This window comes from Streptomyces sp. NPDC017676, assembly GCF_044329325.1.
In the GTDB taxonomy this organism is placed as follows: Bacteria; Actinomycetota; Actinomycetes; order Streptomycetales; family Streptomycetaceae; genus Streptomyces.
Genome location: NZ_JBIRJA010000001.1, coordinates 224,797 through 452,780 on the forward strand (window position 1 = coordinate 224,797; position 227,984 = coordinate 452,780).

Annotated in this window: 195 protein-coding genes, 2 tRNA genes and 1 pseudogene (2 of these 198 only partly in view); 96 read left to right on the plus strand and 102 right to left on the minus strand. The window is 72.3% G+C overall.

Annotated elements, in window-relative coordinates:
* Positions 1–335, plus strand: partial view of a sensor histidine kinase gene (locus tag ACH4LD_RS01025; protein ID WP_398053112.1) — the final stretch only. The gene continues 1,069 nt to the left of window position 1, outside the view; only the last 335 of its 1,404 coding nucleotides appear in the window; its start codon lies off the left edge, out of view; the stop codon is at positions 333–335.
* Between the two features lie 109 nt (positions 336–444).
* A complete protein-coding gene (locus ACH4LD_RS01030) occupies positions 445–1,914 on the plus strand; it encodes a cellulose binding domain-containing protein (RefSeq protein ID WP_398053113.1) in 1,470 nt (489 codons plus the stop codon).
* 68 nt (positions 1,915–1,982) lie between these two features.
* On the opposite strand, the gene ACH4LD_RS01035 is transcribed toward ACH4LD_RS01030, so the two are convergent.
* Positions 1,983–3,410 (minus strand): GH1 family beta-glucosidase, encoded by a 1,428-nt coding sequence (locus ACH4LD_RS01035; protein WP_398053114.1) that lies wholly within the window; start codon positions 3,408–3,410, stop codon positions 1,983–1,985.
* Between the two features lie 118 nt (positions 3,411–3,528).
* Complete coding sequence (locus tag ACH4LD_RS01040; protein WP_398053115.1) at positions 3,529–4,578, minus strand: LacI family DNA-binding transcriptional regulator; 1,050 nt, start codon at positions 4,576–4,578, stop codon at positions 3,529–3,531.
* Positions 4,579–5,070: 492 nt separating this feature from the next.
* Here ACH4LD_RS01040 and ACH4LD_RS01045 point away from each other — a divergent pair, with 492 nt between their 5' ends.
* The 5 genes from ACH4LD_RS01045 to ACH4LD_RS01065 all read left to right on the plus strand — a co-directional run bounded on the left by ACH4LD_RS01045 (position 5,071) and on the right by ACH4LD_RS01065 (position 11,468).
* Complete coding sequence (locus ACH4LD_RS01045; RefSeq protein WP_398053116.1) at positions 5,071–6,390, plus strand: ABC transporter substrate-binding protein; 1,320 nt, start codon at positions 5,071–5,073, stop codon at positions 6,388–6,390.
* 264 nt (positions 6,391–6,654) lie between these two features.
* Positions 6,655–7,647 carry a carbohydrate ABC transporter permease gene (locus ACH4LD_RS01050; protein WP_398053117.1) on the plus strand — a complete coding sequence of 331 codons (993 nt, stop codon included), beginning with the start codon at positions 6,655–6,657 and terminating at the stop codon, positions 7,645–7,647.
* Positions 7,648–7,661: 14 nt separating this feature from the next.
* Positions 7,662–8,582: a carbohydrate ABC transporter permease gene (locus ACH4LD_RS01055; RefSeq protein ID WP_398053118.1), complete on the plus strand. Its 921-nt coding sequence runs from the start codon at positions 7,662–7,664 to the stop codon at positions 8,580–8,582.
* A 261-nt stretch (positions 8,583–8,843) separates the two neighbouring features.
* Positions 8,844–10,286: a GH1 family beta-glucosidase gene (locus tag ACH4LD_RS01060; protein WP_398053119.1), complete on the plus strand. Its 1,443-nt coding sequence runs from the start codon at positions 8,844–8,846 to the stop codon at positions 10,284–10,286.
* A 126-nt stretch (positions 10,287–10,412) separates the two neighbouring features.
* Complete coding sequence (locus ACH4LD_RS01065) at positions 10,413–11,468, plus strand: LacI family DNA-binding transcriptional regulator (RefSeq protein WP_132786102.1); 1,056 nt, start codon at positions 10,413–10,415, stop codon at positions 11,466–11,468.
* Positions 11,469–11,582: 114 nt separating this feature from the next.
* On the opposite strand, the gene ACH4LD_RS01070 is transcribed toward ACH4LD_RS01065, so the two are convergent.
* The 4 genes from ACH4LD_RS01070 to ACH4LD_RS01085 all read right to left on the minus strand — a co-directional run bounded on the left by ACH4LD_RS01070 (position 11,583) and on the right by ACH4LD_RS01085 (position 14,409).
* Positions 11,583–11,655, minus strand: a tRNA-His gene (locus tag ACH4LD_RS01070).
* A 103-nt stretch (positions 11,656–11,758) separates the two neighbouring features.
* Positions 11,759–12,361, minus strand: a complete 603-nt coding sequence (orn, locus tag ACH4LD_RS01075; RefSeq protein ID WP_132786103.1) for an oligoribonuclease — start codon at positions 12,359–12,361, stop codon at positions 11,759–11,761.
* Positions 12,362–12,543: 182 nt separating this feature from the next.
* Positions 12,544–13,761, minus strand: coding sequence for a helix-turn-helix domain-containing protein (locus ACH4LD_RS01080; protein ID WP_398053120.1), 1,218 nt, complete (start codon positions 13,759–13,761; stop codon positions 12,544–12,546).
* Positions 13,762–14,139: 378 nt separating this feature from the next.
* Positions 14,140–14,409, minus strand: coding sequence for a hypothetical protein (locus tag ACH4LD_RS01085; protein ID WP_398053121.1), 270 nt, complete (start codon positions 14,407–14,409; stop codon positions 14,140–14,142).
* A 326-nt stretch (positions 14,410–14,735) separates the two neighbouring features.
* Between ACH4LD_RS01085 and ACH4LD_RS01090 the strand changes: the two genes are divergently transcribed.
* Positions 14,736–15,263 carry a universal stress protein gene (locus ACH4LD_RS01090; RefSeq protein WP_132786301.1) on the plus strand — a complete coding sequence of 176 codons (528 nt, stop codon included), beginning with the start codon at positions 14,736–14,738 and terminating at the stop codon, positions 15,261–15,263.
* 136 nt (positions 15,264–15,399) lie between these two features.
* Positions 15,400–15,954, plus strand: a complete 555-nt coding sequence (locus ACH4LD_RS01095; protein ID WP_398053122.1) for a hypothetical protein — start codon at positions 15,400–15,402, stop codon at positions 15,952–15,954.
* A gap of 71 nt (positions 15,955–16,025) precedes the next feature.
* Here ACH4LD_RS01095 and glmS read toward each other — a convergent pair whose 3' ends face one another.
* Both glmS and ACH4LD_RS01105 read right to left on the minus strand, forming a co-directional pair.
* Positions 16,026–17,843 (minus strand): glutamine--fructose-6-phosphate transaminase (isomerizing), encoded by a 1,818-nt coding sequence (gene glmS, locus ACH4LD_RS01100; protein WP_132786106.1) that lies wholly within the window; start codon positions 17,841–17,843, stop codon positions 16,026–16,028.
* A 62-nt stretch (positions 17,844–17,905) separates the two neighbouring features.
* A complete protein-coding gene (locus ACH4LD_RS01105; protein ID WP_103810215.1) occupies positions 17,906–18,163 on the minus strand; it encodes a hypothetical protein in 258 nt (85 codons plus the stop codon).
* A gap of 165 nt (positions 18,164–18,328) precedes the next feature.
* Here ACH4LD_RS01105 and ACH4LD_RS01110 point away from each other — a divergent pair, with 165 nt between their 5' ends.
* Positions 18,329–19,894, plus strand: a complete 1,566-nt coding sequence (locus ACH4LD_RS01110) for a fibronectin type III domain-containing protein (RefSeq protein ID WP_398053123.1) — start codon at positions 18,329–18,331, stop codon at positions 19,892–19,894.
* Between the two features lie 34 nt (positions 19,895–19,928).
* On the opposite strand, the gene ACH4LD_RS01115 is transcribed toward ACH4LD_RS01110, so the two are convergent.
* Positions 19,929–20,801: a DUF4429 domain-containing protein gene (locus ACH4LD_RS01115; protein WP_398053124.1), complete on the minus strand. Its 873-nt coding sequence runs from the start codon at positions 20,799–20,801 to the stop codon at positions 19,929–19,931.
* Positions 20,802–20,879: 78 nt separating this feature from the next.
* Between ACH4LD_RS01115 and ACH4LD_RS01120 the strand changes: the two genes are divergently transcribed.
* Positions 20,880–22,481 (plus strand): beta-N-acetylhexosaminidase, encoded by a 1,602-nt coding sequence (locus ACH4LD_RS01120; protein ID WP_398053125.1) that lies wholly within the window; start codon positions 20,880–20,882, stop codon positions 22,479–22,481.
* Between the two features lie 63 nt (positions 22,482–22,544).
* Here the strand turns inward: ACH4LD_RS01120 and ACH4LD_RS01125 are convergent, their stop codons facing one another.
* From ACH4LD_RS01125 to ACH4LD_RS01150, 6 genes are all read right to left on the minus strand, one after another.
* Complete coding sequence (locus tag ACH4LD_RS01125) at positions 22,545–24,314, minus strand: IucA/IucC family protein (RefSeq protein ID WP_398053126.1); 1,770 nt, start codon at positions 24,312–24,314, stop codon at positions 22,545–22,547.
* A complete protein-coding gene (locus tag ACH4LD_RS01130) occupies positions 24,311–24,850 on the minus strand; it encodes a GNAT family N-acetyltransferase (protein ID WP_398053127.1) in 540 nt (179 codons plus the stop codon). Before ACH4LD_RS01130 ends, ACH4LD_RS01125 begins: the two co-directional genes overlap by 4 nt.
* Positions 24,847–26,133 (minus strand): lysine N(6)-hydroxylase/L-ornithine N(5)-oxygenase family protein, encoded by a 1,287-nt coding sequence (locus ACH4LD_RS01135; RefSeq protein ID WP_398053128.1) that lies wholly within the window; start codon positions 26,131–26,133, stop codon positions 24,847–24,849. The genes ACH4LD_RS01130 and ACH4LD_RS01135 overlap by 4 nt, the downstream gene beginning before the upstream one ends.
* On the minus strand, positions 26,117–27,574 hold the full coding sequence (gene desA / locus ACH4LD_RS01140) for a lysine decarboxylase DesA (RefSeq protein WP_398053129.1): 1,458 nt from the start codon (positions 27,572–27,574) through the stop codon (positions 26,117–26,119). The genes ACH4LD_RS01135 and desA overlap by 17 nt, the downstream gene beginning before the upstream one ends.
* Positions 27,575–27,687: 113 nt before the next feature.
* Complete coding sequence (locus ACH4LD_RS01145) at positions 27,688–28,530, minus strand: siderophore-interacting protein (RefSeq protein WP_398053130.1); 843 nt, start codon at positions 28,528–28,530, stop codon at positions 27,688–27,690.
* 50 nt (positions 28,531–28,580) lie between these two features.
* The gene (locus ACH4LD_RS01150; protein ID WP_398053131.1) at positions 28,581–29,627 is read right to left on the minus strand and encodes an ABC transporter substrate-binding protein; all 1,047 of its coding nucleotides are present in this window, start codon (positions 29,625–29,627) and stop codon (positions 28,581–28,583) included.
* Between the two features lie 425 nt (positions 29,628–30,052).
* Between ACH4LD_RS01150 and ACH4LD_RS01155 the strand changes: the two genes are divergently transcribed.
* The gene (locus tag ACH4LD_RS01155) at positions 30,053–30,226 is read left to right on the plus strand and encodes a hypothetical protein (protein WP_398053132.1); all 174 of its coding nucleotides are present in this window, start codon (positions 30,053–30,055) and stop codon (positions 30,224–30,226) included.
* Positions 30,227–30,279: 53 nt separating this feature from the next.
* Here the strand turns inward: ACH4LD_RS01155 and ACH4LD_RS01160 are convergent, their stop codons facing one another.
* From ACH4LD_RS01160 to ACH4LD_RS01175, 4 genes are read right to left on the minus strand one after another with little or no spacing between them, the layout of a single operon-like run.
* Positions 30,280–31,440: an acyl-CoA dehydrogenase family protein gene (locus ACH4LD_RS01160; protein WP_398053133.1), complete on the minus strand. Its 1,161-nt coding sequence runs from the start codon at positions 31,438–31,440 to the stop codon at positions 30,280–30,282.
* A 5-nt stretch (positions 31,441–31,445) separates the two neighbouring features.
* Positions 31,446–32,390, minus strand: coding sequence for a hydroxymethylglutaryl-CoA lyase (locus tag ACH4LD_RS01165; RefSeq protein ID WP_398053134.1), 945 nt, complete (start codon positions 32,388–32,390; stop codon positions 31,446–31,448).
* Positions 32,387–34,300 (minus strand): acetyl/propionyl/methylcrotonyl-CoA carboxylase subunit alpha, encoded by a 1,914-nt coding sequence (locus ACH4LD_RS01170; RefSeq protein ID WP_398053135.1) that lies wholly within the window; start codon positions 34,298–34,300, stop codon positions 32,387–32,389. The genes ACH4LD_RS01165 and ACH4LD_RS01170 overlap by 4 nt, the downstream gene beginning before the upstream one ends.
* A gap of 11 nt (positions 34,301–34,311) precedes the next feature.
* Complete coding sequence (locus tag ACH4LD_RS01175; protein WP_132786119.1) at positions 34,312–35,928, minus strand: carboxyl transferase domain-containing protein; 1,617 nt, start codon at positions 35,926–35,928, stop codon at positions 34,312–34,314.
* Between the two features lie 97 nt (positions 35,929–36,025).
* Between ACH4LD_RS01175 and ACH4LD_RS01180 the strand changes: the two genes are divergently transcribed.
* The 4 genes from ACH4LD_RS01180 to tesB all read left to right on the plus strand — a co-directional run bounded on the left by ACH4LD_RS01180 (position 36,026) and on the right by tesB (position 39,414).
* Positions 36,026–36,622 carry a TetR/AcrR family transcriptional regulator gene (locus ACH4LD_RS01180; RefSeq protein WP_398053136.1) on the plus strand — a complete coding sequence of 199 codons (597 nt, stop codon included), beginning with the start codon at positions 36,026–36,028 and terminating at the stop codon, positions 36,620–36,622.
* Between the two features lie 340 nt (positions 36,623–36,962).
* Positions 36,963–37,232 (plus strand): hypothetical protein, encoded by a 270-nt coding sequence (locus ACH4LD_RS01185; RefSeq protein WP_398053137.1) that lies wholly within the window; start codon positions 36,963–36,965, stop codon positions 37,230–37,232.
* Positions 37,233–37,336: 104 nt separating this feature from the next.
* Positions 37,337–38,494, plus strand: coding sequence for an acyl-CoA dehydrogenase family protein (locus tag ACH4LD_RS01190; protein WP_132786122.1), 1,158 nt, complete (start codon positions 37,337–37,339; stop codon positions 38,492–38,494).
* Between the two features lie 47 nt (positions 38,495–38,541).
* Positions 38,542–39,414, plus strand: coding sequence for an acyl-CoA thioesterase II (gene tesB, locus ACH4LD_RS01195; RefSeq protein ID WP_398053138.1), 873 nt, complete (start codon positions 38,542–38,544; stop codon positions 39,412–39,414).
* 249 nt (positions 39,415–39,663) lie between these two features.
* Here the strand turns inward: tesB and ACH4LD_RS01200 are convergent, their stop codons facing one another.
* The 3 genes from ACH4LD_RS01200 to ACH4LD_RS01210 form a co-directional block, all read right to left on the minus strand.
* On the minus strand, positions 39,664–40,035 hold the full coding sequence (locus tag ACH4LD_RS01200; RefSeq protein WP_398053139.1) for a hypothetical protein: 372 nt from the start codon (positions 40,033–40,035) through the stop codon (positions 39,664–39,666).
* A 316-nt stretch (positions 40,036–40,351) separates the two neighbouring features.
* Entirely contained in the window at positions 40,352–41,140 is a 789-nt protein-coding gene (locus ACH4LD_RS01205; RefSeq protein ID WP_398053140.1) for a phosphatase, read from the minus strand.
* 78 nt (positions 41,141–41,218) lie between these two features.
* Positions 41,219–42,844, minus strand: coding sequence for a PucR family transcriptional regulator ligand-binding domain-containing protein (locus ACH4LD_RS01210; RefSeq protein WP_398053141.1), 1,626 nt, complete (start codon positions 42,842–42,844; stop codon positions 41,219–41,221).
* Positions 42,845–43,033: 189 nt separating this feature from the next.
* Here ACH4LD_RS01210 and ACH4LD_RS01215 point away from each other — a divergent pair, with 189 nt between their 5' ends.
* From ACH4LD_RS01215 to ACH4LD_RS01225, 3 genes are read left to right on the plus strand one after another with little or no spacing between them, the layout of a single operon-like run.
* A complete protein-coding gene (locus ACH4LD_RS01215) occupies positions 43,034–44,494 on the plus strand; it encodes a sodium:solute symporter (protein WP_398053142.1) in 1,461 nt (486 codons plus the stop codon).
* A gap of 56 nt (positions 44,495–44,550) precedes the next feature.
* Positions 44,551–45,531 carry an agmatinase gene (gene speB / locus ACH4LD_RS01220; protein WP_132786127.1) on the plus strand — a complete coding sequence of 327 codons (981 nt, stop codon included), beginning with the start codon at positions 44,551–44,553 and terminating at the stop codon, positions 45,529–45,531.
* Positions 45,528–47,258, plus strand: coding sequence for a thiamine pyrophosphate-binding protein (locus tag ACH4LD_RS01225; protein WP_398053143.1), 1,731 nt, complete (start codon positions 45,528–45,530; stop codon positions 47,256–47,258). Before speB ends, ACH4LD_RS01225 begins: the two co-directional genes overlap by 4 nt.
* 492 nt (positions 47,259–47,750) lie before the next feature.
* Here ACH4LD_RS01225 and ACH4LD_RS01230 read toward each other — a convergent pair whose 3' ends face one another.
* Complete coding sequence (locus ACH4LD_RS01230; RefSeq protein WP_398053144.1) at positions 47,751–48,110, minus strand: peptidase inhibitor family I36 protein; 360 nt, start codon at positions 48,108–48,110, stop codon at positions 47,751–47,753.
* 159 nt (positions 48,111–48,269) lie between these two features.
* On the minus strand, positions 48,270–48,719 hold the full coding sequence (locus ACH4LD_RS01235) for a hypothetical protein (RefSeq protein ID WP_398053145.1): 450 nt from the start codon (positions 48,717–48,719) through the stop codon (positions 48,270–48,272).
* Positions 48,720–48,898: 179 nt separating this feature from the next.
* On the opposite strand from ACH4LD_RS01235, the gene ACH4LD_RS01240 reads away from it, so the two are divergent.
* The 5 genes from ACH4LD_RS01240 to ACH4LD_RS01260 all read left to right on the plus strand — a co-directional run bounded on the left by ACH4LD_RS01240 (position 48,899) and on the right by ACH4LD_RS01260 (position 56,791).
* On the plus strand, positions 48,899–49,822 hold the full coding sequence (locus ACH4LD_RS01240) for a serine hydrolase (protein WP_398053146.1): 924 nt from the start codon (positions 48,899–48,901) through the stop codon (positions 49,820–49,822).
* Between the two features lie 53 nt (positions 49,823–49,875).
* Positions 49,876–50,898: an esterase-like activity of phytase family protein gene (locus ACH4LD_RS01245; protein ID WP_398053147.1), complete on the plus strand. Its 1,023-nt coding sequence runs from the start codon at positions 49,876–49,878 to the stop codon at positions 50,896–50,898.
* A 93-nt stretch (positions 50,899–50,991) separates the two neighbouring features.
* A complete protein-coding gene (locus ACH4LD_RS01250) occupies positions 50,992–54,720 on the plus strand; it encodes an ABC transporter ATP-binding protein (RefSeq protein ID WP_398053148.1) in 3,729 nt (1,242 codons plus the stop codon).
* Positions 54,721–54,831: 111 nt separating this feature from the next.
* Positions 54,832–55,236: a hypothetical protein gene (locus ACH4LD_RS01255; protein ID WP_398053149.1), complete on the plus strand. Its 405-nt coding sequence runs from the start codon at positions 54,832–54,834 to the stop codon at positions 55,234–55,236.
* A gap of 139 nt (positions 55,237–55,375) precedes the next feature.
* Positions 55,376–56,791: a S28 family serine protease gene (locus tag ACH4LD_RS01260; protein WP_398053150.1), complete on the plus strand. Its 1,416-nt coding sequence runs from the start codon at positions 55,376–55,378 to the stop codon at positions 56,789–56,791.
* 47 nt (positions 56,792–56,838) lie between these two features.
* On the opposite strand, the gene ACH4LD_RS01265 is transcribed toward ACH4LD_RS01260, so the two are convergent.
* The 3 genes from ACH4LD_RS01265 to ACH4LD_RS01275 form a co-directional block, all read right to left on the minus strand.
* A complete protein-coding gene (locus tag ACH4LD_RS01265) occupies positions 56,839–60,984 on the minus strand; it encodes a hypothetical protein (RefSeq protein WP_398053151.1) in 4,146 nt (1,381 codons plus the stop codon).
* On the minus strand, positions 60,977–61,294 hold the full coding sequence (locus ACH4LD_RS01270) for a CU044_2847 family protein (RefSeq protein WP_132786137.1): 318 nt from the start codon (positions 61,292–61,294) through the stop codon (positions 60,977–60,979). Before ACH4LD_RS01270 ends, ACH4LD_RS01265 begins: the two co-directional genes overlap by 8 nt.
* Positions 61,295–61,417: 123 nt before the next feature.
* Positions 61,418–63,316, minus strand: coding sequence for a glycoside hydrolase family 3 protein (locus ACH4LD_RS01275; protein WP_398053152.1), 1,899 nt, complete (start codon positions 63,314–63,316; stop codon positions 61,418–61,420).
* 199 nt (positions 63,317–63,515) lie between these two features.
* On the opposite strand from ACH4LD_RS01275, the gene ACH4LD_RS01280 reads away from it, so the two are divergent.
* The gene (locus ACH4LD_RS01280; protein ID WP_398053153.1) at positions 63,516–64,112 is read left to right on the plus strand and encodes an alpha/beta hydrolase; all 597 of its coding nucleotides are present in this window, start codon (positions 63,516–63,518) and stop codon (positions 64,110–64,112) included.
* On the opposite strand, the gene ACH4LD_RS01285 is transcribed toward ACH4LD_RS01280, so the two are convergent.
* Both ACH4LD_RS01285 and ACH4LD_RS01290 read right to left on the minus strand, forming a co-directional pair.
* Positions 64,087–65,328 (minus strand): MFS transporter, encoded by a 1,242-nt coding sequence (locus ACH4LD_RS01285; protein ID WP_398053154.1) that lies wholly within the window; start codon positions 65,326–65,328, stop codon positions 64,087–64,089. The two genes, ACH4LD_RS01280 and ACH4LD_RS01285, sit on opposite strands and share 26 nt — an antisense overlap.
* Before the next feature lie 228 nt (positions 65,329–65,556).
* The gene (locus tag ACH4LD_RS01290; RefSeq protein WP_398053155.1) at positions 65,557–66,435 is read right to left on the minus strand and encodes an alpha/beta fold hydrolase; all 879 of its coding nucleotides are present in this window, start codon (positions 66,433–66,435) and stop codon (positions 65,557–65,559) included.
* 57 nt (positions 66,436–66,492) lie between these two features.
* Here ACH4LD_RS01290 and ACH4LD_RS01295 point away from each other — a divergent pair, with 57 nt between their 5' ends.
* Entirely contained in the window at positions 66,493–66,966 is a 474-nt protein-coding gene (locus ACH4LD_RS01295; protein WP_398053156.1) for a MarR family winged helix-turn-helix transcriptional regulator, read from the plus strand.
* Between the two features lie 157 nt (positions 66,967–67,123).
* Here ACH4LD_RS01295 and ACH4LD_RS01300 read toward each other — a convergent pair whose 3' ends face one another.
* The 4 genes from ACH4LD_RS01300 to ACH4LD_RS01315 form a co-directional block, all read right to left on the minus strand.
* Entirely contained in the window at positions 67,124–67,924 is an 801-nt protein-coding gene (locus ACH4LD_RS01300; protein ID WP_398053157.1) for a sugar phosphate isomerase/epimerase family protein, read from the minus strand.
* 232 nt (positions 67,925–68,156) lie between these two features.
* Positions 68,157–69,083, minus strand: a complete 927-nt coding sequence (locus ACH4LD_RS01305; protein ID WP_398053158.1) for a GNAT family N-acetyltransferase — start codon at positions 69,081–69,083, stop codon at positions 68,157–68,159.
* Between the two features lie 77 nt (positions 69,084–69,160).
* Positions 69,161–69,757 carry a dihydrofolate reductase family protein gene (locus tag ACH4LD_RS01310; protein WP_398053159.1) on the minus strand — a complete coding sequence of 199 codons (597 nt, stop codon included), beginning with the start codon at positions 69,755–69,757 and terminating at the stop codon, positions 69,161–69,163.
* 207 nt (positions 69,758–69,964) lie between these two features.
* Positions 69,965–71,011 (minus strand): LacI family DNA-binding transcriptional regulator, encoded by a 1,047-nt coding sequence (locus ACH4LD_RS01315; RefSeq protein ID WP_398053160.1) that lies wholly within the window; start codon positions 71,009–71,011, stop codon positions 69,965–69,967.
* A 235-nt stretch (positions 71,012–71,246) separates the two neighbouring features.
* Between ACH4LD_RS01315 and ACH4LD_RS01320 the strand changes: the two genes are divergently transcribed.
* The 3 genes from ACH4LD_RS01320 to ACH4LD_RS01330 are packed head-to-tail and all read left to right on the plus strand — an operon-like array spanning position 71,247 to position 74,445.
* Positions 71,247–72,398 carry a Gfo/Idh/MocA family protein gene (locus tag ACH4LD_RS01320; protein WP_398053161.1) on the plus strand — a complete coding sequence of 384 codons (1,152 nt, stop codon included), beginning with the start codon at positions 71,247–71,249 and terminating at the stop codon, positions 72,396–72,398.
* A complete protein-coding gene (locus tag ACH4LD_RS01325; RefSeq protein WP_398053162.1) occupies positions 72,395–73,546 on the plus strand; it encodes a dihydrodipicolinate synthase family protein in 1,152 nt (383 codons plus the stop codon). The genes ACH4LD_RS01320 and ACH4LD_RS01325 overlap by 4 nt, the downstream gene beginning before the upstream one ends.
* Before the next feature lie 35 nt (positions 73,547–73,581).
* Complete coding sequence (locus tag ACH4LD_RS01330; RefSeq protein WP_398053594.1) at positions 73,582–74,445, plus strand: sugar phosphate isomerase/epimerase family protein; 864 nt, start codon at positions 73,582–73,584, stop codon at positions 74,443–74,445.
* A 125-nt stretch (positions 74,446–74,570) separates the two neighbouring features.
* Here ACH4LD_RS01330 and rbsD read toward each other — a convergent pair whose 3' ends face one another.
* From rbsD to ACH4LD_RS01355, 5 genes are all read right to left on the minus strand, one after another.
* Complete coding sequence (rbsD, locus tag ACH4LD_RS01335) at positions 74,571–74,960, minus strand: D-ribose pyranase (RefSeq protein ID WP_103810255.1); 390 nt, start codon at positions 74,958–74,960, stop codon at positions 74,571–74,573.
* Positions 74,957–75,859 carry a ribokinase gene (locus ACH4LD_RS01340; protein WP_398053163.1) on the minus strand — a complete coding sequence of 301 codons (903 nt, stop codon included), beginning with the start codon at positions 75,857–75,859 and terminating at the stop codon, positions 74,957–74,959. The genes rbsD and ACH4LD_RS01340 overlap by 4 nt, the downstream gene beginning before the upstream one ends.
* A 79-nt stretch (positions 75,860–75,938) precedes the next feature.
* On the minus strand, positions 75,939–77,888 hold the full coding sequence (locus tag ACH4LD_RS01345) for a substrate-binding domain-containing protein (protein ID WP_398053164.1): 1,950 nt from the start codon (positions 77,886–77,888) through the stop codon (positions 75,939–75,941).
* Positions 77,878–79,434 carry a sugar ABC transporter ATP-binding protein gene (locus tag ACH4LD_RS01350; protein WP_398053165.1) on the minus strand — a complete coding sequence of 519 codons (1,557 nt, stop codon included), beginning with the start codon at positions 79,432–79,434 and terminating at the stop codon, positions 77,878–77,880. The genes ACH4LD_RS01345 and ACH4LD_RS01350 overlap by 11 nt, the downstream gene beginning before the upstream one ends.
* Positions 79,431–80,489 (minus strand): LacI family DNA-binding transcriptional regulator, encoded by a 1,059-nt coding sequence (locus ACH4LD_RS01355; RefSeq protein WP_398053166.1) that lies wholly within the window; start codon positions 80,487–80,489, stop codon positions 79,431–79,433. The genes ACH4LD_RS01350 and ACH4LD_RS01355 overlap by 4 nt, the downstream gene beginning before the upstream one ends.
* Before the next feature lie 711 nt (positions 80,490–81,200).
* On the opposite strand from ACH4LD_RS01355, the gene ACH4LD_RS01360 reads away from it, so the two are divergent.
* The 5 genes from ACH4LD_RS01360 (at position 81,201) to ACH4LD_RS01380 (ending at position 87,128) form a co-directional block, all read left to right on the plus strand.
* Positions 81,201–81,908 (plus strand): DUF2637 domain-containing protein, encoded by a 708-nt coding sequence (locus ACH4LD_RS01360; protein ID WP_398053595.1) that lies wholly within the window; start codon positions 81,201–81,203, stop codon positions 81,906–81,908.
* 554 nt (positions 81,909–82,462) lie between these two features.
* Complete coding sequence (locus tag ACH4LD_RS01365; protein ID WP_398053167.1) at positions 82,463–82,681, plus strand: DUF397 domain-containing protein; 219 nt, start codon at positions 82,463–82,465, stop codon at positions 82,679–82,681.
* Between the two features lie 123 nt (positions 82,682–82,804).
* Positions 82,805–83,185 (plus strand): VOC family protein, encoded by a 381-nt coding sequence (locus tag ACH4LD_RS01370; RefSeq protein ID WP_398053168.1) that lies wholly within the window; start codon positions 82,805–82,807, stop codon positions 83,183–83,185.
* 117 nt (positions 83,186–83,302) lie between these two features.
* Positions 83,303–85,555 carry an ATP-dependent RecD-like DNA helicase gene (locus tag ACH4LD_RS01375; protein ID WP_398053169.1) on the plus strand — a complete coding sequence of 751 codons (2,253 nt, stop codon included), beginning with the start codon at positions 83,303–83,305 and terminating at the stop codon, positions 85,553–85,555.
* Positions 85,556–85,838: 283 nt separating this feature from the next.
* Positions 85,839–87,128 (plus strand): citrate synthase, encoded by a 1,290-nt coding sequence (locus ACH4LD_RS01380; RefSeq protein WP_398053170.1) that lies wholly within the window; start codon positions 85,839–85,841, stop codon positions 87,126–87,128.
* A 657-nt stretch (positions 87,129–87,785) separates the two neighbouring features.
* On the opposite strand, the gene ACH4LD_RS01385 is transcribed toward ACH4LD_RS01380, so the two are convergent.
* Together ACH4LD_RS01385 and ACH4LD_RS01390 are read right to left on the minus strand one after the other, a co-directional pair.
* Complete coding sequence (locus ACH4LD_RS01385; RefSeq protein WP_398053171.1) at positions 87,786–90,047, minus strand: heavy metal translocating P-type ATPase; 2,262 nt, start codon at positions 90,045–90,047, stop codon at positions 87,786–87,788.
* Between the two features lie 87 nt (positions 90,048–90,134).
* A complete protein-coding gene (locus tag ACH4LD_RS01390) occupies positions 90,135–90,374 on the minus strand; it encodes a heavy-metal-associated domain-containing protein (RefSeq protein WP_398053172.1) in 240 nt (79 codons plus the stop codon).
* A gap of 233 nt (positions 90,375–90,607) precedes the next feature.
* Here ACH4LD_RS01390 and ACH4LD_RS01395 point away from each other — a divergent pair, with 233 nt between their 5' ends.
* On the plus strand, positions 90,608–91,357 hold the full coding sequence (locus tag ACH4LD_RS01395) for a chaplin (RefSeq protein WP_398106151.1): 750 nt from the start codon (positions 90,608–90,610) through the stop codon (positions 91,355–91,357).
* Positions 91,358–91,893: 536 nt separating this feature from the next.
* Here the strand turns inward: ACH4LD_RS01395 and ACH4LD_RS01400 are convergent.
* Together ACH4LD_RS01400 and ACH4LD_RS01405 are read right to left on the minus strand one after the other, a co-directional pair.
* Complete coding sequence (locus tag ACH4LD_RS01400) at positions 91,894–92,169, minus strand: hypothetical protein (RefSeq protein ID WP_398053174.1); 276 nt, start codon at positions 92,167–92,169, stop codon at positions 91,894–91,896.
* 64 nt (positions 92,170–92,233) lie between these two features.
* Complete coding sequence (locus ACH4LD_RS01405; RefSeq protein ID WP_398053175.1) at positions 92,234–92,947, minus strand: hypothetical protein; 714 nt, start codon at positions 92,945–92,947, stop codon at positions 92,234–92,236.
* Positions 92,948–93,405: 458 nt separating this feature from the next.
* Here ACH4LD_RS01405 and ACH4LD_RS01410 point away from each other — a divergent pair, with 458 nt between their 5' ends.
* From ACH4LD_RS01410 to ACH4LD_RS01420, 3 genes are all read left to right on the plus strand, one after another.
* Positions 93,406–93,891, plus strand: a complete 486-nt coding sequence (locus tag ACH4LD_RS01410) for a hypothetical protein (RefSeq protein WP_398053176.1) — start codon at positions 93,406–93,408, stop codon at positions 93,889–93,891.
* A 220-nt stretch (positions 93,892–94,111) separates the two neighbouring features.
* Complete coding sequence (locus tag ACH4LD_RS01415; protein WP_132786159.1) at positions 94,112–94,402, plus strand: hypothetical protein; 291 nt, start codon at positions 94,112–94,114, stop codon at positions 94,400–94,402.
* 225 nt (positions 94,403–94,627) lie between these two features.
* Entirely contained in the window at positions 94,628–94,915 is a 288-nt protein-coding gene (locus ACH4LD_RS01420) for a hypothetical protein (protein ID WP_398053177.1), read from the plus strand.
* Between the two features lie 158 nt (positions 94,916–95,073).
* Here the strand turns inward: ACH4LD_RS01420 and ACH4LD_RS01425 are convergent, their stop codons facing one another.
* The 5 genes from ACH4LD_RS01425 to ACH4LD_RS01445 form a co-directional block, all read right to left on the minus strand.
* Positions 95,074–95,418: a hypothetical protein gene (locus ACH4LD_RS01425; protein ID WP_398053178.1), complete on the minus strand. Its 345-nt coding sequence runs from the start codon at positions 95,416–95,418 to the stop codon at positions 95,074–95,076.
* Between the two features lie 325 nt (positions 95,419–95,743).
* Positions 95,744–95,977 (minus strand): hypothetical protein, encoded by a 234-nt coding sequence (locus tag ACH4LD_RS01430; protein ID WP_398053179.1) that lies wholly within the window; start codon positions 95,975–95,977, stop codon positions 95,744–95,746.
* 208 nt (positions 95,978–96,185) lie between these two features.
* The gene (locus tag ACH4LD_RS01435; RefSeq protein ID WP_398053180.1) at positions 96,186–96,527 is read right to left on the minus strand and encodes a hypothetical protein; all 342 of its coding nucleotides are present in this window, start codon (positions 96,525–96,527) and stop codon (positions 96,186–96,188) included.
* 97 nt (positions 96,528–96,624) lie between these two features.
* Entirely contained in the window at positions 96,625–96,867 is a 243-nt protein-coding gene (locus ACH4LD_RS01440) for a hypothetical protein (RefSeq protein ID WP_103810276.1), read from the minus strand.
* A 258-nt stretch (positions 96,868–97,125) separates the two neighbouring features.
* Complete coding sequence (locus tag ACH4LD_RS01445) at positions 97,126–98,538, minus strand: condensation domain-containing protein (RefSeq protein WP_398053181.1); 1,413 nt, start codon at positions 98,536–98,538, stop codon at positions 97,126–97,128.
* Positions 98,539–98,824: 286 nt separating this feature from the next.
* Here ACH4LD_RS01445 and ACH4LD_RS01450 point away from each other — a divergent pair, with 286 nt between their 5' ends.
* Complete coding sequence (locus ACH4LD_RS01450) at positions 98,825–99,868, plus strand: zinc-dependent alcohol dehydrogenase family protein (protein ID WP_398053182.1); 1,044 nt, start codon at positions 98,825–98,827, stop codon at positions 99,866–99,868.
* A 68-nt stretch (positions 99,869–99,936) separates the two neighbouring features.
* On the opposite strand, the gene ACH4LD_RS01455 is transcribed toward ACH4LD_RS01450, so the two are convergent.
* Entirely contained in the window at positions 99,937–100,137 is a 201-nt protein-coding gene (locus tag ACH4LD_RS01455; protein ID WP_103810279.1) for an AlpA family transcriptional regulator, read from the minus strand.
* 363 nt (positions 100,138–100,500) lie between these two features.
* Between ACH4LD_RS01455 and iolC the strand changes: the two genes are divergently transcribed.
* The 5 genes from iolC (at position 100,501) to mmsA (ending at position 106,731) form a co-directional block, all read left to right on the plus strand.
* The gene (gene iolC, locus ACH4LD_RS01460; protein ID WP_398053183.1) at positions 100,501–101,451 is read left to right on the plus strand and encodes a 5-dehydro-2-deoxygluconokinase; all 951 of its coding nucleotides are present in this window, start codon (positions 100,501–100,503) and stop codon (positions 101,449–101,451) included.
* Between the two features lie 176 nt (positions 101,452–101,627).
* Positions 101,628–102,506 carry a deoxyribose-phosphate aldolase gene (locus tag ACH4LD_RS01465; protein WP_398053184.1) on the plus strand — a complete coding sequence of 293 codons (879 nt, stop codon included), beginning with the start codon at positions 101,628–101,630 and terminating at the stop codon, positions 102,504–102,506.
* Positions 102,507–102,513: 7 nt separating this feature from the next.
* Positions 102,514–103,338, plus strand: coding sequence for a 5-deoxy-glucuronate isomerase (gene iolB / locus ACH4LD_RS01470; RefSeq protein ID WP_132786168.1), 825 nt, complete (start codon positions 102,514–102,516; stop codon positions 103,336–103,338).
* A complete protein-coding gene (iolD, locus tag ACH4LD_RS01475; RefSeq protein WP_398053185.1) occupies positions 103,335–105,212 on the plus strand; it encodes a 3D-(3,5/4)-trihydroxycyclohexane-1,2-dione acylhydrolase (decyclizing) in 1,878 nt (625 codons plus the stop codon). Before iolB ends, iolD begins: the two co-directional genes overlap by 4 nt.
* A 16-nt stretch (positions 105,213–105,228) precedes the next feature.
* Positions 105,229–106,731, plus strand: coding sequence for a CoA-acylating methylmalonate-semialdehyde dehydrogenase (mmsA, locus tag ACH4LD_RS01480; RefSeq protein ID WP_132786170.1), 1,503 nt, complete (start codon positions 105,229–105,231; stop codon positions 106,729–106,731).
* A 54-nt stretch (positions 106,732–106,785) separates the two neighbouring features.
* On the opposite strand, the gene ACH4LD_RS01485 is transcribed toward mmsA, so the two are convergent.
* Positions 106,786–107,616: a hypothetical protein gene (locus ACH4LD_RS01485; protein ID WP_398053186.1), complete on the minus strand. Its 831-nt coding sequence runs from the start codon at positions 107,614–107,616 to the stop codon at positions 106,786–106,788.
* 432 nt (positions 107,617–108,048) lie between these two features.
* Here ACH4LD_RS01485 and ACH4LD_RS01490 point away from each other — a divergent pair, with 432 nt between their 5' ends.
* The 5 genes from ACH4LD_RS01490 (at position 108,049) to ACH4LD_RS01510 (ending at position 116,739) form a co-directional block, all read left to right on the plus strand.
* Entirely contained in the window at positions 108,049–109,440 is a 1,392-nt protein-coding gene (locus tag ACH4LD_RS01490) for an APC family permease (RefSeq protein WP_398053187.1), read from the plus strand.
* Positions 109,441–109,561: 121 nt separating this feature from the next.
* The gene (locus tag ACH4LD_RS01495) at positions 109,562–112,213 is read left to right on the plus strand and encodes a CocE/NonD family hydrolase (protein ID WP_398053188.1); all 2,652 of its coding nucleotides are present in this window, start codon (positions 109,562–109,564) and stop codon (positions 112,211–112,213) included.
* Entirely contained in the window at positions 112,210–113,064 is an 855-nt protein-coding gene (locus tag ACH4LD_RS01500) for an ABC transporter permease (protein WP_398053189.1), read from the plus strand. Before ACH4LD_RS01495 ends, ACH4LD_RS01500 begins: the two co-directional genes overlap by 4 nt.
* 158 nt (positions 113,065–113,222) lie before the next feature.
* Positions 113,223–114,704, plus strand: coding sequence for a von Willebrand factor type A domain-containing protein (locus ACH4LD_RS01505; protein ID WP_398053190.1), 1,482 nt, complete (start codon positions 113,223–113,225; stop codon positions 114,702–114,704).
* A gap of 106 nt (positions 114,705–114,810) precedes the next feature.
* Positions 114,811–116,739, plus strand: a complete 1,929-nt coding sequence (locus ACH4LD_RS01510; RefSeq protein ID WP_398053191.1) for an AMP-dependent synthetase/ligase — start codon at positions 114,811–114,813, stop codon at positions 116,737–116,739.
* A gap of 70 nt (positions 116,740–116,809) precedes the next feature.
* On the opposite strand, the gene ACH4LD_RS01515 is transcribed toward ACH4LD_RS01510, so the two are convergent.
* Positions 116,810–117,214 carry a rodlin gene (locus ACH4LD_RS01515; protein ID WP_132786178.1) on the minus strand — a complete coding sequence of 135 codons (405 nt, stop codon included), beginning with the start codon at positions 117,212–117,214 and terminating at the stop codon, positions 116,810–116,812.
* Positions 117,215–117,461: 247 nt separating this feature from the next.
* Here ACH4LD_RS01515 and ACH4LD_RS01520 point away from each other — a divergent pair, with 247 nt between their 5' ends.
* The 4 genes from ACH4LD_RS01520 to ACH4LD_RS01535 all read left to right on the plus strand — a co-directional run bounded on the left by ACH4LD_RS01520 (position 117,462) and on the right by ACH4LD_RS01535 (position 120,752).
* Complete coding sequence (locus ACH4LD_RS01520; RefSeq protein ID WP_364862449.1) at positions 117,462–117,860, plus strand: rodlin; 399 nt, start codon at positions 117,462–117,464, stop codon at positions 117,858–117,860.
* 237 nt (positions 117,861–118,097) lie between these two features.
* Positions 118,098–118,340, plus strand: a complete 243-nt coding sequence (locus tag ACH4LD_RS01525; RefSeq protein ID WP_132786180.1) for a chaplin — start codon at positions 118,098–118,100, stop codon at positions 118,338–118,340.
* Between the two features lie 119 nt (positions 118,341–118,459).
* The gene (locus tag ACH4LD_RS01530; protein WP_398053193.1) at positions 118,460–119,041 is read left to right on the plus strand and encodes a chaplin; all 582 of its coding nucleotides are present in this window, start codon (positions 118,460–118,462) and stop codon (positions 119,039–119,041) included.
* Positions 119,042–119,444: 403 nt separating this feature from the next.
* Positions 119,445–120,752, plus strand: coding sequence for a glycoside hydrolase family 26 protein (locus tag ACH4LD_RS01535; protein WP_398053194.1), 1,308 nt, complete (start codon positions 119,445–119,447; stop codon positions 120,750–120,752).
* A gap of 14 nt (positions 120,753–120,766) precedes the next feature.
* Here ACH4LD_RS01535 and ACH4LD_RS01540 read toward each other — a convergent pair whose 3' ends face one another.
* The 9 genes from ACH4LD_RS01540 to ACH4LD_RS01580 form a co-directional block, all read right to left on the minus strand.
* Entirely contained in the window at positions 120,767–121,906 is a 1,140-nt protein-coding gene (locus ACH4LD_RS01540; protein ID WP_398053195.1) for a GNAT family N-acetyltransferase, read from the minus strand.
* Positions 121,903–122,550: a lipopolysaccharide biosynthesis protein gene (locus ACH4LD_RS01545; protein ID WP_398053196.1), complete on the minus strand. Its 648-nt coding sequence runs from the start codon at positions 122,548–122,550 to the stop codon at positions 121,903–121,905. Before ACH4LD_RS01545 ends, ACH4LD_RS01540 begins: the two co-directional genes overlap by 4 nt.
* On the minus strand, positions 122,547–123,704 hold the full coding sequence (locus ACH4LD_RS01550) for a glycosyltransferase (RefSeq protein ID WP_398053197.1): 1,158 nt from the start codon (positions 123,702–123,704) through the stop codon (positions 122,547–122,549). Before ACH4LD_RS01550 ends, ACH4LD_RS01545 begins: the two co-directional genes overlap by 4 nt.
* The gene (locus ACH4LD_RS01555; protein WP_398053198.1) at positions 123,701–124,462 is read right to left on the minus strand and encodes a polysaccharide deacetylase family protein; all 762 of its coding nucleotides are present in this window, start codon (positions 124,460–124,462) and stop codon (positions 123,701–123,703) included. The genes ACH4LD_RS01550 and ACH4LD_RS01555 overlap by 4 nt, the downstream gene beginning before the upstream one ends.
* On the minus strand, positions 124,446–126,131 hold the full coding sequence (murJ, locus tag ACH4LD_RS01560; protein WP_398053199.1) for a murein biosynthesis integral membrane protein MurJ: 1,686 nt from the start codon (positions 126,129–126,131) through the stop codon (positions 124,446–124,448). Before murJ ends, ACH4LD_RS01555 begins: the two co-directional genes overlap by 17 nt.
* Before the next feature lie 301 nt (positions 126,132–126,432).
* Positions 126,433–127,794, minus strand: a complete 1,362-nt coding sequence (locus ACH4LD_RS01565; protein WP_398053200.1) for an O-antigen ligase family protein — start codon at positions 127,792–127,794, stop codon at positions 126,433–126,435.
* Positions 127,795–127,797: 3 nt separating this feature from the next.
* Positions 127,798–129,219, minus strand: coding sequence for an exopolysaccharide biosynthesis polyprenyl glycosylphosphotransferase (locus ACH4LD_RS01570; protein WP_398053201.1), 1,422 nt, complete (start codon positions 129,217–129,219; stop codon positions 127,798–127,800).
* Positions 129,216–130,481, minus strand: a complete 1,266-nt coding sequence (locus ACH4LD_RS01575; RefSeq protein ID WP_398053202.1) for a glycosyltransferase — start codon at positions 130,479–130,481, stop codon at positions 129,216–129,218. Before ACH4LD_RS01575 ends, ACH4LD_RS01570 begins: the two co-directional genes overlap by 4 nt.
* Positions 130,482–130,536: 55 nt before the next feature.
* On the minus strand, positions 130,537–131,634 hold the full coding sequence (locus tag ACH4LD_RS01580) for a DUF3344 domain-containing protein (protein ID WP_398053203.1): 1,098 nt from the start codon (positions 131,632–131,634) through the stop codon (positions 130,537–130,539).
* A gap of 214 nt (positions 131,635–131,848) precedes the next feature.
* Here ACH4LD_RS01580 and ACH4LD_RS01585 point away from each other — a divergent pair, with 214 nt between their 5' ends.
* The 7 genes from ACH4LD_RS01585 (at position 131,849) to ACH4LD_RS01615 (ending at position 136,636) form a co-directional block, all read left to right on the plus strand.
* Positions 131,849–132,088 carry a chaplin gene (locus ACH4LD_RS01585; protein ID WP_398053204.1) on the plus strand — a complete coding sequence of 80 codons (240 nt, stop codon included), beginning with the start codon at positions 131,849–131,851 and terminating at the stop codon, positions 132,086–132,088.
* A 171-nt stretch (positions 132,089–132,259) separates the two neighbouring features.
* A complete protein-coding gene (locus ACH4LD_RS01590) occupies positions 132,260–133,348 on the plus strand; it encodes a hypothetical protein (RefSeq protein ID WP_398053205.1) in 1,089 nt (362 codons plus the stop codon).
* Positions 133,349–133,481: 133 nt separating this feature from the next.
* Positions 133,482–133,769, plus strand: a complete 288-nt coding sequence (locus ACH4LD_RS01595) for a hypothetical protein (RefSeq protein ID WP_103810305.1) — start codon at positions 133,482–133,484, stop codon at positions 133,767–133,769.
* 160 nt (positions 133,770–133,929) lie between these two features.
* Positions 133,930–134,433, plus strand: coding sequence for a DUF5949 family protein (locus ACH4LD_RS01600; protein WP_132786191.1), 504 nt, complete (start codon positions 133,930–133,932; stop codon positions 134,431–134,433).
* A 236-nt stretch (positions 134,434–134,669) separates the two neighbouring features.
* Positions 134,670–135,182 (plus strand): hypothetical protein, encoded by a 513-nt coding sequence (locus tag ACH4LD_RS01605; RefSeq protein WP_398053206.1) that lies wholly within the window; start codon positions 134,670–134,672, stop codon positions 135,180–135,182.
* A gap of 100 nt (positions 135,183–135,282) precedes the next feature.
* Positions 135,283–135,786 (plus strand): tyrosinase family oxidase copper chaperone, encoded by a 504-nt coding sequence (locus ACH4LD_RS01610; RefSeq protein ID WP_398053207.1) that lies wholly within the window; start codon positions 135,283–135,285, stop codon positions 135,784–135,786.
* Positions 135,770–136,636 (plus strand): tyrosinase family protein, encoded by an 867-nt coding sequence (locus ACH4LD_RS01615; RefSeq protein ID WP_398053208.1) that lies wholly within the window; start codon positions 135,770–135,772, stop codon positions 136,634–136,636. Before ACH4LD_RS01610 ends, ACH4LD_RS01615 begins: the two co-directional genes overlap by 17 nt.
* 105 nt (positions 136,637–136,741) lie before the next feature.
* Here ACH4LD_RS01615 and ACH4LD_RS01620 read toward each other — a convergent pair whose 3' ends face one another.
* A complete protein-coding gene (locus tag ACH4LD_RS01620) occupies positions 136,742–137,035 on the minus strand; it encodes a chaplin (protein ID WP_132786195.1) in 294 nt (97 codons plus the stop codon).
* A gap of 303 nt (positions 137,036–137,338) precedes the next feature.
* Here ACH4LD_RS01620 and ACH4LD_RS01625 point away from each other — a divergent pair, with 303 nt between their 5' ends.
* Positions 137,339–137,812, plus strand: coding sequence for a DUF2087 domain-containing protein (locus tag ACH4LD_RS01625; RefSeq protein ID WP_398053209.1), 474 nt, complete (start codon positions 137,339–137,341; stop codon positions 137,810–137,812).
* Positions 137,813–138,077: 265 nt separating this feature from the next.
* Here the strand turns inward: ACH4LD_RS01625 and ACH4LD_RS01630 are convergent, their stop codons facing one another.
* The 3 genes from ACH4LD_RS01630 to ACH4LD_RS01640 all read right to left on the minus strand — a co-directional run bounded on the left by ACH4LD_RS01630 (position 138,078) and on the right by ACH4LD_RS01640 (position 140,668).
* On the minus strand, positions 138,078–139,037 hold the full coding sequence (locus ACH4LD_RS01630) for a D-2-hydroxyacid dehydrogenase family protein (protein ID WP_398053210.1): 960 nt from the start codon (positions 139,035–139,037) through the stop codon (positions 138,078–138,080).
* 480 nt (positions 139,038–139,517) lie between these two features.
* A complete protein-coding gene (locus ACH4LD_RS01635) occupies positions 139,518–139,670 on the minus strand; it encodes a hypothetical protein (RefSeq protein WP_398053211.1) in 153 nt (50 codons plus the stop codon).
* Positions 139,671–140,239: 569 nt separating this feature from the next.
* On the minus strand, positions 140,240–140,668 hold the full coding sequence (locus ACH4LD_RS01640) for a hypothetical protein (RefSeq protein WP_398053212.1): 429 nt from the start codon (positions 140,666–140,668) through the stop codon (positions 140,240–140,242).
* Positions 140,669–141,981: 1,313 nt separating this feature from the next.
* Between ACH4LD_RS01640 and ACH4LD_RS01645 the strand changes: the two genes are divergently transcribed.
* From ACH4LD_RS01645 to ACH4LD_RS01670, 6 genes and pseudogenes are all read left to right on the plus strand, one after another.
* The gene (locus ACH4LD_RS01645) at positions 141,982–142,824 is read left to right on the plus strand and encodes a hypothetical protein (protein WP_398053213.1); all 843 of its coding nucleotides are present in this window, start codon (positions 141,982–141,984) and stop codon (positions 142,822–142,824) included.
* Between the two features lie 518 nt (positions 142,825–143,342).
* Entirely contained in the window at positions 143,343–143,669 is a 327-nt protein-coding gene (locus ACH4LD_RS01650; protein ID WP_398053214.1) for a hypothetical protein, read from the plus strand.
* 398 nt (positions 143,670–144,067) lie between these two features.
* A complete protein-coding gene (locus ACH4LD_RS01655; RefSeq protein WP_398053215.1) occupies positions 144,068–144,349 on the plus strand; it encodes a hypothetical protein in 282 nt (93 codons plus the stop codon).
* Positions 144,350–144,404: 55 nt separating this feature from the next.
* Complete coding sequence (locus ACH4LD_RS01660; protein ID WP_398053216.1) at positions 144,405–144,863, plus strand: hypothetical protein; 459 nt, start codon at positions 144,405–144,407, stop codon at positions 144,861–144,863.
* Positions 144,864–145,065: 202 nt separating this feature from the next.
* Positions 145,066–145,395 (plus strand): hypothetical protein, encoded by a 330-nt coding sequence (locus tag ACH4LD_RS01665; RefSeq protein ID WP_398053217.1) that lies wholly within the window; start codon positions 145,066–145,068, stop codon positions 145,393–145,395.
* A gap of 75 nt (positions 145,396–145,470) precedes the next feature.
* Positions 145,471–146,138 (plus strand): annotated as a pseudogene (locus ACH4LD_RS01670) (transposase).
* 906 nt (positions 146,139–147,044) lie between these two features.
* On the opposite strand, the gene ACH4LD_RS01675 reads toward ACH4LD_RS01670, so the two are convergent.
* Positions 147,045–147,266 carry a hypothetical protein gene (locus tag ACH4LD_RS01675; protein ID WP_132786203.1) on the minus strand — a complete coding sequence of 74 codons (222 nt, stop codon included), beginning with the start codon at positions 147,264–147,266 and terminating at the stop codon, positions 147,045–147,047.
* 515 nt (positions 147,267–147,781) lie between these two features.
* Between ACH4LD_RS01675 and ACH4LD_RS01680 the strand changes: the two genes are divergently transcribed.
* Together ACH4LD_RS01680 and ACH4LD_RS01685 are read left to right on the plus strand one after the other, a co-directional pair.
* The gene (locus ACH4LD_RS01680) at positions 147,782–148,096 is read left to right on the plus strand and encodes a hypothetical protein (protein WP_398053218.1); all 315 of its coding nucleotides are present in this window, start codon (positions 147,782–147,784) and stop codon (positions 148,094–148,096) included.
* 236 nt (positions 148,097–148,332) lie between these two features.
* On the plus strand, positions 148,333–148,455 hold the full coding sequence (locus ACH4LD_RS01685; RefSeq protein ID WP_398053219.1) for a hypothetical protein: 123 nt from the start codon (positions 148,333–148,335) through the stop codon (positions 148,453–148,455).
* Positions 148,456–148,978: 523 nt separating this feature from the next.
* On the opposite strand, the gene ACH4LD_RS01690 is transcribed toward ACH4LD_RS01685, so the two are convergent.
* Positions 148,979–149,054 (minus strand) — tRNA-Arg (locus tag ACH4LD_RS01690).
* A 320-nt stretch (positions 149,055–149,374) separates the two neighbouring features.
* On the opposite strand from ACH4LD_RS01690, the gene ACH4LD_RS01695 reads away from it, so the two are divergent.
* From ACH4LD_RS01695 to ACH4LD_RS01710, 4 genes are all read left to right on the plus strand, one after another.
* Positions 149,375–150,982 (plus strand): dynamin family protein, encoded by a 1,608-nt coding sequence (locus ACH4LD_RS01695; protein ID WP_132786205.1) that lies wholly within the window; start codon positions 149,375–149,377, stop codon positions 150,980–150,982.
* 3 nt (positions 150,983–150,985) lie between these two features.
* The gene (locus tag ACH4LD_RS01700) at positions 150,986–153,613 is read left to right on the plus strand and encodes a GTPase (RefSeq protein WP_398053220.1); all 2,628 of its coding nucleotides are present in this window, start codon (positions 150,986–150,988) and stop codon (positions 153,611–153,613) included.
* Positions 153,614–153,998: 385 nt separating this feature from the next.
* A complete protein-coding gene (locus tag ACH4LD_RS01705; RefSeq protein ID WP_398053221.1) occupies positions 153,999–154,532 on the plus strand; it encodes a single-stranded DNA-binding protein in 534 nt (177 codons plus the stop codon).
* Positions 154,533–154,862: 330 nt separating this feature from the next.
* Positions 154,863–156,221 (plus strand): Cys-Gln thioester bond-forming surface protein, encoded by a 1,359-nt coding sequence (locus ACH4LD_RS01710; protein WP_398053222.1) that lies wholly within the window; start codon positions 154,863–154,865, stop codon positions 156,219–156,221.
* 166 nt (positions 156,222–156,387) lie between these two features.
* Here the strand turns inward: ACH4LD_RS01710 and ACH4LD_RS01715 are convergent, their stop codons facing one another.
* On the minus strand, positions 156,388–158,349 hold the full coding sequence (locus tag ACH4LD_RS01715; protein ID WP_398053223.1) for an NHL repeat-containing protein: 1,962 nt from the start codon (positions 158,347–158,349) through the stop codon (positions 156,388–156,390).
* A 99-nt stretch (positions 158,350–158,448) separates the two neighbouring features.
* Positions 158,449–158,940, minus strand: a complete 492-nt coding sequence (locus ACH4LD_RS01720; RefSeq protein ID WP_132786209.1) for a hypothetical protein — start codon at positions 158,938–158,940, stop codon at positions 158,449–158,451.
* 778 nt (positions 158,941–159,718) lie between these two features.
* Between ACH4LD_RS01720 and ettA the strand changes: the two genes are divergently transcribed.
* From ettA to ACH4LD_RS01735, 3 genes are read left to right on the plus strand one after another with little or no spacing between them, the layout of a single operon-like run.
* Complete coding sequence (gene ettA / locus ACH4LD_RS01725; RefSeq protein WP_103810324.1) at positions 159,719–161,383, plus strand: energy-dependent translational throttle protein EttA; 1,665 nt, start codon at positions 159,719–159,721, stop codon at positions 161,381–161,383.
* A 6-nt stretch (positions 161,384–161,389) separates the two neighbouring features.
* A complete protein-coding gene (locus tag ACH4LD_RS01730; RefSeq protein WP_189813397.1) occupies positions 161,390–161,833 on the plus strand; it encodes a thioesterase family protein in 444 nt (147 codons plus the stop codon).
* A complete protein-coding gene (locus tag ACH4LD_RS01735) occupies positions 161,830–162,510 on the plus strand; it encodes a hypothetical protein (RefSeq protein WP_398053224.1) in 681 nt (226 codons plus the stop codon). The genes ACH4LD_RS01730 and ACH4LD_RS01735 overlap by 4 nt, the downstream gene beginning before the upstream one ends.
* A 302-nt stretch (positions 162,511–162,812) precedes the next feature.
* On the opposite strand, the gene ACH4LD_RS01740 is transcribed toward ACH4LD_RS01735, so the two are convergent.
* The 4 genes from ACH4LD_RS01740 to ACH4LD_RS01755 all read right to left on the minus strand — a co-directional run bounded on the left by ACH4LD_RS01740 (position 162,813) and on the right by ACH4LD_RS01755 (position 171,007).
* Positions 162,813–163,763, minus strand: coding sequence for an ABC transporter ATP-binding protein (locus ACH4LD_RS01740; protein WP_398053225.1), 951 nt, complete (start codon positions 163,761–163,763; stop codon positions 162,813–162,815).
* An 83-nt stretch (positions 163,764–163,846) separates the two neighbouring features.
* Positions 163,847–166,741 (minus strand): FtsX-like permease family protein, encoded by a 2,895-nt coding sequence (locus tag ACH4LD_RS01745; protein ID WP_398053226.1) that lies wholly within the window; start codon positions 166,739–166,741, stop codon positions 163,847–163,849.
* 386 nt (positions 166,742–167,127) lie between these two features.
* Positions 167,128–170,439 (minus strand): FtsX-like permease family protein, encoded by a 3,312-nt coding sequence (locus ACH4LD_RS01750; protein WP_398053227.1) that lies wholly within the window; start codon positions 170,437–170,439, stop codon positions 167,128–167,130.
* 163 nt (positions 170,440–170,602) lie between these two features.
* Positions 170,603–171,007 carry a globin gene (locus ACH4LD_RS01755; protein ID WP_030648879.1) on the minus strand — a complete coding sequence of 135 codons (405 nt, stop codon included), beginning with the start codon at positions 171,005–171,007 and terminating at the stop codon, positions 170,603–170,605.
* 97 nt (positions 171,008–171,104) lie between these two features.
* Here ACH4LD_RS01755 and ACH4LD_RS01760 point away from each other — a divergent pair, with 97 nt between their 5' ends.
* Entirely contained in the window at positions 171,105–172,082 is a 978-nt protein-coding gene (locus ACH4LD_RS01760; protein ID WP_398053228.1) for a methyltransferase domain-containing protein, read from the plus strand.
* Positions 172,083–172,088: 6 nt separating this feature from the next.
* Here ACH4LD_RS01760 and ACH4LD_RS01765 read toward each other — a convergent pair whose 3' ends face one another.
* The 15 genes from ACH4LD_RS01765 to ACH4LD_RS01835 form a co-directional block, all read right to left on the minus strand.
* Positions 172,089–173,858 (minus strand): FHA domain-containing protein, encoded by a 1,770-nt coding sequence (locus ACH4LD_RS01765; protein WP_398053229.1) that lies wholly within the window; start codon positions 173,856–173,858, stop codon positions 172,089–172,091.
* Positions 173,859–173,892: 34 nt separating this feature from the next.
* The gene (locus ACH4LD_RS01770; RefSeq protein ID WP_398053230.1) at positions 173,893–175,236 is read right to left on the minus strand and encodes a VWA domain-containing protein; all 1,344 of its coding nucleotides are present in this window, start codon (positions 175,234–175,236) and stop codon (positions 173,893–173,895) included.
* Between the two features lie 115 nt (positions 175,237–175,351).
* A complete protein-coding gene (locus ACH4LD_RS01775; RefSeq protein ID WP_398053231.1) occupies positions 175,352–176,974 on the minus strand; it encodes a protein phosphatase 2C domain-containing protein in 1,623 nt (540 codons plus the stop codon).
* A 3-nt stretch (positions 176,975–176,977) separates the two neighbouring features.
* Positions 176,978–179,443: a tetratricopeptide repeat protein gene (locus ACH4LD_RS01780; RefSeq protein WP_398053233.1), complete on the minus strand. Its 2,466-nt coding sequence runs from the start codon at positions 179,441–179,443 to the stop codon at positions 176,978–176,980.
* The gene (locus tag ACH4LD_RS01785; RefSeq protein WP_398053234.1) at positions 179,440–180,720 is read right to left on the minus strand and encodes a hypothetical protein; all 1,281 of its coding nucleotides are present in this window, start codon (positions 180,718–180,720) and stop codon (positions 179,440–179,442) included. Before ACH4LD_RS01785 ends, ACH4LD_RS01780 begins: the two co-directional genes overlap by 4 nt.
* Before the next feature lie 41 nt (positions 180,721–180,761).
* Complete coding sequence (locus ACH4LD_RS01790; protein WP_398053235.1) at positions 180,762–181,793, minus strand: glutamate ABC transporter substrate-binding protein; 1,032 nt, start codon at positions 181,791–181,793, stop codon at positions 180,762–180,764.
* A 14-nt stretch (positions 181,794–181,807) separates the two neighbouring features.
* Positions 181,808–183,256 carry a hypothetical protein gene (locus ACH4LD_RS01795; protein ID WP_398053236.1) on the minus strand — a complete coding sequence of 483 codons (1,449 nt, stop codon included), beginning with the start codon at positions 183,254–183,256 and terminating at the stop codon, positions 181,808–181,810.
* A 196-nt stretch (positions 183,257–183,452) separates the two neighbouring features.
* Positions 183,453–184,907 carry a purine-cytosine permease family protein gene (locus tag ACH4LD_RS01800; protein ID WP_398053237.1) on the minus strand — a complete coding sequence of 485 codons (1,455 nt, stop codon included), beginning with the start codon at positions 184,905–184,907 and terminating at the stop codon, positions 183,453–183,455.
* Between the two features lie 72 nt (positions 184,908–184,979).
* Complete coding sequence (locus tag ACH4LD_RS01805; RefSeq protein WP_398053238.1) at positions 184,980–185,966, minus strand: N-acetylglucosamine kinase; 987 nt, start codon at positions 185,964–185,966, stop codon at positions 184,980–184,982.
* Complete coding sequence (locus tag ACH4LD_RS01810; RefSeq protein ID WP_398053239.1) at positions 185,957–187,222, minus strand: 6-phospho-beta-glucosidase; 1,266 nt, start codon at positions 187,220–187,222, stop codon at positions 185,957–185,959. Before ACH4LD_RS01810 ends, ACH4LD_RS01805 begins: the two co-directional genes overlap by 10 nt.
* Positions 187,223–187,229: 7 nt before the next feature.
* The gene (locus ACH4LD_RS01815; RefSeq protein ID WP_398053240.1) at positions 187,230–188,123 is read right to left on the minus strand and encodes a carbohydrate ABC transporter permease; all 894 of its coding nucleotides are present in this window, start codon (positions 188,121–188,123) and stop codon (positions 187,230–187,232) included.
* Positions 188,124–188,125: 2 nt separating this feature from the next.
* A complete protein-coding gene (locus ACH4LD_RS01820; protein ID WP_132786226.1) occupies positions 188,126–189,067 on the minus strand; it encodes a carbohydrate ABC transporter permease in 942 nt (313 codons plus the stop codon).
* Positions 189,067–190,410: an ABC transporter substrate-binding protein gene (locus tag ACH4LD_RS01825; RefSeq protein WP_398053241.1), complete on the minus strand. Its 1,344-nt coding sequence runs from the start codon at positions 190,408–190,410 to the stop codon at positions 189,067–189,069. The genes ACH4LD_RS01820 and ACH4LD_RS01825 overlap by 1 nt, the downstream gene beginning before the upstream one ends.
* 44 nt (positions 190,411–190,454) lie before the next feature.
* The gene (locus ACH4LD_RS01830; protein ID WP_132786228.1) at positions 190,455–191,666 is read right to left on the minus strand and encodes an ROK family transcriptional regulator; all 1,212 of its coding nucleotides are present in this window, start codon (positions 191,664–191,666) and stop codon (positions 190,455–190,457) included.
* Positions 191,667–191,883: 217 nt separating this feature from the next.
* Entirely contained in the window at positions 191,884–192,711 is an 828-nt protein-coding gene (locus ACH4LD_RS01835) for a hypothetical protein (RefSeq protein ID WP_398053242.1), read from the minus strand.
* Between the two features lie 231 nt (positions 192,712–192,942).
* Between ACH4LD_RS01835 and ACH4LD_RS01840 the strand changes: the two genes are divergently transcribed.
* On the plus strand, positions 192,943–193,485 hold the full coding sequence (locus ACH4LD_RS01840; protein ID WP_398053243.1) for a hypothetical protein: 543 nt from the start codon (positions 192,943–192,945) through the stop codon (positions 193,483–193,485).
* A gap of 17 nt (positions 193,486–193,502) precedes the next feature.
* A complete protein-coding gene (locus ACH4LD_RS01845; protein WP_398106152.1) occupies positions 193,503–194,090 on the plus strand; it encodes a hypothetical protein in 588 nt (195 codons plus the stop codon).
* Here the strand turns inward: ACH4LD_RS01845 and ACH4LD_RS01850 are convergent.
* Together ACH4LD_RS01850 and ACH4LD_RS01855 are read right to left on the minus strand one after the other, a co-directional pair.
* Positions 194,077–194,703: a Uma2 family endonuclease gene (locus tag ACH4LD_RS01850; protein WP_398053245.1), complete on the minus strand. Its 627-nt coding sequence runs from the start codon at positions 194,701–194,703 to the stop codon at positions 194,077–194,079. The two genes, ACH4LD_RS01845 and ACH4LD_RS01850, sit on opposite strands and share 14 nt — an antisense overlap.
* 85 nt (positions 194,704–194,788) lie before the next feature.
* Positions 194,789–195,901, minus strand: coding sequence for a mechanosensitive ion channel family protein (locus ACH4LD_RS01855; protein ID WP_398053246.1), 1,113 nt, complete (start codon positions 195,899–195,901; stop codon positions 194,789–194,791).
* Positions 195,902–196,219: 318 nt separating this feature from the next.
* Here ACH4LD_RS01855 and ACH4LD_RS01860 point away from each other — a divergent pair, with 318 nt between their 5' ends.
* Positions 196,220–196,756, plus strand: a complete 537-nt coding sequence (locus ACH4LD_RS01860) for an HNH endonuclease (RefSeq protein WP_014672759.1) — start codon at positions 196,220–196,222, stop codon at positions 196,754–196,756.
* A 170-nt stretch (positions 196,757–196,926) separates the two neighbouring features.
* On the opposite strand, the gene ACH4LD_RS01865 is transcribed toward ACH4LD_RS01860, so the two are convergent.
* The 5 genes from ACH4LD_RS01865 to ACH4LD_RS01885 form a co-directional block, all read right to left on the minus strand.
* Positions 196,927–197,529 carry a hypothetical protein gene (locus tag ACH4LD_RS01865; RefSeq protein ID WP_132786234.1) on the minus strand — a complete coding sequence of 201 codons (603 nt, stop codon included), beginning with the start codon at positions 197,527–197,529 and terminating at the stop codon, positions 196,927–196,929.
* A gap of 101 nt (positions 197,530–197,630) precedes the next feature.
* Positions 197,631–198,977: a hypothetical protein gene (locus tag ACH4LD_RS01870; protein WP_398053247.1), complete on the minus strand. Its 1,347-nt coding sequence runs from the start codon at positions 198,975–198,977 to the stop codon at positions 197,631–197,633.
* Positions 198,974–199,747 (minus strand): ABC transporter ATP-binding protein, encoded by a 774-nt coding sequence (locus ACH4LD_RS01875; protein ID WP_207928415.1) that lies wholly within the window; start codon positions 199,745–199,747, stop codon positions 198,974–198,976. The genes ACH4LD_RS01870 and ACH4LD_RS01875 overlap by 4 nt, the downstream gene beginning before the upstream one ends.
* A gap of 320 nt (positions 199,748–200,067) precedes the next feature.
* A complete protein-coding gene (locus ACH4LD_RS01880) occupies positions 200,068–201,105 on the minus strand; it encodes a zf-HC2 domain-containing protein (protein ID WP_398053248.1) in 1,038 nt (345 codons plus the stop codon).
* On the minus strand, positions 201,102–201,710 hold the full coding sequence (locus ACH4LD_RS01885) for an RNA polymerase sigma factor (protein WP_398053249.1): 609 nt from the start codon (positions 201,708–201,710) through the stop codon (positions 201,102–201,104). Before ACH4LD_RS01885 ends, ACH4LD_RS01880 begins: the two co-directional genes overlap by 4 nt.
* Positions 201,711–201,865: 155 nt before the next feature.
* Between ACH4LD_RS01885 and ACH4LD_RS01890 the strand changes: the two genes are divergently transcribed.
* The 3 genes from ACH4LD_RS01890 (at position 201,866) to ACH4LD_RS01900 (ending at position 204,532) form a co-directional block, all read left to right on the plus strand.
* Positions 201,866–202,111, plus strand: coding sequence for a hypothetical protein (locus ACH4LD_RS01890; protein ID WP_103810354.1), 246 nt, complete (start codon positions 201,866–201,868; stop codon positions 202,109–202,111).
* Positions 202,112–204,184 carry a 4-alpha-glucanotransferase gene (malQ, locus tag ACH4LD_RS01895; RefSeq protein ID WP_398053250.1) on the plus strand — a complete coding sequence of 691 codons (2,073 nt, stop codon included), beginning with the start codon at positions 202,112–202,114 and terminating at the stop codon, positions 204,182–204,184.
* 66 nt (positions 204,185–204,250) lie between these two features.
* Positions 204,251–204,532, plus strand: a complete 282-nt coding sequence (locus tag ACH4LD_RS01900) for a hypothetical protein (RefSeq protein ID WP_103810356.1) — start codon at positions 204,251–204,253, stop codon at positions 204,530–204,532.
* Between the two features lie 106 nt (positions 204,533–204,638).
* Here ACH4LD_RS01900 and ACH4LD_RS01905 read toward each other — a convergent pair whose 3' ends face one another.
* Complete coding sequence (locus ACH4LD_RS01905) at positions 204,639–205,196, minus strand: TetR family transcriptional regulator (RefSeq protein ID WP_398053251.1); 558 nt, start codon at positions 205,194–205,196, stop codon at positions 204,639–204,641.
* Between the two features lie 158 nt (positions 205,197–205,354).
* On the opposite strand from ACH4LD_RS01905, the gene ACH4LD_RS01910 reads away from it, so the two are divergent.
* Positions 205,355–206,863 carry an FAD-dependent monooxygenase gene (locus ACH4LD_RS01910; protein WP_398053252.1) on the plus strand — a complete coding sequence of 503 codons (1,509 nt, stop codon included), beginning with the start codon at positions 205,355–205,357 and terminating at the stop codon, positions 206,861–206,863.
* 13 nt (positions 206,864–206,876) lie between these two features.
* On the opposite strand, the gene ACH4LD_RS01915 is transcribed toward ACH4LD_RS01910, so the two are convergent.
* Entirely contained in the window at positions 206,877–207,386 is a 510-nt protein-coding gene (locus tag ACH4LD_RS01915; protein WP_132786239.1) for a MarR family transcriptional regulator, read from the minus strand.
* A gap of 119 nt (positions 207,387–207,505) precedes the next feature.
* On the opposite strand from ACH4LD_RS01915, the gene ACH4LD_RS01920 reads away from it, so the two are divergent.
* Entirely contained in the window at positions 207,506–208,462 is a 957-nt protein-coding gene (locus ACH4LD_RS01920) for an EamA family transporter (RefSeq protein ID WP_398053253.1), read from the plus strand.
* Positions 208,463–208,657: 195 nt separating this feature from the next.
* Positions 208,658–208,960 (plus strand): hypothetical protein, encoded by a 303-nt coding sequence (locus ACH4LD_RS01925; protein WP_398053254.1) that lies wholly within the window; start codon positions 208,658–208,660, stop codon positions 208,958–208,960.
* Positions 208,961–209,148: 188 nt separating this feature from the next.
* On the opposite strand, the gene pepN is transcribed toward ACH4LD_RS01925, so the two are convergent.
* Positions 209,149–211,725, minus strand: coding sequence for an aminopeptidase N (gene pepN, locus ACH4LD_RS01930; RefSeq protein WP_398053255.1), 2,577 nt, complete (start codon positions 211,723–211,725; stop codon positions 209,149–209,151).
* Between the two features lie 112 nt (positions 211,726–211,837).
* Between pepN and ACH4LD_RS01935 the strand changes: the two genes are divergently transcribed.
* The gene (locus tag ACH4LD_RS01935; protein WP_398053256.1) at positions 211,838–212,314 is read left to right on the plus strand and encodes a DUF1203 domain-containing protein; all 477 of its coding nucleotides are present in this window, start codon (positions 211,838–211,840) and stop codon (positions 212,312–212,314) included.
* A gap of 85 nt (positions 212,315–212,399) precedes the next feature.
* Here the strand turns inward: ACH4LD_RS01935 and ACH4LD_RS01940 are convergent, their stop codons facing one another.
* Entirely contained in the window at positions 212,400–212,855 is a 456-nt protein-coding gene (locus tag ACH4LD_RS01940; protein ID WP_398053257.1) for a hypothetical protein, read from the minus strand.
* 37 nt (positions 212,856–212,892) lie between these two features.
* Here ACH4LD_RS01940 and ACH4LD_RS01945 point away from each other — a divergent pair, with 37 nt between their 5' ends.
* Entirely contained in the window at positions 212,893–213,108 is a 216-nt protein-coding gene (locus ACH4LD_RS01945; RefSeq protein ID WP_398053258.1) for a hypothetical protein, read from the plus strand.
* Positions 213,109–213,199: 91 nt separating this feature from the next.
* On the opposite strand, the gene ACH4LD_RS01950 is transcribed toward ACH4LD_RS01945, so the two are convergent.
* On the minus strand, positions 213,200–214,219 hold the full coding sequence (locus ACH4LD_RS01950; RefSeq protein WP_132786244.1) for an aspartate-semialdehyde dehydrogenase: 1,020 nt from the start codon (positions 214,217–214,219) through the stop codon (positions 213,200–213,202).
* Between the two features lie 329 nt (positions 214,220–214,548).
* On the opposite strand from ACH4LD_RS01950, the gene ACH4LD_RS01955 reads away from it, so the two are divergent.
* Positions 214,549–215,100 carry a sigma-70 family RNA polymerase sigma factor gene (locus ACH4LD_RS01955; protein ID WP_132786318.1) on the plus strand — a complete coding sequence of 184 codons (552 nt, stop codon included), beginning with the start codon at positions 214,549–214,551 and terminating at the stop codon, positions 215,098–215,100.
* Between the two features lies 1 nt (position 215,101).
* Positions 215,102–216,286: a hypothetical protein gene (locus ACH4LD_RS01960; protein ID WP_398053260.1), complete on the plus strand. Its 1,185-nt coding sequence runs from the start codon at positions 215,102–215,104 to the stop codon at positions 216,284–216,286.
* Positions 216,287–216,544: 258 nt separating this feature from the next.
* On the opposite strand, the gene ACH4LD_RS01965 is transcribed toward ACH4LD_RS01960, so the two are convergent.
* Entirely contained in the window at positions 216,545–219,841 is a 3,297-nt protein-coding gene (locus ACH4LD_RS01965; RefSeq protein ID WP_398053261.1) for a S8 family serine peptidase, read from the minus strand.
* Between the two features lie 154 nt (positions 219,842–219,995).
* The gene (locus tag ACH4LD_RS01970; protein ID WP_132786246.1) at positions 219,996–220,538 is read right to left on the minus strand and encodes a CGNR zinc finger domain-containing protein; all 543 of its coding nucleotides are present in this window, start codon (positions 220,536–220,538) and stop codon (positions 219,996–219,998) included.
* A 124-nt stretch (positions 220,539–220,662) separates the two neighbouring features.
* Between ACH4LD_RS01970 and ACH4LD_RS01975 the strand changes: the two genes are divergently transcribed.
* From ACH4LD_RS01975 to ACH4LD_RS02000, 6 genes are all read left to right on the plus strand, one after another.
* A complete protein-coding gene (locus ACH4LD_RS01975) occupies positions 220,663–221,109 on the plus strand; it encodes a VOC family protein (protein ID WP_398053263.1) in 447 nt (148 codons plus the stop codon).
* A gap of 2 nt (positions 221,110–221,111) precedes the next feature.
* A complete protein-coding gene (locus tag ACH4LD_RS01980) occupies positions 221,112–221,996 on the plus strand; it encodes a pyridoxamine 5'-phosphate oxidase family protein (protein ID WP_398053264.1) in 885 nt (294 codons plus the stop codon).
* A gap of 27 nt (positions 221,997–222,023) precedes the next feature.
* The gene (locus tag ACH4LD_RS01985) at positions 222,024–222,488 is read left to right on the plus strand and encodes an NUDIX hydrolase (RefSeq protein WP_398053596.1); all 465 of its coding nucleotides are present in this window, start codon (positions 222,024–222,026) and stop codon (positions 222,486–222,488) included.
* Positions 222,489–222,687: 199 nt separating this feature from the next.
* Positions 222,688–224,439: a TIGR03767 family metallophosphoesterase gene (locus ACH4LD_RS01990; protein ID WP_398053265.1), complete on the plus strand. Its 1,752-nt coding sequence runs from the start codon at positions 222,688–222,690 to the stop codon at positions 224,437–224,439.
* Between the two features lie 95 nt (positions 224,440–224,534).
* The gene (locus ACH4LD_RS01995; protein ID WP_398053266.1) at positions 224,535–225,662 is read left to right on the plus strand and encodes a serine hydrolase domain-containing protein; all 1,128 of its coding nucleotides are present in this window, start codon (positions 224,535–224,537) and stop codon (positions 225,660–225,662) included.
* A gap of 141 nt (positions 225,663–225,803) precedes the next feature.
* A complete protein-coding gene (locus ACH4LD_RS02000) occupies positions 225,804–226,988 on the plus strand; it encodes a glycosyltransferase (RefSeq protein WP_398053597.1) in 1,185 nt (394 codons plus the stop codon).
* 3 nt (positions 226,989–226,991) lie between these two features.
* Here the strand turns inward: ACH4LD_RS02000 and ACH4LD_RS02005 are convergent, their stop codons facing one another.
* Positions 226,992–227,801, minus strand: coding sequence for an SGNH/GDSL hydrolase family protein (locus ACH4LD_RS02005; RefSeq protein ID WP_398053267.1), 810 nt, complete (start codon positions 227,799–227,801; stop codon positions 226,992–226,994).
* Positions 227,802–227,908: 107 nt separating this feature from the next.
* Positions 227,909–227,984 carry the final stretch of a hypothetical protein gene (locus ACH4LD_RS02010; protein WP_398053268.1) on the minus strand. 986 nt of this gene lie beyond the right edge of the window, so only the last 76 of its 1,062 coding nucleotides appear in the window; the start codon falls outside the window, past its right edge — the gene reads right to left on this strand; the stop codon is at positions 227,909–227,911.

Sequence of the window (227,984 nt, forward strand, 5' to 3'; positions counted from 1 at the left end):
TCGCGGTCGACGTGCACAACGGCGAGGACGCGGTGATCGTGCTCGTCTCCGACGCGGGCCCCGGCATAGCCGACCCCGAGGCGGCGATGGCCCGCGGCCGGGGCTCGGGACACACCGGCTCGACCGGCCTGGGCCTGGACATCGTCCGCCGGCTCGCCGAGTCCACCGGCGGTGACGTCCGCATCGGCTCCTCGGTGCTGGGCGGCACCGAGGTGCGGATCTGGCTCCAGCTCGACGCGCGGAAGCCGGTGGGGCGCAGACAGCGGGGGGCCGTACGCAGACGCCGATCGGGCAAATTGGTCTCTACCTTTAACCGTCCCCGATCGCTTCCTTAAGCGAACCCTAAGGTCCCCGACGACCGCCCCGAACAGGCGGTTCGTCCCTTTCCTGATCGCTAGCGTGCTGCCGCACCTCACCCCGTGAACAGCGAAGGCAGGCACGCGCATGAGCACGCACCGGCGCAGGATCAGTGGCAGGAACAAGGCGATAGGCGGCCTGCTGGCCGCGGCCGTGATCGGCGGCGGCGCGGTCCTGCTCACCGGCACGGCCAACGCGGCCGGTGTGAACGCCGCGTACACCAGGACCAGTGACTGGTCCACGGGCTACACCGCCCAGTACGTCGTCACCAACAACACCGGACAGGCCGAGAAGACCTGGACACTGGAGTTCGACCTCCCGGCCGGTGCCAGGCTCAGCTCCCTGTGGAACGGCGAGTCGAGCGTCAGCGGTCAGCACGTCACCGTGAAGCCGGCCGCCTGGGACACCGGCGGCCTGGCCCCCGGCACGTCGGTGACGGTCGGCTTCGTGGTCAACGGCACTGGCGACCCGACGGGTTGCCGCATCGACGACGCGCGGTGTTCCGCGGACGGCGGCGCGACCCCCGAGCCGAGCGGCCGGCCGACGCAGCCGACCCAGTCGCCGACCCCGGCTCCCACCTCGACCCCCACCTCCGCGCCCACGTCGACGCCCACCGAGAGCGCGACCCCCACCCCCACCGGCAGCACCGGGTCCGGCAGCACCGCCTCCGCCGGTTTCGCCCCCTACGTCGACACCAGCCTCTACCCGGCCTTCGACCTCCTCGGCGCCGTCGACGCGACCGGAGTGAAGGACTACAACCTCGCCTTCGTCACCGACGGCGGCGGCTGCACCCCCAAGTGGGGCGGGGTCACGGACCTCACCGGTGACGGCGTGGCCGCGCAGATCGGCGCGCTGCGTGCCAAGGGCGGCGACGTCCGGGTCTCCTTCGGCGGCGCCTCCGGCTCCGAGCTGGCCACCACCTGCTCCTCCGCGGACGCGCTGGCGGCGGCGTACGGCAAGGTGGTCGACGCGTATCTGCTGACCAAGGTCGACTTCGACGTCGAGGGCGGCGCGCTGCCCGACACCGCCGCCAACACCCGGCGCGCCCAGGCCATCGCCAGGCTCCAGGCGCAGCACCCGGGCCTGGACGTCTCCTTCACCCTTCCGGTGATGCCCGAGGGCCTCACCCAGGACGGCGTGAACCTCCTCGCCGACGCCAAGTCCAACGGCGTGCGGATCAACACCGTCAACATCATGGCGATGGACTACGGAGCCTCGTACAGCGGCGACATGGGCACCTACGCCGAGCAGGCCGCTACCGCCACCCAGGCCCAGGTCAAGAGCGTGCTGGGGCTGTCCGACTCCGCCGCCTGGAAGGCCGTCGCCGTCACCCCGATGATCGGCGTCAACGACGTCTCCTCCGAGGTCTTCAAGGTCGACGACGCCACCCAACTGGTCAACTTCGCCCGGTCCAAGGGGATCGGCCGGCTGTCGATGTGGTCGGCGACCCGTGACAAGCAGTGCGTCGGCGGCACCAAGCCCACGGCCGACGCCACGTGCAGCTCCGTCACCCAGGACCCGTTCGCGTTCTCCAAGGCGTTCGGGGCGTACAAGTAGTCCCGCCGGTCGCCGCTGACCGCGCAAGGGGCCCGGCGGATCGCACGCGCCGGGCCCCGCCCCCGTCCTCAGCCCCCCGGCATCACCGGCGGCAGCGCCCCCGTCCGCGCCGCCTCCCCGTACCACCGCGCGCTCGACTTCGGCGTCCGCTCCAGCGTGGCGTAGTCCACGTACACCGCGCCGAACCGCTTGCCGTACCCGTACGCCCACTCGAAGTTGTCCATCAGGGACCACAGGTAGTAGCCGCGTACGTCGGCGCCGTCGGCGATGGCGCGGCGCACCTCCGCCAGGTGGGCGTGCAGGTAGGCGATGCGCTCGGGGTCGTGCACCCGGCCGTCGGGGTCGGGCTTGTCGTCGTAGGCCGCGCCGTTCTCGGTGATGTGGAGGGGCAGGCCGGGCGCCTCGCGCGTGTAGCGCATGATCAGGTCGTACAGGCCCGTCGGATCGATCGTCCAGCCCATCTCCGTGCGGTCGCCGGGGGTCTGGTGGAAGCGGATGTCGCCGGCGGCCGGCCAGGGCGAGTGGTCGCTGGAGCCGTGGCCGTCCGCCCGGGGGCCCTCGGCCTCGCCGGACGCGGCCGAGACCAGTGTCGGGGTGTAGTAGTTCAGGCCCAGCGCGTCCAGCGGTTCGTTGATCGTGCGGACGTCGCCGTCCAGGACGTGCGACCAGTCCGTCACCGAGCGCGTGTTCTCGAAGAGCGACGTCGGGTACGCCCCGTGCAGGATCGGCCCGTGGAACACGCCGTTGGCCAGGTCGTCGATCCGGCGGGCCGCGGCCAGGTCGGCCGGGTCGTGGGAAAGGGGCCGTACGACCGAGGAGTTGAGGCTGATCGCGATCCGGTTGCCGGCCGGCATCGCCGCGCGAAGGGCGGAAACGGCCAGCCCATGCCCCAGGTTGAGGTGGTGGGCCGCGCGCAGCGAGGCCGCCGGGTCGGTCCGGCCGGGGGCGTGCACCCCGGAGGCGTAGCCCAGGAAGGCGCTGCACCACGGCTCGTTGAGGGTGATCCACTGCTCCACCCGGTCGCCCAGCGCCTCGCCGACGAGCCGCGCGTACTCGGCGAACCGGAACGCGGTGTCACGCTCCGGCCAGCCGCCCGCGTCCTCCAGCTCCTGCGGCAGGTCCCAGTGGTAGAGGGTGAGCGCCGGTGCGATGCCCCGGGCGAGCAGTTCGTCGACGAGACGGCGGTAGAAGTCCAGGCCCCGCTGGACCGCCGGCCCCCGGCCCGTCGGCTGCACCCGGGACCAGGAGACGGAGAAGCGGTACGCGGTCAGGCCCAGCTCCGCCATGAGCGCCACGTCGTCGCGGTAGCGGTGGTAGTGGTCGACGGCGATGTCCCCGGTCTCGCCGCCGGCCGTCCTGCCCGGCGTGTGGCTGAAGGTGTCCCAGATCGAGGGGGTGCGGCCGTCCTCCCGCACCGCCCCCTCGATCTGGTACGCCGAGGTCGCGGCGCCGAAGAGGAAGGCGGGAGGAAAGGCCACGGTCGTCGGTTCGGGCATGAGGGCTCTCCCCTGGTCGAGTGCACGCATTATGCATGGGAGCGCTCCCACGACGGAAGGGGGCGGACGGCGATCGCTATGCCGGAGGACGACTTCTCGGGCCGCGGAACACCATCCTTCACGCCGACCCCCGCACCACCAGTTCCGTCGGCAGGACCACTTCCCGTTGGCCGGTGCCGCGGTGGGCGATCTCCTCCAGCAGGAGGCTCGCCATCGTGCGGCCCATCTCCTCCAGCGGCTGGCGCACGCTGGTCAACGGGGGATCGATGTGCCGGGCCACGATCGAGTCGTCGAAGCCGATCAGCGCCACGTCGTGCGGCACCCGGCGCCCCGCCGCGCGCAGTTCCAGCACCGCGCCGGAGGCCATCACGTCGGAGGCGGCGAAGACGGCGTCCAGGTCCGGGCGCCGGCGCAGCAGCTCCCGCATGGCCACGCGTCCGCCCTCCTCGGTGAAGTCGCCCGCCGCGATGAGGTCGTCCGCGACGGCGACCCCGGCCTCGCGCAGCGCCTCCCGGTAGCCGTCGAGTCGCGCCCGCGCCACATCCATGTCCAGTGGGCCGGTGATGGTGCCGATGGACCGGCGGCCACCGGCCAGCAGGTGCCGGACGGCCAGCCGGGCGCCGCCCCGGTTGTCCGCGCGGACATGGCCGAGCCGCTCGCGGTCGCTGCGCCGCCCGGCCAGCACGGTCGGCACGGCCAGTTCCTCCAGCCGGTCGGGCAGGGTGTCGTCCCGGTGGACCGCCATCATCAGGACGCCGTCCACCCGGTGGGCGGCCAGGTAGGCGGCGAGCCGGCCGTCCTCGTTCTCGTCGCCCGTGAGGACCAGCAGCAACTGCATCCCGGCACCGGCGAGTCCGGTGGAAACGCCCCGGATGATCCCGGAGAAGTACGGTTCGGAGAAGAGCCGGGTCTCGGCGTCGGGCACGACCAGCGCGACCGCGTCCGTGCGCCGGGTGGCCAGGGAACGGGCGGCGCGGTTGGGGACGTAGCCGAGTTCCGCGATGGCCTGTTCCACGGCCGCCCGGGAGCGTGCGCTGACCTTGGGGGAGCCGTTGATCACCCGCGAGACCGTGGCGCGGCCCACGCCGGCGCGTGCGGCCACGGCGTTCAGGGTCGGGCGCCGGACGTCCGCGGTCCTGTGCGGCTGCGGCTGTTCGGCAGGGCTCATCGTTCACCTTCCGGTGGTCCGGTGGAGGGGCGCTTCATTCTGACCCAGGGAACCCGGTAACCGGACCGGGCGCGGGGGCAGTTGGCCGCGGGCGGCGGTTGACCCGCCGGTGACCTGCGCCGACGCGGCAGGGAACGGCCGGATGACGGGCCGGTTGCGCCCCGGCGCACGACACGTTCACGTGACGCGCTGAACACGCTTACGCAACAAGGCCGTCTTCAAGTCTTGACACCCGGCCTGGCACCAACGAGTCTTCCGGCATGCCGCGTGGGAGCGGTCCCACAGGGCGACCGGGGCTCTCTTCCGTTCGGATCGAACCACCTATGGCCTTCCCCTCTACCTTGCATGGCGCACCGTTGACCAGCACTTTTCCACTGCACTCCGCGTGCTGTTGGCCAGCCGCTGCTCGAACCGAGAGGGCAGGTCCGGACCGCCGTGTCCGGCGGTCCGATTCCTGAGGTCCCGTTGCCCACTGGAACAAGGAGTAGTGGAATGCGCATCACCCGTACCGGCGGTGGTCACGGCCGCAGAACGGCGACACTGGCCACGACGGTCCTGACGGCCTCCGCGCTGCTGCTGACCGGTTGCAGCAGTGACGACGACTCGGACAGCTCGGACGCCAACGGGAACATCACCCTCAAGGTGGCTGACTTCGGACAGTTCGGCTACAAGGAGGCCAAGCTGTTCGCCAAGTACCACGAGCTGCACCCGAACATCACGGTCCAGGAAGAGACCACCGCCAGCGAGCAGGACTACTACCCGAAGCTCCTTCAGCAGCTGAACACGGGCAGCGGCCTCGCGGACGTCACGGGCATCGAAGTCGGGCGCATCAAGGAGGTCGTGGACACCCAGTCGGGCAAGTTCGCCGACCTCAGCAAGACGATCAACGTGAACGACTGGGTGTCCTGGAAGGAGAAGCAGGCCACCGCCAAGGACGGCACGGTGATCGGCGCCGGCACCGACATCGGCCCCATGTCCCTGTGCTACCGCAAGGACCTCTTCCAGAAGGCGGGCCTGCCCACCGACCGCGAGGCCGTCGCCAAGGCCGTCGCCGGCGGCTGGGAGGACTACCTCAAGCTCGGCGAGCAGTACAAGAAGAAGGCGCCCTCCGGCACCTACTTCATGGACTCCGCCTCCGCCATGTACAACGCGGTCGTCAGCTCCTCCGCCCAGCAGTACTACGACGCCGACGGCAAGCCGGCCTACAAGGACAGCCAGTCCGTGAAGCAGGGCTGGGACCTGGCCGCGGAGGCCGCCGACAAGAAGCTGAGCCAGGGCCTGCCCCAGTTCACCGACGCCTGGAGCGCCGCGCTGCGCAAGGGCACCGTGGCCACCGTGGCCTGCCCCGCCTGGATGGCCGGCCAGATCTCCATCAACTCCGGCGACTCCTTCAAGGGCAAGTGGGACATCTCCCGCGCCCCCGGTTCGACCGCGGCCAACTGGGGCGGCTCCTTCCTCGCCGTCCCGAAGAGCGGCAAGCACGTCAAGGAGGCCACGGAGCTGGTCAAGTGGCTGACCGCCCCGGAGCAGCAGGCCGCCGTCTTCAAGGCGATCGGTGTCTTCCCGTCCAACAAGGGCGCCTATGAGCTGGCCGACGTGAAGAACGCCAAGCTGCCGTACTTCAGCGACGCCCCCATCGGCCAGATCTACGCCGAGGAGGCCAAGTCCATCCCCGAGGCGGTCCTCGGCGCGAAGGACGGCGTGATCAAGGACACGATCTCCACCCAGATCAACAACATGGAGCAGCGGGGCACCAAGCCCGCCGACGCGTGGAAGGCCGCGACCGAGGCGATCGACAAGGCGCTCGGTTAGTCGTACCGGGTGCGGGGGCCCACCGGCCGCCCGCACCCGTCCGCGCTCGACCACAGGAGCGGTGCCCGACGGCGGGCGCCGCCCACGGCACCACCCGGCGGGACCCGGCAGCCGACGGCCGGGCTCCGCCTCACACGCACGTCAGGCCGCGGCGTGGGCCGTTCGCCACCGTACCGATCCGCGCGGGGAGGGGCGGACCGACCCCGGTCCCCGAACGCGCTTCCCGCCCCACCCGGCCGAAACCTCCAGGGAAGGACTCCCTCCGTGGCAACGACAACCCCCGCCCGGGGCGCCTACACCCCGCCGCCCGGCGGCACCGGTGCCGCGTCGAACGGACGCGGCACCTGGCGCAGCCGGCTGTGGCGCTTCGACGACAAGGCCTCGCCGTACGCCTACATAGCCCCCTTCTTCCTGATCTTCGGCGCCTTCGGGCTCTACCCACTCCTGTACACGGGCTGGATCGCCCTGCACCGGGTGGAGATGACGAGCCTGGACCAGTCCCAGTGGGTCGGCTTCGACAACTTCGCCAAGATCCTCCAGGACTCCGAATTCTGGACGGCCGTCACCAACACCTTCATCATCGGTGTCATCTCCACCGTCCCGCAGCTCCTGGTGGCGCTGGGCCTGGCCCATCTGCTCAACTACAAGCTGCGCGCCAGCACCTTCTGGCGGACGGTCATCCTCACCCCGTACGCCACCTCGGTGGCCACCGCCGCCCTGGTCTTCGCGCTGGTCTTCCGCGCCGACGGCGGCATCCTCAACTGGGTGCTGCACTTCTTCGGCGCCGGCAACACCAACTGGGGCAACGGGGAGTGGACCTCCAAGATCGCCATCTCGGTCATCATCATCTGGCGGTGGACCGGCTACAACGCCCTCATCTACCTGGCGGCCATGCAGGCGGTCCCCACCGACCTGTACGAGGCCGCCTCCATCGACGGAGCGAGCCGGTGGCAGCAGTTCCGCAAGGTGACCATCCCCTCGCTGCGGCCCACGATCCTGTTCACCATCGTGATCTCCACCATCGGCTCGATGCAGCTGTTCGGTGAGCCGCTGCTGCTCCAGGGCGGCACCCTCGGCTCGATCGGCGGCAGCGAGCACCAGTACGAGACGCTCAGCATCTACCTCTTCAACTACGGCTGGAAGCTGGGCCACCTGGGTCCGGCGGCGGCCGTGGCCTGGGCCATGCTCGTCCTGCTGCTGCTCATCGCCCTGATCAACTGGATCGTCGGCCGGTTCGTGCGCAAGAGCGCGGCCTGACGGGAGCGACATCGATGACCACGACCAGTCCCACCACGACCGCGCCGGACCTCGCCCCGGCACCGCTTCCCACCGCCTCCCAAAAGGGCCGTGGCCGCTTCAAGATGGGAGCCGGCCAGCAGCTCAGAGGCGGTCCGTTCACCTACGTCGCCCTCGTCGTCGTCGGCCTCGGCTCGATCTTCCCGCTGTACTGGACCCTGGTGGCCGCCTCGCACGACCAGCAGCGGGTACTGGACACCCCGCCGCCGCTCGTGCCGGGCGGCAGACTGTGGAGCAACCTCCAGGCGGCCTGGGACCAGGCCCACCTGGGCAAGGCCATCGTCAACAGCGTCATCGTGGCCGGCAGCATCACCGTCGCCACCCTGTTCTTCTGCACCCTCGCCGGCTACGCCTTCGCCAAGATGCGCTTCCGGGGCCGTGGCGTGCTGATGACCGCGGTGATCGCCACGCTGACGATCCCGCCCCAGCTCAGCGTCGTCCCGCTGTTCATGATGATGTCGGACATCGGGTGGAGCGGAAAGCTGGAGTCGGTGATCTTCCCGACCCTCGTCGGCGCCTTCGGCGTCTTCTTCATGCGCCAGTACCTGATCGAGGCCCTGCCGTACGAGCTGATCGAGGCGGCCAAGGTCGACGGGGCGAGCAACTTCCGCATCGTGTGGAGCGTGGTGCTGCCCGTGGCCCGGCCGGCGATGATGGTGCTGGGCATGCTCACCTTCGTCCAGGCGTGGAACGACTTCTTCTGGCCCTTCCTCGCGCTGAACCAGGAGAACCCCACCATCCAGGTGGCGCTCGGCCAGCTCAGCGCCTCCTACACCCCCGACCAGAGCATCGTCATGGCCGGTGCGCTGATCAGCACCCTGCCGCTGCTGCTGGTCTTCGTCATCTTCGGCAAGCAGATCGTCGGAGGGATCATGGCGGGCGCCGTCAAGGGCTGAGCCCTGCCGGTGCCGCGGGGCCGGACGTCAGAGTGCCGGCCCCGCCCCCCGTGGCCGGCGTGCGCCGCGTCCCGTCGGCCCGCCCTCGTGTCCGGTCCGGTACCGCCCGCACAGGCCGCCCCGCAGTGGGCCGTACCGGACCGGGCGTCACCCGGTCGCGCCCGTGCCCGCGCACCCCGCGCCCTTCCTCCCCTCTTACTCCCGCACCGCCGGACCGCCGTCCGTCGTCCGTTTCTCACCCCCTTTGGGAGCGTTCTCACCATGACCGCCGTACGACCCGAGACCACGGCCCAGCCGGCCTCGGACACCTCCTTCCCGACCGGCTTCGTCTGGGGTGCCGCCACCGCCGCCTACCAGGTGGAGGGCGCCGCCGCCGAGGACGGCCGCACCCCCTCCATCTGGGACACCTTCAGCCACACTCCCGGCAAGGTGCGCAACGGCGACACCGGTGACATCGCCGCCGACCACTACCACCGGTACCGCGACGACGTCGCCCTGATGAAGGAACTCGGCCTCAAGGCCTACCGCTTCTCCGTCTCCTGGTCCCGGGTCCAGCCCACCGGCCGCGGGCCCGCCGTCGAGCGCGGCCTGGACTTCTACCGCCGCCTCACCGACGAGCTCCTGGAGGCGGGCATCACACCCGTCGCCACCCTCTACCACTGGGACCTGCCGCAGGAGCTGGAAGACGTCGGCGGCTGGCCGCACCGCGACACCGCCCACCGCTTCGCCGACTACGCCGAGATCATGGCCCGCGCCCTCGGCGACCGGGTCGGCGTGTGGACCACCCTCAACGAACCGTGGTGTTCGGCGTTCCTCGGCTACGGTTCCGGCGTGCACGCGCCGGGGCGGACCGACCCGGCCGCCACCCTGCGCGCCGCGCACCACCTGAACCTGGCCCACGGCCAGGCCGTCGGCGCGCTGCGCGCCGTCCTGCCGGCCTCGGCCCAGACCTCGATCACCCTGAACCTGCACCAGGTGCGCCCGCTCACCGGCAGCCCCGAGGACGCCGAGGCCGCCCGCCGCATCGACGCGGTCGGCAACCGGATCTTCACCGGCCCCCTGCTGGACGGCGCCTACCCCGAGGACCTGCTGGCCGACACCGCGCACCTGGTCGACTGGTCGGAGCTGGTGCACGACGGGGACCTGGCGGAGATCTCCCGGCCCATCGACGTGCTCGGCGTCAACTACTACTCGCCGACCGTGGTCTCCCTGCCCGCCGACGGCTCCGCCAGCACCCGCAACGACGGCCACGGCGCGAGCGACCACTCCCCGTGGACCGGCTCCGAGCACGTCGCCTTCCACCTCGCCAACGACGATCTGACGGCGATGAACTGGGCCATCGACGCGAGCGGACTGCACACGCTGCTGACCGGACTGGCGGCCTCGCACCCGCAGCTCCCGCTGATGGTCACCGAGAACGGCGCCGCCTTCGACGACTACGTCTCCCCGGAGGGACGGGTCAACGACCCGCAGCGGATCGCCTATCTCCACTCCCACCTGGACGCCGTCCGCCGCGCCATCGCCGACGGCGCCGACGTGCGGGGCTACTTCCTGTGGTCGCTGCTGGACAACTTCGAGTGGTCCTACGGCTATTCGAAGCGCTTCGGCGCCGTCTACGTCGACTACGCCACCCAGCGCCGCATCCCCAAGGCCAGCGCCCACTGGTACGCCGACGTGATCCGGAACAACGCCCTGCCCGCCTGACCGACGCCGTGCGGCGGGCACGACCGGACACCCGGCCGTGCCCGCCGCGGCGGACGGAACCGAAGGTGCCCCCGTCATGGCTGTTACATTCCTGGCTTGAACGGCTGTGAACGGAAGGCGGCGACCATGGCAGGCAACGGTGGGAGAGGCCGGGGCGGCCGGCGGCCGACCCTGGAAGAGGTCGCCGCCCGGGCCGGGGTCGGGCGGGGCACCGTCTCCCGGGTGATCAACGGCTCGCCCCGGGTCAGTGACGCCACCCGCGCCGCGGTGGAGGCGGCCGTCGCCGAACTCGGCTACGTGCCCAACACCGCCGCCCGCGCCCTCGCGGCCAACCGCACCGACGCCATCGCGCTGGTCGTCCCCGAACCGGAGACCCGGTTCTTCGCCGAGCCGTACTTCTCCGACATGCTGCGCGGTGTCGGCGCCGAACTCTCCGACACCGAGATGCAGTTGCTGCTGATCTTCGCCGGCAGCGACCGTGAGCGGCAGCGCCTGGCCCAGTACCTGGCGGCCCACCGCGTCGACGGCGTCCTGCTGGTCTCCGTCCACGCCGACGACCCGCTCCCGGACCTGCTCGCCCAGCTGGAGATCCCGGCCGTGATCAGCGGCCCCCGCTCGGCGGCCGAGTCGCTCCCCTCGGTGGACTCCGACAACTACGGCGGCGCCCGCTCGGCGGTGGAGCACCTGCTGAACCGGGGCCGCCGCCGGATCGCGCACATCACCGGCCGCCTGGACGTCTACGGTGCCCAGCGCCGCGTCGACGGCTACCGCGACGCCCTGCGCGACGCCGGCCACCCGGTGGACGAACTCCTCATCGTGCCGGGTGACTTCACCGATGAGGGCGGGCGCCGGGCGATGACGACCCTGCTGTCCCGCCACCCCGACCTGGACGCCGTCTTCGCCGGCTCGGACGTGATGGCGGCCGGCGCCCGGCAGGTGCTGCGCGAGGCGGGCCGCCGCGTCCCCGACGACGTCGCGCTGGTCGGGTACGACGACTCGGCCATCGCCCGGCACATGGATCCGCCGCTCACCAGCGTCCGCCAGCCCATCGAGGAGATGGGCCGCGCGATGATCGACCTCCTCCTCACGGAGATCGCCGACCGCCGCCCGGTCGCGTCCCGAGGTGCCGATCGCCATCAGGCGGTCCTGCCGACGGAACTGGTGGTCCGGGCGTCGTCGTGACGCCCCGGACCGGCCGGAGCCACCCCGGCCGGTCCCGGACACCGGCGCGGGGGCCCCGGACAACGAAACAGCCGGTGACCCGTCTTGCGACGGAGTCACCGGCTGATCACTCAGGGTGAGTGACGGGACTCGAACCCGCGACATCCTGGACCACAACCAGGTGCTCTACCAGCTGAGCTACACCCACCACGACCGGCTGTTCGAGGAGTGTTTCCCCGACCGGCCGAGAAGAAGTCTACAGGGTCGGAAGGGGTGCTCGCGCACAGGTTTTCGCGCGGCCCCCGTGGCGGCTACCGAGCGGGCAGGACGTGCTTGGCGGCGATCGTCTTCGCGGTGTCGGAGTCCGGCCCGGGCTGCGGCACGAAGATGGCCTCGCGGTAGTAGCGCAGCTCGGCGATCGACTCGCGGATGTCGGCGAGGGCCCGGTGGTTGCCGTTCTTCTCCGGACTGTTGAAGTACGCCCGCGGGTACCAGCGGCGGGCGAGCTCCTTGATCGAGGAGACGTCGACGATGCGGTAGTGGAGGTAGTCCTCCAGCGTCGGCATGTCGCGGAGGAGGAAGCCGCGGTCGGTGCCGACCGAGTTGCCGCACAGCGGGGCCTTGCCGGGCTCCTTCACGTACTCCCGGACATAGGCGAGGACCTGCTCCTCGGCGTCCTCCAGGGTCGTGCCGCTCGCCAGCTCGGCGAGCAGCCCGGACGCGGTGTGCATCTGACGCACCACCTCCGGCATCGTCTCCAGCGCCCGGTCCGGCGGGCGGATGACGATGTCCACCCCCTCGCCGAGTACGTTCAGCTCGGAGTCGGTGACGAGGGCGGCCACCTCGATGAGAGCGTCGTCGGACAGCGAGAGGCCGGTCATCTCGCAGTCGATCCACACCATGCGATCGTTCATGCGACCACCCTAAAGCGGGGCTGAGGTTTTGCGTGCCCCCGTGCCGCGCGGGAAGCGGGGAGAGGGTCGTCATTCGGCTGCGCGCGTCGTGGCTGGTCGCGCGGTTCCCCGTGCCCTCAGAGCGCCGCCGTCCCGGACGCGGGACAGGGGGCGGGATGCTCCCGCCCCCTGTCCCGTCGCGCTCAGTTACCGCTGCGCGGACCCGGCAGCAGGCCCACCGCGCCCGCCGTGGCGCGGCGGCTCTGCAGGGGCACCCCGCTGTCCCGGTGCTCGTGGAGCAGAGGAGCCGGGCTCACCGGGCCGGGGCCGGGCAGGCCCGTGGGCGCGCCCTGCTGGCCGGCCTGGGGCGCGGCCGCTTCCGTCTCACCCGGCTTGTCGCCCTGCGGCCGGCGGGCCCGGTAGGCGGCCCGGTAGGCGGCGGGGGACGAGCCGAGCTGGCGGCGGAAGTGGCCGCGCAGGGCCACCGGCGAGCGGAATCCGCACCGGCCCGCCACCTCGTCCACGGAGTAGTCCGACGTCTCCAGCAGACGCTGGGCCTGGAGCACCCGCTGGGTGATCAGCCACTGCAGCGGCGCGCTGCCCGTCAGCGAGCGGAACCGGCGGTCGAACGTACGGCGGCTCATGTAGGCGCGTGCCGCCAGTGTCTCCACGTCGAACTGCTCGTGGAGGTGTTCCAGCGCCCAGGCGACGACCTCGGCCAGCGGGTCGGCGCCGATCTCCTCCGGTAAAGACCGGTCGAGATAGCGCTCCTGGCCGCCCGACCGGCGCGGCGGGACCACCAGGCGCCGGGCGAGCGCTCCGGCCGCCTCGTTGCCGTGGTCCGTCCGCACGATGTGGAGACAGAGATCGATTCCGGCCGCCGTACCCGCGCTCGTCAGCACGTCGCCGTCGTCGACGAACAGCTCGCGTGGATCGACGTGCACCGACGGATAGCGCTTGGCCAGCGTCGGCGCGTACATCCAGTGCGTGGTCGCCGGGCGGCCGTCCAGCAGTCCGGCCGCCGCGAGCACGAAGGCGCCCGTGCACAGCCCGACGATGCGGGCGCCCTCCTCGTGCGCCCGGCGCAGCGCGTCCAGTGCTTCCTCCGGCGGCGGCGAGGTGATCGAACGCCAGGCCGGTACGACGACCGTCCCGGCGCGTGAGATCGCCTCCAGCCCATGCGGCGCGGTGAGTTCCAGGCCCCCTGTGGTCCGCAGCGGGCCTTCCTCGCCGGCACACACCAGAAGGCGGTAGCGCGGCACGCCGGCGTCCTGGCGGTCGATCCCGAACACCGACAGCGGTATGGAACTCTCGAAGATGGGGCCGCCGCTGAACAGCAGCACCGCGACGATCTCCTTGCGGCGTCGCCCGGACAGTTTCCGGGCTGCGGCGTCCGGCGAGGCAGTGGAGTCGTGGCTCATACTGCTAAGCCCCCCTCGGTGGTCGCGGCTCCTCGGTTGTGTCGCTCCTGCACGTTTCCCCTCGGTCCTGCACGAGTCCCCCGCCGTAAGACAGTCAAGATCGAATCTACTGGCTCCCGCGGTCATGCGGTGACCAGTTCCACACGCGGCACATTGTCGACATGACAACTTGGCGTGAAGCATTCGATCACGAAGCGTTGCACTCGCGAGGCGTGCAGGGAAGTGCGCCTTGTCGCAGTGGCCAAACCGCGTAGGGTGCACAGCGACCCGTAGACCCTTTCCGTGCAGGTGGAACGGGGGATGGGGGGTGGTTCGGACCCCTCCTGGTCGATATCCAGAAGTTGGCTGAAAAGCAGCGCTCGCAGGTACGGAAACAGGTCAGTCGCCCGGTGTCTGCTCCCGGGTGTGACGTCCGCCTCTTTGCGCGGCGCAACGCTCGGCACACCGCTCGGAGCGCCGCAGCAGCACCCGGCAGGCCGCCGTGACGGCGGCGAGGCCCAGCGCCGTGCCCGCGGCGCCGGCCAGCGAGGCGCCGTACCAGAGGAGGACCACGGGGACGAGCGCGCAGCTGAAGGCGGCCCAGCGGATCACATCGCCCGCGCTGTCCGGTGCGGGGCGCGGGTCGCGGCGGGGGCGGGCTCCGGGCATCTCGTACTCCCTGTGGCGGTGGCTCACCCCGGTTCAACGTCCGTCCGACCGGTCGGTCACCGAACACGCAACTGTGAATCCCGTGCAAACCACCTGTACGAGGCAGCAACCATTGCGTTGCGGGCGCGGCTCGTGCATGCTCCGGTGAACCCCTACGGACGTCGGGGACCGCTCACGGAGCGTGCGCGGGATCTGGGCTCAGGAGGCGTGCCGCCGTACCCTTGGGGGTATGGGCTTGGGAAGATGTTTCCCGGACACAGCTCCGCAGCACGCTTCCGCAGCACACTGTCGTCCCACCCATGAAGGATCACAACGCCGAGACAGCCATGGCCGGTCACGAATTCTCCGAACCCGCGGACCGCAAGCGGCCGGTCGCCGACCCCACGGCGGCCGATCCCCTGGCGGCGGCGGAGTCACGCCCGTCCTGCGACCCCGCCTTCCGGCACGGAGTCGTCGTCGGCTTCGACGGCTCCACCTCCAGTGAGCGCGCCCTCGCCTATGCGATCGGCATGGCCCACCGTTCCGGTTCCGGCCTGATCATCGTGCACGTCGCCAACCGGCTGCCCACCACGGTGTGGGCCGGCTGCGAGCCGCCCGTCTTCGTGGACGTGCCGGACCACCGCACGGAGGTCCTGGGGCTGGAGCTGGCCTGCGCGGACTATCTGGCCGAGGTCCCGTGGATCCTGGTCGAGCGGGGCGGGGACATCTGTCACGAACTGGAGGAGGTCGGCCGTGAGTACGAGGCCGACGCGATCGTGGTCGGCTCCACGCACGGCATCGTCGGCCGGATCTTCGGCTCGGTCGCGGGGCGGCTCGCCAAGCGGGCGCAGCGGCCCGTGATCGTCATCCCGTAGCCGCCCCCAGCTACCTCACGCCTCGTCACTTCCCTTTGTGCCCGCCTGGGTTACTCGCGCGTAGAAGGTGTTTGTGCCCTTGTGAAGGGCATATACCGGTCACCGCACAACTGCACATGCATGAAGGGAGCCCGCCGTGGACAACGACGTCTCTGCGGGAAGCGTGAGCACCACCGTGGTCGGCCGACTGGCCCTGGCGATCACCTTGTTGGCATTCGGGCTCGGCACGACCGGTGTCATCGACGGCGTGGGTGTCTCCGACGCCGTGACCGTGGCCCACTACGTGGGCGGGGTCGCCCTCTTCCTCGTCGGCCTGCTGGCCCTGCGCGACGGCGCCTCCGGCGTGGGGTACGTCGCCCTCGGCGCCCTGTGGTTCACCTGGGCGGTGTCGGACCACGGCTCGGCCAACGCGGCCGGACTCCTCCTGCTGCTGTTCGCCCTGGTCGCCCTCACGCTGACCGTCGCCGGCGGGGACACCCTCGGTCAGCTCATGCACGGGCTGCTGTTCCTGGCCATGGTGGTGCTGGCCGTGGCGGCCTTCGCCGACAGCTCCGCTCTCACGAAGGCCGGGGGCTGGGTGGCCGTCGCCTCGGGGGCGGTGGCCTGGTACGCGGCGACGGCGGCGCTCGCCCACTGGCCGACGGCCCTTCCGGGGCGTGCTGCGGGCCGGGGGGTGACGGCCGCCGGCTGAAGTCGAGCAGCACGGAAAGGACCCCCACGTGAAAGGTGGCACACGTGGGGGTCCGTTCTGTCTGCCGGCTGCTACTCCACCGTCACCGACTTGGCGAGGTTGCGGGGCTTGTCGATGTCCCGGCCCAGGGCCTTCGCCGTGTGGTACGCCAGGAGCTGGAGCGGAATGCCCATCAGGATCGGGTCCAGTTCGTCCTCGTTCTTCGGGACGATGACCGTCTGGTCCGCCTTCTCCTGGTGCTGGTGGGCCACCGCCAGGATCTTGCCCTCGCGGGCCTTGATCTCCTCCAGCGCGGCGCGGTTCTTCTCCAGCAGGTCGTCGTCGGGGACGATCGCGACCGTGGGGAGGGCCGGCTCGATGAGGGCCAGCGGGCCGTGCTTCAGCTCGGAGGCGGGGTAGGCCTCGGCGTGGATGTAGGAGACCTCCTTGAGCTTCAGGGAAGCCTCGCGGGCCACCGGGTAGCCCCGGACACGGCCGATGAAGAGCATCGAGCGGGCGTCGGCGTAGCTCTCCGCGAGCTTCTTGATCTCCTCCTCCTGGTCCAGGATCTCGGTGATCTGCTGCGGCAGCTTGCGCAGGCCCTCGATGATCCGCTTGCCGTCGCGGACCGAGAGGTCGCGGGTGCGGCCGAGGTGCAGGGCCAGCAGCGCGAAGGCGACCGTGGTGTTGGTGAAGCACTTCGTGGAGACCACGCAGACCTCGGGGCCCGCGTGGACGTAGATGCCGCCGTCGGCCTCGCGGGCGATCGCGGAGCCGACGACGTTGACCACGCCGAGGACCCGCGCGCCCTTGCGCTTGAGCTCCTGCACGGCGGCCAGCACGTCGTACGTCTCACCGGACTGGGAGACCGCGATGTACAGGGTGTCGGGGTCGACGACCGCGTTGCGGTAGCGGAACTCGGAGGCGGGCTCGGCGTCGGCGGGGATGCGGGCCAGCTCCTCGATCATCTGCGCGCCGATCATGCCCGCGTGGTACGAGGTGCCGCAGCCGAGGATCTTCACGCGGCGGATCTGCCGGGCCTCGCGGGCGTCCAGGTTGAGGCCGCCCAGGTGCACGGTGGAGAAGCGGTCGTCGATGCGGCCGCGCAGCACGCGGTCCACGGCGTCGGCCTGCTCGTGGATCTCCTTGTGCATGTAGGTGTCGTGGCCGCCCATGTCGTAGGAGGCCGCCTCCCACTCCACGGTGGTCGGCTCGGCCGAGGTACGGGTGCCCTCGGTGGTGTACGTGCGGAAGTCGTCGGCCTTGAGGGTGGCCATCTCGCCGTCGTCCAGCGTCACTATCTGCCGGGTGTGGGCGACCAGGGCGGCGATGTCCGATGCGACGAACATCTCCTTCTCGCCGATGCCGAGGACGACCGGGGAGCCGTTGCGGGCCACCACGATGCGGTCGGAGAAGTCGGCGTGCATGACCGCGATGCCGTACGTGCCCTCGACCACCCGCAGGGCCTCGCGGACCTTGTCCTCCAGCTTCTCGGCCTGTGCGCGGGCGATCAGGTGGGTGAGGACCTCGGTGTCGGTCTCGGAGAGGAACTCGACGCCGTCGGCCTCCAGCTTGCGGCGCAGGTCGGCGGCGTTGTCGATGATGCCGTTGTGGACGACGGCGACCTTGTTGTCGGCCGACATGTGCGGGTGGGCGTTCACGTCGGACGGGGCGCCGTGGGTGGCCCAGCGGGTGTGGGCGATGCCGGTGGTGCCCTTGAAGCGCGCCGGGACCTTGGCCTCCAGGTCGCGCACCCGGCCCTTGGCCTTGACCATCTTCAGGCCGGGCGTCTTCGGGGAGCTGACGACGACGCCCGCGGAGTCGTAGCCGCGGTACTCCAGGCGCTGGAGGCCCTCCAGGAGGAGGGGAGCGACGTCACGCTTCCCGATGTATCCGACAATTCCGCACATGTATAGAGGTATCCCTTGGCTGTCGCTGGGCCGGGCTGGCGCCGGCCGGGTTCCGGCTGGTTTCAGCCGTAGACCATGCGGCGCAGCTGCCTGAGCGTCAGCTCCGGCGGCGCCACCGCCCGGTACTTCAGGTCCGCCCCGATCCGTTCGAAGATCTCCGCGTTCACCAGGCCCTGGGCCTGGAGTTCGCGGTGGCGGCGACGGACGAACTCATGGATCGTCTCGTCGAAGTAGGCGAGCACGTCCTGGACCACACGCAGCGCCTCGCCCCGGCTGAGGGGCGTGGACCGCGTCAGGTGATCAACAAGTTCGTCGTGCACCCGGTAGATCCTGGAGTACCGGCGCGTGTTTCGCAAGAATCGTGCCCGATTCCGGGCAAGCTGCTGTTGAAACTCTTATGGGGCTCTGTTCGCGAGCTGTCCATCCCACGTCCTGCGACTCGTTGCCCGAACAGACGAGTTTCAGACGCCATGGACATTCCTCGTATGGGAGTACCCGAGAAGCTGGCCGCGCGCATGAGCATGGCCGAGCAGCATGAGTACCTGCGCGCCAGATTCTCGCGGCGCACCATGATCAGGGGCGGCGCGGTCACGCTGGGCGCCGTCGCGGGTGGCGCGTTCGTGCCGGGCGCCACCGCCCAGGCGGCCGTGCCGACCCAGCGGACCGCCCCCGCCACCCAGCACGTCGACGGCGCCCTCGTCGCCCCCTTCGGCCGCCACCTCGCCTGGGGCAACGACCCGCGCACCGAGATCACCGTCTCCTGGCAGGTCCCGGTCGCCGTCAAGAAGCCGTTCATCCGCATCGGCGCCCACCCCTGGGACCTCTCGCGCAGGATCGACGCCGAGGTCCGCACCCTCTACACCCCGGCCGGTGTCGGCGCGAGCGGCGACCACACCCAGTACTACCTGCACGCCAAGCTGACCCACCTGCGCCCCGGCAAGACCTACTACTACGGCGTCGGCCACCAGGGCTTCGACCCGGCCGAGCCGCACCTGCTGGGCACGGTGGGCACGTTCACCACCGCCCCCGCCCACAAGGCGCCGTTCACCTTCACCGCCTTCGGTGACGAGGGCGTCGGCTACCACGGCCTGGCCAACAACAGCCTCCTGCTCGGCCAGAACCCGGCCTTCCACCTGCACGCCGGCGACATCGCCTACGCCGACCCGTCCGGCGCCGGCAAGACCGCCGACACCGGTTTCGACTCGCGCACCTGGGACTCCTTCCTCGCCCAGACCGAGTCGGTCGCCAAGCAGGTCCCGTGGATGCCCGCGTACGGCAACCACGACATGGAGGCCTGGTACTCGCCCAACGGCTACGGCGGCGAGGAGGCCCGCTGGAACCTCCCGGACAACGGCCCCGACAAGAAGAACCTGCCGGGCGTCTACTCCTTCGTCTACGGCAACACGGCGGTCATCTCGCTCGACGCCAACGACGTCTCCTTCGAGATCCCGGCGAACCTGGGCATATCCGGCGGAACCCAGACCAAGTGGCTGGAAGGCCAGCTGAAGAAGTTCCGCGCCTCGAAGGACGTCGACTTCATCGTCGTCTTCTTCCACCACTGCGCCTACTGCACCTCCACCGCGCACGCGTCGGAGGGGGGCGTGCGCCAGGAGTGGGTGCCGCTGTTCGAGAAGTACACGGTGGACCTGGTCATCAACGGTCACAACCACCAGTACGAGCGCACCGACGTCATCAAGGCGGGCAAGGTCGCCAAGAAGCTGCCGATCGGCGGCACGGCCTACCCCGAGACGGACGGTGTGGTCTACGTCACCGCGGGCGCGGCCGGCCGCAGCCTGTACGCGTTCTCCGCCCCGGACTCCTACGAGGGACACGAGCACGAGACCGACTCCGTGGCCTCCTTCGTCAACACCAAGGACGGCAAGGTCAACGAGACCGTCGCCTGGTCCCGGGTGCGTTACCTCAACTACTCCTTCCTGCGCGTGGACGTCGCCCCCGCGTCGAAGGGCCGGCAGACCACGCTGACGGTGTCGGGCATCGCCGAGACCGGCGACCGCATCGACCACTTCACGGTGTCCCGCAAGGCCAAGTAGGCCCCAGCCGAGCGGGCGGTCCCCGGCGCCTTCGTCACAGGCGCTTGAGGACCGCCCCCTTGGCCAGGGCGAACTCCTCGTCCGTCAGCACTCCGTCGCGGTGCAGCTCGCCCAGCTCGCGCAGCCGGCGCAGCAGCACGTCGTGGTCGTCCCCGGCGCCCTCCCCGGCCGGCCGGCCGGCGTCCTGCCGTACGTCAGGCTCCGCCGCCGAAGGATGCGGCAGGCGCGCCTGCACCGCCGCCGCGACCAGGGCCATCAGCGGATCCTTCTTGAAGCCCCACAGCTCGACCGCGTTCGGGTCGTACTTGGGCGGTGCGGTGACCGGGGTGCCGCGCACCAGGAACCGCAGGTGCCCGTTCTCCAGGCCGGCCGCGGGCTGCCACTCGACGCCGGTGACGTCCGCGAGGGGGATCGTGCGCGGCCCGGCGGAGGCCTTGGCCTCCTCGGTCTTCCAGTTCCACTCCAGCCGCACCCGCTCCCCGTCGAAGCCCGCCGTGCCGTCCCCGGCCGAGGCGGACACCGGCACGGACGGGCCCGGCAGCAGATACCCGTCGACCGGCTCCGGCGGCACCCCGTCCAGCAGCAGGGCGTTGCGCACCTCGTCGGCGACGTACTCGGCGACGCCGTACCGGTCGGGCTCCACCGTCAGCTGGTACGGGTCGTGCGGCTCGGCGAGCCGGCCCCCGGTGGCGTGCAGCAGCGGGTCGGCGCCGTCGCGCAGCCGCAGCCTGAGCCGCCCCGACTTCCGGCCCTGTTCGAAGGAGACACCGGCCAAAGCGCCGAGCGGTACGATGAGTTCGCCCAGCTCACGGCGGAGCAGGCCCACGTTCTTGTCCCGGCCCGGGGTGAGGCGCAAGGCGTCCCCGTCGAAGGCCCAAGTACCGTCCTTCTGGATGATTTCCGCCATGCGGGGATTGTTCCACCCGATCTGCGGGACAGTGGTCTCGACCAAGTCTGACGGTCACCCCTTCCGAAGGGAGCGCTTGTGAGACGGAACCACGGCACGACTCCCCGCCTGTCCCACGTCCTCGGTTCCCTGCTGCTGCTCGCGGCGGCCGGCGTCGTCACCCTCGGCGCGGACCGCACGGCGCAGGCCGCCGCCCCGACCCCCCTGGACCGGGTGGTCCCGGCCCCGGCGTCGGTGACGCCCGGCGGAACGCCGTACCGCATCACCCGCGACACCCGCATCCGCGTCGACGGATCCGCCGAGGTCCGCCGCGTCGGCGGCTACCTGGCCGGCCTGCTGCGCCCGGCCACCGGCTATCCGCTGCCGGTCACCGACCACGGCACCGGCGGCATCCGACTCTCCCTGGGCCAGGGCGACTTCGGCGCCGAGGGCTACCGGCTGCACAGCGCCGCGGGCGGAGTCACCCTCACCGCGCGCACCCCCGCCGGCCTCTTCCACGGCGTCCAGACCCTGCGCCAGCTCCTCCCGGCGGCCGTCGAGAAGAAGACCGTCCAGCCCGGCCCCTGGCCGATCGCCGGCGGCACCGTCCGGGACCGCCCCCGCTACGCCTACCGGGGCGCCATGCTCGACGTCTCCCGGCACTTCTTCACGGTCGACCAAGTCAATCGTTACATCGACCAGTTGGCCCTCTACAAGGTCAACGAGCTGCACCTGCACCTCAGCGACGACCAGGGCTGGCGCATCGCGATCGACTCCTGGCCGCGCCTGGCCTCCTACGGCGGCTCCACCCAGGTCGGTGGCGGCCCGGGCGGCCACTACACCAAGGCCGACTACCGGGAGATCGTGCGGTACGCGGCCTCCCGCTACCTGGAGGTCGTGCCCGAGATCGACATGCCCGGCCACACCAACGCGGCCCTCGCCTCCTACGCCCGGCTCAACTGCGACGGCGTGGCACCCCCGCTGTACACCGGGACCGAGGTCGGCTTCAGCTCGCTGTGCGTGTCCAAGAAGGCCACCTACGACTTCGTGGACGACGTCGTCCGGGAGGTGGCCGCCCTCACCCCCGGCCGCTACCTGCACATCGGCGGTGACGAGGCGCACTCCACCAGCCACGCGGACTACGTGACGTTCATGGACCGGGTGCAGCCGGTCGTCGCCCGCTACGGCAAGACGGTCATCGGCTGGCACCAGCTCACCGGCGCGCACCCGGCGAAGGGCGCCCTCGCCCAGTACTGGGGCCTGGACGACACCAGCGCGGCGGAGAAGGCACAGGTCGCCCAGGCCGCCCGGAACGGCACGGGCCTGATCCTCTCCCCGGCCGACCGCACCTACCTCGACATGAAGTACACGCGGGACACCGGCCCCGGTCAGGACTGGGCGGGCCTGGTGGAGGTGAAGCGGTCGTACGACTGGGATCCGGGCGCCTATCTCGCCGGGGTGCCGGCCTCGGCGGTCCGGGGTGTCGAGGCACCCCTGTGGACGGAGAACGTGACGGACACCGCGGAGATCGAGTACATGGCGTTCCCTCGGCTCGCCGGCGCGGCCGAGCTGGGCTGGTCACCGGCGGCGACCCACGACTGGAACGCCTACCGGGTCCGGCTGGCGGCCCAGGGTCCCCGCTGGGACGCCCTCGGCATCCACTACTACCGCTCACCGCAGGTGCCCTGGCCGGCCCGCTGACCCGAAGGCCGACGGGCACCCCGCAGGACCGTACTGCTGGGTGCCCGTCAGGTCCGTGTGCCGTCAGAACCCGGCGATCGGGTTCTTCAGGGTGCCGACGAGCTGGAGCGCGCCGGACGGGTCGGCGAGGTCCACCATCTGCCTGTTGTCGCGGAGCTGGAGACGGTTCAGGCAGGACAGCGCGAACTCGGGGGCGAACATGTCGTACTGGCGGAACCTGTCCGCCAGGTGCGGGTTCGCCTCCTGGTACTCGCGGGTGACCTCGGCGACCGTGCGCCAGAAGCCGTCCTCCTCCAGGACGCCCTCGGCGGCGAGGCGGGCGGCGAGGAAGCGGAAGAAGCAGTCGAAGACGTCCGTGAAGACGGACAGCAGCTTCTTGTCCTCGGGGACCTCGACACGGATCCGCCGCACCTCCGGCGGCAGGGCCGCGTCCGGGTCCATGACGGCGATCTCCTCGGCGATGTCCTTGTAGACCGCCCGCTGCACGGCCCCGTCCCGCAGCACCAGGATCGTGTTCTCGCCGTGCGGCATGAACACCAGGTCGTAGGCGTAGAAGCTGTGCAGCAGCGGGGTGTAGTAGGCCCGCAGGTACTGCCGCAGCCACGCGGTGGGGGCCAGGCCCGAGCGTTCGATGAGGGCGCCCGCGAAGGAGGCGCCCTCGTCGTCCACGTGCAGCAGCGAGGCCATGGTGGCCAGGGTCTCGCCGTCCCGCAGCGAGGGCACGGGGCTCTCCCGCCACAGCGCGGCCAGCATCTTGCGGTACGGCGAGTAGCGGTCGGTGGCCCGCTCGTACTCCAGGTGCCGGTAGCCGACGGCGGCCCGCTCCCGGATGATGGACAGGCCCGTCGACTTCAGCACCGGGTCGCTGTCGATCAGCTGGGCCAGCCAGTCGTTGATGGCCGGGGTCGCCTCCATGTAGGCGGCGGACAGACCGCGCATGAAGCCCATGTTGAGGACCGACAGGGCGGTCTTCACATAGTGCTTGTGCGGGTCGCTGGTGTTGAAGAAGGTGCGGATCGACTGCTGGGCCAGGTACTCGTCGTCGCCCTCGCCCAGGCAGACCAGCAGCTCACGGGCCACCTCGGCGGCGAACGTGACGCTGAGCTTGTTCCACCACTGCCAGGGGTGGACCGGGATGAACAGGTAGTCGGCGGGGTCCAGGCCCCGGTCGGTGAGGACGGCACGGAACCGCTCCACCGTCTTCTCGCCCAGCTCCCTGCGCAGGAACGACTCGTACTCGATCCCGGCACCGGCCGTGAACGCGGCCCGCGAGCGGTGCGCGGCCAGCCACACCAGCCGCACCGGGCTCGCCGTCTCCGGCGCGTACGACAGGTACTCGTGGACGCCGAAGCCGAGCCGCCCGTTGTTCGCGACGAAGCACGGATGGCCCTCGGTCATCCCGGTCTCGATCGCCTGGAAGCCGCTCCGCGCCAGCTCGGCGGAGGTCACGCGGGGCTTGGTGAGCTTGTAGCAGATGCCCGAGAGGGTGGAGGAGATCTCCTCCAGGTAGACCGGCAGGACCTCGTCGCCCAGCCCCAGCGACTTCTTCAGCTCGATGAAGAAGTCCAGGGCGGCCAGCGGGAGTTCGGTGCCCTCGCGGTGCCGGGTGAGGGAGTCCGGGTCGATCTCCCAGTGGTCGAGGGCCCGCCGCACGGCGCTGAACCGGTAGGTGGTGAGCCCGTCGTCGCTGCGGACGACGTACCGGCCGCCGTCCTCGTCCGGGGTGATCAGCCGCTCGTGCGCGAACTCGGCGAGCGCCTTGCGCAGCAGCAGCCGGTTGGCGGTCGCCCAGCGCTCGGGGGACAGATGGGCCACGGCGTCGGCGAGGGTCATATGGTCACCGTCTTCTCGAACTGTTCACGGGTGCAGAAGCTCAGCAGCGCCCGCTTCTCCGGCTTGTCGATCTCCCGCTCGGGCACGAACCCGACGGCCGCGTTCAGGGCGTGCACCGCCGTGTTGCGGACGTCCGGCTCGACGACGACGCGCCGCACCGCCGGGTCCTCGAAGAGACGGGCCATGACGGCGGTGATGACGGCCCTGGTGAAGCCGTGCACGGGGGTGTCGGTGGCCGGGGTCAGGAAGTGCATCCCGACATCGCCCGGCCGCGGCTCGTACAGCCCGGCCAGCTCGCGGTGCGCGGGGTCGTACGTCTCCATCAGGAAGACGGGCGTGCCGTCGCGCAGCCCGAGCAGGGCGTGATGGTGCTCGTCCGCCGCGATCTCCATGTAGGCGCGCTCGACGTCCTCCAGCCGCGCGTCCTGCATCATCCAGAAGGCCGCCTTGGGATGGGTGACCCAGGAGTGCAGCAGCTCGGCGTCGGTGAGCGGATCGACGGGACGGAACGTGAAGGTCAGGGTCGTGCGGGTCATACCGCGAACTCCTGGAAGGCGATGGTCTTCTCCACCGGGTAGTACTCCGTGCCGAGCAGTTCCCGGATGATGTACGCGTTCCGGTACGCGCCCATGCCCAGGTCGGGGCTGGTGATGCTGTGGGTGTGGACGCCGGCGTTCTGGAGGAAGACCCCGCGGCCGGTGACGTCGACGGAGTAGTTGCGGGCGACGTCGAAGCGGCCGTGGCCGTCGAAGCGGAGCCGGCCTTGGACCGGGGCGAGGAACGCCGGCGGGGTGTAGTGGTAGCCGGTGGCCAGGACCAGGCCCTCGCTGCGGATCTCGAAGTCCTTGCCCTGCTCGTCCTGGTGGAAGCCGAGCGTGTACGTGCCGTCCTGGTACGTCGCCGTGCGCAGGGTGGAGTTGGTGAGCAGCCGGGTGGGGACCGGGCGGTCGCCGCTCTCGACGTTCTTCTGGTACAGCAGGTCGAAGATGGCGTCGACGAGGTCCGAGTTGATGCCCTTGAACAGGCCCTTCTGCTGCTTCTCCAGCCGGTAGCGGGTCTCCTCGGGCAGTGCCCGGAAGTAGTCGACGTAGTCCGGGGAGGTCATCTCCAGGGTCAGTTTGGTGTACTCCAGCGGGAAGAACCGCGGCGAGCGGGTGACCCAGTTGAGCCGGTAGCCGTGGACGTCGATCCCGGCGAGGAGTTCGTGGTAGATCTCGGCCGCGCTCTGGCCGCTGCCGACGATCGTGATCGACTTCTTCTCCAGCAGCTCCGTCTTGCGGTGCATGTACTGCGAGGTGTGCAGGAAGTCGCCGCCCAGGCCCTGGCACGCCTCGGGTACGAAGGGGACCGTGCCGGTGCCGAGGACCAGGTGCCGGGCCCGGTAGGTGTCCCCGGCGCCGGTGCGCACGACGTACCGCTCGTCCTCGTACGTCACCTCGGTGACCGTGGTGCCGAAGCGGACGCTGCTCAGTTTGTTCGCGGCCCAGCGACAGTAGTCGTCGTACTCGACCCGCAGCGGGTAGAAGTTCTCGCGGATGTAGAACGAGTACAGTCTGCCCTTCTCCTTCAGGTAGTTCAGGAAGGAGTACGGCGAGGTCGGGTCGGCCAGGGTGACGAGGTCCGACAGGAACGGGGTCTGGAGGTGGGCGCCGTCCAGGAACATGCCGGCGTGCCACTCGAAGTCGGGCTTGGACTCCAGGAAGACGCCGTCCAGTTCGGCGATCGGCTCGGTGAGGCAGGCGAGGCCGAGGTTGAAGGGGCCGAGCCCGATCCCCACGAAGTCGTGGGTCTTGCCGTGGGCTTCAGGACGCGCGGTCAAGGGACTCTCCCAGGTACTGCTCGGCGTGGCCGGCGATCAGATCGAGGACGGCGGCGATGTCGGCCGTCTGTGTCTCGGGGTTGAGCAGGGTGAACTTCAGGTAGTGGCGGCCGCCCACCTTGGTGCCCGCGACCACGGCGTCACCGGAGGCGAACAGGGCCTTGCGGGCGTAGAGGTTGGCGCGGTCGGTCTCGGCCGGATCGGTGACGGCCGCCGGGACGTAGCGGAAGACGAGGGTGGAGAGGCTGGGCTCGACGACGACGTCGTAGCGGGGGTCGGCCGCGAGCAGCTTCCAGCCCTCCCGCGCCAGGTCGCAGACCTCGTCGAAGAGCTGCCCGATGCCGTCGGCGCCCATCGTGCGCAGCGTCATCCACAGTTTGAGGGCGTCGAAGCGGCGGGTGGTCTGGAGGGACTTGTCGACCTGGTTGGGAATGCGTTCCCGCACCATGCGGCGCGGATTGAGGTACTCCGCGTGGTAGGTGGCGTGCCGCAGGGTGGCCGCGTCCCGGACCAGCACGGCGGACGAACTGACGGGCTGGAAGAAGGACTTGTGGTAATCGACGGTGACCGAGTCGGCACGCTCGATGCCGTCGATCCGGTCCCGGTACTTCAGGGAGGCGAGCAGGCCGCAGCCGTAGGCCGCGTCGACGTGCATCCAGACGCCGTACTGGGCGCACAGCCCGGCGATCTCCGGGAGCGGGTCGATGGAGCCGAAGTCCGTGGTGCCGGCGGTGGCGACGACGGCCATGGGGATCAGGCCGTCCTGCCGGCAGCGCTCCAGCTCATGGGCGAGGGCGACCGTCTGCATGCGCTTGTCGTGGTCGACGGGGACGGTGACGACGGCGTCCGGCCCGAGCCCGAGCAGTTTCGCGGACTTCCTGACGCTGAAGTGGCTGACCTCGGAGGTGAACACGCGCAGCCGGCCGAGCGAGTCGCCTCCTTCCCGCCCTGGCTCGGCCTCCTCCCGGGCCAGCAGCAGCGCCTGGAGGTTGGACTGGGTGCCGCCGGACGTGAAGACGCCGTCGGCGGCCGGGCCGAGGCCGATGCGGGCGGCCGTCCAGTCGATCAGCTTGCGCTCGATGAGGGTGCCGCCGGCCGACTGGTCCCAGGTGTCCAGCGAGGAGTTGACCGCGGAGAGCACGGCTTCGCCGAGTACCGCCGGGATGACGACCGGGCAGTTGAGGTGGGCGAGGTAGCGGGGGTGGTGGAAGTAGACCGCGTCCCGGAGGTAGACGTCCTCCAGTTCGTCCAGCACGGCGAGGGTGTCGCCCAGCGGGCGGTCGAGGTCGATCGCGTCGATGGCGGGGGAGAGGGCGTCCACGGTGACGCCGGTGAACGGACGGTCGGTGGTGGCGAGTTTGGCCGCCACCCGCTCGACTCCTTCGGTCACGGAGCGGCGGTAGTGCTCCGCGGTGAGGCCATTGAGCAGGTGCGAGCGCATGTGGGGGTCCTCCGAGGGGACGGTCCGTGCGAGATCAACTTAGGTTAGCCTAACCTAAATCTCACGGCCCGGGACATGCCGTGACCCGTGGCCGATGTCACGAAGGGTCAGGTTTACTCCGCGGCCCGGAGCTGTTCCTCCGTCATCCCCCGCCGCCAGTAGCCGACGAAGGTGACGCGCCGCCGGTCCACCCCGCGCTCACCGACGAAGTGCCGCCGCAGCGCCTTCACCTGACCGGACTCACCGGCGATCCACACGTACGCCCCCTCGGCGTCCGGCAGGGGGGCGGCTCGTACGGCGTCGACGGCCATGGGGGACCCGTCGTGCCGTACGAGCCACGTGATCTCCGCGTCCGCCGCCGTGCGCACGTCCTGGACGTCACCGGCGTGCGGCACCTCCAGCCAGGCCCGGGCCCGGGTGCCGGCGGGGAGGGCTTCGAGGATCGCGGTCGCGGCGGGCACGGCGGTCTCGTCGCCGCACAGCACGACGGGACCGGTGTCCTCGGGCGGACGGAACCGGATCGCCCGGTTGTCGGCGACGGCCGGGCCGAGCAGCAGCACCCGGTCACCGGCGGCGGCGCGCGCGGCCCAGCGGGAGGCGGGGCCGGCGGGCGAGGCCGCACCCGGCTCCACGCCGTGCAGGGCGAAGTCGATGTCGATCTCGTCGGGGCCGCGGCGCAGTGCCCGCAGCGTGTACGAGCGCATCACCGCCCGCACGTCGTCCGGGAGTTCCCGCCACCCCTGCCACCAGCCGTCGCCCAGTTCCAGCGGGACGACGGGTTCGGTCTGCCCGGGGTGCGGGAGGAAGAGCGACAGGGACTGGTCCCGCCCGTCCGAGCGGAAGGCGTGCAGATCGGCGCCGCCGAAGGTGACCCGGACCAGAGACGGACCGAGCCGCCTCGTCCGTACGACCTGAAGGGCGAAGAAACGGAACGGGGCGGCTACGGCCGTCGTCATACGGAGCTCCTGAGGGTGGGGATCAGGACGTTGTCAGAGGTGCTTACGGGTCAACTGACCTTCTTGGCCTTCTCCAGGGCCTCCGCCAGATTCGTCAGCAGCGGCACGCACTTGTCGTACGACAGGATCGGCTCGGGGGACCGGGGGATGACCTGACCCGCCTTCACCGCGGGCAGCTTCTTCCAGGTGGCCTTGGTGATGTCGGCGGGCTGGATCGCCGAGGTGCGGTCGTCCATCATGATGATGTCGGCCTGGTACTTGTCGACGTTCTCCCAGCTCAGCGACTCGTACCAGCCACCGCCCTGCTTCTTGGCGCTCTCCGGCGGCTCCACGAAGTTCACGCCGAGGGCCTTGAAGTACTCCAGGTCGATGGAGAGGTTGGTGCCGGAGACGTAGAAGAGCTGGTCGCTGGCGCTGCCCGCCATCACCTTGATGCCGGGCTTGGCCTTGGCGGCGGCGCGCAGCCGGGCGGCGGCGTCCTCGAACCGCTTCTTGGCGTCGGTGACCTTGGCGGCCTTCATGTCCGCGCCGAGCGACTCGGCGAGGTCCCACATGCGCTGGAGCGGCTCGGTGAGCTGACGGTCGTAGACGGAGATGCCGACGCTGGGAGCGAGCTGGGCGATCTTCTTCTTCGACTCCTCGGGGACGTACCAGAGGGTGCCGGCGTCGTCGAACATCGTGGAGATGAGCACGTCCGGGGCGAGGGAGGCGTACTTCTCGACGCTGAACTGGCCCCAGGTGTTGCCGAGGACCGTCACCTTGCTGATGTCCATGTCGCCGGCCTGCACATCGGGCTTGCCGGCGGTGGTCTTCGTCGGGCCGAAGACGCCCTTCACCTGGATGCCGTAGTCGTACAGCGCGGCGCCCACACCCGTGAACGCGACGATGTTCGCGGGGACCTTGTCCAGCTTCACGGTCGTGCCGCGGTCGTCCTTGAACGACCAGGGCCCGGACGTGCCGGCCTTCGCCTCCGTGCCGGAGCCGCTGTCTTTGCCCTTGTCGTCCCCGCAGGCGGCGAGTGCGGCACCGAGTCCGAGGGCGCCGCCGGCGGCGAGCAGGCCGCGGCGAGTGAGGTGGGTGACACGGGCATGGGGCATGGGTATGACTGCTTTCGAACGGGGCGGAGCGCCCGCCGGACAAGTTCGAAGGTAGGTTAGCCTAACCTCAGCTGATGTCCAGGGGGCGGGTACCTGCCCGTTCGACCGGAGCACACCGCGCGGACAACCGTCGTCGGTCCCGGAGTTGGCGGTACGGCGGACAGGCCGGGGGCCGCGCGGCTACGGTCGACACCGCACGGCCGGTACAGCCGGCTGCGACGGGAATGGGTCCGACGTCCCTTTCGGGCGTGGTGGCCGGCAGCGAGCCGACCCCGCGTCAATCGCGACAACTGCACACACGGCCTGTACGTCGGCAGGGCCTCAGTTGGTCATCCGTATTCCGGGTGGTCGGCCTGAGACACCTGCCCTCGCGTACGCGGTCATCCCTCGGCTCGGCCACCCTCCGGCGCAGGAGGAACCCGAGCGTGGATCTGCAGATCATCCTGGCGGTTCTCGGCACGGCGGGCGTCGTGTCCGCGGCTCTGTCCGCCCTGAAGGGGCTTCTGGACCAGGTGCCCGATGTGATCCGGTCCTGGCGGCGCGTCGTGGAGGAAGCCCGGCGTCCCCGCGCGGACGACGGCGGGGACAGCGCGCGATGACACGGGACCGGGCAGCCGGTGCTGCCGGTCCCGTGCGGGTGCCGGGCCCCGGGTCAGCTCACCAGGCCCAGTTCGCGGGCGATCAGCATCCGCTGGACCTCGCTCGTGCCCTCGCCGATCTCCAGGATCTTGGAGTCGCGCCACATGCGGGCCACCGGGTACTCGTTCATGAAGCCGTAGCCGCCGTGGATCTGGGTGGCCTCGCGGGCGTTGTCGACGGCGACCGTGGAGGAGTAGAGCTTGGCCAGGGCCGCCTCCTTCTTGAAGGGTTCGCCGGCCACCAGACGGCTGGCGGCGTCGCGCCAGGCGAGGCGGGCCGTGTGGGCCTTCATCTCCATGTCGGCGATCTTGAACTGGATCGCCTGGTTGGCGCCGATGGGCTTGCCGAAGGCGCGGCGTTCCTTGGCGTACTTCACCGACTCGTCCACGCAGCCCTGGGCCAGGCCCGTCGCCAGGGCCGCGATGGCGATGCGGCCCTCGTCCAGGATGCGCAGGAACTGGGCGTAACCACGCCCCTGTTCGCCCAGGAGGTTGGCGGCCGGGACCCGGACGTCGGTGAACGACAGCTCACGGGTGTCCGACGCGTTCCAGCCGACCTTCGAGTAGGGCGCCGCCACCGTGAAGCCCGGTGTGCCCGACGGGATGATGATCGACGAGATCTCGGGCCGGCCGTCCGGCTTGCGGCCGGTGACGGCGGTGACGGTCACCAGGCCCGTGATGTCCGTGCCCGAGTTCGTGATGAAGCACTTGGTGCCGTTGATCACCCACTCGTCCGTGTCCGGGTCGAGGCGGGCCGTCGTCCGGGTCGCCCCCGCGTCGCTGCCGCCGTCGGGCTCGGTCAGGCCGAACGCCCCCAGGACCTCACCCGCGCACAGCCGGGGCAGCCACTGGCGCTTCTGCTCCTGAGTGCCGAACAGGTGGAGCGGCATCGCGCCCAGCGAGACCCCCGCCTCCAGGGTGATGGCCACCGACGAGTCGACGCGGGCCAGCTCCTCCAGCGCGATGCCGAGCGCCAGGTAGTCACCGCCCATACCGCCGTACTCCTCCGGGAACGGCAACCCGAACAGGCCCATGCGGCCCATCTCCCGGACGATCTCGTACGGGAACTCGTGCCGCTCGTAGAAGTCGCCGATCTTCGGCGCCACGACATCGTGCGCGAACTCCTCCACCGTACGGCGGAGGTCCTCCAGCTCGGGGCTGAGACGGTGGTCCATGCTGATCACTGGTCCTTGTGGGAGAGAGCGCGGACGGTACGGGACGGGCTGGGCCGGCCCAGCTGTTCGGCCATCCACACGCTCGTGGCGGTCAGACGGCCGAGGTCGACCCCCGTCTCGATGCCGAGCCCGTGCAGCATCCAGACGAGGTCTTCGGTGGCGAGGTTGCCGGTGGCGGACCTGGCGTACGGACAGCCGCCGAGGCCGCCCGCGGAGGCGTCGACCGTGGTGACGCCGTGCTGGAGCGCCGCCAGGGTGTTGGCGAGCGCCTGGCCGTAGGTGTCGTGGAAGTGCACGCCGATCACCTCCGTCGGCACGCCCCGCTCGTTCAGCAGCCCGAGCAGCTCGCGCACCTGACCGGCCGTGGCCACGCCGATCGTGTCCCCGAGGCTCAGCTCGTCACAGCCCATGTCCCGCAGGGCCGTGCACACCCGGGCCACCTGGTGCGGCGGCACCGCGCCCTCCCACGGGTCGCCGAAGCACATGGACACATAGCCGCGCACGTGCACGCCCCGGTCCTTGGCCTCGCGCACCACCGGTTCGAACACCGCCAGCGACTCGTCCAGCGTGCGGTTGAGGTTGGCCTTCGCGAAGGACTCGGTGGCGCTGGCGAACACGGCGACGCGCCCGGCGCCGAGGGCCAGCGCCCGGTCCAGGCCGCGCCGGTTGGGCACCAGCACCGGCAGGGCCACCCCGGGAAGGTCGCTCACCTGCGGGAACAGCTCCTCGGCGTCGGCGAGTTGGGGCACCCACTTGGGGTGCACGAAGCTCGTCGCCTCGATCGTCGTCAGGCCGGCGCCGGCCAGCCGCCGGATGAACTCCGCCTTCACCGCCGTCGGCACGGCCGTCTTCTCGTTCTGCAACCCGTCCCGCGCGCCGACCTCGTGGATGCGCACCCGTGCGGGCAGGCCCGGGGCCGGTACGACCATGGGCAGACCGTCGACGCTCATTCCGCCGCCTCCTTCGGGGCGATGACGGCCAGCACCTGGTCCATGGCGACCGTCGTGCCCGGTGTCACGTCCAGCTCGGCGACCGTGCCGGCGTGCGGGGCGGAGATGACGTGCTCCATCTTCATCGCCTCCACCACCAGCAGGCTCTGCCCGGCGGCCACCTCGTCGCCGACAGCCACCTTGACCACCGTCACCGTGCCGGGCATGGGCGCGGTCAGCGAGTCGGCACCCGCGTGGGCCGCGCGGTTCAGCGACGCGGCCACGGGGTCGTGGTCGCGCACCTGCCAGGCGTCCCCGTCGCGGCCGATCCAGTCACCGGCCCGGTGGAAGGTGTGCCGGACGCCGTCGAGGGTGACGGTCACACGGTCGCCGGTGACGGTGTGGGTGCCCCGGGGCGTGTACGTCACCGGGTCCTGCGCCCGCAGATGGAAGGCGGGCGGCTTCGGGGTGCCGCCGAGGCGCCAGCCGCTCGGCACCGAGAAGGGGTCGACCCAGCCCTCCGTACGCGGCTCCAGCCGCTCCGCGCGTACGGCCGCCGCCGCCTCGTACACCTCCTCGGGCACGTCACTGGAGACCAGGTCGTCCACGACCCGCTCGACCAGGCCCGTGTCCAGCTCGCCCGTGACGACCGCCGGGTGCGCGAGCAGCCGGCGCAGGAAGCCCGCGTTGGTCTGCACGCCGAGCGTGACCGTCTCCGCGAGTGCCGAGCGGAGCTTGCGGAGTGCCGTCTCCCGGTCGGGGCCGTACGCGATCACCTTGGACAGCATCGGGTCGTACAGGCTGCCCACCTCGGTGCCCTCGGTGAGCCCGGAGTCGGTGCGTACGCCGTCGCCCTGCGGTTCGTCCAGCAGCAGGACCGTGCCGCCGGACGGCAGGAACCCGCGCGCGGGGTCCTCCGCGCAGATCCGGGCCTCCACCGCGTGGCCGGTCAGCCGCAGGTCCTGCTGCGCGAAGGCCAGCGGCTCCCCGGCGGCCACCCGTAGCTGCCACTCCACCAGGTCGAGCCCGGTGACGAGTTCGGTGACCGGGTGTTCCACCTGGAGGCGGGTGTTCATCTCCATGAAGTAGTACTGCGAGGGGTCGCCGCCCGGGACGATGAACTCCACCGTGCCCGCGCCCCGGTACCCGCACGAGCGGGCCGCCTGTACGGCCGCCTCGCCCATCGCGGCCCGGGTCCGCTCGTCGAGGAGCACGCTCGGCGCCTCCTCGACGATCTTCTGGTGACGCCGCTGGAGGGAGCACTCGCGCTCGCCCAGGTGGACCACGTTGCCGTGGCCGTCGGCCAGCACCTGGATCTCGATGTGCCGGGGCCGGTCGACCCACCGCTCCACCAGCAGGGTGTCGTCACCGAAGGAGGCGCGGGCCTCGCGGCGCGCGGCGGCGATCTCCTCCTCCAGCACGGTCATGTCCCGCACCAGCCGCATGCCCTTGCCGCCGCCCCCGGCCGACGGCTTCAGCAGCACAGGAGCGCCCAACGCGCGGGCTGCCTCTGCCAGTTCAGGGTCGCGGCCGCCCGGCACCACCGGCACCCCGGCCGCCTGCACCGTCTCCTTGGCGCGGATCTTGTCGCCCATGAGCGCGATGGCGTCCGCCGGCGGGCCGATGAACACCAGCCCCGCCTCCTCGCAGGCGCGCGCGAAGCCCGCGTTCTCCGCGAGGAAGCCGTAGCCGGGGTGGACGGCCTGGGCGCCGGTGCGGGCGGCGGCCTGAAGCAGCCGCTCCACCGACAGATAGCTCTCGGCGGCCGGCGCCGGACCGATCCGTACCGCCGTGTCGGCCTCCCGGACGTGCCGCGCGTCGGCGTCGGCGTCGGAGAAGACCGCCACCGAGCGCACGCCCAGCGAGCGGAGCGTACGGATGACGCGTACGGCGATCTCGCCCCGGTTGGCCACCAGCACTGTGTCGAACACGGTTCCCCTCCTCACATCCGGAAGACGCCGAACTGGGGGTCTCCCAGGGGCGCGTTGGCGCAGGCCGTCAGGGCGAGGCCCAGCACCTGACGGGTCTCCAGCGGGTCGATGACGCCGTCGTCCCAGAGCCGGGCGGTGGCGTAGTAGGCGTTGCCCTGGCGTTCGTACTGCGCGCGGATCGGCGCCTTGAACGCCTCCTCGTCCTCGGCGGGCCAGGACTCCCCGCGCGCCTCCAACTGGTCCCGCTTGACGGTCGCCAGCACGGACGCGGCCTGCTCGCCGCCCATGACGGAGATCTTGGCGTTCGGCCACATCCACAGGAAGCGGGGCGAGTAGGCCCGGCCGCACATCGAGTAGTTGCCCGCGCCGTACGAGCCGCCGACGACCACCGTCAGCTTCGGCACGCGCGTGCAGGCGACCGCGGTCACCATCTTGGCGCCGTGCTTGGCGATGCCGCCGGCCTCGTAGTCCTTGCCGACCATGAAGCCGGAGATGTTCTGGAGGAACACCAGCGGGATGCCGCGCTGGTCGCACAGCTCGATGAAGTGGGCGCCCTTCTGGGCGGACTCGGAGAACAGGATGCCGTTGTTGGCGACGATCCCTACCGGGTGGCCGTGGATGCGCGCGAAGCCGGTGACCAGGGTCTGCCCGAACTCGCTCTTGAACTCGGCGAACCGGGAGCCGTCGACGACGCGCGCGATGATCTCGCGGACGTCGTAGGGGGTGCGGGAGTCGACGGGGACCGCGCCGTAGAGCCCGTAGGGGTCCACCTTCGGCTCGATGACGGGTGCGACCTCCCAGGGCGGCGACTGCCGGACCGGGAGCGTGGCGACGATGTTCCGGACGATCCTGAGGGCGTGCGCGTCGTCCTCGGCGAGGTGGTCGGTGACCCCCGACACCCGGGAGTGGACCTCTCCGCCGCCCAGCTCCTCCGCCGTCACGACCTCGCCGGTGGCCGCCTTCACCAGGGGCGGGCCGCCCAGGAAGATCGTGCCCTGGTTGCGGACGATCACGGCCTCGTCGCTCATCGCCGGGACGTACGCCCCGCCGGCCGTGCAGGAGCCGAGCACGGCCGCGATCTGCGGGATGCCCGCGCCGGACATCCGGGCCTGGTTGTAGAAGATCCGCCCGAAGTGGTCCCGGTCCGGGAAGACCTCGTCCTGCATCGGCAGGAAGGCCCCGCCGGAGTCGACCAGGTAGACGCACGGCAGCCGGTTGTCGAGGGCCACCTCCTGGGCGCGCAGGTGCTTCTTCACCGTCATCGGGTAGTACGTGCCGCCCTTGACCGTGGCGTCGTTCGCGACGATCACGCACTCGCGCCCGCTGACCCGGCCGATCCCGGCGATCACCCCGGCGGCCGGGGCCTGCCCCTCGTACATCCCGTCGGCCGCGAGCGGGGCCAGCTCCAGGAAGGGCGAGCCCGGGTCGAGCAGTGTGTCCACCCTGTCCCTCGGCAGCAGCTTGCCGCGCGCGGTGTGCCGGGCCCGCGCCTTCTCGCCGCCACCGAGGGCCGCCGCGGCCAGTTTGGCGCGCAGCTCCTCCACCAGGGCGAGATGCGCCTGTTCATTGGCCCGCCAGGCCTCCGACGCGGGATCTGCCGCGCTCTGGAGCTCCGGTGCCTCGTGCATCCTGCGGTTCCCCTCACCGGTGATCGAACCTGTTAATGAGCGTTAACCATTGCCACCAGGTTAACGACCGCTAACCTCGCTGTCTAGAATTGCCTGCATGGTCACCAGAACCGACGCCCCCACCCGCCGCGAGCAGATCCTCAAGGAGGCCGCCCGGCTGTTCGCCGAGCGCGGGTTCCACGGCGTCGGGGTCGACGAGATAGGCGCCGCGGTCGGCATCAGCGGCCCCGGCCTCTACCGGCATTTCCCGGGCAAGGACGCGATGCTCGCCGAGCTGCTGGTCGGCATCAGCGGGCAGTTGCTGACCGGTGCCAAACGCCGGCTGGCGGAGGCCGACGGGGTCCCCGCGACCCGCGTCCTCGACTCCCTGATCGAGGGCCACATCGACTTCGCCCTGGACGACCGCCCGCTGATCACCCTGCACGACCGCGAGCTGGACCGCCTGCGGGACAGCGACCGCAAGCTGGTGCGGCAGCTCCAGCGGCAGTACGTGGAGCTGTGGGTGGAGGTGGTCCGCGCGGTGTACCCGGGCCTGACCGAACCGGCCGCCCGCTCGGCGGTCCACTCGGTCTTCGGCCTGCTCAACTCCACCCCCCACCTCGGCCGCGCCGGCACGCTCCCCGGCCGGGGCACGACGGCGGCCCTGCTGCACCGCATGGCGCGGGGCGCGTTCGAGGCGGCGGGCGAGCAGTAGCCCGGCCGCGCTGTTCACGCAGGTCAGCGGCATGATCTGGGGCCCCCTGTGTCGATGGAGGGGGAGCCGTGACGACCGACACGGCCGAGGGAGTGACGGGTTCCAGAGTGCCCCGGGGGCCGGCCGCGCTCGCCGCGGCGGTGACGCTGACGGCTGCCGCCGGGGGCGACCGGGCGGGTGACTACGCGCGACGCCATTGCCCTGCCGGCGCGGGCGTCGTTCCGCGCCGGCTGCGCGCACGCGCGGGTGGGCGCCGAGTACTGGGTGAGCACGCCGCTCCCGGAGAACGGCACGGCGGAGCCGCTCACCGTGCTGCGGGTGCCCCCGGGGGCTGGAGGTGGTGCGGTACGGAACCGTCACGCTCCGGCAGGCCGGTGGCCACGGCGTCGGGGTCACCGACGATCCGCGCGTCGGGCCCGCCCGGCCGTTCGTGCTCGCCCCGCACCGCCGGGCCGACGCCTGCTTCCAGGTCCGCGTCAGGGTCACCGGGCCCGCGCGCGGCACGCTGTCCGGCTGCCGCTTCCGGTACCGGTGGGGCGCCGTGGAACACCCTCAGGACGTCGGCTGCGAGACGGACGTCCGGCTCGGCCCGTCCCTCGGGGGAGCGTGACGAGCGTTACGGCGGGACCCCCCTGGACGGGATTCCGTACTCGCCGGTACGGTGAGTGAGCAAGCGCTTAGACATGCCGATGTCAGGTACGTGGAGGTGACGGCGTGCGCCGTACGGTGTTCAACGAGGATCACGAGGCGTTCCGGGAGACCCTTCGCGCCTTCATCGAGGCCGAGGTCGTGCCGGTGTACGACGAGTGGTTCGCCGCCGGCCAGGCGCCGCGCGACTTCTACTACAAGCTCGGCGAGCTGGGCATCTTCGGCATCAGCGTGCCCGAGGAATTCGGCGGCGCGGGCCTGGACACCCACAAGTTCGAGGCCGTCCTCTACGAGGAGACCGCCCGCGCCGGCGTGCAGTTCGGCGGCTCCGGCGTACACGTGCTGCTCGCCCTGCCCTACATCAAGATGCTCGCCACCGACGAGCAGAAGAAGCGCTACCTGCCGAAGTTCGTCACCGGCGAGGAGATGTGGGCCATCGCGATGACCGAGCCGGGCACCGGCTCCGACCTCGCGGGCATGAAGACCACCGCCAAGCTCTCCGAGGACGGCACGCACTACGTCCTCAACGGCGCCAAGACCTTCATCACCGGCGGTGTGCACGCCGACAAGGTGATCGTCTGCGCCCGCACGGCCGCGCCGACCGCCGAGGACCGCCGCCACGGCATCTCCCTGTTCGCCGTGGACACCAAGTCCGAGGGCTACTCCATCGGCCGCAAGCTGGACAAGCTGGGCCTGCGCACCTCCGACACCGCCGAGCTGGCCTTCGTCGACGTCAAGGTCCCGGTCGAGGACCTGCTCGGCGAGGAGAACAAGGGCTTCTACTACCTCGGCCACAACCTGGCCTCCGAGCGCTGGGGCATCGCCTTCGGTGCCTACGCCCAGGCCAAGGCCGCCGTCCGGTTCGCCAAGAGTTACGTGCAGGAGCGCACCGTCTTCGGCAAGCCGGTCGCCCACTTCCAGAACACCAAGTTCGAGCTGGCCGCCTGCCAGGCCGAGGTGGACGCCGCCGAGGCCGTCGCCGACCGCGCCCTGGAGGCGCTGGACGCCGGTGAGCTCACCCCCGCCGAGGCCGCCTCCGCGAAGCTCTTCTGCACCGAGGTCGCCCACCGCGTGATCGACCGCTGCCTCCAGCTCCACGGCGGCTACGGCTACATGAACGAGTACCCGATCGCCCGCCTGTACGCGGACAACCGCGTCAACCGCATCTACGGCGGTACCAGCGAGATCATGAAGACGATCATCGCCAAGGACATGGGCCTGTAAGGCCCCGGACACCGACGCGCGATCACTGGCCGGTACAACTGCACCCCATGAGCCAGGCACTCCAGGATCTCCTCGATCTGCTCGACCTGGAGCAGATCGAGGAGAACATCTTCCGCGGCCGGTCCCGCTCCGCCGTCGTCCCCCGCGTCTTCGGCGGGCAGGTCGCGGCACAGGCGCTGGTCGCCGCCGGGCGGACGGTCCCCGCGGACCGGCCCGCCCACTCCCTGCACGCGTACTTCCTGCGCCCCGGCGACCCGGGCGCGCCGATCGTCTACACCGTGGACCGCATCCGTGACGGCCGGTCCTTCACCACCCGCCGGGTGGTCGCCGTCCAGCACGGCAAGCCGATCTTCCACCTGTCGGCGTCCTTCCAGGCGTACGAGGACGGGCTGGATCACCAGGCGCCCATGCCCGCCGCGCCCGACCCGGCGAACCTGCCGACCTCCCAGGAGCGGCTGCGCGGCTACGCCCACCTCGCCCCCGACGTCGTGGAACGGTTCCTTCAGGCGCGCGAGGCGATCGACCTCAGGTACGTGGACGAACCGCCGTACGGGCGGTACGGCGAGCCGCGGGAGCCGCACTCCCAGGTGTGGTTCCGCACCAACGGCAAGCTCGATGACGATCCCCTGCTGCACGTCGTCCTCGCCACCTACGTCTCCGACATGACCCTGCTCGACTCCGTGCTGCTCGCGCACGGGCGCGGCGGCTGGGCCGTCGGGGACGTCGTCGGCGCCTCCCTGGACCACGCGATGTGGTTCCACCGCCCCTTCCGGGCCGACGAATGGCTGCTGTACGACCAGGAGTCACCGTCCGCGCACGGCGGCCGGGGCCTCGGCCAGGCCCGCATCTACACCCAGGACGGGCGGCTCGCCATCTCGGTCATCCAGGAGGGTGTTGTCCGCGTGCCGAGACGGCCGTGACAGGGGTGCTCCCCGAGATGACGCGTGACCTATGTGGGATTAGGCTCTCTGAGTGAAGGCCGCAGTGAACGGCATGCCCGGCAGACCCGGTGTGTGAGGTGCCCGGCACCGTTCGGTTTCCAACTGGCTGCGGCGACATCTGAAGACCGCGCCGCATTCTTCCCCTTTCGCAGCGGCGACGGCCATCCACCTCGCGCCTCCCCCAGGGAGCCGTGAGAGACGATGGAGATGGAAGGTATTCCCATGCGATCACAGCGCGCGAGGCGTCTTGTCGCGATTTCCGCCAGCGGTCTGCTGCTGGCCGGCGGAGCCGCGATCGGCACGGCCGGAACCGCCTCTGCCTCGACCCACACCGACCACGGTTCCTACAGCTGGAACTGGGGCGACGATGACGACGACAACGGCTACGGCGGCGACCACGGCGGCTACGGCGGTGGCGGTGACCACGGCGGCTACGGTGGCGACCACGGCGGTGGCGGAGACCACGGCGGCGGTGGCGGTCACGGTGGCGGCGGCCACGGCGGCGGTGGCGGTCACGGCGGTGGCGGTCACGGCGGTGGCGGTGGCGGTCACGGCGGCGGTGGCGGTGGCCACGGCGGCGGTGGCGGTGGCGGCGGTCACTGAGCCGACCAGGAACTGACGACGTGGGGGCCCCGGCCCCCCGGGCGCCCCCGCCCGGCCGCGCGGGGGGGGGGCGGGCGGGCGGGAGCGCGGGGTTAACCATGGGCCGGTTGTCCCTAAGAAGATGGGGGGTGGGGGGGTTTCGCCCGGGGGGGGGGGGGGGGGGGGGCGGGGGGGGGGGGGGGGGGGGGGGCGCGGGGGGGGGGGGGGGGGGGGGGTGTCAGGGCCCCCACCTGTACCTGCGGCGGGGCGCCCCGGGCCCCGGGGCCCCCACTTCAATGTCGGCGGAACATCAGGCGCCCGACGTGACGGACTGTCAGAGGAGGCCCGCCGCGGCGAGGAGGTACGCCGTCATCGGGTCGTAGTGACGCGGGCTCACCACATGGTCGTCGAGCGGGACGACGACCTGCACGGTGCCCTCGGACTCGGCGAGGAACAGCGCCGGGTCGTTGCAGTCGGCGTACCCCACGGAGTCGACGCCGTGCTGTCCCGCGTACCCGGCCCAGCCGTGGTCGGCGACCACCAGGTCCGGCAGCGGGCGCCCCTCCCGTTCAAGTCCCGTCAGAATGGCCCGCATCGGTTCACCGGAGTGGGTGTGCCACAACGTCGCCCCGTGCTCCAGCACGGCCACGTCCGCGAACTGCATCACGTACCCCTCGTCCGTCCGGAGCCCGTCCGGGATGACGACGATCTCGCAGCCGGCCGTGCGCAGCGCGGCGGCCGTGGCCCGGTGGACGTCCAGCAGACCGCCCGGGTGCCCGGTCGCGAACAGCACCCGCTGCCGGTCCTCGGCCGCCTTGCGCAGCCGCGCCGCCATGCGGTCGAGGGCGTCCACCGTCAACTCGGGGTCGATGGTGTCCTGCCCGTACCGGTACTCCGGGTCGTCGTTGACGCCCACCCGCTCGGCCATGACCGCGAGCACGTCCTGCTCGTCCGTCCAGCGGTCGCCCAGTTCCAGGCCGAGCCAGTAGTTGCGGACACCGTTGGCGAGCTGACGGTAGTGGGAGAGGTTGTTCTCGCGGGGCGTGGCGACGTCCCCCGCGATACGCGTGCGCACCAGGTGGTCGACGAGCTGGGCGCGGCTGGGGGTCCCGGATATCGGCATGCCTCCCATTGTGGGGCAGTACGCGGCGCGCGTCCTCGGCATACCGAACGCTGGGACGGGGGTCACGCACGGTCGCCGTCAGTCACGGCGCAGCGCGAACCACAGCTCCATGCGCACGTCCGGGTCGTCCAGGTCGGCGGCCAACAGGGCGGCGCAGCGGGCGATCCGCTGCCGCACGGTGTTGCGGTGCACGTCAAGCGCCACCGCCGTACGGTCCCAACTCCCGTGCAGGGACAGCCAGGTGCGCAGGGTGTCGGCGAGCGCGGGCTGCCCCGCGAGGGGGGCGAGCAGCGTACGGGCGTGGGTCTCGGCGTCCGCCGGCGGCACCAGGTCCGCGAGCGCCGGCCGGGCCGCGTGCCGGATTAGCGGGGTGCGGGTGGCACGGGCCCGGGCGAGGGCCCGGGCGGCCTGGGTGTCGGCGGCCGGCCACTCCGGGGGCCCGGCCGCGGCACTCACCCCGAGCGTCCAGCCGGGCTGCGGCTCCGGTTCCCGGTCCGCCGGCACCAGTACCCGTACGACGTCGCGGGCGAGGTCGACCAGGGGCGAGCCCAGGGCGGCGCCCAGCGCGGAGGCGGCGACCGCGTCCGGGGCCTGGGCCTCCGGCCGCGCGTGCACCACGAGCCACTGCCCGGTGCCGAGCAGTGGCGCCACCTCCTCGGGCGGGGCGCCGAGCAGCAGCCGGACGAGAGCGGAGGACCGGGCCGCCCCGGCCCCGCTCTGGTGCTCACCGGTCAGCAGGGCCAGCAGCACGGCGGCGACGGAGGCGATGGTGTGATCACCCGGGTCACGCCGGGGCGCGGCCACCCCGAGCACGAACCCTTCCCCGGCCCCGAGGGCGTAGACGGCGAGGTGGGTGGCGCCGTGGGTGTCGGTGGCGGAGGTGGGGTGCGGGCGGACGGCCGGTGCGCTCGGCGTGCTCGGTGCGGAAGGGGTCGGGTGCGGCCGGCCGCGGGGAGCGGTCGGCGGGGGAGGGGCCGGCTGCGGTCGGCCGGGGTGGGGGCCCGTCGCGGAGTGCGGTCGGGCGGGGGCGGCGGCCGGCGGAGCAGCGGCCGGGTGCCTGACCACCCCCGCCAGCTCCGCCAGAGCCGTCCGGGCGCCCTCCGGTGTCTCCCGGCCCGCCCCCGCGATCTCCGTGCCGTCGGGCCCGTAGAGCACCGCCCGGCCGCCCAGCCGCTGGGCGAGCTGGCGCAGCACCGAGGGAAGCGGATCGGGCCGGGAGGCGGCGGCCGCCAGACTCTGCTGCGCCTCGGTGACCCGGCGCAGCTCGGCCAGCCGGGCCTGTGCCATCAGCTGCCAGACCGCCCGGGCCACCCCGGAGAACGTGGTCTGCGGCGGGACCTCCAGCAGCGGCAGCCCGTACCGGTCGCAGGCGGCGACCAGGGCGCGCGGGACCGTGTCGTGCACGGGGGCCACCCCGAAGCCGAGGGCCGCGCCGCCCGCCGCCACGATCCGGGAGACGTAGTCGTCGAAGTAGGTGCCCGAGCCCGCCGCCTCGGGGATGTGCACCCCGGCGGTGAGCAGCAGCTCGCCGCCCAGGAGATAGGGGTAGGGGTCGGCCATCTCCGAGGTGTGCGCCCAGTGGATCACGATCCCCGGGTCCGTCGGCCCGGCGATCTGCCGCAGGGCCAGGTCGTCGCGGGCCAGCAGCGCGTGGAGCGTGACCGGTGGGGTCGGTGGGACCGCTGGGGCGGTCGTCTCCGGCATGGTGTGCGTTCCCTCCATCCCGCCCCGTTCATATGGATGAAACGTACACTTCGCAGTCGCTTTCCGGCCACCTAGCCTCAAGGGGCACGGCAGCCGCGGGTACGGGCGGATGTCCCCGCGAGCCGCTGCCGACACATCCCCGAAGCACCTGCACGACACGCCACCGGACAGTGCGCGAAGGAGGGCCCCATGGCCGTCGACTACACAGTGATCGTCGTCTATCTCGCCGGCATGCTCGCCATGGGCTGGTGGGGCATGCGCCGCGCCAAGTCCAAGAGCGAGTTCCTGGTGGCCGGCCGCCGCCTCGGGCCCGCCATGTACTCCGGCACCATGGCGGCGATCGTCCTCGGCGGTGCCTCCACCATCGGTGGCGTGGGCCTCGGTTACCAGTACGGCCTCTCCGGCGCCTGGATGGTCTTCACCATCGGCCTCGGCCTGCTCGCCCTCTCCGTCTTCTTCTCGGCCCGGATCGCCCGCCTGAAGGTGTACACGGTCTCCGAGATGCTCGACCTGCGCTACGGCGGCCGGGCCGGCGTGATCTCCGGCGTGGTCATGTGGGCGTACACCCTCATGCTCGCGGTGACCTCCACCATCGCCTACGCCACGATCTTCGACGTGCTCTTCGACATGAACCGCACGGTCGCGATCATCCTCGGCGGCTCGATCGTCGTCGCCTACTCGACCCTCGGCGGCATGTGGTCCATCACCCTGACCGACATGGTCCAGTTCGTCGTCAAGACCATCGGCGTGCTGCTCCTGCTCCTGCCGATCGCGGTCGTCAAGGCGGGCGGCTTCTCCCAGATGAAGGCCGAGCTGCCGACCGGGTACTTCGACCCGCTGGGCATCGGCGGCGAGACGATCTTCACCTACGTGCTCATCTACACCTTCGGCATGCTGATCGGCCAGGACATCTGGCAGCGCGTGTTCACCGCCCGCAGCGACAAGACCGCCAAGTGGGGCGGCACGGTGGCCGGAACCTACTGTCTGGCCTACGCCCTGGCCGGCGCGGTGATCGGCACGGCCGCCAAGGTGCTCTACCCCAAGCTGGGCAGCCCCGACGACGCCTTCGCCACCATCGTCAAGGACGAACTCCCCGTCGGCGTGCGCGGACTGGTCCTGGCCGCCGCCCTCGCCGCCGTGATGTCGACGTCCTCCGGCGCCCTGATCGCCTGCGCCACGGTCGCCAACAACGACATCTGGTCCCGTCTGCGCGGGGCCGTACGGCGGGACGGCGAGGACCACGACGAGGTCAAGGGCAACCGCGCGTTCATCCTGGTCATGGGCCTCGCCGTGATCGGCACGGCGATCGCCCTGAACAACGTGGTCGAGGCGCTCACGGTGGCGTACAACCTCCTCGTCGGCGGGCTGCTCGTGCCCATCCTGGGCGGCCTGCTGTGGAAGCGCGGCACGGTTCAGGGCGCGCTGGCCTCGGTGATCGTCGGCGGTCTCGCGGTCATCGGCCTGATGGCCGGCTACGGCATCCTCGCCAACGAGCCCGTCTACTACGGTCTGCTGGCCTCCCTCGCGGCCTACGTCGCCGTCTCCCTGGCCACGCGGCCCACCGACGAGACGGTTCTCGCCACCTGGCGCGAGCGCCTCGCCGGACGCTCCCCCGAACTCCCGTCCGAACCGGTCCCGGCTCACCAGTAGAGTCATAGGGAAAGCAGTACAAGCGCGATGAAGCGCTGGAAAGAAGGCATTTCACCATGAGCAGCAACGAGACGCCCCGCGGCCCCGTCGACTCCTCCCGCGTCCCGCGGTACGCCGGCCCCGCGACCTTCGCCCGGCTGCCCCGCCTGGACGAGGTCGGCACCGCCGACGTCGCCGTCGTGGGCGTGCCGTTCGACTCCGGTGTCTCGTACCGGCCGGGCGCCCGTTTCGGCGGCAACGCCATCCGCGAGGCGTCCCGGCTGCTGCGCCCGTACAACCCGGCGCAGGACGCCTCCCCGTTCGCCCTCGCCCAGGTCGCGGACGGCGGCGACATCGCCGTGAACCCGTTCAACATCAACGAGGCCGTCGAGACCATCGAGGCCGCCGCCGACGACCTGCTCGGCACCGGCGCCCGCCTGATGACCCTCGGCGGCGACCACACCATCGCCCTGCCGCTGCTGCGCTCGGTGGCGAAGAAGCACGGCCCGGTCGCCCTGCTCCACTTCGACGCCCACCTGGACACCTGGGACACCTACTTCGGCGCCGAGTACACGCACGGCACCCCGTTCCGCCGCGCGGTCGAGGAGGGCATCCTCGACACCTCCGCCCTGTCCCACGTCGGCACCCGCGGCCCGCTGTACGGCAAGCAGGACCTCACGGACGACGAGAAGATGGGCTTCGGCATCGTCACCTCCGCCGACGTCTACCGCCGGGGTGCCGACGAGGTGGCCGACCAGCTCCGCCAGCGCATCGGCGACCGCCCGCTGTACATCTCCATCGACATCGACTGCCTCGACCCGGCCCACGCGCCCGGCACCGGCACCCCGGAGGCGGGCGGCATGACCTCCCGCGAGCTGCTGGAGATCCTGCGCGGGCTGGCCGGCTGCAACCTGGTCTCGGCGGACGTCGTCGAGGTCGCCCCGGCCTACGACCACGCCGAGATCACCTCGGTCGCCGCCTCCCACACGGCGTACGAACTGACCACCATCATGAGCCGCCAGATCGCGGCGGCCCGGAAGGACGCGGAAGCGAAGTGACCCACGACCACGACCTGGTACTCCGCCCGACACCGGCGCAGATCACCGCCGCCCTGAACCCACCCCCGGGGCGCAACGGCGGAGACCTGGTCGTGGAGACGCTGGCCGGGCTGGGCGCGACGACCGTCTTCGGCCTCCCCGGCCAGCACGCCCTCGGCATGTTCGACGCGCTCCGCCGCTCCTCCCTGCGCTATGTGGGCCTGCGGGTCGAGAACAACGCGGGCTTCGCGGCGGACGCGTACGGCAGGATCACGGGCGAGGCGGCACCGCTGCTGCTCTCGACGGGTCCGGGCGCGCTGACGTCACTGGCCGCGCTCCAGGAGGCGGCGGCGGCCAGCGCGCCGGTGCTGGCGATCAGCAGCCAGATCCCGACGGCGGGCCTGGGCGGCGGCCGGCACGGCTACCTCCATGAACTCCCGGACCAGGCGGCCTCCTTCCGGGGCGTGGTGAAGTCGGTCCACACGGTCCGCACCCCCTCCCAGATCCCCTCCGCCCTCGCCGCGGCCTGGAAGTCGGCCCTGACCGCCCCGCACGGCCCGGTGTGGGTGGAGATCCCGCAGGACGTCCTGCTCGCCGAGACCTCGCTGCCCGTGGTGACGGCGATGGACGCGACCCCGGACGACCTGGTCCCGCGCCCCGAGCTGACGGCGGTGGCGGCCGACCTGCTCTCCCGCGCCGCCCGCCCGGCGATCATCGCGGGCGGCGGGGTCGTCCGCGCGGACGCGTCGGGCAAGCTGCTGCAGCTGGCCGAGAAGCTCCAGGCACCGGTCGTGACGACCTTCGGCGGCAAGGGCGCGTTCCCCTGGCACCACCCCCTGTCGCTGCAGTCCTGGCTGGAGGACCGGCACACGACGGACTTCCTGGAGGACGCGGACGTCCTGCTGGTGGTCGGCTCGGGCCTCGGTGAACTGTCCTCCAACTACCACACGTTCAGGCCCCGGGGACGGGTGATCCAGATCGAGGCGGACCTCGGCAAGCTGGAGTCCAACCACCCGGCCCTCGGTATCCACGCGGACGCCCGCCCGGCCCTCCAGGCGCTGCTGGAGACGGTGGAGGAGCGCGCGGACGCCTCGGCGCCGGAGCGGGTACGGGACCTGCTGGCCCGCGTCGCCGAGCGCATCGCGTCCCAGGACCTGACCCTGGAGCAGAACGTGCTGGCATCGGTGCGCCGCGCCCTGCCCGCCGGCTCCCCGTCCTTCTGGGACATGACGATCCTGGCCTACTGGGCCTGGTCCGCGTTCGACGCGCAGGGCCCGAACACCATGCACTCGGCCCAGGGCGCGGGCGGCCTCGGCTACGGCTTCCCGGCGGCGCTGGGCGCGGCGGCGGCGGACCCGACGCGTCCGGTCCTGGCGGTGTCGGGTGACGGCGGCGCCCTGTACTCGATCGCGGAGCTGGCGACGGCGAGGCAGTACGACCTGAACGTCACCTGGCTGATCGTCGACGACGGCGGCTACGGCATCCTGCGTGAGTACATGACGGACGCCTTCGGCCAGGCGACGGCGACGGAACTCACCCGCCCCGACTATGTCGCCCTCGCCGAGTCCTTCGGCGTACCGGGGGTGCGCACGACCCCGGAAACCCTGGAGGAGGACCTGGCGAAGGCGCTCGGCACCCCGGGCCCCTCGGTGGTCGTACTCCCGGCCCTGCTCCGGATGTTCGCGCCGACGCACCTGGGCCAGACGGTCGGCTGGTCGGACAACTGCGCGCGCGGAGAAATGACTTGATGGTCGGAAGGTGCCGAGCCGACCAGGAGTGGCCAGTAGCTCTGTGCCGCTGGTGCTTCGACCGCCGTCCAGTGCTCCGGTCCGCCAGGGCCGGATCCCGCAGCGCGGGACGCTGCGGCGAGAGGAGCGCTGGCACGGCAAGGAGCCACGGTCGCGATTCTGACGCCGCTGGCTCCCCTTGTCGCGGTGGGTGTGCAGACGTTCGCCAAGTAGGGCGACGACGTGGACGGGGTTCGGGCCGAGGGGGACGGCTTCGCCGGATGGCGAGGTGAGTCCGACCGGCTACAGATCGGCCGGACCCACCCGTCGCATGCACTGCGGTCCGGCCCCGGTGCCCGCCGGGGCCGGACCTCACCGCGCTGACGGCACCGACGAGTTCGCGCCCGTATTCCTGCGGCACGGCGTCGGTACAGTGCACGTCATCAGCCGCTGCAGGCCAAGCGCTGTACGGTTTTCCGCATCAGGCGAACAGTCGGGCGATACCACCTCCCCTCAGCAGCCGCCCGGGCCCACCGCGTCCATCCGGCCGCCGAAGTCGCCGAGGTAGCGGGAGCGCCAGTCGCCGTTGAAGACGTCCCGCTTCTCCACCGGACCCCAGTTGATGAAGCAGGCGCGGGTCGAGGCGACGAAGGAGCCCACGTGGTCGTGGAGGTTCGGCGGCAGGTCGCGGTAGCCGCTGCGGGCCGTCCACTCCCAGTACGAGCCGCCGAAGCCCTCGCCGCTCCAGAAACAGACGGAGCCGTCGGGGCAGGAGGGCTGGGCGGCACGGGCCGTCGCGGTCCCGGCGGGCACGAGTACGGCGGTCACGGCGAGGGCGGCGGCCAGCGTCCAGGCGCGGAGCTGTTGCTTCATGTGGCTCTCCAGAAAGGGGAGTCGGGACGCCCGGCAGCGCGCCGGGCACCGCCATGGTGGGGGCGGGCCGGCGGAACACGCCCGGCGGCGGGACCGCCTTCGCCGGTGTGAGGGAAGAAGTAGAACTAGTAGGACCAGGGGGCGAAAGCTGTCTACGCGTCAGGCCCGTCGACGAGGGGCCCTCCGGCACGCGTGGCGGTGGGCGAGAAGCAGAACGGAGCAGACGGCGGAGCAGGCCAGCCCCGCGTACAGCAGAGGCGGGGCCCAGAACCACACCTCCTCGGTGTCGTGGCCGCTGGTCCAGTGGCAGGTGACGGACGGGGGGAAACCGTCCACGCTCACCGAGGTCAGGCCGTAGTCCCGTCCGGCATCCCGGTACACACCGTCGCCGCCCCTGTCCCCGCACAGGTCGAGCGGGTTCGTGAAGGCGAGCCCGTAGACGGTCGCCGCCCCGTAGCCGGCGATCCCCGCCGCGACTCCGATCACGGACCACCGGGCCGGCCGCGAGGGCTTCCTCCTGGACACCCACAACGCGTACGGGACCGTCCCGACGGCGAACAGGAGAAGGGTGATCGCGGGCGGTCCGAAGAACGCGAACAGGGACACCATGCGTCTGACGCTACTTCGCCGTGACCGCCGTACGCCGGGGCGGCACCTGTGCCGAACTCCCCTTCTCCGAACGCGCGTACAACCATCGACCGCCCTGGCGAGTCATGTCATGCAGCGCACGGGTGCGCTCAACGGCGTTCAGGGGGACGCCCGTACGACGTTCAAGGGGGAACTTTTCCATGACTCACCGGATATCCGGCCGGGCCGGCGTGCTCGCGGCCGCCGTCAGTGCCGCGCTGCTCGTACCGGCGGTCACCGCCGCCACCCCGGCCGCCGCGGCCACGCCCACCGTGACCTGTACGTCCGCCAAGGCGGGTCTGGCCGCCAAGCTGAAGAAGGACATCACGGCCGCCCTCACCAACCGCAAGGGCACGGTCGCCATCGGCCTGTACGACCGCAGCACCAAGACCACCTGCACCCTGCGGGCCACCAGCGCGTACGACTCGGCCAGCACGGTCAAGGTCACCGTGCTCGCCACGCTGCTGTGGGACGCGAAGAAGCACAACCGGTACCTGACCAGCACCGAGCAGTCGCTCGCCAAGGCCATGATCACCCAGTCCGACAACAACGCGACCAGCAAGCTCTGGAAGCAGCTCGGCATGACGAAGATCAAGGGCTTCCTGGCCGCCGCCGGCATGACCAAGACCGTCCCGGGCGCGAACGGCTACTGGGGCCTGACCCAGGAGAACGTCAACGACGAGCAGAAGCTCCTCGGGCTCATCACCGCCAAGAACAGCGTGCTGAGCGACAACTCCCGCGCCTACATCCAGAAGCTGATGGGCCAGGTCGTCTCCTCGCAGCGCTGGGGCACCCCGGCCGGCGCGCCGTCCTCCGTCTCCGTGCACGTGAAGAACGGCTGGCTGCAGCGCTCCACGCACGGCTGGCGGGTGCACAGCCTGGGCACCTTCAAGGGCGCCGGCCGTGACTACATGATCACCGTGCTGACGCAGGACAACAGCACCATGAGCTACGGCGTCACCACGATCCAGAACGTCGCCAAGGCGATCCACAAGGACCTGGTGCCGACCACCGCCGGCGTCACCCGCTACACCCCGACCAGCCAGCCGCGCGAGGCGTTCGTCGCCGTGCCGCCGCGGAGCTGACCCTTCACGAGGCGGTCTCGCGCGCGTCACCGAGGGGTCCTACGGTGAGAGTCATGCGCCTGAGAACCTTACTCGCCACCCTCACCGCCGGCCTGGCGGCGGCCACCTCTCTGGCCGCCGCCGGGCCCGCCGCCGGCGCCACTGCGCGGCACGCCTGCTCGGCCACCGTGTCGATCGACCGCTTCTCCGACGCGCTGGACAAGACGACGTACGACGGCACCTTCGTCGGCAACTTCTCCGCCCTCGCGGTGGACCGGGACGGCTCGCTGGCGGCCCTGGCCGACCGCTCCTCGCTGTTCCGCCTGGACGCCCGTACGCTCCAGCCGCGGGCGGCCGTGCACCTCGCCGACGAGAAGGGCGCCGACCTCGACTCCGAGGGGCTCGTCATCGACCGGGACGGCACCCGGCTGATCTCCTCCGAGACCGAGCCGTCCGTCCGCCGCTACTCGCGCGACGGCACGATCCTCGACCGCCTCCCGGTCCCGTCCGCCCTCCAGGTCGCCCCGGCCGGCCGCGCCACCACCAACCAGACCTTCGAGGGCCTGACCCTGCTGCCCGGCGGCCACACCCTGCTGGCCTCCATGGAGTACTCGCTCGCGGGCGACTCCGCCGGCATCGTCCGCTTCCAGACGTGGACCCGCCACCACGGCCGCTTCACGCCCGGCGCCCAGTACGCCTACCGCACCGACGCCGGCCTCGGCGTCCCGGAGGTCCAGGCGACCCCCGACGGCCGCCTCCTCGTCCTGGAACGCGGCTTCACCGCCGGCGTCGGCAACACGGTCCGCCTCTACCTCGCCGACCCCCGCCACGCCACGGACACGAGCGGCACCGAGAACCTCACCGGTCAGCCGGGGGTCCGCCTGGTCGAGAAGACGCTGCTGGCCGACATCGCCGGCTGCCCCTCCCTCGGCGCCACGGCGAGGCAGCCGCAGCCGAATCCCCTCCTGGACAACATCGAGGGCATGGCGATCGCGGGCCGCGACCACACCGGCCGCCTGAAGGTCCTCCTGGTGAGCGACGACAACCAGAACGCGGTCCAGACGACCAGGTTCTACTACCTGCGGGTACGTGTCTGACCGCTGCCCCGGGTTGTTGCGGAGGGATGAAATCCGCATCGTCCGGCGTTGACGCCTTCTGGTAGAGCAGGCCGAAAAACTGGAGGCACCGGCGTGGCAGCGCAACGGGGATGGGCACGACGTCTGGCGGGGTACGCCTGGCGGTATCCGAAGGACGTCGTCCTCGCCCTCGGCTCCTCGCTCGCCGGCATGGCCGTCCTGGCCGTCGTCCCGCTGATCACCAAGGTGATCATCGATGACGTGATCGGCGGCCACACCCGCGCCATGGCCCCCTGGGCCGGCGCCCTGACAGGCGCGGCCGTCCTGGTCTACGTCCTCACCTACATCCGCCGCTTCTACGGCGGCCGGCTCGCCCTCGACGTCCAGTACGACCTGCGGACCGAGATGTACGGCACGATCACCCGGCTGGACGGCCGCCGCCAGGACGAGCTGTCCACCGGGCAGGTCGTCGGCCGTGCCACCAGCGACCTCCAGCTGATCCAGGGCCTGCTCTTCATGCTCCCGATGACCATCGGGAACCTCCTGCTCTTCCTGCTCTCCCTGGTGATCATGGCGTGGCTGTCGCTGCCGCTGACCCTGGTCGCCCTGGCCGTCGCGCCCGCCCTCGGCTGGATCGCCAAGCGCAGCCGCAGCAGGCTGCACCCGGCCACCTGGTACGCGCAGGCCCAGGCCGCCGCCGTGGCCGGTGTGGTGGACGGCGCGGTGAGCGGCGTCCGCGTGGTGAAGGGGTTCGGGCAGGAGGACCAGGAGACGAACAAGCTGCGCGAGGTCGGCCGCCGGCTGTTCGCGGGGCGCCTGCGCACGGTCCGCCTGAACAGCAAGTTCACCCCGGCCCTCCAGGCCGTGCCCGCGCTCGGCCAGGTCGCGATGCTGGCCCTCGGCGGCTGGCTCGCCGTACGCGGGCACATCACGCTCGGCACCTTCGTGGCCTTCTCCACCTACCTGGCCCAGCTCGTCGGCCCGGTCCGCATGCTCGCGATGGTCCTCACCGTCGGCCAGCAGGCCCGCGCCGGCACCGAGCGCGTCCTGGAGCTGATCGACACCGAGCCGACCCTCAAGGACGGCACCAGGACCCTCCCCGCCGACGCGCCCGCGACCGTCGAGTTCGACGACGTGTCCTTCGGCTACGACCGCGAGCGTCCCGTGCTGGACGGGCTGAGCTTCGAGATCCGGCCCGGCGAGACCCTCGCCGTCGTCGGCTCCTCCGGCTCCGGCAAGTCCACCCTCTCCCTGCTCCTGCCGCGCTTCTACGACGTCACCCACGGCGCCGTCCTGATCGGCGGCCACGACGTCCGCGAGCTGACCCTGGAGTCACTGCGGGCCGCGATCGGACTGGTCCCGGAGGATTCGTTCCTCTTCTCCGACACCGTCCGCGACAACATCGCCTACGGTCGCCCGGACGCCGGCCAGGAGGAGATCGAGGCCGCCGCCCGCGCCGCCCAGGCGGACGGCTTCATCAGGGATCTGCCCCACGGCTACGACACCAAGGTCGGCGAGCAGGGCCTGACCCTCTCCGGCGGCCAGCGCCAGCGCATCGCCCTCGCCCGCGCCCTGCTCACCGACCCGCGCCTGCTGGTCCTGGACGACGCCACCTCGGCCGTCGACGCCCGCGTCGAGCACGAGATCCACGAGGCGCTGAAGCACGTGATGGAGGGCCGTACGACCCTGCTCATCGCCCACCGCCGCTCCACCCTCAACCTCGCCGACCGCATCGCCGTGCTCGACGGCGGCCGGCTCGCCGACGTCGGCACCCACGAGGAGCTCCAGGAGCGCTCGGCCCTCTACCGCCGTCTGCTCACCGACCCGGACGAACTCGGCGGGGTCTCCCCGGGCCGCGCCCTGCCGGCCGAGCCCCGCGAGGACACCTCCGTCCGCGACGAGCTGGAGGCGGAGTTCGACGCGGAGCGGGGCGTCACCCCCCGGCTGTGGACCGGCGACCGGGAAACCAAGAACGCCGAGGACAGGGCGCTGGCCGGCAGCCCGGCCACCCCGGAGCTGCTCGCCCAGGTCGAGGCGCTGCCGCCGGCCACCGACACCCCGGACATCGACGAGGCCCGCGCCGTCCTGCCCGAGGACTCCTACGGCCTGCGCCGCCTCCTGCGCGGCTTCCGCCTGCCGCTGCTCGTCAGCCTGCTGCTGGTCGCCGTCGACGCGGGCGCCGGCCTGCTGCTGCCGGTGCTGATCCGGCACGGCATCGACTCCGGCGTCACGAAGATGGCGATCGGCGCGGTCTGGTCGGCGGCGCTGCTCGGCCTGCTGACCGTGCTCGTCCAGTGGGCCGCGCAGATCGGCGAGACCCGGATGACCGGCCGTACCGGCGAACGCGTGCTGTACACGCTGCGGCTGAAGATCTTCGCCCAGCTCCAGCGGCTCGGCCTGGACTACTACGAGCGCGAGCTGACCGGCCGGATCATGACCCGGATGACGACGGACGTCGACGCGCTCTCCACCTTCCTGCAGACCGGCCTGGTCACGGCGTTCGTCTCGGTCGTCACCTTCTTCGGGATCATGGTCGCGCTGCTGGTGCTCGACCTCCAGCTCGCGCTCGTCGTCTTCGCCACCCTGCCCCCGCTGATCGTGGCCACCTTCTTCTTCCGCCGGGCGAGCGTGAAGGCGTACGAACTCGCCCGCGAGCGGGTGTCGACGGTGAACGCCGACCTCCAGGAGACCGTGGCCGGGCTGCGCATCGTGCAGGCCTTCCGGCGCGAGCGGGACGGCGGGCGGCGGTTCGCCGAGCGCAGCGACGCCTACCGCAGCGCCCGCATCCGCGGCCAGCGGCTGATATCCGTCTACTTCCCGTTCGTGCAGCTGCTGTCCTCGGTGGCCGCGGCGGCCGTGCTGATCGCGGGCGCCGGCCGGGTGGAGGCGGCCACGCTGACCACGGGCGCCCTGGTGGCGTACCTGCTCTACATCGACCTGTTCTTCGCGCCCGTCCAGCAGCTCTCCCAGGTCTTCGACGGCTACCAGCAGGCCACGGTCTCGCTGGGTCGCATCCAGGAGCTGCTGCGCGAGCCCACGTCCACGCGGACCGCCGACGAACCCCTCGACGTGCTGTCCCTGCGCGGTGACATCGCCTTCGAGGGCGTGCGCTTCGCGTACGGCGCCGAGGAGGAGGCGCTGTCCGGCATCGACCTGACGATCCCGGCCGGGCAGACGGTCGCGTTCGTCGGCGAGACGGGCGCGGGCAAGTCGACGCTGGTGAAGCTGGTGGCCCGGTTCTACGACCCGACCGCCGGGCGGGTCACGGTCGACGGCACGGATCTGCGCGCCCTGGACCTGACGTCCTACCGCCACCGGCTCGGGGTCGTCCCGCAGGAGGCGTACCTCTTCCCGGGCACCGTCCGCGACGCCATCGCCTACGGCCGTCCCGAGGCCACCGACGCCGAGGTGGAGGCGGCGGCCCGCGCGGTCGGCGCGCACGAGATGATCGCCACGCTGGAGGGCGGCTATCTGCACGAGGTCGCCGAGCGCGGCCGCAACCTCTCGGCGGGCCAGCGCCAGCTCATCGCCCTCGCCCGCGCGGAGCTGGTCGACCCGGACATCCTGCTCCTGGACGAGGCCACGGCGGCCCTGGACCTGGCCACCGAGGCGCAGGTCAACCAGGCCACCGACCGGCTGGCGGGCCGCCGTACGACCCTGGTGGTCGCCCACCGGCTGACCACCGCCGCCCGCGCGGACCGGGTGGTGGTGATGGACCACGGCCGGGTCGCGGAGGACGGCACCCACGAGGAGCTGCTGGCCCGCGGCGGCCGGTACGCCGAGCTGTGGCGGACGTTCGTCGGCCAGTCCGAGCCGGAGGAGCCGGTCGGCGCCTCCCGCTGAGGTCTCCCGTACCGGGTCGTCTCCCTGACGGTCGTGCAACCATCCGACACACCCGTGCGTCCGTACATCAGTACGGACACGGGGTGTGTGACCGGGACGGGGAGGACGACAGTGGACAGTGATGCGATACGCCGGCGGCCGCGCAGGCGACTGGCGCTCGCCGCGGCCGTGCTGGCCGCGTCCGGGGTGCTCGGGCTGGCGGCGACGGGGACCGCGCGGGCCGAGGCGGCGAGCGGCTGCGCCGGGCGCGAGGTGCGCACGCTCCCGTTCCAGTCCGGGGTCACCCACGTCTACAAGCGCAACGGCTACGTCTGTGCCGTCACCGTCGCCAGACAGCCCGGGCCCACCCGGACCATGTCGGTCAGCGTGCAGGCCCGCGGCAACCGGCCGGTCGTCGACAAGGGCCGCTACCGTCACCACGCCGGTCCGGTGACCGTGCACGCCGGCCACCGCTGCGTGTGGATCAAGGGCTCGGTGGGCAAGTACTCGGTCAGCTCGGGCTGGATCCTGTGCTGAACGACCTGTACTGAATTGTCCTGTGCTGACCGCGGCCCCGGCGTCCGGCCGGTGATGCGGAGCGCTCAATTCCCTCTGGTGGGACGGCAGTTGCTGGGATAGCTTCCGGCGCACATCTGTCTCACAGGGGAGAGTGCGCATGCGCAAGGCGCTCAGATGGCTGCTGGCGCTCACGGTGTTCATAGGAACCCTGAGCACGGCGGCCGGCGCGGCCACCGCCGCCGAGTCCGAGCCCACCGACATCAAGGACCGGCTCCTGTCGATACCCGGCATGAGCCTGATCCAGGAGAAGCCGTACCCCGGCTACCGCTACTTCGTCCTGAACTACACCCAGCCGGTCGACCACCGCCATCCCGACCGGGGCACCTTCCAGCAGCGCATCACCGTGCTGCACAAGGACACCAGCCGCCCCACGGTCTTCTACACCAGCGGCTACAACGTCTCCACGACCCCCTCGCGCCGCGAGCCCACCCAGATCGTGGACGGCAACCAGGTCTCCCTGGAATACCGCTTCTTCACCCCGTCCCGCCCGGCCCCGGCCGACTGGTCCACGCTCGACATCTGGCAGGCGGCGAGCGACCAGCACCGCGTGTACGAGGCCCTCAAGCCCCTCTACTCCGCCCACTGGCTGGCCACCGGCGGCTCCAAGGGCGGCATGACGGCCACGTACTACGAGCGCTTCTACCCCCGCGACATGGACGGCGTGGTGGCCTACGTCGCGCCCAACGACGTGGTGAACAAGGAGGACTCGGCGTACGACCGCTTCTTCGAGCGGGTCGGCACCAAGGAGTGCCGGGACCGGCTGAACGCCGTCCAGCGCGAGGCGCTGGTGCGGCGCGGGCCGCTGGAGAAGAAGTACGCCGCGTACGCCGCCGACAACGGCTACACCTTCACCACCATCGGCAGCCTCGACAAGGCCTACGAGGCGGTCGTCCTCGACTACGTCTGGGGCTTCTGGCAGTACAGCCTGCTGAAGGACTGCGACACCGTCCCGGCGGACGCGGCCACCGCGACCGACGAGGAGATCTGGAACTCGGTCGACACGATCTCCGGCTTCTCCGCCTACACCGACCAGGGCCTGGAGACGTACACCCCGTACTACTACCAGGCGGGCACGCAGCTGGGCGCCCCGACGATCCACTTCCCGTACATCGAGCGGAAGTTGATCCGCTACGGCTACCAGCCCCCGCGCAACTTCGTCCCCCGCTCCATCCCGATGCGCTTCCAGCCGGACGCCATGCGGGATGTGGACACATGGGTGCGCCACCACGCCGACCACATGCTCTTCGTCTACGGCCAGAACGACCCCTGGGGTTCGGAACGCTTCCGCCTCGGCGCGGGCGCCCGTGACTCCTACGTCTTCACGGCACCCGGGGCGAACCACGGCGCGAACGTGGCGGGCCTGGTACCGGACCAGAAGTCCCTGGCCACCGCGCGCATCCTGGACTGGGCGGGTGTCTCCCCGGCCGCCGTGGCCGAGGCGAAGCCGCTGGCCAGGTACGACGCGAAGCTGGACGTACGGGACACGGAGAGGGAGCCGGCGCTGCGGCCGTAGCCCGTCGTCGAGGCGGACACCGGCGGCGGGCCCGGGGCGGCCCGCCGTCAGGGTGAAGGGCAGACGGGGCGGACCGACTGGCCCGGCAGGTACGAGGTGCGCTCCTGCGGGGTGAGGTCCCGGGCGACGGCACGGCAGATCCTCCGGATCGCCGCGGCGGGCCGGGGGAGCTCGACGTTCCACAGCCGCGCGGTGAAGTCGAGGCTCGCCGTGGCCAGAGTGTGGCCGCGAGGGCTGAACGCCACATCGGTCACCGTGTAGGTGTGTCCGGTCAGCGTGAACAGGGCCTTGCCGGAGCCGATGTCCCACAGCCGTGCCGTGTGGTCGCTGCCGCCCGTGGCAAGGGTTCCGCCATCGGGGCTGAAGGCCACGGCGTAGATCTCCTGCGTGTGTCCGAGCAGGGTGGTACGGGTCCTGCCGGTCGTGGCGTCCCAGAGCCGGGCCGTCTGGTCGCCGCTGCCGGTGGCGAGCACCCTGCTGTCGGGACTGAACGCCACGGAGTTGATCCGGCCGTTGTGTCCCCGCAGGATCCGGCGGAGCCCGCCCGTCCGCGCGTCCCACAGCCGGACGGTGTAGTCGTAGCCGCCGGTGGCGAGGGTCGTGCCGTCCAGGCTGTAGGCGACCGCGAGCACCTCGTCCGTGTGGCCCCTCAGGGTGCGGCGCAGCCTGCCGGTGGCGACGTCCCAGAGCCGCACGGTCCGGTCGTCGCTGCCGGTGGCGAGCGTCCTGCCGTCCGGGCTGAAGGCCACCGCGTCCACCGAGTCCTCATGCCCCTGAAGGGTGTGCAGGCGGGTGCCGGTCGCCACGTCCCAGAGTCTCGCGGTGCCGTCGAAGCTGCCGGTGGCCAGGACCTTGCCGTCCGGTCCGAACGCCACCGAGCCGACCGTAGTGGCGTGTCCCCTCAGGGGCGGCCGGGACCTGCCGGTGGCCGCGTCCCACAGCCGTGCGGTCGAGTCGACGCTGCCCGTGGCCACCATGCCGCCGTCGGGACGGAACGCCACCGACGTCAGCGAGTCGGTGTGACCCGTCAGCGTGGTGCCGGCCCGCTCGGCGGACACGTTCCACAGCCGTACGGTGTGGTCCCGGCCGGCGCTGGCGAGCGTCCTGCCGTCCGGACTGAACGCCGTCCCGAGCACATGGTCGCTGTGCCCCGACAGGGAGGAGACTGTCGCACCGGTGCCCACGTCCCACAGCTTGACGGTGTAGTCCCCCAGGTAACTCGTGCCGCCGGTCGCGAGGGTCCGGCCGTCGGGGCTGAAGGTCACCGAATCGGTGTCGGTGGACAGTTCCGTGCGTGCTGTGCGGGTGGCCACGTCCCAGACCAGGACGGTGGAGTCGGTGCCGCTGCTGGCGAGGTGCCGGCCGTCACGGCTGAACGCCACCGACATGACGGGTGCGGTGTGCCGCTTCAGGACCTGGGGTGTCCCGCCGGCGGTCGTGTTCCACAGCCGCACGGTCCGATCGGCGCTGCCGGTGGCGAGCGTCCCGCCGTCCGGGCTGAACGCCACGGAGGTGACCGAGTCGGTGTGCCCCCGCAGGACGTCACCCGCCTTGTGGGCGACCAGGTCCCACAACTGCACGGTGTCCTGGCGGGCGGTGGCGAGCGTCCTGCCGTCCGGGCTGAACGCCACGGACGTCACCTGGCCGTCGTGTCCCCCCAGCCTGGCCCGGGGCTCGCCGGTGGCCACGTCCCACAGCCACGTCGTTCCGTCGCGTCCGGTGGTCGCCAGCGTCGCGCCGTCGGGACTGAACGCCACGGCGTACACCTGGTCGGTGTGTCCCTTCAGGACGTGGCGTGTCCGGCCGGTGGCCGGGTCCCACAGCCGTGTCGTGCGGTCGTAGCCGCCGCTGGCGAGCGTCCTGCCGTCCGGGCTGTACGCGACGGCGGCCACCGCCTCGGTGTGACCGGACAGGCGCCGTTGCAAGGGGAGCGAAGCGGCGGTGCGGAGGCTCTGGAGCGCCTCGGCCGTGGGGCTGGTGCGGTAGGCCTGGATGGCCAGCAGCGAGGCCAGTTCGGCGTTCGTCGCGCGGATGGTGTCGGACTGCGCGGCCAACTGCCGCGACAGCGCCGCCTGCCGCTCCTCGACCGCCGTGCGCCGCTGCCAGAACGCCACCCCGCCGGCCAGCAGCGCCAGCACCAGCAACGTCGCCAGGACGGTGATGACGTGGGTGCGGCGCCGGGCCGCCGCCTCCTGGTGACGGCGGCTCGCGGCGAGGTACGCCGCGATGTCGTCCGGCAGTCCCCACCGCCCCGACCACTCGATGCCGTCCGCCAGTGCCGTGCCGGCGAGGAGGTCACCGGGGTCGTGTCTCTCGGACCAGCGCTGCTCGCTCTCCCGGGTGCGTTCCAGCCACTCGTGGAAGGCGCGGTCCCAGTCGAGCCATTTCCGCAGGGAGTCCCAGTCACGGATCAGGGCGTCATGGATGAGTTCCGCCACGGGTACGCCCGGAGGGGCACCGGGCCGGTCATGCGCGGGGAGCGTCTGCGTGGTGATGACGCGGTGGCGGGCGAGGGAGGCGATGACCGCGTCCACCTCGCCGTCGGGCAGGTTGCCCGGCCCGGCCGCCAGGTCGCGCAGTTCGTCCAGCGGAACCTGCGCGCGGACGGCCGGGATACGCCGGCCCGGGTCGGCGGGACGCACCAGCGAGGTGAGGACGCTCCTCGCGATCTCCTCCTGGCGGGGCGACATCTCGTCCAGCGCTCTCTCGCACCACGTCCTCAGACTGCCGCTGACCGCCCCGATGTTCCGGTAGGCGTCATGGGTGAGGTACCCGTCCCGCCGCCGTTCCCACAGCTGTTCCAGGGTCAGCTCCAGCAGCGGCAGCACGGTGGCCGGCGCCTCCCGCGACGGGGCGGTCCCGGGGCTGGTGGCGAGGACGTCGCCGAGGATCCGCTCCGGCAGCCCCGGCTGGAAGCGCAGCCCCACCTTCCTGGCGGGCTGGGTGATGATGGCGCGCAGGTCGTCCTCGCTCAGGGTGCCCGGCACGTTGAGCAGTCCCGGCATCGCCGCGTCCAGCAGCTCCGGTGCCTGCGCGGCCAGTTGGGGATAGAAGTCGTCCCGCATGACCAGGATCACGCTGAGCGGCGCGTGGGAGCCGGCCAGCGCGGTGAGTTCCTCGGCGACGGCCGTGCGCTGCCGCCGCCGGTCCTCGGAGGACTCGGTGAGGAACTCCTCGAACTGGTCGACGACCAGCAGGACCCGCTCGGCGGCCGGTTCGGCCGCGAGTCTGCGCCGGGCCGCCGTCACGATCCCGTCGCGCCCCGCCCCCGGCAGCCCGGCCCGCTCGATCTCGGCCACCAGATCCTGCCTCGGCCGGGCCGGCACCGGCAGCCACCGGTCGCTCCCCGGCACCACCGTCCCCTTCGCCAGCGACGGCAGCACCCCCGCCTGGATCAGCGACGACTTGCCCGAGCCGGACGGCCCGAGGAGCAGGGTCAGACGGCGCCCGCCCGCCAGGTTCGCCACCACCTGCCGTACGGCCTCGCCCCGCCCCTCGAACCAGGGCGCGTGCTCCGCCGTGAACGGCTCCAGCCCCCGGTACGGGCAGACCTGCCGTGCCGTCAGCCGGGGCCGGATCTCGCGCAGGACCTCGGTCGGGGTGACGTAGGCGATGTTCAGTCCGCGGGTGAGCGTGTCGGGTGCCGTGATCTCGCTGAGCATGCCGATGACGAGGCCGGTCCTCAGGTCGAGGACGGGTCCGCCGCTGAAGCCGGTGGTGAGGTCGTTGGCGTCGGTCAGCTGGAGGAGCTCGCCGCGGTCCGGGGAGGCCGCCAGCATGTGACCCGCCCGGGCGTAGCCGGAGTGCCCGGCCGGCCGGGCCTGTGCCGGGAAGCCGTACGACTGGACCTCGTGGCCCGCGCACCCCTCCGCCGAGCCGAGCGGCAGCACTCTCGTGCCGGGTGGCGCGGCCTCCAGGCGTACGAAGGCGACATCGTCGTGCTCGGGCGCCCGCCAGTCCTCGACGCGCCCCTCCAACCGGTCGGCCCCCGGCACGTTCGGGAACGCCAGCAGCACCGGTTCCCCGGGCCCCGCCCCGGCGGCCCGTACGACATGCGCGCAGGTGACGAGGACGTCCTCGGCGACCAGGAAACCCGCCCCGGCCACCCTCCCGTCCGGGGCGCGGAGCTGAGCCACCGCCATCGGGAGGACCGAGGGCAGCCCTTCGTCCGTTCCTCCGGCGGTGCTAGCCATGCGCCTCCTGCCAGGACATCGTCACCTGGAGGTGGCAGGTGGCCCGGCCCTTGGTGATCACCGCCCCGGCCTCGACCGCGAGGTCCACCCCGAACTCGACGGTGATCCCGTCGGGCCGGGCCCTGCGCAACTGCGCCAGGGCGGTCTGCGCCGCTTCGGTGATCGGTTCCAGCGCCTCCTGGAGAGTCCGGGGCGCCTCGTGCAGGAACTCCCCGGCGCGCCCGGCCTTCACCGGTCCCTCCAGGCCGGCCGGTGCCTCGACCAGGATGGAGCCCCCGCCCTCCAGCGGGATCCGGGTCAGGAGTGTCACGGCGCCTCCTCCGTCGCGCGGGGGCGTCGGTCCCCGGTCCAGCCAGGATCGGTCACACCTGACGTGCGCCGCAGCCGGGAGGGGGCCGTATGGAGGAGACGCCGGACGGCGGGCGGGTGCCCGCTAGTAGGTCAGCCCGTGACCGATCGGGTACAGCACCCGCGTGGGGTCGTCCGCCCGCTGCACCGGCACCGGCAGCTTCCCGCGCGGTCCGACCCGGCCCGCGATCACCCGTGCGGCGGCGCGCAGTTCGACGTCCGTCCAGCAGTACGTGGCCAGGCAGGCACGGACGGACGGGAGCTGCGCGATGTCGTACGGGTTGCGGACGGCCAGCGCGACCACCGGCGTGCCCGTGGCCAGCAGGCGGTCCACCAGGGTGCGCTGGGTGCTGGACGCCGTCACGTTGTACGTGGCCACGATCACCGCGTCCGCGTCCCGCGCGGCGGTGACCGCCTGGTCGATGGCCGCCGCGGAGGGCGAGGTGCCGGTGGACAGGGCCGTGGCGGTGAAGCCCAGGTCGGTGAGGGCGGCGGCCAGCACGCCGGTGGGCGGGCCGGTGGTGCCGGACGGCGAGGCCGGGTCGGCGCCGACGACCAGCAGCCTGCGCCGCGTGCGGCGGTCGAGGGGCAGGGTGGCGTCCTCGTTGACCAGCAGGGTGGTGGTGCGTTCGGCGATGCGGTCGGCCGTGGCCAGGTGGGCCTTGGTGCCGACCGTGCGGTCGACGTCCTCCCGGTCGGCCCACGGGCGGTCGAAGAGTCCGCGCCGGGCCTTCAGGCGCAGGATGCGCAGGATCGATTCGTCCAGGCGGGCCTCGGTCAGCTCGCCCTCCCGCACGGCCTTCAGCACCGCGTTCCAGGCCACGTCCAGCGACGGCGGGTTGAGCAACTGGTCCACGCCGGCCTTGAGCGCGAGCACCGGCACCCGGTCGTCGCCGTACTTGGTGCGCACGCCCTGCATGCCGAGCGAGTCGGTGATCACGACTCCGTCGTAGCCGAGTTCCCCGCGCAGGATGCCGGTCAGGATCGGGTGGGAGAGGGTCGCCGGGTCGCCGGAGTCGTCCAGGGCCGGGAACTGGATGTGCGCGGTCATGATCGAGTCGATGCCCGCCCGGATCGCGGCCCGGAAGGGTACGGCGTCCAGCTCCTCCCACTGTTCGCGGCTGTGGGTGATGACCGGGAAGCCGTAGTGGCTGTCGACGGCGGTGTCCCCGTGGCCCGGGAAGTGCTTGGCGGTGGCGGCGACCCCCGCCGACTGATAGCCCTTCACCTCGGCGGCGACCAGCCCGGCCACGGCCTCCGGGTCGGCGCCGAAGGAGCGGACGCCGATGACCGGGTTGGCCGGGTTGACGTTCACGTCGGCGTCGGGGGAGTAGTCCTGGTTGACGCCCATCGCGCGCAGCTCGGCGCCGGAGATCCGGCCCAGGGCGCGGGCGTCGGAGCGGGAGCCGCCCGCGCCGATCGCCATGGCGCCGGGGAAGAGGGTGGCGGGCTTGCCGATCCGGCACACCGCGCCGTGCTCCTGGTCGGTGGCGATGAGCACCGGCAGGCCGCGCGGCTGGTCCAGGGAGGCCCGCTGGATGCCGTTGGAGAGGTCGGCGATCTGGTGCGGGTCGCGGGTGTTGTGCGCCCAGGCGAAGTAGATGATGCCGCCGACCCGGTACTTGGCGATCAGCTCGGCGGCGGTGCGGACGCCGATCTCGTTGAGGTTGGCGTCGACGTCGGCCTGGTCGGGGGCGGTCGCGGAGTGGCCGTAGACCCGCATCACGAAGAGCTGGCCGACCTTCTCCTCCAGCGTCATGCGGGAGATCAGGGCGCGCAGCCGGCGTTCGCCGGGGGTGTCGTGGGTGGCGGCGTGGGCGGTCGTCGGTACGGTCAGCGCGGCGGTGAGGCCCGCGGTCGCGGCGAGGACGGCGCGTCTGGACGGACGCGCGGTGTGTCTGCCCGCGCCCGCGGAGTTCTCCGTGCCTTCCGTGCCGGTGCCGCTTCCCGTGCCGGTGTCGCTACCCGTGCTGGTGTGGTGCACGTGCGCTCCTTCCAGAGGAGAACCGCTGAAGGAAACTTCCGAGGAGTCACCAATATCCGGGAAGTTTCTTTCCGTCAAGGGAATGCACAGTAACCACGAACGGGCGGCCGACCGGGCATTCGCGGGGCGCGTCCGGACGTTCCCCGGCCTCCGAGGGACTCGCTGGACCGGTGGGCGCAAGCCGTGGAGGATCACCGGCATGACCACACGCGCGTACCTGATCCTGCACGGCTGGCAGAACCACCGCCCGCCGGAGCACTGGCAGCACTGGCTCGCCGACCGGCTCACCGCACTCGGCCACCGGGTCGGCTACCCGCAGCTGCCCGACGCCGACGACCCCGACCTTGACGTCTGGCTCGGCGAACTCGCCCGCCACCTGGAGGAGTTGAACGACGGCCCCGGCGAGCGGGTCGTGGTGGCCCACAGCCTGTCCGCCGTGCTGTGGCTGCACGCCGCCGCCCGGGGTATGAAGCAGCAGCGGTACGCGGACCGGGTCCTGCTCGTCTCCCCGCCGTCCGGTCCCGTCCTCGCCCGGTACCCGGAGGTGGCCGCCTTCGCCCCGCCCGCGCTCGACTTCACTCTGCCCGGGCCGACGCGGCTGGTCGCGGGCGACGACGACCCGTACTGCCCCGGGGGCGCGGACACGGTCTTCGCCGAGCCGCTCGGCATCCCCGCCGACGTCCTGCCCGGCGCCGCGCACCTCGACCTGGACGCCGGGTACGGTCCCTGGCCGGCGGTCCTGGACTGGTGCGTCAGCGGCACCGCACCGCTCACGGTGCGTCCGGCACCGCGCTAGCCCCGTCCCGCAGTTCGGGTGTCGTCGTCGCGACCGCCGCCACCGCCAGCACGCACAGCAGACCGCCGCTGATCAGGGCGGTCGTGCCCGAGGTCCAGCCGGCGAGCAGACCGCCGCGCGCGTTGCCGAGGCTGGGACCCGCCTGGCCGACGATCTGCTCGGCCGCCGTGACCCGGCCGAGCAGCGCGTCCGGGGTGCGGGTCTGCACGATCGTGGAGCGGGAGACCACGGCCGTGGCGTCCGCCGCGCCGGCCAGCGCGAGCAGGGCCAGGCCCAGCCAGGGGTCGCCGGCCAGGCCGAACAGCACCAGGGCCGCGCCCCAGGTGGCGGACGCGCACAGCATCACCGGGCCCGGCCGGGCGAGCCGGGTCAGCGGGCCGGACAGCGCGGTCGCGGCGACCCCGCCCACCGCCAGCGCCGACAGGAACAGGCCGAGAGTGCGCGGATCGTCCCCGAACCGCTCGGCGTTCACCAGCGGGAACAGGCTCACCGGGAACGACAGCACGGTGGCGGCGAGGTCGGTGACCAGCGCGCCCCGCACCACCCGGTGCCCGGCCAGGAACCGCAGCCCGTCCAGCACCCCGTGCAGCCCGGCCCGCGACGGCTCGCCCTGCGGCGGCAGTGCCGGCAGCCCGCGGGCGCCGTAGAAGGCGAGGCCGAAGCTGAGGGCGTCCAGCAGATAGCAGACGCCGATGCCGAACCAGCCGAGCAGCAGCCCGGCCAGGGCGGGGCCGAGCAGCATCATCGACTGACCGGTCACCTGCTGGAGCGCCAGCCCGGCGGCCACCTGCTCCTTGGGCAGCAGCCGCGGTACGAACACCCCGGCGGCCGGGGCGCCCAGCGCGCCGAAGCCCGACTGCACGGCGACGAGCAGCAGGACGACCGCCGGCGGCACGTGCCCGGTGAAGCCCTGCACGGCGAGCAGCAGCGAGCAGACCGCCTGGCCCACGGTCGCCGCGAGGAAGACGCGGCGCCGGTCGGCCCGGTCCACCCACGCCCCGGCGAACAGCCCGAACACCACCAGCGGGAGCGCCTGGGCCAGCCCGACGGCGCCGGTCCACGCGGTGCTGCGGGTCTGGTCCCAGACCTGGTACATGACCGTCACCATGGTCATGAACCCGCCCAGCACGGACACGGTCCGGCCGATCAGCAGCCGACGGAAGACAGGTGAGGTGCGCAGGGGGCGTACATCGATGAGCGAGCGGGTGAGGCTCATGAGCGGAAGCGGGCGCACGGCCCCGTTGGCTGGATCACCGGGGGAGGGTAACCGGCCGCCGACGCCCTGGCCAGCGAATTCGGCGCGGGCAGCGGCTGTGACACGGGTGGACCGGCCGGGGGCCGGGGCCTGGGCCCCCGGAGCACCGCGCACGTGACGCCGCGCGGTCGACCGCCGGGGGACGACGCGAAGCGTCGACAGGCCCTCCGGGGCCGTGTGAGGCCGTGATCAGCCGGTGCCCGGGGGAGGTCGACGCACCGCGGCCCCACCCGGACCCCGGTCGGGAAGGGTTTCGAGGAACTCGGCCAGGAGGGCGTTGAACCGGGCCGGCTGCTCCATGTTGGGGAAGTGTGCGGTGTTCTCCACCGACACCGCGCGGCCGTCGGGTACCGCGCGGACCAGACGCTCGGCCATCGCGATGTGATCGCTCACATCGAGGGCGCCGGTGATCGCCAGGACGGGAACGTCGATGGAGGCCGCGCGCCGCCAGGTCCGCGGAACCGGTACCCGATGGTCCGGTTCGCCGGCCGTGTGCTTGGAGATCGTCCGGGACGCCATCGCGCGCAGGCGGCTCACGACGTCCGCATCGACATCGCCGGGCGAGCGGTGCGGGCCCGCCGCGAAGCGCACGTGCCCGTCGAGCCAGCCCTCGATGTCGCCGGCCGCCAGTGCGCCGTTCTGCCCCGCGAGGACCTCCAGGCTCCAGGGATCCTCGAAGTACGGTTCGCTGGTCCCCACGCCGCTGACGACCACGGCGCGTACCAGTTCGGGGTGTTCGAGCGCGGTGTCGACCGCGGTGCCCCCACCCATCGAGACCCCGACGAGCACAGCGGGCCCGACGCCGAGACGGCGCAGCAGCGCTGCCAGATCGTCGGCCGGACGGAACGGCCGGGTCGCGTTCGAGGAGGCGCCGTGTCCGCGGGCGTCCGGTGCGATGACCCGGTAGTGCGGGGCGAACGCCGTTGTCTGGTCGTCCCACATGCTGTGATCGAAGAACCCGGCATGGAGCAGCACCAACGGCTGCCCCGTGCCGGTGTCGCGATAGGCGAGGGAGCCGTCGGAGGTCGCGAACGAACGCGTCCCGGAGTGTTCGGCGAAGGCAGCCATGACAACCAAGGTGTCATCATTGTCGAGAGTTGGCAACCGAGGTGTCATTCTTGAGGCATGACAGGCACCGACACCCCACTGCCGCCCGACGAGCTCGCCGACCGACTGACAGAGGTGTTCGCCCTGGTCGGGCCGCTGTACCGGCGGGTGCACCGCAAGGTGGAGCAGGCCGAGCCGATCGAGGGGCTGTCCGTCGGCGTGCGCGCGGTCCTGGATCTGCTGCGTCAGCACGGACCCATGACCGTCCCTCAACTCGGCCGCGCCCAGACACTCAGCCGGCAGTTCGTGCAGCGCATGGTCAACGATGCCGCCGCGCAGCACCTGGTCGAGGTCATCCCCAACCCCGCCCACCAGCGGTCCTCACTGATCCGGCTGACCGATGACGGCATGGCGGCCATCACCGCGGTGCGCGCCCGCGAACACGCGGCCCTGCGGCAGGTGGGCGGCGACCTCACCGGCGCCGACGTGGACGCGTGCGTGCACGTCCTGACCCGGATGCTCGCGCTCTTCGACGACGCCGACGTGCCCTAGCCGGGGCCTGTCTGACATTTCGCGTCTGCCTCGCGACGTCATGCAGGGCCTGGGGCCGGCGCTTCCCCAGCCTTCGGCCGAAGGACCCTCCAGAGCACGCACCTGACGCTGCGAGACCGCCCCTCGGGCGACGACGCGAATTGTCGTCAGACAGGACCTAGGCCGCTTCGCCCAGCATCCTCAGCAGATGCTCGCGGCCGGCGCCGAGCAGACCCGGGAGCGGCGCGGCCCCCTCGTACCAGCGCTTCTCGTACTCCCAGCACAGCCAGCCGTCCCAGTGGTGCCGGGACAGCACGTCCACGCACTCGGTGAGCGGCAGCACGCCGGTGCCGAGCGGCAGCGGGGTGGGGTCCTCCGCGGAGGCGATGTCCTTGACCTGGACGTAGCCCAGGTGCGGGGCGAGGGCCGCGTAGGTGTCCGACGGCTGCTCACCACCCAGCCAGGTGTGCATCACGTCCCACAGCGCGCCCACCTGCCGGTGCCCGACCGGGCCGAGGATCCGGATCGTGTCGGCGCCGGTGCGGTGCGAGTCGTGGGTCTCCAGCAGGATCCGGACGTCCAGGGCGGCGGCGTCCTCGGCGGCGGTCCCGAGCCGCCGGGCGGCGATCGCGTCCGACTCCTCGCGGGGCCGCTCCGGGTCGGCGCCGGGGAAGACCCGGACGAAGGGCGCGCCGAGGTCGTGGGCCAGCCGCAGGAGGTCCCGGATCTCCGCGAGGACGGGCGCGTCGTCACCCGGGGCGGCGACGCGCGCGTACCCGGCGAGGCCCAGCAGCTCGACCCCGGCGTCCCGGAAGAGGGCCGCGGTCTCGGCGCGTCGGGCGGGTGCCAGACCGGGGTGCACCGGCTCCTCGGGATGGGCGCGCAGTTCGACACCGTGGTAGCCGTGCGCGGTCGCGAGCGCGAGGACCTCCGGGACGGGCAGGCCGGGGACACCGAGAGTGGAGAACGCCAGCTTCATGGGCAGGGACCCTACTAGCCCCGCCCCCCACGCGCGCGAGCCACACAACACGATCCACCACGCTGGGCCGACCGGGGCCGGGGGCAACGGGTTCCGGGGTCGTTGGGCGCTGTGGCGGGATGTCCTGCGTCGCTCGCCCGGTGCGGCCGGTGCGCGTGCCCGGTCGTGGCCGGTGTGGACCTGGCCGGCGATGAAGCTGGGGTCGTCGGGCGCTGTCTCAGGACGCCCCGCGTCACTCGCCCGGCCCGCGCAGCGCCAGCCGCCAGTCCTGGCCGATCAGGTCCTTGCCGAAGGAGCGGTGGGGGCGCTCGGCGACCAGGGCGAACCCGTGCCGCTGGTAGAGGCGGCGGGCGCTGTCGAGCACGTCGTTGGTCCACAGCACCAGTTCCCGGTAGCCGGCCCCACGGGCGAAGTCGATCACGGCCCGCACCAGCCGGTCGCCGACGCCACGCCCGCGCACCTCGGGTTCCACGAGCAGCAGCCGCAGCCGCGCGGTGCCGGGCGCGTCGTCCCGTACACACATCACACAGCCCACGGGCCGCCCGGACAGCTCCGCGATCCACACCCGCTCCAGACGCGGATCGTGATCCTCCGCGTAGTCGGCGACGATCCGGGCGACAAGCCCCTCGTACTCGGCGTTCCACCCGTACTCGGCCGCGTACAGCGCGCCGTTGCGCTGCACGATCCATCCCAGCTCCCCGGCCCGCGGCTCCCGCACCACCACGTCCGCGGCCCACTTCTCCCCGCCCAGGATGTCCCGGATGGTCCGCATGGCCTCGGCCAGCCGGGCCCGGTCCGCCGGTGCGACGCCGTCGAGCAGCGCCCCGACGGACTCCCGTGCCCGCTCGTCCAGCAGCGCGGCCGTCTCACGCCCGCGCGCGCTCAGCGTGATCCGGCGCCGCCGAGGATCGTCCTGCGACGGCTCCCGCCCGACCAGCCCGCCCTCCTCGAACCGGTTCAGGATCCGGCTCAGGTACCCGGCGTCGAGCCCCAGCCCACCGCGCAGGTCCGCCGCGTCCAGATACGGGGCGTGCGCGAGTTCGTACAGCACCCGGGCCTCGGTCAGGGTGTACGGGGCGTACAGGTGGCGCTCGTAGTCGAGGGCCCCGATCACACTCGTGTAGAACCGGTTGAAGGCGCGGACGTCCTCGACGGTCATGATCGCCCCCGGATACTTGACCCAGTCAGAGATCCTGCTCCTCCGAGCCTAGGCCGCCCGCGTGCCCCCGTCCACGCCTACGACCGCCCGGCCGGCCGGTACACGTTCACCTGCGCCCCGGTCTTCGCGGTGGCCGACGACACCAGCTCCCAGCTGCGCAGCCCCCCGTCGGCCGGGAAGACCGACTTCCCGCCGCCGAGCAGCACGGGCATGACGACGAGCGTCAACTCGTCCACGAGCCCCGCCGCGATCAACGCCCGCACCAGCGTGGGACTGCCCATCATCGCCAGGTCCCCGCCCTCGGCGGCCCGCAGCTCCCGAACCTTGTCCAGGGCCTGCGCCCCCGGAATCCGCTCGGTGTTCTCCCAGCTCAGCTCGGACTCGCCGAGCGTGTCGGAGACGACGTACTTCTTCATGGAGTTCAGCCGGTCGGCGAACGAGTCCCCCGCCCGCTCCGGCCACGCGGCGGCCATCGTCAGATACGTGCGCCGCCCGTACAGCAGCGCCTCGGCCTTCTCCAGCCCCGCCGCGAAGGCCCCGCCCACGACCTCCGGATCGAAGAACGGATGCGACCACCCGCCGTGCGCGAACCCCCCGTCGGTGTCCTCCTCGGGCCCGCCCGGGGCCTGTACGACTCCGTCAAGACTGATGAACTCGGTGACGACGACCCGCATGGATCCGCTCCTTGTCAGAGGTGGTGCGTTTGCTGTCTACGACGATGAAGACGGCCGACACCCGCAAAACTCATCGGCGCTGTCCAGGAAGCTGCGGTGCAGCCCACCCAGGGGCGCGGGGAACTGCGCGCCCAGCCCTCACACACCCGCGCCCGGCACACCACCACAGCCCCCACCCCCGATGCCGCCCCCAGGACACCCGCACCCTCACTCCCGCGGAACCCCGGAGGACCCCCGCACCATCAACTCCCCCCGCACCGAGGCGATCCCCCCGGGCGGCGGCTCCTCGCGCCCCATCGCGATGCGCCCGGCCCGCGCTCCGGCCTCCGCCAGCGGCAACCGGACCGTCGTGAGGGACGGCACCGCGTCGATGCTGAACGGCAGGTCGTCGAAGCCGGCCACCGAGACGTCCTCGGGGATCCGCAGCCCGGACTCGCGCAGCGCGGCGCAGGCGCCGAGGGCGACGGAGTCGTTCGCGGCCACGATCGCCGTCAGCGAGGGGTCGCGGCGCAGCAGCTCCAGCGTGGCCTCGTGACCGGACCGGCGGTCGTAGCGGCCGTGGACCGTCCAGCGCGGGTCCTCCTCGATGCCCGCCGCCGCGAGCGCCGCGCGGTGGCCCTCCAGGCGGTGCCGGGTGGTCGTGCGTTCCTCGGGGCCCGCGATGTAGCCGAGCCGGCGGTGGCCGAGGCCGATGAGGTGGTCGGTCAGCGCGCGGGCGCCGCCGCGGTTGTCGAAGGTCAGCGCGACGGCCTGGCTGTCCGGCGCCGGCGGGCGCCCGCACAGCACCACCCGGGTCCCCGCGTCCGCCAGCTTCCGCAGCTTGGCCGCGACCGCCGCCGCGTGCGGCGCGTCCTCCACGGCCCCGCCGGTCAGCACCACGGCCGCGGCCCGCTGCCGCTGGAGCAGGGTCAGATACGTCAGCTCGCGTTCGGGAGAACCGCCCGTGTTGCAGACGACCGCGAGGCGTTCGCCGCCCGCGCGCCCGCCCGGGCCCCCGATCTCCGCCTGGATCGCACTCGCCATGATCCCGAAGAACGGGTCGGCGATGTCGTTGACGAGGATGCCGACCAGGTCGGAGGTGGCCGCGGCGAGGGCGCTGGCGGGGCCGTTGAGGACGTAGTCCAGCTCGTCCACCGCGCGCAGCACCCGCTCGCGGGTGGACGCGGCGACCGGGTAGTTGCCGTTCAGCACGCGCGACACCGTCGCGGGGGAGACCTGCGCGCGGGCCGCCACGTCCGCCAGGGTCACCGTCATCTCGTCGTCCTCCGGTCACGCGTCGTCGGGTACGCCCTCGTAGACAGCGGGGCGTCCGTCCTGGTTCCGAGCAGACCTTAAGGCCACGACCCCCGGTTGTTCGCCCCCTCGAACAACTCGAAGCGGACACGGTCTTGTACAGACCACTTCCAGAGGCTAGCTTCTCCTCATGTAGAAAGCGCTTGCTATCCGATGACTGAACCGCCTGCTCCACCGGCCCACGAAGGGGACTCACGTGACACGCAAGACGGTGCGTATCGCCATGAACGGCGTGACCGGGCGCATGGGTTACCGCCAGCACCTCGTCCGGTCGATCCTCGCCCTGCGCGACCAGGGCGGCCTCGACCTCGGCGACGGCACCGTGCTCTGGCCCGAACCGGTCCTGCTCGGGCGCCGCGAGCACGCCCTGCGGGAGATCGCCGAGCGGCACGGTCTGGAGGAGGTCTCCACCGACGTGGACGCCGTCCTCGCCGACCCGTCCGTCGACATCTACTTCGACTCCCAGGTCACCTCCGCCCGCGAGGAGGCCCTCACGAAGGCGATCGCGGCCGGCAAGCACGTCTACACCGAGAAACCCACCGCCACCGGCCTCGACGGCGCCCTCGCCCTCGCCCGTCTCGCCCACGACAAGGGCGTCAAGCACGGCGTCGTCCAGGACAAGATCTTCCTGCCGGGCCTGCTGAAGCTGAAGCGCCTGGTCGACGGCGGCTTCTTCGGCCGCATCCTCTCCGTGCGCGGCGAGTTCGGCTACTGGGTCTTCGAGGGCGACTGGCAGCCCGCCCAGCGCCCCTCCTGGAACTACCGCGCCGAGGACGGCGGTGGCATCGTTGTCGACATGTTCCCGCACTGGGAATACGTCCTGCACGAGCTGTTCGGCCGGGTCACCTCCGTCCAGGCCCTCGCCGCCACCCACATCCCCCAGCGCTGGGACGAGAACGGCAAGCCCTACGACGCCACCGCCGACGACGCCGCCTACGGCGTCTTCGAGCTGGAGGGCGGTGCCGTCGCCCAGATCAACTCCTCCTGGGCGGTCCGCGTCCACCGCGACGAACTGGTCGAGTTCCAGGTCGACGGCACCGAGGGCTCGGCCGTCGCCGGCCTGCGCCGATGCCGCGTCCAGCACCGCAGCGCCACCCCCAAGCCGGTCTGGAACCCGGACGTCCCCGCCACCGAGGTCTTCCGCGACCAGTGGCAGGAGGTGCCCGACAACGCCGAGTTCGACAACGGCTTCAAGGCCCAGTGGGAGCTGTTCCTCAAGCACGTCTACGCCGACGCCCCCTACCACTGGGACCTGCTGGCCGGCGCCCGGGGCGTCCAGCTCGCCGAACTGGGCCTGAAGTCCTCCGCCGAGGGCCGCCGCATCGACGTACCGGAGATCTCCCTGTGACCATCCGACTCCCCGCGGCGGACGGCACCCTGCGCTCGTACGAGCCGCGCACCGCCCCCCTCTCCCCCGTCCCCGGCACCCCCCTCACCTCCCGCACGGTCTTCTCGGCGGCCCATGTCGTCGCCGACCCGTTCGCCGACGTCCCGCCCGACGCGCCCGCCGCCGTGGACTGGGACGCCACCCTCGCCTTCCGCCGCCACCTGTGGTCCCACGGGCTCGGTGTCGCCGAGGCGATGGACACCGCCCAGCGGGGGATGGGCCTGGACTGGGCGGGCGCCGCCGAACTGATCCGGCGCAGTGCCGCGGAGGCGCGCGCGGTCGGCGGCCGTATCGCCTGCGGTGCCGGCACGGACCAGGTCGCCGGTGGCACCCTCGCCCGGATCCGGGCGGCGTACGAGGAGCAGCTCGCGCTCGTGGAGGAGGCGGGAGCCCAGGCCATCGTCATGGCGTCCCGGGCGCTGGCCGCGACGGCGAAGGGCCCCGAGGACTACCTGGAGGTCTACGGCCACCTCCTGCGCCAGGCCGCCGAACCGGTGATCCTGCACTGGCTCGGCCCGATGTTCGACCCGGCCCTGGAGGGTTACTGGGGCTCGTCCGACCTGGACGCGGCCACCGGCACCTTCCTGGAGGTGATCGCCGCCCACCCCGACAAGGTCGACGGCGTCAAGATCTCCCTGCTGGACGCGCGGCGCGAGGTCGACCTCAGACGGCGGCTGCCGCGGGGCGTGCGCTGCTACACCGGCGACGACTTCCACTACCCGGAGCTGATCGCGGGCGACGAGCAGGGCTTCAGCCACGCTCTGCTCGGCATCTTCGACCCGCTGGGCCCGCTCGCGGCCGAGGCGGTACGGGTCCTGGACACGGGCGACGTCCAGGGCTTCCGTGAACTCCTCGACCCGACGGTGGAGTTGTCCCGCCACCTGTTCCAGCCGCCCACCCGCTTCTACAAGACGGGGGTGGTGTTCCTCGCCTGGCTCGCCGGCCACCAGAGCCACTTCGCCATGGTCGGCGGCCTCCAGTCGGCCCGCTCCCTGCCGCACTTCGCCCGCGCCTACGAACTCGCCGACGGACTCGGCCTGTTCCCGGACCCGAAGCTCGCCGAGGAACGGATGAAGACCCTTCTGTCGCTGTACGGGGTGAACCAGTGAGCACGGCGGAACTCGCACGCTTCTCCATCAACCAGATGACGGTCAGGCAGCTCTCCCTCCCGGAACTGGTCGACGCCTGTGTCGCGCTGGGCGTCCCCGGCGTGGGCCTGTGGCGGGAGCCGGTGCGGCGGTACGGCGTGGAGGCCGCGGCCAAGTTGGTGGGGGACGCGGGCCTGACGGTGACGACGCTGTGCCGGGGCGGCTTCCTCACCGCGACCGACCCCGTCGAGCGGGCCGAGGCGCTGGGTGACAACCACGCGGCGATCGACGAGGCCGCCACCCTCGGCACCGACACGCTGGTCCTGGTCTCCGGCGGACTCCCCGCCGGCAGCAAGGACCTGCGCGGCGCCCGTGAGCGCATCGCCGACGCGCTGGCCGTCCTCGCCCCCTACGCGGCCGAACGCGGCGTACGCCTCGCCATCGAGCCGCTGCACCCGATGTACGCGGCCGACCGCTGTGTCGTCTCCACCCTCGCCCAGGCCCTGGACCTCGCCGAACGCTTCCCCGCGCACCAGGTCGGGGTGGCCGTGGACACGTACCACGTCTGGTGGGACGACCAGGCGCCCGCGCAGATCGCCCGCGCGGGCGCGGCGGGCCGCATCCACACCTTCCAGCTCGCCGACTGGACCACCCCTCTGCCCGAGGGCGTCCTCAACGGGCGCGGCCAGATCGGCGACGGAGCGATCGACATGCGCGAGTGGAAGAGCCGGGTGGAAGCGGCCGGGTACACCGGTCCCATCGAGGTCGAGCTGTTCAACGAGCGGCTGTGGGCCCGGGACGGGCGTGAGGTGCTGGCGGAGACGGCGGAGCGGTTCGTGGAGCACGTCGTCCGCCGGCGGACCGCCCAGGGAGATTCCCCGGAAGCGGGTGCAACCATTCCGCCGCCTGCGGTGTCGTAACTGTCGTCGGAACCACGGGGGACCCCGGGGGGGGATCGGGTTCCGGCAGGGGAGGGGAACGCCGAGGGGGCGTCCCGGGCCTGTGGGCCGGGGAGGCCCCCTCGAAACGTTCCGGCCGTACCGCCCTAGAAGAACACCCCGCAGCGCAGCAGTACGTTCGCGTACGGCCGGGCCTCGCCGGTGCGGACGATCAGCCGGGCCCCGGCCGACAGCTCCTTCAGCCGCTCGTGCGGGACGAGGGCCAGCTCCGGGAAGCGGGCCTGGAGCAGCCCGGCCGCCGCCGGATTGGCCGCCCGTACCTCCTGCGCGGCCGTGGCGCCCTCCACCACCAGCTCGGCGAGCAGGCCGTCCAGCACCTCGGCGAAGGACGGCACACCGGCACGGAAGGCCAGGTCCACCACCCGGGGCCCGTCGGGTATCGGCATACCGGCGTCGCAGACCAACACCCCGTGCCCGTGGCCCAGTTCCGCCAGGGCGCCGGACAGATGACGGTTGAGGATCCCCGCCTTCTTCACAGGGCCTCGACCTCCTCCGCCGTCGGGTACGACTCCTGCGCGCCCCGCCGGGTCACGGCCGCCGCGCCGACGCGGGCCGCGTAGACCGCCGCGTCCGCCAGGTCCGCACCGGACCCGAGCTTCCAGGCCAGGGCAGCCGTGAACGCGTCCCCGGCGCCCGTGGTGTCCACCGCGTCCACCTTCACCGACGGCACCCGGGCCGTCCCCGAGCCGTCGGCCACCAGCGCTCCTTCCGCGCCCAGCGTCACCACGACCGAGCGGGGACCCCGGGCGAGCAGCAGCCGGGCCCAGTCCTCGGGGTCGTCGCTCGCACAGGCGTCCCCGAGGACGACCCGTGCCTCGTGCTCGTTGAGGATCAGCGGGTCACACGCCGCCAGCACCTCCGCGGGCAGTTCGCGCGGCGGCGACGGGTTCAGCACGAAGCGGCTGTCCGGTCCGAGGTTCCGTACGATCTCCACGACGGTCTCCAGCGGGATCTCCAGCTGCGCCGACACCACCCGGGAGGCGCGCAGGACGTTCGCCGCCGCCCGGACGTCCGCCGGCAGCAGGCGGGAGTTGGCGCCCGGCGACACCACGATGCTGTTGTCGCCGGACGGGTCGACGGTGATCAGCGCGACGCCCGTCGGGGCCCCGCCCACCAGCACACCCACCGTGTCGACCCCGGCCGCGCGCAGGGAGTCGAGCAGCAGCCGGCCGTGGCCGTCGTCGCCGACCCGCGCCAGCAGGGCCGTGGCGGCACCCAGCCGGGCGGCGGCGACCGCCTGGTTGGCGCCCTTGCCGCCCGGGTGCACGGCCAGATCGCCGCCGAGCACCGTCTCGCCGGCGGCCGGCCGCCGCTCGACGCCGATCACCAGGTCGGCGTTGGCCGATCCCACGACCAGAAGGTCGTAGTCGTACATCAGTTGACTCCCCTGAGAGATGACGCCAGGCGGGCCGGCCCCGGAAGTCCCGGGGCCGCCCCGCCCGAGTCGCCTGTTGTCAGCCGGTGAAGCCGGCCACGTTCTCCTTCGTGACCACCTTCACCGGCACCTTCACCGTCGGGTCCACCTTGTCGCCCCTGACCGCCTTGAGGGCGTTGTCCACGGCGATCTTCCCCAGCTGCGAGGGCTGCTGGGCGACGGACGCGTACAGCGTGCCGTTCTTGACCGCGGTCAGGCCGTCCGGGGTGCCGTCGAAGCCGACCACCTGCACGGACCTGCCGGCCTTGGAGCCGAGCGCCTTGATCGCGCCCAGGGCCATCTCGTCGTTGGCGGCGATGACGCCCTGCACGTCCGGGTGGGCCTGGAGCAGGTTCGACATCACGTCGAGGCCCTTGGTGCGGTCGAAGTCGGCCGGCTGCTGCGCCACCACCTGGACGCCCGGGTAGGCCTTGAGGCCCTGGGCGAACCCGGCCGCCCGCTCCCGGGCCGCCGACGTGCCCGCCTGGCCCTGGAGGATGACGATCTTGCCCTTGCCGCCCAGCTTCTCGGCGATGGTCTTCGCGGCCAGCTCACCACCGGCGACGTTGTCGGAGGCGACCAGCGTGTCCACGGACGCGTGGTTGACACCGCGGTCCACGGCGATGACCGGGATCTTCGCCTTGTCGGCGGCCTTCACGGAGTTGCTCGCCGCGTCCGAGTCCACCGGGTTGACGATGATCGCGCCCAGGCCCGAACTGGTGAAGTTCTGGAGCTGGTTGGCCTGCTGCGAGGCGTCGTTCTGGGCGTCGGTGACGGTCAGGTCCACGCCCAGCTTCTTCGCCTCGGCCTGGGCACCCGACCGGATCTGCACGAAGAAGGGGTTGTTCAGCGTGGACAGGGACAGACCCATCTTCGGGGCCGTGGACGACGAGGAACCGCTGTGCAGGAAGGAGGTCGCGCCGACGATGGCCACGGTCACCACGGCGGCCAGCGCGTACGTCGCCGCCTGCTTGCCCTTCGGCCCGCCCGTGCCGGAGGCCACCGGGGTCGCCCCGGCCTTGCGGCGCACGGTGTCCAGCAACACCGCCAGCGCGATCACGACACCGATCACGACCTGCTGCCAGAACGCGGACACCGACAGCAGGTTCAGGCCGTTGCGGAGCACCGCCAGGATCAGCGCGCCGATCAGCGTGCCGGACGCCTTGCCGGTGCCGCCCGCCAGCGAGGCGCCGCCGATGACGACCGCCGCGATGGCGTCCAGCTCGTAGCCGTCGGCGGCCTGCGGCTGCGCCGAGGACAGCCGGGAGGCGAGCACGATGCCCGCCGCGGCGGCGAACAGCCCGGACAGGGCGTAGATCGCGAGCTTCTGCCGCTTCACCCGGAGACCGGACAGCCGCGCGGCCTCCTCGTTGCCGCCGATCGCGTACATGGACCGGCCGATGTACGTCCGCCCCAGCACGAACGCGGCGATCAGTCCCATCACCACCATGACCAGCACCGGCACCGGCAGCCAGCCGCCGAGGGTGTCCCCGAGGTGGGAGACCGAGTCCGGGAAGGCGATGGGGGAGCCCTGCGAGATCACCAGGGCCAGACCGCGGCCCACCGACAGCATGGCCAGCGTCGCGATGAACGGCGGCAGCTTGCCGTAGGCGATGAGGAAACCGTTCACCAGGCCGGCGACGATGCCGGTGGCGACCGCCATCAGCACCGCGAGCACCACCGGCACCCCGTGGGAGGTGGCGCTCCAGGCCAGCACGGTCGCCGACAGCGCGGCCACCGAGCCGACCGACAGGTCGATGCCCGCCGAGACGATCACGAAGGTCACACCGAAGGCCAGGATCGCCGTCACGGCCGCCTGGACGCCGATGTTCAGCAGGTTGTCCGTCGTCAGGAAGTCGCCGGACAGCGCCGACAGGGCGATGACCAGGACGATCAGCGCGGTGAGCGCGCCGTTGTCGAGGAGCAGCCGGCGCAGGCCGCCCGGGGCGCCACTCGCGCCCGCCGGCCTCTTGAGCGTGTCAGTGGCCACGGGTGGCCTCCTTGTCGGTGGTGGGGGTGGAGCCGGTGGCGGAGTCCGAGCCGGCGGTCGGGGTGGAGACGGCGAGCGCCATGACGGCGTCCTGGGTGGCCTCGTCGGCCGGGAGTTCACCGGCGATCCGGCCCTGGGCCATCACCAGCACCCGGTCGCTCATGCCGAGCACCTCCGGCAGATCGCTGGAGATCATCAGCACGGCGGCACCGGCGGCCGTCAGCTCGTTGATCAGCTGGTAGATCTCGACCTTGGCGCCGACGTCGATACCGCGCGTCGGCTCGTCCAGGATCAGCACCTTGGTGTCGGCCAGCAGCCACTTGCCGATGACGACCTTCTGCTGGTTGCCGCCGGACAGCGTCCGCACGTGCTGCCCGAGGCCCGCCATGCGCACGCCCAGCTGCCCGGCGATCCGCTCGGCGGCGGAGTACTGCGCCTTGCGGTCCACCAGCCCGGCCCGGGTGGCCGACCGGAGGGTCACCAGTCCCAGGTTCTCCGCGACGGAGGCGTCCAGCACCAGCCCCTGCCCCTTGCGGTCCTCCGGCACCAGCCCGATCCCGGCCGCCATCGCCGCGTTCACGTCGTGCCGCTTGAGCTCGGCACCGGAGACCCGCACGACCCCGTGGTCGTACGGATCGGCGCCGAACACCGCCCGGACGACCTCCGTACGGCCGGCCCCCACGAGCCCCGCGATACCGACGACCTCGCCGGCGTGCACCTCGAAGCTCACGTCGTGGAACACGCCGTTACGGCCCAGCCCCTCGACGGACAGCAGCGCGGCGCCCTTCTCCGGACGCTGACGCGGGTACTGCTGCTCGATGGAGCGCCCCACCATCAGCCGTACGAGCTCGTCCTCGGGCGTGGCAGCGGGCACCTGCCCTACGCTCCGCCCGTCCCGGATGACGGTCACCCGGTCCCCCAGGGCGGCGATCTCCTCCAGATGGTGGGTGATGAAGACGATCCCCACGCCGTCCTCGCGCAGCGACCGCACGATGGCGAAGAGCTTCTCCACCTCCTCCGAGGTGAGCACGGCGGTCGGCTCGTCCATGATGAGCACGCGCGCGTCCAGGCTGAGCGCCTTGGCGATCTCGACCATCTGGAGCCGTGCGATGCCGAGTTCCCGCACGCGGGCCCGGGGCGGGACATCGACCCCGACACGCTCCAGCAGCGTCGCGGCCTCCGCCTCCATCCGCTTCCGGTCGATCATCCCCAGCCGGCGCGGCTGCCGCCCCAGGAAGATGTTCTCGGCGACGGTGAGGTCCGGCACCAGGTTGAACTCTTGGTAGATGGTGGCGATCCCGAGGCGCTCGGAGTCCTGCGCACCATGGATGCGCACCTCCTCACCGCCTACGAGGATCCGGCCGGCATCGGGGGTGTAGGCACCGGAGAGCATCTTGATGAGAGTGCTCTTGCCGGCGCCGTTCTCACCGAGCAGTACATGGACCTCACCCCGGCGCAGGTCGAAGTCGACGCCGTCGAGCGCGACCACGCCGGGGAAGGTCTTGCGTATGCCCTCGATGCGCAGCAACTCGTCCGGGTTGCTCACGACGTGCTCCTTTGCACTGGGGAGGGGGACTGCGTGGGGGGTGCGGGGGTCTGGGAGGGCACGAGCGCCTCTCCGCAGGAGCGGCGTACGACGAGCCGCGCGGGCAGGGTGACGGAGCGCGGGGTGCGCCCCTCGATCCGGTCGACCAGGGCCCGTACGGCGGCCCGCCCCAGCTCACCGGTCGGCTGGGCGATGGCGGTGACCGGCGGATCGGTGTGCACGAACCACGGGATGTCGTCGAACGCGGCCAGCGCGATGTCGTCGGGCACGCGCAGCCCGCGCGCGCGTACGGCGTCCAGGGCGCCGAGGGCCATCAGGTTGTCGGCGGCGAAGACGACCTCGGGCGGCTCCGGAAGATCGAGGAACCCTTCGGTGACCCGCCGCCCGCTCTCCGCCTGGAAGTCGCCCTGGCCGATGTAGACGTCCGGGAGCGGGAGCCCGTACTCGGCGAGCGCGGTCCGGAACGCCTCCACACGCTCACTGCCGGTGGTGGTGGCGGCGGGCCCGGCGATGATGGCGAGCCTGCGGTGCCCGAGCCGGCACAGATGGGCGACGAGATCCCGTACGGCGGCCTGCCCGTCCGCGCGGACCACCGGAACGTCCACGCCGGGGATCCACCGGTCGACGAACACCATGGGCGTCCCCGCCCGGGCGGCGTCGAGCATGAGGGGCGAACCGCCGTCGGTGGGGGAGACGAGCAGCCCGTCGATCCGCCGGTCGAGCAGATTCCGTACGTGATGGTCCTGGAGCTCGGGCCGCTCGTCGGCGTTCCCGATGATCACGCTGTAGCCGAGCGCGCGGGCCTCTTCCTCGACGGAGCGGGCCAGCTCCGTGAAGTAAGGATTCAGCACGTCGCTGATGACCAGCCCGAGGGTATGGGTCTGATCCGTCCGGAGGGACCGGGCGACGGCGTTGGGCCGGTACCCCAGGGCGTCCACGGCCCCCATCACCCGTGTCCGCGCGTCCGCACTGACGGACGGATGCCCGTTCAGCACGCGCGACACGGTGGCCACGGACACACCCGCCGCAGCGGCCACGTCCTTGATGCTCGCCATCGCCGGCCCCACCTCCTCGTGGGCTCATGGAATCGATTACATCCCTGCTGTAGGGAGGATTGGAATCGATTACACGAGTCGGAGGCAAGGGGCCAGGGGTGGCCGAGACCCAATCGTGACCGGGAGCGGGCGAGGGGGGTGGCCGCCCCGGGGCCGGACGGGTCGGCGGCAGCGGAACGGACGATCAGACCGGAGGGGTTCTCAGAATACAAACCACTCGGCCCACAAGCTGGCTTCTGAAAATCGAATGACACAAATGAAAAAACGCACTTACAACGTTTCCCCCGCGCCATGTTCACTCATTTGCCGCGCATCTGGAGGAGAGGGGGCGGCGTTAGCTCGAATATGACGACAGCAAGGTTCCATGGCTTGCCTCGCCGCGACGCGCGGAAAGACGGTCTGTCTGCGAGTCGTGTGGCGACGGTGGCAAAGTATATTTACACACCTGGTGTTGCACGCTCGCTGGAGGCGCGTGGCACCTTGCGCGGGGACGGCGTACGCGTCGAGCCCCAGGCCACCGAGTCGCTGCTCCGTGAATTCCTCACGCTGTTGGAAGCGGTGCAGGAGGAACTTAATCAACGGTGGACCGACCAGGCAAACTCTGACTGTCGCGCGGATCGTGTGTGACGGGGGCGGATCTCCATGAATCACGACTATGCGGGTTCCTCCTTCGCCCGGCGTGAACGGTACGCGGACACACCCCCTTACACGGTGGGTACCGTCTGGCACAGCAGCCCCGTCGAGGCCCTGGACCCGGAGTCCCCCCTGGTGCCCCCCGACTCGGGCTGGGACCCGGCCGAGGAGCTCGCCTACCTCCTGCAGGAGGCCATCCCGGCCGAGCAGCCGGCCGTGGTCCCGCCCCCGCGCAACGAGCCGTCGTCCCCCGTCGACTACGCCGACCCGATGGAGAACCTGGCCCGGATCACCGCGCAACTGCCGCCCATCCGACGCCCCTCCGCCGGAGCCGCACACCGCAAGAGCCGGGTGCGGAAAATCCGAGTCAAATGGTTGCAGACCAGCAGCTTCGTGATCGCCGCATTCGTTTCCGTCATCGCCGCGATGGTCAGCGTATTCGGCGGAATGGCGGCCTACGGGCCACTGCGGAACATCACGTCGGGCACGAGCAGCGAGATGATCGCCTGGTGGCCCATTCTCGTGTACGGCCCCTGGATGGTGGCTTCCCTCTCCGTCCTGCGAAGCGCCTTGCATCAGCGCCGAGCCCTGCACTCGTGGTTCATCGTCCTGCTGTTCTCATCCGTCGCGATGATGCTGTGCGTGGCCCAGGCCGACCGAACGATCACGGGTATCGCCGGCGCCGCCCTCCCCGCGTGCGCGTCCCTGGCCTGCTTCCAGCAACTGGTCCGCCAAATCACCCTGACGCTCCCCCCACGCCAGGACAAGCCTCGCCACCGCCGCTAGCCCCACCCACCGCGGCTCCCGCTGAGTCCAATAGGCAGATCTGTTCCACCCCCGCCCCACCCCACCTGCGCCTTACGCCCACCCCCCTGGCACAGATCTGCCAATCTCCCGCCTCCACCCCCCACCGGCCGTTCGCCGCCGAGCCGTCCCGGTGTGCGGGCGGGGCCGCGTCCGCGCCTCTCCACCGACCGTTCGCCGCCAAGCCGTCCCGGCGTGCGGGCGGGGCCGCGTCCGCGCGCGCCTCTCCACCGGCCGTTCGCCGCCAAGCCGTCCCGGCGTGCAGGCGAGAGGCGGTCGCGCCCCCCACCACCGGCCGTTCGCCGCTTGGCTCACCCGGCGTGCAGGCGAGACGCGCCCGCACCCCCCGCCGACGATGCGTACCCACCCAACCCGAGGGCCCGTCGCCGCTGGGCCACCGCTGTTCCGGGCCGCTCGCTCGCTTAGCAACTGGCCACGTACCGCGCGCGGTTCCACCACGTGAGAGCGATGGCGTTGGAGCCCGGACACTCGCGTGATTTCATCCAGCGGCTGGCGAAAGAACTGTGAGGCACAGCATGACCGCCCCGAGTAACTGGCGAAAGTCGTCCTACTCCGGAGACGGCGAGGGCGACGACTGCGTAGAGATAGCCCCCACCCCCACCCACACCTCCGTCCGCGACTCCAAGAACCCCACCCGGGCCACCCTCACCTTCCCCGCCCCCGCCTTCGCCGCCTTCCTCGAAGCCCTGAAGACACACCAGCACCCTCACCCCCACCACCACCCCCACCCCTAGGACCCAAAACCCTTCGCACCCGCTCCCCCCGCCCGGTACGGTCTCGGCGTGTTCCCGCCGCGCGGAGCCCGTCCGGTCCGCGTGGCCGCACCGGCCGTCCCACGCTGAGAGCAGGTTCCGTCCATGGCATGTCGTATCAGTGAGCTCGTGCTCGGTTGCCGTGAACCCGAGGTGCTGGCGCGGTTCTGGTGCGAGGTCCTGGACTTCGTGGTGCTGGGGCGCGAAGAGGACGGCAGTATCGAGATCGGGCCGCGGGAAGGGTTCGGCGGCGCGCAGCCGACGCTCTTCCTCAGCCGCAGGGCCGAGCCGGAGCCGGGGAAGCCGCGTTTGCACATCGACGTCAACGCCACCGACCGCGATCAGGACGCCGAGCTCGAACGCCTCTTGGAGCTCGGGGCGCGCCCGGCCGACATCGGTCAGACCGGCGAGGAGTCCTGGCACGTTCTCGCCGACCCCGAGGGCAATGAGTTCTGCCTGCTCAAGGCCCGCCTCAACCCCCTCTGAGCGCGGCGAGGAGGTCCGGCGGGAGCCCCGCGTCGGGATGGGCCAGAGGCGATGGGTCAGAGGCGATGGGGCCGGTACCAGTGGGCCGGTGTCAGACCTCACCGGTACCGTCGGATCATGGCTCAACAGGCGGGGACCCAGACCGGCGAACGGCGTCTTGCCGTGGTCGAAGGCGTGCTGGAGCGGATCACGTACGCCAACGAGGAGAACGGGTACACGGTGGCCCGGGTCGACACCGGCAGAGGCGCCGGGGATCTCCTCACGGTGGTCGGCGCGCTCCTCGGTGCCCAGGTCGGTGAGTCCCTCCGGATGGAGGGCCGCTGGGGGTCGCATCCGCAGTACGGCAAGCAGTTCCACGTCGAGAACTACACGACCGTGCTGCCGGCCACCGTCCAGGGCATCCGGCGCTATCTGGGGTCCGGGCTGGTCAAGGGCATCGGGCCGGTCTTCGCCGACCGCATCACCCAGCACTTCGGCGTCGACACCCTGAGGATCATCGAGGAGGAGCCCAAGCGCCTCATCGAGGTTCCCGGTCTCGGCCCCAAGCGCACCAGGAAGATCGCCGACGCCTGGGAGGAGCAGAAGGCCATCAAGGAGGTCATGCTCTTCCTGCAGACCGTCGAGGTGTCCACCTCCATCGCCGTGCGGATCTACAAGAAGTTCGGCGACGCGTCGATCTCCGTCGTGAAGGAACGCCCCTACCAGCTGGCCGCCGACGTCTGGGGCATCGGCTTCCTCACCGCCGACAAGATCGCCCAGTCGGTCGGGATCCCGCACGACAGTCCCGAGCGCGTGAAGGCCGGCCTGCAGTACGCGCTGTCGCAGTCCGCCGACCAGGGGCACTGCTTCCTGCCGGAGGAGCGGCTGATCGCCGATGCCGTGAAGCTGCTCCAGGTGGACACCGGGCTGGTCATCGAGTGCCTGGGCGAGCTGGGCCAGGTGCCGGAGGACGGAGGCGATCCGGGGGTCGTCCGGGAGAAGGTGCCCGGACCCGACGGCGGCGACGAGCCCGTCAGCGCCGTGTATCTCGTCCCCTTCCACCGCGCCGAACTCTCCCTCGCCGCCCAGCTCCTGCGGCTTCTGCGCACGGACCAGGACCGGATGCCGGGATTCCGGGACGTCGACTGGGGCAAGGCGCTCGGGTGGCTGAGATCCCGCACCGGCGCCGACCTCGCGCCCGAGCAGGAGGCGGCCGTGAAACTCGCGCTGACCGAGAAGGTCGCCGTCCTCACCGGCGGGCCCGGCTGCGGCAAGTCGTTCACCGTGCGCTCGATCGTGGAGCTGGCCCGGGCCCGGCGTGCCAAGGTGCTGCTCGCCGCCCCGACCGGCCGGGCCGCCAAACGGCTGGCCGAGCTGACCGGAGCCGAGGCCTCCACCGTGCACCGGCTGCTGGAGCTGAAGCCCGGAGGGGACGCCGCCTACGACCGGGACCGGCCGCTCGACGCCGACCTGGTGGTCGTGGACGAGGCCTCCATGCTGGACCTGCTGCTCGCCAACAAGCTCGTGAAGGCCGTACCGCCGGGGGCCCATCTGCTCTTCGTGGGGGACGTGGACCAGTTGCCCAGCGTGGGCGCGGGGGAGGTCCTGCGCGATCTGCTCGCCGACGGCAGTCCCGTCCCGGCCGTCCGGCTCACCCGCGTCTTCCGGCAGGCCCAGCAGTCCGGTGTCGTCACCAACGCCCACCGCATCAACGCGGGGCAGCATCCGCTCACCGCCGGGCTGAAGGACTTCTTCCTGTTCGTGGAGGACGACACGGAGGCCGCCGGCCGGCTCACCGTGGACGTGGCCGCGCGGCGGATTCCGGCCAAGTTCGGGCTGGACCCGCGCCGTGACGTGCAGGTGCTCGCGCCGATGCACCGGGGGCCGGCCGGCGCGGGCGCGCTCAACGGGCTGCTCCAGCAGGCCATCACGCCCGGGCGGCCCGATCTGCAGGAGAAGCGGTTCGGCGGCCGGGTCTTCCGCGTCGGCGACAAGGTCACCCAGATTCGCAACAATTACGAGAAAGGGAAGAACGGCGTCTTCAACGGCACCGTGGGCGTCGTCACCTCGCTCGACCCGGTCGACCAGCGCCTGACCGTGCTGACGGACGAGGATGAGGAGGTTCCGTATGAATTCGACGAACTGGACGAACTGGCCCACGCGTACGCGGTGACCATTCACCGCTCACAGGGCAGTGAATATCCCGCCGTGGTGATTCCCGTCACCACGGGAGCATGGATGATGCTCCAGCGGAACCTGCTCTACACGGCGGTCACCCGGGCCCGTCAGCTGGTCGTTCTCGTCGGTTCACGCAAGGCGATCGGGCAGGCGGTGCGCACGGTGTCGGCCGGGCGGCGGTGCACCGCCCTGGACTTCAGACTGGGGGCCTGAGCCCGAAGGCGGCGGGCCCCGAAGTCACGGGCGGTGGCCCCGAAGTCACGGTGGCGGCACGGAATCCGGCCCTGCGGCGAAAATGATCGATCAAACGAGTCGTGAAGGTCACAGAGCACTTCCGGTTACCCCTTCGAGGGGGCAGGATGAGCAGGTTGACGGCACTGAGTGCCGCCGATAGGCCCAATGGTCGACCCCGAGTGCACTCTCCTGAGCCAAATGGGGGATGGTAGAGACAGTCAGGGCACCTCGAAGATGAGGCACTACGTCGGTGAGGGAAGACGTGAGCGACAACTCTGTAGTACTGCGGTACGGCGACGGCGAGTACACCTACCCGGTGGTCGACAGCACCGTCGGTGACAAGGGCTTCGACATCGGGAAGCTCCGCGCCCAGACCGGTCTGGTGACTCTGGACAGCGGCTACGGCAACACCGCCGCCTACAAATCCGCGATCACCTACCTCGACGGCGAGGCGGGCATCCTCCGCTACCGCGGCTACCCCATCGAGCAGCTGGCCGAGCGCTCCACCTTCCTTGAGGTGGCGTACCTGCTGATCAACGGCGAGCTGCCCACCGTCGACCAGCTGACGGCGTTCAAGAACGACATCACGCGGCACACGCTGCTGCACGAGGACGTCAAGAACTTCTACAAGGGCTTCCCGCGCGACGCCCACCCGATGGCCATGCTGTCCTCGGTCGTCTCGGCGCTGTCCACCTTCTACCAGGACAGCCACAACCCGTTCGACGAGACGCAGCGCGACCTCTCCACGATCCGGCTGCTCGCCAAGCTCCCGACGATCGCGGCGTACGCGTACAAGAAGTCGATCGGCCACCCGTTCGTCTACCCGCGCAACGACCTCGGTTACGTCGAGAACTTCCTGCGCATGACCTTCTCGGTGCCGGCCCAGGAGTTCGAGCTCGACCCGGTCGTCGTCGCCGCGCTGGACAAGCTGCTGATCCTGCACGCCGACCACGAGCAGAACTGTTCGACCTCCACGGTCCGCCTGGTCGGCTCCTCCCAGGCCAACATGTTCGCGTCGATCTCGGCCGGCATCAGCGCCCTGTGGGGCCCGCTGCACGGCGGTGCCAACCAGTCCGTGCTGGAGATGCTGGAGGGCATCCGCGACTCGGGCTCCGACGTCGACACCTTCATCCGCAAGGTGAAGAACAAGGAGGACGGCGTCCGCCTGATGGGCTTCGGCCACCGGGTCTACAAGAACTTCGACCCGCGCGCCAAGATCATCAAGGCCGCCGCGCACGACGTGCTCTCCGCGCTGGGCAAGGAGGACGAGCTCCTCGACATCGCCCTCAAGCTGGAGGAGCACGCGCTGTCCGACGACTACTTCGTCGAGCGCAAGCTGTACCCGAACGTGGACTTCTATACCGGTCTGATCTACCGCGCCATGGGCTTCCCGACCGAGATGTTCACGGTCCTGTTCGCCCTCGGCCGGCTGCCGGGCTGGATCGCCCAGTGGACCGAGATGATCAAGGAGCCGGGCTCCCGCATCGGCCGCCCGCGCCAGATCTACACGGGCGTGGTGGAGCGCGACTTCATTCCGGTCGAGGAGCGCTGAGTTCTTCTTGGCGGGTGCCTGGGGTGCGGTGAGCCTCCAGGCACCCGACGGTCCGTCGTGGCGTCCTGGCACCCGACGGGACCGTCGTAGCCGCACGGACCGGAGAGTCGTCGTAGCGGTACGGACAGAAAAAAGCGGAAGGCGCCCCGAGACGCCGGTCCCCCCACGGGCCGACGACCAGGGCGCCTTCCCATGTCCCGGTGCGGATTCCCCCCACGGGATCCGGCCGGGCGCTCGGAGAGGACAGCGCCTGAATCGCTGTCTGTGAGCAGAACGAGCAAAACCCGGCCTGCTCCAGTGATGCGGTGCGATCTGCCGGGACAACGCACGCCGGAAGGGCCGCTCAAAGCTTCCCGGTGTGCGTGCCCCGGCAACGCATCTCTGAGGAAGTCCCCCAAGACATCCCCAGATGCCAGTCAGCGCCCCCCAAGACGCTGGGCTGACATCGCCAACTTAGACCCTCGAACCCCTTCGATGGTTACGTTCGCATCACTGTGATCTGCGTCTCTTGCATATGTCCTTTAGGTGCGCAAGAGCCCCGATACGGCGATCGGGGCTCAAGCGTAAGGATGATGCGCGAGCCTTGTGAAGAGCTTATGTGAGGCTCGCGCCGGACTCCAGGGGGACCGGGACATCCGCCCCGGCAATTGCCGCGCCCTACCGGAAGGCGCGCAGCCGCAGGCTGTTCGTCACCACGAACACCGAGGAGAAGGCCATCGCCGCCCCCGCGATCATGGGGTTGAGCAGCCCCGCGGCGGCCAGCGGCAGCGCGGCGACGTTGTAGCCGAAGGCCCACACGAGGTTGCCCTTGATGGTGGCCAGCGTCCGCCGGGACAGCCGGATCGCGTCCGCGGCCACCCGCAGGTCCCCGCGCACCAGGGTCAGGTCGCCGGCCTCGATCGCCGCGTCCGTGCCGGTGCCCATGGCCAGTCCCAGGTCCGCCGTGGCGAGCGCGGCGGCGTCGTTCACCCCGTCGCCGACCATGGCCACGGCCCGCCCCTCGCGCTGGAGCCGTCGTACGACGTCCACCTTGTCCTCGGGCAGCACCTCGGCGAAGACGTGTGCGGAGTCGATGCCGACCGTGCGCGCGACCGCCTCGGCGACGGTCCGGTTGTCGCCGGTGAGCAGTACCGGCGTCAGTCCCAGCGCCCGCAGCTCGCGGATCGCCCCGGCGCTGGTGTCCTTGACCGCGTCGGCGACGGCGAGGACTCCGCGGGCCCGCCCGTCCCAGCCCGCCACGACGGCCGTACGGCCCTCCCGCTCGGCCTCGCGCGCCGCGTGGGCCACCTCCCGCGGGAGGTCGTCGTAGAGGCGCCCCACGGCCACCTCGCGGCCGTCCACGCGCCCGCGCACGCCCCGTCCGGGCACGTTCTCGAAGTGTTCGACCGGCGGCAGCGCTCCGGCGCGTTCCTCGGCGCCGGCGGCGACGGCACGGGCCACGGGGTGCTCGGAGGCGTGCTCCAGGGCGCCCGCGAGCCGCAGCAGCTCCTTCTCGTCCTCGCCCTCGGCGACGTACACGGCCTGGAGGCTCATCCGGCCGGTGGTGACGGTACCGGTCTTGTCCAGGACGACCGTGTCCACGCGGCGGGTGGACTCCAGCACCTCGGGGCCCTTGATCAGGATGCCGAGCTGGGCGCCGCGCCCGGTGCCGACCATCAGCGCGGTCGGGGTGGCCAGGCCCAGTGCGCAGGGGCAGGCGATGATCAGGACGGCGACGGCGGCGGTGAACGCGGCCACGGTGTCGCCGGTGACGCCCAGCCAGACGCCGAAGGTGCCGAGCGCGATGAGGATGACCACGGGGACGAAGACGGCGGAGATCCGGTCGGCGAGCCGCTGCACCTCGGCCTTGCCGTTCTGCGCGTCCTCGACCAGCTTCGCCATCCGGGCGAGCTGGGTGTCCGCGCCGACCCGGGCGGCCTCCACGACCAGCCGGCCGCCCGCGTTGACCGTGGCGCCGGTGACCCGGTCGCCGGGGCCGACGTCCACCGGTACCGACTCGCCGGTCAGCATGGAGGCGTCCACCGCCGAGACGCCCTCGACCACTGTGCCGTCGGTGGCGATCTTCTCGCCGGGCCGGACGACGAACCGGTCGCCGACGGCCAGGGACGACACCGGTATCCGGACCTCGCGGCCCTCGCGCAGCACGGCCACGTCCTTGGCGCCCAGCTCCATCAGGGCCTTCAGGGCGGCGCCCGCGCGGCGCTTGGACCGGGCCTCCAGATAGCGGCCGAGCAGGATCAGCGCGACGACTCCGGCGGCGACCTCCAGGTAGATCGTGGAGGCGCCGTCCATGCGGGAGACGGTGAGGCGGAACTCGTCGTGCATGCCCGGCATGCCGGCGTCGCCGAAGAACAGCGCCCACAGCGACCAGCCGAACGCGGCGAGCGTGCCGACCGAGACGAGGGTGTCCATGGTGGCGGCGCCGTGCCGGAGATTGGTCCAGGCGGCCCGGTGGAAGGGGGCGCCGCCCCAGACGACGACCGGCGCGGCGAGGGTGAGCGAGAGCCACTGCCAGTTGTCGAACTGCAGCGCGGGGATCATCGACAGCAGGACCACGGGGGCGGCGAGCAGCGCGGAGACGAGCAGGCGGTGGCGCAGGACGCCCAGTTCGGCGTCCGGTCCGGGTGCTTCCGGTTCCGTCCCGGGCGCGGGCCGCGGTGGTGGGGGCTCCTCGGCGGTGTAGCCGGTCTTCTCCACGGTGGCGATCAGGTCGGCGACCTGGACGCCGTCGGCGAAGGTGACCTTGGCCTTCTCGGTGGCGAAGTTGACGGTGGCGCTGACGCCGTCCATCCGGTTGAGCTTCTTCTCCACCCGGGCGGCGCAGGAGGCGCAGGTCATCCCGCCGATGAGCAGCTCGACGTCGGAGGTGGTGCCGGTGGCCGCGGCTGTCTCCGCGGTTTCTGCGGTGGTGCTGGTCATGTCCGGACTCCAGACATCGGACCGGGCCGTACGGATCCAGTATCAGCTGGTCGGCAGGGCCCGGGTCGGGGAAACGGAGGGTCTTCCTCAGGCCTGGCCGGCCAGCTCGAAACCGGCCTCGTCCACGGCGGCGCGTACGGCCTCCTCGTCCAGCGGGGTCTCGGAGACGACGGTCACCTCGCCGGTCGACGCGACGGCCTTCACCGAGCTGACGCCGGGGATCTGGGAGATCTCGCCGGAGACGGAGCCCTCGCAGTGGCCACAGCTCATGCCGGTCACCTTGTAGACGGTGGTGACGGGGCCCGTGGTGTCGGTCTGAGCGGTCATCGTTGCTCCTCGTAGAGGTGTTCGGGGCCGGTGGGGTCCTTGGGGGACCCCCACTCAGCCATACTATACCCCTAGGGGGTATGAGGCCGGTATGTGACTCGCTGCGAACGGGGAGGGCCGGAAGCCCGCCCGGAGCAACTCGCGAGCGGCACGCCATAACTCCGGATGGGGCCCGTCCGTTTTATGTGGGTGCGGGTGAGTGCCCGCGATGATGTCAGGAAGGCAGGAAACCAATGAGACGGACTACCCGAAACGGTGTGTTCGCCGTCGCCGCCGCGTCCGGCGCGATGGTCGTGGCGTTCCCGGTGTCCGCCGCCTTCGCGGCCGACGGGGCCGGTGCAGAGGCAACGGCGGCCGGCTCGCCCGGGGTGCTCTCCGGCAACAACGTCCAGATCCCTGTGCACGTGCCGGTGAACATCTGCGGCAACACCGCCGACGTGGTGGGACTGCTCAATCCGGCCGCGGGCAACACCTGTGTGAACGGCGGTGCGGCGAAGACCGCGGGTGCCGCGAAGAGCGGTACGGCGAAGGCCGGCGTTGCGCGGACCCATGGCGCGGCGAAGGCCGGCGGCACGGGCGACGGCGGCGCGTCGGTCGCGTCCGGTGGGGCGTCGGCTCACGGCAGCACCGCGGACTCGCCCGGGCTGCTGTCGGGCAACGACCTCCAGCTCCCGATCCACCTGCCGGTGAACGTCTCCGGGAACAGTGTCAACGTGGTCGGCGTGGGCAACCCGGTCTTCGGCAACCACTCGGTCAACGAATCCGGCGACCACCCGAGCCCGGCCCGGCACTCCGCGGTCCCGAAGCCGCGGGCCCCGAGGCCCCCGGCTTCCGCCCGGTCCCACCCCGCCCCGCACCCGGTGGCATCCTCGCTGGCCCACACCGGTACGGACCTCACGGCGCCCGCCCTGGCGGGCAGCGTCGCGCTCATCCTCACGGGAGGGATCCTGTACCGCCGCTTCAGCGGGGGCCACGTCCGCTGAAGCGGCCCCACGTCCGCGAGTGCGCTCCGGTTCGGACCAGTGCTGCGGGGCCGCCAAGCCCTCTCCCGGCCCCGCAGTCCCGAACCGGCGACGTGACGGCCCCGGGGCCGGTGCCCGAATCACCGACGGGCGCCGGCCCTGTCCGACACCCCCACGGGGCGTGATCGCCGGAGCACGGGAGGAACCGGCGTGTGACTCCAGAGGCGCCGTGTCGTTGGAGGGGCGCTTTCCCTTCGGTCAGGGCCCCGGAAGTCATGCGAAGAACTTCCGGGGCCCGTGACACGTTCGGACGGGTCCGGGCAGACCGGTCCGCGTAGCGGCTGTCGGTTGTCGTGCACGACAGCACCGCGTTCCCTGAGCGGTCCTGGGGAACCGCGGAACGCGGTCGCTGGCCGTCGGCCGTGCAGGGCCCGGTCGGCGGCGTCTTCGCGTGGAAAAGGGCACGCACGGACCACGAGACACGCCACATGCGATGGCACTGGCGTGGTCCCGGCGGAATGGTCTGTGCGTGCCCGGGGCCGCGGGCGGCGAGGCCGTCAGAACGCCTGGTTGTTGCAGCCCATGTCCGAACCGAGGTGGCTCTGCTGCGCGCCGGGGTTGCCTTCACCGTTCAGCAGGTTGCCCGCCAGGCCGGTGATCGCACCGATGCTGCCGATCACCTCGATGTTCATGTCGTGCGAGCGGCACTCGACGCCCTGCGTGATGTCGACGTCGTGGCCCGGCTCACCGTGTGCGAACGCGGCGTTGCCGCCGAAGGAGCCGACACTGCCGAGGACGAGGCCCACGAGGACCGCCTTGTGAATCGTGCGCATGGGTTCTCCGTTGGTTGAGGGGACGCGATCTGCACCAGATCGGGTCGGGATTTCGGTGAGGCTGTCAGCCGAGCCGGGGAAGCCCCAGCTGGCCGACGGGTGGCGCCGCGACCTGCCCGAGGCCGACCGGAGCCAGTTCCGGCACGCTCCCCGGCGTGATATGCGGGTTGAGGAGCGGGTTGACCTGAGGGTTCACCTGGGGGTTCACCTGCGGGGCGACGTGCGCTGGAGGTTCCGGGGCGAACGCCTGGGGCATCGCCACCTGAGGGGCGACCTGCGGCATGACCTGAGGCATGACCTGGGGCACCACCTGCGCCCGCTGTGGGGGAGCGGCCTGGACCGGCTGCGGGGGAGCGGCCTGCTGCGGGTAAGGCGTGGAGGAGGCCTGTGCCGTCCCGAGCGACGTGGCCGAGGCCGTGGCGTAGCCGGTCTGCTGGCGCGGCGCCGGCTGTGCGTACTGGGGCGGCGGGGCCTGCGGGGGAGCCGGCTGCGCGTACTGGGGCGGGGCCTGCTGAGGGGCCGGGGCGGGCTGCGCGTACTGGGGCGGCGGGGCCTGCGGGGGAGCCGGCTGCGCGTACTGGGGCGGGGCCTGCTGAGGGGCCGGGGCGGGCTGCGCGTACTGGGGAGGCGGGGCCTGGTAAGCGGGATACTCGGGAGCCGGCGCCGGAGCGGGACCGCCAGGCCCGGCGGGCGTGTCGGCATGGCTGACGCCGACGCCGATGGCGGACAGACCGCCGGCCGCCGCTACAACGAGCGCGGCCCTGTGAAGCTTGCGCATGAAACCCTCGGCCCTTCGATACCTGAAACGTTGCATTCAGCGCGGTCACGCGTGCGGCGGGATGCGGTTACCCGCACTGCACGGTCAGCAGCGGTAATGCTGAGCAGCACGCGGACTTCGCGTCGGAGCCGACAGCGAATCCCCTCATCCCTGCTCGGATTGACGGCCGCTGCCCCTCTCCCCGTTGGAACGACTATTCCGCGCCGTGGTCACGGCTCTTGAGAGCCATCACCCGTTTGCTCCGACGGGCGGCATTACGTCCGCGTCCCACGCGCCTTTGAGTCAAATGGGTGACCCCTAGAGGGCGCCCGTATCTGAGTCCGCTCCCGCATCGTTCCTCAGGAGCCAAGCGCGATGCTCCGTCGCCGCAGAGAGGGCAGCAAGAACAGCGACAACTGTGCTGCCGTATCAGCAATTCCCCAGGTTCAGTGCACAGGTCAAGAAGGGCCGAGGATTCCATGCGCAAGCTTCAGCAAGTCGCGCTCGTCGTCGCAGCAGCCGGTGGTCTGTCCGCCGTCGGCGCCGGCCCAAGCTCCGCCGCCACTCCCACCGCCTACAACGGGGCCGTGCCGCCGCCCGCTTCACAGCCGGACGCCCAGGCCACCGCGGCCACCTCGTCCCAGGCGACCGCGCAGACGTATGGCTCACCGGTCCTGCGCCAGACGCCCCCGCAGCGGGGCACCGAGATCGCTCCGCAGATCAACCCGCAGGTGAACCCGCAGATCAGTCCGCAAGTCACCCCGCAGGCCCCGCAGTCGCAACAGGGCTCCCCGGTTCACCAGAACAACCTGTTCCGTCCGTACCAGGAATGCAGCCCCCAGACGTTGCTCGACGCGAACATTCCGGTCGCCCTGCTCGCGGCGTCGGAGACGCGTGGCATCGAGTGCACCCAGGCCAACAGCCAGGCGAACTCCCTCGCCAGCGCGACCGCGATGCGGCAGTAGCGCTACCGGACGCCGACACACCCGGCGCCCGGCACGGTTGCCGGACCGCGCTCGACGGGGCGCAGACACCTGATGCGACCTCCTTTCGGGTCATTGCTGTCGCGAGTTCATGAGTGCGGCGCGTCGATGTCCTTTTTGGGGTATTTCGTATTAGTCTCCCCTAACTGAGACGAGTCGATCGGGCACAGATCGAACTCACCGACATCCACTCGGAGATGACATGCGCAAGCTTCGCAACGTTGCCGTCCTGGTCGCCGCGCTCGGCACCATCGGACTCGTGAGCGGCACGGCCCACGCGGGCCAGGGTGGCGGCAAGGGCGGTGAGCACGGCGACAAGTTCAAGATCACGCAGAGCTCGCAGTGCAAGTCGCACGACCTGAACCTCGACGTCCTCGGCGAGGTGGGCCTGCTCGGCGGCCTGCTGGGCAACGGGCTCAACGGCGAGGGCAACCCGGGCGCCCAGGCCACCAACATCGGCTCGACGATGGGCTGCAACAACAGCGCCCTCTAAGAGTCCTGTCCGGCGCCACAGGCGTCGGACGATCAATGGTCCCGGCAACCGAGCATCAAGCAGGGTGCCGGGACCATTCGCACGCACCAGCAGGCCCACCGCTTCCGAGAGCACCAGTCGGATTCATCGCGTCGCCGGCTTTCCGGGACGACGTACCAGTCTTCGTGAACGCACGAAAGTCGGTCTCTCGTAGATCGCACCCACCCTCACCTCACGGGAGATGACATGCACAAGCTTCGCATGGCCGCCGTCCTCGTCGCCGCGTTCGGGAGTGTCGGGCTCCTCGGCGCCGGCGCCGCCCACGCCGACCAGGGCTGGGGCAAGGGAGGCGACAAGTTCGACGTCAAGCAGAGCAGCACCTGCTCGTCGCACGACCTGAACGCCGACGTCCTCGGCGAGGTCGGTATCGGCAACGGCCTGGGCGGCAACCTGCTGAACGGCGAGGGCAACCCCGGAGCCCAGGCCACCCACATCGGCTCGACGATGGGTTGCAACAACAGCTTCGGCGGCTAGTAGAGCGGACGTCGATTCCCCGTACCGGCCATCGGCCGGGGTACGGGGAATTCTTCTGTGTCCGGTGAACATGCCGCCGAATCGGCGGGCGAATGTAAGTCCGCGGAAAGGAAATGCCGGGCCGGGATCGCTCCCGGCCCGGCGGTCCGCGGTGTTCCTCAGAACTCGATGTTCGGCTTCCTGAAGCCCTCGGGCAGCTCCGCCCTGTTGGAGCAGTCGACGACCTGTCCCACGCCGGCGGATCCAGTGCTCGTCAGTTCGTCCTCCGGGAACACCACGCGTGGCCGGTCCGCCGTCGAGCAGTTCTGCTCCTGCTTGAGGGTGTGTGTGCCGTCCTTGTCGGTCTGGGTCTCGGTCTTGTGGACGCAGACGGTGCCCCCCTGCTCAGTGGTCTTGCAGCCACCCGGAAGCGCGTCTGCGTAGGCGTGTCCGGCGCCGACGCACACCAGGGCGAGACCGCCGACGAGTCCCGAGACGGTGGCGATCTTCTGGAGACTGAACATGTGTCGCTTTCCTTTACGACGGAGGCCCGGGCGCCTGTGCCGTTCACCGGCGTGCGCCCGGGCCCGAGAAGGTCGGAACAGATCATCCTGCGCCTGGGCGCGCCGTGAGCCGAACGCGTGGGCGGGATGGCGGCAGCCCGGACGCGCGCCGTTGGATTGCCGCGCGTCCGGGCTGAGTTCGCGATGGGGTGTCACTCGGCACACCGTCGAACGGATCGAGCCGGTGCGGGACCGGAGCGTCGAGTTCGTGCGATGTGCATCAGGCTTCCGAAGGAGGTTGATGCGCCCGTTGCCGTGGCGCCGAGGGGATGGGCCCCGTTACGTCTTACTCGCCCTCGTGCTCGCCGTAGCCCTGCTCGTGCTCGCCGTCGCCCTGCTCGGGCTCGGCGTACCTCTGCTCCTCCGGCTGGGCCTCGTGCTTGTCCTGCGGCTGCACGTAGTAACCGCCACCGACGGCCACCGCGTTCGCCGACGAGTTGGCCACGGCAGTGACCTCCGGAGCCGCGTCGTCGCCGCCGTGGGCGAAGCCGACCCCGGCGCCGAGGGTGGACAGCCCCATAACCGCCGCCGCTACGATCGCAGCGCGCTGAAACTTACGCATGTTTGACCCTTTCTGACCCAGACACGGTGCCTGGCCTGACTACTCAACGTGAGCTTATGTGGGCATTGAGTAGTAATTCAGGATCTACACTCCACATGTCGCGTCGATCCCTCTTATGTCGTAGAGGTGCCGTGATGCGTCGGCCCGGGGGCTGTGGTTGCCGGGGTCAGCGCCAGAGGCTGGGTGACTCCGGCCGGCCCTCGGCCTCTTCGGGTACTCCCCGTGTGGTGGGGGAGCAGGTCACCTCGGGTCCGAGCCGTGTCCGGCCGTTGCCCAGGGCGGCGGGCAGGGTGAGGGGCTCCACCTTCTGGCAGTTCTCGTGGTGGGGGATGACGCCGTCTTCGGGGATCTCGCCCGTGATCCGCTGTGTGCAGGTGAGGTCGCCCAGGAGATCCCGGGTGCAGGTTCCCGGGCCGCTTCCGGCGTACGCCTGGGTGGCGCCGACACAGGTCAGGGCGAGGCTGCCGAGCAGTCCCGAGGCAGCCACGATCTTCTTCGTACTGAACATGTGATGCGTTTTTCCCTCTGTCGGGTGCCCGGGTGGCCGGGCACCGTGCGCCCCGGGCACCGGCCGCGCCGGGCTCTGTCTTCGATGGCCGCCGAGCTCAGCCGGTGAAGGCGTTGTTGTACTGGCCGCAGGTGGTGTCCATGGTGTCGGCGAGACCGAGGACGGCGATCGGGACATCGTTCTCGGCCACCGTCTGCGGGCTGCACTCCTGATAGGGGCGGTAGGAGTCGGTGACGTGCAGTCCGCCGGCGTTGGTGTCGGCGATGGCGGTGCCGGCGCCGATGGCCGACAGGCCGCCGGCCGCCGCTGCTGCGATCACGACCTGCTGAAGCTTGCGCATGGAACCCTCGGTTCTTTGCTCGTCCGTTGAGGCTGTGTTGCCTAGTGTGACCGAGCCGATACTAGCAGTAACGAAGGGGGAGTTCCGTGCTGGGCGTCTGTGTCCCGGGAGGACATGGGGAACCGACAGCCGGACGCTCGCCCAAGGTCCGGTCCGGTCAAGGGCGTTGCCGCTCCGCGTCGGCCGTCGTGTCGCACGGGCTCGTGCGGGTGGAGTGCGGCGCGAACGCCAACAGGGCCGAGGAACGGGCTGGTTGTGTCAGAAGTACGCCGGCTCCGCGACCCGGTGGCTGTCTCCCGCCGCCACGGAGACGAACAGGTCTCGCAGCCCCTCGACGTATCGTCGTACGTTCTTGTAGGCGACGTCGGTGTCCGGGTAACGGCAGGCGAGCCACAGTCCTTCGTGCAGCCTGTTGACCCAGACGCACACCTGGTCCCCGTACGACACCCGGATCAGTCCGTACGCCTTCGTCTCGGCCCAGCGGTCCGAGCCGGGAGTGAGGCGGGCATCCACATACGAGACGATCGAGTACAGGTCGGGTGAGGTCGGGCGGAAGTCCGCGCCGAGCAGGTGAAGTACGCGGGCCAGCGGAATGCGCGCGAGCGAGCGGTTCGCCCGAAGTTCGGCGCGGACGGCGGTGAGCGCGTCGTCGAAGTCCCGTGTCGCGGGGACCTCGATCGGCGCACCGCCGACGTACCAGCCCACGGAATCCGACCAAGCGGGCTTCAGCCGGGTGTGGAACGGGACGACCGTGCGGTAGTACGGCTGACCGCCGAGCTCATGGACGATCAGACTGGTCGCGGCCAGGAGGCCCACCTGGCTGCCGCCATAGGGCCGGCAGCGCTTCTCGAAGGCGGCGGCCGCCTCCGCGTCGAGGAGCGGCTCGCACATCAGCCTCTGGGCGGGCAGTGGGCAGCCGGGTCGCAGACCGAGGTCGACGGGGAACTCCGGAAGCCTCCCGTCGCACCGGCTGATGAACTCCCGCCAGCGCGCGACGATCGCGTGTGTGTCGTCGATCCCGTCCGCGGCCGTCCGCTCCTGTTCGCAGAAGTCCACGTAACTCCCCACGGTGGCAACCGTAGTGGGCCGGTCCATGACGTCCGCCGTGTACAGTTCGTGGATTTCTTCCGGGATGCGCTGGAGGGAGTAGGCGTCGACGTTGGTGTGGTCGAACACCGCGTACACGCTGGTGGAATCGTCGCGGACGACGGCCGCGTAGATGAGGTTCGGCCAGCCGAGCGCGTCCGCCGCCACGTCGAAACGGTCCTGCATGTACCGGACCAGAGCCTTCGCGTCGGTGAAGTCGCCGATCACCTCGCGGTGCAGCGACACGTCCTCCTCGGCGAGCGTGAACCGGCGCAGTTCGTCGCCGGCCCAGCGGAAGCCGCTGCGCAGCGTCTCGTGCCGCACCGTCCAGCGGCGCAGCGCCTGTTCGAGCGCGTCGAGGTCGGCTCGGCCCGGCAGGTCGAACGCCGTGCCCAGCCACGTCGGTACGAACAGTCCGTCTGCGCGTACCGACCGTGCCGTCCTGACGTGTGACTCCTGGATGTACGCCGGTGGCCGCGGGTCCGCCGGCAGTGCTGACGCCGCCGTGATGGTCGCCGGGCTGAACGTCCACTCGACGAGCCGTCCCGGCCGGACCTCGCAGCGCTGGATGTCAGAAATTCGCACAGTGGCGTCTCCTTCGCAGAAGACACCAGCTTGATCAGAGGGGAGCCGTGCGCGAGCAGTGGTCGCTGTGTCGTCGGCTTTTCATCGGGATGTGTGACGCCTCGAACGGCGAAGCGACTTCTCTTCCGACGGCAACCGGGCCCCGCGCGCACGGTGTTCGCCACCGGAAACGTGTCCCGCGCGCGGTCGTACGAACTCGTCGGCCTCGCGCCGACTTTCGGCGGCGGCGACCTGGTGACTCTCGCCCCTGGCCTAGCCTTCGCACAGGTTCCCGGAAGGAGCGTGTATGCGAGCCGTGGTCTACGAGCGATACGGCGTCCCCGCCGAGGTGACGGACGTGCCCGATCCCCGCCCCGCCCCCCATGGCGTGGTCGTCCGTGTCGAGGCCACCGGTCTCTGCCGCAGTGACTGGCACGGCTGGATGGGGCACGACCCGGACATCACGCTGCCGCACGTGCCGGGGCATGAACTCGCCGGTGTGGTCGAGGCGGTGGGCGCGCGGGTGACCGGCTGGCGGCCCGGCGACCGGGTCACCGTGCCGTTCGTCTGCGCCTGCGGCAGCTGCCCGTCCTGCGCGGCGGGCGACCAGCAGGTGTGCGAGCGGCAGACCCAGCCCGGGTTCCACCACTGGGGCTCCTTCGCCGAGTACGTCGCGCTCGACCACGCCGACGTCAATCTCGTCGCGCTGCCGGACGACATGACGTACGCCACCGCCGCCGCCCTCGGCTGCCGCTTCGCCACCGCGTTCCGGGCCGTGGTGCAGCAGGGGCGGGTGGCGGCCGGAGAGTGGGTCGCGGTGCACGGCTGCGGCGGGGTCGGCCTGTCGGCGGTGATGATCGCTGCGGCCTCGGGGGCCCGGGTGGTCGCGGTCGACGTGTCGGCCCGGGCGCTGGAGCTGGCGCGGACGTTCGGAGCCGCCGAGTGCCTGGACGCGAGCGGCGTGTCCGACCCGGCCGCCGTCGTCCGGGAGCTGACCGGCGGCGGTGCCCACCTCTCCCTCGACGCCCTCGGCTCGCCGGCCACCTGCGCGGCCTCCGTGAACGGGTTGCGCCGCCGCGGCCGGCACGTCCAGGTCGGCCTGCTGCCCTCGCCGGACGGCACCACCCCGGTCCCGCTGGCCCGCGCGACGGCCCTGGAGCTGGAACTCCTCGGCAGTCACGGCATGGCCGCCCACACCTATCCCGGCATGCTGCGCCTGGTCCGCGCCGGCGTTCTGCGCCCGGATCTCCTGGTGACCCGGACGATCACGCTCGACGCGGCCCCGGCGGCCCTCGCGGCGATGGACACGGTGCCCGGCGCGGGCGTCACGGTCATCGAGCCCTGGAGCTGAGAGCCAGGCGCCCACCACCGCTTCGCCCCGGCTTTCCCGCTGCCCGGCACCGTGTCCGCGAGAGCGCCTCAGTCCTCTCTGCGGCCGCGGTTGCCGGGGCGGGAGGCGACCCAGGCGCGGACGGTGTCGGCGTACCAGTAGGGCTTGCCGCCCTCGACGTGGTCGGGCGGGGGCAGCAGCCCGTGCTTGCGGTAGGACCGTACGGTGTCCGGCTGCACCCGGATGTGCGCCGCGATCTCCTTGTAGGACCAGAGCCTTCGGTCGGCCATGCGTTGCACCTCCCCGCGCGCACCGCGGCGGCGACCGGGAAGGGCCGCCGGGGGGACCGGGCGCTGCGCGATCACAAGCCTGTGCCTGGTGAACGACGCAGAGTGACCGGCGGAGCCTCCCTGTCGACCGGGTGTGACCGAGAACCCGCGTACACGTGACATGTGTGACAGGAGAGCGGTCTTTGTGACACAGCGGCCACACAGGGCGCCCCCGCAAGGCTTCCCGCCCACGGAATCCCGGGCGCCGGGAGGCGGCCGGCCGGACCCCCGGACGCCAACTGGTCCGAATGTCTGGACAAAACATTGACATGGCTCGGCATGCGGGACTAGAAAGCCGGGGAGAGCCATGACGAAGGGAAGCCGATGGCCTACGACCTGATCACCATGGGGCGGATCGGGGTGGATCTCTACCCGCTCCAGACCGGTGTCCCGCTCGCCCAGGTGTCGTCCTTCGGCAAGTTCCTCGGCGGGTCGGCGACGAACGTGGCGGTCGCCGCGGCCCGCCTCGGCCGGCGCACCGCCGTGATCACCCGCACCGGCGACGACCCGTTCGGCACCTACCTCCACGAGGCACTGCGCGGCTTCGGCGTCGACGACCGCTGGGTCACCCCCGTCCCCGGCCTGCCGACGCCCGTCACCTTCTGCGAGGTCTTCCCGCCGGACGACTTCCCGCTCTACTTCTACCGGCAGCCCAAGGCCCCCGACCTGGAGATCGACGCCCACGAACTGGACCTGGACGCCCTCCGCGAGGCCCGGATCTTCTGGGTCACCGGCACCGGCCTGAGCGAGGAGCCGAGCCGTACGGCGACCCTCGCGGCCCTCGCCCACCGGGCCAAGGCGGGCATCACCGTCTTCGATCTCGACTGGCGCCCCATGTTCTGGTCGGACCCCGGCACCGCCCGCCCCTTCTACGCCGAGGCCCTGCGGCACACCACCGTCGCCGTCGGCAACCTGGACGAGGTGGAGGTCGCGACCGGGGTGCGCGAGCCGCATGCCGCCGCCCGCGCCCTGCTGGACGCCGGGGTCGAGCTGGCCGTCGTCAAGCAAGGACCCAAGGGGGTCCTCGCCGTCAACCAGAAGGGTGAGTCGGCCGAGGTCCCGCCCCTGCCCGTCACCGTCCTGAACGGACTCGGCGCCGGGGACGCCTTCGGCGGCTCCCTCTGCCACGGCCTGCTGGCCGGCTGGGACCTGGAGACGATCATGCGGCACGCCAACGCGGCCGGTGCCATCGTCGCCTCCCGCCTGGAGTGCTCCTCCGCGATGCCGACCCCGGACGAGGTGGCCGCCGCGCTCGACGCCGGAGCGGTGCTGTGAGGGCCGGCCGCGTCACGGGCACGCACCCCGAGGACGGCTCCGGCACCGGTTCCGCGACCCCTCCCCGGGAAGGCACCGCAGACGCTCTCCGCGAGGGCACCGCCCCCTCCCGTCCCGACGCCTCCGCGGCCGCCCCCCGCCAAGGCGCCGCGGGCACCCCTCGGCGTCGTGTCGACGTGGCCGAGCTCGTCGGGATACGTACCCGGCACCCCGAGGCGATCGCCGAGGCCGCCGCCCGGCGGGCCCGCAGGCCGCTGCTGAACGAGAGCGGGCGGCTGATGATCGTCGCCGCCGACCACCCGGCCCGCGGCGCGCTCGGCGTCGGCGACCGCAAGCTCGCCATGGCCAACCGCGCCGACCTGCTCGAACGCCTCTGCCTCGCGCTGTCCCGGCCCGGCGTCGACGGCGTCCTCGCCACCGCCGACATCCTGGACGACCTGCTCCTCCTCGGCGCCCTGGACCACAAGGTCGTCATGGGCTCCATGAACCGCGGCGGTCTGCAAGGGGCCAGCTTCGAGCTGGACGACCGGTTCACCGGCCACCGTCCGCAGGACATCGAGCGCCTCGGCTTCGACGCGGGCAAGCTGCTGCTGCGTGTCGACTACGGCGACCCGGGGTCCCTGACCACCCTGGAGTCCACCGCCCACGCCATCGACGCCATGGCCGAGCGCCGGCTCCCGGTGTTCGTGGAGCCGTTCATCAGCCGCCGCACACCTGAGGGGAAGGTGACGAACGACCTGTCCGCCGAAGCGGTCACCCGGTCCATCGCCATCGCCTCCGGCCTCGGCGGCTCCTCCGCCTACACCTGGCTCAAGGTGCCGGTCACCGAGAACCCCGACGACATGGCCCGGGTGATGGAGACCTCCACCCTGCCCGCCGTGCTGCTCGGCGGGGACATCGGCGACTCGCCCGAGGACCAGGTCGCCGCGTACGAGAAGTGGCGCGGCGCGCTCCAACTCCCCACCGTGCGCGGCCTGGTGGTCGGCCGCTCGCTGCTGTACCCGGCGGACGGCGATGTGGCCGCCGCCGTGGACACCGCCGTAGGACTGCTGTGAGGGCCGCATGACCAGCACCGACCTGCATCTGCCCCGGGGCGCCACCGCGAATGCCCGGTACGCCGTCGACATCGATCCCAAGACGGCCGGCTGGACGCACAGCAGCCTGCGTGTCGTCGAACTGGCGCCCGGTGGCAGTCATGCCTTCACCACCGGGGACAGCGAGTGGATCGTGCTTCCGCTGGAAGGCGGATGTACCGTGCATATGGAGCAGAACGAGTTCCAACTCCTGGGCCGGGACAGCGTGTTCGCCGACGTCTCCGACTTCGCGTACGTGCCCCGGGACGCCCAGGTCCTGATCGCCTCCGGCGCGGGAGGCCGCTTCGCCCTGGCAGGAGCGAAGTGCGAGCGACGACTCCCCGCCCGCTACGGCCCCGCGCCGGAGGTCCCCGTCGAGGAGCGCGGCAGCGGCACCTGCGCCCGCAAGGTGCGCAACTTCGCCTCCGCCGACTCCTTCACGTGCGACAAGCTGATCGCCGTGGAGGTGATCACACCGGGCGGCCACTGGTCCTCGTACCCGCCGCACAAGCACGACGAGCACCGGCCGGGCGAGGAGTCCGAGCTGGAGGAGATCTACTACTTCGAGATCGACGGCCCCGACGGGCTGGGCTACCAGCGGGTGTTCCCCTCGCGGGAGGGCGGCGCCGACGTCCTCGCCGAGGTCCGCTCCGGCGACGCCGTCCTCGTCCCCGACGGCTGGCACGGTCCGTCCATCGCCCAGCCCGGGCATGACATGTACTACCTGAACGTCATGGCGGGCCCGGGGAAGACCCGGGAATGGCGGATCTGCTTCCACCCCGACCACGTAGAAAGCACAGGGGGCTACCGATGACGATCCGGCTGACCGTCGCCCAGGCGCTCGTCCGCTTCCTCGCCGCCCAGTACACCGAGCGGGACGGCGAGCGGCAGCGGCTGATCGGCGCCACCTGGGGCATCTTCGGGCACGGCAACGTCGCCGGCATCGGCCAGGCGCTGGTCGAGTACGCGGACGTGATGCCGTATCACCAGGGCCGCAACGAACAGTCCATGGTGCACGCGGCGGTCGGTTACGCCCGCCAGTCGAACCGCCTGTCCACGCACGCGGTCACGACGTCGATCGGACCCGGCGCCACGAACCTCGTCACCGGCGCCGCCCTAGCGACCATCAACCACCTCCCGGTGCTGCTCCTGCCCGGCGACGTCTTCGCCACCCGCCCCGCCGACCCGGTCCTGCAGCAGCTGGAGCTGCCGTACGCGGGCGACGTGTCGGTCAACGACACCCTGCGCCCGGTGTCGAAGTACTTCGACCGCGTCACCCGCCCGGAGGCGCTGATCCCGAGCGCCCTCCAGGCCATGCGGGTCCTCACCGACCCGGTGGAGACCGGCGCGGTCACGCTGGCCCTGCCGCAGGACGTGCAGGCGGAGGCCTTCGACTGGCCGGAGGAGTTCTTCTCGACGCGCGTGTGGACCGTACGGCGGCCGGGCGCGGACCCGACCGAGCTGGCTGAGGCGGTCCAGGCGATCCGCTCCGCCGCACGGCCCCTCGTCATCGCCGGCGGCGGGGTCCACCACAGCCGCGCGGAGGAGGCCCTCGCCGAGTTCGCGGCGGCGACCCGCATCCCGGTCGCCTCCACCCAGGCCGGCAAGGGCTCACTGCGGTACGACCACCCGCAGGACGTCGGCGGGATCGGCCACACGGGCACCGCGACCGCCGACGAGCTGGCCCGCACAGCGGACCTGGTGATCGGCGTCGGCACCCGGTACACCGACTTCACCACCGCCTCCGGCACCCTCTTCGAGAACCCGGCCGTCCGCTTCCTGAACCTCAACGTCGCGCCCTTCGACGGCCACAAGCTGGCCGGGCTCCCGCTGATCGCCGACGCCCGCAGCGGTCTGGAGGAGCTGACCGAGCGACTGCAGATGCACGGCCACCGGGTCGCCGACTCCTACATCAGCGAGTACACCGAGGACAAGGAACGCTGGGAGCAGCGCGTCGACGCCTGCTTCGAGGCCGACGAGACCGACGCACGGCCGACCCAGACCCAGGTCATCGGCGCCCTGGACGCGCTGGTGGACGAGTCGGACGTCATCATCAACGCGGCCGGCTCGCTACCGGGCGACCTGCACAAGCTGTGGCGGGCGCGGTCGTACGACCAGTACCACCTGGAGTACGGCTACTCCTGCATGGGTTACGAGATCCCGGCCGCCCTCGGAGTGAAGCTCGCCGCGCCCGAGCGGAACGTGTGGGCGCTGGTCGGCGACGGCACCTATCTGATGATGCCGACGGAGATCGTGACCGCCGTGCAGGAGGGCATCGCCATCAAGGTCCTGCTGGTGCAGAACCACGGGTACGCCTCGATCGGCGGGCTCTCGGACTCGGTGGGCGGCGAGCGGTTCGGCACGGCCTACCGCTACCCGGCCGAGGACGGCACCTTCACCGGCGCCCCGCTCCCCGTCGACCTCGCCGCCAACGCGGCCAGCCTCGGCATGCGGGTGCTGCGCGCGAAGACCGTACGGGACCTGCGCGCGGCGCTCGCGGAGGCGCGCGCGGCCGGCACACCCACATGTGTCTACGTGGAGACGGAAACGTCCGACACTGTGTCGGGGGCGCCTCCGGCGCAGGCCTGGTGGGATGTTCCTGTGGCCGAGACCGCGACCCGACCGTCCGCGGTCAAGGCACGTGAGCTGTACGAACGGCACGTCTCGACCCGACGCCGCCATCTGTGAGAAGGAGTCTCCGGACATGACGAAGATCGTCAACCACTGGATCGGCGGGAAGACCGTCGAAGGCGCGTCGGGGGCGTACGGGCCGGTCACCGATCCGGCGACCGGCGCGGTCACCACGAAGGTCGCGTTCGCGTCGGTGGAGGAGGTGGACGCGGCCGTCGCGGCGGCCAAGGACGCCTACCTGACCTGGGGCCAGTCCTCGCTGGCGCAGCGCACGTCGATCCTGTTCAGGTTCCGCGCGCTGCTCGACGCGCACCGGGACGAGATCGCCGAGCTGATCACCGCCGAGCACGGCAAGGTGCACTCGGACGCGCTGGGCGAGGTGGCGCGCGGCCTGGAGATCGTCGACCTGGCCTGTGGCATCAACGTCCAGCTCAAGGGCGAGCTGTCCACGCAGGTGGCGAGCCGGGTGGACGTCGCCGCGATCCGCCAGCCGCTCGGTGTCGTCGCCGGCATCACGCCGTTCAACTTCCCGGCGATGGTCCCGATGTGGATGTTCCCGATCGCCATCGCGTGCGGCAACACCTTCGTGCTGAAGCCGAGCGAGAAGGACCCCTCGGCGTCGGTCCGCCTCGCCGAGCTGCTGGCCGAGGCCGGACTGCCCGACGGTGTCTTCAACGTCGTGCACGGCGACAAGGTGGCCGTCGACCGCCTGCTGGAGCACCCGGACGTCAAGGCCGTCTCCTTCGTCGGCTCGACCCCCATCGCCCGCTACATCCACACCACCGCCTCCGCCAACGGCAAGCGCGTGCAGGCCCTGGGCGGCGCCAAGAACCACATGCTGGTCCTGCCGGACGCCGACCTCGACGCGGCGGCCGACGCGGCGGTCAGCGCCGCCTACGGCTCCGCGGGCGAGCGCTGCATGGCCATCTCGGCGGTCGTGGCGGTGGGCGCCATCGGCGACACGCTGGTGGAGAAGATCCGCGAGCGCGCCGAGAAGATCAAGATCGGTCCGGGCAACGACCCGGCGTCCGAGATGGGCCCGCTGATCACCAAGGCGCACCGCGACAAGGTGGCCTCGTACGTGGAGGGCGCCGCCGCCGAGGGCGCCGAGGTGGTGCTCGACGGCACCGGCTACACCGTCGAGGGCTTCGAGGACGGCCACTGGATCGGCATCTCGCTGCTGGACAAGGTGCCGACCAGCGCGAAGGCGTACCAGGACGAGATCTTCGGCCCGGTGCTGTGCGTGCTGCGCGCCGAGACCTACGAGGAGGGCGTGGCGCTCATCAACGCCTCGCCGTTCGGCAACGGCACCGCGATCTTCACCCGGGACGGCGGCGCCGCCCGCCGCTTCCAGCTGGAGATCGAGGCCGGCATGGTCGGCGTCAACGTGCCGATCCCGGTGCCGGTGGGCTACCACTCCTTCGGTGGCTGGAAGGACTCGCTCTTCGGCGACCACCACATCTACGGCAACGACGGCACGCACTTCTACACCCGCGGCAAGGTCGTCACCACCCGCTGGCCCGACCCGGCCGACGCCCCGGCGGGCGTGGACCTGGGCTTCCCGCGCAACCACTGAGCCGGACGCCACGGTGCCCCGCCCTCCGCGCGAGAGGGCGGGGCACCGCTGCCGTCAGCCCTGCTGGTTCTGCCGCGCCTTGACCATGTCGGTGAGGTCGGCGACGCGCCCGGCGGGCGGCGCCTTCACGGTGGCCGTCCTGCCGAACTTGTCGAAGTCCATGCTGACGGTCATGACGCCGATCTTCTCCTTGAACCGCACCGGCAGGTCGTCGGGGCCGACCCACACGTCCACGAGGATCGACTTCGCGCCGGTCACCTTGCTCATGGCGCTGTTCTCGCCGAGAACGTCCTTGAGCTTGCCCATGTGCGCACGGTCGATGACGCCGCGGTAGTGGGTGGTGTGCCGTCCGTTCACGGTCTGCGTGCCGAGGTCCTGGACGTCCTTGGCGTACTTCAGGCCCTTCATGGAGGCGGAGGGGCTGCCGTTGTCGCCGCTGAGGGCCTGCGCGCCCTTCACCCCGAAGAGGGCCGAGCTGTCGATCTTGATCCAGTCCTTGCCCTGGTACGGGCCGGAGCGGAAGCGGTCGACGTCGTAGTAGTAGGCGCCGTCGACGAACAGGACGTGCGTCGTGGGGGAGTGGTTCATGGCCTGCATGTTCGCGGCCTTGGTGTCCATCTCCGCGTCGAAGGCGTACGAGCCGCCCCAGGAGTAGGTGCCCCTCATGGAGATCGGGTCTCCGGTGCCGAGGTCGGTCGTCATCCGCACCTCGGCCGAGCCCAGCCGCTCCGTCCGGTCCGTCGCCCTGGTCAGTGCCGCCATCGCCTGGTCGGCCTTGTCGACCGCCTTGACGGCCGTCCTGGCGCTCTCCGTGCCGCAGCCGGAGACCGCCACCAGCGCTGCCGCCGTGCATCCCACCCAGGCGGCGGTGTGCCTCTTCCTCATGTCCCCACCCCAAGCTGTGCGTCTGTCGTGCGGGGCGCACTCTATCGGCCACCACTGACATGGACGCGACCGGTTTACCCCGTCCGGATACCGGACGGCTGACATTTTTTTGAAACCTTGGCTGCGGTTCCCGTTCAGGCCGGACGAAACGGGTGACGAAGGGGTTGCGAGCAGATGACCTTCAAAAGCAAGGTCACATGGGTCACAAGCTTGATGGATGCACCTATAGGGCGTCACAGCCTGGGAAAGTGATGTGGCGCACAGCCGTCATGAGGTGCGGATTCCGAAGGTAAACGGCCATTGACGTGGTGGTTTTCGTCGGGGTTCTCTAAGCAGCGCCGGGAGCGGACGAGACGAACGTACGACGATCCGCCGGAGGCGATAGCGCTCCCGACCCCACCCTCAGCCGCTCACGTCGAACGGAACCGCCGTATGACCGACACGCTCCAGAAGTCCGTGGCAGACACCGCGACGGCCCCGGCACCGGGGCTGAAGCGTTCCATCGGTGTCGTCGGCGGGACCCTGCTGACGCTGTCCTGCGTCACACCCGCCTCCACGCTCTTCGTCGTCGTCCCCGACCTGTTCGGTTCCCTCGGCACCGCCACCGCCCTGACGATCGCCATCGGCTCGCTCCTCTGTATCGCCGTGGCGTTCTGCTACTCCGAACTGGGCACCCTGATCCCCAGCGCGGGCGGCGAGTACGCCATGGTCTCCACGATGGCCGGGCGGCTCGCGGGCTGGCTGGTCTTCGTGCTCTCCCTGCTGGTCGTGATGATCGTGCCGCCGGTGATCGCGATGGGCACCGCGGACTACCTCGCCCCCATCGTCCACCTGGACCCGTCCATGACGGGCGCCGCGGTGATGCTGCTGGCCACCCTCGCCGGCCTGCTGGACCTGCGTGCCAACGCCTGGATCACCGGCATCTTCCTGGTCCTGGAGGTCATCGCCGCCGGGGTCGTCGCCCTGCTGGGCTTCTCGCACAGCCACCGCGGGGTGGGCAGCCTGGTCTCGATGCAGGTGGCCGGCGCGAACGGCCACACCGACACGGTGACGGCCATGCTGGTGGTCTCCGGCCTCGCCATCGCCCTCTTCGTCACCCAGGGCTTCTCCACCGCCGTCTACCTCTCCGAGGAACTGGAGAACCCGCGCCGCAACGTCGCCCGGACGGTCCTCGCCACCCTCGCCATCTCCACCGTGGTCATCCTGGTGCCGGTCGCCGCCATCACCATGGGCGCCTCCGACCTCAAGGAACTGACCGGCGGCGACATCAGCTCCATGGTCACCGCCTGGTCCAACTCCGCGGTCGGCACCTTCGTCAGCCTCTGTGTGGCCCTCGCGATCATCAACGCGGGCATCGTCATGGTCATCCAGAACTCCCGCGTCCTGTTCGCCTCGGCCCGCGACAAGGCCTGGCCCGGCCCGGTCAACACCGTCTTCTCCAAGCTCGGCCGCTTCGGCTCCCCCTGGGTCGCCACCCTCGCGGTCGGCGTCCCCGGCGCGGTCCTCTGCTTCGTCAACCTCGACACCCTCTACGGCGTCACCGGCGTCTCGGTGACCGGCATGTACCTGCTCGTCGCGATCGCCGCCCTGCTCGCCCGCCGCGGCTCCCACAAGCACACCCCCGCCTGGCGGATGCCGCTGTGGCCCGCGATGCCGGTCCTGCTCATCGCCGTCCTGGCCTACATCCTGACCCAGCAGGAGACGAGCTACCTCCTGTGGACCGGCGGTATCACCGCGGCGGCCACCCTCTACTGGGCCCTGTACCTGCGCCCGCGCCGCGACACCCACTGGCTGGTGTCGATCCCGGAGGACGCGCAGGCCTGACCCAGCCGGTGGCCGTACCACGGTCGCGGTAGAAGAGGGCGGACCCGTACTCCCAGGGGAGGGTCCGCCGTTCAACCCCAGGTCGGCAGCGCTTGTCAGCACCGCCCCGTACCGTTGACGCATGGATCTTCGACTGCCCGCCCTGCGCAGCCTGCTACGGCGGCCCCGTCGGCTTCTGGCCGCCGGGGCCGCCGTCGTGGTGCTCGCCGGCGCCGGGACGTGGACGGCGGCCGTCGCCTCCGACGACTCGCGGGCCGTGCGCCGCAGCGACCAGGTCATGGCGGTCGACGGGGTGCGCCTGGACACCTCGTACTTCACCCCGGCCGACGCCGGCCGGCACCCCGCCGTCCTGCTCGCCCACGGCTTCGGCGGCAGCAAGGACGACATGCGCCGGCAGGCCGAGGACCTCGCCCGGGACGGGTACGCGGTCCTGACCTGGTCCGCGCGCGGTTTCGGCGGCTCCACCGGGAAGATCGGCCTGAACGACCCGAAGGGCGAGGTCGCCGACGTCTCCCGGCTCATCGACTGGCTGGCCGGGCAGCCCCAGGTCCGGCTGGACAAGCCCGGGGACCCGCGCGTGGGCGTGGCCGGCGGCTCCTACGGCGGCGCGATCTCCCTGCTCGCCGCCGGGTACGACCACCGGGTCGACGCCATCGCGCCGGCCATCACCTACTGGAACCTCGCGGACGCCCTGTTCCCGAACGACGTGTTCAAGAAGCTGTGGGCCGGCGTCTTCGTCAACACCGGCGGAGGCTGCGCGAAGTTCGAGCCCGCGCTGTGCCGGATGTACGACCGGGTCGCCGAGTCCGGCATCCCGGACCCGGCCGCCCGGAAACTGCTGGAGGAACGGTCACCGTCCGCGGTCGGCGACCGCATCAAGGTGCCCACGCTGCTGGTGCAGGGGCAGACGGACTCCCTGTTCCCGCTCGGCCAGGCCGACGCCGCCGAGAAGGCGATCCGCGCGAACGGCGCCCCGGTCGACGTCGACTGGATCGCCGGCGGGCACGACGGCGGCGACATGGAGTCGAGCCGGGTCGAGACACGCGTGCGTGCCTGGTTCGACCGGTACCTCAAGGGTGACAAGGGCGCCGACACCGGCCCGGCCTTCCGGATCACCCGCACCGGCGGCGTCGACTCCACCGACGGCACCGCCCAGCTGCGCGGTGCGAGCGCCGCCGCCTATCCGGGCCTGCGCGACCATCCGCGCACCGTCCCCCTCACCGGCGGCACGCAGCGCGTCGCCAACCCGGCCGGGGCCGGCCCGCCCGCCGTCTCCGCGCTGCCCGGCCTCGGCGGCTCCGGCGGCCTCGCCCAGCTCTCCGCGCTGGGCGTCGGCGTCTCCCTGGACTTCCCCGGCCAGTACGCGCGGTTCGACTCGGCGCCGCTCACCCGCGACCTGCGCATCACCGGCACCCCGACCGCCACCGTGCGCATCACCTCCACCCGCGACGACACCGTCCTGTTCGGCAAGGTCTACGACGTCGGTCCCGACGGAAGGCGGCAGGTGCTGCCCGCCCAGCTCGTCGCCCCCTTCCGGGTGACCGGCGCCAGGACGGGCAAGGACGTCACCGTCACGCTCCCGGCGATCGACCACGAGGTGCAGAAGGGCCACCGGCTCCGCCTGGTCCTCGCCTCCACCGACCTCGGCTACGCCTCCCCGGCCGCCCCGGCCACCTACACCGTCTCCCTGAAGGGGGGCCTGAGCGTGCCGACGGCACCCTCCGTCAGCACCGCCGCCGCGCCCCTGCCGGCCTGGGTCTGGTGGCTGCCCGCGGCCGGCGCGGCCGCCGCCCTCGCCCTGCTGCTCACCACCCGCCGCCGGACGTCCGCCCCCGCGCCCGACCCGGAGCTGGCCGAGGTCCCGCTGGTGATCACGGATCTGAGCAAGCGGTACGCCGGGTCCACCGACCGGTACGCCGTCCGGGACCTCTCCTTCCGGGTGGAGAAGGGCCAGGTCCTCGGCCTGCTCGGACCGAACGGCGCGGGCAAGACCACCACCCTGCGCATGCTGATGGGCCTCATCCGGCCGGACGCCGGCGAGATCCGCGTCTTCGGCCACGCCATCCGGCCCGGCGCGTCGGTGCTCTCCCGCGTCGGCGCGTTCGTGGAGGGCGCCGGCTTCCTGCCCCACCTGTCCGGCCGGGAGAACCTGGAGCTGTACTGGCGGGCCACCGGCCGCCCGCCCGAGGACGCCCATCTGGACGAGGCCCTGGAGATCGCCGGGCTCGGCGACGCGCTCGCCCGCGCGGTCCGCACGTACTCCCAGGGCATGCGGCAGCGTCTCGCCATCGCCCAGGCCATGCTCGGCCTGCCCGACCTGCTCATCCTGGACGAGCCCACCAACGGCCTGGACCCGCCCCAGATCCGCGAGATGCGCGAGGTGATGATCCGCTACGCGTCCGGCGGCCGCACGGTGATCGTCTCCAGCCATCTCCTCGCCGAGGTGGAGCAGTCCTGCACCCACCTGGTGGTGATGGACCGGGGCCGGCTGGTGCAGGCGGGTCCGGTCCGGGAGATCGTCGGCTCCGGCGACACCCTGCTGGTCGGCACCGCCGAACCGGTGCAGGAACCCGTGGTGGAGAAGGTGGGCGCGCTGGACGGCGTCGCCTCCGCCGTGCGCACCGACGACGGGCTGCTGATCCGGCTGGAGCCCGGCGGCACCGCCGAGCGGCTGGTCGTGGAGCTGGTGCGGCTGGAGGTGCCGGTCGCCTCGGTCGGCCCGCACCGCCGCCTGGAAGACGCCTTCCTCACCCTGATCGGAGGTTCCGCATGAGCACGCTCACCGAGGTCGCCTCCGGCTATCAGGCGGGGCGCACCCTGCCGCTGCGGGTCGAGCTGGCCCGCCAGCTCAAGCGGCGCCGCACCCTGGTCATGGGCGCCGTCCTGGCCGTACTGCCGTTCGTGCTGCTGATCGCCTTCGCGGTCGGCGGCGACCCGGGCGGCCGGAACAACCAGGTCACCCTGATGGACACGGCCACCGCCTCCGGCGCCAACTTCGCCGCCGTGAACCTGTTCGTCTCGGCGGGCTTCCTGCTGGTCATCCCCGTCGCCCTGTTCTGCGGGGACACGGTGGCCTCCGAGGCGAGCTGGTCCTCGCTGCGCTATCTGCTCGCCGCGCCGGTGCCCCGGGCCCGGCTGCTGTGGTCCAAGCTCGTGGTGGCGCTCGGGATGAGCCTCGCCGCGATGGTGCTGCTGCCGCTCGTGGCCCTCGCCGCCGGCACGGCCGCCTACGGCTGGGGCCCGCTGGAGATACCGACCGGCGGCGCGCTGGACACGGGCACGGCGGCCCAGCGGCTCCTGGTGGCCGTGGCGTACATCTTCGTGTCCCAGCTGGTGACCGCCGCGCTGGCGTTCTGGCTGTCGACCAGGACGGACGCCCCGCTCGGCGCGGTCGGCGGCGCGGTCGGCCTGACCATCGTGGGCAACGTCCTGGACGCCGTCACCGCCCTCGGCCACTGGCGTGACTTCCTGCCCGCGCACTGGCAGTTCGCCTGGGCCGACGCCGTCCAGCCCCGCCCCGAGTGGTCCGGCATGATCCAGGGCACCGCGCTCTCCATAACGTACGCCCTGGTGCTGTTCGCGCTGGCCTTCCGGGGTTTCGCCCGCAAGGACGTCGTCTCCTAGGTCACCGGCACGTCACTCACCGGTCACGGCGGGCCGCCGCCGTGGCCGGTTCGAGATCCATCCGCAACTCCCCGGGACGCACGTTCCGGGCCCCCGCCCCGTCACAGTCGGCAGCGGACGCACACGTCCGGTGCCAACAGGCCGACGGGGAGGACGAGATGGAACGGTACGGGGATCGACGGGCACGGCGGGCGCTGCTCGCGCTCACGGCCGTGGGCGGGCTGCTGCTGACGGCGTGCAGCGCGGGCGGCGCCGCGCGGACGAGCCACGACAAGGCCCGGGAGGGCGGGTCCGGTGTGGTCCGGCAGGACGCCGGCGGGCGGCTGTCCACCTTCGCGCTGGACGTCGACACCGCCTCCTACACCTACGCCCGCCGCACCCTCGCCGACGGCCGCAGGCCCGATCCGCGGACCGTCCGCCCGGAGGAGTTCGTCAACAGCTTCCGCCAGGACTACCGGCGGCCCGACGGCAACGGCTTCACGGTCACCGTCGACGGCGCCCGCACCGGCGGGCCGGACTGGTCCCTGGTCCGGGTCGGCCTCGCCACCCGGCCCGCCGCGCCGGACGCGCACCGCCCGCCCGCCGCGCTCACCTTCGTCATCGACACCTCCGGCTCCATGGGCGAACCCGGCCGCCTGGACCTCGCCCAGCACGGCCTGACCACCCTGACGGACCGGCTGCGCGACGACGACTCCGTCGCCCTCGTCACCTTCAGCGAGGACGCCGAGACCGTGCTGCCGATGACCCGGCTCGGCGGCCACCGCGGCACGGTCCGCGACGCCATCGACAGCCTGGAGCCCCAGAACTCCACCAACCTCGGCGCGGGCGTCGAGGAGGGCTACGCCACCGCCGTGGAGGGCGCCCGCAAGGGGGCCACCAACCGGGTCGTCCTCGTCTCCGACGCCCTCGCCAACACGGGGGAGACCAGCGCGGACGCGATCCTCCGCCGGATCGACGACGCCCGCCGCGAACACGGCATCACCCTCTTCGGAGTCGGTGTCGGCAGCACCTACGGCGACTCCCTCATGGAACGCCTCGCCGACCGGGGCGACGGCCACACCGTCTACGTCTCCGATCCCGGTGAGGCCGACAAGGTCTTCGCCGGTCAGCTCCCGAGGAACATCGAGCTGACCGCCCGGGACGCCAAGGCACAGGTCGCCTTCGACCCGCACACCGTCACCCGCTTCCGCCTCATCGGCTACGACGACCGCAAGGTCGCCGACCAGGACTTCCGCGACGACCGGGTCGACGGCGGCGAGGTCGGCCCCGGTCACACCGTCACCGCCCTGTACGCCGTCCACACCCGGCACGGCGCACGCGGTCACCTCGCCACCGCCACCGTCCGCTGGCTCGACCCGGAGACCCGCGACCCGCACGAGGCGTCGGGTTCCCTGGAGACCGGGGCCCTGGCCGGCTCGGTCTGGCGGGCGAGCCCCCGCTTCCAGGTCACCGCGGTCGCCGCGTACTTCGCCGACGCCCTGCGCACCGGCTCCGCGGACCGCCCGGCCCTCCCCGGCGCCCCCGGCCTGACCGGCCTCGCCCGCAGGGCCGCCGGGCTGGCCGACAGCACCGAGGACGCCGACGTACGCGGCCTCGCCGACGCCATCCGCCAGGCGAGCGGCACCGAGCCCGTGGACTGAACGCCGAACGGTCCCCGTGGGCCCCATTGACTCTTTCTTACTTGTGAGTAAGTTGACCCTTCGGTAAGAACCTTGGGCAGGCCACGCACCGCCACCGGGAGCCGTCATGGGCGTACGCAGGGATCTGAAACGGGCACGGCAGCGCACCGGTCTCGCGGACCGCGCCGCGGTGGAGATCGTCCGGGACGCCACGGGCACGGTCCGCGAGGTGCGCGCCGCGCCCCTGGCACCCCCGCTCACCACCGGTTCCCTCGCCGACCTGCCGTTCGGGCACGCGGCCGAGACCCCCGGCGCGGTGCTGCTGCGCCGCCGTGACCGCGGCGGCGCCTGGCGCCCGGTGACGGCGGCAGCCTTCGCCACCGAGGTCGCCGCCGTCGCCAAGGGGCTCGTCGCCGCCGGGCTCGAACCCGGCGGCCGGGTCGCGGTGATGTCCCGCACCCGCTACGAGTGGACCGTCCTGGACTTCGCCATCTGGGCGGCCGGCGGCCAGTCCGTGCCGGTCTACCCGACCTCCTCCGCCGAGCAGGTCGAGTGGATCGTCCGCGACTCCGGGGCCAGGTTCGTCGTCACCGAGACCGCCGCGAACGCCGCCACCGTCACCACCGGCACGGCAGGCCATCCGCGCCCCCCGCGCCTGTGGCAACTCGACGCCGGCGCCCTCACCGACCTCACCGTCCTCGGCCGGGACCTCCCCGACGACGAACTCGCCAAGCGGCGCGGGGCGCTCGGCCCCGACACCATCGCCACCCTCTGCTACACCTCCGGCACCACCGGCCGCCCCAAGGGCTGCGTCCTCACCCACGCCAACCTCCACGCCGAGGCGGCCAACACCGTCGAGCTGCTGCACCCGGTCTTCCAGGCGGTCACCGGTCAGACCGCGTCCACCCTGCTCTTCCTGCCGCTCGCCCACATCCTCGGCCGCACCCTCCAGCTCGCCTGCCTGCTGGCCCGCATCGAGACCGGCCACTTCCCGAGCGTGAAACCCGACGAACTGCGGCCCGCGCTCAAGGAGTTCCGGCCCACCTTCCTGGTGGGGGTGCCGTACCTCTTCGAGAAGATCCACGACACCGGGCGGGCCACCGCGGAGAAACTCGGCCGGGCCGCCTCCTTCGACCGCGCCGAACGCGTCGCCGTCCGCTTCGGCGAGGCCCACCTGCGGAAGTTCCTCGGCACCGGCACCGGCAAGGGCCCGGGACCCGGCCTGTACGCCGCGTGGGCGCTGTACGACCTGCTGGTCTACCGCCGCATCCGCAAGGAGCTGGGCGGCCGGATGCGGTACGCCATCAGCGGCGGCTCCCCGCTGGACCGCGACCTCAACCTCTTCTTCCTCGCGGCCGGCATCGTCGTCTACGAGGGCTACGGCCTGACCGAGACCAGCGCCGCCGCCACGATCGTGCCGCCGCTCAGTCCGCGCCCCGGCACGGTCGGCCGGCCGGTGCCGGGCGTCTCCGTGCGCCTCGCCGACGACGGGGAGGTGCTGATCAAGGGCGGGGTGGTCTTCGCGTCGTACTGGAACGACCCCGCCGCCACGGACGCCGTCCTGCACGACGGCTGGTTCGCGACCGGTGACCTCGGCGCGCTGGACGACGACGGCTACCTCGGCATCACCGGCCGCAAGAAGGACATCCTCGTCACCTCCGGCGGCAAGAACGTCTCGCCGGCCGTCCTGGAGGACCGGCTGCGCAGCCGCTCACCCGTCGGCCAGTGCGTGGTCGTCGGCGACAACCGGCCCTTCGTCGCCGCACTGATCACCCTCGACCCGGAGGCGGTCGCCCACTGGCTGTCCGTACGGAAGCTGCCACCGGACACCCCGCTGTCCACGCTGGTGCGCGACGAGCGGCTGCGCGCCGAGGTGCAAAGAGCGGTCGACCACGCCAACAAGGCGGTCTCCCGTGCCGAGTCGATCCGCGCTTTCGCACTGGTCGAGGGCGAGTTCACCGAGGAGAACGGGCTGCTGACGCCGTCCCTGAAGGTGAAGCGGCACGCGGTGACGGCCGCGTACGCGCAGCAGATCGAGGCGCTGTACCGGCGCTGACACGCCGCCGTGCCGCGGACACGCCGGAGCGGGCCGCCGAGGATTCGGCGACCCGCTCCAGGGACCGGGATCAGCGACCGGATTCGGAGTTCTCGGACAGGATCGACACGTCCTCCAGCAGGTGCGCCAGCGCGCCGTCGCGCTTGACGTTCGAGGAGTTCTCGGTGCACTGCTGCTGCATGTGGTCCGACAGGATCGGAACATCCTGGAGCGCGCCGCCGACGGCCGCGTCGACGGAGGCCGGAAGGTCGTTCACCGCGATGCACGGCTTGTTGAAAGAGCCCTGGATCAGAGCGATCTGCGGGCTCATGTTCCCGTAGGTGGCCGAGTTGCCGTAGTTCTGCCATCCCGCGTTGCCGTTCGCGACGGTCGGCCCGTCGTCGTTCCCGAGTGCCAGCGCCTGCGGTGCCGCGGCGGCGGAGGCGCCCATGGCGGAAGCGGCGACGGCCGCAGTGGCAACAATCTTCTTGATCACTGGCCAGTCCCTTCTGAAGAAACCCCGTCCACCGGAGCGTTCTGGTCAACTCCTCGTTCTCCCAGCGGTTTCTCCCCTTCACCCTGTCGGCCGACGAGGTGGACTGGTGGTGTGGTTTTCCGATCGGCGACCCCCCGTCATCCTCAAGACGTGCGCGCTCCAACCGAGTGAATCAGCGGAACCATTCCCGATGCGCCGGGTTGATGAGGCCGTAGGGCATGCGTCGTTACGAGGAAAGGAACGCGAAGTGCTCAAGAAGGCAATGGTCGCCGCCGCGACCGCCGCTTCTGTCGTGGGAATGGCGGTGGCGGCCGCGCCGCAGGCGCTTGCCATCGGCAACGACGACGGGCCGACCGTCGCGAACGGGAACGGCGCCGTGTCGTCGTTCGGCAACTCGGCGACGAAGGGCAACATGAGCCCGCAGCTCTCCCTGGTGCAGGGCTCGCTCAACAAGCCGTGCGTCGGAGTCCAGGACGTCGACGTCGCCGTCGACGCGGCCATCGGCGGCACCATCCAGGACATCCCGGTTCTCTCGGACCACCTGCAGCAGCAGTGCTCCGACAACTCCACGAACGCCAAGCGCGACGGCGCGCTCTCCCATGTCCTGGAGGACCTGTCGGTCCTCTCGGCCAACGGCGAGAGCTGAGCCGGTCTGCCGGCCCGGGCCGTCCGCCACACCGTCTGCGGACCGCCCGGGCTCTTTTCGTGAAAAACGGGAGGAGGGAGAGCGCGTGAGAAATGAGTGCGATCGGGTGATTCTCGCGCTTTCCGCGTTCTGCGGCCTTCCAATGTGTCTATCTCTCGTTCCGTGCCGCGACCGTTCACGTCGTGCTCACACGGTTCTGGCCGTCATTGGGGCATGACCCCAGAGAAGGGAACATCCATGAAGAAGACCGCTGCTGTCGTTACGGGCGCGATCCTGGCCCTGGGGCTGGCCGGACCCGCCTTCGCCGACTCCGAGGCCAATGGTGTCGCCACGCACTCCCCGGGCGTCCTCTCCGGAAACGTCGTCCAGGTCCCGATCCACATTCCGATCAACGTCTGCGGCAACACGATCAACATCATCGCTCTGCTGAACCCGGCGGCCGGCAACACCTGCATCAACGGCGACATCCACAAGAAGTGACGACGCGACACTGAATACCAGCCCCCGGCTGCGGACTGGCCGGCCCCGGACCGCCGATCCGTCGAATCCGCGTTCCGGGGCCGGCTTTCCCTCTTCTCCGAGCAGAAATGACCACGAGGTTGCGACAGACACTCCGCAAGGGCATGTCCCTGGCCGCGGTCGCGGCCGGCGTGCTGTCCGTGTACGGCGGCTCCGCACTCGCCGACTCCCGGGCGCAGGGTGTCGGGCAGGCTTCCGCCGGGGTGCTGTCCGGGGACGGCACCCAGGATCCCGCGAACCCGGTCGACGCCTGCGGCGACCCGGTCGACGCGGCCACGGCGTCGAACCCGGCATCCGCCGACTCCTGCGCCACCACGACGGCCCACGACCGACCGGACCAAGGCGCCGGCCGTCCCGCTGAAGAACCCGCCGACCCGGGGAACGGCGGCTCGGGCGGTCCCGGCCACGGTGGTTCGGACGACTCGGGTCGCGGGAGGGCGGAGAACTCGGGTCACGCCGGCACGGACGGTTCCGGACACGGCGGTTCGAAGGCCCCCGGGTACGGTGGCTCGACGGACTCGGAGTCCCCCGGGCAGCCGCCCACGCTGCCGCACACCGGTGGTGCCCGTCCGGCGATGATCGCGACGTCGGCCGCCAGCGCAGCCCTGATCGCCGCCGGGGTGATCCTGTACCGGCGTGGCCGTTCCGCCTCCCGCCGCTAGGGTGCCGGACCCGGCGCCCGGCACCCGGGCGCCGCTCCGCTGCCCGCCGCACATCGTGCTCCCGTGCCCGGCCCGTGGTGGCTCCACGCGTCTCGCGCCTCGGCACTCGCGGCCGGTCACGTGCCCGCGCCCACGCCTCGCAGTCGCGGCATGCCCCCGCGTCCTGCGCCTCACCACTCCGACACCCGCCGTGTCCGGCGCCGCCTCCCAGCGCGCGGGGACCGGTCCCGCGCCGACCGGGGCCCGCTTGCCCGGGCAGCGTGCGCCCGTTCACCCGTGCGGGGGTTCGGCGGGCGGAAAGCGATATCCGTACCGGCGTCAGTCGTATTGATATGACTGCGTGCTCGGTTGCCGGATGACGCGACGCCGCGACATCGAGTGGCGAGTGCAGAAAGGAGCGGGCATGGCTCCGCAACAGCGCAGGGCCCGGACCGGGCGGCCGGCCACCGTCCTCGCGGCGGCGCTCTTCGCGTCGGCCACCCTGGCGGCCGGCCCAGGGCTCGCCGTGGACCGCCCGGGACCCTCGCGGGCCGCCGTCCCGACGACTCCGGCGACGACGACTCCGGCGACGACCCCGACGACCCCCGCAGTGCCGTCCCCCTCACTCCCCCCGCCGTCGCCCACGCCGGACTCGCCCTCGGTCCCCCTCCCCCCGACGCCGTCGCAGACCCCCGTGCCTCCCGGCTCCGGCCGCCCCGTCGCGGACTTCGGGGCGTTCCTCGACTCCGGGCCGCTGGGCGTCGCTCGCATGGCCGGGTTGAGTCACTGGCTCGGCGGGACCGAGTTGAAGGTCGCCCACACCTACCTGCCCGGGGGGCGCTGGCGGGACATCGAGGGGGCGCCCGGCTTCCTGGACGTATGGGCGCAGTGGCGGCGTGAGAAGGCGGACCGGACGCTCGTGCTCAATGTGCCGATGCAGGAGCGCAACGAGGAGAACCTCTCGGACGACCAGGTGCGGTGGCTGCTGCGGCAGGCCGCGACCGGCGCGTTCGACCACCACTTCAGAGCCCTGGCCGAGCGGCTGGTGGCGCTGAAGGTGCCGGACACGGTGATCGTGCTGGGCTGGGAGATGAACGGCACCACCTACACCCACCGCTGCGGACCGGACCCCGGGGCCTGGAAGACGTACTGGAACAGGATCGTCGCCACCATGCGCTCGGTGCCGGGACAGGACTTCCGGTTCGACTTCACGCCGAGCCGTGGCCGGGACGCCGTTCCGTGGACGGAGTGCTATCCCGGGGACGCCACGGTCGACATCATCGGCATGGACTCCTACGACCAGCCCAGCGGACTGTCCTTCGACGAGCAGGTCACCGAGCCCTACGGCCTCCAGCAGCACGTGGACTTCGCCAAAGCCCACGGCAAGGCCATCTCCTATCCGGAATGGGGGCTCTTCCGCAACGGTGACAACGCCGAGTACATGCGGCGCATGCTCGCCTGGATCGACGAGCACAAACCGCTGTACAACACGCTGACCGACTACTGCCCGCACGGCGTGTGGCAGTGCTCGGCCAACCCCCGCTCGTCCCGGATCTACCGGGCCGCCCTGTACGGCCGCACCGAGCAGCCGGCCCAGGCGCCCACGCCGACTCCGGCGCCCGCACGTGAGCCGGTGCTCACCACCGGTCCCCCAAACGGCTGCCCGGCTCCCGTCCTGGGCGACTGGACCGAGTACTGGCTCGGCGAGCGATTCTGCGTCCCCTTCGACTGACGGACGCGGAGCCGTCAGCGCTGGGCCTGCTCCCGCCACCGGAGCAGCACTTCCCTGCCCCGCTGCCGGGCGTTCGCGTCGCACAGCGCGGCCATCAGCAGCGGCGCGGTGCGCCACCGGGCCATGAGCAACCGTCTGTTGGCGACCTCTTCGGGCCGCCAGTGCCGCTTGTACGGCTCGTCGCCGCGCAGCAGGCTCAGCGTGCGGGGTTCGCTGCCGCCGGTGTACTCGGCGCAGGCGTCCAGCAGCATCACCGCCACGTCCACCTTCCGCCGGCGCAGGTCCGGATGGGCGCCGTACAGGTATCCGCCGGCCAGGCTGCCCGACAGGAGGGTCAGATCGACGGCCACCACCTCGTCGCCGATCCGGAACTCGGTGACCACCGCGTTCCCGGAACGCACCATCGGGCCCACGGCGCGCACCAGATGCTTCCGGAACCGGGGCCGCAGATGTTCGCTCGTCACCTTCCGGTCCTGCCATTGCAGTCGGTGCAGCTCCAGCAGCCGGCCGATCGCCGCGTCCACCTCGTCCGGGCCCACCGCCCGCCGCTGGACACCCAGCGCGGTCAGCCTGCGCAGCTTCGCCCGCGCCCGCTGGCCGGCCTTGCCCGAGGACAGCCGGGCGATCAGCTCGTCCATGGGCGCGGCGGGAAGTTCCAGGCACAACGAGTCGTCCACCGTGCGGCGAGGCCCGCGCCAGCGGTCGTAGATCCGCTCCACCGCGCCGCCCGGACGTACCTCGCGGAAGTCGATCAGCGCGGTGCCCGCCGCGACCGTGAGCGCGTCGGTGAGCGCGCCGGCCGCCCGCCCGTTGTCTCCGTCGTCCAGCAGCACGTCGGCGTAGTCGGAGATCGGGCCGCCGAGCGGCACCAGCGCCGGCAGCGGCCGGCGCACCAGCATCAGCGGCGCGGCGGCCACCAGTTCCCGCCCGGCGTGTACGACGAGCAGTCGGAGCCGGCCGGGCAGACCGTACGACAGCCACCACGAGTGCAGCCAGGCGTGGCTCTGGAACGGCGTGGCGGCGGCGCACCGGGCGAAGAGCCGCCCCCAGGCGGGCGCCAGCGCGGCGAACCTCTCCTCGTCGGTGACGAGTTCGCTGATGAGTCCCGTGGCGCGGGCCGGGCGCGCGGTGCCCGCCGGGTACGTGGAGATCACAGCTGGCCGTGTACGTCGGCGGCGACGGCCGGGCCGGGCACCGAGGGCGACCGGGTGATCTCCTCCTCCGCACGCCGTTTCGGGCGTACCAGCAGCGCGAGGGCGCCGAACAGCCCCCCCGCGCTCGCGCCGACCAGTCCGGTCACCGCGGGGGACGGCGAGCTGGGCGCGCTGGGCTTCCCCGCGCGGGAGAACTGCATGAGTCCCACGTGGGTGTCGGCCTTGGCGGCGTCGGCGTGGCGGATGAGCGCGCGGGCGACGGCGTTGGCCATGTCGGCGGCCTGGTCCGGGTGGACGGACGTGGCGGAGACGGCGACCATGGGGGCGTCCGGTGATGTCGCGGTGCGCACGCTGTCGCGCAGGGTGCGCACCGGGACCCCCGCCCACACCTGGGCGTCGCCCAGCACCGCCACCTGGGTGGCGACCCGGCCGTATGCCTGTGCGAAGCCGAGCGCGGTGGCGGTGTCGGTGCGCTCACCGGGGACGGCGACGACATAGCTGGTCGCCGTGTACTCCGGGGACTTCAGCACGCCGTACCCGCCACCCAGCAGGCCGCCCGCCAGGACACCGGCCGCCACCAGCGACCAGGGTGGGAGCGCCCGGAGGCGGGAGGTCCGGCGGAGCGGGACATGGTTCTCGGTCATGACGGGCTGACTCCCTCGGGGGATCGGGACGGGGGGACCGTGCGGGTGAACGCCGCCGTGTAGACCTCCATGAGGCGGGCGGCGCTGCGGGTGATGCAGTAGTGGCGGGCCGCCTCGGGAGCGGTGCGCGGGCCCGGCCCGGCGGCACGGACCTCGGCGAGCGCGCGGGCGTAGGCGCCGGCGTCGCACGGGACCCGCACCGCGTCCGGGGCGGCCCCGGGCGGCAGGTCCTCCAGGGCGGGGCAGGAGGTGTAGCGCACCGGCAGGCCGGCCGCCAGCGCCTCCACGACCGCGAGGCCGAACGCCTCCTCGGTGGAGGGCGCGGCGAGCACGTCCATCGCCGAGGCCAGCGCGGGCAGGCCGGGCCCGGACGATCCGTCCGGCAGGTACGGCCGTTCCCCGGCGAACAGCACCCGTCCGGCGACCCCCGCCGTGTGCGCGGCCCGCCGCAGCGCGGGCTCCTGCGGGCCGCCGCCGACCAGCAGCAGCCGGCAGTCGGCCGGCAGACGGGCGAGGGCCTGGACCAGCACGTCGAAGCGCTTGCCGGGGATGAGCCGGCCGATGCCGCCGATGACGAACGCGTCGGCGGGCAGCCCGAGCCGGTCGCGGGTGCGCCGGCGGGCGTCCGGGTCGAAGGCGAACCGGGCCAGGTCGATGCCGTTGGGGACGACCGCGATGCGGGGCTCGGGCACCCCCCAGCGGGCGAGCCGGGCGGCGACCGTGGGGGAGACGGCGACGGTGGACCGGCCCAGCCGCTCGCCCAGCAGGTACAGCGCGCGGACCCCCGCGGTGAGCGGACGGCCCTCCATCTGCGAGTCGCCGAGGGAGTGTTCGGTGGCGACGACCGCGCGGACCCCGGCCAGCCGGGCGGCGATCCGGCCGTAGAGGCAGGCCCGGTAGAGATGGGTGTGCACGAGGTCGTACCGGCCGCTCCGGATGTGCCGGGCCAGCCGGGGCAGCGCGGCCAGGTCGCGGTTCCCGGCCATGCCGAGGTGGGTCACCCGGACCCCGTCCGCCGCCAGCCCGTCGGCCACCGCCCCCGGGTTGGTCAGGGTCACCACCTCGCACGCGACCGGCAGGTGCCGCAGCAGCAGCCGCAGTTGCTGCTCGGCACCGCCCACGCCGAGCCCGGTGATGATGTGCAGGGCCTTCACCGCAGCCCCTCGACGGGCCGCCGGCGCAGCCGGTGCAGCCGGTACTTCAGGAACAGGCGCACGGCGGTGTCGTTCTGCCCGATGTACACGCGCGGCAGGACGTGCGGACCCGTCAGCTCACCGGGGTCGATCGCGCAGGCGTAGGCGTAACCGGCCTCTCGTACGGCCTCCACGGCACGCTCGTCGACCGTGCCGTACGGGTAGCAGAAGCCGGTGACCGGGGTGCCGGTCAGCTCCTCCAGCGCCGCCCGGCTCTCGGCGGTCTCGGACTTCAGCAGACGGTCGTCGGCCCGGGTGAGGTCGACGTGGGTGAGGCCGTGGGAGCCGATCTCCATGCCCGCGGCGGCGGCCCGCCGGATGCCGTCGGCGGTCAGCAGCGGCTTGCGCGGGCCCAGGGGGTCCCAGGCGTTGTCGCCGCCGAGCCGGCCGGGCAGCACGAAGAGGGTCGCCGTGCATCCCCAACGGGTCAGCAACGGCAGGGCGTCGGCCAGGAAGTCGGCGTACCCGTCGTCGAAGGTGAGCGCCACCAGGTCCCGCCCCTCGCCCCGGGCCCGGGCGGCGAGCAGTTCGGCGACCGACACCCCGCGCAACCCCCGCCGGCGCAGCCAGCGGAGCTGCCGCTCCAGCCGGTCCGGGCTGACCGTGAGGTGGTACGGGTCGTCGGAGCAGTCGCCGACCGAGTGGTACATGGCGATCCACGGGACCGGGCCGGGGGTGAGGTGCCTGATGGGAGTCGGGGACTCAACGAAGGACGGCATGGGCGAGCTTTCCGGTGAGGGTGCGTACGGAACGGAGTGCGGAGGCGAAGCCCTGGGCGCCCAGGGCCCAGCCGAGCAGGAGGAACACGACGGTCACCGTGGCGCCGCCGGCGGCCAGCCCGGCGAGTGGTGCCGACGGCAGCCCTCCCACGAACCCGCCGGCCACGGCGGCCACCACCGCCGCCCGCAGCGGACGGCTCAGCTCGTGCAGCACCGGCCCGGTTCTGATGGGTACGCTGCGGCGCCGCATCCCGGCGAGGAGCAGGAGGGCGGTGACGGTGATGCCGGCGGCGTTGGCGGCGGCGATCCCGGTGACCCCCCAGGAACCGAGCGTCCCGGCGCCGACCCAGGAGGTCGCGACGATGCCCGCGGTCATCGCGGCCACCGGGTACCAGGCGGCGCGCCCCGCGGAGAAGTAGGAGCGGACCAGGACGCCGGTCAGGGTCTGGCCGAGCAGGCCGATCGCGTAGACCCGCATCACCCCGGCGGTCGCCGCGGTGTCCTGGGCCGTGAACGCGCCCCGCTGGAACAGCAGCTCGATCAGCTGCGGTGCGCAGGCCACGACCGCGGCCGTACCGAGCAGCACCAGGCAGCCGGCCAGCGCCAGGTCCTGCTCCACCCGGTTCCGGGCCCGCTCGGTGTCGCCGTCGGCCAGCGCCCGCGCCACCACCGGGAAGGTGACCGTGCACAGCATCATGGACAGCGTCATCGGGATCTGCGCGACCTTCTGCGCGTAGTTCAGGTGCGAGATGGCTCCGGCGGGCAGCTCGGAGGCGAGGAACCGCTCGATCAGCACCTGCGACTGCCGGCACAGCGCGAACAACAGCACCGTGGCCAGCAGCGGCACGTCCAACGGCTGCGCCGCGGCGGCGGCTCCGGCCTGCGTCCCGCTGATCCGGCGGAGGCGCAACTGCCGCACCAGGGAGGGGAGCTGGACCGCCACCATCAGACAGCCGCCCGCCGCTACCCCGAACGCGGCCGACCGCACGCCCCACCGGCCGCCGAGCGTGTACATCGCCGCGACGATGCCGACGTTGTACGCGACGTAGATCGCGGCCGGTGCCAGGAAGCGGCGGTGGGCCCGGAGGGCCGCGCTGGCGTACCCGGCGAGGCCGAAGCTGAGCACGCACGTCGCGGTGAGCCGGGTGCAGTCCACCGCGAGGGCGGGGTCGGGCAGGCCCGGCGCGAGCGCGGCGACGAACTGCGGCGCGGCCACCGCGAGCAGCGCCCCGATCGCCGTGAATCCCAGGGCCAGCCGGGGCAGGGTGCCGGCCACCAGCGACCGCACGGGATCCCCCGGGGCGCCCCGTGCGCGGCGGGCCAGGGCCATGCTGAACGCGGGGATCAGCGCGAAGGCCAGCCCGTCCTCGATCAGCAGCGTGGCCGCGAACTCCGGCACGGTCCACGCGACCAGGAAGGCGTCCGTGTCCGGCCCGGCCCCGAACAGCCGGGCCAGTGACTGGTCCCGCACCAGCCCCAGCAGTGCCGCGGCGATGGAGAGGGAGGCGGTGACGAGGGTGGCGTGAGCGAGGAAACGCCGGGTGGGCGGGGCGTGTTCGCGGGCCGGAGCGGGCGGAGGCGGCTGGTCCGGTGCGGGCGGCTGCTGCGCGGGGGCGGGGTCGAGGAGCGGTCCCAACGGCTTCGCGGCGGGGTCCGCCCCGGTGGGCACGGGGTCTGCCGGCAGCTGGGCCTGTCCCGTCGCGGGGGCGGGTCCCCCCGTGGGGGGTTCGGCCGACCGGGCCACCGGCAGAGGGACCCCGCCCGCCCCGGGGCCCGCGTCCGCCGTCGGCCGGTGCGCCGTACCGGGCCGGTTCCTCGCGTCCACCGTCGGCCCGTATGCCGTACCGGGCCGCGGCCCCGGTGCGCCGCCGGGTCCGGGGCGCGTCATGTCATCGGCCTTCGGTCGCGGTGGGGCGGCGGAAGCGTCCGGTGGGGTGCCGGCTGTCGCCTTCGGGCCGGGGGGGTGACCGTCATCGCAGGGCCGCCTCCCCCGTCACGCTCTCCCGTGTGACGGGGGAGGCGGTGCCGCCGCAGGAAACGGACCGGTCCGCGCCGACCAGCGCCCACCAGGCGACCAGACCGAAACACACCGCCGTCAGGACGGTCGACGGGCCGCCGATGTCGGCGTACACGAAGTCCACGAGCTGCCACACCAGCAGGCCGCACGCGATCAGCGCGCAGTCCAGGCCCCGGCCGCCGGCCGCGCGGGTCCGGCACAGGCCGCGCAGCGCGCACACCAGCAGGGCGAGCCAGGAGCCCGCGAGGCACAGCAGTCCGATCAAACCCTGTTCGCCGAGGACCAGCAGGTACATGTTGTGCGGGGAGAGCAGCGGCTGCCGGCGGTAGGCGGCACCCGCGCCCGCGATGTCGCTGCCCGAGGACAGCGCGAGCGAGGCGTGCCCGTCCCGGTGCTCGGGGAAGCCCTTCAGACCGACGCCGGTCAGCGGGCGTTCGCGCCACATGTCGACGGCCGCGGCCCACATCGTGTACCGGTCGGTGACCGACTGGTCGGGAGCGTCGGTGACCTGGGTGATGCTGTCGAACCGTTCCTGGAGCATCGTCGTGCCCACGCCGAACCCGCCCACCAGCACCACACCCGCGGCCACCACGGCAGCCCCCGCCTTGAGTGCCCGGCGCAGGCCGGCCAGGACCAGCTGGACGGTGACGGTGACCGCGGTCGCGATCCAGGCGCCCCGGCTGAAGGACAGGGCGAGCGGAACCGCGAGGGCGAGCGCGCAGCAGGCGGCGAACGCCCGCCCCCGTTCCACGGACCGGCCGAGCGCCAGGCCCACGGCGCACACCAGCCCGAAGGACACCACCGTCGCCATGCCCATCACGTCCGTCGCCCCGAAGGTGCCGACCGCCCGGATGTCCTGGCCCTGGTAGGAGGCACCGGTGCCGGTGACGTACTGGTGCACGCCCAAAGCCCCCTGCCACCCCGCGAGGGCCACCACCGACCAGGCCAGCAGCCGGAAGTCGGCCCGGCCGCGGACGAGGAGGACGACGGCGGCCGGAACGAGGACGAAGACCTGGAGGTAGCGGCCGAGCCCGGTGATCCCGGCGCCCGGTGCCACCGCGTGCAGCGCGGCCAGCGCGAGGCCGGCCACCGGCAGCCCGAGGACCAGCGCGGCGGTGCGGGTGAGCGGGCGGCGGCGCGCCCGCAGCAGCCGTACCGCGCAGAAGAGGACGACCAGCGCGGACACGGCGTCGGCGGGACCCGCGCCGCCCTCGTCGCCGGAGGCGACCGGCAGGGCGAGCAGCGCGACCACGGCCAGCACGGGCAGCACCGGCGACGGCCGCACGGGGCGGTGGAACGGCAGGGTGAGGGCCATCGGTCAGCTCCCCGTGGACCGTACGAGCGCGGCGGCGGTGCGCAGCATGATGCAGACGTCCTGCCACAGCGACCAGTTGTCGATGTAGGCGTTGTCGAAGCGGGCCCGGTCCTCGATCGAGGTGTCGCCGCGCAGCCCGTTGATCTGGGCGAGCCCGGTGATGCCGGTCTGCATGCGGTGGCGGGCCGCGTACCCCGGGTAGGTCTGGCTGAACTGAGCCACGAAGTAGGGCCGTTCGGGACGCGGGCCGACCAGGCTCATGTCGCCCCGGACGACGTTCCACAGCTGGAGCAGCTCGTCCAGCGAGGCCTGCCGAAGGAACCGGCAGAACGGGTTCATCCTCCGCTCGCCGGCCACGCTCCACCGGGTGGCCGCCTCGTGCTCGTCGGCCGGGCGGTGGGTGCGGAACTTCAGCAGCGTGAACGGACGGCCGTCCTTGCCGATGCGCTCCTGCCGGAACACCACCCCGGGCCCGTCGGTGAGCCGCAGCACCACCGCGCACACCAGCAGCAGCGGGCTGATCAGTACCAGCAGCGTCCCGGCCACCGTGATGTCCAGCAGCCGCTTGGCCACGCTCGTCCGCCGCCGCGCGCCCAGGTCCAGGCGGCGCACGGCGAACCCGGCGAGCTGGTCGCGCACCTCGTACGCCGGACTGTCCGCGTCCACCTCCCACAGCGTGCACCCGGACTCGGTGAGCGCCCGCAGCAGCGGCCCCTTCTCCGTGCGCACGTCCGGGTGGACGGTGAGGACGACCCGCACCCCGTTCTGGATGAGCGCCCGCTCCACCTCCTCACCGGTGGTGAGCACCGGCAGCCCGCCGGCGCCGTCCGCGTGTTCCGCGACCACGCCCACCGGACGCACCCCGCAGCCCGGCTGCCGGAGCAGCGCGGCCGCCACCCGCCGGGCGGCCACCACGGGCCCGATCACCAGGGCGGGACGCGGGTGCCGGCGCAGCGCGACCCGGCGCCGCCAGTGCACCGCGCCCCGGCCCGCACCGGCCGCCACCGCGTGCAGAGCGCAGCCCAGCAGCAGCGTGGAAGCGGTGAGGGCGCTGCCGGGGGCGTACGTGGCGAGCAGGGCGGCCAGGCCCAGCCAGACCACCGCGATACGCGCGCACACCGCGGGGAGTTCGTCGAGGACGCCGTGCACCGACCGTGCGGAGGGCGGGCGCAGCAGCAGCGCGCCGGACACCAGCACCGCGACCGGCAGCGGCCGGCGGGTGGCCTCGTCCAGCGCGATGCCGCCCACCAGTGCGGCGAGCAGGTCGGTGGCGAGCAGGGGCAGCGGTGAGGCGGGCCGCTCGGGCGGGCGTCGCGGCGGGAACCGGAGGCCGCCTTCGGCGCGGGCCGGCAGCACGGAGACGGGTGAGAATCCGTGGTCCCATGGCTGCGCGCCGGGGGAGGGGACGGTGCTTTCCGCGGTCACGAGTGGTTGGACTCCCTGCACTCGGAGGGTACGAGCTCGGTTGTTCCGCCGGTCGCCGCCGGGGCGTCGCGGTCTGTGCCGGCGGTGCCGAGGAGGGCGCGGTAGAGCGCCGCGAACCGTTCGGCGGTGAGCCGCACGTCGTGCGTGGACAGGACGTACCGACGGCCTTGGTCGCCGAGCGCCGCGCGCAGTGGTGGGTCGGACAGCAGCCCGGTGACCGCGCCGGCCAGTGCGGTGGGATCCTGTGGCGGCACCAGGCACCGCTCGGCGAGCGCGGGCGGCAGGCTCTCCCGGGCGCCGTCGACGTCGGTGAGGACGACGGGTGTTCCGCAGCCCAGTGCCTCCAGCGGGGCGAGCGCCATGCCCTCCCAGCGTGAGGGCAGCACCACCAGGTCGGCGGCCCGGTACCAGGGCACGGGGTCGGGGACGGCGCCGGTGAAGTGGACGGAGGAGGGTGCCCGTCGCCGCAATGCCTCGTGGTCGGGGCCGTCACCGACGAGCACGAGCGTCGCCCGCGGCAGCACGCCGATGACCTCCTCCCAGGCCCGCAGCAGTACGTCCTGGCCCTTCTGGCGGCACAGGCGGCCCACGCACACCACGAGGGGGCGGCCCTCGTCGCCGGGTGCGGGCGGCTCCGGCGGGAGCCCCTCGGCGGCGGCCCGCGGTGCGGGAGGGGGGACAGCCGGGTGGCCGGGCGCGGTGCCGGAGGGGGCGGCCGGGGAGAAGCGGGTCGTGTCGATGCCGTTGGGGATGACCGTGTAGGCCGCGCGCACCCCGGCGCGCAGACCTGTCGCGCGCTCCGCCTCGCTGACGCACACCACCCGGTCCGCCCAGCGCGCTCCCCACCGCTCCCAGCGCAGGGCGAGCGCGGCGGTGACGCCACCGACCGCCTCGAAGGACCAGGCGTGCGGCTGGAACACCGTCGGGACGCGCCCGCGGACGGCGAGCCGCGCGGCCAGACCCGCCTTGGCGCTGTGCGCGTGCACCAGTTCGGGCCGGACCTCGTCGATCAGCCGGGCGAGCCGGCGTACCTCGCCCGGCAGGCCGGGCCCCGGGGAGCGGCTCGCCCGCCAGTCCCGGACGTCGGCGCCCAGTTCCCGCAGGCCGGCGGCCAGTGCGCCGCCCGGGCAGGCCACGGTGACGCGCAGGCCCGCCGCGAGCTGGGCCCGCGCCAGGTCGAGCACGACCCGGGCGACACCGCCGTCGACGGGTTGCGCGAGGTGCAGGAGCCGGGGCCGAAGGTCGGGTGCTGGCTGGTGCATGCGCGGGTTACCTCGCTCACGGGGGCGCTCAAGACTGCGGTCGCGAACGCGGCTCCTACTTACGGGCGTCCACGGCGGCGAAGAGCGCGCCGGCCCATGCCGCGTCCGCGTGGGAAACGAGCCGGAAGCCGGGCTGGTCACCACCGCGCCGCAGGGCCCGGCCGAGATCCAACACGTCGGAGTCGTAGCCGAGCGTGTTGGCGTAGGCCGGAATCCGCCGGGCGGGTACGTCACCCGGTTCGCTGATCGTGGAGTTGAGTACGTCGTCCGGGGGATTGACGGAGTCGCGCAGTGCGACGGGCGTACGCCGGGGGCCGAGGGAGAGCGTGAGCGTCTCGCCCACGCTGCCCCGGTCGCCGCCGTACGCCACCAGGCCGACGCGTCCGCCCGCCCCCGCCGGTACGCGCATACCGGTGAGCCGGACGTCGACGGGGGTGTCCAGTGCCTCGAAGCCGTCCCACAGGGCCAGTTCGCGCAGCGGCTCCGCGGGGTTCTCGTACGCCACCACCAGGGTCCAGCCGCCCCACGTCCCGGCCGCGGACCTGCCCACGGCGATGCCGACCTGCGCGACGGTGTACAGTCCCGAGCCGCTCTCCCGCACCAGCCGGGTGACGTCGGCCGAGGCCTGGAAGGCGTTCACGCCGGCTGCCTCCCGGTGACCCTCGACCGTGTCGGCGAGGACCTCCTGGTACGCGCCGCCCGGCCCGGCGATCAGTACCCGCCCGTCGGCGCGCGGCGGTTCGTGCTCGCCGGCGCGCGGATTGCCGCCCCAGTACAGCCGGGCGTACGTGACCCGGCCGCCCTCGGGGACGCGGAGCTCGGCCCGGGAGGAGTTGTAGGTGCGGGGGTCGGCGTCGACGTCGACATCGACCATGTCGAGGCCGGCGTTCGCCGCGGTCCGTCCGGCCCGCACCGCCTGGCATGCGGAATCCTCCGACGCGCGGCAGCTCACGGAGGCGTTGGCCGCGCGGACGAAGCCGCCGTGCTGCACTCCGTGGTGACGCGGCGTCAAGACCTGGCGTGTGGCCTCGGCGGAGGACGGCGTGCCCGTCCGGGCCGCGGCCGGGGTCGTCGGGACCGGGAGGACGGCGAGGGTGGTGGAGGCGAGGGCGCCCGCCGTTGTCCGCAGCAGGGGACCCAGGAGATCGCGCATGACCGAAGGTGCCCTTTCGCACGTCCTGAAGAGATCCGCAACTGTAGTCGATATACCTACAAACTCGGACAAACTCTGCAAGTGTGTTGGAAAGGTGAAGGCGTTCCGTCCTCACGTCACCCCATTGGCGGCACAACCCCCGGCGGCGCCGTGCGTTGACACTGCGCCGGGCGTCCGCTCGGATGTTTGTGTCGATCCCAAGGAGCACCTCTCCATGTCGCGTATCGCGAAGGGCCTGGTCCTGACCTCCGCCGCCGTCGCGGCCGTCGCCGGCGGTGCCGGCGTGGCCTCCGCCGACGCCGGCGCGGGCGCCGCCGCCGCCAAGTCGCCGGGCGTGCTGTCGGGCAACGTCATCCAGGTCCCGATCCACGTCCCGATCAATGTGTGCGGCAACACCGTCGACGTCATCGCCCTGCTCAACCCCGCGTTCGGCAACGCCTGCGTCAACGACTGACATCGGGACGCACCCTTCGGCCGGCCGTCCGCCTCGCGCGCTCGTCGCGGGGCGGGCGGCCGGTTCTGCGCTCCTCCGAATGGATCACATTCCGTAGGCGAGCGGTTGCGCACGGAGAACGGTGAATCGACGGTGGGCACAGGCCCCCGCTGTTCACCGAAAGGAACACCCATGCGTGATCTGCCTGTCCGGCGTCTCGCGTCCACCGTCCTGTGCGCGTCTGTTCTGATCGGCATCACCGGTCCGATCGCGGTCGCCGCCGACGCGTCCCGCGAGCACGACCGCGCCGCCTCCCGGGCGCCTGTCCCGGCAGCGGAGAAGGAGAGGCTGCTCGCCCAGGTCAGGAACCTCGGCACCGCCGGTCCCGCCCTCGATCCGGTCGTCGACCTGCTCACCCAGTCGCTGGAGAAGGGCAAGCTGCCCGCCGACGAGGCCAGACGACTGGGGGAGGCGGCGAAGCAGGCCGTCCTCCGGGCCGCCACCGATCCCGAGCCGGCCGCCCCGACGGCTCCGGCCCAGGCGACGGCCCCCGTGCGGCCGTCGGCCCCCTCCCAGCCGTCGACGCCCACTCAGCCGGCGGCGTCCGCGCAGCCCGCGGCTCCCGTGACGTCCACGGCGGCGACTCCTACGACGGCGTCCAAGCCCGCGACTCCTACGACGGCGTCCAAACCCGCGGCTCAGGCGGCTGCGTCCAAACCCGCCGCTCAGGCGACGGCGTCCGCCACTCCCACCGCGCCGGCGAGTCCGACGGCCTCGGCGAAGCCCGCGGCACCCGCTTCTCCGTCGACCACGGCGAAACCCGCGGCTTCCTCGGTGCCGGCGACCTCCCCGGTGGCGACGAAGCCCACCAAGCCGAGCGCCACCGCCACGCCGTCCGCCCCCGTCACGCCGTCCGCGCCCGCATCACCGTCGGCTTCCGCCACGCCGTCCGCCTCCGCGGTACCGTCCGCCCCCGCGGTCTCCGGTGCCCCGGCGGCCCTCACCGTGAAGGCGGCCAAGCGGCACACCGTCAGCGCGCCCACGTCCCGTGACCTGGCCGATGACGCGCTCTCCGCACTGCAGACCGCGATCGACAATCTGGTGAAGGCGGTCACCGGGCAGCTGGACCAGCTCCTGTCGTCCGCCACCGACGTGGTGTCCGGCCTGCTCGACCTGCTGGGGCCGGACCTCCTCGGCGAGGACACGTCCGCTCCCAGCGTCGATTCCCTGCCCGCACTGCCCAGCCTCCCCGTGGAGCCGAGCCAGTCGGCGACCGGCTGAGACCTGTGCTCACCGGCGGCTGCACGGCAATTTCATATGTCTTCTCGATGCGGAGTTTCCGGCCCGGCCGGACATCGTTAGGCACGGCGTCAGAGACCCCTGGGTGACGTGAGTTGCCGAAGAGAGGAACACGATGAAGTCCCTGAAGGCCGCCGCCGTAGTCACCGGTTCCGTGGCCCTTGCCGGCGTCGCCGCACCCGCGTTCGCCTACGACGCCCACCACCTGCCGCCCATGAGCGTCAACGGCGCGCTCGCCCACCTCGCCGAGAAGCCACCCACGGTGAAGGACCTGATGCCGCTGCAGCACCAGTCGGACGCGCTCGACACCGAGAACAAGGACTCCGTGCTGAGCCATCTGAAGGACGTCACCACGTCGGTCAACCACCGGCCGCTGCTCGGTGGTCTGCCCCTGAAGCGCTGACGCCCTCCGCCCCCCGACGGGCCGGTCCCGCAGCCACGCGGAACCGGCCCTCGGCGTATGAGGGGGCAGGTCGCCCGATCGTGTGGAGTGGCTTCGGACGCTGCTCCGGACGGGTGACGAGCCGTCAGGGCGCACCACGGCCCGTGGATAAGGTCGCGCGGTGACCACAGTACCCAGCGCAATCCGCCCCTTCCGCGCCGCCGACCTCGGGACGCTCGCCCTGCTCGCCTGGATGGCCAGGAACGAGCAGGGCGCCGGCAGGACCCCCTGTCTGCTCGCCTGCTCTCTGGGCGACGGGCCGGGCGGGCCGGAGGGCGCGTCCGCCGCCGTGGCGCGGCTTCTGGACGACATGCGGCTGCCGGTGGGTGGCGACCCCGTCGACGGCACGACCCGGCCGAGCCTGAAGGTCAGCATGCTGGTCGTCGCCGGCCAGATCGTCCTCCAGATGCCGAACGTCACCACCCAGGTCACGCCGCCCGCCGAGTGGCTGGAGGCGGTCGGGAACCTCGGTTACACCTATTTCATGTTCACCACGCGCGTCTGCCCCACGACCGGCCCCCGCCGGCCGGTCGCGGGCCCGGAGCTGGCCGCGTTCGCGGGAGCCCCGGAAACGACGAACGCCGCCGCGCACGTCTACCTGCCCGCCCGCAGCCTGCGCGCCTGACGCTCCGGTACGCGGGCGGAAGCCGCGGGCCCCGCCCCCTCACCCGTCCTCACCGCACCTGGGTCCCCCGCTTCCGCACCTCGCCGTGGTCGGGGCGCTGACACCGATCCGCCGGTGGGACTTCTGGACGAGCCGACTATTACGGCACCCGGGGGAATTGTGAAATGAAGGCGTTTTCCGCTCGTTACCCGGTACGGACCCAGAACCCCCGCAATTCTGAAAGGGACCGTACTGACATGAAGCCGACCACCCGAGGAACCCTTGCCGCCGTCATCACGGGCGTCGCGGCCACCGTGGGCGTCGCGGCCCCCGCAGCGGCATCCGGCACGGTCCCCGTCCCCGTGCCCCTGGGCGGTGCCTCCCGGTCGCTCGGCATGGAGGTGCCCAGGGCCGGCGCCGAACTGCCACTGCTGAAGCCCGGCGCCCCCGACGGACCCCGGTACGTCTCGGGCCGGCTCCTCCCCGACCGGACCCTGCCCCAGCTGCCGGTGAGCAGCGGGCTGCCCGGCCTGGACGCCAGGGCTCCGCTGCCGCGCCCCCTGGGGGGCGGCTTCGACCACGTCGACGTGGACTCACCCACCGGCGACCTGCGAGCCCTCACTCCCGGCCTGTCCCTGGACGCCCCCCTGATCGCACCCGCCGGGCGCGACTCCGGTCTGCCGGGCGCCACGATTCCGCAGGTGGGTGTCCTTCCCCCGGTCGTACGCACCGTCGCGGACGGCAACGTGGGCACGGGTCCGGGACTGTGACCGGGCACGACCGCACCCGCCGTATGGCTCCTTGGCGGTGACCCCGCGCGCTTCCGGCCGGTTAGCCGGTACGGACATGTGAACCGGACGAGGAGCGAGCATGGTCGTCGGTGTGGGCGGAGCAGGGGTCGGTGCGGAGCGGGGGGCCGGGGCGAAGGCGGCCAGACCGTCCCGGCGGGAGATGGCGCGGGGGCTGCTGGCCTCCGCCACCGCGCTGGCGCTGGCACCGCTCGTGGCCGCCTCCCGGCCGGCGCCACCGGCCGAGGACCCCAACGGCAACTCCTTCGACGAGACCTACCGGGGCCGCCGTATCCACGGTGTCCTGGTGCCCGCCGCAGGCCGCGAGGAGGCCGGCATCGAGTGGCGGATCACCATCGACGGCCGCCCGCTGCACCTGATGCGCCGGGCCGACGGCACCTGGCTGAGCATGATCGACCACTACACGTCGTACCGGACGCCGCTGGAGGCGACCCGGGCCGCCGTGGACGAGATCGGGCCCGGCCGGCGGCTGCGCGACCTGGCGCCGCGCCCGTTCGTCGGACACTTCGGCGCGGGCACCGGGGAACAGGCGCACCAGGGGGGCAGGCATGGCGTACGTGCGTAAGAACGTCAGCACGCTCACCGCGGGCGAGCGACGACGGTTCGTGAACGCGCTGCTGACGCTGAAACGGCGCGGTGAGTACGACGAGTTCGTGCGCCTGCACATCGACTTCTACACCACCGACGGCGAGCACGGGCTGCGCACCGCCCACATGGCGCCGTCCTTCCTGCCCTGGCACCGCCGGTTCCTGCTGGACCTGGAGCGTGCGCTGCGTCGCGTCGACTCCTCGGTGACGGTGCCGTACTGGGATTGGACCCGGGACCGTACGACGGCCTCCGTGCCGTGGACGAAGGACCTGCTCGGCGGGAACGGCCGGCGCTCCGACCGGCAGGTGATGACCGGTCCGTTCGCCTATGCGGCGGGCCACTGGACCCTCAAGGAAGGCGTCACCGACGGCAAGTTCCTCACCCGGGACCTCGGCCGCTCCGCCGCACCCCTCCGGCTGCCGACCCGGAGCGAGCTGCAGTGGGCTCTGGACGACCCCGTCTACGACGCCTGGCCCTGGGACTCCACCGTCCGCAGGGGCTTCCGCAACAAGCTGGAGGGCTGGGGCGCCGGCAGCGGCAGCGGCTCGTGGAAGAACCACAACCGGGTGCACCGCTGGGTCGGCGGCGTGATGCTCGGCGGCGCGTCGGTCAACGACCCGGTGTTCTGGCTGCACCACGCCTTCCTCGACCTCCAGTGGTACCGCTGGCAGCGGGCCCTCCGCAACCACCGCTACCTGCCGGCCGAGCCGCCCGGCACCTCCGACAGGCAACACAAGCGGGTCGTCGCCCGGCACGAGAAGCTGCCGCCGTGGGACGAGACGCCGGACGACCTGGAGGACGTGAGCCGGATCTACCGGTACGCGTGAGCAACCGGTGCGCGTGTCGCAACCGGTGCCCGTGCGCCGGGCCGGACACGGCGAGAGCCCCGGCGTTCGCAGTGCCGGGGCTCTCGCCTGTGGGGGCCGATCCGCTCAGTTGCCGTAGCCGCTGTGACCAGGGCCGGGGTTGCCGGTCTTGCCGTGGTCGCCGTCGTTGGCGCAGAAGTTGCCGAACGCCGGGTTCAGCAGCCCGACGATGTCCACGGTGTTCCCGCACACGTTGACCGGGATGTGCACCGGAACCTGGATCACGTTGCCGGAGGCCACGCCGGGCGAGTCGAGAGCCGCACCCTCGGCATTCGCGTCGGCCAGGGCCAGTCCGGCCCCGCTGACCACCACGGCACCGGTGCCGAGAGCGATACCGGCTGCCTTCGCGATGCGAGACATCACATTCTCCTTCTGTAGCTCGGGAAGCGCGACGGCGGAGCAGCCACCGCACTTCCCGTTCAACGGCGCCGCACCAGGGGGGTCACGGTGACCAGCGGGGGATCACTCTTTCAACGCGGGCGCCGTCGTGATCCGGTGGTTGTTCACGGGCGCCGGCCGGGGCCCCGCCCCTACCCTCCGGGGTTTGGACACGGACAACGTTCCCGACAGCGTTCGCGGCGCGGTACCGACGCAGCACGTGAGCGGTCGCGGCGGCTGATCGGTCTGCTCGCCGAGGAGAACAGGCTGCGGGCCTTCGCGGCCGTGGCGCTGGGCGCGCGGAGCACCCGGCAGGCCGCCGAGGCGGCGGGGCTGCCGCCCAAGGACACGGCCGTCGCACTGCTCAGACTGCGCGAACAGGGAGCCGTCACCGGCGGACCGGAGGGCGGCCTGGCCGTCGCCCGCGACCTCCTGCGCGAACTGGCCCGCCCGGAGCAACCGGAGCGGTCCACGCGACCGGCCCCGGGCGATGTGGTGAGCACCTTCGTCCGGGACGGTCGCCTGCTCCGGTTGCCGGCCCAGTGGACCCGCAAGCAGCAGGTGCTGCGGCACATCGCGGAACGCACCTTCGAGCCGGGGGCCGCCTACCCGGAGCGGGTCGTGAACGAGCGCCTGCGGGCCTGGTGCGAGGGCTCCGACGAGATCGACCATGTGGCGCTCCGGCGATATCTCGTGGACCTGCACGAGCTGCGCCGGAGCGAGGGCGTCTACGTACGTGTACGGGCTCGGGCCGCCTGACGGGTCGGAACGCGTACGGCTCGGGCCGCCTGACCGGTCGGAACGCGTACGGGTCGGGCCATCTGACTGGTCCGAACGCGTGCGGGCCCCGGCCACTTGACCGGTCGGGCAGCGTACGGGCCTGGGCCGCCTGACTGGTCCGAACGGGTACGGGCCCAGGTCATCTGACCAGTCCGTACCCGTACGGGCCCAGGTCATCTGACCAGTCCGTACGCGTACGGGCCCAGGCCACCCGACCGGTCCGCCGCAGGGTCCACCCTCGGGCTCAGGGGAGGCGTCGTACGGGGGAGCCCGCCAGGTAGGCCTGGATGTCCTCGACGGCCTGGCCGTAGTACGTCGTGTAGTTGGCGTGGGACACGTAGCCGAGATGGGGCGTGGCGAGGAGACGCGGCGCGGTACGCATCGGATGACCGGCCGGCAGCGGCTCGGTGTCGAAGACGTCGACGCCGGCGCCGGCCATCCGCCCCTCGTGCAGCGCGGCCAGCAGCGCGTCCTGGTCGACGATCGCGGCACGGGAGGTGTTGACGAGGTAGGCGGTCGGCTTCATCAGGGCGAGTTCGGCGGCGCCGACAAGGCCGCGGGTGCGGTCGCCCAGGGCGAGATGGACGGACACGAAGTCGCTGTCCCGGAACAACTCCTCCTTCGACCCGGCGAGTTCCACGCCCACCTCCTCGGCGCGCTCCTCGGTGAGGTTCTGGCTCCACGCGCCGACCCGCATGCCGAAGGCGAGTCCGACCCGGGCGACACGGCTGCCGATCTTCCCGAGCCCGAGCAGGCCCAGCCGGCGGCCGTGCAGATCGGCGCCGAGGGTCGACTGCCAGGGCCCGTCGCCGCGCAACGCGTTGCTCTCCTGGACGATCCCCCGGGCGAGACCGAGCAACAGCGCCCAGGTCAGCTCGACCGGCGGGGTGCTGGAACTCGCCGTACCGCACACGGTGACCCCGTGCGCCTCGGCGGCGGCGTAGTCGATGACGCTGTTGCGCATCCCGGAGGCGATGAGCAGCTTCAGTCGCGGCAGGCGGGCGATCAGCGAGCCGGGGAAGGGGACGCGTTCGCGCAACGTCACGACGATGTCGTACTCGGCGAGCGCGGCGGCGACGGCGTCCTCTCCGTCGAGGTGCTCCCGCAGCGCGACGACCTCCACCTGATCCTCGATCACCGACCAGTCGGCCGACCGGGTCGCCACACCCTGGAAGTCGTCCAGCACCACACAGCGAAGTCGCACGCGATCTCCCTCCCGTGCGGCGACTCTAGCGCGGGGGCCTGTGCGGCGCCGGCAGCGAGTGCGGTTGCCGTCCGGCGCCTACTCTCACCTCTCCCGCCTGCTCAGCCAGGCCACACACCCTCACCGCACGAGCCCGCCCACACCGAGGGCCACAAGAACGGCTCCCCAGTCGATGACATGGGGAAGGCCGGGAAAGAACGCGAAGAACGCCAGGGCTCCTACGAGCCCGACCGCGAACGCACCCCCACCGCCCACCGCCGGCGCACATCCTCCGCTTGCCCCCGCCCGGGGCCCCGCTCCTGCTCACTCATGACCGACTCACTTGGTGATGTGGTGACACTGGCTGACGCTTCGTACGCCGTTGACGTAGAGGCGAGCACACGCCCTGCCATAACGAGGCAGCGTGTGGGGAGAGTTGTTCCGCATGGGGTCGATCACGCACTCACTGTGCGTTTCGCCTCGTGAGGTGCGGTAGGTGCGCTAGGTACGGTTGTCGGTGTCGGCGTAGGTGAAGTCGATGCGCCAGTTGCAGAAGCCGCTGCTGAGGGCCGCGACGAAGGCGCAGTCGACGCCTGCGTTCTGGTACGTGATCTTCCTGCCGCTGCCGCGGGGATGATGTGCGTGAACATGCAACCGGTCGGCACCTTCACGGTCATACCGCCCACGCTGTACTCGAAGGTACGCACGGGCGTCGAACCCATGGCGCCGGCTTGCGCGCTCGTCTGCGCCGCGAGGACGAGGGACGCGGCGGCGGCCAGCGTCGTGACAACACGCCCGAGGTACTGCACGGCCAAGGTCGGTCCCCTTCTGGTGATTGCCCGATGAACCTCCGGGGCAACCGGGGCCGGCCGTGACCCGCTGCGGGGCGGCGGTCGGCTTCAGCCAAGTGAGGGAACCTGGTAGCGCAGGGCTGACCAGCAGAAATGTTCCCAGTGGTCCGGGCCGGGCCGGTCAGGGGTTTACTCAGGGCCGCGCGGTCGGCGGCAGATTCCGGCGGGCCATGCCTCGCCCCAGGTGGGCGGGCGAGGCCGGCGCCCCCGGCGGGACCCGAAGCTGCGACCAAGCGCTTGGAAGACGCGAGCGGACGTTGTCGGCACGGGCCGCCGACCCCTTGCGCGGTGCCGCGCTGGATTGCCGAGTACCGTTGCCGCCCCGCGTGGAGGCCGTCATTGCTGCCGCCGGCCGCAGCTTCTGAGTACTGCTCAGATCCGCCCGCCGGTCAGACGAGTGATCGGACCGTGCGTACGGCGCCCCGCGCGGTGGCCCGCCAGGTAGGACGTGGCACCCAGCGCGGACAAGCCGGCACCCACACCGGCGGCGAGGAGCTTCCGCTGGGCGATCACCGTCCATGCCGTCTTGGCGAAGGCCACGGCCTGTCCCGAGGCAGCGACGACGGCCTGGCGGCCGGCTTGGACACGCTCGGCCGCGCTGTGCACGACCGCGGCGCTCGTCCCGGCCACACGCCCAGCCTCATCCACGGCGGCCGACGCCACGTCACCGGTCTTCTCGGCCGCCTTGTCCGCCGCCTGCGACGCGGGAGCAGTCGCCTTCGCCGCGGCCTGCCGGGCCTTGGCAGACGCACCCCGATTGGATACGGAACTCTGATTCGTGCCGCTGTTCGACTGACTCATGGACTTCGCCTTGCCGCTCCCGCCAACGGCAAACTCGCTCCGCCGGAACGGCGCACGCCGATACAGATCCAACGGCACTGCTCTTCTTCCCGGAACGACAGGTTCGCGCTCGTCCACCGATGTATGAGCCGCGCCGGTAGGCGAAGGTGGTCCGCCACTATGCGGCGAAGCACTACCTCGCAGTCCCCACTCCGCCTCGACTCCACCGTCCACCGCACAACCCAGAACGGCATTCGGCCGAGCCGTCGTTGTGTCGGTACCGTCGGTACCAAGGCGGTGCTCGCGGTCAGCTGTTCGCTCAGTAGAAACGGGATGTCTTCCGGACGGGCGGCCAGGTCGCCTCTGCTCCCGCGGCTCCAGGGATGCGACGCTGTGCACGCTCTTCGACTTTTCTGCGCCTACGCTCGCGTAGACCGGGCGGGAGCTCGTTCGCCAAGATCCGGCAGGTCAATGCCAACTCGGCTTCGTGCTCTTGGGCTGCTCCGGACGACCGCAACCGGACCGGTCCGCTGTCGGAGAGAGCCAGACGCAGCTTGCTGACCGCTCGTGAGAACCGACTGCGAGCATTGGCTACAGCGCGAGCGCCCTCGGGAGTGCCCTTCGCCTGGGCTTTGGCCTGCCGGAGTTGTGCAGCGGCTTGGACGGCTCGGAGGCTGAGCTCAGGCACACGCCGCTGGTCGTCGGACGGCCCCTCAAGCCCTGAGAGCAGGAGTGCGCGCAGGAGATGCGCCTCCTTGTTCGTGAGACGTTCGCTCAGCAGCGTGGCTGCGTACTTGAGAGAGGTCCGGCTCATCGTGGGCGTATCCGAGGTCGTGCCGAGGGTGAGGTGCAGCGCGACACTAACCGCCGGCGTCCGCAAGGCCAAGCCTCGGTCCTGCGGTGCTCAGGTGCCCGGACCAAGCGCATGGAAGATGCGGGCGCTTGGTGGCGCGGCGGTCAGCCAGCAGGTCGCCGGTACGGCGTCAGGCGCTCAGTGCCGCTGAGGTCCGTCCGCGTTGCCGTCAGTGCTGCCCTCAGTCAGGCCGCTCAGCGCCGCCGACGTTGCCGTCAGCGCTGCCCTCACTGCCGTCGGAGATGCCGGCGTATGACCACTCTGAACGGTCGATCACCCCTGCTGACCTCCCCCGGTGCCCTCGGCGGTACCGCGACTGGTCGACGAACTCGTCACACAAATGAAGTCGGGCTCCGCACCCGCTTACCGAACCGCGATGCAGCGGCTTGCGGACACCGCTCGGGCGGGAGGCCCCGAGAGCCTGACGGCCGCCGTAGAAGCCCTCGCGCCCTTGCTGCCGGGGCTGAGTGGGGACTTCGCCATGACCGCGGTGCTGGCTGGCGCCTGCGTCGAGTGGGGCGCGTCCCCCATGGCTCTCGTCGACGTGCTGCCGCAGCGTGTCTCGGAGGCCATGATGCTCAACGACGTGGTGCCGGAATTCTGGGAAAAGACAGCACGCGGGCGGCCGCTGCCCGAACCGGTGAGTGCCGGCACACACCAGCTGGTGCGGACACTGACCAGGCCGACCCGATGGCGCCGGGGTGTCGACAAGAACACGATGACCCGCATCGCCATGTCCTGGTTCGACATGGAGGACTGGCTCAAAGCCCTGATCACCGTCATGACGGACGCACGTTTCCGTGCGGCGGTCCCCGGCGACGTCAAAGCCGAGTTGCGCGAACATGCCGCTGCGGTCGCACACCGGTCACAGCGCGCTGCTCGGGTCGGCGCGCTGGCTGCTGTCCTTGACGACGAGCCGCTGGTCGTCATCGACCCCAGGGCACATCGGGGATACGCCCTCACGATGAGTGGTGTCGGGGACAACGGCCAGCTGCACATCCTCCTGGCCGATCGGCTCGTCGGAGACCCCGGACAAGGCCTGGTCGCTGGGGACCGCCCAGCGCGGTCCTGGGTCGAGGCGGCGACCAGCGGCAACCCCTACCTCGGCCCCGACGACCCGGCGATCCGCTGTTTCCGCCTCTTCGACGGCCAGGGGACCTACATCAGCCCGGAAGGCGTGCCTGCCGACCTAGGCCTTCTCCACGGCGCCCGCGTCCTTGTCCTGCACCCGCCGAACGGCAACTACGGCATGGGCGTGGGGCGAGTGTTCGAGCACATGGGAAGCAACTTGAAGCAACTTGGGTGGGGCGCTGCCTTGGACTGATGAGCCTCTCACCTGCCTCGATGGTTCGCGCTCGCTCGCTGCTCGTCCGCCGATGTTCGTCGGCGGACGTCACGCAGCCAGACACCCCCCACCCGCCCCACGGCTCCGAGGTAGCCACGCGACGTTCCGCCACGGTCCCCGCCCTCCCGCTGGTGTGCCTAGCATCTAGGCACCCAGCCTGGGGCGCTTTGCCGTCATAGGCCAGGGCTCAGTGGCCGACGGCATCAGGTGAACTGGCGGTCGTCGCCTGTTGCACCGCCCAGCAGGACATAGCCACACAAAAGGGTGCGATAACCGTAGAAATGGACATAGTTTCGCCTGTTCGATAGCGTAGACGCGTGCCACAGCATCGGCTGTATCCAGCCGTCTGAAGGCGGGCGCTGAATGCCAAAGTTCTCGGCTCTGATGCACCCGATGCCTTGAGCCCCCGACAACGCCGCATGGTCCGTAACCGGCTCAGCGTGTCGGCAGTGGCGATGCATCAATGCAAGCAACCGTCCCTGAGGAAGAGGATAGCCATGCGCGCGAAGCGAACCACTGCGCTCCTTGCGGGCACTGTCGCCGCGGTTGCAGGTCTGACGCTTGCGCCGACGGTCGTACCGCAGGCGGCAGCCACCTCGGTGGCACACGAAGCGTCGGCCCGCCCCATCCCCACCCCCAAGCCGACGAATACCCGTAGTCCCTACAACCAGGGCCAGGTGGATGGACGGGCGGCCGGGAAGAGCGACGGCGCAGACTGCAACTACCGCCAGTCCTATGCCCCGAAGTCGAGCAACTCGAAATACGTCCAGGGCTACAAGGACTCTTACGAGAGGAACTACGACGCCACCTGCGACGAAGGTTAGACAGCTCGTCCGCGCAGTCGTGGAGGAAAGCCTCGCGGATCTCTGCTCGCCGTTCCCAGCGGATCCACAGGCGTCGGAATCCCCACGACAGGCGAAGGCCTGCCTGATCACTCACCGGGCGTAGTCCAGGGCGTCCGGGTGGAGCGCACCACTGTACGAACGGTCGGGCTTCGTTGATGGCCAAGGAGGGACCTGCCAGCGCCAGCCGCGCACGGAGTACGGCACTGTCGTGGGAGCAGGCGCCCGCTTGCCAAGTCTGTTGATCCTGCCCGGAGCCCTGTCCAGGCTCTTCACCTGCGTTCGCGTGCGGTCGATCGACGGGCGGCTTGTTGCTTCTGTCCCCTCCCGAACGGGCCTGACCGTCGCTGAATGAGACGGAGACTGAGACGGTGCTTCCCATGAGCGAGACACCAGACCCCGGCAACCCGAACGGCATCCAGGTGGGCGACATCTACGAAGACTGCTCGTTCCACCCGGTGCTGTGCACCGCGGTTGATGAGGTGGCGGGCGTCGTACTCAGCGGCGTCTCCCTCATCGACGGCAGCTTTCCCCGCTCCTGCGATGCCCTGCACTGCGGGCCTATCCGGATCCGCGTGGAGGACGTCATGGCCATCAAGCAGGACTTGGAGGGCTACGCCCGCCGGCGGAAGGAAGAGCTACGGGCCGGGGACAACACCTGATCCATAGCTCCACAGAGATCGGCCATCCAAGGTCATACAGGCCGCGCGGAGGGTTGTGAAGACCGCTGCCGGGCGCGGGCGGTTGCTGGGGTTGCTGTACCTCGCTGCCGTACAGCAGGATCCTGACCAGGGGTGGGTCATGAAGCGGGAACCGCTCGAACGGCTGCTGGGTTGCGGAGACAAGACGTCATTGGCCGCGCTCTCTGCTCTCCGCGCTGGCGCTTCTTACGTCGTCTGGGACGGAACGACGTCAGCCAAATCGCTCGCGGCGATCTACGCACGCCGACTCCGCCACACCCTCCGGAGAGGCATCGAGACCTCCGGATTGGCGCGAGCCGTGCAACGGCTGGACCTTTACGGCCAACCGGTTCGACTCGGACAGATCACGGCTGCCGACCGGCCTTGGATCTTCATGCTTTTCCTCGACGAAGAAGGCAGCAGGCTGGTGGCGTGCACCGGCGTCCGGCAGACCCAACCGGCTCGGCGTGACCAGGCGCCTGATGGAGCTCTGTAAGACCAACCAACACGCTGTCCAACTGTGCTGGTGGTTCCGTGGGTCTTGGCCCAGGCCGTTCACCTGCGTTCATGGGCAGCCGGTCGGGGGAGCGGCACGCGTCTTGGGTCTCGTCTGAACGTCCGTGAACCCGAATGAGACGGAAACCGAGACGGACGGCGGAGCCGCGCTCGCTAGCATCTTCGCTGGTGAAGGGGGAGCCATGGCACTGGTCCGCAAGGGATCACGACGGATTGTTGTCGACGGTACGGCCTACCGCTGGCGGCTGCGAGGTAGGCCGACGTACTTCCAGGGCCTGGTCTTGTCGCCGTGCATGTTCGCGGTCGAGCATGCGGACACGCCGGGCATGACTCTCGTAGTCACCACCGACCAGCCCCATCCGGGCAACTGGATCGGCCGCGAGGCTGAGCCAGTACTGCCGTCCGGTGTTGCCGCGGCTGTTCGGCTTGCCCTGCGTCAAGGCTGGTCCCCGACGGCTGCGGGCTCCGCGTTCCACCTCGACAAGTCCGCCGGCTTCACGCCCTCGTCCTGAGCGGTGTATCGACTGAACACCGCTTTAGACACCATCTCATTTGGCTGCCTAAGTAGGCTGTCGGCCGTGGTGGGGATCGTTGAGCGGCTGGTGCCGGACGAGCTGTGGGAGCTGTTCCAGCGAGTGGTACCGGAGGCGCCGGTGCGACCTCAGGGTGGTGGCCGTCGCCGGCATGGCGACCGGGAGGTGTTGGCCGCGATCGTGTTCGTGGCCACGTCTGGCTGCACGTGGCAGCAGTTGCCGTCGGCGTTGTTCGGGCCGTCGGGTGCCACGGCCCATCGGCGCTTCGCCGAGTGGACGAAGGCCAGGGTGTGGGCCAGGCTTCACCGCCTGGTCCTGGACGAACTCGGCGCACGCGGCGAGCTCGACTGGTCTCGCTGCGCGATCGACTCGGTGAACATGACAGCCAGGCCCTGGTACCGCTGGTGAAAGGCATACCGCCGATCCGCTCCCGCCGTGGTCGGCGACGGCGCAAGCCGGGCAAGCTCCACGCCGACAAGGGCTACGACTACGACCACCTGCGGCGATGGTTACGGAAGCGTGGGATCACCCACCGCATCGCTCGCAAGGGAATCGAGTCCTCGCAGCGGCTGGGCCGCCACCGGTGGACCATTGAACGCACCATGTCCTGGCTCGTCGGCTGCCGCCGCCTACACCGCCGCTACGAGCGCAAAGCCAAGTACTTCCTTGCCTTCACCAGCATCGCCTGCACCCTCATCTGCTACCGCAGACTCGCCAAATGAGATCGTGTCTTAGGAGTTCGGTCTGACCGCCTGTCCGCCCGTGCTGCGCAGGGCGGCCGTGGCCGTGTCAGACTGCACCGCGCCGCCGCTGTCCGCTGTCGTTGATGTCAGCCATGGATGTCACCTCACACTGGCTGGGGTCACTTGCGACGCTTGCGTGTCTTCGCCTTGCGTTCGGCTTCCTTGCGCTTCTCGATGGTGTACGACGACCACTCGCCACGGTGCAGGTTGCATCGCGACGCACCGACCATCGCCAGCCGCCGGCACCGAGTGCCCTTCTCCGTGAGCGCTCCACACCTGGACTGCGTACGAGCCACGTCTCCCACCCCCGGTCTCGACCGTCGTGCGGACCAGTGCAGGATTGCCGGGCACATGTCCTCTGTGGAAGGCGCACTGCTCCGCGCAGCGGTGCACGGCGGCCCAGGGAGGTTGCTCGGGGGCGCACGCTTTCCAACTGTGGTGGTGGGGTCTTGGGCATCGTTCGGGGCCGTTCACCTGGGTTCATGGGCGGATGGACACTGGCGTGGGGACGGCTCCGGGTCTCGTCTGAATGACCGTGAACGGGGCTGAATGAGACGGAAACTGAGACGGCCGCGCTCCTCCGCAGCATGGGAGACGGCTCGCGGCCGGCTGCCGAAGTCACCGTCATTCGTGGAGCTAAGCCACCTTGGGGCGCGCCGCACGCATGCCTGAGGCGGGCTCCTGTGCATCGTCGACTAGGAAGATCTCGTCTTCCCTGAAGTCTGGGGCCTGGAAGGGGTTTGTCGTCGGAGGCGGCGACGCTGCAGTGGAGCAGCGGGGTTGCCTTTCCAGAGCGGAGAACAGCGACGTTGGATCGATGAGAGGTCTCTCTTTCGTTACAGGTCCCTCATGGGGCCTGGAGTCCCGTGACCGGGCACAGTGGTCCTACAGCTTGGTCATCTTGGCGTACGGGCTCAAGATCCGCATTTGCGCCGAGCCGAAATCCACCAGCGCCGCGATTCCGTCCTCGATGCTGATTACCCGGCCGAGACCGTGCACGTCATGGGTAACCTGGTCGCCCGTGGCGAAGTGCTTGGGAGCCGGTGTGACCGGGGCCTTGAAGGGGCTGGTAGGCAAGTGACGCTTCGGTGCAGCAGACTTTGTCATGACTCAGTATGAGCCTACGTGTACACCGATCGCTGTGGCCGTCGGCACAGATCCGGACGAGAGCAACCGCGTCACGCCACTGACCTGCGGTTTCGAGACTTCGTGAGGTGAAACTCGGCCGCAGGCTCCTTCGCTGACCGTGACTGATCTCTGTACTTGGCACGGTTGGGGCACGAACCTCAGCCGACGACAGTCAGCTACGTGAGTGCGCCGACCGATCAGGCGCGCGGGCGCTCCAGCCACGCGTGGCATCCAGGCACGAGAAAGGCCCCCCGTTCGAACAGAACGGGGGGCCTCTTACCCCTCTGACCTGCTGTTCAGATCTGTGCCCCTGGCAGGATTCGAACCTGCGACACCCGCTTCAGGAGTTCGATGGCTCCTCGGCACTGTCGGGGAGCCGCCGGGCCACGCCAGCCGTGCAGGATCGCCCAGTAGTGCTGGCGTCCGGGGGCGTTGATGTCACCTGTGGTTGTCAGAACGGTCCGAGCGCGCTCGCTCGCTGGCACGATGATCCTGTGGTTGACCTGGAACGCATCAAAGCAGAGAGCGTGGCGTACTTCCGATCTCTTGATGAGGGGGCCACTCTGCGGCACCACTTTCGCCATGCCGACGAGGAGGGCGGCGTGTGGTACTTCGAGGCCGTACCCGACCGCGGCGAGTTGATCGCCATCAAGCAGGCCGAGCTGACTCAGGCCGGCCGACTCCACCGGTACGGCTGGGAGCACCTGGAGGACGAGCACGGGTTCCTGACGGACCAGGCGCTCGCCCCTGAAGAGGACCCGCTGGAAGCCATCTCGGCCGAAGAGTTCCAGCGGGTCTGGACTCAGTGAGAGCGTTGGACAACCACTTCAGGGGAGAGGCTGGGTGATCTGCGCACTGATCTGCGGCTTCGTCGGCCGAGGAGGTCGGCGACTACTCGACCGCAGGGCACCGGCGTTGACCGTGGCTGACCACTGCATCTGGCACGGTCGTGGCACGAACCTCAACCACCGACAGTCAGCCACGATGGCGGGTGCGTCAACCGACCAGGCGCGCGTATGCCGCACCGCACCCCCACCGGTAAGCCTTGGAGGACCCGGAGAAGGTCGACCAGGTCCTGCAAGCCATCGACACCCGTCTCGACGGCAAGCAAGCGGCGGCCTGGTCCCGGAAGCGCAGCCGCCGGCTTCTCAACGTGGCCACGAAGTAAGCGATCCGGCGGCGCATCCTTCGGGCCAATCCGCCTCCCAAGGGCAAGAAGCCGACTGCGGTCACGAAGACCACCAACGCCGTGGACAAGCGGTCCTTGCTGAATCGCGAGCAGGCGGCGGCCATCCTCGACTGGATCCGGCGCCGGCCGCGCGGCGGTAAGCGGCTCCACGCCTTCTTCGCCACGCTGTACTACTGCGGCCCCCGGCCCGAGGAAGCCGTAGCCATGCGGGTGGAGGACGTGACCCTGCCCGAACCCGACGCCGACGACCAGTGGTGCGAACTGCTGATCCGCACAGCGGTGGCTCGAAGCGGCGGGCGACCTGCCAGAGCTGCCCGGCGCTGGCTGATCCCCAGCCGAAAACTTCGACACGTATTCGACACGGCCACCCGCGAAAACCCGGTGACAGCCGGACAGCCCCGGAGTCTGCCCTTGATCATCAAGAGGGCGTCCGGGGCTTCGTCGTACCCGCTGACAACCGCACTGACCAGCGAAAAGCCCTCCCGAGCGGGAGGGCGGAGAATGGCGCCCCCGGCAGGACTCGAACCTGCGGCCAAGCGCTTAGAAGGCGCCTGCTCTATCCACTGAGCTACGGGGGCCGGTGGGGTGGCCTCGGGCCTGGTGCCCTGGTGGGGGCTGACCCGTGACGTTGCCGGGGTCAAGGATAGGGCTCCCGGTTCCTTGACCCTGTCGCTTCGCCTCCGTGGCTCGATGTGGAGGTTCGGTGAAGCGGTCCTGATAATCGCAGGCAGGTACGAATCGTGCACCGCTTTTGGCGCCCGACGCACCGGGTGTTGTGCACTCGTTATGCCTGGACTGTGCCCGTGTCCCGGTCATCCCTTCCGTCCGTTCTGTTCCGTCGGCGCGCAGACATGTCCATATGCTTCAGAATTCCCCTAAAATTGGGCATTCTTCGCATGTGGTGACCTTGGACGTACGGCCTCAGCTGCTCGACACACTCTCCGCTCTGCGCGACCGTGTCGCCGCCGCACGCTTTCCGCTGCCCCTCGCGGGGGCGCCACGCGCGCGTGCCAACCGCGACGAACTCCTCGCGCAACTCGACGACTACCTGGTACCCCGCCTACGGGAGCCCGAGGCGCCGCTGCTGGCCGTCATCGGCGGCTCCACCGGCGCGGGCAAGTCCACGCTCGTGAATTCCCTGGTCGGCCGACGGGTGAGCGAGGCCGGTGTGCTGCGGCCGACCACCCGGACGCCGGTCCTTGTCTGCCATCCGGAGGATCATCACTGGTTCAGCGGGATGCGCGTGCTCCCCCAGCTCACCCGCGTGTGGGTGCCCCACCAGGACCCCGCCGACGAGCTTCTGCTCACCGACGAGGACCCCGCGCGCGTGCTGCGCGTCGAGACCGCCGACACCCTCCCGCGCGGACTCGCCCTCCTCGACGCCCCCGATGTCGATTCGCTGATCGCCGAGAACCGCGTCCTCGCCGCCGAGCTGATCTGCGCCGCCGACATCTGGATCATGGTCACGACCGCCGCCCGCTACGCCGACGCCGTCCCCTGGCACCTGCTGCGCACCGCCAAGGAGTACGACGCGACCCTCGTCACCGTCCTCGACCGGGTGCCCCACCAGGTCGTCTCCGAGGTCTCCCGGCAGTACGCGGCCCTGCTCACCAAGGCCGGGCTCGGCGACGTACCCCGCTTCACCGTGCCCGAGCTGCCCGAGTCGGCCTGGGGCGCCGGGCTGCTGCCCGCCACCGCCGTCGCGCCTCTGAAGAGCTGGCTCGTCCACCACGCCCAGGACCCCGCCGCCCGCCACCAGGTCATGGCCCGTACGGCCTACGGCCTCCTCGACTCGCTCAAGTCCCGCCTGCCCGAGCTGGCCGGCGCCGCCGCCGCCCAGTACGCGGCGGCCCTCCGGCTCACCTCCGCCGTCGAGACCGCCTACGACAAGGAGCACGCACGCGTGCGGGCCCGTCTGCAGTCCGGCGCTGTTCTCGCCGGGGACGCACTCAAACGCTGGCGCGCCTTCCCCCTGGACTGCACCGCCGGGGAGCTCCTGGACGCCCTCGTGGACAGCCTTGCCGCCCTGCTGCTGTGCGCCGTGACCGCCGCCGACGAGCGCGTCGACAACACCTGGCGCCGGGAACCCGCCGCCGACGCCCCCGGGCTCGCCCACCGGGACACCTCCCTGGAGAGCGCCGAGCACCGCATCGGGCTCGCGGCCCGGCGCTGGCGGCGCGAGCTGGAGGAGTACGCCGAGGAGGAGGTGCGCGTACTGGAGCGTACCGGCGCACCCGACCCGGAGGTCGTCGCCGCCCTCGTCGCCACGGCCGTACTCGGCGGGCGTCGGGCGCGTACCGCGGGCGAGGGGCTCGCCGAGCGGCTCGGCGCCCACGGCGTGCTGCGGCTGCGCGACCGGGCCGGGCGGCTGCTGATCGAACACGTGGACCGTGTCATGCAGCGCGAACGCGAGCGGCGCCTCGCCCCGCTCGACGCCCTGGACGTCCATCCCGAGCCCCAGGCCCAACTCATCGCCGCGCTGTCCGTACTGCAGAAGGAGAGGTGACCGGTGACCGCCGTCACTGACCACGACCACACCGATCACACCGATCACATGAGGCGCATGGACCACCTCGGCAGCGACAGCGGCGACACGGGGTCCAGGGACCACGGCGGTCACCCCGGTCCGGGCCCCATGGACGGCGTCGAGCGCACGGGCGGCCTCCCGGAAGCGCGCCCGAGCCTCGTCGAGGCGAAGCGCGGGGACGACGGCCCCGGCAGCGAGCGCCCTGCGGACGCGCCGCGGCCCGCCGCCCTCGGCCTCTCCGGGGGCGACGGCCAGGGGAACGGGGAGGAGAGCGACAGAGGCAGGGGGTACGACGGTTCCGACGGGGGCGGCCGTTCTGGCGGGTACGACGGTTCGGACGGGGGCGGCGGTTCTGGCGGGGGCGACGGTTCCGGCGGGGGCGACGGGAAGGGCCCGGACGCCGGCGGCGGGCATCCCGCGCGCGTGAAGGACGCGAACGCCGACCGCGTCACCGAGCGGGACCGCGACGCCGAGCGGAACCGCGTCACCGGACGGGACCGCGACGCCGAACGGCACGGTGACGGCGACGGTGACGGCGACCGTAACCGGGTACGCGACCGCGGCCCCGATCGTGACCGCCCCGCGCGCGGGCACAGTGCCGAGGAGGCTGGCGTCTCCGGCATCTCCGTGCCCCGGCCGCAGCCCCACTCGTCGAAGTCCCGCCCCGCGCCCGCGTCCGACGCCACGCCCACCAAGACCGCCACCGCGTCCGACGCCACGCCCACCAAGACCGCCACCGCGACCGACTCCGGCTCCCAGACCGACTCCGGCGCCGACTCCGGCACCGCGAACGGCACCGACTCCGGCACCGCGAACGGCACGGGCACCGGCACTGGTGCCAGCACCGGTACCGGTACCGGTACCGGCACCGACGCCAAGCCCGACTCCTCCGACGCCTGGGACGACGGTCTCATCGCGCGGCGCGTCACCGAAGCCAGCGCCGCCGCCCTGGCCGCCGAGCGGGCCTCCGCCGTGGAACCCGCGCACCGCGGGCAGGGCAGCCACACCCCGGCCCCACTGGCGTACGACGGCCCGCTGCGCTCCCGCCTGGACGCCCTGCGCGAACTCGTCGGACTCTCCCGCACCCGACTGGACAGCCGCACCCTCGCCGAGGCCGGCCGCGTCCTGGACGAGGCCGCCGCGCGTCGAAAGCTCTCCGGGCGGCACACCGTCGTCGCGCTCGCCGGAGCGACCGGCAGCGGCAAGTCCCAGCTGTTCAACGCGCTCGCCGGAGTGGCCATCTCGGAGACCGGCGTACGGCGTCCGACCACGGCCGCACCCATCGCGTGCAGCTGGAGCGACGGCGCGGCGGGCCTCATCGACCGGCTGGGCATCCCGGGCCGGCTGCGCCGCCGCCCGCTGCACGGCCCCGACACCGAGGGGCAGCTGCGCGGGCTGGTCCTGGTCGACCTGCCCGACCACGACTCGGCCGCCGTACAGCACCGCGAACAGGTGGACCGGATCCTGAAACTCGTCGACGCGGTCATCTGGGTCGTGGACCCGGAGAAGTACGCCGACGCCGTCCTGCACGAGCGGTACCTGCGGCCGATGGCCGGCCACGCCGAGATCATGTTCATCGTCCTCAACCAGGTGGACCGGCTGCCCGGGGACGCCGCCGACCAGGTCCTGGACGACCTGCGGCGGCTGCTGGACGAGGACGGCATCGCGCTCGGCGAGCACGGCGAACCGGGCGCCACCGTGCTCGCGCTGTCCGCGCTCACCGGCGAGGGCGTCGGTGATCTGCGCGAGGCGCTCGGGCAGTTCGTGGCGGAGCGCGGGGCGGCGGCCCGCCGGGTGGCGGCCGACGTCGACACCGCCGCGGCCGAGCTGCGGCCCGTGTACGCCACCGGACGACGGGTCGGCCTCAGCGAGGAGGCGCGCGAGGAGTTCGCCGCACGGCTCGCGGACGCGGTGGGCGCCACCGCGGCGGGCGAGGCCGCCGAGCGTGCCTGGCTGCGCAACGCCAACCGCGCCTGCGGCACGCCCTGGCTGCGGCTGTGGCGCTGGTACCAGGGCCGTGGCGATTCGGCCACGGGCCGCCACGCGGTGCGCGCCCAGGCCGACGAGGAGGCCACGGCCCGGCAGAGCGTCGAACAGGCGGTGCGTACGGTGTCCGACCGGGCCTCGGCCGGGCTGCCCGCTCCCTGGGCCCAGGCGGTGCGCGAAGCGGCCGTCCGCGGCTCCCATGGGCTGTCCGAGGCGCTGGACGACCTCGCGGCCCGGGCCGGGCTGCCGCCGGGCCGCCCGCCCCGGCCTGGCTGGTGGCCGGTGGCCGTACTGGTCCAGGCGGCGATGACGCTGTTGCAGATCGCGGGTGGCGCGTGGCTCGTCGGACAGATCGCCGGCGTGATGGCGCCCAACCTGGGTGTCCCGGTGCTGCTGATGGTGTGCGGGATCATCGGCGGGCCGCTGGTGGAGTGGGCCTGCCGGATGGCGGCCCGGGGGCCCGCGCGACGCTACGGCCAGGAAGCGGAACGCCGGCTACGGGAGGCGGCGGCGAGCTGCGGCCGGGCCCGGGTACTCGATCCGGTCGCGGCGGAACTGCTGCGGTACCGGGAGGTGCGCGAGCAGTACGGGAGGGTCGTGCGGACCGGGAGCGGTGTGAGGTGAGGAGAGGTGAGAAGGCCTGGTCAGCGCGGGGGAAGGCGGTGGCCGGGGTGGGTGACGGGGGAGGTGCTGGCCGGGGCTGGTGACGAGGGCGGTCGGGGTTGCCACTCGTGCCGGTCCTCACCCGTGCGGGTGGCGGGGTTTTCCACAGGGCGGCGGTCGTCCACAGCGCTCAGCGGGCTCGGCCCGGCGGAGGCAGTCTGAGGTCACGGCGATCGCACGGCTCGTCCGGCCAGGAGAAGCGGCGGACGGTGCGGGCGGTCGTCGGAAGGTGCCGGTGCGTACGGCAGAGGTACGCGCCGGCACGGCAGACGCAGCCGTACGGGACGGGCCCGTACGCGTGCCCGACCGGCCGGAAAGGGCCGGGCGGGGGAGGGGAGCGATCGAAGTGAACGAGACCAATGTCTGTGTGGTGGGGAACGTGGCGACCCGGCCGGCCTACCGCGAGCTGGCGACGGGACCGTCGGCCCGGTTCCGGCTCGCGGTGACCTCGCGGTACTGGGACCGGGAGAAGAACGCCTGGACGGACGGGCACACCAACTTCTTCACGGTGTGGGCCAACCGGCAGCTCGCGGTCAACGTGGCCGCGTGCGTGGAGGTGGGCCAGCCGGTCGTCGTCCAGGGCCGGCTCAAGGTGCGCACGGAGGTGCAGGGACAGCAGCAGTGGGCGTCCGCCGACATCGACGCCGTGGCGATCGGCCACGACCTGTCGCGCGGTATGGCGTTCTTCCAGCGCGCGGTCAAACCGGAGGCGCCACCGGCGACGGCCCGCCCGGCGCCCGACTGGGAGACACCGCGGCCGGCGGAACCGCGGGACGGGCAGCCGGAACAGCCCGGCCAGGAGCAGCACGACATGCGTGAACAGGGCATGGGGGAGGGAGGACTTGCGCCACAGGAGCAGCAGCCGGTGGCGGTGACGTGACGTCAGGGACCCATCACCGTCCACACCTTGTCATCCCAACCGTTCCCACAAGCCGCGCGTACCGCCTGAACGCACCGTACGCACCGGTGGATTTGTCGATACCGCCAGCTCGCGGACGGTCCCGGCGATAACGATTACGGATCGGATCGGCCATCGGATGATCCGACCGGCGGGTGAGGCTCCGGCTGATCCATAGGATGCCGGGCGTGCCCCTTGGGGCTGCCGATTCTGCTGGTGGGACCGTCCCCCACGTCCAACGGGTCCTGCTCGAAGGGGAATTCTGTGCTTGCTGCGCTCTCTGGGTTCTGCCGGTCCACGGGAACGGCCCGCATGGCCGCCGCCACCGCGGTGACCGGCCTGATGGCGGCCGGCGTGCTGTCCGGCGCCGGTACGGCCGTGGCCGAGGACACACCGCAGACCCAGGGCGGCGCGACGGCCACGATCAACGGTCTGAAGACCTACGGCGAGGCCGTCCTCCACGAGAACGGTGGCGACCAGCGGGTGTCCGCGGGCCTGTTCGAGATGTCCGTGGACGGCGGCGGCACCCTGCAGACGTACTGCGTCGACCTCCACAACCCCACCCAGCGGGACGCCAGATACCAGGAGACGCCCTGGAGCGGCACGTCGCTGGGCACCAACAAGGACGCGGGCCGGATCCGCTGGATCCTGCAGAACTCCTACCCCCAGGTCAACGACCTCGCCGCGCTCGCGCGGCGCGCGGGAGCGAGCGGGCTGACCGAGCAGGACGCGGCGGCCGGCACCCAGGTGGCCATCTGGCGCTACTCCGACGGCGCGAAGGTCGACGCCGTGGACCCACAGGCCGAGAAGCTCGCCGACTACCTGGAGAAGAGCGCCCGGAACGTCGCCGAGCCGCAGGCCTCGCTGACCCTGGACCCGCCCGCGGTCTCCGGCCGGCCGGGCGACCTGCTCGGGCCGGTGACCGTGCACACCAACGCGGGCGCGGTCACGGTGAGTCCACCGGCGGACGCGGCGACCAGCGGGGTGCGGATCATCGACAAGACCGGCAAGGTGATCACCTCGGCCAAGAACGGCAGTCGGCTGTACTTCGACGTCCCCGAGGACGCGGCGGACGGAACGGCCCGGCTGAACGTGCAGGCGTCGACGACCGTGCCGGTGGGCCGGGCCTTCGCCTCCGAGAACCGCAGCCAGACCCAGATCCTGGCCGGCTCCAGCGAGTCCACGGTCTCCGCGACCGCGACGGCCGGCTGGGCGGAGAAGGGCGCCATACCGGCGGTCTCGGCCCGCAAGAACTGCGCCAAGGGCGGCGTGGACATCACCACGGCCAACACGGGCGACGAGCCGTTCACCTTCCGCCTGATGGGCACCGAGCACACGATCCCCGCAGGCGCGTCCCGCACGGTGACCGTGCCGCTCCAGGAGGATCAGGCGTACGACTTCACCATCACCGGCCCCCATGGCTTCAGCCACCGCTTCACCGGAGTCCTGGACTGCAAGACCCAGGGAACGATCACGACCGAGACGGCCCAGCTCCACACCGAGCCCAGCCCGGTCACGGTGGGCGGCAATACCGCGGACACCACCAACCTGGCCGCGACCGGCGGTTCGATGATCACTCCCATGATCGCGGGCGTGGCCATCGGGCTGGTGGTGATCGGCGGCGTGGTCCTGATCGTGCTGCGCAAGAGGGAGTCGGCCCAGGACGGGTGACCCCGGGCGGGGCTCGTCCGGCAGCCGATCGGCGCCGAGCCGACGGCCACGCCGTCGAACCACAGGGTGTCGCCGCGACCGGTGCCGTGGCTCTCCCAGCCGAGCCGCGGAGCCGACGGCCGGGGCGGCGTCGTCCGGAGAGCCACTGGTGGTCGGCCGGCGCTGTCTACTTCGGGCAGGCGTTGGTGGTCGCCGACGACGGGCGGGCCGGCAGTGAGGTCAAGGGTGTACAGACCGGGGTGGCGACGCCGATGAGTTCGACCAGGCCCACACCGCCGGTGGGCGGGACGATCTTCGACCAGTTGTTGGCCACCCAGGCGTTGCCGGAGGAGTCGATCTGGACCGCGGTGAGGTGCTGGATCGCCTTGTTCTGGAAGCCCTGAGCGGGGGACAGGACGGTGCCGGTGGACGCGCCGGACGGGCAGGCCGCGCCGTTCACCCCGCACAGGAGGGTCACGGAGGAGTTGCCGAAGCCGGCGACCCATACGCGGTCCTGGCCGTCGATGGCGACCGACCAGGGGAAGACCTTCTTGGGCAGTCGGTGCACGCCCGCGACGGTTCCGTTCGGCCGGATCTCGGTGACGGCGCTGCTGAAGAAGTTGGCCACCCAGGCGTTGCCCTTGCTGTCCAGGGCCAGCCCGATGGGGCCTTGGAGCGACTTGTCGGTGGTCGAGGCGACCGGCTTGAAGTCGGGGCCGATGACCGTGACGCTTCCACCGATCCTGCTGGGCCGGCCCGCTTCCCTGATCTGCTGGTAGGAGAGGTGGCTGTTGGTGACCCAGGCCCGCCCCTGGCCGTCGATCTGCACGGCGAACGGATGGTTGAAGCTCTTGTCGGTGATGGTGATGGCCTTGCTCGGATCGCCATGGGGGTAGACCACGACGCTGCCCACCCCGGGCTTGCCCTTGAGGCCGTGCGAGTTGGCGATCCAGATGTTGCCTCGCTGGTCGACGGCGACGCCCTGCGGTCTGGCGAGATCGCCGTCCTTCCAGCCGGCAGAGGGCGACAGGGGCTTGCCGGAGGACGAGTACTTCGCCATCGCGTCGCCGCCGTAGCTGGGCGCCCACACGGAGCCGTCGTGATCGATCGCCAGGCCCCAGGCTCCGCCCTTCATGCCGCCTCCGCTGATGGGGCTGCCCAGGGTCGGCCGGCCGGTGGGGTCCTGCACGGTGACGTAGGGACTGGCATCCCTCGTACCCGGCTTCCAGTTGTTGCTCGCCCACACGTTGCCCTTCGCGTCGAACGCGATGCGGCCCGCCGCGTAGACCTCGGAAGCGGGGTGGCGTACCGCAAGGATCCAGGACCGGGGTGGCGCTGTGAGAGCCGGGGTGAACACCGTCGCGGTACGGGCCAGGGCCTGCAGGCGGTCCGGGGACCGCGTCGGGTCGTGCACCAGGCTGAGGACCGCCTGCACGGTGTCGGCCGGCGGGCTGCCGCCGGCCGGTGCCGCCAGTCGGATCAGCCTGTCGCATCCGGCGCCGTCCGTCGCACAGAGCGAGACGAGGTTGGCCAGCGTGTTCTGCGTGGCGAGCGTCTCACTGTTGGCGCTGTCCCCGGTGAGGGGGCTTCCTGGCTTGCCGGTCGTCGGGTCGGCGAGGTTGAACGCGGTCGCGGCGGCGTTCTGAAGCCCGGGAGCGGGTCCCGCGATGCCGCGTCGGTCGCTGAACTGGGCGAGGGCGTACGTCGCGGCGACGGTGGTCAGTTCGTTGACCGTCACCTTGGCCGAGGTCCGCTCGTGTACCGCGCCGCCCGGGCCGAACCCGACGACCGAGCGCAGTCGGAGCCGGTGGGCCTGCTGGGACGTGGCCTCGACGTAGATCACACCGTCGGCAGGCTTGGTGTACGTGATCCGGAAGGAACCGTGCGCGTCGGCCGTGGCCCGGCCCAGCTCCGTGACCCCGGAGCGGGACCCCGCCATGAGTGTGACCTGGGAACCCTGGAGCGGCTTGCCCGCTCCGGTGACGGTCCCCTGCAAGGAGGTCGGCGCGGCGCCGAGCGCCGGTGCCGGCAGGGCGAAGGCGGCACAGGCCGCTGCGACAGTGGCCGACGCCAGCCGCAGGGCCGCGGCCCGCACCTTGGCGTAGCGCCCTTTACGGGCGGGCAGCGGACGGACGTGCGTGCCGGACATACTCATGGATTGTCCCTCTGTGCCGCGAAGTCGAACAGTGGGCGGAAATGGAAACCGCACGGAGTGGATCGGCCAATGACAATGAGTGGAGCGGATCAATCAATAAGCGGACTGCCCGCCCGCTGCTTGCCTCGCCTCGATGCCCTCGGACCCGGTTTCCGGCACTCTCAGCGCGAACCAGCCGACCCGGACCCCCATCAGCCAGACCACACCCAGATAAAGTCCCGGGCCGACTTCACGTATCTCGTCGCGAACGCCCCGGGCCACCAGCGAAATCCTGGAATAGTCGATGACGATGCAGTCCTGGTCGTCCATCAGGCTCGGCCCGGTGTAGACCTGGGCCACAATGGCCAGCACGTCGAACGCGGTCATCCTGTTGCTCAGATAGCCCTCGTGGTCGAAGACCTTCCCCCGCCACACGGCCATGCGCACCAGCCAGGCCAGGGGCTCAGCCACCCACTTGCCTCCCCACCGGACGATGCCGGTGCCCTCCAGCGGGCCGTGCGGAATGTCACCGGGGGGACTGGCGCGGAAGAGTTCCACCAAGCCCTCGTCGCCCATGGTGAGCAGATCCGTCTCGGTGAGTGCCACGATGCATCCTCCCGGAAGTGTGACGAAACGTCGCCCGCGCCCCGACGCTGCCTCGGCTCGCAAATTCGCCGCTCGGAAATTCAGCGGCTCGCCCAGGGGTCGTCGGAGTGGCTTGTCAACGTTGGAATTGCTGATCGGAGGCGAGAAATGAAGGGCAGCAGAATATGCCCCCGCCTGATGTCGCCGCGTACGTCAGCGTCCGCATAGCGGCCCTCGATCGCTCGATATGACATCGGGCCGACAATCACCAGTGTCGGCGCTCTCGGGGAGAACCGCCACCGCTGTCGATGCCGATCACGGGGAACACCGGGCGGGGGACGGGACCCCACACCTCTCCGAGTGATGCCGGAGAGCGGCGTCACGGTCGAGCTTCTGGCCGAAGAGCGGCCCATCGGGGTGTGCGAGGCCCGCAGTCACGAGAGTGGAGGCCGGCTCGTCCTGGCCGACGCCCGGGCCCACTCGGCACGCGAAGGAGACGTGGTCGTGCCACTGGTCGGAGCCGACACCCCGCGTTCCGAAGAGGTCAATGGCATGTCGCACATCATGCGGTACGGGCCGGGCGCGGGAGGGCCTGGGGCGTCGGGGCCGTCTGTGAGACGTGCGAGGGCGTCCGAGGCCGGCCGGCGGCGACCGGCGGTGACGGACGAGGCGCAGGGCGCAGCAGCGAAGCCCCAGGTCAGCGCGCCCGGACCATACGCGTTTCCGCCCAGGGGTGGCCGTACGGCAAGATGGGGTGTATCTGCCCACTGCCAGATTTCAAGCTGCCGGACGGTTTCTCTTGGCTGAGTTCATTTACACCATGCGCAAGGCGCGCAAAGCGCACGGCGACAAGGTGATCCTCGACGACGTCACCCTGAGCTTCCTGCCGGGAGCGAAGATCGGTGTCGTCGGCCCGAACGGTGCCGGTAAGTCGACCGTGCTGAAGATCATGGCGGGGCTGGAGCAGCCGTCCAACGGTGACGCGTTCCTGTCGCCCGGCTACACGGTCGGCATCCTGCTGCAGGAGCCGCCGCTGACCGAGGACAAGACCGTCCTGGAGAACGTCCAGGAGGGTGTCGCCGAGATCAAGGGCAAGCTCGACCGGTTCAACGAGATCGCCGAGCTGATGGCGACCGACTACTCGGACGCGCTGCTGGAGGAGATGGGCAAGCTCCAGGAGGAACTGGACCACGCCGAGGCGTGGGACCTGGACGCCCAGCTTGAGCAGGCCATGGACGCCCTGGGCTGCCCGCCCGGCGACTGGCCCGTGACCAACCTCTCCGGTGGTGAGCGCCGCCGCGTCGCGCTGTGCAAGCTGCTGCTGCAGCAGCCCGACCTGCTGCTGCTCGACGAGCCCACCAACCACCTCGACGCCGAGTCCGTGAACTGGCTGGAGCAGCACCTCGCCAAGTACCCGGGCACCGTCGTCGCCGTCACCCACGACCGGTACTTCCTGGACAACGTCGCCGGCTGGATCTGCGAGGTCGACCGCGGCCGCCTCCACGGCTACGAGGGCAACTACTCCAAGTACCTGGAGACCAAGGCCGCCCGCCTCAAGGTCGAGGGCCAGAAGGACGCCAAGCGGCAGAAGCGGCTCAAGGAAGAGCTGGAGTGGGTCCGCTCCAACGCCAAGGGGCGGCAGGCCAAGTCCAAGGCCCGTCTCGCGCGGTACGAGGAGATGGCCGCCGAGGCGGACAAGATGCGGAAGCTGGACTTCGAGGAGATCCAGATCCCGCCGGGCCCGCGCCTGGGCAACGTCGTGGTCGAGGTCGACGACCTGCACAAGTCCTTCGGCGAGAAGGTCCTGGTCGACGGTCTGTCGTTCACGCTGCCCCGCAACGGCATCGTCGGTGTCATCGGCCCGAACGGCGCCGGCAAGACCACGCTGTTCAAGATGATCCAGGGTCTGGAGACCCCGGACTCCGGTGCCATCAAGGTCGGCGAGACCGTCAAGATCTCCTACGTCGACCAGAGCCGCGAGAACATCGACCCGAAGAAGACGCTGTGGGAGGTCGTGTCCGACGGGCTCGACTACATCAACGTCGGCCAGGTCGAGATGCCGAGCCGGGCGTACGTGTCGGCCTTCGGGTTCAAGGGCCCGGACCAGCAGAAGCCGGCCGGTGTCCTCTCCGGTGGTGAGCGCAACCGGCTCAACCTGGCGCTGACCCTGAAGCAGGGCGGCAACCTGCTGCTCCTCGACGAGCCCACCAACGACCTCGACGTCGAGACGCTCTCCAGCCTGGAGAACGCCCTGCTGGACTTCCCCGGCTGCGCCGTCGTCGTCTCCCACGACCGGTGGTTCCTCGACCGCGTCGCGACGCACATCCTCGCCTACGAGGGTGAGTCGAAGTGGTTCTGGTTCGAGGGCAACTTCGAGTCGTACGAGAAGAACAAGATCGAGCGGCTCGGCCCGGACGCCGCGCGTCCGCACCGCGCCACCTACAAGAAGCTGACCCGGGGCTGATCGGTCTTGCGCCACATCTACCGCTGCCCGTTGCGCTGGGCGGACATGGACGCGTACGGCCACGTCAACAACGTGGTGTTCCTCCGCTACCTGGAGGAAGCCCGGATCGACTTCCTGTTCCGCCCGGACAAGGACTTCAAGCAGGGGTCCGTGGTGGCGCGCCACGAGATCGACTACAAGCGGCAGCTCGTCCACCGGCACGAGCCGGTGGACATCGAGCTGTGGGTCACCGAGATCAAGGCCGCGTCCTTCACCCTCACCTACGAGGTGAAGGACGGCGATCTCGTGTACGTGCGGGCGTCGACGGTCATCGTCCCGTTCGACTTCGACGCCCAGCGCCCGCGGCGGATCACCGCGGAGGAGCGTGAGTTCCTCCAGGAGTACACGGACACCGCCGAGGGCCCCGCGGACGCCGAGCCCGATCCCGAAGGGGAGGCCGTCGCGGCATGACCGTGCTGCACCTGGCCGACGAGACGGAGGCGGCGGACCTCGCCGCCTTCCTCTCCCGGCTGCTCCACTTCGACCGTGGAGCCGCGGTGCGGCTGCAGGCGGCCGGTACCGCACTCGCCGTCTTCGGCCGGCCGCCGTCCTTCGAGGTGCTGGCCGTCCGCGCGGTGCGGCTGGCGAAGCCGTACGAGGACGGGCTCGACGTCACTCTCGACGTGACCGTCTCCGCCGGTGAGTTCCTGGAGTCCGTGGACGAGCGCGCGGCCACCGCCGACGTCCCCGGCGCGGTCACCGGACCGCCGTGGGCCGGGGTGCTGCCGCCGCGTTCCGGCTGGCGGCCCGAGCCGGGGCTGCCGGCGCCCGACGCGCTGCGCGCGACGGTCACCGCCGCGGTGGCCGAATTCCGCTCGCGCACCGAGGAGCTGGGGCCGCAGGGCCGTACCCGGGCGGAGCTGGACCGGATCGGGCAGGACATCTGGTCCCGGCAGATCGCGGGCACCCGGCTGCCGGTACGGGCCGTGCACGCGGCCCAGTCACTGGGCTTCCTGCGACCCGGCAGCGAGCCGGGCGGCATCGGGCTGTTCTCCTCGGGAGCGTGGCTGCGGCTGCGTACGCCGTACGGCTCGGTGGCCGTGCGGCAGGCGGGGCTGCTCGGAGCCTTCGGGGTCAGCGTGCGCTGAGCCGGGCGGGTCGGCGCGCGCTTGGCCCGGCGGGTCAGGTGCGCCGAACCCGGGCGGTCGGTGTGCGCTGAACCCGGCCGGTCGGTGTGCGCTGAACCCGGGCGGTCGGTGTGCGCTGAACCCGGCCGGTCGGTGTGCGCTGAACCCGGCCGGTCGGTGTGCGCTGAACCCGGGCGGTCGGTGTGCGCCGAACCCGGGCGGTCGGTGTGCGCCGAACCCGGGCGGTCGGTGTGCGCTGAACCCGGGCGGTCGGTGTGTGCTGAACCCGGGCGGTCGGTGTGTGCTGAACCGGGCGGTTCGGCTCACTGTGTGTCGTCGGGCCATACGCCGATGTGGTCGGACTCCAGTTCCAGGGCCACGCGGTCGCGCATGTCCAGGGCGCGGAGGTAGTCGGCGGGCAGTTGGAGGCGGCCCGCGCGGTCGAGCATGGCGTACTCGCGGGCGACGACTGTCTCATGGCCGGTCGCCGCGTCGATCTCGCTGCGGCGCAGCACCTCGGTGGACGTACGGCCGTCCCGGATCGCCACCGTACGGCGGACCTCGCTCGCCACCGCCTGGTCGTGCGTGACGATGACGATCGTGGTGCCCAGGGTCTCGTTGGCCGTGCGGAACGCGTCGAAGATCTGCGCGGCCGTCTGGGAGTCGAGTTCCCCGGTGGGTTCGTCGGCGAGCAGGACGGCCGGGTCGTTGGCGAGGGCCACGGCGATCGCGACGCGCTGCTGCTGGCCGCCGGAAAGCTGCCGCGGGTGGCGGTCGCGGCAGTCGGCCACCTGGAGCAACTCCAGGAGTTCCAGGGCGCGTTCGGTGCGGGCGCGGCGGCCCTTGCGGGTGCGGGAGAGCTGGAGGGGGAGCGCGACGTTCTGGGCCGCGGTGAGGTACGGGAGGAGGTTGCGGGCGGTCTGCTGCCAGACGAAGCCGACGACCTCGCGGCGGTAGGCGAGGCGGTCGGCGGCGGTCATGGTGAGCAGGTCGCGACCGGCGACGCGGGCCGCGCCGGCGGTGGGGGTGTCGAGGCCGGCGAGGATGTTCATCAGGGTGGACTTGCCGCTCCCGGACGCGCCGACCAGCGCCATCAGTTCGCCCTCGCGGACGAGGAGGTCGAGGCCCTGGAGCGCCTGGACCTCTACGCCGGCGGTGGTGAAGATGCGGACGAGGCGGTCGCAGGTGATCAGGGCGTCGTGCCCGTACGCGGGGTTCGCTCCGGCCTCGGTGACGCGGTTGGCCAGCTCGGTCAGGCTCGGGTCGGTCGTCATGGGGTCTCCTGCGGATGCGCCGTGCCCGTGCCGGGCGGGGGTGGGGTCGCTCGCCCGGGCGGGCCGGGCCTCCCGGTGGGCGGTCATCGGCCGTCTCCCGCCCGTAGTTCCGTCACCGAGCCCCGTCTCTGCGCCCACCAGGCCTGGAGTGCCGCCACTCCCACCGCCACCGTGACCACCGCGAGTGCCGGGAGCAGCAGCGACCAGGTGTCTGGCTGGAGGCGGGTCTCGGTCAGCGGGGTCCGGGCCGACGGGAAGGCGACGGTCGTCAGGTCGATGCCGGGGGCGAGGAGGCGGATCGCCGTCCAGCCGGTCAGTGTGCCGCCCAGGGCCGCCAGGAGGGCCTGGGGCAGGGATTCGAGGATCAGCAGGCGGCGGGACTCGGCGCGGGTGAGGCCCATCGTGCGGAGGCGGGCCAGCAGCGCGGACCGTTCGGGGGCGGCCCGGAGCAGCGACAGCAGCAGGGCCAGCACGGCGAAGCCGGCCCCCGTGGCGACGGCCGCCGTGTAGACGTGCTCGGCACCGGACTGGAGGGGCGAGTCGGCGTACCGGGCGCGTTCCTCGGTCCGCAGCCGTACGGCGGCCGAGCCTCCCACGGCCTTCCGGAGGGCGTCCGCGTCCATGTGGTCGCCGGTGAGCAGCAGGGTCGTGGGGCGGCTCGCCGGGGCGGGGAGGCCCGCTCGGTCCACGATGAGGAAGTCGGGACCGGAGACGGCCGGCGTGCGGTCGCGGACCAGGACGATCCGCACGGTGATCGCGCTGCCGTCCTCCAGCCGTACCAGGAACGGCCGCCGGGTGCCGTACGCGGAGGCGACGGAGGGGGAGGCGACGGCGGGGAGCGGACCGGGGCGGTCGTCGCCGGCGAGGTGGCCGGCGCCGGGACGGGTCCTGGTGGTGAGGGGGATGGTGCCGGGGCGGGCCTTGGCTGCCAGGTAGCCGCCACTGGAGGGGCCCCGAGCCGGCAGGCGGCCCGTGCCGGTCTGATCGCCTGCCGTCAGCCGGCCCGCACCGGTCTGCCCCCGCGCCGTCAGCCGGTCGGCGGGGAACGGGCCCAAGCCGGTGGAGGTCGTCAGGGTGTCGTAGCCCTGTGGGTCGACGCCCAGCAGGGGTACCGCGTTCTCGCCGTCCTCCGGTTTCGCCTGGTACGCGATGCTGACCGGCGTCACCGCGCGGACCCCGGGCACCGAGCGGGCCCGGGCGGGGGCGTCGGCCGGCAGGGGAGTGCCCGCGTCGGCGCGAGCGTCCGCACCGACCGTGAGCAGGGCCGCACGGTCGCGGGCCTCGGCCACACCCGCCAGCACCGAGCCGCCGAACGCCGCCGTGGTCAGCGCGGTCAGCAGGGCGAGGAGCGGGAGCACCGCGGCGCCCTGGGTGCGGCCGGCGCGGGCCAGGGAGAGGTGGCCCACCGCGCCGCGGAGCCGCCCGGCGGGACCGGACAGGCGCCGCAGCAGCAGCGGGTACACGCGGAGCAGCACCAGCGCGGCGATGACACCGACCAGGACGGGGGCCACGGCCGTCAGCTGGTCGCCCGTCGTGCCGCGCCGGCGCAGGGTGGCCACCGCACCGGCGGCCAGTACCAGCAGTGTCAGTTCGGCGACCGTGCGGCGCAGGGACGGCCGTACCGAGGCGATGTCCTCGCGCGGGGCCGCCAGCCGGACCGCGCGGTGGGCGAGCGCGGCGCGCAGGGGGAGGGCGGCGCAGGCGGCCAGGGTGACGGCCAGGGCGGCGAGGACGGCCGGGGTGACCCGGCCGATGGGGACCAGGAGCAGGGACGCCGCCAGGCCGAGGGCGCCCGCCGGTACGGCGATGACGGCGGTCTCGGCGAGCAGCCGACCGGCGAGACCGGACAGGGAGGCGCCGCGGGCGCGCAGCAGGGCGAGTTCGGCGCGGCGCCGGTCGGCGGCCAGGCCACCGGTCATGAGCAGGACGACGGCGACGACCGTCGCGGTGCCCGCGGCGGCGACGGAGACCAGCGGGGCGATGCCGGAGCGCAGCCGGGAGAAGGAGGCGAGGGCGTCGTCCAGGTCGGTGTTGATGTCGGTGGCGTCGTCGGTGACGGCGCGGGCGCGTTGCAGGCCGGGACCGGATTCCAGGGCGGCGACGGCCGGCCGCAGGCGGTCCAGGTCGTGGGCGTGCAGACCGCCGAGAGCGGGGGCGAGGTGCCAGTAGCGGGCCGGGTTGGTGCTGGTGCCCAGCAGGGCGGGGGCCGCCTCGGGGGCGAGCAGCAGCGCGCCGAGCCAGTACTTGTCCGGGTCCGGGCCGGGGGTGGGCAGGGTCACCAGGGTCGGGGTGCGCAGCAGCGGGACGGTGGACCAGTAGGCGCCGTCGGGGTCGCGCGGGACGAGGATGCCGGTGACCCGGACGGCGAGCGGGTCACGGCCGGGCGCCGGCATGTGGACGACCGAACCCACCTTGATGTGCAGGGCCTTGGCGGTGGCGGCGGTGACGGCGGCCTCCACCTCGGGGGTCGAGGCGTCGACCGGGTGAGGGGCGTGCGGCAGCCGGCCGGTGCGTACGCGCGCGTGGTCGGCGAGGCCGTTCTGCGCGGCCAGCGAGATGCGGGCGGGCAGTCCGGTCGGCCGCGGCAGCCACGGGTCGGGCACCGCCGGGCTGACGGTGCCGGCGACGCCGTACGCGGACTGGGCGCGCTGCACGCTCAGCGGGCTGCCGACCGTGCCGAGCACCTTCTCGTACTGCCGCTCCAGCACGTCGGGACGCAGTGCCGCGGCGCGCCGCTCGGGCGGCAGGCCGAGGTCGGGCTGGGGCGCCGACACCCGTACGGTGGTGTGCTCAGGGCGGGCCTGCCGGAGCGTCCGCTGCAGTCCGGCGTCCTCGTACCGGTCCACCGCCCGCGGAAACGCGCCCGCCAGACACGCGGCCAGCCCGACCAGCAACGCGAGCGCGACGGCGGCACCGGGCGCGGCCCGCAGCCGGGTCCGTACCCACGGAGCGACCACGGGCGGCAACGGCCGGCCCATGTCACTCACCTCCCTGAACGTGCGTCACCTGCGCGGGCTCCGTCCGACGCCCGGCGGCCGCCACCGCGAGCGCGGTCCGCCGTTGGGCGCGTGCCGACGGCGTGACCGTGTGGGGTGCCTCGGCTGGGTACGGGCGTGGCGCCGGGCGGTGCATGGGGGTCGGGTGCGTCTCCGTGAGCGCGTCCAGCAGTCGGGTCCGTGGCGTCGGAGTGGCTGCGTGGGGCACCTCGGCTGAGACCTCGCGTGGTGTCGGCCGGACCACGTGCGGTCGGCGTGCGGCGGTTGCCGGACGGGTCCGGCGGCAGGGCGGTGCCGGCCACGCAGTGGCCGGCACCGAACCGGTGGGCCCCGGAGCCGTACCCCGCCTCAGTGCCGGTCGTCCCACGTCACTCACCCCCTTGCGCGCGCAGCGCCCGTGCCGGGTCCGCTCGGTGTGCGGCGGTTGTCGCCGCGATCGTCAGGGGTGCCACGGCGACGGCGGTGAGCAGCAGCGCGACCTGCCCGGGTGGGAGGCGGACCAGCAGGTCCGGTACCGGGCGGGTCGCCTCGCCGGTCAGGACGATCAGGGGCAGGACGGTGCGGGCCAGTACGGTGCCCAGGCCCAGGCCCACCGCCAGCGCCAGGCCCACCAGCACGGCCTGTTCGGCGGCGACCGTCCGGGCCAGCTGGCGGCGCGGTACGCCGAGTGCGCGCAGGACGGCGAACTCGGCGCCGCGCGCCCGCTGTGCGCCGGCGGCGCCGACCGCGAAGCCGACCGCGGCGAGCGCCGCCGCGACCACGGCCGCCGCCGTGAACGCGGCCTCGGGTCCGGCGCCGAACGGGTCGTCGCGCAGTTCGGCGGCGATCTCGTCGCGGACCACGACCTGCCCGGGATCGACGTCCGGCAGCGCCCGGACGGCGGCGGCCACGTGCGCGGAGGCGCCGGGCGCGGTGGCGAGCCACCACTCGGTGGGGGTGGCGTTCTCGCCGTACCGGGCCTGGAGCAGCTGGTTCAGGGCGCGCAGGTCGAGCAGGACGGCACCGCCGTCGTGGGTGCCGGTGGCGGCCGGGTCGGCGGTGGCCGGCAGCGCCCGTACCGCCCGTACGATCCGCACCGGCACCCGACGGTCGCCGATGGTGAGGTCGACCCGCTGCCCGGTGCGGGCGCCCGCCGCGCCCAGGTAGCGGTCGGTCGCGACGGCCGGCACCTCGGCGGGCGCGGCCTGGGCGGCCTGGAGCCGGAGGGTGACGGAGGCGACGGTCCAGATGTCGGCGTCCGGGAGGTAGCCGGTGCTGTAGGCGAAGGTCAGCGGGTGGGTGCCGGTGACCTCGGGGCGGGTGGGGCTGGTCGCGGCGCTCGGTACGGCGGCGCCGCCGGCCTCCGCGGTGGTGGTCCACCGGGCGGGCAGCCGCAGCCGGTGCTCCGTGCCGTCCGTGCCCGACGCGGTCAGCCCGTCGATCGTGAGGCGGTGGTGCTCGGCCCGTTCGGCGGGCTGGGTCAGGTCCAGGCGGAGACCGGTGAGGGTCGCCGGCCCGGTGGCGGTGCCGAGGGCGAGGGTCAGCGTGTGCGGGCGCCCGTCGGCGGGGAGCTGCCCGGCCGGCAGCTGGTACGGCACCCCGTACCGGTCGGTCAGGGTCACCGTCACCACAGTCGTGGTGCCCGGCCCGGTCGAGCTGCGCAGTCGGACCGTCAGCTCCAGCCGGGCGGTGCCCGCCGGGACACCGGCACCGGCCGGGGTGCCCTCGGGGGCGAGCCGGCCCAGCAGCGGCCGTACCGGTTCGTCCGCCAGGTCGGGGCGCAGGAGGACCGCGTCCGCCGCGTGGGCGGTGTCGAGGGCCAGCACGGTGGCCGTGCGGTCGCCGGACAGCGGCTGGGCGGCGCGCACGGCCGGGGCGGCCTCGCGCACCCGCGGCAGGCCGGCGTACAGGTCCGTACGGCCGAACCCGTCCTCCCCGGCGGCCAGGACCCGCACCGGCACCCCGGCCCGGAAGTCGGCCTGGTCGTCCTGCGAGCGGCCCCAGGAGGCGGCCTGCCCGATCGCGAGCATGCCGAGGGCGACGGCGAGGACGAGCAGCAGCACCGGGCCCGCGCCGCGCGCGGTGCGCCGGCTGAACTGCCAGCCGGCCAGCGCCACCGGCAGCCCCCGCCCGCCGGCCGCCCAGCGTTCGGCGAACCGCGCCACGGGCGGCAGCAGCCGCAGCGTGAGCACGGTCCCGGCGAGCAGGGCCAGCGCGGGCGCGGCCACCAGCAGCGGATCGACGCCGAGCGCGCCGGACCGGTCGGCGGCCACGGCGCCGGAGTCCTGCCGGCCCAGCTGCCAGTAGGCGACCCCGGCGATCGCGAGCAGCCCGACGTCGGCGCCGGCCCGCAGCGGGGCCGGCACGGCCCGCGCGCCGCCCGGCCGGGCCGCCTTCCGCCGGAGCCGAAGGGTCCGGGAGCGCCGGGGCCCGGACGGGCGTGCCTCGGCCCCCGTGCCCGTGACCGCCGGTACGGTCACCGCCAGCGCACAGCCGACGGCGACCCCGGCGGCGACCAGCCAGACGGCGGGCCGGCCGGCGGCCGGCAGGTCCAGGCGCAGGCCGAGCCGGGCCAGCGGGCCGTGCCCGGCCAGCAGGGCGGTGAGCGGGCCGGCGAGCAGCGGCGCGCACACGGCCGCGGGCAGCGCGAGCAGCAGGGCCTCGGCCCCGGCGAGCGCGGCGATCCGGGTGCGGGAGGCGCCCCGGGCCCGCAGCAGCCGGGTCTCGTCGGCGCGTTCGGTGCTGAGCAGCCGGGCGACCAGCAGCAGCGCGTAGCCGGCGAGCAGCACGAGCTGGAGCGCGACGATCAGCAGGGTGGAGCGGGCCACGAGCAGCGAACGGTCCACCCGGTCCAGCACGTCCGGCAGCGCGGTCTGCGACACCGTCGTACCGCTCAGCGCGGCCGGCTCGCGCAGGGCCGCGCTGCCGGCCCGGGCCGCCGCGCGCAGCTCCCCGATCCGTCCGGTCGTCATCGCGGCGAAGTCCGCCGACGCCAGCCAGGCCGTCGTGCCGGCGCTGATCCGGCCGCCGGTGAGGGCGGCGGGGTCGGCGAGCAGCGGGCCGTACGTCGTGAAGCCTGACTTCTTCACCCCGCGCCCGAGCAGGTCGTCCAGCCGCCAGTACGGTGCCGTGGCCGAGGCGGGGCGGTACACGCCGACGACCCGGACCCGGACCGCGGGGCCCTGGAGCCGGTTCGCCAGGGTGAGCCGGGCGCCGGGCTTCAGCCGCAGCGCGCGGGCGGCCGTCTCCGGTAACGCCACCTCGACCTCGCCGTCGCCACGGCGGGGGAGGCGGCCGGCGGCCACCCGCACCTGGGTGCGGTCGAGTGCCGCGAAGTAGGTCAGGTCCGGGTCGCCGGACCTGCTGGCGGGCGGCTGGAGGGAGCGGGGCAGGGCGTACGGCCCCGAGCGGCGCAGGGTGCGTACGGTCACCGGTGACCCGGCGAAGGTGCGGCGCGCGCCCTGGCGTACGGCGGTGTCGGCGGCGGTCCGCTCGGCCGGCGGCACGTCCGCCTTGACGATCAGCGCGGTGTCGGCGGCGTTCCGCGGGTCGCCGAGGACATGGCGCAGTGCCGCGTCGCCGATCGCCCCCGAGTACGCCGTGAGCGTCGCCAGCACGGCGGTGGTCAGCACCACCGTCAGCAGCGCGGCGCCCAGCAGCAGGCGGTGCGCACGCGCGCGTGAGAAGACGAACCCCGTCACCCGGCCCCCGTGTGTCCGGTGCTTCCAGACCTCCGGGCGATGCTGGCAGAGGGCCGGGCGGCGGGTAAGCGGTTGTACGCCGGTCTATACCGGATTGTGATCGGAATGCGGCGACGGGTGACCGGAATCCGACCTTCAGTGACGACCCGTCAGTCCCGGGTGATCAGTCGGGGGTGTTCACCATCGACGCGGCGGCGTACGTCAGGTAGTTCCACAGCGTCCGCTCGTGCTCCTCCGACAGCCCCAGCTCGTCGACGGCCACCCGCATGTGCCGCAGCCACGCGTCGTGCGCCGCCCGGTCCACGGTGAACGGGGCGTGCCGCATGCGCAGCCGGGGGTGGCCGCGGTTCGCGCTGTACGTCGTCGGACCGCCCCAGTACTGCATCAGGAACAGGACCAGCCGCTCCTCGGCCGGGCCCAGGTCCTCCTCCGGGTACATCGGCCGCAGCAGCGGGTCCTCCGCGACCCCCTCGTAGAAACGGTGGACGAGCCGGCGGAAGGTCTCCTCCCCGCCGACCTGCTCGTAGAAGGTCTGCTCCTGAAGCGTGCCGCGCCGAATCTCATTCACCCGTCCATCGTCTCAGACCGGGTGACCGAGGACTCAGGGCTTAGGACCACCCCCCTGTCCGACCCGTCCGCGGACCGGCCGCCCCTACTGTGGACCCATGGGCGCCCACGACACCGAGACCGAGGCTCTCGCCGACGCGGCGCGGGCCGAGCTGGTGCGCGAGATCGACGCCGACGGGGCCTGGGCGGACGACCCGGTGTGGCGGGAGGCGTTCGCGGCGGTGCCCCGGCACCTGTTCGTGCCGTACTACTACGTCACCGGGGCGCGCGGCTACGAGCGCCGCTGGTGCGAGAGCCCCGACCGCGAGGCCCGGGAACGCTGGGTGCGCGGCGCCTACGCGGACGTACCGCTGGCCACCCGGCTGCGCGACGGCGAGCTGCTCTCCTCCAGCAGCCAGCCCTCCCTGATGGCCCGGATGCTGGTCGCCCTGCGCGTCGAGGACGGCGACCGCGTCCTGGAGGTGGGCGCCGGCACCGGCTACAACGCGGCCCTGCTCGCCCACCGGCTCGGCGCCGACGACCTCGTCACCACCATCGACCTGGAACCGGAGATCACCGAGTCGGCCCGGCAGCACCTCGCGGCGGCCGGCCACCACCCCGTCGTCGTCACCGGCGACGGCGCGCGCGGGGTTCCCGAACGCGCCCCCTTCGACCGGATCATCGCCACCTGCGAGCTGCCCACGGTGCCGCGCGCCTGGCTCGCCCAGTGCCGACCCGGCGGGCGCATCCTCACCCCGCTCGCCACCGGCCTGCTCACGCTCACCGTGCGGGACGCGGAACACGCCGAGGGCCCGTTCCTGCCCGGAGCCGCCTTCTTCGTGCCGCTGCGCGGCGGGCGTCGGGCACAGCCCGAGGGCGTCTCACTGGCCGGGCTGCCGAGCCGGGCCCGTGAGCAGGAGCCGTTCCGCTTCCTGCTCACGCTGACCCGGGGCACCCTCGACCCCCAGGAGGCGTACGCCCTGTGGGAGCGCGAGGGCGAACCGGAGCGCGGACGGTACGGCGTCACGGTCGCCGGCGAGCGCGCCTGGGCGTGGCTGGACGACCCGCAGGGGCCGTACGCCTGGCCCCTGCCCTGAGCGCGGTCAGCCCCGGCGGACGGTGATCGTCGTCCAGGCGCCCACGTGCACCCGGTCGCCGTCCTGGAGCGGGACCGGCACGAACGGCTGGATGGGCTCCTCCGACATGTTGACCGTGGTGCCGTTCGTCGAGTTCTGGTCGACGACCGCCCAGCTGCCGTCCGGCTGCTGCACCAGCACCGCGTGCTGGTGCGAGACACCCGGGTCCTCCGGCGGCACCGACAGGTCGATGTCAGGGGTGTCGCCGGTGGAGTGCCGGCGGCGGCCGATGGTCACCTGGTTGCCGGTCAGCGTGCGCTGCTGCTCGGGCGAGTACGCGGGCAGGTTCAGGCCCGCGGCCTCGGGGCCGGAGCGCTGCATCATCGCCATGAAGTACTCGCGGTCCGGGCCGATGGTCGCGGTCCAGGTGGTCGACCGGGGGGCCTGCGGCGCGTGCGGCCCCTGCGGCGCCTGGGGGAAACCGCCCGGTCCGCCCGGTCCCGGCGGGGTCTGGGTGCCGCCGGGCTGCGGGTAGCCGTAGCCGCCGCCCTGACCGCCGGGGCCGGTGGACGACGGCGGGGAGATCACCCAGTCGTCGTCGGCGGCCGGGGGCCGGCGGGTCTCGCCCGGGAACGCGGGCGGGGCCGCCGCACCGGACTGCTGGAACGCCTGCGGGGCACCGCCGGGACCGCCGGGCGGCGGCACCGGACGCGAGGGGTCACCGCCGAAGCCGGAGGGACCGGGCGGAGTGGGACCGCCGGGACGGGAGGGCTCACGCCCGAAGGGAGAGGGGCCCTGGGACCCCGGACCACCCTGACCCTGCCCCGGGCCGCCGCCGAACCCGGACGGGCCACCGGAACCCGGGCCACCGGGACCCTGGTTCGGACCGCCGCCGAAGCCGGAAGGGCCGGACGGGCCGCCCGGGCCACCGGGACCGCCACCGAAGCCGGACGGGCCGCCGGGACCACCAGGGCCACCGGGACCACCAGGGCCACCGGGACCACCAGGGCCACCGGGACCACCCGGACCACCGGGACCCTGCCCGGGACCGCCACCGAAGCCGGACGGGCCGCCGGGACCACCAGGGCCACCGGAACCCGGGCCACCGGGACCACCGGGACCCTGCCCCGGCACCGTGCCCCGGCCACCGAAGCCGCCGGGACCGCCGGGACCGGACGGGTTGCCGGCACCCGGACCCTGGCCCGGACCGCCCTGACCCGGACCGCCCTGGCCCGAACGCTGGCCGAAGCCCTGCGGCGCCCCTGGCGGGCGCTGGTTGCCCGCGCCGAAGGGGGGCGGGCCCGAGGGGCCGGGGGAGGTCGGCGGACCGGACGGTGCACGGTCGCCGCCGAACGGCGTCGGGCCCGACGGCTCGCTGTGGAAGGACGGGAGCGGCTCGGCGGGCCGGTTCACCTGCGAGGGCCGCGAACCCTGGTACTCGTACCCGTCACCCCCGCCGTACGTCGAGCTCGGCGGCTGGAACCGCGGCTGCGACGGGCGCGGGGCGGCCGGGGTGTAGGAGGTCGCCGTGTTGGTCAGGAAGTTCCACCGGCACTCCTCGCAGAACGGCGCGCCGCCCTCGCGGGGCGTACGGCACTGCGGGCACAGCTCCGGTTCCGGGTCGGAGCCGCCGGCCGGGTGCGGCCGGGCGCCGGCCGGGCCGCCCTGCGGGGGCGGGAAGCCGTAACCGCCCGGGGGCGGCGGAGGGGGCGGAGGTACGGCACCGGCCATGCGGTGACCGCAGACCTCGCACCAGTCGTCGGAACCCGACTGGTGTCCGTTCGGGCAGGTCGGCATGTCGGCGCTTCCCCTTCTCCTACGCTTCCGAGGGTCACTTCTTCACACGAACAGTCTTGGTGGACCGGGTCTCCAGAGTCATCTCGTCCGCCTCCGCGACCCTCGTCTTCAACCGCACAGTACCTGTCACGGCGTCGACCACGTCCACCACCTTCGCAAGCAGTTTCGCAGTATCCGCGTTCCCCGAGGCGTTCGCGAGCTGAACCGCGCGCCCCAGTTTGGCGGTTGCTCCATCGAAATCCCCCGCTTTGCGAAGGTCCAGGCCCTTCTGGATGGCTTGCGCCAGTTCGGCCTGCCCGGTGTAGTGGGCGACTTGGGGGCTGATCGCGGTGGAGGCGGCCATGTCGTCGGTCCACACGGCCCGTACGAGGCCCTGCGCGCCGAGGTTTTGGGCGGTTCCGTCCGGTTGCGGAACCACGAGGGAGACCCGCGCGGCGAGCATCTCCTGGCCGAGCCCGGCCGGCGGGACCGTCAGGCACAGGTGGTAGTCGCGGGACTCGTCGCCCCAGGAGCCGGTCGGGTAGTCCCCGGCGCGCGACCCGGCCTCCGTGCGACGGCCGGTCAAGTCATCGACGGCGGGCGCGACTTGCTTGACGAACCGGATGGCCGTGCCGACCGGCGTCCACACCCGCAGGGAGACGTCGGCGACCTCCTTGCCCATCGCCGTCTCCATCATCCGCGTGAAGTCGGCGGCGAGACCGGCCGGGTCGGCGACGATGTCGGCGGTGCCGAGCAGCGCCGAGGCGATCCCTGTGACTTCTTTCACTTCCCAGTCGGTGCCCACCCCCCGCGCGTCACAGGTGAACCGGCCGGCGCACGCGTCCAGCGTGGCCCGCAGATCCTCCGCCGACTCGTGTTCGTTGCGGCCGTCGGTGAGCAGGATGCCGTGCCGGATGGTGACGTCCGCCGCGGACAGCAGCCGGTCGGCGAGCCGCAGCCAGGTGCCGATGGCCGTACCGCCGCCCGCGCTCAGCCGGCGCAGCGCCTGCTTGGCCTGCTCGCGGGTGGTGGCGTCGGCGACCGCGAGCCGCCCGCCGCCCGGATAGACCTCCTTGGCCACGTGCGTGCCGCCGATCACCGCGAAGAGGGTGCCGTCGCGCAGGGTGTCGATCGCGGCGGCCGTGGCGTCCCGGGCGCCCCGCATCTTGGTCGGCGGGTAGTCCATCGAACCCGAGCAGTCCACCATGATCGCCACGGCGGCGGACGGCCGCCCGCCCGGCGGGTACACCGGCGCGGAGACCGCGCTGCCGATGGTGCCGCCGCCGGTCGCGGTCACCGTGACGATGGCGTTGACCTCGCTGCCGCCCTCGGGCAGGTACTCGTTCTGGTAGACGTCCACCGAGAATCGCGGCACGCTCGACTTCGCGAAATTGGCCATGCTGGCTCACATCCCCCTCGGACACCTCGCCGACGCGAGGCGACGACTGTGAGCGGACCGGTCCCCTCCGGTCCGCCGCGGCTTCCCCGTGCCGTTCCCCCGTCGGATACGGCCCTCAGGCCGATCCTGCCCCCTGCGACGGCACCGGGAACGGCAGGACCGCCACTGTTACGTTGTCGTGGCCCCCGCCGTCCAAGGCGTGGCCGACCAGCACCCGCGCGCTGTGCAGCGGGCGGGCCGCCGCGTCGGGCGGGACGACCTCGGACATCTCCTCCGCCGTCTCGGCGTAGTTCCACAGTCCGTCGGTGCACACCACCACGACGCCGGGCCGGTCCGGCTTGAACGACGCGGTGTGCGGCTCCAGTTCGTAGGCGTCCGCGCCGAGCCAGCCGGTGATCGCGTGGGCGCGGGCGTCGGCGTACGCCTCGGCCTCGCTCATCAGGCCGGCCGCGACCATCTGCGCGGCCCAGGAGTCGTCCTCGGTCAGCCGGGCGGGCGGGACGGTGCGGTCGGTGGGCACCCAGTAGACGCGGCTGTCGCCGACCCAGCCGACGACCAGCAGCCCAGGGGTGACGACCGCGCCGACGATCGTGCAGGCCGGCGCGTTCTGGTGCGGGGCGTGCTCGCGGGCCGTGGCGGGCTCCTCGGCGAGCGCGTTGACGGCCTGCGCGGCGGCGACGATCGCCTCGTGCATCGCCGCCTGCGGATGGGTGCCGCGCGGCAGCGCGGCCAGCAGGGTGTCGCCGGCCGCCCGGGAGGCGGCCAGGGAGGCGTCGTCCGGGCGGGTCGCGGAGGACACGCCGTCGCAGACGATCGCCAGCGCGGCCGGGGTGCCGTCGGGCAGCGTGGTGTGGCCGACGGCGAAGGCGTCCTCGTTGCGGTGGTGGCGCAGGCCGCGGTCGCTGACGGCGGCGACCGGTCCCGACTCCCGCTCCACGTGGTCGCGTTCGCGCGGCTGGGCGTGCCCGCAGTTCTCGCAGTAGCCGTCGCTGTCCACCCGGCCCGCCCGGCAGGCCACGCAGAGCTGCGCCGGGTCGGCCGGTGCGGAGGCGGACCGGGGGTCCGGCGCCTGCAACGGGTACTCATCGGGCTCGTCCGGCCGGTCGAACCGCACGCCGGAACCGGAGGAGTGCTCAGCACCGGCCTCCTGCCCGCCCGGCTGAGCACCGCCCGGGACGGGGCCGTTCTCGTGCGGGGGCAGCGGCGCACCGCCCGGGGCGGACCCGGACCCCGGCCCCGGCGGGGGTGTGGCGACGGCTCCCAGCCCGGGCGGTGGTGTGCCGGCCGAGGCGCCGTGGAATCCCTGGCCGGTCGGCGACGAGCCGCCGGGGGTGGGCCCGAACCCCTGCCCCGCCGGCGGTACGGCGCCGGGTGCCTGCCCGGACAGTCGCGCGGCTGCCGGGGCGGACCCGGACTCCTGCCCCGCCGGGGTGGTGGCCCCCGGGGCGGCGTCGGGTGCCTCGCCGGACAGGGGTGTGCCGCCCGAGTCGGTGCCCGGCAGGTCTGCCGGGAGGTGGGGCGCGGGGGAGGCCGTGGGGCCGGGCGGTCCGGGGGTGGGCCACGCCGTGCCCTCCTCGGGGCCGGGGCCCGTCATGGTCAGCGTCGGATGGTCCTGCGGCGGCGCGGGCACCACCGAAAGGTCGTATCCACACGCTCCGCAGAACAGGTCACCCGACTCCACGGGCTCCGCGCAGCTCGGGCACTTCGCCAGTGCGGCCTGCTGGGGCATCTGCGACATCGACTACACCCACGTCCGGGGACGGTAACGGTTGGCCCGTTCCACCAGCTCGATCCTCTCATCGCCGCCGGGCGCCAGCCTGGCCAGCGTGCGGTAGGCGCGCTCCAGGCCGAAGCGGAGGCCCCGCTCGTCCAGACCGCTGCCCAGCAGCACCCGGCCGCCGGCGGCGGGCCCGGTGCCCTGGCCCCCGGAGAGTATCCAGTCCAGCGCACAGCCGAGCACTTCCGCCGACAACAGCTCGCGGCGCGCCGGGTCCAGGCCGTACGCCTGGAGTGCCTCGACCTGACCGGCGGCGGCCGTCAGGTCGTCCAGGAACGGTACGTCACCCGCGCTCGCGGTGCGCTGTCTCAGCCGGGCCCGTACGGCGGCGACCCGGGCGGCCGTGTAGTGGATGGAGGACTCCGGGACCGACTCCAGCGTCGTCACGGCGCCCCGCCGGTCCCCGGTCGCGAGCTGTACCCGGGCCAGCCCGAACGCGGCGCTCACGAAGCTCGGGTCGGTCGTCCACACCAGGCGGTAGTACTCGGCCGCGTTGTCCAGCTGGCCCAGCACCTCGGCGCACAGGCCGAGCGCCAGCTTGGGCGCGGCCTCGCCGGGAAAGGCGTCGTAGATCGCGTCGAAGGCGAGCGCGGCATGCTCGAAGTCCCCGGTGACCAGCGCGGCCACGCCCCGGTACCACACCACCCGCCAGTCGTCGCGCTGTTCCTCGTCCAGCTCGGCCAGGCTCATCAGCGCGCCCTGGTGGTCGCCGCTCTCCAGCCGGGCGCGGATCTGCCGGAGCCGGGTCTCCACGGTCTGCGCGGGCGCCGCCGCCAGCGCGCTCATCAGCTCGGCCGGCGCGGAGGCCATCAGGCCGGCGAGGAAACCGGCGTTGGGGTCGTTCGGGTCGACCAGCGGGACCGGCAGGGCGAGCGCGGCGGCCGCCGTGTCGACGGGCCTGACCAGGGCCGGCGGCGCAGGGGCGGGAGTGGCGGGAGCCTTCCGCACCGGCCGGGCACCCAGCCGGGACACGTCCCCGTGCAGCCGGGGGAACAACTCCGTGTCCGTGACCTTGGTCTCGGGCCCGAACAGCGTCGACAACGCGGGCCGCGCCCGCCCGGTCTGGAGCGAGACGACCTCGCGCAGCACGCCCGTCAGCTGCTCGGCCATCTCCTGCGCGGAGGCGAACCGGCGGCCCGGGTCGGGGTCGGTGGCCCGCACCAGGAGCCGGTAGAAGGACTCGTAGCGGCGGAAGACCTCGATGGTGTCGGGGTCGGGCAGGGAGTCGGCGTAGACGTTGGTGTAGCCCTGGAAGTCGAAGGTCAGCACGGCGAGCGTGCGGGCCACCGTGTAGAGGTCGCTGGCCACGGACGGGCCGGACTCGGCGACCTCCGGGGCCTGGTAGCCCACCGTGCCGTAGATCGCCGACTCGTCGTCGTCCATCCGGCGGACCGCGCCCATGTCGATCAGCTTGAGCTGGTCCTCGGTCTGGATGGCGTTGTCGACCTTGAAGTCGCAGTACAGCAGGTTGCGGCTGTGCAGATGGCCGAGCGCCTCCAGCGCCTCGATGCCGTACGCGCACGCCTGCTCCACCGGCAGCGGGTCGCGGCGGCCGTCGGGCGCCCGGCGGGCGTTGGCGATCTCCTTCAGGGACTTGCCGCCGACGTACTCCATGACGATGTAGCCGTCGAGGGAGCCGGTGCGCTGGTCCAGGTGCTCCACGAAGTTGTAGATCCGCACGATGTTGGCGTGCTCGATCTCCGCGAGGAACCGCCGCTCGGAGATCGCCGCGGCCATCGCGTCCTGGTCACCGGTGTCCAGCAGGCCCTTGAGCACCACCCACCGGTCGGAGACCGCCCGGTCCACGGCCAGGTAGATCCAGCCCAGCCCGCCGTGCGCGAGGCAGCCCGCGACCTCGTACTGGCCGTGCACGATGTCCCCGGCCCTCAGCTTGGGCACGAAGGAGTACGGGTGCCCGCACTTGGTGCAGAAACCTTCCGTGCGGCCCGGGCGGTCCCCGCGGGCCCGGCCGACCGGCGCCCCGCAGTCCGACCGTGAGCAGAACCGCTTCCGCTCCGGCACCTCCGGGTTCTCCAGCACCATCGCGCGCGGGTCGGGCCGCGGCACCTGCGGCACCGAGACCAGCCCGGCGCCCAGCCGCCCCCGCGAGGAGGCCCCGGAGGACGAGCCCGAGCTGCGCACCGACACCGAACGGCCGGTGGACGTGCCCGACAGCGACCGGGACAGCCGCCCGGACACCGAGCGGCGCGACCTCGACGACTGCGAGGTCGTGCGCGAACTGCGCGAGCTGCGGGCAGTGCCGCTGTCGGACGCCCCCCGGGCGACCCCGGTGGGCGGCGAGCCCACCATGCCGGTCGTCGAGACGACCGGCGCGAGACCGCACGTGTCGCAGTACAGCTCGCCGCCGCCGACGTCCTCGTACGTCCCCTCGCAGCCCGGCCGCTGGCAGCTCTGCCCCGGCTGACTCATGACTCGTCCCCCTTACGGTCCTCCGGCGCGCTCGCGCTGCCGAGCAGTTCCGCGGCCGCCTGCTGGTAGCGCAGCACGGCCTGCTCCGCCACGCGCAGGTCGCAGGGCGCGCTCCACAGCATGCGGCGGGCCGCGTCGTACCGCTCGACCAGCAGCGGGTCCTCCGCGAGACCGTGCCGGGCGACCTTCGCCTTGTACGCGTCCAGCCGGCCGCGCAGCTCGGCGCGGACCGCGAGCGGCGCGGTGACCGCGGTCAACGACTCGCGGGCGCGCAGCAGTTCGTCCTCCGCCTTCTCCTCCAGCGACTCCAGCAGCGGGGAGAGCCGGTGCCACTGGGCCTGCCTGCGGTACTCGGCAGCGGTCGCCAGCTGCTCCTGGAGCGCGGTCGGCGGCCCGCTCACCACCGGCACCTCGGTCGCGGCGATCTTCGCCAGCACCTCACCGCGCGCGGTCCGCGCCTCGGCCAGGGTGCGGTCGGCGCGCGAGAGCACGTCCCGCAGCCGGATCAGCCGCGCCTCCGCGTCCTGACGGACCGTCAACACGGCGTCGATCTCCCGCCGCACGTCCTCCAGGGCGCGGGCCTCACGGTCGTACACCGTCGTGTCCGGGCGTCCGCCGCCGGGCGCCGAACTGCCCCCGGCCGGCACCCAGAAGGCGAGCGGGTCGGAGACGACGTCCTCGCGCAGCCTGGTCAGCGTGCGCGTGATCCGCTCCAGGTCGTCACCGGCCGGGTGCTCGCCGGGGCGCACCCCCACCGAGTGCGCGAGCTGCCGGGTGCGCTGGAGTTCCGCGGCGAGTAAATCGATCCGCGCGGGCAGCGCCGACCAGACCGCGTCGGCGGCGACGATCACGTCCAGGCTCGTCGCGTACAGCTCGTTCATCCGGTCCACCAGCGCGGACAGCGAGAACGACTCGCTCAGCCTGCCGTTCCCGCCGCCGGGGACGGTCACGGACTCGCCGCGCAGCACCTCGGTCAGCTCCGCCAGGTCCTCACGGCTGGACCAGCGGCGCCGGGCGCGGATCTCCCGGGCGCCGCGCAGCGCGGCGGTGTAGGCGTCGAAGTACGCCCACAGCCGGGTGATCCGCTCCTCCGTGGCCTGCCAGCGCTCCTGGGTGACACCGGTCAGCTCCGCGCCTTCGAGGAGTCTGCGGCCCGCGTGGTCCTGCAGGGCCAGCAGCGAGGTCTCGATCGCCTCGTGCTCCTGGCCGAGCCGCGCCAGCGCACGGTCCACCTCGTCCCGGTCCATCACCGGCCCGGCGGGGTCCGTGACGCCCATCGATCACCTCTCGCTTGCTGTCTGTTCCGGTCGGGTACAGCTCAACTGCCGGGCAGGTACCGCGGCGCGGGCGGCTTCGACGCGGCCGAGTCCTTGCCCAGTGTCGCCGACAGCCAGTCGGCGTACGACGTCTGCCAGCCGTGTGCGCGGTAGTCCACCAGAACGCGGTTGACCCGGCGTACCAGATCGCCGGCGTCCTTCTTCATCGCCACGCCGTAGTACTCGGTCGTGAACGGCCCGCCTTTCAGTTCGACGGTCGGGTCCTGCGCGGCCTGGCTCGCGGCGAGCGCGCCGTCGGTCACCACCGCGTCCACTTCGCCGAGTTGCAGCCGGACCAGGCAGTCCAGCTGGTTCGGCACGGTGGTGGACAGGTCGGTGGTGGCGGGCAGCCGGCCGCCCTTCCTGTCGGCCTCCAGCTTGGCGAGGGCGGTCGAACCGGCCGCGGTGCACACCTTCTTGTGCGCCAGCGAGCCGTCGTAGCCCGTGATCGGGGAGGACTTGGGGGCGAGGACCTGCTGGCCGGTCTTGAAGTAGGGCGCGGAGAACGCGACCTGCTGCAGCCGGTCACAGGTGATCGTCATCGTGCGGACGACCATGTCCACGCGTCCGTCCTCGATCGCCGGGATGCGCTGGTTGGTCGGTATGGCCTTGAACTGCACCGCGTCCGGGTCCCCGAGGATGTCCTCGGCGATCCGGTGCACGAGGTCGATGTCGAAGCCCTCCAGCTGGGCGCCCTCGGTGTTGGGGATGCGGTAGCCCCAGCGGTAGCTGTTCTGGTCGACACCGACGATCAGCTTCCGCTTGGCGCCCGTGCGTGCCTTGATCGCGTCGATCGTCGGACCGTCCGCGCCGGACGGCGCCGGCGTCCGCTCGTGCGCCTCGGCGTCCACGCACCCGCCGGCGCGGGCCTGGGTGCCGGTGACGGCCTTCTGCCCGGCCTGCCGCGGGTCGTCCGGCGTCCGCTGGGTGCACGGCAGCAGCAGAACGAACGCCAGCGCCAGCGCGCACAGCACCGCCATCGCGGCGACCCCGCCCCAGCCTCGCAGGACGGACCGCGCACGGCTCACGTCCATCGCCTTGCCCCCTGTCACCGGTACTCCGAAAGTCTGCGGCCGATGCCGGCGACGGCGCCGGCCGCGCCCAGCACCGCGAGGACGGCGGCGCCCTCCGGCAGCCCGGTCATGGCGTCCCGCCCGTCCCCGGCCGCCCGCTGGAACTCGGCCCGCTCATGGGCGATGGCCCGGGCCAGGCTGCGGTCGACGCCGTCGAAGCACTCGGCGGTCGCGCCCTTCGCGCCGATCACCTTGTCCAGCGCCTGCTGGTAGTTGCCGTTCTCGTCCTCGGCGCGGGCCGTGGCGTGGCGCTGCTTCCACACCGCCATGTCGCCCTCGGCCGCCTTGACCGGTGCGGTGCCCCCCTGGTCGTCGGCGAGCCGCGCCGCCTCGGTCAGCGCCTTGCCGAGCACGGCGATGTCCTGGTCGAAGTCGCGGTAGTAGGCGTCGTACGTCGTGCCGTCGACCGTGACGGTCTCGGCGCCGCGCGCCACCAGGCTCAGGTTCTCGTTGCCGCGGGCCTTGAGGGAGGCGATCCGGGCGTCGTGGAGCACGTTGAGCGAGCGGATGCCGTGCTCGTACGAGCCGTCGAGCCCCGACCGGGCGACCGTGTGGCCCACGACCAGCCACAGCAGGACGACGGTCGTCGCGGCGCTGGCGGCGACCAGGCCGTGGTTGAGGACGCGGTGGGTGCGCCGGTACGTGCGGTGCTGGGCCCAGCCGAGCGCGGCCAGCGCGAGCAGCCCGAGCCCGATGGCGGCCCACGGGTACGGCGTCGCGTCCGCGTAGTCCGCGTCGAGCCGCCGGTTCTCCGTGGTGTAGAGGTCCTCCGCGGCCGGGAGCATCTCCTTCTGCATCTTCTCGTTGGCGTACCGCAGATAGGCGCCGCCGACCGGATAGCCCTGCCGGTTGTACGTCCGGGCCCGCTCGATGAGGCCCTTGTACTCGGGCAGCAGCCGGTTCAGCTCGGCGATGGTCTGCTCGGAAGCGGAGCCCGGCTCGGCGTTGGCGGCGGCGGTGACGAGCCCGGCGGCGGCGGTGCGGATGTCCTTCTCGTAGCTGTCCCTGGACTGCGCGCTCTCCTGCCCGCCCGCCAGGAACCCGCTGGAAGCGGCGGTGTTGGCGTCGGCCAGCGACCGGTAGATGCCGGCCGCGCCGTAACTGAGCGGCTGGCTGCGGTGCAGCACGTCGTCGGCGGCGGCCGAGCGGGCACTGGTCTGCCAGGCGGTGACCGCCCCGAAGGCGACGACCAGCAGCGCCAGGACGGCACCGATGATCCGCAACCGCCCCGGCTCGGTCGTGGCGGCGGCCCGCAGCCGCTCGGCACCCTCGGCGAAGGCGGTCCGGCGCGCGGGCGGCACCCCCGGACCGACGGCCGCGGCGAACCCGGGCGGACCGGGCTGGGCGGGGATGCCGGGGACACCGGCCACACCGGCGGGCCCGGCCGGCGGTGGCGCCGCGCTGCTCTTCGGCGGGTGTGTCACTCGACCTCCCCCATGGTCATCCGTACGCCGCCCAGTATCACCGCCCGCACTGACATCGCGCACCGGCCTTCACTGGATCTTGATCGGATCGCAGCGTGCCCGGGGGCGCGTGCCGGCGGACGCACCACCCCCCGTGCTGGAACACGCTGGTGACGGGGGATCGGTTCCCCGTGCGACGGGCCGGCCGGGGACGGCCTCACGGCTCGCGGTGCTCGTGGGCGGCCTGTTCCAGGGCTGCCGCCTCCGCCTCCGCCAGCCGGGTCTCCGCCGCCACGTCGATCGAGCGGGTCAGCCACCAGTACAGCAGGGCGCTGACGGGGAGGCCGACGAAGAGGGAGATGTCCGCGCCGCCCAGCGCCCTCGCGGCGGGACCGGTGAACAGGGTGCCGACGGAGAAGAACGGGACCATGGCGGCGAAGCCGACGAGGTAGGCGATGATGCCGTGCCAGCCCCAGCGGCCGTAGATGCCGTGTGGGTTGAAGATTTCGGCGATGGCGTAGTGCCCGCGGCGCACCACGTAGTAGTCCATGAGGTTGACCGCGGTCCACGGGATGAACAGGTAGAGCACCAGGAGCAGGAAGTTCTCGAAGTTCGCCAGGAAGTTCGACGTCGCGGCCAGCGCGCCGACCAGGGAGAGCGCCGCGGTGAGACCGAGGGTGACCAGCCGCACGGCGAGCGTCGGCCGGACGCGCTTGAACGAGTCGATGGCGCTGATGAGCGTGAGGGACCCGCCGTACATGTTCAGCGCGGTCACCGAGACCAGGCCGAGGGCCGAGAACAGCAGCACGACGGCGCCGAAGCCGGTGAACACCCTGTCGCCCGCGGCGTCGATCGCCGGGATCGTCTGGAAGGTCTTCGGGCCCGCCCAGGCCGCCAGCAGCGCCCCGAGCACCATCAGCCAGATGCCGCCCAGCGCGGAGCCGAAGTAGGTCCAGTAGAAGGTCTTGCGGACGGTCACGTCCGGGGGGAGGTAACGGGAGTAGTCGGAGACGTAGATGGCCCAGCTGATCTGGTAGCCCGCGACCACGCCGAACTGCGCGAGGAACGGTGTCCACCGGAAGCCGTCGAGGTCGAAGGAGCCCGCCGGGTAGTGCAGGGTGACCAGGACGCCCACGGTGAAGATCCCGAAGATCACCAGGAAGGTGTACGTCAGGATCCGCTCGGCCTTGTGGATGATGTCGTAGCCCACCAGCGCGATGACGAGCGCGACGACGGTCACCACGACGACCCACAGCTTGACCCCGCCGTGCAGCGTGGTGTGCAGGGCGCCGGCGGCGAGGATGCTGTTGAAGACGTTGAACCCGGCGTACTGCACATAGGCGAACAGCCACACCAGCAGGGCGCCGACGTAGCCGAACTGGGGCCGTGACTGGATCATCTGCGGCAGCCCGAGCTGGGGTCCCTGGGCGGAGTGGAAGGCCATGAAGAAGGTGCCGATGACGGTGCCGGAGACGATGGCCAGCAGTGACCAGACGAGGTTGCCGCCCTGGGTGATGCTGACCAGCCCGACCGCCAGGGTGGCGATCTGGGCGTTGGACATGAACCACAGCGGGCCCAGATGCCAGAGCTTGCCGTGCCGCTCGTCCAGCGGGACGTAGTCGATGGACCGGACTTCGAGACCGGACACTCTTGGCTCGGCTGATGTGCTCATGACGCCTCCCGAGGTAGGGCCCGCACCTCTGGTCACATTGTTGCCCCGCTCCGCGCCCGGGACGACCCAGGATCAGCCCGCCTCCCAGTGACCCCGCGCCCGCTCCTGCGCCCCCGCGTCCGCCCCCAGCCGGTCCAGGCCCAGCAGGACCGCGCCCAGCACCGGGCTCGCCGTCACCACGCGGACGTCGGCCTTGGGGGCCCGGGCCGCCAGCAGAGTGCGGACGGTGTCGTTCAGCTGGGGGTGGCCGGCCGTGAGGACGCTGCCGCCGAGGAGGACCGGGGTCTCCTCGTCCAGCAGGTCCAGGCGGGTCAGGGCGACCGTGGCCATCACCGTGACCTCCTCCGCGAGCCGGGTGACGATCGAGCGGGCCACCGGGTCGCCGTCCGCCGCCGTGGCGAACAGGACCGGGGTCAGCTCGTGCCGGCGGTCGTGGTCCAGGTGCTCCAGGTGCAGCGCCTCGATGAGGGCGTACATGGTCGGCAGGCCGAAGTGCGCGGGCAGGGTGCGGGCCAGCGACGTCGGTCCGCCGCGCCCGTCCTCCGCTCGGGCCGCGTGCCACAGGGCCTCCTCCGCCAGGCCCCAGCCGCCGCCCCAGTCGCCGGAGATGCGGCCGATGGCCGGGAAGCGGGCGGTACGGCCGTCGGGCCGCATGCCCACGCAGTTGATGCCCGCGCCGCACACCACCGCCACCCCGCGCGGCTCGGCCACACCCGCGCGCAGGATCGCGAAGGTGTCGTTGCGGACCTCCACCGACGCGCCCCACGCGCGCGCGTGCAGCGCGGCCGCCAACTGCTCCTCCTCCACCGGGAGATCGGCGTTGGCCAGGCAGGCTGCGACATGGCCGACGGAGGTGACCCCGGCGTCCGCGAACGCCCGGGCCACCGGTTCCGCCAGCGCGTCCAGCGCCGCCGTCACGCCCACCGCGGGCGGCCGGAAACCGCCGCCGCGAGCGGTGGCCAGCACCTCCCCGGCGGCGGTGACCACGGCCACGTCGGTCTTGCTGTTGCCCGCGTCGATGGCGAGGACCGTCAGGGGGTCGGGTGCGGTCAGGCCCACGCGAGGTGCTCCCGGTTGTGTGCGATCAACTGGTCGGTGAGGGCGTCGGCGTACGCGTACTGGCCGATCAGGGGGTGGGCCAGCAGCGCGCGGAAGACACGGTCCCGGCCGCCGCGCAGGGCGGCCTCCAGGGCCAGGTCCTCGTAGGCCGTCACGTTCGCGATCAGGCCCGAGAAGAGCGGGTCCAGGCCGGGGACCGGGAGCGGTACCGGGCCGGCCGGGCCGACCGCCGCCTGCACCTCGATCACCGCGTCGTCCGGGAGGAAGGGCAGCGTTCCCCGGTTGAGCGTGTTCACCACCTGGTACGGGCTGCCCCCGCCGCCCAGCAGAGCCGCCGCCAGGTCCACGGCCGCCTCCGAGTAGAAGGCACCGCCGCGCTTGGCGAGCAGGGCCGGTTTCTCGTCCAGGGCCGGGTCGCCGTACATCGCCAGGAGTTCGCGCTCCATCGCCGCAACTTCGGCCGCCCGTGACGGCTTGGTGCGCAGTTCCCGGACGACCTCGTCGTGCGCGTAGTAGTAGCGCAGGTAGTAGGAGGGGACGACGCCGAGGCGGTCCAGCAGGGGGCGGGGGAGGCGGACGTCGTCCGCGATGGCCTCGCCGTGCTCGGCCAGGAGCTTCGGCAGGACGTTCTCGCCCTCCGGTCCGCCCAGACGCACACCGGTTTCCCAGGTGAGGTGGTTCAGGCCCACATGGGCCAGATGCACATCCGCCGGGGCCGCGCCCAGCAGGGCCGCGAACTTCCGCTGGAAGCCGATCGCCACGTTGCACAGGCCGACCGCCCGGTGCCCGGCCTGGAGCAGGGCGCGGGTGACGATGCCGACGGGGTTGGTGAAATCGATGATCCACGCGCGCGGGTTGCTGCGGCGGACCCGTTCGGCGATGTCGAGGACCACCGGGACCGTGCGCAGGGCCTTCGCCAGGCCGCCCGCGCCGGTGGTCTCCTGGCCGATGCAGCCGCACTCCAGCGGCCAGGTCTCGTCCTGCTGCCGGGCCGCCTGGCCGCCGACGCGCAGCTGGAGCAGGACGGCGTCGGCGCCGTCGATCCCCGCGTCCAGGTCGGACGTCGTGACGATCCGGCCGCCGTGGCCCTGCTTCGCGAAGATCCGCCGGGCCAGGCCGCCGACCAGCTCCAGACGGTCCTCGGCCGGGTCGACCAGGACCAGTTCCTCGACGGGCAGGGTGTCCCTGAGCCGCGCGAAGCCGTCGATGAGTTCCGGTGTGTAGGTCGAGCCGCCGCCGACCACGGTGAGTTTCATAGCCAGTTCAACCCTTTACTCCGGTGAGGGTGACGCCCTCGACGAACGCCTTCTGGGCGAAGAAGAACACGAGGATCACGGGGGCCATGACCAGCACGGTGGCGGCCATGGTGAGGTTCCAGTCGGTGTGGTGGGCGCCCTTGAAGGACTCCAGGCCGTAGGAGAGCGTCCAGGCGCCGGGGTTCTCGGAGGCGTAGATCTGCGGCCCGAAGTAGTCGTTCCAGGCGTAGAAGAACTGGAAGAGGGCGACGGCGGCGATGCCGGGCTTCGCCATGGGCAGGACGACCCGCAGCAGGGTGCGCAGGTCGCCGCAGCCGTCCACCTTCGCCGCGTCCAGGTACTCGTTGGGGATCGTCATCAGGAACTGGCGCAGCAGGAAGATGGAGAACGCGTCCCCGAACGCCATCGGGACGATCAGCGGCCACAGGGTGCCCGACAGGTCGAGCTGTTTCGCCCAGAAGAGGTACATCGGGATGACGACCACCTGCGGGGGCAGCATCATCATCGAGATCACCAGCATGAGCGACAGGTTGCGGCCCCGGAAGCGGAACTTGGCGAGCGCGTACGCCACCGGGATCGAGGACACCACCGTCAGCACGGTGCCGAGGCCGGCGTAGAGCAGCGTGTTCTTCCACCAGGTGAGGAAGCCGGGGGTGTCGAACACCTTCCGGTAGTTGCCCCACTCCCAGGTGTGCGGGATCAGGTCCCGGCTGAGGGCCTGGCTGTCGCTCATCAGCGAGGTCAGGAACACGAACACGAACGGCAGCGTGAAGAACAGCGCGGCGGCGACACCGAGCGAGTGGACCGCGATCCACTCCAGCAGCGCCCGGCGGCGGGCGGTGCGCTCGGCCCCGGTGACGAGCGGCGCCGGCTTCACCGGCTGGTCCAGTACTTGGGTCATGGTCAGTCACCTGCCTGGATCAGGCCGCCCCGGCGCCGCATGAGCAGCGCGGTGAACGCCATCGACAGGGCGAACAGCACCAGCGCCACCACACACGCCGAGCCGTAGTCGAAGCGCTGGAAGCCGAGGTTGTAGACGAGCTGGGGGAGGGTGAGCGTGGACTTGTCGGGGTAGCCGGGCTCGAACTGGGTGCCGGCGCCCTGGATCACGCCGGAGGCGACCTTCCCGGCGACCAGCGGCTGGGTGTAGTACTGCATGGTCTGGATCACGCCGGTGACCACGGCGAACATCACGATCGGGGAGATGTTCGGCAGGGTCACGTACCGGAAGCGCTGCCAGGCCGAGGCGCCGTCCAGCTCCGCCGCCTCGTACTGCTCCGTCGGTACGTCGAGCAGCGCGGCCATGAAGATGACCATCAGGTCGCCGACGCCCCACAGGGCCAGCAGGGTCAGCGCCGGCTTGGACCAGGTGGGGTCGTTGAACCAGCCCGGCGCCGGCAGCCCGGCCTTCTCCAGGATCGAGTTCACCGGGCCGGTACCGGGGTTGAGCAGGAACGCGAAGGCCATGGTGGCCGCGACCGGCGGGGCGAGGTACGGCAGGTAGAACAGGGTACGGAAGACGCCGGTACCCGTCTTGATCTTGGTGATGAGCAGTCCGACGCCCAGCCCGAAGAGCACCCGCAGGCTCACCATGACCACGACCAGCCAGAGCGTGTTGCGCAGGGCGGGCCAGAACAGCGGGTAGTGCTCGAAGACGTACGTCCAGTTCTTCCCACCGCTCCACGTCGGCGGCCGGAAGCCGTCGTAGTGCATGAAGGAGAAGTAGACCGTGGAGATCAGCGGGTAGGCGAAGAAGACCGCGAAGCCGATGAGCCACGGGGACATGAAGGCGAGCGTGCGCAGGGCCGAGCGCCGGCGTTTCGACGCGAGGGTCACGGCGCTCATCACTTCGCCTGCGCGATGTCCGTGTCGATCTGCGCGGCCGTCTTCTTCAGTCCGGCCTTGAGATCGGAGACCTTGCCGCTCTCGTAGTCGTAGCCGAACTGCTGGACCGTCACCAGGTACACACCGCCGTTGATCGAGGCGGGAGTCGTCGTCGAGTGCGGGTTGGCGGCGATGTCCAGGAAGGTCTTGAAGCGCGGGTCGTACTTCAGCTTCGGCGACTTCAGCGCGGCCAGCGTGGAGGGCACGTTGTGGATGTCGTTGGCGAAGCCGACCACCGCGTCCGTGTTCGTCGTCATGTACTTCACCAGTTCCCATGCCGCGTTCTGCTTGTGGCTGGTGGCGGCGATGCCCGCGATGGTGCCGGTGATGTAGCCCTTGCCGTACTGGTCGGCCTGGTCGTCCGGGACCGGCAGCGGGGCCACCCCGATCTCGAAGTCCGGCTTCGCCTCCTCGGCCATCCCGAGCCGCCACTCTCCGTCGAGCTGCATGGCCACCTGGCCGGTGTGGAAGGGGTGCTTGGGACCCCACTCGTCGCCCAGCGTGGCGCGGAACTTCTCCAGCTTCTGGAACCCGCCGAGCTCGTCCACGAGCTTCTTCTGGAGCGTGAAGCCCTTCTCGAAGGCGGGATCCTTGGCGAGGTTCGACTTGCCGTCCTTGCCGAAGTACGTCGGCGAGAACTGGCCGAGGTAGTGCTCGGTGGTGGACTCCCAGCCGTGGTAGTTCGGCATGAACCCGAGCTGCTTGTAGCCGTCGCCCTGGGAAATCGTCAGCTTCTTGGCGTCCGCCTCGAATTCGGACCAGGTCCTCGGCGGGTGCGCGATGCCCGCCTTCTCGAACGCCGTCTTGTTGTAGTAGAGCCCGTACGCGTCACCGAGCAGCGGCACCGTGCAGCGGTTGCCGTCGAACTGGGTGTACTCGTTCATCGGCTTCGGGAACGTCTTCTCCGGGTCGATCCCCGACTTCTGGAAGAACGGGTTCAGGTCGACCAGCGCGCCCGAGGAGCAGAACTTGCCCACGTTGTTGGTGGTGAACGACGAGATCACGTCCGGGGCCTTCTCGCCGCCCGCCCGCAGTGCCTGGTTGATCTTGTCGTCGGTCATGTTGCCGACGACGTTCACGTGGATGTTGGGGTGCGCCCGCTCGAAGCCGGCGACCAGCGACTTGACGGCCTTCACCTCGTTCGGCGCGCTCCAGGCGTGCCAGAAGTTGATCGTCGTGTCCTTCGAGGGGTCGTCGGTGGCACCGGAGTCGGACTGGCCGGTACACGCGGCGGTGAGGAGCACGGCCGAAGCAGTCAGGGCAAAAGCCGCCTTTCGGGCGACTCCGGGTATGGCTGTGGGCATGGCGAGGTCTCCCAGGGGGACGGGGTCGGGAAAAGAGGGGGCGCTCAGCGCGAGGTGTCGAAGACCTCGTCGCGGGTGGCGGCGAGCGCGGACTCCAGCGCGCCGCGCAGCACGGGGTGTTCCTGGACGTCGCCGACGACCAGCCGGGGCCGGGCCGCGGCCAGCTCCTCCAGCTCGGCCTGGACGAGGGCGCGCAGCACCTCGCCGCCGGCCGTCAGGGCGGAGCCGCTGAGGACGACGAGTTCGGGATCGAGGACGGAGACGAGCGAGGCGAGACCGGTGGCCAGCCGGGTGGCGTAGGTCCGCAGCAGTTCCCGGTGCGGGCCGCTCGCGTGGTCGGCGGCGCGGGCGACGAGCGTGGTGGCGGCTTCGGTGTACGGCCCCGGGGGCACGTCCTCGACACCGAGTTCCCGGGCCAGCTTCGGCAGGGCCTGGGAGCCGGCCAGCTCCTGGTAGCCACCGCTGTTGGCCTTGGTGACCTGCCGTACCAGCGGGGTGCCCGGCACCGGCAGGAAGCCGACCTCGCCGGCGCCGCCGGTCCAGCCGCGGTGCAGCCGGCCGCCGAGCACCAGGGCGGCGCCGAGGCCCTCCTGGTTCCACAGCAGCACGAAGTCCGCGTGGCCGCGGGCCGCGCCGAGCCGCTGTTCGGCGATGGCGACGAGGTTGACGTCGTTCTCGTACTCGACCGGCATCGGCAGGGCCGCCGCGAGGTCGTCGAGCAGTGCGGGGGAGTGCCAGCCCGGCAGGTGGGATGCGTAGCGCAGCCGCCCGGTGTTGGGGTCGAAGGCGCCGGGTGTGCCGATGACCAGCCGGTGCACGTCGGACCGGGCGAGCCCGGCGGCCTTGACGGCGCCGTCGAGGGCGTCGGTGACCTGCCGGACGACGGGGTGCGCCGGGCGCCGGCCGGGGGTGGGCAGCTCGTACTCGCCGACCGTGCGGCCGGTGATGTCGGCGACGGCGGCCCGGATGCGGTGCGGGGTGACGTCGAGCCCGGCGGCGTACGCGGCCGTGGGGTTGACCGCGTAGAGCTGGGCGTTGGGGCCGGGCCGGCCCTCGCTGGTGCCGGTGACCCGGACCAGTCCGGCCGCCTCCAGGCGGGCCAGCAACTGGGAGGCGGTGGGCTTGGACAGACCGGTGAGCTTGCCGATCCGGGTGCGCGACAGCGGCCCGTGCTCCAGCAGCAGGTCCAGGGCGGCGCGGTCGTTCATGGCGCGCAGGACGCGCGGGGTGCCCGGCGTACCGGCGGTTCCTGCCATGGGGGTCGACACCTGCCTTTCCAGCCGCCCAGCTTTTCAGTGACCTGGGCATGACGTCCAGTCTTGATCGACGGCCGCCCGGAGATCACTGTTAGGAAACTTTCCTATTGGGGTGGGAGGAACGTAAGCCGAGGACGAAGGGGGCGTCAATAGACAACGCCCCCGAGGCAACAGAGTCGTTACCTCGGGGGCGCTGCGGTACGGGGAGTGCCCGCGGTTACTTCACGGTCACGTGGTCACCGGCGGACGTCTTCGCGCCTGTGGTGGCCGTACCGGCGAAGACGAAGCGGTAGGTGCCGCTCCTGCCCGCCTTCACGGTGGTGGACAGGGCGCCGCCGGTGCCGGAGGTGATCGTCCTGACGTTCGCGTAGGCACCGCCGTCCGCCTTGAACTGCAGGACGACCTTCTGGTCCTTGTACCCGGTGTACGTGCCGGTCGCCCAGTTGGCGCGGGTCAGCTTCCCCTTGACGGTCAGCGTCCGGCCCTTGACGACGGGCTCCGGGGCGGCGTCCACGGTCACCTGGGCGGCGCGCTTGACCTGCGTCGACGCGAGGTTCCCCCACATGGTGAGGTCGTTCTCGCTGTGCAGGTAGTCGTCCGAGGCGCTGCCGTCGCTGTGCGCGTAGACACCGGCCGCCTTCCAGGTGCCGGCGTCGGTGGCCTCGTACAGCTCCCGGTCCGGAACGGCGACGATCGTCTCGGTGCAGCTCTCGGTGACGGTCGTCTCCGTCGTGGAAGCGGTCGTGCAGACGGGCGCCTTGCGCGGGCCCAGCTCGTTGTCGGGCGACTTCAGCGTGCCGCGGTACAGCAGCACGGCCTGCACCGTCTTCTCCTGGTCGATGACCAGGTCCTTCGGCCGGGTCAGGGTGTACGACACCGGCACGTTCACCGCCTTGGTGGTGCCGACCACGATCGGCTTGCCCTTGTTCACGGTCACACCGGCGAACGTCAGGTCCGGCGTACCGGCCGCCGACGCGGCGGGAGCGGCCAGGCCGGCCAGGGCCAGGGCACCGGACAGGGCGGTACCGATGGCGAGCTTGCGCATGTTTCCCCACATTCGACACGGGCCCCGGGCGGTGTCGCGCTCCAGAACGAGGGCCCGCTGTGGGGGCGACCCTAGACGATCACCGAATGCGGAGGGAACGCGGGGTTCCGGTGAAGACGATCTGTGTTCGGGTGAGGGTCAAGTGTGCGTCACGAGTGCGTCACGGATGTGGTTTTGGCTGGTCACGGGGCCTACATTCGGGCGACGAACGGACGCGGGGGCGGGGGGACGATGGGGACGGTCGGCCGGAGGCTGCTCTGGAGGCTGTGGCTGGTCACGATGTCCGGCTTCGTGCCCTTGCTGGTCACTGTGGGCCTGAGCGACTTCCTGGGCGAGGGCCTGTCCCGCTCGTTCGCCGAGGACCTCCTCCTCACCCCGCTCGTCTGGGCCGCCCTCAGCCTGCTCGCCGCCCTCTACGTGTACGCGGCCCTGGTCCGCCGGGCGCGCGGCACCGGCATCCCGGTCACCGTGGACGCCCTCCGGGCCACGCAGGAGCGGGTGTTCCCGGCGGCGGAGGCGGAGCGGCTGAGGGCGGGGATCGCCGCATCCGGGCGGGCGTACGACGTGACGGGCGAGACGGGGGCGTGGGACTTCCAGTGGCGCCCGTTCCGTAACCGGCACGCCGTCACCGGCTCCCTGACGGTGGACCGGTCGTCGGGTGAGGCCCGGGTCCTGCTGCGCGCGGACCAGGGACTGATGGGCATGCCGGGGCAGCGTGTGGCGAGCGCGTTCGTGGCGCTGTGCCAGGTGACGAGAGTGGGGCTGACCGGGTGAGAGGCGGCCGGACGGCGGTGGCGGTCGTGCTGCTGCTGGGAGCGGTGGCGTGCACGGCGCAGCAGCCGCGGCAGGTTCGGGCGGCGTCCTCGGCGAAGCCCGCGGCGCCGTCCTGCGGCTCCGGCACCTTCCGCTGGGGCGCGGTACGGCAGGAGACGCGGCTGACCGGTGTCTCCCCGGTGGTGACGCTCGGCGAGGACGACGGCTGGACCACGTTCCGGAACGTGCCCGTGCGCACGGTCGCCGCCTCGGTCCGGGCGAACGGCGTCGGGCTGTCCCGGCGGCGGGCGATGGCCTCGCTCGCGCGACACCTGGGCTACGACACGGGCGACCTGATGGCCCCGGGGGAGGACACCGCCCACCACCCCCGGCACCACGACCGGATCGACTTCGACGGCGCCGGCCGCTTCGTCACCGCGGAGGCCGTGAAGGTGGTGGACGCGAGCTTCGCCGTGAGCTGCCCCGACGGCACGCACTACGGCAGCGTCACGACCTGGCTCACCGGCACCCAGGGCGCGTCCCTGTCCTGCGGCGCCGACCCGGGTGGGGAGGCATGGATCCGCGAGGCCTACCAGCTGGCCTGCGGCCCGCTCAGCCCTCGATGAAGGGGGAGGTGTCCGGAGTCGGGTAGGGCGCCAGGAGCGGAAGGGGCTCGCCGAGGTCCACCTTGATGTCGGTGGCGTGGTACGCCTCGGTGGGGTCGTCACCGGGGAGGACGGGGGCCGTGCAGCAGTGGGCCGTTCTGGAGTGGCGGTCGATGAGGACGTAGACCGGGATGCCGGCGGCGGCGTAGGTACGGAGCTTGGGGCCGGTGTCGGTCTCGTGGTTGGTGGAGGTGACTTCGCCGACCAGGGCGAGCATGTCGATGGGGTACCAGCCGGGATGCGCGGCAAAGTGCGCCTCGTCCGTACTCGTCGGCTCTCGGCGCATGACGTGTACGTCGGGGATGATCAAGGCAGTCGTGCCGTGGGCCCGGTCGGCGAACCGGAAGCCGTTGCCGATGCCGGCATGAGGGACCGCTGCCGATCGGAGCTGGAAGCACAGTTCCAGAACCGTGTCGCTGTGCCCGTCACCGGGCGGCGCCAGCGGTAGGTGGGCCCGGCCTTCGATGAACTCGGCGCGTACGGGCATGGGAGAGACCGCCTCGTACGCCGCCAGGAGCTGGACGGGGCCCATGCGGGCCATGAGGTCCGGCTCCCCGGGACGGTCGGTGTTCATGGGGCGGAACGATGGGGCACCCCGCGCGCACCGTGCGCCGGAATGCCCCGCCCGTTCACTCGAACGTGTGTGCCGAACCGTTCCGCTACTTCCCCGAGGGTGCCGACCGCTGCGGAGCGATCGGGGTGGCCGCCGTCGACTGAGGGGAGTCCGCGTTGGCGTACACGGACGGCGCCGCGACCGTGGCCGTCGGGTCGGGGGCGTCCTCCTGGTCCTCGACGGCCGTCGCACCGCCCACGATGCGGATGCTCGCCGCGTCGAACGCCCGCTTGATCCGCCAGCGCAGTTCCCGCTCCACCGTGACCGACTTGCCCGGCATCGTCCTGGCCGAGACCCGGACCACCATGGAGTCGATCAGCACGGAGTCCAGTCCGAGCACCTCGATCGGGCTCCACAGCAGCTCGTTCCAGGGCTCTTCCTTGCCCATCTTCTCGGCGACCTCGTCCAGCGTGGCCTTCACCCGGTCCAGGTCCTCGCTCGCCCGCACGGTCACGTCGACCCCGGCCGTCGCCCAGCCCTGGGACAGGTTGCCGATCCGCTTGACCTCGCCGTTGCGGACGTACCAGATCTCCCCGTTGTCGCCGCGCAGCTTGGTCACGCGCAGCCCGACCTCGATCACCTCGCCGGTCGCCACACCCGCGTCGATCACGTCCCCGACGCCGTACTGGTCCTCCAGGATCATGAACACGCCGGACAGGAAGTCCGTGACCAGGTTGCGCGCGCCGAAACCGATCGCCACGCCCGCGACACCGGCCGACGCCAGCAGCGGCGCCAGGTTGATCTTGAAGGTGCCCAGCACCATCAGCGCGGCCGTGCCGAGGATCAGGAAGCTCGCCACCGACCGCAGCACCGAACCGATCGCCGCCGCCCGCTGCCGCCGCCGCTCGGCGTTGACCAGCAGCCCGCCCAGCGCACTGCCGTCCACGGCCTGCACGGTGCGGTTCATCCGCTCGATCAGCTTGGTGATCGCCCGCCGCACCACCGCCCGCAGTGCCACCGCCACGACCAGGATCAGCAGGATCTGCAGACCCATCGCGAGCCAGGTCGACCAGTTCTGCTCGACCCAGCTCGCCGCGTTCGTCGCGCTCTCCTGGGCGTCCTGGAGCGTCGGCACGGCCGGGGCCGTCGATCCCGACGGAGACGGCGAAGGAGACGGCGATGCGCCGGCGGCCAGGACGGCGGCGGGCAGGGACGACACGGCAGGTACCTCCCAGGTGCTGCGCGGTCCGTACCGGCGGGGCGGTCAAGGTCACGAAAAGGTCACCGGACGGACGGGACCACCACACTAACGGGGCATTGTGAATGCCCTGGGCCGATCCGCACAGGAGGCGTGCAGGAGAGACGCGACTCACGCGGGCTTGAACAGGCCATGATCCGGGGGATGAATCAGGGTGTGGTCGAAAACACTCCCAGCCCGTTACCGGGACATGGTGGCGCGTCCACCAGGCATGAGGAGAGACTGACTGCAGATCGTCCCGGCGCGAGCCACGCGCCGCCGACGCCCAAGGAGGCACCCGTGCCGCATGTCCTGGTCCTCAACGCGTCGTACGAGCCGCTCGGCGTCGTACCGCTCCGCCGCGCGCTCGTCCTCGTCCTGGAGAACAAGGCAGTCTCCCTGGAGGAGTCCGGCGCCTATATGCACAGCGCAACCGTCACCCTCCCCGCACCCAGCGTGGTCCGGCTCAAGCGATTCGTCCGGGTCCCCTATCGGGGGCCTGTTCCTCTGACCCGCCGTGCGCTGTTCGCGCGCGACGGGGGCCGGTGCATGTACTGCGGTGGCGTCGCAACCAGCGTCGACCACGTCATCCCGCGCAGTCGCGGGGGCAAGCACGTCTGGGACAACGTGGTGGCGTCCTGCCGCCGCTGCAACCACGTCAAGGCCGACCGTCACCTCGTGGAACTGGGCTGGCGGCTGCGGCACAAACCGGCCCCGCCGACGGGGCTGGCCTGGCGGATCATCGGCACGGGGCATCGTGACCCGCGCTGGTTGCCGTACTTGCAGCCGTACGGCGCGGACGACGCCCTGGCCCGGATCGACGGCATCTCTGCCTAGTCGGTCCGGGCCGATGTGTCTGCGCCTACAGAAGTCCGCGCCTACGAGTCCGCGCCTACAAGAAGGGGCGGCGGTCGTCCGTCGGCGGCCGCGGGCGCGTGGGACGCCTTCGCGCGGTTCCCCGCGCCCCTTCAGGCCGGCTCCGCAGCCCGGAGTCCGGTGCGCGGAGTTCAGACCCGCGGCCCCTCCGGGCGGGCACCGCGTGCCGCGTACAGGGCCGCGCCCACCGCGAACGCGGCGAGGGCCACCGCCCAGGCACCCGGCGCGGCGCCCGGCTGCATCGGCCAGGCCCACACCGTGGCGGCCCGGCCACGGGCGGCGGACGAGCCCAGGTAGACGGCGGACACGTAGGCGAACGCGGGGAGCCAGCTCAGGCGGGCGCCCAGGAGGACGGCGGCCGTCGCGGTGACGCCCGTGCAGCCCAGGGTGTTGCGGACGACGGCGGGCGGGCCGAAGTTCTCCGCGTGGCCGAGCACCGCCGGGACGACCAGCAGGGCCGCCAGCGCGGTCAGGGCCGTCAGCTGGGCCAGCCGGCGCGGCCACCAAGGGCGCACGGCCGTGCGGTCCAGCTCCTCCGAGGCGCTGTACAGGCTCGCTCCGATCACCGCCGACGCCAGCAGCGGCGCCAGCGCGACGATCGGCACCCGGCGGTCGGGATCGAGGTAGGCGTCCAGCCGGCCGGCCGCCCACAGAGCGAAGGCGCCGGTGCCGACGAGCGCGGCCAGCGTGGCGGGGAGCGCCCGGGAACGGGCGTACAGCAGGAGTCCGGTCACGGGGCGGGCGCCTCCTTCGAGCCGAGTCCGGTCATGGGGCCGGCGCCTTCTTCGAGCCGAGTCCGGCCATGGGGCCGGCGCCTCCTTCGAGCCCAGTCCGGTCACAGGGCCGGCACCCCCTTGGCGTCACAGTCGGCGCGGGCCGCGAAGTAGGCCGACAGCCACTCCCGGCGCGTCCGCTCGTCCATGCCGGTCAGCCGCGCCCGGGCGGCGCGGCGCTCGCGCAGGTCGGCGCGCCGGGCCGCGTCACCCCGGGAGTCGTCCTCGTCGATCGTCTTCCGCGCCGAGGTCGGGGCGAGGTAGTACTCCACCGCGTCGTCCGCCCTGAGCGCCCCCCGGGCCGTCCGGGTCTGCCCGGGACAGTCGTAGCCCTCCAGCGCGGCGACGGCCTCCCACGCGAACTGCTCCGGATCGGTCAGCCGCCCCCGTACGGCCGACCAGCCCAGCGGGGTGATGCCCGGCAGCTGGGCCTCGCCGGCGCGCGGGGCGCCGCTGTGGTCCGCCCACCGCACCGGCAGGTTCCGCACGCCGTCCAGCTTGTCCGTGACCCCCGACAGCGCGTCCCTGACCTGGGGGAGCATCCCGGCGTACCGGGCGTTGACGCACACCGCCGGGGTGACCGAGGTGTCGCACACCTGACGGCGGGCGATCGGGTCGGCGTGCCACAGGCCGTTCCCGGTCTGCGCGAGCAGGGTGCCCGCGGCCAGCGCGGCGGCCAGCGGCAGCACGGCCGTCACCCGGCGCCGCGCCGCGTACGCCAGCGCGGCGGCGACCGCCAGTCCGCCCGTCCACACCGCCATGGCCCACGGCTGCCACCACACGGGCAGTCCGCCGGCGAAGGGCGGGACGGTGGGACTCAGGACCCGGCCGGGGGCCGAGAGGTCGGTCGTCACCATCCCGAGGCCCACATAGCCGGCCATCGCGAGCAGCGGCGCCGCGAGCCGCGTCGGCACCGCCCGGCCCACCACGTGCCCGGTCAGCGCGCCCGCCGCCAGGGCGACCGTGTCCCCGGGCACCAGCGTCAGGTGGGGGCGGTCACCCTGGGCGTACGGCCAGGTGGCGAGCTGGGCCAGGGCCACGGTCAGCAGGTGGCCCACGGCCACCCAGACCGTCACCGGCAGTGCCGCGGCCAGCAGACGGGCCAGCGGCGGCCGTACGGTCGTCCCCCACAGCTCCTCGGTACGGCGCCGGCGCTCCCGGCCACCCTGCCAGCAGCCCGCCGCCGCGGCCAGCGGAAGGGCGATCAGCATCGCCGAGTGCACCTGGCCGGCGGTCTCCGACCAGCCGCCCTGCCACTGGTCCGCCTTCGCCCACAGCGTCACGCCGACCGTCAGCAGTACGGCGGCCCCGGCCCACGGGGCGAAACCCCGCACCCACTCGGCGCGCAGCGGGTGCGGCGCACGCGGGGCCGCCGCCGGCTCGGTGACCTGCTCGGTGACGAGGGTCATCGCACCGCCTCCCGCGCAGCCGGCGCGCGGTGCGCCCGCAGCGCCGCCGTGTACCCGCGTTCGATCGGGTGGTCGCCCGGCCCGTCCGACGCCTCGCCGAGCCGGGTGAGCGCCTCGGGCGTGCCCCGGTACGCGATCCGGCCCGCGTCCAGCAGGGTGACCTCGGTGCAGGCGGCGGCCACGTCCTCCACCAGGTGGGTGGAGACCACCACCGTCGCCGAGGCGCCCAGCTCGCGCAGCAACTCGCGGAACTCCACCCGCTGCTCCGGGTCCAGACCGGCGGTCGGCTCGTCCAGCAGCAGCACGGCGGGGTCGTTGACGACGGCCTGCGCGATGCCGACCCGGCGGACCATGCCGCCGGACAGCGTCCGGACCTTGGCGTCGATACGGTCCGCGAGGCCGACCCGGGCCACCGCCCGCTCCACGGCCGCCGGCACGTCCGCCGCCGGCATCTCCTTCAGCCAGGCCACGTACGCCACGAACTCCCGCACGGTGAAGCCCGGGTAGTAGCCGAACTCCTGGGGCAGGTAGCCCAGCCGGCGCCGCACCCCGGCCAGCCCTCGGTGACCGGCGGTGTCCTCCCCGAGCAGCTCCACCCGGCCGGCGTCCGGCCGCGCCACCGTGGCCAGCACCCGGATCAGCGAGGTCTTCCCGGCCCCGTTCGGCCCCAGCAGCCCGTGCACACCGGTGCCCAGCACCAGGTCGAGCGAATCGAGGGCAAGCGTCTTGCGGTGCCGGACCCGCAGGCCGGTCACACGTATGGAACTCATCGTCTCTCCAGGGGAGGGCACGGGGACCCGTCGGCGGGCCCCGGTACCCGGTCGGGGCCGCGCGTGAGCGGCGGCATCGGGGGCGTGGTGGGTGGTTGTGGTTGTGAGCAGGGCCGTCGGGGGCGGGGTGCGGGGGTGGTTGCGCGGGCCGGGGTCGGTCAGGGGTCCGGGGTGTGACGGGTGGTCGTGCGCGGGGCATGGCCACCGGCGGCTCCGGGCGTGGCCGGCAGCGACCGGGGCGACAGCCCCTGGTCAGCCTGGTCAGCCTGGTCAGCGTGGCTGCGGTGCGGGACTCGTCGGGGGGAGCGGTGCGGAGGCCGTCACGGGCGCAACGGGCGGTCGTACGCCGGACGCCGCGCCGTCAGCAGGGTGGCGCTCAGGACGGCCGCCGCCGCCCACGCGCTCTGCGCGGCGACGCCGTCCAGGCAGCGGGAGAGCTGCTCGGCCAGCCGCAGGGTCGCCGCACCGCCCGGTGCGACGGCCACCGGTGCCAGGACGGCACACAGCCAGCCACCGCCCGTCACCCCGGCCGCGGCCCGGCACCCGACGAAGGAGGCCAGGGCCAGCGAGGCCAGCGCCAGCGCCAGCCCGGGCAGCAGCCAGGCCGCCGCGGCCGGGGCGCCGGAGGCGGGCAGCAGCAGCCCGGTGAGGGTCAGCAGCGGCAGGCTCACCGCCAGCACGGCGACCGTACGGGTGAGCGCCAGCCGCAGCCCGCCACCCGGTGTGGCCGCGGTGACCTCGTGCAAGGGGTCCGCGTGCGGGCCGTAGGACAGGGCGACCCCGGCGACGGGCACCACGGGAGCGATGGCCAGCAGCAGCGCGCGTGCCCCAGGGAACCCGGCCCCGTACGACAGGGCCAGCGCGGCCACGGCCACGCCCAGCACGGCCGGCAGCCAGGCCCCGCGCACGGCGGGCCCTGCGGCCCACAGCAGCCGGGCGAGCCGCGACACCACGGGCCGCCCGCCGACCGCGCCGACCGACGGCCGCGCGGGTACGGCCGTCCCCGGTGCGGGCGTCTTCGCCGCCCGTGCCGACTCCGGCCCGGAGGCGCGGCCGGCCGCCGGTTCCGTCGCGGCGACCGCCCCCGGCGCAGGCTGAGGCACCGTCGCCCCGCCGGGGAGCGTTCCCTTCGCCCCGACCGCCCCCGGGGCCGACTCCAACACCGCCGCTCGTACCGCCGCCAGCACCGGTCCCGCCGCCGTGCCGGCCACCGCGGCCGACACCCGGGACGCGCACCTCGCGCAGTCCTCCACGTGTTTCTCCAGGGACCAGGCGTCCGGGTCCGGCAGGGAACCCTCGGCGTAGTGGGTCACCTGGTCGTCGGGGACGTGCCACGGGTGGCTGTCGCGGGGGGTCATGCCGTGCCTCCCAACGGGGACGGGTTCAGCTGGGCCAGCGCTTCGCGCAGTTCCACGCGGGCGCGGCGGGCCCGGGACTTGACCGTGCCCTCCGGGATGCCGAGGAGCCGGGCCGCCTCACGGGTGCTGAGCCCGTCGACGACCGTCGCCCGCAGCACCTCCCGCAGCTCGGGGGAGATCCGGTCGAGCGCGGTGCCCACGTCGCCGTACTCCAGACCCGCCAGCACCCGGTCCTCGGCGGACGGCGCGGCGGCGGACTCGTACCGTCCGGAGGATCCCGGTTCCGGCAACGGTGCCGAGGCCCGCGCGGCCCGCTCCTGCGCCCGCCGCGCGTCGACCAGCCGGCGCGCGGCGATCGTCCACAGCCAGCCGCCGGCCTCCTGCCCGCGGTGTCCGGCCGCCGACCGCCACACCGTGACGAACGTGTCCTGGAGCACCTCCCGCACCAGCTCGGGGTCGGCACACCGGCGCGTCAGCCGCGCGTGCAGCCACCCGGCGTGCCGGTCGTACAGGGCGGCCATCGCCGAGGCGTCCCCGTGCGCGACGGCCCGCAACAGGGCCGCGTCCCCGCCGCTCCCGTCGTCCTTCTCCCGCTGGCCCCCCATGGGGCGGAACAGTCTCACACCCCCTCTATCGATCACCGGACCGGTGCCGGATCACCCCCGGCGCCGGTTTTTGCCGCGCGTGGCGGCGGGCTCACGGGGTAGGCCTGCCGTAACCGTCCCAAGCCGCAGCATCCGCACCGACAAGGGAGGCCCCCGTGGCCGCACCGGCCCGACTCACGATCCCGGCCCAGCTCAAACCCGTGGCGGAGCCGTCCGCCGAGACCGACACGACGTCGCTGTGCGTCTTCAGCGCGGAGAGCGCCTGCGCCCAGGCACCGCTGACCAGCGAGCCGCCGCTGCCCGACGCCGAGCCCCTGACCAGTGAGCCCCCACTCGCCGAGGCCGCCCCGCTGACCAGCGAGTCCGACCCGGTCCCGGACTCCTTCGCGCCGGGGCTGTAGATGGCCGCGGCGCCCGACGAGCACCCCACCGCGGACCTCGCCCGGCTCGCCGAGCTGCACGGGGTCGCCACGTCCTACCGCCCCGCCCCGGACCGTACCGTCCAGGTCCCCGCCTCCGCCGTGACCGCCGCCCTCGCCGCCCTCGGAGTCGACACGGCCGGCCCGGACGCCGTACGCGCCGCCCTCGCCGCCCGGGAACGCGAGCTGCGCGAGCGCTTGCTGCCGCCGACGCTGGTCCAGTGGGCCGGCGCGGAACCGCCCGCCGCCCTCACCGCGCTGCCCGCCGGCACCCGGTTGCGCGTCGAGACCGAGGACGGGCAGGAGCGGGACGGCGCCGGGGATCTTCCGCTCGGCGTCCACCGGCTGACCGCCACCGCGCCCGACGGGCGGACCGGTGAGACGTGTCTCGTCGTCGCCCCGGACCGGCTGCCGGCCCCGCCCGGCCGCTCCTACGGCCTCCTCGTCCAGCTCTACTCCCTGCTCTCCCACCGCTCCTGGGGCATGGGCGACCTCGCCGACCTCGCCGAGCTGGCCGGCTGGGCCGGACGCACCGCCGGCGCCGGGTTCGTCCAGGTCAACCCGCTGCACGCGGCCGTACCCGGAGCCCCCACCGACCCCTCCCCGTACCGTCCCTCCTCCCGCCGCTTCCCCGACCCCGTCCACCTGCGGGTCGAGGACGTCCCCGAGTACGCGTACGTCGAGGACCGCGAGCGGCTCGGCGAGCTGCTGGAGCGGGCCGGGCGGCTGCGCGCCGCCGTCCTGGAGAAGGGCGCCCTCATCGACCGCGACGCCGTGTGGGAGCTGAAGCGGGAGGCGCTGGAACTGGTCGCGCGGGTGCCCCTCGGGCCCGGCCGCCAGGCCGCCTACGACGCCTTCCGCGCCGCCCACGGCCGGGCCCTGGACGACCACGCCACCTGGTGCGCCCTCGCCGAGGTCCACGGCTCCGACTGGCACCACTGGCCGGACGGGCTGCGCGACCCCCGTTCGGCCGCCACCGCCCGGGCGCGCGGGGAGCTCGCCGACCGGGTGGAGTTCCACACGCGCCTCGCCTGGCTCACCGACGGCCAGCTCCGCGCCGCCCAGCGCGCCGCCCGTGAGGCCGGCATGCCGGTCGGGATCGTGCACGACCTCGCCGTCGGCGTGCACCCGGCGGGCGCCGACGCCTGGGCCCAGCAGGACGTGTTCGCCGCCGGGATGTCCGTCGGCGCCCCGCCGGACGCCTTCAACGCCCGCGGCCAGGACTGGGGCCTGCCGCCCTGGCGCCCCGACCGGCTCGCCGCGACCGGCCACGCCCCCTACCGCGACCTCCTGCGCGCCCTGTTCCGCTACGCCGGCGCCCTGCGCATCGACCACGTCATGGGCCTGTTCCGGCTCTGGTGGGTCCCCCAGGGCAGCCCGCCCACCGACGGCACCTACGTCCGTTACGACGCCGACGCCATGCTCGCGATCCTGGCCCTGGAGGCGACCCGCGCGGGCGCCGTCGTGATCGGCGAGGACCTGGGCACCGTCGAACCCGGCGTGCGCGAGACGCTCCAGCGGCGCGGGGTGCTCGGCACCTCCGTGCTCTGGTTCGAACGGGACTGGGAGGGCGACGGCCACCCGCTGCCGCCCGAGCGCTGGCGCGCCGACTGCCTCGCCACCGCCACCACCCACGACCTGCCGCCCACCGCGGCCCGGCTGACCGGCGACCACGTCGAGCTGCGCGACCGCCTCGGTCTGCTGACCCGTTCGGCCGCCGAGGAACGCGCGGAGGCCGCCGCCGACACCGCGGAGTGGCTCGCCCTGCTCGGCAGCCTCGGTCTGCTGGACAGCCCGGCGGCCGGACCGCCCGGCTCCGACGAGGAGGAGGAGATCCGCGCCGTCCACCGCTTCCTGCTGCGCACCCCCTCCCGGCTGATCGGGGTCTGGCTCCCGGACGGCGTCGGCGACCGCCGCCCGCAGAACCTGCCGGGCACCTGGGACCAGTACCCGAACTGGCGGCTGCCGGTCGCGGGTTCCGACGGCCGCCCGGTGCCGCTGGAGGAACTGGTGGCCTCACCCCGGCTCAGGGCCCTGCTGGAGGTGCTGCGCTGACCGCCCCCGTCCCCGTACGGGCACCCCGGCCGCGCGGCCCCGACGGCGGTTCGCTAACGTGATTCCGTGGACAAGAAGAACGCCCTGCGCGCCGGCGCCCTGGCCGCCGGTACGACGCTGATGATGCTGCTCATGTCGTCCCCCGCGCTCGCGCTGACCCGCGACGACGGTGACGACCCCGGCAAGGGCCTGAGCGTCATCGAGACGCTGGGCCTCTACGTCTTCGCCCCGGTGGTGCTGTTCCTGGTCATCGCCGGTCTGGTGATGGCCCTCGACAAGTCCCGGGCCAAGAAGGACACCACCTCGTCCAACATCAACGTCAAGTCCGACGCCCGGGCCAAGGCCTGAGCGACCGTCGGTCCGTTCGCCGGGGGCGCCGGTCCTCCCGTCGGTACGCGCGCAAGCCGTACCCGGGTGGGACCGGCGCCCCCGGCGTTTCTCCCCGCCCGGCCGGTCAGGGGCTCGGCGCGGTCAGATAGCGCTGCACCGTCGGGCCCAGCCATGCCACCAGTTCCTCGCGGTGGAGCGCGCGGGCCGGCGGGAGCCGCAGCACGTAACGGGTGAGGGCCAGCCCGAGGAGCTGGGCGGCGCACAGCGCGGCCCGCGCGGGGACCTGCTCGGGGTCCGGGCACACCTGGCGGGCCACCGGCAGCAGCTGCTCCCGGAAGATGCCCTGCATCCGCTCGGCCCCGGCGTCGTTGGTGGCCCCGACCCGGAGGACGGCCGTCAGCTCGTCGTTCTCCTCCCACAGGTCGACGAAGTGGCCGACCAGCGTGCGGCCCACCTCCTCGCGGGGCACCGGCGTCAGGTCGGGCAGGCGCAGATCGAGCGCGACGGCCGCGGCGAACAGGCCCTCCTTGCTGCCGAAGTACCGCATCACCATGGACGGGTCGATCCGCGCGTCCCTGGCGATGGCCCGGATGGTGGCCCGCTCGTAGCCGTCGGCGGCGAAGCGGTCGCGGGCGGCGGCGAGGATGGCGGCGCGAGTGGCGTCGGAGCGGCGTGCTGTCATGCCAACGAGCGTAGGCCAACCGCTGTTGGCCAACAAGTGTTGACTCCACCTCCGGGCCGGGCCTACGGTTGCCAACAAGCGTTGACCAACGCTCGTTGGCCAACTAGCGTGGGCCAACACTCGTTGGCCAACAGGTGTAGGCACCCCAGGAGGTCACCATGACCGGCACCACGGGCTCCACCAGCACTGACGGCACCACCGGCACCCCCGCCCCGCGCGTCCTCGTCGTCGGCTCCGGCCCCACCGGCCTCCTCCTCGCCGGTGACCTCGCCACGGCCGGCGTCCCGGTCACCGTCGTCGAGAAGCGCCCGCACGGGATCAGCAACCTCTCCCGCGCCTTCGTCCTGCACGCCCGCACCCTCGAACAGCTCGACGCGCGGGGCCTCGCCGACGGCCTGGAGTCCGTGGGGCAGCCCCTGGACCGGCTCCGCCTCTTCGGCCGGCTCACCGTCGACCTCTCCGCGCTCCCCTCCCGCTACCGCCACCTCCTCGTCCTCCCGCAGTACGAGGTCGAGAAGGCGCTGGAGCGGCGGGCGGTCGAGGCGGGGGCCGAGTTCCGGTACGAGACGGAGCTGACCGGGCTCACCCAGGACGCGGACGGGGTGACGGTCGAGGCCGGCGGGCCGGAGGGCCGTACGGAGACGCTGCGGGCCGCGTACGTCGTCGGTGCGGACGGCATGCGCAGCGCCGTGCGGCAGGCGATCGGGCTGCCGTTCCCGGGCCGGTCGGTGATCCGGTCCGTCGTGCTCGCCGACGTCCGGCTCGCCGAGCAGCCGCCGACCCTGCTGACGGTCAACGCGGTCGGCGACGCGTTCGCCTTCCTCGCCCCCTTCGGCGACGGCTACCACCGGGTGATCGGCTGGCACCGGGGCCGTGACGTCCCGGACAGTGAGCCGCTGGACCTCGCCGAGATCAAGGAGATCACCCGCCTCGCCCTCGGCCGGGACTTCGGGATGCACGACGCCCGCTGGATGTCCCGCTTCCACAGCGACGAGCGCCAGGCGCCGGCCTACCGGGTCGGGCGGGTCTTCCTGGCCGGGGACGCCGCGCACGTGCACACCCCGGCCGGCGGCCAGGGCATGAACACCGGGCTCCAGGACGCCGCGAACCTGAGCTGGAAGCTCGCCGCGGTGGCCGGCGGGCACGCGGACCCCGCGCTGCTCGACACCTACCAGGCCGAGCGGCACCCCGTCGGCCGGGCGGTGCTGCGCAGCAGCGGCGGGATCGTCCGCCTCGCCATGGCCAAGCGTCCCTGGACGCTGGCGGCGCGCGGGGCCCTCACCGCGTTCCTCGACGCGGTCGGCCCGGCCCGGCGCAGGGTCGTCGGCCAGATCACCGGCATCGGCCACCGCTACCCCGCGCCCCGCGGCGCCCACCCGCTCACCGGCGCCCGCGTCCCGGACGTGGACCTGGCCGGCGGCGGACGGCTGTACGAGGCGCTGCGCGGCGGACGGTTCGTGCTGATCACCCCGGAGCCCTACGGGGCGGGGGCCGGCCGCGCGGACCGCCTGGCCGTGGCCCGGTGGGCGTCCGGCCGCCGTACCACCGTGCTGGTGCGCCCCGACGGTCACGCGGCCTGGGCCGCCGACTCGGCCGGCCCGGCACGGATCGAGGCGGCGCTCGCCCACCACATCGGCCCCGCCGCTCCCGCCGGCCCCACCGAGTGACGTGCGGTGACGGCTACGACGACTGCTCGGCCGTCACGTCCAGCAGCTTCCGCAGCAGGCCGGCCAGCCGGCCGGCCTCCTCGGCGTCCAGGGCGGACAGGGCGGCGCTCTCCTGGGCCAGTCCGGCGCCCACCGCCTCGTCGATCAGCCGCAGCCCCTCCTCGGTGAGGGTCACCCTCAGGCCGCGCCGGTCGTGCGGGTCGGGGGAGCGGCGCAGCAGTCCCGCGCGCTCCAGCTTGTCGAGCCGGCCGGTCATGCCGCCGGTGGTGAGCATGAGCGTGGCCGACAGCTCGCGGGGCGAGAGGGTGTACGGCTCGCCGGACCGGCGCAGGGTGGCCAGGACGTCGAACTCACCGCGGGAGATGCCGTAGGGCTTGTACGCCCTCTCCATCCGGTCGCCCATCGCGCGCGAGAGCCGGAAGATCCGGCCGAAGACCTCCATCGCCCGGGTGTCCAGGTCGGGCCGCACGCGCGCCCACTGCTCGATGATCGCGTCGACGGGGTCCGCGGGCTGTGGCTGCATGCGCAGAGTATCGGCCCAGTTCCGCTCGCCCGCAAGAAAGCCACTTGACGGTAAGTAGCTTAGAGCTAAGCTACTTAGAGGCGAGCCACCAGGCAGCCACGCCCGGAAGGGACCCTCCCATGCCGACCCGTCCCCTCACCCCAGTCATCGCCGTCACCGCCCTCGCCCCGGTCTCCTGGGGCACCACCTACGCGGTCACCACCGAGTTCCTGCCGCCGGACCGCCCCCTGTTCACGGCCCTGACGCGGGCCCTGCCCGCCGGGCTGCTGCTGCTCGCGCTCACCCGGGTGCTGCCGCGCGGTGCCTGGTGGGCCAAGGCGGCCGTGCTCGGGGCGCTGAACATCGGCGCGTTCTTCCCGCTGCTGTTCGTCGCGGCGTACCGGCTGCCCGGCGGGATGGCCGCGGTCGTCGGCTCGGCCGGCCCGCTGTTCGTCGTCGGGCTCTCGGCCCTGCTCCTCGGGCAGCGGCCGACCCGGCGCACGCTGCTCACCGGGCTGGTGGCCGCGTTCGGCGTCAGCCTCGTCGTGCTCAAGGGGGCCGGCGCGCTCGACCTCGTCGGCGTCCTCGCGGCCGTCGCGTCCACCGCGGCCATGGCCGCCGGCACCGTGCTGACCAAGCGCTGGGGCCGCCCGGACGGGGTCGGTCCGCTCGCGCTCACCGGCTGGCAGCTCACCGCGGGCGGCCTGCTCATCGCCCCGGTCGCCCTCCTGGCCGAGGGCGCCCCGCCCGCCCTCGACGCCCGTGCCGCCGGCGGCTACCTCTACCTCGCCCTGGCCAACACGGCCGTCGCCTACTGGCTCTGGTTCCGTGGCATCGGCCGGCTCTCCGCCACCCAGGCCGCCTTCCTCGGCCCCCTCTCCCCGCTGACCGCGGCGGTCACCGGCTGGGCGGCCCTCGGCCAGACGCTCACCCCGGTGCAGCTCGCGGGCTTGGCGCTGGCGTTCGGGGCGACGGTGGCGGGGCAGGGGGGAGGCGGGCGAGGAGCGTTCACCGGACGGAAGCGGCGGCGGCCGGGCGGTCACGGTCCGTCGCGGTCCGAGATGCTGACTCAGCGGAGGCCGGTTAGCGTGAAGTAAAAGGGCCGCGATCAGGGGTGTGCCCGCCGCAGGCGGCGAGATCCCCGTACCACTGGGGCGGCAGCCGTTGTGGCCAGGGCTGCTGCTCGTCCCCCGCGGCAACACCTACGACCGCGCCGTGCCACGTTCGCACCGCGGCCGCGGCCATCGCCCCCGGACCGGAAACCCCGCGAGGGCGTGGAAGGAAGGTAGCCCATGACAGCACGTAGCGTGAGGCGTCTCTTCGCGGTGTCCACCGCCGGCGTCCTCCTGGCGGGTGGTGCCGCGATCGGTACGGCGGGTACGGCCTCGGCGGCCACCCCGCATCAGGTCACGATCAACCGCGGCTGCTTCGACCGCGGCTTCGGGTTCAACAACTGCTACGGCAACGGCTTCTACGGCGGCTTCCGCAACGGCTTCTACGGCCCGGGCTTCGTCCCCGGCTACGGCGGCTACGGCTACGGCGGCTACGGCTACGGCTACGGAGGCGGCGGCGCCGTGGTGGTCGTCGTCAACTGACAGCCGATCACGGTCCCGGACCGCAGAACCGGTGAAGCGGACCGTAGAAGCCGGTGACGGTCCCGGACCGCTGAACCCGACCCGATGCCGGACGGGCTCCTGCCCGCCCGGCATCGGCATGCGCCGGTACCACCGACGCACAGGGGCGCCCGGTGTCGTACCGGGCGCCCCCGTCGCCGTGTCGGCCGTTACCCGGCGGAGCCCGCCGCGTCCGCCGCCTGGGCCTTCAGGGCCCGTTCGACGCCCGCGCGGGACTCCGAGACGAGGCGGCGCAGGGCCGCGGTCGGCTCGGCCGAGGCCAGCCAGGCGTCCGTCTTGGCCAGGGTCTCCTCGAAGACCTGGACGGACGGGTAGAGGCCGATCGCGATCTGCTGGGCGATCTCGTGCGAACGGGAGTCCCAGATGCCCTTGACGACCTCGAAGTACTTGTCCGTGTACGGCGCGAGGAGTTCCCGCTGGTCGGTCTGCACGAAGCCGCCGATCACGGCCTCCTGCACCGCGTTCGGCAGCTTGTCGGAGTCGATCACCGAGGACCAGGCCTCCGCCTTGGCCTCCGGCGTCGGGCGGGCCGCGCGGGCGGTGGCCGCGTGCCGTTCGCCGGCCGCCGTCTTGTCCCGCTCGTACTCGCCGGCGATCTCCGCCTCGTCGTACCGGCCGACGGCCGCGAGCCGCTGGACGAACGCCCAGCGCAGCTCGGTGTCCACGGCCAGGCCCTCGACGGTCTGCGTGCCGTCGAGCAGGGCCTCCAGCAGGTCGAGCTGCTCCGGGGTGCGCGCGGTCGCCGCGAAGGCACGCGCCCAGGCCAGCTGGTGGTCGCTGCCCGGTTCGGCCGCGCGCAGATGGGCCAGCGTGGCGTCGGTCCAGCGGGTCAGCAGGGCCTCGCGGGTGGCCGGGGCGGCGTACAGGTCGATGGCCAGCTTGACCTGGCGGTGCAGGGACTGCACGACGCCGATGTCGGACTCCTTGCCGATGCCGGACAGCACCAGGGAGAGGTAGTCGCGGGTGGCCAGCTCGGCGTCCCGCGTCATGTCCCAGGCCGACGCCCAGCACAGGGCGCGCGGCAGGGACGCCTCGAAGTCGCCGAGGTGCTCGGTGACGGCCTTCAGGGACTCCTCGTCCAGGCGGACCTTCGCGTACGACAGGTCGTCGTCGTTGAGGAGGATCACCGCCGGGCGGCGCCTGCCCGCGAGCTGCGGTACGGCGGTCAGCTCGCCGTCCACGTCCAGCTCGATCCGCTCGCCGCGCACCAGCTTGCCCGCGTCGGACAGGTCGTACAGGCCGATCGCGATGCGGTGCGGGCGCAGGGTCGGCTCGCCCTTGGCGCCGGCCGGCAGCGCCGGGGCCTCCTGGCGGACGGCGAAGGAGGTGATCACGCCCTCGGCGTCGGTCTCCACCTCCGGGCGCAGGGTGTTGATCCCGGCCGTCTCCAGCCACTTCTTCGACCAGGTCTTCAGATCGCGGCCGGAGGTCTTCTCCAGGGCGCCCAGCAGGTCGGACAGGCGCGTGTTGCCGAACGCGTGCGCCTTGAAGTACGCCTGCACGCCCTTGAAGAACGCGTCTTCACCGACGTACGCGACGAGCTGCTTCAGCACGCTCGCACCCTTGGCGTACGTGATGCCGTCGAAGTTGACGAGGACGTCGTCCAGGTCGCGGATGTCCGCCATGATCGGGTGCGTGGACGGCAGCTGGTCCTGCCGGTACGCCCAGGTCTTCATCGAGTTCGCGAACGTCGTCCACGAGTGCGGCCAGCGCGAGCCGGGGGCCGCGGCCTGGCAGGCGATGGAGGTGTAGGTGGCGAACGACTCGTTCAGCCACAGGTCGTTCCACCACTCCATGGTGACCAGGTCGCCGAACCACATGTGGGCCAGCTCGTGCAGGATGGTCTCCGCGCGGACCTCGTACGCCGCGTCGGTCACCTTGGACCGGAAGACGTACTGGTCGCGGATGGTCACCGCGCCCGCGTTCTCCATCGCGCCCGCGTTGAACTCGGGCACGAAGAGCTGGTCGTACTTCTCGAACGGGTAGGCGTAGTCGAACTTCTCCTGGAACCAGTCGAAGCCCTGCCGCGTGACCTCGAAGATCGCGTCGGAGTCCAGGAACTCGGCGAGCGAGGGCCGGCAGTAGATGCCGAGCGGCACGGACTGCCCGTCCTTCTCGTACACGCTGTGCACGGAAGTGTACGGGCCGACGATCAGCGCGGTGATGTACGTGGAGATCCGCGGGGTCGGCTCGAAGACCCAGACGTTGTCCTTGGGCTCCGGGGTCGGCGAGTTGGAAATGACCGTCCAGCCCTCGGGCGCCTTCACGGTGAACTGGAAGGTGGCCTTCAGGTCCGGCTGCTCGAAGGAGGCGAAGACGCGGCGGGCGTCCGGGACCTCGAACTGGGTGTACAGGTAGGCCTGGTCGTCGACCGGGTCGACGAACCTGTGCAGGCCCTCGCCGGTGTTGGTGTAGGCGCAGTCCGCGACGACCCGCAGGACGTTGGGCCCTTCCAGCAGCCCGGGCAGCGCGATCCGCGAGTCCTTGAAGACCTCGGCGGCGTCCAGGTGGTCACCGTTGAGGACCACCTCGTGGACGGCCGGGGCCACCAGGTCGATGAAGGACTCGGTGCCACCGCGGGCCACGTCGAAGCGCACCGTGGTCACGGACCGGTAGGTACCGCCCTCCTGCGCGCCGGAGAGGTCGAGATCGATCTCGTACGAGTCAACGGTGAGCAGCTCGGCCCGCTGCTGCGCCTCTTCGCGAGTCAGGTTTGTGCCAGGCACGCGGTCATCTCCTCGTTATGTGTCGGTTGCGTCATCCTTCCATGGGATCGAGGGGGACCGCGATGTCCGTATCCCGCCGGTCGGCGCGGCGCCGCGGCGGGACGCTGGGCGCATGACGACGTACACCGCACGGCCCGTCCCGGCCGAGGTCCTCAAGGAGCTGCGCACCGCCGACGACGCCGGCCGCCCCATGGCCGCCGTGCCGGACGCGGAGGGCGGCGCCCCGCTGCGCTGCTGCCTGCGCCACAGCACGCCGGGCGAGCTGATCGCCCTGGTCTCGTACGCGCCGCTGCGCCGCTGGGCGGCCGCGACGGGCGCCGACCCGGGGGCCTACGACGAACAGGGCCCCGTCTTCATCCACGCCGAGGAGTGCCCCGGCCCGGCCGGCGACGCCCTGCCCTTCACCAACTCCCACCGCGTCCTGCGCCGCTACTCGGCCGACGGCCGCATCCTCGGCGGCCGCCTGGTGGAGCACGCGGACGCCTTCGGCCCCGCCCTGACGGAGGCCCTCGCCGACCCGGAGGTGGCGGTGGTGCACGTGCGGGCGGTGGAGTACGGGTGCTTCCTGTACGAGGTGCGACGGGGGTAGGCCGGACGGGTGCGGGGCGCGGTGGCCGACGGTGCGGACCGGGCCGCCGCCTCGCCCCCCCGCGCGGCCGGCCGCGACGGTCCTGTCACCCGCACAGCCGGTCGGCGAGGTCCAGCATGGTGCGCAGGTGCAGTGCGGTCTGCGCGGAGACCGGGATCCAGCGCGGCTCGTACGTCTTGTCGAGCTCCCGGCACCACTCGCGGACCAGGTCCGTGAGGGCGTCGGCGGTGCCGGGGGCGGTGGTGGACAGGGCACGGCGCATCATGGCCGCCGCGCGCAGCGGGATGCGGCGGGCGGCCACGGCGAGGGTGGCGAAATGACCCCGGGAGCCGGCGCGCTCCCCGGCCCAGCCGGCGGCGATCGACGGCGCCACGTCCAGCAGCTCCCGGGCGGCGGTGCGCAGGGGCAGCAGGTCTTCGGGTACGCCGTCGGCCGGGGCGCCCCCGAGCAGTGCCTTCAGCTCGCCGGTGCGGGCCAGCAGCAGCCCGGCCGCCTGCGCGATCTCGCGCCGCGGTTCGGGCGAGGGACGGGGATCGCTCACCGCCGGGACGGCCCAGGCCGCCTACAGCCTGGTCCTCGTGCTCGGCACCGCCCTGTGCCTGGGGTTCCTGGCCACCGTGACCCTGCCCGCCGACATCGCTCTCCTCGCCCGCTCCGCAGCCCGTCTGCGACCGGGCCGGCCGCTCGCCCAGTGGCTGGACTCCCTGGCGGTAGTCCTCGCCCTCGGCGGGGTCCAGGTGCTGTGGCTGCGGACGTGGTGGCGGGGCAGGCGGGAGCGCCACCGGCGTCCGTGACGTCAGCGTGGCACGGGGACGCGGGAAGGGGGCGGCCGGGACACGGGAAAGGGGCGGCCGGGAGGGGCCGCCCCTTGTTGCGAGGTGCGGGTTACTTCGCCGAGAGTTCCGCCGCCACCAGTTCCGCGATCTGGACCGCGTTCAGCGCGGCGCCCTTGCGGAGGTTGTCGTTGGAGATGAACAGGGCGAGGCCGTTCTCCACGGTCTCGTCGCGGCGGACACGGCCGACGTACGACGGGTCCTGGCCGGCCGCCTGGAGCGGGGTGGGGATGTCGGAGAGGGCCACGCCCGGCGCCTTCGCGAGCAGCTCGGTGGCGCGCTCCGGCGGGAGCGGGCGGGCGAAGCGGGCGTTGACCTGGAGGGAGTGGCCGGAGAAGACCGGCACGCGCACACAGGTGCCGGAGACCTTCAGGCCGGGGATCTCCAGGATCTTGCGGGACTCGTTGCGCAGCTTCTGCTCCTCGTCGGTCTCGTTGAGACCGTCGTCGACGAGGTTGCCGGCGAAGGGCAGCACGTTGAAGGCGATGGTGCGCTTGTAGACCTGCGGCTCGGGGAAGTCGACCGCGGCGCCGTCGTGGGTGAGCTTGTCGGCCTCGGCGGCCACCTTCTGCACCTGGCCGTGCAGCTCGGCCACGCCCGCGAGGCCCGAGCCGGACACCGCCTGGTAGGTGGCGACGACCAGCGCCTCCAGGCCGGCCTCCTCGTGCAGCGGCTTGAGCACCGGCATCGCGGCCATCGTGGTGCAGTTCGGGTTGGCGATGATGCCCTTGGGGCGGTCGGCGATGGCGTGCGGATTCACCTCGGAGACCACCAGCGGGACCTCGGGGTCCTTGCGCCAGGCCGAGGAGTTGTCGATCACGACGGCACCCTGGGAGGCGACCTTTTCGGCCAGTGCCCTGGAGGTCGCGCCGCCCGCGGAGAAGAGGACGATGTCCAGGCCGGTGTAGTCGGCGGTCGCCGCGTCCTCCACCGTCACGCCGTCCAGCACGGTCCCGGCGGAACGGGCCGAGGCGAACAGGCGCAGCTTCGTGACCGGGAAGTTCCGCTCCGTGAGGATCCTGCGCATGACCGTGCCCACCTGACCGGTGGCTCCGACGATTCCGACCCTCACAGCGACTCCCTCTATGTGTCTCTTGCCTGACCGGGGCGTTTCCATCATGCGGCCGACCCCGGTCCACCTGTCCAATTCTTTGTCATGTGTGCCCGAAGAGTGGGACACGATCACCCGCCGGACGGTTCCAGACCTCCGCCGGGCACCCGGCTGAGCTGCAGGAATTCCCTCCGCCGGGGGCCCGCGCCGGAAGCTGTGCTGTCCCGTCCCTGCCCGTCCGGGTCCCGGCCATACGAGGGTGTGACGTACGCCTCTGAAGACTTCCGGCGCCGGCCGAACGTTTCGGCCCGCCGCCACGTCGTAGGGGCAAACGCGTGAGGGGGTGGCTTGTGCTGCGCGGAAAGGCGCGCCGCGACCGAGGGGCGGCGTACGCCGCCGGCACGGACGGTGCCGGCGACGATCCGCTGGACGCGGCCCAGGAACGCCGGGTGCGGGCGGTGCTCGCGCTCGGCGGTGTGCCGCAGTCGGACCTGCCGGACGGGGTGCAGCAGGTCCGGCTGCGGCTGCTGGAGCGGGCCGCGAGCGGGCGCGAGGCGCCGCGGGACGTGTCGGCGTGGGCGGCGGTGGTCGCCTCCAACCTGGCCATGGACTGGCACCGGGCCAAGCGGCGCCAGGAACGGCTGGGGGAGCGGCTGGCCGCGCTGCGCGCACCCGCGCACGCCTCCGGCGAGGAGACCAGTCTGCTGTCCCTCGCCGTCGCCCGGGGACTGGACGAGCTGCCCGCCGCCCAGCGGCAGGTGGTGGTGCTGCGCTTCTTCGCCGACCTGCCGGTGCGGGCCATCGCCGAGGAGCTGGACATCCCGGAGGGCACGGTCAAGAGCAGGCTGCACACGGCGGTCCGCGCACTGCGGGACCGGCTGCACGAGGACGAGGTGGCGTGACATGACCGCCGGACACGAGGACGCGCGGGGCGCAGGAAGCGCCGGACAGCACGGGGAGCACGGACAGCGCGGGGGGCAGCGGGAGCACGGACAGCGTGGGGAGCAGCGGGGGCACGGACAACGGGGGGAGCAGCGGGGGGACGGCGAGTACGGCGAGCAGAGGCGGCCGCGGGGGGACCGCGAGCACGAGGAGCGCGGGGGGCAGCAGGGGAACCGCGAGTACGGCGAGCCCGGGGGGCAGCTGGAGAACGGCGAGCACGCGGAGCCCGGGAGGCAGCGGGGGAACCCCGAGTACGGCGAGCGCGGGGAGCAGTGCGGGAACGGCGAGGACCGCGAGCACGGGGGGTACGACGGTATGGACGCCCTCATGGCCGCGATCACCGGGGACCCCCTGCCGGAGGAGGCCCGGCGGGACCCCGTCCTCCTCGCCGAACACCGGGCGGCCGAGGCCGACGTGGCCGTGCTGCGGGACCAGCTCGCGCGGCTGGCCGGGGCGCTGACGGGGGAGGACACCGTGGAGGAGGCCGAGTCGTCCCCGGACCCCGTCTCCGCCCTGCGCCCCGCCCTGTCCACCGCCCGGCGCTCCCGCGACCGTACCCGCCCCTCCGTTCCCACCCGGCCGGCCCGGCCGCCTCGCCCCGGACGGGCGGGCGGGCCGCGCCGGGCCCTGCGGATCGCACTCGGCTCGCTCGCCGGTGCCGCGGCGTTCTCCCTGGTCCTGGGCTTCGGCTGGCTGGTGGCCGAGGGCGGTGGCGGCGGGGCGGACGACAAGAGCGGGGCCTCGTCAGCGGCCAAGGGGAATGCCGACGCGACGGGCAAGGAGGCCGGGGCCGGCGGCCGGCCGGCGGCCCCGGAGCGGGAGCTGGCCTGTTCCCGGCTCGTCGTGGAGGGCACCGTGGCGCGGGTGGAACGGGACGAGGGGGGCCCCGGCAGCCGGGTCACGCTGACCGTGGCTCGCTCCTACCGGCCCGCGCACGGCCCGGCCGAGGTCCGCTTCCTGCTCGACGCGGAGGCGCGGCCGGCACCCCGCGCGGGACAGCACGTGCTCGTACGGGTCGGCCGGGGCGAGCGGTACGCGAGCCTGTGGGCCGTGGGCGACCGGCGGGTGGCGGCCGAGCGCGCGTGGATCACCGACGCCCTGCCCGGGTCCCGGGGCCTGACCTGCCCCTCCGACGGCGGCTCCTGAGCCGGGAGGAAGGTCCGGCCGCACCGAACGTCTCGCGCTGCCCCGGCGTTCCAGGGCCGACCCGGCGCGCAGAGGTCCGGCCGCGCCGAACGCCTCCCGCTCCTCCGGCGTCTCGCGGAGGGGCACGTGGACGTCGACGGCGGTGAGGCGGTCAGTCTGCGCGCCGAGGGGTCGGTGGCCCGCGCCGCGGCCGCGGGTGACACGAAGAGGGGCGGGAGTCCGTCAGGACGCCCGCCCCTCTCCGTGCGTGTCACCCCGTTACGGCGTGACCTTCTCGATCTTCACGCTGCCGCTGCCCGCGACCGTGCCGTGCGCGTTCACGAGCTGGACCCGGCCGAAGAACTCGCGGCCGGCCGGAGCCTGGGCGGCGGCCGTGACCTGGCCGGTCACCGTCGCCGAGTCGCCCGTGCCGAGCTTGACCGGGGCCGAGCCGTCGACCGTGACGGAACCGAGCGCGGTGGAGAAGAACACGTCCCGGTAGTCGTAGTCGGTCGAGCCGGACGGGACGGAGTAGCCCACGACCTCGATGGTGTAGGTGCCGGCGGCCGGGGACGGCACGGACACCGCCTCCTCCGAGTCACCGTCGGCGGACTTGCCGACCTCCTTGCCGGACGCGTCGTACACCGTCAGGTCCAGGTCGGCCGCGGTGTCCGAGACGCCCCCGATGGCGACGTCGAGCGAGGTGGCGCCGGCCGGGACCTCCACCGTGGTGGTCTGGGTCTCACCCTCCTTGATGGCCGGGCGGGCGGTCTTGGCGGAGCCGAGCGGGCCGCCGACCAGCTTGCCGTCCAGCGCGGCGTACGCGTTGGTCACCTTCCAGGAGGCGGTGGCCGGGGTGCCCGCCTTGGCCTCGGGGACGGTCACGGTCTCCGGGTCGAAGGCGGCGCCGAGGACGGTGACGTCCAGCCGGTACGGGTTGTCGAGCAGCGGGGAGGTCCGCCGGGCCTCGACCTCGACCTCCCAGACGCCGGGCTGCGGGTCGGCGTAGGAGCGCACGTCGGGCTTGCAGCCGTTGCCGTCCAGGTAGTTGTTGTAGCAGTACGGGGTCGAGGTGTTGTCGGACGGGACGCCGTACGGGTGGATGGCGATGAACCGGGTCTGGCTCTTGTCCTTCAGCCCGCCGATCGCGACCTCCAGCGAGGTCGCGCCCTCGGGCACGGTCAGGAAGTAGGAGCGCGTGCTGTTGCGCTGCACCGAACCGGACGCGGAGTAGGCGTACTTCACCGGGGCCGCGACCACGACGGTGGACAGGATCTGCTTGTCGGTGCCCTCGGTCCGCGGGTCGTCGACCTCCAGGATCGCGCTCTTGATGCCCTCGGACCTCGGGGCCGCCTGGACCTTGACGGTGACCGGCTGGTTCAGCGGCAGTCTGACGTCGTCGTCGCCGACGATCCGGAAGGTGCCGTCGGCGTTGTTCGCGAAGCGCAGCTCGTGCCGGACCGCCTTGTCCGGGCCGGAGGTGCGGGTGATCGTGACGTCGTACGTCTTCTTCTCGCCGGCCTTCAGGCCGCCTTCGCGGTCGTAGAGGCCGGTGCCGAAGCCGGGGGTCTTCAGGGCGTAGTCGATCGCGGTGTCGACCGGGGCCTTCACGGTGTAGTCGTGCGCGGTGGCGCCGTCCTTGACGGCCTCCCAGGCGTCCACGATGTCGATGAGGCCCGCGCCCTCCTCGTACGCCTGCACGCCCTTGATGTGGTGGGCGGTCGAGGTCAGCGCGGTGCGCAGCCCGGCGGGCGTGAGGTCGATGCCCTTCTGCTTCGCGGCGCTCAGCAGCAGCGCGGAGGCGCCGGTGGCCTGCGGGGACGCCATCGAGGTGCCCTGGAGCATGGAGTAGCCGGCCGGCAGCGAGTAGCCCGCCTCGGCGACCGGGGAGCCCGGCAGCCAGGTCTGGGTGGTGTTGATCGCGGCGCCGGGCGCGCTCAGGGTCGGGGTGAAGCCGCCGTCCTCACGCGGGCCGCGCGAGGAGAAGGGCATCATCGCGTACTTCTTCTCCACGACCGAGCCGTAGTTGGCGGCCCAGGTCTCCTTGGAGATGGTCGCGCCGACGGAGATCACCTTGTCGGCGAGGCCGGGGTCGCCGATGGTGTTGGCGCCGGGACCGGAGTTGCCGGCGGAGATCACCAGCTGGACGCCGTAGGTGTCGATGAGCCGGGTGTACAGCTCGGCGCGCGCGTTGTTGCCGTCGTTCAGCGCGGGCAGGCCGCCGATCGACATGTTGACGATGTCGACCCCGCGCTTGGTGACGAGGTCGATCATGCCCTCGGTGAGGGCGACGTTGGTGCAGCCGCCGGTCCAGGTGCAGGCCCGTGAGGAGACCAGCTTGGCGCCGGGCGCCGCGCCGTTCATCCTGCCGCCGAACAGGCCGCTGGCGGCGGTGATGCCGGCGACGTGGGTGCCGTGCTCGGACTCGATGACGCCGATGTTGACGTAGTCGGCCTTCGCGCCGGAGGAGTTGTAGACGACGTCCTTGCGGGTCTCGACCACGAAGGGGACGCGCTCCACGACGTCCGTCGCCGGGTCGTCGGTGCCGAAGTACCCGACCTGGTAGCCGTCCTTGTACGGCTTCATCGCCGGGTCGTCGGTGAAGTCCAGGTTGTCGTTCGTGTCGACGCGGACCGTGCCGGCGGCCGGGTCGTAGAGCACGCCCCAGGCGTCGGTGGTGTCACCGTCCCGGTTGAGGTCGCCCTTCTCGTCGCCGCCCGCGGTGGCGGACTCGTACATGTAGTTGAACTTGTACGAGCCCTTGGGCGCCGTGAACTTCTCGGTGCCCTGTGAGGCGGTGCTGATGGAGAAGGACGGGCCCGCGACACCGGTGGTCATCCGCCGCCAGGTGCCGTCGCCGTCCACGACCGGGTCGGTCGCCGTCACCCAGTCGACGATCTTCCGCTCGCCGGTGGTGGTCTTCTGCAGGGCCGGGTGGCCGAGGTCGACGCCGGAGTCCAGGATGCCGATGGTGATGCCGCGGCCGTCCGCCTTGGGGTGGTCCTCGACGAAGTCGACGGCACCCGTCTCGAAGGACGGGTTGTACGGGTTCTCGGCGGGGGTCTTCTTGCCGGGCGCCGGGTAAGTCCCCTTGGCCGCCGAGGACTTGGTGCCGTTCGGCGTCGGGTCGTCGAGCGGGATCTCCTGCTTGAGGTCGATCGCCTGGACGGAGGAGAGCTTCGCGGCGGCGGCGATGGCCGAGTCCGCCCGGCCCGTCGGGACGGTGGCGCGGACGTAACCGAGCTTGTCGTCGGTACGGCCCACCAGGCCGCCCTCGACCGCGTCCAGCTGCCCGGCGACCTGCTCCGTCTTCCCGGGCGAGGTCGCGATCATCATCGTGACGCTCTTGTCGCCGTCGGCCTTGGCCTCGGCGAGCAGGGCGGCGTCGTCGGAGCCGAGTTTGTCGTGGGCGGACTTGACGGCGGAGTCGGCGGCCGGGGCGGGGGCCGGGTCCGCGGCGAGGGCCAGGGGTACCGGCCCCGCCGCGGAGAGAGCGGCCACGACGCCCACGGCCACGGCTATGCGGGCCAGGCGTCTCGGACCGGCTATCGGATCACGCTCGGGCATGTGGGTCATCGGCATCCCTCAGGTCAAGGAACGAGCGGACGGGAGCGCTCAGCCTGACCGAAGTGTTGCGATTTTGGGGACCGTTGACCGAATCGAAATCAAGGTATGGGGAAAACCCGCGATGGGATATGAGTGAATCCGGCCGGTATGGACCGGAATTCGCTCACCCCTCCTTGGAACGGGCGTAATGCCGGGAGGCCTTGGCCCGGTTGCCGCACGCGGCCATCGAGCACCAGCGGCGGGTGCCGTTCCGGGACGTGTCGAAGAAGTGCAGGATGCAGCCGCCGCCGGCGCAGGTGCGGATCCGCTCGGGGGCCCGGGTGAGCAGGTCCAGGTAGTTCCGGGCGGCGAGCCAGGCCGGGCCCCAGGCGGGGTCGGTGAACTCGGGCTCCTCGGCCGGACCGCCGGCGGTGAGCCGGGCGCGGATGCGGCCGTGCTCCAGTACGGCGTCCACGAGCGGCGCCGCCCGCTCCGGTGACCCGTCCACGGCCGCCTCGATCGCCTCGCGCGCCGCGCGCAGATGGCGCAGCGCCGCCGCGTCGGCCGGGTGGGTTCCGGCCAGCCCGTTGCTCGCGAGCCAGACCGCCAGCCCTTCGGTGTCCGCGAGCAGGTCCTGGGTGACGCCGTCGCTGTTCCACCGGGTGTTGAGCAGGTCGAGCGCGAGCGGCTCGCCGGTGAGCGGGCGGGGATCGCGGGCGCTGGACATCGGACACTCCTCCTCGACTAACCGCTCAAGCGTACGTGAGCGGTTGACTCCGTCGAATCTAACCCCCTAACGTGAAATACGAAGGTTAGAGATGCCCGGTGAGGGCACGCCGAAGGGAAGAGCCATGACCTTGAGCACCGGCCACACGGGCCTGAACGTCACCGATCTCGACCGCTCGCTCGCCTTCTACCGGGACGTCCTGGGCTTCACCGTGCTCGCCGAGGGCAAGGAGGACGACCGGCGCTACGCGTTCCTCGGCAACGGCGGTGACCAGCCCCTCCTCACCCTCTGGCAGCAGGCGCGGGGGTCGTACGACCGGGACCGGGCGGGACTGCACCACCTGGCCTTCACCGCCGACACGATGGACCGGGTCCGGGAGTACGAGAGTGCGCTCAGGGCCGCCGGGGCCGACTTCGCCCACGACGGCGTGGTCGCCCACCGGGAAGGAGCGGCCTCCGGCGGGATCTTCTTCCACGACCCGGACGGCACCCGCCTGGAGATCTCCGTCCCGCACGGCGCCGAGCAGGCCCCCGCCCCGCACGCCGCCGCTCCGACCTGCGGTTTCTTCTAGTCATGAGCGTGTATCACGCGGGCTCGCGGGCCCTCCAGGAGCAGGCCGGCGTCCGCGACCGGGCCGACCACGTCGGCCGCTCCCTCGGCCAGGACATCAAGCCGGTCGCGGCGGCCTTCCTGGAGCAGCAGCCCCTGCTGATCGTGGGCGCGGCGGATCCGGGGACGGGAAGGGTGTGGGCCTCGGCACTCACGGGAGCGCCGGGCTTCGTACGGGCGACGGGGCCCCGGCGGATGTCCGTCGACGGAGACGCCGCTCGGGCATTCGCCGCAACCGGCCTCCCGGCCGGCGGCCCCCGGGCCGTGGGCACCATCGCCCTCGACCCGAGAACCCGCCGCCGCATGCGCCTCAACGGCCGACTGCACCCCACGGCGACCGGCTTCACCGTGGAAGCGGACCAGGTCTTCGCCAACTGCCCGAAACACATCCAGCGGAGGGAGTCGTACGAAACGGTCGACCGCACCCCCGAGGCCCCCCGACGCCTCACCGTCCTCGGCGAGGAGGAGGCGCACCTCGTCCTCTCCGCCGACACCTTCTTCCTGGCCACCGTGCACGGAGCCGGTGCCGACGCCAGCCACCGCGGCGGCAACCCCGGCTTCGTCGAGGTCACGTCCCCGCGCGAGCTGACCTGGCCGGACTACCCCGGCAACGCCATGTTCCTCAGCCTCGGCAACCTGCGCACCGACCCGCGCGCCGGCCTGCTCTTCCTGGACTGGGACACGGGCACCACCCTCCAGCTCACCGGCGAGGCCCGGACCGAGTTCGCCCGGGACGGCGCCCGTACCGTCCGCTTCACGCTCACCGAGGCCCGGTGCACCCCGGCCGCCCTGCCCCTGCGCTGGTCCGCGCCGGAGTATTCGCCCGCCAACCCGGACAACCCGCGCTAACGTCCGTCCATGCGACGGAAACTGAGGGTGGCGGCCTACGCCGTGTGCGTCCGCGACGGACAGCTCCTGCTCGCCCGCTCACCCGCACCGGACGGCACCCCGGAGTGGGTGCTGCCCGGCGGTGGCATGGAGCACGGCGAGGACCCGTACGACACCGTCCGCCGCGAGGTCGACGAGGAGACCGGCTACCGCATCGAGGTGACCGGTCTGCTGGGCATCGACTCCTCCCGTCATGTCCTCCCCAGCGGGCGCCCGCGCCGCCGCACCGACCACCACGGGGTGCGCATCCTCTACACGGGGGAGGTCGTCGGCGGTGAACTCCGCTACGAGGTGGGCGGTTCCACCGACTTCGCCGCCTGGCAGGACCTCGATGCCGTACCCACGCTGACCCGGGTGCGGCTGGTCGACACCGCGCTGCGGCTGTGGCGCGAACAGCCGCCGCACGGACACCTGGAGGGTGTTGCGCTACCCCGGCAGTTGAACGAGGAGTGACCGGTCCCGGTCCACCGGCGATCGGCTGCATGACCGCGCCCGGTGACCCGTGATCCACGTACGGTGATTGGCGCTGCGCGTTGCCGCCCCGTTCACGCGCAGGTCATCCCCGGTGCCAACGATCCACAGTGAGCGGGGCGTTCGCGTCCGTGACGGCCCGCGACCACTGCCGACGCGTTCGCACCCGGGGAGACCGCGCATGTCGCGCATACGCTCTGTCGCCACCTCCGCCGCGGGGGTCAACCGCCGTACCGTCCTCGCCGCCGCCGGAGCGGTCTCGCTCTCCGCGGGCGTCGGCTACGCCCTGCGCCCGGCCGACGGCGAGGCCGTCACCGCCGCCGAGGAGCCCGTCGCCCACAGCGGGCGGGCCTCCGCGGCCGCCCCGCTCGCCCCCTACACCAAGGGCACGACACTCGCCTCCGTCGCCGCTCCCCGGAACAGCTCCGGCTACCGCCGCCTCGGCGACGGCCCCGGCTGGAAGCGGGTCGTGCGCGGCGAGCTGGCCACGCCCAAGGCCGGCCGCGCGGGCCGCCGCAAGCCCTTCGCCGCGTTCGTGCAATTCACTGACATGCACCTGACGGATGTCCAGCACCCCCTGCGCGCCGAGTTCGTGCGCGCAGCCGACCCGCACGCCTGGCGCCCGCAGGAGGCGCTGACCGTGCAGGGTGCCATCGCGTTCGTCGAACGGGTCAACGCGCTGCGCGGCGGGCCCGTCACCGGCGCTCCGCTGCACTTCGTCATGACCACCGGCGACAACACCGACAACAACGCGCTGTGCGAGCTTGAGTGGTACATGAAGGTGATGAGCGGTGGCCGCTTCACCCCGAACTCCGGTGACCCGGCGCGCTACGAAGGCGTGCAGAACAGCGGCCTGAAGCTGTACTGGCAGCCCGACGCCGCCCTCCGCGACAACGACAAGGCGCTCGGCTTCCCGCACCTGGAGGGCTTCCTGGCCGCCGCGATCCGCGAGGTGCGCAGCCCCGGCCTCAAGCTGCCCTGGTACTCCACCGTCGGCAACCACGACATGCTCCAGCTCGGTGTCTACGGCTCCCACGGCGACTCCTACCTGGCCGAGGCCGCCATCGGCGGCAGGAAGCTGATGACCGTCTCCGCCGCCGAGGCCGAGAAGTTCCGGGACACCAACAAGAACGCCCGGGACCCGCGGGGCACCGGCTACCGGGACTTCCTCAAGGCGCACGCGCGCGCCATGCGCTCCGTCACCCCCGACGAGAAGCGGGCACCGTACACGCCCGCCGACTACCTCAAGGCCCACCTCGACCCCGCCCACCAGGGCGTCGGCCCGGTCGGGCACGGCTACTCCTCCGCGAACCTCGACGCCGGGACCCAGTACTACTCCTTCCGCGTCTCCGACGACGTCATCGGGATCAGCCTCGACACCAACGACGCCGGCGGCCACTTCGAGGGCTCCCTCGGCACCGCCCAGCTCAAGTGGCTGGACAAGACCCTGACGGACAACAAGGACTCCTACGCCGTCGTCTTCAGCCACCACACCAGCAAGACCATGACCAACACCCGCCCCGACCCGGCCCGCCCCGGCGAGCGCCGGCACACCGGCGAGGAGCTGGTGGCCCTCCTCTCCCGGCACCGCAATGTGCTCGCCTGGGTGAACGGCCACGTCCACAAGAACATCATCACCCCGCACGCGGCCTCCGGCGGCCGCTCCTTCTGGGAGATCTCCACCGCCTCGCACATCGACTACCCCCAGCTCGCCCGCGTCGTCGAGCTGGTCGACAACAAGGACGGCACGCTCTCCGTCTTCACCACCCTCATCGAGTCCGCGGCCCCGCACCGCACCGACTTCGCGGACCTCTCGCAGACCGGCCTGGCCGCGCTCTACCGCGAGCTGTCCTTCAACGCCCCCGGTGCCGGCAAGACGTTCGCGGGCAAGGAGGCGGACCGGAACACCGAGCTGGTGCTGAAGAAGGGCTGATATTCACTCAACCGGCCTACAACCAGGCAACCTTCGCAGAACACTCCCCGGTCCCTTCCCCCGACCGCACCCACACACCACAGGTTGGGGAAGACATGCGCGCACGCACAGCTCTGGTGGGCGGCACCGCCCTGCTCCTCTCGGCGGCCCTGGCGGGGCCGGCCGTCGCGGCCGGACCCGCGCCCCACGAGCGCACCCGCGAAGCCGTCGAGGCGGCGGTCGCGGCCGGTGTCCCCGGCGCGACCGTCACCGCGCGGGACGGCCACGGCGTCTGGTCCGCCACCGCGGGGGTGGGCGACACCCGCACGGGTGCGCCGCGCTCGCCCGCCGACCGCTTCCGCGTCGCCAGCATCACCAAGTCCTTCGTCGCCACCGTCCTGCTCCAGCTGGAGGCGGAGGGCCGGCTCTCGCTCGACGACTCGGTGGACCGGTGGCTGCCGGGCGTGGTCCGCGGCCACGGCCACGACGGCCGCCGGATCACCGTCCGGCAGCTGCTGAACCACACCAGCGGCATCCACGACTACCTCGCCGACCCCGGCTTCAGCAGCGCTTACTTCACCAAGGAAGGATTCTTCCGGCACCGCTACGACACCCTCACCCCGCAGGACCTGGTGGACCTCGCCATGCGGCACGCACCGGACTTCGCGCCGGGCACCTCCTGGCGGTACTCCAACACCAACTACGTCCTCGCCGGGATGGTGATCGAGGAGGTCACCGGCCGGCCGTACGCCACCGAGATCAACCGCCGGATCATCGCCCCGCTGCACCTGCGGGCGACCTCCGTGCCCGGCACGCGGGTCACCCTGCCCCGGCCGAGCAGCAGGGCGTACTCGACGTTCAGGGTCCGCGGCGGCCCGGCGTACGACGTCACGGACCTCAACCCGTCCATCGCCTCCTCCGCCGGAGAGATGATCTCGGACTCCGCCGACCTGTCCCGCTTCTACGGCGCCCTGCTCGGCGGCGAGCTGCTCCCGGCCCGGCAGCTGAAGGAGATGAAGACGACGGTGGCCACGGAGGCCGACACCCCCCGCGTCCGGTACGGCCTCGGGCTCATGAACACCGAGCTGAGCTGCGGCGTTCGCGTCTGGGGTCACGACGGCGGCATTCACGGCTCGGCGTCCGAGGGGGCGTCGACGGCGGACGGCCGGCACTCCGTGGCGGTCAACTTCAACGGGGACTGGGCCGGGGACACGGTGGACGTGCTGGAGAAGGAATTCTGTTAGCCAACGTTTCGTACGTGTAGTTCCGCGTTAACTCGCGCGCAATGTCCGTACCGCCTCATATCGGCTAACCCGCTGTTCACGGGGATGGCTCGATTTTTGTGCAAGGCGGGTGGTCGTGTGCGCGCGAGGCACGGACTGCGTGTGCTGTCGGTCTACGAGGGCTTCTTCTCCGGAGGGGCCCGGATCGTGCACTCCGACGTCGTTCTGGGACTGGCCGAGGGCGGCCAGTCCCATCAGGTACTCAGCATCCATGGCGAGGTCCACCGCGAGGCCACCCGGCAGCGCATGGAGGACGACGCCTGTTACCGGGCGCTGACCGCCGGCGGCGTCGGCGTCACCTCGCTCGGCCGCACCGCGGGGCTGGTGGACGGCACGCTGGCGGCGAACGTTTTCAGCGGGCCCGAGCTGGCCGAAACGGCACGGTCCATGGCCGCGGCGGACGTCATCCTGTCGCTGAAGGAGCAGCCGCTGGCGCTGATCGACCAGGCCGGACTGCCCCGCCGCCCGGTCGTGGTCTGCCTGCACCGCTCCGACCCGGAGAACCAGGGACCGGCGCTGACCGAGCTGAAGGCCGCCATCGCCGACGGCACCGTGGTGGCCTGCGTGTGCTGCGCCGAGTCCACCCGGGACGCCTACGCGGCGGCCGGCGTCCCGCGCGAGCTGCTGCACGTCATCCCCAACGGGGTCGACCTGCTCCGCTTCCGCCCGGACCCGGCCGCCCGGGTGGCGTTCCGCGCCTCCCTGGACATCCCGGCCCACGCACCGGTGACCGTCTTCGCCGCCCGCTACGCCGCGATGAAGAACGTCCCGCTCTTCCTGCGCGCCGCCCGCGCCTGGCTCGCCCGCGAGCCCGAGGGGCACGTCCTGATGTGCGGCGCGGGCATGAACGGCAGCAACCCGGCACTGTGGGCCGACATCGAGATCGCGTTCGGCGCGGACCGGCACCTCGCGGAGCGGGTGCGCCTGCTCGGCGTACGCCATGACATGGAGACCGTGTACGCCGCCGCCGACGTCGTCGCCCTCACCTCCGCCTCCGGGGAGGCGGCGCCGCTGTGCCTGATCGAGGGCATGATGTGCGGCGCGGTCCCGGTGACGACGGACGTGGGCGACAGCGCGGAGATCGTCCGGGGCCACGGGTTCGTGACCCCGCAGGACCCCGAGGCCATCGCCCTGGCCTGGTCGGCCGCGGTCGCCGACCGAGCCGTACTGGCCCCGGCGCTCGCGGCGAGCCGCGAACGCTTCAGCCGTACGCGCATGATCGCGGCGTACGCCGCCCTGCTCGACGGCGTGCACACGGAGGCCTCGCGCCTGCCCGAGCCGCTGTAGCGGTCACGCCTCCCGGTTGAGCACCGGGAGGTAGCCGAGGGACTGCCCCGGCGCCGTCGGGTGGTACGACTCGGTGATCGCCAGCACGTCGACACCGCGCAGCCAGGGCCGGGACGAGCAGATCTCGTGCCCGGCGAAGGCGGCGGTGACGTCGGCGAAGGTGAACCCGTGGGCGGTGGCGCGCTGGGCGATCACGGCGTTGAGGTGGTCCACGGCGTCGTTCAGCGTGGCGCGTTCGCCGTCCGGGAGGCCCAGCGCGCAGGCGCCCTGGAGGTGGTACAGGTGCGGGTAGCCGAGCACCACGACACGGGCGGCGGGGGCCCGGTCCCGGATGGCCGAGTAGAGCCGGTCGAGGGCGGCGGAGAGGGACCCGTCGATCGTGGTGCGGGCCGTGGAGACGGCGGACCGGCAGCCGCCGCTGCCGCCCAGCGCGCACTTCGCGATGACGGAGACGAAGCCCGAGTCGCTGCCGCCGACGGTGAGCGTGACCAGCCCGGTGCGCGGGCTGAGGTGGCCGAGCTGGCTGGTCAGGACATCGTCGGCGCCGGCGCCGTTGCACGCGGCGAAGGTGAAGGACGCCGGTGCGTGGGCCTCGGCCCACAGCACGGGGTAGGCCCGGCTGCTGCGCTTGCACTCCTTGCCGGAGTCCAGGTAGTCGCCGGCTCCGGCACCGGAGGAGTAGGAGTCGCCGAGGGCCACGTAGCCGCCGGCCACGGTGCGGGGCGCCACTTGTGCCGTCGCGGGATCGGCGAACGCGCACGCGGCCGCGAGGAGGAGGGAGCACGCGCCTGCCGCTATTCGGGGGTGTCTCATGACTCTCCTGTACCGTGGCCCGCCCCCGCCCCGCCCGCCCTGCTCGTCCGTTCCGGTGACTGCTCACCCGGCCGGCGCAGCAGAACAGGACAAGCAGGCGGCCGTCGCTAACGGGGCAGCACCACGACGTACGCGGCCGGGTCGCGGTCCCCGGACGCCATGAGCGCGGTCCGCACCACCGCG

Bases quoted from the DNA above. Each gene is read 5' to 3' on its own strand.
- ACH4LD_RS01295 (WP_398053156.1), top strand. From the start codon at position 66,493: ATGACAGGCACCGACACCCCACTGCCGCCCGACGAGCTCGCCGACCGA.
- malQ (WP_398053250.1), top strand. From the start codon at position 202,112: ATGGCCGCGGCGCCCGACGAGCACCCCACCGCGGACCTCGCCCGGCTC.
- ACH4LD_RS01340 (WP_398053163.1), bottom strand. From the start codon at position 75,859: ATGTACGACTACGACCTTCTGGTCGTGGGATCGGCCAACGCCGACCTG.
- ACH4LD_RS01125 (WP_398053126.1), bottom strand. From the start codon at position 24,314: ATGACCCTCGCCGACGCCGTGGCCCATCTGTCCCCCGAGCGCTGGGCG.
- ACH4LD_RS01110 (WP_398053123.1), top strand. From the start codon at position 18,329: ATGGGAGTACCCGAGAAGCTGGCCGCGCGCATGAGCATGGCCGAGCAG.
- ACH4LD_RS01240 (WP_398053146.1), top strand. From the start codon at position 48,899: ATGACTCACCGGATATCCGGCCGGGCCGGCGTGCTCGCGGCCGCCGTC.
- ACH4LD_RS01395 (WP_398106151.1), top strand. From the start codon at position 90,608: ATGAGACGGACTACCCGAAACGGTGTGTTCGCCGTCGCCGCCGCGTCC.
- iolB (WP_132786168.1), top strand. From the start codon at position 102,514: ATGACCAGCACCGACCTGCATCTGCCCCGGGGCGCCACCGCGAATGCC.
- ACH4LD_RS01235 (WP_398053145.1), bottom strand. From the start codon at position 48,719: ATGGTGTCCCTGTTCGCGTTCTTCGGACCGCCCGCGATCACCCTTCTC.
- ACH4LD_RS01645 (WP_398053213.1), top strand. From the start codon at position 141,982: ATGACCGCGGTGCTGGCTGGCGCCTGCGTCGAGTGGGGCGCGTCCCCC.
- ACH4LD_RS01675 (WP_132786203.1), bottom strand. From the start codon at position 147,266: ATGACAAAGTCTGCTGCACCGAAGCGTCACTTGCCTACCAGCCCCTTC.
- ACH4LD_RS01165 (WP_398053134.1), bottom strand. From the start codon at position 32,390: ATGAGCGTCGACGGTCTGCCCATGGTCGTACCGGCCCCGGGCCTGCCC.
- ACH4LD_RS01045 (WP_398053116.1), top strand. From the start codon at position 5,071: ATGCGCATCACCCGTACCGGCGGTGGTCACGGCCGCAGAACGGCGACA.
- ACH4LD_RS01995 (WP_398053266.1), top strand. From the start codon at position 224,535: ATGCGCGCACGCACAGCTCTGGTGGGCGGCACCGCCCTGCTCCTCTCG.
- ACH4LD_RS01055 (WP_398053118.1), top strand. From the start codon at position 7,662: ATGACCACGACCAGTCCCACCACGACCGCGCCGGACCTCGCCCCGGCA.
- ACH4LD_RS01150 (WP_398053131.1), bottom strand. From the start codon at position 29,627: ATGCCCCATGCCCGTGTCACCCACCTCACTCGCCGCGGCCTGCTCGCC.
- ACH4LD_RS01555 (WP_398053198.1), bottom strand. From the start codon at position 124,462: ATGCCGTCCTTCGTTGAGTCCCCGACTCCCATCAGGCACCTCACCCCC.
- ACH4LD_RS01715 (WP_398053223.1), bottom strand. From the start codon at position 158,349: ATGTCCGGCACGCACGTCCGTCCGCTGCCCGCCCGTAAAGGGCGCTAC.
- ACH4LD_RS01790 (WP_398053235.1), bottom strand. From the start codon at position 181,793: ATGGACGTGAGCCGTGCGCGGTCCGTCCTGCGAGGCTGGGGCGGGGTC.
- ACH4LD_RS01245 (WP_398053147.1), top strand. From the start codon at position 49,876: ATGCGCCTGAGAACCTTACTCGCCACCCTCACCGCCGGCCTGGCGGCG.
- ACH4LD_RS01175 (WP_132786119.1), bottom strand. From the start codon at position 35,928: ATGCACGAGGCACCGGAGCTCCAGAGCGCGGCAGATCCCGCGTCGGAG.
- ACH4LD_RS01910 (WP_398053252.1), top strand. From the start codon at position 205,355: ATGACCGGCACCACGGGCTCCACCAGCACTGACGGCACCACCGGCACC.
- ACH4LD_RS01605 (WP_398053206.1), top strand. From the start codon at position 134,670: ATGAAGCCGACCACCCGAGGAACCCTTGCCGCCGTCATCACGGGCGTC.
- ACH4LD_RS01765 (WP_398053229.1), bottom strand. From the start codon at position 173,858: ATGCCGACCTGCCCGAACGGACACCAGTCGGGTTCCGACGACTGGTGC.
- ACH4LD_RS01500 (WP_398053189.1), top strand. From the start codon at position 112,210: ATGAGCACGCTCACCGAGGTCGCCTCCGGCTATCAGGCGGGGCGCACC.
- ACH4LD_RS01370 (WP_398053168.1), top strand. From the start codon at position 82,805: ATGGCATGTCGTATCAGTGAGCTCGTGCTCGGTTGCCGTGAACCCGAG.
- ACH4LD_RS01535 (WP_398053194.1), top strand. From the start codon at position 119,445: ATGGCTCCGCAACAGCGCAGGGCCCGGACCGGGCGGCCGGCCACCGTC.
- desA (WP_398053129.1), bottom strand. From the start codon at position 27,574: ATGCGCTCGCACCTGCTCAATGGCCTCACCGCGGAGCACTACCGCCGC.
- ACH4LD_RS01615 (WP_398053208.1), top strand. From the start codon at position 135,770: ATGGCGTACGTGCGTAAGAACGTCAGCACGCTCACCGCGGGCGAGCGA.
- ACH4LD_RS01130 (WP_398053127.1), bottom strand. From the start codon at position 24,850: ATGACCCGCACGACCCTGACCTTCACGTTCCGTCCCGTCGATCCGCTC.
- ACH4LD_RS01545 (WP_398053196.1), bottom strand. From the start codon at position 122,550: ATGACCGAGAACCATGTCCCGCTCCGCCGGACCTCCCGCCTCCGGGCG.
- ACH4LD_RS01435 (WP_398053180.1), bottom strand. From the start codon at position 96,527: ATGTTCAGTACGAAGAAGATCGTGGCTGCCTCGGGACTGCTCGGCAGC.
- ACH4LD_RS01960 (WP_398053260.1), top strand. From the start codon at position 215,102: ATGACCGCCGGACACGAGGACGCGCGGGGCGCAGGAAGCGCCGGACAG.
- ACH4LD_RS01875 (WP_207928415.1), bottom strand. From the start codon at position 199,747: ATGAGTTCCATACGTGTGACCGGCCTGCGGGTCCGGCACCGCAAGACG.
- ACH4LD_RS01840 (WP_398053243.1), top strand. From the start codon at position 192,943: ATGGGGACGGTCGGCCGGAGGCTGCTCTGGAGGCTGTGGCTGGTCACG.
- ACH4LD_RS01880 (WP_398053248.1), bottom strand. From the start codon at position 201,105: ATGACCCCCCGCGACAGCCACCCGTGGCACGTCCCCGACGACCAGGTG.
- ACH4LD_RS01425 (WP_398053178.1), bottom strand. From the start codon at position 95,418: ATGTTCAGTCTCCAGAAGATCGCCACCGTCTCGGGACTCGTCGGCGGT.
- ACH4LD_RS01490 (WP_398053187.1), top strand. From the start codon at position 108,049: ATGACCGACACGCTCCAGAAGTCCGTGGCAGACACCGCGACGGCCCCG.
- ACH4LD_RS01665 (WP_398053217.1), top strand. From the start codon at position 145,066: ATGGCACTGGTCCGCAAGGGATCACGACGGATTGTTGTCGACGGTACG.
- ACH4LD_RS01035 (WP_398053114.1), bottom strand. From the start codon at position 3,410: ATGCCCGAACCGACGACCGTGGCCTTTCCTCCCGCCTTCCTCTTCGGC.
- ACH4LD_RS01330 (WP_398053594.1), top strand. From the start codon at position 73,582: ATGACGGTCAGGCAGCTCTCCCTCCCGGAACTGGTCGACGCCTGTGTC.
- ACH4LD_RS01180 (WP_398053136.1), top strand. From the start codon at position 36,026: ATGGTCACCAGAACCGACGCCCCCACCCGCCGCGAGCAGATCCTCAAG.
- ACH4LD_RS01385 (WP_398053171.1), bottom strand. From the start codon at position 90,047: ATGACCAGCACCACCGCAGAAACCGCGGAGACAGCCGCGGCCACCGGC.
- ACH4LD_RS01735 (WP_398053224.1), top strand. From the start codon at position 161,830: ATGACCGTGCTGCACCTGGCCGACGAGACGGAGGCGGCGGACCTCGCC.
- ACH4LD_RS01315 (WP_398053160.1), bottom strand. From the start codon at position 71,011: ATGACGGTGACCCTGGCGGACGTGGCGGCCCGCGCGCAGGTCTCCCCC.
- ACH4LD_RS01905 (WP_398053251.1), bottom strand. From the start codon at position 205,196: ATGACAGCACGCCGCTCCGACGCCACTCGCGCCGCCATCCTCGCCGCC.
- ACH4LD_RS01300 (WP_398053157.1), bottom strand. From the start codon at position 67,924: ATGAAGCTGGCGTTCTCCACTCTCGGTGTCCCCGGCCTGCCCGTCCCG.
- ACH4LD_RS01800 (WP_398053237.1), bottom strand. From the start codon at position 184,907: ATGAGCACATCAGCCGAGCCAAGAGTGTCCGGTCTCGAAGTCCGGTCC.
- ACH4LD_RS01145 (WP_398053130.1), bottom strand. From the start codon at position 28,530: ATGACGACGGCCGTAGCCGCCCCGTTCCGTTTCTTCGCCCTTCAGGTC.
- ACH4LD_RS01115 (WP_398053124.1), bottom strand. From the start codon at position 20,801: ATGGCGGAAATCATCCAGAAGGACGGTACTTGGGCCTTCGACGGGGAC.
- ACH4LD_RS01925 (WP_398053254.1), top strand. From the start codon at position 208,658: ATGACAGCACGTAGCGTGAGGCGTCTCTTCGCGGTGTCCACCGCCGGC.
- ACH4LD_RS01655 (WP_398053215.1), top strand. From the start codon at position 144,068: ATGAGCGAGACACCAGACCCCGGCAACCCGAACGGCATCCAGGTGGGC.
- ACH4LD_RS01405 (WP_398053175.1), bottom strand. From the start codon at position 92,947: ATGCGCAAGCTTCACAGGGCCGCGCTCGTTGTAGCGGCGGCCGGCGGT.
- ACH4LD_RS01935 (WP_398053256.1), top strand. From the start codon at position 211,838: ATGACGACGTACACCGCACGGCCCGTCCCGGCCGAGGTCCTCAAGGAG.
- ACH4LD_RS01430 (WP_398053179.1), bottom strand. From the start codon at position 95,977: ATGGGGCTGTCCACCCTCGGCGCCGGGGTCGGCTTCGCCCACGGCGGC.
- ACH4LD_RS01040 (WP_398053115.1), bottom strand. From the start codon at position 4,578: ATGAGCCCTGCCGAACAGCCGCAGCCGCACAGGACCGCGGACGTCCGG.
- ACH4LD_RS01620 (WP_132786195.1), bottom strand. From the start codon at position 137,035: ATGTCTCGCATCGCGAAGGCAGCCGGTATCGCTCTCGGCACCGGTGCC.
- ACH4LD_RS01575 (WP_398053202.1), bottom strand. From the start codon at position 130,481: ATGCACCAGCCAGCACCCGACCTTCGGCCCCGGCTCCTGCACCTCGCG.
- ACH4LD_RS01610 (WP_398053207.1), top strand. From the start codon at position 135,283: ATGGTCGTCGGTGTGGGCGGAGCAGGGGTCGGTGCGGAGCGGGGGGCC.
- ACH4LD_RS01410 (WP_398053176.1), top strand. From the start codon at position 93,406: ATGCGCAAGCTTCAGCAAGTCGCGCTCGTCGTCGCAGCAGCCGGTGGT.
- ACH4LD_RS01495 (WP_398053188.1), top strand. From the start codon at position 109,562: ATGGATCTTCGACTGCCCGCCCTGCGCAGCCTGCTACGGCGGCCCCGT.
- ACH4LD_RS01970 (WP_132786246.1), bottom strand. From the start codon at position 220,538: ATGTCCAGCGCCCGCGATCCCCGCCCGCTCACCGGCGAGCCGCTCGCG.
- ACH4LD_RS01355 (WP_398053166.1), bottom strand. From the start codon at position 80,489: ATGGCGAGCATCAAGGACGTGGCCGCTGCGGCGGGTGTGTCCGTGGCC.
- ACH4LD_RS01160 (WP_398053133.1), bottom strand. From the start codon at position 31,440: ATGGACCACCGTCTCAGCCCCGAGCTGGAGGACCTCCGCCGTACGGTG.
- ACH4LD_RS01260 (WP_398053150.1), top strand. From the start codon at position 55,376: ATGCGCAAGGCGCTCAGATGGCTGCTGGCGCTCACGGTGTTCATAGGA.
- tesB (WP_398053138.1), top strand. From the start codon at position 38,542: ATGAGCCAGGCACTCCAGGATCTCCTCGATCTGCTCGACCTGGAGCAG.
- ACH4LD_RS01440 (WP_103810276.1), bottom strand. From the start codon at position 96,867: ATGCGCAAGCTTCAGCAGGTCGTGATCGCAGCAGCGGCGGCCGGCGGC.
- mmsA (WP_132786170.1), top strand. From the start codon at position 105,229: ATGACGAAGATCGTCAACCACTGGATCGGCGGGAAGACCGTCGAAGGC.
- ACH4LD_RS01760 (WP_398053228.1), top strand. From the start codon at position 171,105: ATGGGCGCCCACGACACCGAGACCGAGGCTCTCGCCGACGCGGCGCGG.
- ACH4LD_RS01365 (WP_398053167.1), top strand. From the start codon at position 82,463: ATGACCGCCCCGAGTAACTGGCGAAAGTCGTCCTACTCCGGAGACGGC.
- ACH4LD_RS01210 (WP_398053141.1), bottom strand. From the start codon at position 42,844: ATGCCGGAGACGACCGCCCCAGCGGTCCCACCGACCCCACCGGTCACG.
- ACH4LD_RS01450 (WP_398053182.1), top strand. From the start codon at position 98,825: ATGCGAGCCGTGGTCTACGAGCGATACGGCGTCCCCGCCGAGGTGACG.
- ACH4LD_RS01650 (WP_398053214.1), top strand. From the start codon at position 143,343: ATGCGCGCGAAGCGAACCACTGCGCTCCTTGCGGGCACTGTCGCCGCG.
- ACH4LD_RS01850 (WP_398053245.1), bottom strand. From the start codon at position 194,703: ATGAACACCGACCGTCCCGGGGAGCCGGACCTCATGGCCCGCATGGGC.
- ACH4LD_RS01455 (WP_103810279.1), bottom strand. From the start codon at position 100,137: ATGGCCGACCGAAGGCTCTGGTCCTACAAGGAGATCGCGGCGCACATC.
- iolC (WP_398053183.1), top strand. From the start codon at position 100,501: ATGGCCTACGACCTGATCACCATGGGGCGGATCGGGGTGGATCTCTAC.
- iolD (WP_398053185.1), top strand. From the start codon at position 103,335: ATGACGATCCGGCTGACCGTCGCCCAGGCGCTCGTCCGCTTCCTCGCC.
- ACH4LD_RS01785 (WP_398053234.1), bottom strand. From the start codon at position 180,720: ATGGGCGTCACGGACCCCGCCGGGCCGGTGATGGACCGGGACGAGGTG.
- ACH4LD_RS01775 (WP_398053231.1), bottom strand. From the start codon at position 176,974: ATGTCGCAGATGCCCCAGCAGGCCGCACTGGCGAAGTGCCCGAGCTGC.
- ACH4LD_RS01205 (WP_398053140.1), bottom strand. From the start codon at position 41,140: ATGCCGATATCCGGGACCCCCAGCCGCGCCCAGCTCGTCGACCACCTG.
- ACH4LD_RS01525 (WP_132786180.1), top strand. From the start codon at position 118,098: ATGAAGAAGACCGCTGCTGTCGTTACGGGCGCGATCCTGGCCCTGGGG.
- ACH4LD_RS01230 (WP_398053144.1), bottom strand. From the start codon at position 48,110: ATGAAGCAACAGCTCCGCGCCTGGACGCTGGCCGCCGCCCTCGCCGTG.
- ACH4LD_RS01265 (WP_398053151.1), bottom strand. From the start codon at position 60,984: ATGGCTAGCACCGCCGGAGGAACGGACGAAGGGCTGCCCTCGGTCCTC.
- ACH4LD_RS01980 (WP_398053264.1), top strand. From the start codon at position 221,112: ATGAGCGTGTATCACGCGGGCTCGCGGGCCCTCCAGGAGCAGGCCGGC.
- ACH4LD_RS01085 (WP_398053121.1), bottom strand. From the start codon at position 14,409: ATGCCCGGAGCCCGCCCCCGCCGCGACCCGCGCCCCGCACCGGACAGC.
- ACH4LD_RS01420 (WP_398053177.1), top strand. From the start codon at position 94,628: ATGCACAAGCTTCGCATGGCCGCCGTCCTCGTCGCCGCGTTCGGGAGT.
- ACH4LD_RS01595 (WP_103810305.1), top strand. From the start codon at position 133,482: ATGAAGTCCCTGAAGGCCGCCGCCGTAGTCACCGGTTCCGTGGCCCTT.
- ACH4LD_RS01885 (WP_398053249.1), bottom strand. From the start codon at position 201,710: ATGGGGGGCCAGCGGGAGAAGGACGACGGGAGCGGCGGGGACGCGGCC.
- ACH4LD_RS01835 (WP_398053242.1), bottom strand. From the start codon at position 192,711: ATGCGCAAGCTCGCCATCGGTACCGCCCTGTCCGGTGCCCTGGCCCTG.
- ACH4LD_RS01870 (WP_398053247.1), bottom strand. From the start codon at position 198,977: ATGACCCTCGTCACCGAGCAGGTCACCGAGCCGGCGGCGGCCCCGCGT.
- ACH4LD_RS01920 (WP_398053253.1), top strand. From the start codon at position 207,506: ATGCCGACCCGTCCCCTCACCCCAGTCATCGCCGTCACCGCCCTCGCC.
- ACH4LD_RS01510 (WP_398053191.1), top strand. From the start codon at position 114,811: ATGGGCGTACGCAGGGATCTGAAACGGGCACGGCAGCGCACCGGTCTC.
- ACH4LD_RS01975 (WP_398053263.1), top strand. From the start codon at position 220,663: ATGACCTTGAGCACCGGCCACACGGGCCTGAACGTCACCGATCTCGAC.
- ACH4LD_RS01080 (WP_398053120.1), bottom strand. From the start codon at position 13,761: ATGAGCCACGACTCCACTGCCTCGCCGGACGCCGCAGCCCGGAAACTG.
- ACH4LD_RS01065 (WP_132786102.1), top strand. From the start codon at position 10,413: ATGGCAGGCAACGGTGGGAGAGGCCGGGGCGGCCGGCGGCCGACCCTG.
- ACH4LD_RS01770 (WP_398053230.1), bottom strand. From the start codon at position 175,236: ATGGCCAATTTCGCGAAGTCGAGCGTGCCGCGATTCTCGGTGGACGTC.
- ACH4LD_RS01965 (WP_398053261.1), bottom strand. From the start codon at position 219,841: ATGACCCACATGCCCGAGCGTGATCCGATAGCCGGTCCGAGACGCCTG.
- ACH4LD_RS01090 (WP_132786301.1), top strand. From the start codon at position 14,736: ATGGCCGGTCACGAATTCTCCGAACCCGCGGACCGCAAGCGGCCGGTC.
- ACH4LD_RS01415 (WP_132786159.1), top strand. From the start codon at position 94,112: ATGCGCAAGCTTCGCAACGTTGCCGTCCTGGTCGCCGCGCTCGGCACC.
- ACH4LD_RS01310 (WP_398053159.1), bottom strand. From the start codon at position 69,757: ATGCGGGTCGTCGTCACCGAGTTCATCAGTCTTGACGGAGTCGTACAG.
- ACH4LD_RS01810 (WP_398053239.1), bottom strand. From the start codon at position 187,222: ATGAAACTCACCGTGGTCGGCGGCGGCTCGACCTACACACCGGAACTC.
- ACH4LD_RS01305 (WP_398053158.1), bottom strand. From the start codon at position 69,083: ATGACCGTCGAGGACGTCCGCGCCTTCAACCGGTTCTACACGAGTGTG.
- ACH4LD_RS01580 (WP_398053203.1), bottom strand. From the start codon at position 131,634: ATGCGCGATCTCCTGGGTCCCCTGCTGCGGACAACGGCGGGCGCCCTC.
- ACH4LD_RS01915 (WP_132786239.1), bottom strand. From the start codon at position 207,386: ATGCAGCCACAGCCCGCGGACCCCGTCGACGCGATCATCGAGCAGTGG.
- ACH4LD_RS01285 (WP_398053154.1), bottom strand. From the start codon at position 65,328: ATGAGCCTCACCCGCTCGCTCATCGATGTACGCCCCCTGCGCACCTCA.
- ACH4LD_RS01375 (WP_398053169.1), top strand. From the start codon at position 83,303: ATGGCTCAACAGGCGGGGACCCAGACCGGCGAACGGCGTCTTGCCGTG.
- ACH4LD_RS01400 (WP_398053174.1), bottom strand. From the start codon at position 92,169: ATGCGCACGATTCACAAGGCGGTCCTCGTGGGCCTCGTCCTCGGCAGT.
- ACH4LD_RS01290 (WP_398053155.1), bottom strand. From the start codon at position 66,435: ATGGCTGCCTTCGCCGAACACTCCGGGACGCGTTCGTTCGCGACCTCC.
- ACH4LD_RS02005 (WP_398053267.1), bottom strand. From the start codon at position 227,801: ATGAGACACCCCCGAATAGCGGCAGGCGCGTGCTCCCTCCTCCTCGCG.
- ACH4LD_RS01030 (WP_398053113.1), top strand. From the start codon at position 445: ATGAGCACGCACCGGCGCAGGATCAGTGGCAGGAACAAGGCGATAGGC.
- glmS (WP_132786106.1), bottom strand. From the start codon at position 17,843: ATGTGCGGAATTGTCGGATACATCGGGAAGCGTGACGTCGCTCCCCTC.
- ACH4LD_RS01485 (WP_398053186.1), bottom strand. From the start codon at position 107,616: ATGAGGAAGAGGCACACCGCCGCCTGGGTGGGATGCACGGCGGCAGCG.
- ACH4LD_RS01820 (WP_132786226.1), bottom strand. From the start codon at position 189,067: ATGAGCGCCGTGACCCTCGCGTCGAAACGCCGGCGCTCGGCCCTGCGC.
- ACH4LD_RS01745 (WP_398053226.1), bottom strand. From the start codon at position 166,741: ATGGGCCGGCCGTTGCCGCCCGTGGTCGCTCCGTGGGTACGGACCCGG.
- ACH4LD_RS01215 (WP_398053142.1), top strand. From the start codon at position 43,034: ATGGCCGTCGACTACACAGTGATCGTCGTCTATCTCGCCGGCATGCTC.
- ACH4LD_RS01825 (WP_398053241.1), bottom strand. From the start codon at position 190,410: ATGCCCACAGCCATACCCGGAGTCGCCCGAAAGGCGGCTTTTGCCCTG.
- speB (WP_132786127.1), top strand. From the start codon at position 44,551: ATGAGCAGCAACGAGACGCCCCGCGGCCCCGTCGACTCCTCCCGCGTC.
- ACH4LD_RS01740 (WP_398053225.1), bottom strand. From the start codon at position 163,763: ATGACGACCGACCCGAGCCTGACCGAGCTGGCCAACCGCGTCACCGAG.
- ACH4LD_RS01280 (WP_398053153.1), top strand. From the start codon at position 63,516: ATGACCACACGCGCGTACCTGATCCTGCACGGCTGGCAGAACCACCGC.
- ACH4LD_RS01990 (WP_398053265.1), top strand. From the start codon at position 222,688: ATGTCGCGCATACGCTCTGTCGCCACCTCCGCCGCGGGGGTCAACCGC.
- ACH4LD_RS01815 (WP_398053240.1), bottom strand. From the start codon at position 188,123: ATGACCCAAGTACTGGACCAGCCGGTGAAGCCGGCGCCGCTCGTCACC.
- orn (WP_132786103.1), bottom strand. From the start codon at position 12,361: ATGAACGATCGCATGGTGTGGATCGACTGCGAGATGACCGGCCTCTCG.
- ACH4LD_RS01780 (WP_398053233.1), bottom strand. From the start codon at position 179,443: ATGAGTCAGCCGGGGCAGAGCTGCCAGCGGCCGGGCTGCGAGGGGACG.
- ACH4LD_RS01060 (WP_398053119.1), top strand. From the start codon at position 8,844: ATGACCGCCGTACGACCCGAGACCACGGCCCAGCCGGCCTCGGACACC.
- ACH4LD_RS01640 (WP_398053212.1), bottom strand. From the start codon at position 140,668: ATGAGTCAGTCGAACAGCGGCACGAATCAGAGTTCCGTATCCAATCGG.
- ACH4LD_RS01505 (WP_398053190.1), top strand. From the start codon at position 113,223: ATGGAACGGTACGGGGATCGACGGGCACGGCGGGCGCTGCTCGCGCTC.
- ACH4LD_RS01830 (WP_132786228.1), bottom strand. From the start codon at position 191,666: ATGGCAGGAACCGCCGGTACGCCGGGCACCCCGCGCGTCCTGCGCGCC.
- ACH4LD_RS01585 (WP_398053204.1), top strand. From the start codon at position 131,849: ATGTCGCGTATCGCGAAGGGCCTGGTCCTGACCTCCGCCGCCGTCGCG.
- ACH4LD_RS01390 (WP_398053172.1), bottom strand. From the start codon at position 90,374: ATGACCGCTCAGACCGACACCACGGGCCCCGTCACCACCGTCTACAAG.
- ACH4LD_RS01710 (WP_398053222.1), top strand. From the start codon at position 154,863: ATGGCCGCCGCCACCGCGGTGACCGGCCTGATGGCGGCCGGCGTGCTG.
- ACH4LD_RS01565 (WP_398053200.1), bottom strand. From the start codon at position 127,794: ATGGCCCTCACCCTGCCGTTCCACCGCCCCGTGCGGCCGTCGCCGGTG.
- ACH4LD_RS01590 (WP_398053205.1), top strand. From the start codon at position 132,260: ATGCGTGATCTGCCTGTCCGGCGTCTCGCGTCCACCGTCCTGTGCGCG.